The organism is Magnetospirillum sp. XM-1, from assembly GCF_001511835.1.
Lineage (GTDB): Bacteria > Pseudomonadota > Alphaproteobacteria > Rhodospirillales > Magnetospirillaceae > Phaeospirillum.
In genome coordinates this window covers 3,909,775-4,130,951 of record NZ_LN997848.1, presented here as the reverse complement: position 1 = coordinate 4,130,951, position 221,177 = coordinate 3,909,775, and the positions used below count along the sequence as shown (strand labels likewise).

Genomic DNA, 221,177 nt, shown 5'->3' with positions numbered 1-221,177 from the left:
ACCCACGAATCCGCCGACGTGGCCAATATCCTGATCGACCTGGCCCAGCGCGAGACCATGAACCGTTCGGCCGGCTTCGCCACCGAACTGGTGGACGAGGTGGGGCAGGAAATGGATCTCTTGGGCAATACCCACCGTTTCGCCGGCTTCGCCGTGCTGAAGGCTCCCGACGTGCCGGCGGTGCTGGTGGAGATGGGCTACCTCTCCAACGAGGCGGAGGAAAGGATGCTGCGCCAGCCGCAGTACCGCGCCCGCCTGGCCAAGTCCGTCGCCAAGGCGGTGGAACGCTTCTTCCCGCCCAACCTCAAGGCGAAGCGGCCTTAAAGCCGTGGCCTTCCGCCTGCTCCCGCTGCTGCTGCTGGCCGTGGTCATGGCGTTTCCCGTCCATGCCGAGCCCAAGCCGTCCGTGCCCTGCCTGACCTGCGCCCGGCCGGTGCCGGCGTGCTGGATGGTGGTCTACCGCTGGACCGACTACAACCTGCGTTCGGGGCCCGGCAACCACATGGTCGTCACCAGCGGCGCGCCGCCCACGCGGCCCGAACTGGCCCAGGCCTCCGAGGACATCCTGCGCGGCATGCCCAAGGGAATGAAGGCCGCCCTGGTCGGCACCAGCCGCATCGACTGCCCCGCCCCCATCAAGGCGGCCTCGCGCAGGCCGTGAAGGCCGCCATGCCCATATGCCTCCCCTGCTCATATGACAGTGGACAGCCGCCTCCATCGCCTGCATCTTCCCCGCACTTGACGCCGGAGGCCGCGAGGCGGTACCACCGGGCCTGACCCTTGAGGCGCCCAATCCCATGTTCCGCTTCCTGCTTGGACTGTTCAGCCTGTTGATCCTGCTGGCCATCGTCGGCGCGGCGGGAACGCTGTTCGTCTTCTGGCATTACGGCCGGGGATTGCCCGACTACCACCAGCTGGCCCATTACGAGCCGCCCATCACCACCCGCGTCTATGGCGGCGACGGCCGCCTGGTGGCGGAATACGCGGTGGAAAAGCGGGTCTTCGTGCCGCTGCCGGTGATTCCCCAGCTGGTGAAGGACGCCTTCCTGTCGGCCGAGGACAAGAATTTCTATTCCCATGCAGGCATCGATCCGGTGGGCATCGCGCGCGCCATCGTCGTCAACCTGAAGAACCGGGGCAAGGGTGCCGACCGGCGGCCGGTGGGCGCCTCGACCATCACCCAGCAGGTGGCCAAGAACTTCCTGCTGACCAACGAGGTGTCCATCGAGCGCAAGGTCAAGGAAGCCATCCTGGCGCTGCGCATCGAGCGGACCTTCACCAAGGATCACATCCTCGAGCTCTACCTCAACGAGATCTATCTGGGCAGCGGCGCCTATGGCGTGGCGGCGGCCGCGCTCAATTATTTCGACAAGGGCCTGGACGAGCTGAACGTGGCCGAGGCCGCCTACCTCGCCGCCCTGCCCAAGGCGCCCAACAACTACAACCCCCATCGCCATCCCCAGGCCGCCAAGGAGCGCCGGGACTGGGTGATCGGGCGTCTGTTCGAGGACGGCAAGATCACCCAGACCGAGTACCAGACCTTCGTGGCCATGCCGCTGGAGGTCCGCACCCGCAAGGAGATGCAGGCCACCCAGGGCGGCGATTACTTCGCCGAGGACATCCGCCGCGAACTGCAGGCCAAGTACGGCGAATCGGCGTTGTGGAAGGGTGGCCTGGTGGTGCGCGCCTCCATGGACGCAAGGCTGCAGGCGGTGGGCTCCAAGGTGCTGCGCCAGGGACTGGCTTCCTATGACCGCCGCCACGGCTGGCGCGGTCCCGTCACCCGCATTCCCGCCGCCGCCGGCTGGGGGCCGCTGCTGGCCGCCGTGCCCAAGCCCGGCGGCGCCGACGAGGCGTGGCAGACCGCCGTTGTCCTGGCGCTCAACGATCACGAGGCGACCCTGGGGCTGGTGGGCGGCAAGGTGGGCCGGGTGCCTTTCACCGAAATGAAATGGGCGCGCCCCGCTTTGGAAAAGTCCACCATGGGCCCGTTCCCCCGCAAGCCCGCCGACGTGGTCGCGCTGGGCGACGTCATCCTAGTGGAGCCGGTGGCCAAGGGCGACGATGGCAAGCCCTATCCCGCCAATTCCTTCAGCCTGCGCCAGATTCCCAAGGTCGAGGGCGCGCTGGTGGCCATCGACCCCCATACGGGACGCGTCATGGCCATGGTGGGCGGCTGGTCCTACGGCAAGAGCCAGTTCAACCGCGCCTCCCAGGCGCTGCGCCAGCCGGGCTCGGCCTTCAAGCCCTTCATCTACCTGGCGGCGCTGGAAAGCGGCTACACGCCGTCCTCGCTGGTGCTTGACGCCCCCATCGCCCTGCCCCAGGGGCCGGGCCTGCCCCTGTGGCGGCCCAAGAACTACAACGACGACTATCTGGGGCCCACCACCCTGCGCGTCGGCCTCGAGAAGTCGCGCAACCTGATGACCGTGCGTCTGGCCCAGGCCATCGGCATGGACAAGGTGGCCGATTACTCGGGCCGCTTCGGCATCTACGACAACCTGCCGCGCCAGCTGTCCATGGCGCTGGGCGCCGGCGAGACCACGCCGTTGAAGCTGACGGCGGCCTACGCCATGCTGGTCAACGGCGGCAAGCGCGTGCGTCCCACCCTGATCGACCGCATCCAGGACCGCAACGGCAAGACCATCTTCAGCCACGACCTCAGGTTCTGCGACGGCTGCTCGGCGGGCCGCTTCACCGGCCAGGACATGCCGGTGCTGCCCGACATCCGCGAACAGATGGTCGACCCCGTCTCGGCCTACCAGATGGTCAGCATCATGGAGGGCGTGGTCCAGCGCGGCACCGGCACCTCCATCAAGGCGGTGGGCAAGCCCCTGGCCGGCAAGACCGGCACCTCCAACGATTCCAACGACGTGTGGTTCGTCGGCTTCTCGCCCGACCTGGCGGTGGGCGTGTTCGTCGGCTTCGACGATCCCGCCACCCTGGGCCACAAGGAGACCGGCGGCTCCATCGCCGCTCCCATCTTCCGCGACTTCATGATGGAGGCGCTGAAGGACAAGCCGCCGACGCCGTTCCGCGTTCCGCCCGGCGTGCGTCTGGTGCGCGTCAACGCCTCCACCGGCAAGCCGGCCATGCCCGGCGACGCCAAGGCCATCTACGAGGCGTTCAAGGGCTCGGACCGCATGCCCGGCGACGAGGAGGACGTTCTCGAAGGCTCGGGCGGCGTCGATGCCGGCTTCAGCTTCGCGCCCTTCCTGGGGGCGGAGGAGGGCGGAACCTCGGCCGGAAATGTCCAGTTGATCCCGCCGGCCGGTGTTCAGTCCCCGGCCGCCGATGGCGGGGTTCCCGCCGCGCCGCCGGTTCAGGCCCCGGCGGCCGGTCCCGCACCCTCGGCGGGCGGGCTGTACTGAGGCTTTTTCACGGGTCGGCAGACACCCCCTACCTAAGGCAATCCGGCAAAGAGGCTGGATTGCCCTTCGTAGGGATATCCATATATTTTTCAGGGAGGATAAAGGCTCGTAGATAACGAGGGGGGCGTGACAGTTGGAAGCTGCGCATCTTTCCAGGCCATGATCGGCAAGATTTGGCCCGTATTGGCTGCGGCGCTCCTGCTGCTTGTCCTCCATCTTTTCATCAGCCCCGCCTTTCCGGTGAAAGGCGGCAGTGTCGCGGCGGATTACATCTACTATTTCCCCCGCCTTCTGGATGGTTATTTCTGGGCGCAGGAGAACGGCTATTTCTCCATGCGCTGGTTCAACCCCTCTAGCTGCGGCGGTATTCCGGCCTTTCCCGATCCGCAGGACCTCTATTTTTCCGTCGTTCAAATCGCCTTCAACCTGTTCGGGCCGATTCCCGGTGTCTATCTAAGCTTTCTGCTGTCGTCGGCCCTTGGTCTGGCCGGCTGCTATGCCTTGTTGACGCGAGGGTTCTCGCTTGGCCGCTGGGCGGCGCTGGCAGGCTGTTCGACCTTCCTGTTCAGTGGATTCTGGATCGAGCGCCTGCTCAGCGGACAGGCGCAACATCTGGCGTTCGGCTTGTGGCCCTTGCTGGCCTACTGCCTTGTCGCGCCGCCGTCGGAAGGGCGGATCGGGCGGTGGTGGAGTTCCATCGGCTATGCCGTCGCCGCGGCTGCGATCATCGCCTACATGTTCGTCAGCGGCATGGTCTCGATCATGGTGCCGCTGATGCTGGGAGTGGTGGCCATCGGCATCCTCCATTCCCTTCGGGCGGACGGCGTCTCTCCTTTCTGGTTCCGGCTGGGCGTTTCGCTGGTCGGCGCGGGCCTGCTATCCGCCAGCAAGCTGGCGGCGGCGATGGCCCTGCTCGGCCAGTTTCCGCGCAACCAGTATCTGCTTCCCGGCTACGAGGGGGGCTTTCATACGCTTGGGCTGTTGATCCGATCCCTGATCGGCCTTGAGACGGACCTGTCGATAGTGGCCAAGCTGACCAACAGTTCCTGGGCGCTGGGCGAGAACGAATATCGCTTCGGCCTCGGTCCCGTGGCGATGGTGTTGATCGCAATCGCTGTCATCGCGGGGCTCCGCGTCCAGCTCCGCCAGCGTCAGGCATGGTCCTGGATCGGGGCCGGGGCATTGCTGGCCGTGCTGCTGGTGCCGCTTGTGGTGAACATCTACGACCCGGACATGAACCGTCTGCTGAAGACGATTCCGTTCCTCGGGTCCTATGTGGCTCCCAGCCGTTGGTGGTGTGCCTATACCGTCATCGGCGCGGTTGCCGTGGCCATTGCCGTCGATCTGGCCGCTGCCAGGCCTTGGGCGGCCCGCGTCGCCGCTGTCGCCTGCGCCGTATCGGCGGTGTGGACCGGCGGATTGGTCAACGCCGGCCTCCATCGCCAGGAAGCCTATGTTCCGGCGCACATGGTGCGCGCCCATGCCCTGGCCAAGGAAGCCGGGCACGGACCGGCGATCACCAAGATTATTGCCGGCAGCAAGAACGGTCAGGTGATCGTGGATCGGGCCTATGACGAGGCGGTGGTGGAGGGGGGCTCCCACCTGTACTGCTATCAGACGCTGTTCGGCTACAAGCTGGAATGGATGCCCGTGGGCCGGCTTCGTCCCGGCTGGGTGATGTTCCCCAATGACGGCGTCTTCAACATCAAGAATCCGGCCTGCTACGTGTATCCCGGCGCCAACAGTTGCCGGCCGGGGGACCATTTCAAGGTCGGCGAGGATGATGCGGTGAGGGATTTCATCGCCCGCCGCCCGTTCCCCTTCGCGGTGCCCGCTTCGCAAAGCGCGGCCAACATGATCAGCGGTGCATCGCTGGCGGGCTTGGCGCTGTTCGGAGCGGCGTTGCTGTGGCGCTGGCTGAGGCGTCGGGGGCCGACGGCGAAATAGGGCCGGGGCGGGACCGGCGGGGCGGGCTGAACCCGTTCAGCCCCGGGCGTCGCCGACCACCTTGATGATCTTTTCCTTGAGCGCCGGCGGCAGGACCGGCTTGGCCAGGAAGGCGTTGACGTCCAGCTCCTTGGCGCGGCCGACGGTGGCGGCGTCGGTGTGGGCGGTCAGCATCACCACCGGCAGGGTGCGGCCGAAGGGCAGGGCGCGGAGCATCTTGACGAAGCCGAAGCCGTCCATGGGGCGCATCTGAACGTCGCAGATCACCACGTCGGGGCGTTCGCGTTCGGCGGCTTCCAGGCCGGAATTGCCGTCATGGGCCTCGACCACCTGACCGATTCCCACCTGCTGCAGCATTTTCTTGACGATGGTTCTGACGAATTCCTGGTCGTCGATGACCAGCACCTTCAGCGCACCGAGATCCACCGCAGCGGCCATCTGTCTGTTCCCCTGGAAATGACATTCTCACCGGTTCGTTGAAGGCTAACAGAAGCCGGTGAGAATGCCAAAGGCGGAAGCTGCGTATAATACTTAGGCGGCCGAGGTCTTGGTCTTGGCGCCGCTGGCGGCGTCGCGGCCGGCGGAGAACGCCTTCTGGTTGACCTCGACCATGGCGGGCTTCCTTTCACGGAAGCGGCCGACGATCTGCTCTTCCAGCTCGGCGGCGGGGAAGGGCAGGTAATCGGCGATGGCGCCCAGCATGATGGTGTTGACCAGACGCAAATCGCCCAGCTCGCGGGCGATGGCGCCGGCGTCGAAGTCATAGACGGTGACGCCCGCCGCCCGCATCTGGGCCACCGGATCGTCCGGATACTTGAACAGGCCGGCCGAAACCACCGGCGGAACCAGGCGGATGGTGTTGACCATGGCCACGCCGCCGGGACGCAGCATGTCCGCCCAGCGCGAGCCCTCGGCCACCTCGAAGGCGACCAGGATGTCGGCGGTGCCGGGCGTGATCACGGGGGACCACACGCGCTTACCGAAGCGGACGTGGCTGGTGACCACGCCGCCACGCTGGGCCATGCCGGCCACTTCCGACTTCTTGCAGTCCAGGCCGCGGGCGATGGCCGCCTGGGACAGGATCTCGGCGGCGGTCATGACGCCCTGGCCGCCGGTGCCGCACACGAGAATGTTGGTGATCACATCGTTCATGATGTCTTGCCTCACTCAGCCGCCTGGGTGCGCTTGGCCAGCACGATGGCGTTCGGGCCGCACGATTCGACGCACATGTGGCAGCCGGTGCACATGGCGGTGTCGATGGTGGTGAACTTCAGCTCGTTGACCTTGCCGTCGGGGCGGGTCTTGGATTCCGAGCGCTTCACCGTGATGGCCGGACAGCCCACGTTGATGCAGTTGCCGCAGCCGGTGCAGTCCTCGTCGACCACCTTGTAGGGTTCGATCTTGGTATAGAACTCGGACAGCACGCAGGGGCGGTCGGTGATGATCACCGAGACTTCCGGGATGGCGGTTTCCTGCTTGATGGTCTTGAACACCACCGGCAGCACATAGGGGTCGATCTTCTTGATGCGCTCGGGCTTGACGCCCAGCGCCTCGACCAGCTTGACGAAGTCGACGCGCGGGGTCTCGTCGCCCTTCAGGCCCTTGCCGGTGCCGGCATGGTTCTGGCCGCCGGTCATGCCGGTGGTGCGGTTGTCCAGGATCAGGACGGTGACGTTGCCCCGGTTGTAGACGATGTCGAGCATGCCCTGCATGCCCATGTGCAGGAAGGTGGAATCGCCGATGACGGCGACTACGGCCTTGTCCTTGGTCTCTTCCGAGCGGGCCTTGTCCATGCCGAGCGCGATGCCCATGGAGGCGCCCATGGAGATGGTGGTGTCCAGCGCGTTCCACGGATGGCCGGCGCCCAGGGTGTAGCAGCCGATGTCGCCCGAGATCTGCACGTTCTTGCGCATGCGGGCCAGCGAGTAGTAGACGCCCATATGGGGACAGGCGGCGCACATGGTCGGCGGCCGGGGGAAGGGATCGAATTTCGGGTAGGTGGTGGTGGGCGGCACCGGCTCGCCCAGGAAGGTCTTGATGGCCGGAATCAGCACGTTGGGGGTCAGCTCGCCCAGGCGGGGCAGCAGGTCCTTGCCGTGGATCTTCAGCATGCCGGCGGCCTTGAGCTCCTGTTCCATCAGGGGCTCGGTCTCCTCGACCACCACCAGGTGCTCGACCTGCGCGGCCAGCTTCTCCACCAGGGCGACGGGCACCGGATAGGTGAAGCCCAGCTTCAGGATCGGAGCGTCGGGGAAGCTTTCGCGCACATGCATGAAGGCGGGGCCCGAGGTGACGAAGCCCACCCGCTTGTCCGAGCCGTCATCGAAGACGTTCAAGGGCGAGGACTCGGCCAGCGCCTGCAGCTTGCCCTCGCGGGCGATCTGGGCGGGAAGCAGGCCCTTGGCGTTGGCGGGCGTCATCACCCAGCGGCGCGCGTCGGACTTGAAGCCGCCGATGTTGTGGCTGACCTTCTCGCCCACCTGCACCACCGCCTTGACGTGGCAGACGCGGGTGGTCAGGCGCAGGATGACGGGGGTGTTGTAGGCCTCCGACAGCTCGAAGGCGTACTTGGCCATCTCGTAGGCTTCCTGCGAGTCGGCGGGCTCGAGCACCGGCACGTGGGCGAAGCGGCCCCAGAAGCGCGAATCCTGCTCGTTCTGGGAGGACGACATGCCCACGTCGTCGGCCACCGCGATCACCAGGCCGCCGATCACGCCGGCCACCGTCACGGTCATGAAGGCGTCGGAGGCGACGTTCAGGCCCACATGCTTCATGGCGCAGAACGAGCGGGCGCCCGACATGGAGCCGCCGATGGCCACCTCCATGGCGACCTTCTCGTTCACCGACCATTCGGCGTAGAGGTCGGGATAGAGCGACAGGCTCTCCAGAATCTCGGTCGAAGGGGTGCCGGGATAGGCGGCGGCCACCTTGGCGCCGGCCTCCCACACGCCCCGGGCGATGGCATCGTTACCCGACAACAAAAGCCGCGACTGCGGCTTGGCCTGAACGGCTGCGGACATGAACAAGCTCCTCACGCTCTCCGGTATCATCCGCCAGCGCGGGGGCTTCGCCTCTCTTTGCCGCGGAACGGGGCGGAGACTAGCATCCTCGGGGGCTTCACCGGAAGAAGAATGCGCATTCAGCCTACGCCAATGCGTTACGAAGCGATACTTACAATGGAAATGTGCGTATCAGTTCCAGCGCCCGTCGGTGGTCAGAAGCTCCAACTGCTCGACGGCGATGGCGTGGACGGCGCGCGCCGCGATGGATAGCGGCCGGTCGGAGGCGTGGGCCAGCGAGATGGTCCGCTCGATTTCCGGCGCGACGATGGGCACCGAATCCAGGTTGGCGGCTTCCGGCCCGAACCGGGCGTAACGCTCCGACAGCACCGTGTAGCCGGCGCCGGCCGCCACCAGGGACTTGATCTGCTCCAGCGCGTCGATCTCGATTACCACCCGGGGCTCGGCGTCCAGGACGCGGGCGGCGCGCTCCACCTCGGCCCGCACGCCATGGGGGCGGCCGGGCAGGATCAGCGGCAGCATCAGGACGGTGGCCAGATCCACGGTCGGGCGGTCTTGCAGCAGCCGGTCCCCCTTGGGCCCCACCAGGGCCAGGCGTTCGCGGGCGATGAAGCGGGTGGCCAGGCCGGTGGGATGCTCGGAGCCGAACACCAGCGCCATGTCCACCGAGCCCGACAGCACCCATTCCAGCATGTGGCCCGACAGCCCTTCCACCACCCTGAGATGGATGGAGGGATGGCGGCGGCGCACCGCCAGCGCCAGGGGTACGGTCAGCACGGGGCCCAGCGAGGTGGGAATGCCGATCACCGCCGGGCCGGCCGGCGCCGCCTCGAGGCCCCGGATCTCGTCCTTCAGGCTGGACATGCGCTCGACCAGCACGCCGGCGCGCATGGCCAGCCGCATGCCGCTTTCGGTGGGAATGACGCCGCGCGCCGTGCGATGCACCAGCGGACAGCCGAACTCCTCCTCCAGCCGTTTCAGGTGCAGGGACAGGGCCGGCTGGGCGACGCGCAGCGCCTCGGCCGCCTTGGTCAGCGAGCCGTGTTCGATGATCCCTAGGAAATAGCGGAGCTGGCGGATATCCATGGCGGCCTCTTTCGCCACCGTCACCCCCGGACTTGATCCGGGGGTCCATGGATGGCCGGGTCAAGCCCGGCCATGACGGGTCTGATTGCCATATATAATGATCCGTTATGACCTCCATAGAAAAGATATTTTTCTCATGATGGCTCGGATGCGTCATGGTGCCGACAGTGCCATTCATCATGTGGGAGACGCATTGTGCAGCAGTTCAAGTGGGACGACCCCTTCCTCCTGGAAGACCAGCTTTCCGAAGACGAGAAGCTGATTCGCGATTCGGCGCACGCCTATTGCCAGGAGAAGCTCCAGCCCCGCGTGATGAAGGCGTTCCGTGACGAGACCTTCGACCGCGAGATCATGAACGAGATGGGCGAGATGGGCCTGCTTGGCCCCACCATCCCCGAGGAATTCGGCGGTCCCGGCGTCAACCACGTGGCCTACGGCCTGATTTCCCGCGAAGTGGAGCGGGTCGATTCCGGCTACCGTTCGGCCATGAGCGTGCAGTCGTCGCTGGTGATGCATCCCATCTTCAGCTACGGCACCGAAGAGCAGAAGAAGAAGTACCTGCCCCGTCTGGCCACCGGCGAGATCGTCGGCTGCTTCGGCCTGACCGAGCCCGACGCCGGTTCCGATCCGGGCGGCATGCGCACCCGCGCCAAGAAGGTGGACGGCGGCTATCTGCTGACCGGTTCCAAGATGTGGATCACCAATTCCCCCATCTCGGACATCGCCATCGTCTGGGCCAAGTCCGACGCCCATGAAGGCAAGATCAAGGGCTTCATCGTCGAGAAGGGCACCAAGGGCTTCACCACGCCCAAGATCGAGGGCAAGCTTTCCTTGCGCGCCTCCATCACCGGCGAGATCGTGCTGGACGAGGCCTTCGTCCCCGACGAGGCGCTGATGCCGAATGCCTCCGGCCTGGGTGGCCCGTTCGGCTGTCTCAACAAGGCCCGCTACGGCATCGCCTGGGGCGTCATCGGCGCCGCCGAGTTCTGCTGGCATGCGGCGCGCCAGTACATGCTGGACCGCAAGCAGTTCGGCCGTCCGCTGGCCGCCAACCAGATCCCCCAGCTGAAGCTGGCCAACATGATGACCGAGATCACGCTGGGCCTGCAGGCCTGCGTGCGCGTCGGCCGCATGATGGACGAGGGCACCTGGGCGCCGGAAGCCGTGTCGCTGATCAAGCGCAACAATTGCGGCAAGGCTCTGGACATCGCCCGCATGGCTCGCGACATGCACGGCGGCAACGGCATCTCGGAAGAGTTCCACGTCATCCGCCACATGGTGAACCTGGAGACCGTGAACACCTACGAAGGTGCCCACGACGTGCATGCCCTGATCCTGGGTCGGGCCATGACCGGCATCCAGGCGTTCTCCTGAACCTGAAGCCAAGGCCAAGTCCCGCAAGGGACTTGGCTAGGCCCAAGGGGCCGCGCCGCTTATGCGGCGGAAGCCAAGGGCGCTCGCGCCCGCCCGGCGCCTGAGGGACAACGATTTAAGGGGTAGAGAAAACCATGAAGGTGTTGGTCGCGATCAAGCGGGTGATCGACTACAACGTGAAGATCCGGGTGAAGTCGGATGGTTCGGGTGTCGAGACCCAGAACGTCAAGTTCTCCATGAATCCGTTCGACGAGATCGCGGTCGAGGAAGCCGTGCGCCTCAAGGAAGCCGGCAAGGCGACCGAGGTGGTGGTGGTGTCCGTCGGCCCGGCGGCGGCGTCGGAGACGCTGCGCACCGCGCTGGCCATGGGCGCCGACCGGGGCATCCTGGTCCAGACCGATGACGAGGTTCAGCCCCTGGGCGTCGCCAAGGTCCTGAAGGCCCTGGTGGACAAGGAGGCCCCCGGCCTGATCATCCTGGGCAAGCAGGCCATCGACGACGACAGCAATCAGGTGGGCCAGATGCTGGCCGCGCTCTTGGGCCGCCCCCAGGGCACCTTCGCCAGCAAGGTGGAGATCGTGGGCGAGTCCATCACGGTGACCCGCGAGATCGACGGCGGCCTGGAGACGGTGAGCCTGAAGCTGCCGGCGGTGGTGACCACCGACCTGCGCCTCAACGAGCCGCGCTACGCTTCGCTGCCCAACATCATGAAGGCCAAGAAGAAGCCCATCGACACGGTTTCCCCGGCCGACCTGGGCGTCGACGTGGCGCCCCGGCTGGTGACCCTTTCGGTGGCCGAGCCGCCCAAGCGCTCCGCCGGCATCAAGGTGGCCGACGTGGCCGCCCTGGTGGACAAGCTCAAGAACGAAGCCAAGGTGATCTGATCATGACCGTTCTCGTCATTGCCGAGCACGAGGGCGGCGCTCTCAAGGCCGCCACGCTGAACACCGTCTCCGCCGCGTCGAAGATCGGCGGCGACATCCATGTGCTGGTGGCCGGGTCGGGCATCGGCGCCGTGGCCGAGGCCGCGTCCAAGATCGCCGGAATCGCCAAGGTGCTGGCCGCCGACGCGCCGCTTTACGCCAACGCCCTGGCCGAGCCCCTGGCCGCCCTGGTGGTGAGCCTCGCCGGCGGTTACAGCCACATTCTGGCCCCCGCCACCACGGGCGGCAAGAACGTGGCGCCCCGCGTCGCGGCGCTGCTCGACGTGGCCCAGATCTCCGAGATCACCGGGGTGGTGTCGGCCGACACCTTCGTGCGCCCCATCTATGCCGGCAACGCGCTGGCCACCGTGCAGTCCAAGGATGCCGTCAAGGTGATCACCGTGCGCGGCACCGGCTTCGAGGCCGCCAAGGCCGAGGGCGGCTCGGCTTCGGTGGAAGCCGTGGCTTCCGCCGCCGATCCGGCCCTGTCCGCCTATGTGGGCAGCCAGCTGTCCAAGTCCGAGCGGCCCGAGCTGACCTCGGCCCGCATCATCATCTCGGGCGGTCGCGGCATGCAGTCGGGCGACAACTTCCACCTGCTGGAAGCCGTGGCCGACCGCTTGGGCGCCGCGGTCGGTGCCAGCCGCGCCGCCGTGGACGCCGGGTTTGTCCCCAACGACTTCCAGGTGGGCCAGACCGGCAAGATCGTCGCCCCCGACCTCTACATCGCCGTCGGCATCTCGGGCGCCATCCAGCACCTGGCCGGCATGAAGGATTCCAAGGTCATCGTCGCCATCAACAAGGACGAAGAGGCCCCCATCTTCCAGGTCGCCGATTACGGCCTGGTCGCCGACCTCTTCAAGGTCCTGCCTGAATTCACCGCGGCCCTCCAGTCTCCCTGAGGCCGCAACCTGGCGGGGGCGGGCCCGGCACAGGCCCGCCCCTGCATTTTATTGATTATTTCAGCCCCTCAATCGCCGGGCGGGTCGCCTCCGCGACCCTTGGCTTTCGCGCCATAAGGCGCGCGGCCATCGGGATATATCCCGATCCCCCGGAGGGAGGGGCCTAGCCAAGTCTCGATGAGACTCGGCATGACGTGTTGACACTGTCCCCATGATCCCCTTCTCTATAGCTCTATGGATTGGGTGTGGTGATGCTGTCGAGCAAGGCGAAATACGGCCTGAAGGCCATGGTCTACCTGGCCCGCCACGAAGGCCTGGGGCCGGTGCTGATCGCCGACATCGCCACGTCGGAACGCATCCCCAAGAAGTTCCTCGACGCCATTCTTCTCGAAATGAAGAACCAGGGCCTGCTGTCGTCCAAGAAGGGCAAGGGCGGCGGCTACATCCTGGCCCGGCCGGCGGCCCGCATCATGGTGGGCGACGTCGTGCGGGTGCTGGACGGGCCGCTGGCCCCGGTGCCCTGCGTGTCGCGCACCGCCTACCGCCGCTGCGAGGATTGCGCCGACGAGGCGGCCTGCGCCATCCGTGCCGTGATGCAGGACGTGCGCGACGCCATCGCCGCCATCCTCGACAACACCACCCTGGCCGATATGACCAACCGGCGCGGCAAGCCGGAATCGGTGCTGATGTACGACATCTGACCGGTCAGGCCATAAGCCTCGTTCCCAATTGCCGGGCGATGTCGTTCAGTTTGTCCCGCATATCCCGGTTGACGCCAACGACCCGGACCGGGGACACCCCCGCCCGCAGCGCCGCCAGGGCGAGGCCGGGGGAATCGCCGCAATCGAGGATCGCCTCCACGGTGTGCTCGGGGAATTCGTCGCCGAGAATCCGGCTCAGGGCCTGCCACCATCCGATTCCCTGCAATCTTGCGGCGCCGGGCGGGCTTATGAGGCTGACCGGTTGGTCGACCTTGGTTCCCGCCAGGACGGCGCGGGCCTGATCCAGGGATTGAACGACGACAGGGGTCACGGATTGGGCGAGATGGGGCGGCCGGGGCTGGTGAAGGCCACCGACTGGGTGCCGAAGAAATAGGCGTTGACCGTCTCGATGACCGGCGGATTGACCGCCCGCTCGGCCTTCCACTCCACCACGAAGTTGGCGCCGCTGCCGCCGCTCTTGTCCTTGTGCTCGACGAACAGCTCGGACGAGCCCATGGGGCCGAGGACCAGCGGCTTGGGCAGGTATTCGCGCAGCAGCTTGCCGTCGGTGTCGTAATAGCGCGCCGAGGTGACGGTGATGGAATGGGCGAGGTCGGTGTTGCGCAGGCTGAGCATGGACGACAGCAGCAGCTCCGAGGGCTTGCCCCGTCCGTCCAGGTTGCCGTGCGAGATGTGGGAGTAGACCGGGACGTAGAGGACCTGGCCCTTGGACAGGGCCATGGGCTGTTCCGCCGAGGCCCCCTGGGGGCAGAGGATCGCTGCGGCGAGCAGGGCGGCCTTGAGGGCGGAGCGCATGGGTCTGATCCTTCGCGGATTTCGTCGGCCGGACAAGGGTATCCTGCGCTTTGCCGGCGATCAACCCGGCCTTTGTTGACTCGGGTGCCCTTCGGCCATACCTTCGGTTTCGATGCCAGAACGTGGGGATGGATCGTGGAACAGCGTCAGGGGCAGAGCTTGCAACGCACCGAAGAGGCCATGCGCCGCCTGGGGGCCGCCATCGACCGTCTTGAATCCGCGTCGGCCCGGGTGGGCGCCGGCGACCTGCTGCTGGCGGGCGAGTTGCGCGGAGCCCGCGAAGACTACGCCCGGCTGGAGGAAACCACCCGCGTGGTCTCGACCCGGCTGGACGCCGCCATCGACCGCCTGCGCGACCTGCTGGAGGAGTAAGCGCCGTGGCTGTCGTCAACGTCACCATCAACGGCCGGGTCTATGACATCGCCTGCGACGATTCCCAGGTGGCCCGGGTTCATGTCCTGGGGCGCGAGGTGGACGCCCGCGCCCAGCATCTGCTGTCCTCGGTGGGCTCGGTCAGCGATTCCCGCCTGCTGGTCATGGTCGGCCTGCTGCTGGCCGACGAACTGGCCGAGGCCCGCGAGGAGCTGTCCAAGATCGGCGGCGAGGTGGGCGCGGCGGCCGAGGGCGACACCAAGCTGGCCGGGCTGATCGACTCGCTGACCCGGCGCATCGAGGCCATTGCGATGCGCCTCGAAAGAGCCTAGCTTCAGCAACGGAGCGGTCTGCTGCGCGGTGCGTCAGGCAGCCAATGTCCCTGGGGCCAATAACTTCCTCTCGGGGGCTGTCCCTGTCGGAGCCCTGGTTCCGGTATATGGCCACCCACCTGCGTAAGCAGGCCACGGAGGACTTGCATGGCCAACGGCCGAGGCGGCGCCGCTCCACTTAAGCCCCGACATGACCGAAGCCATCGCCCCTTCCGCCGAAAAGACCCAGATGCGCGCCGCCGCCCGCCGAAAGCGGCGTGACGCCGCCTTGGCCCATGGTCCCGCCGCCGCCCTTGCCCTGGCCGGGCTGGCCGGGGCGCTGGGCTTGGCCCAAGGCAGCGTGGTGGCCGGCTACTGGCCGCTGGAGGGCGAGATCGACCCGTTGCCGCTGATGGAGGCCCTGGCTTCGCGGGGCCATGTCCTGGCCCTGCCGGCGGTGACCGAAACGGGCGGCATCCTGGAATTTCGCCGCTGGGCTCCCGGCGACGCCCTGGAATCCGGGCCGCACGGAACCAGCCATCCCGCCGACGCCCCGCCCGTCACCCCCGGCGCCCTGCTGGTGCCGCTGCTGGCCTTCGACAGAAGGGGGTTCCGTCTGGGCTATGGCGGCGGATACTATGACCGGACCTTGGGCGGCCTGCGCCGGGGCGGGGCGCTTGTCGCCGTCGGCCTGGCCTTCGCCGCCCAGGAGGTGGAAACCGTTCCCACCGATTCCTGGGACATCCCATTGGATCTGATAGCCACGGAGCAGGGCGTGATCGTGACGGCGGGCAAATGAGACTTCTGTACATGGGCGACGTGGTCGGGCGCTCGGGGCGAGACGCCATCGCCGGGCGCATGGCCGAGATCAAGAGCCGCCTGTCTCCGGATTTCATCGTCGTGAACGGCGAGAACGCCGCCCACGGCTTCGGCATCACGCCCAAGATCTGCGAGGATTTCTTCGCCATGGGGGTGAACGTGGTGACGCTGGGCAACCACACCTGGGACCAGCGCGAGATCATTCCCTATCTGGACGGCGAATCGCGTGTGCTGCGCCCGCTGAACTACCCCGCCGGCACGCCGGGGCACGGGGTCGGCACCTATGCCGGCCCGCGCGGGCGCAAGGTGATGGTGGTCCAGGTCATGGGCCGGCTGTTCATGGACGCGCTGGACGATCCCTTCGCCGCGCTGGAATCGGTGCTGGCCAAGGCCCGCATGGGAGCCGGCGGCGTCGACGCCATCATCGTCGACGTCCATGCCGAGGCCTCCAGCGAGAAGATGGCGCTGGGCCACCTGTCGGACGGCCGCGCCAGCCTGGTGGTGGGCAGCCATTCCCACGTTCCCACCGCCGATTGTCAGGTTCTGGTCAAGGGAACCGCCTATCAAACCGACGCCGGCATGTGCGGCGACTACGATTCGGTGATCGGCATGAAGAAGGAAGCCGCCATCTTCAAGTTCGTGCGCAAGATTCCCGGCGAGCGCCTGTCGCCCGCCGAGGGGCCGGGAACCCTGTGCGGCGTGATGGTGGAGACCGACGACCGCACCGGGCTGGCGCTGCGCGCCGCGCCGCTGCGCCTGGGTGGGCGGCTGGCCGAGTGCTGGCCCGATTGGTGATGCTGAGGGGGAAGAGGATGATGAAGGCCGTTTTTTCCGTTCTGCTGGCGGTTCTGCTGCTGGCCGTCCAGCCGGCGCGGGCCGCCGGCGGCCCCGAGGCCGAGGCGCTGGTCAAGCAGGCCGTCGCCGATGCGGCGGCCACCTTTGTCGGCGGCCCCTTCAGCCGCGAGGTCAGTCGCGAAAAGGTCAGCGCCCTGGTGACGAAATACGGCGACATCGCTTTCGAATCCGAACTGATCCTGGGCCGTTACTGGCGCAAGGCGACCGAGGCGCAGAAGGATACGTTCACCAATCTGCTGATCCCCTTCTTCGTCGCCACCTATGCCGAACTGATCGACAATTCCTCGGGTTCGACCCAGGTGGAGGTGCTGGGCAGCGAGGAGCGCCAGGACGGCGTGCTGGTCAAGGCCCGCATGATCCTGTCGCCCGAGGACAGCGTGGTTCTGTCCTTCGTCATCGTCCGCAGTCCGGCGGGACGGCTGGTGATCACCGACGTGATCGCCGAGGGGGCCGGATTGCTCACCACCATCCGGTCCGACTTCACCTCGGTGGTGCGCAATGCCGGCGGCAATCTCGACGTGCTGTTCGACGCCATGCGCAAGAAGATCGACCTCGCGGCGAAGTGAATTTAATTTTCCGCCGGGCTAACCTTTCGGGGGCCGGGGGCGAATATCTGGGGGAACCGTCCTTTCCGAAAGGAAGTGCCATGCCCCGCCTTGCCCTGCTGTTCGTCCTGATCCTGCTCGCCCCCGCCGTCCAGGCCGCCCAGATGTGGGACAAGATGGCCTTCGACGCGGCCCAGGCCGCCGGCTCGCCCATCCTGGTCCACGTCACCGCGCCCTGGTGCCCCACCTGCAAGGCGCAGAAGCCCACGGTGGACAAGCTGGAATCCTCCAACCCGGCGCTGAAGGTGTTCGCGGTGGATTTCGACAGCCAGAAGGACGCCCTGGCCTATCTCGGCGTGAAGAGCCAGAGCACCCTGATTTCCTACCGCGGCAAGATGGAAATAGGGCGCTCGACGGCGGTCACCGATCCGGCCGCCATCACCGAACTGGTGGTCCGCGCCAGCCATTGAACATATTTGTCTCGAAGCGTCGGGCATCACGCCATTCCGGCGGCGTGATGCCTGTTGCTTTGCCACAACATGTGGTATAGGCACCGGTCAATCTTCCTTCCATCGGAATTGGTAGCGGAATATGGCCGGGCATTCACAGTTCAAGAACATCATGCACCGCAAGGGCGCGCAGGACGCCAAGCGGGCCAAGGTCTTCACCAAGCTGATCCGCGAGTTGACGGTTTCGGCCAAGACCGGCATGCCGGACCCGGCCATGAATCCGCGCCTGCGGGCCGCCATCATGGCGGCGCGGGCCGCCAACATGCCCAAGGACACCATGGAGCGCGCCATCAAGCGCGGCGCCGGCGGCGACGACGGCACCAATTACGAGGAAGTGCGCTATGAAGGCTATGGCCCCGGCTCGGTGGCCATCATCGTCGAGGGACTGACCGACAACCGCAACCGCACCGCAACCGAGGTGCGCACCGCCTTCAACAAGAACGGCGGCGCGCTGGGCGAGACCAATTCGGTGTCGTTCATGTTCGACCGGGTCGGCGCCATCCGCTATCCGGCGTCGGCCGCCGGCGCCGAGGCCATGTTCGAAGGCGCGCTGGACGCCGGTGCCGACAACGTGGAATCCGACGAGGACGGCCACGAGATCACCTGCGCCCCCGACGATCTGGGCACGGTGCGCGACGCGCTGGAGGCCAAGTTCGGCACGCCGGAATACGCCCGCCTGGACTGGAAGCCGCAGACCACCGTGCCGGTCGCCGACGAGGAAACCGCCCGTACGCTCTTGAAGCTTCTGGACATCCTGGAAGACAACGACGACGTCCAGCGCGTCCAGGCCAATTTCGAGATTCCCGACGAGATCATGGAAAAGCTTGGCTGATGAGAATCCTGGGGCTTGATCCTGGGTTGCGCAATACCGGCTGGGGCATCGTCGATGCGGTCGATAACCGTCTGCGCCATGTGGCGGACGGGGTGATCCGTCCCGATGCCTCCGCCGATCTGGCCGAGCGCCTGGTTCAGCTCCATGACGGCATCATGGCGGTGATCGCCGAATTCGGTCCCGACGAGGCGGCGGTCGAGGAAACCTTCGTCAACATGAACCCGGCCAGCACGCTTAAATTGGGCCAGGCCAGGGGTGTAGTGCTGCTGGTGCCCGCCAAGGCCGGCTTGCCGGTGGGCGAATACGCCGCCACCCTGGTCAAGCAATCGGTGGTGGGGACGGGCCGCGCCGCCAAGGAGCAGGTGGGCATGATGGTGAAGACCCTGCTGCCCGGCTGCCTCGCCGCCACGCCCGATGCCGCCGACGCCTTGGCGGTGGCCATCTGCCACGCCCATCATCGCGGCACGCAGCAGAAACTGGCAAAGGCGGGCGCGCGATGATCGCCAAGCTGAAGGGCCTGATCGATTCGCTGGGTGACGACTGGGCGGTGGTGGATTGCAACGGCGTCGGCTATCTGGTCGCCTGTTCGGCCAAGACCCTGGCGCGGCTGGAGGTGGGCACCGCCGCCGCCCTGTTCGTCGAGACCCAGGTGCGTGAAGACGCCATCTCGCTGTTCGGCTTCCTCGAGACCGGCGAGCGCGACTGGTTCCGCCTGCTGACCACGGTGCAGGGCGTGGGGGCCAAGGTGGCGCTGGCCATCCTGTCGGTGGCCTCGCCCGAGCAGTTGCTGCAGATCATCGCGGCGCAGGACAAGGCCGGACTGACCCGGGCCAACGGCGTGGGGCCGAAGCTGGCGGTGCGTATCCTCACCGAGCTGAAGGACAAGGCGGGCAAGATCGCGCTGGGCGGCTTCCATGCCGCCGCCGGCGCCGTGGCCTCGGCCGCGCCGCTGCCTGCCGCCTCGGGCCGCCTGGAGGACGCCGTCTCCGCCCTGGTCAACCTGGGCTACAAGCGCCTGGAAGCCTTCCAGGCGGTGGGGGAAACCGCCCGCGAGCTGGGTGATGACGCCGATTCGTCGGCCCTGATCCGCGCCGCGCTGAAGCGCCTGGGCAAGGGGCTGCTGGCATGACGCCGCGCATGGTCTCGCCCGAGCAGAACCTCGCCGATGCCGAGACCTCGCTCCGGCCGCTGTCGCTCGACGATTTTGTCGGCCAGCGGCAGGTGTGCGAGAACCTGAAGGTGTTCATCCATGCCGCCCGCGGCCGTGGCGACGCGCTCGACCACGTGCTGTTCCACGGCCCGCCCGGCCTGGGCAAGACCACGCTGGCCCAGATCGTGGCGCGTGAACTGGGGGTGGGCTTTCGCGCCACCTCCGGTCCGGTGATCCAGCGGGCTGGCGACCTGGCGGCGCTGCTGACCAATCTGGAACCCAACGACGTCCTGTTCATCGACGAGATCCATCGCCTTAATCCTGCCATAGAGGAGGTTCTCTATCCTGCGATGGAGGACTTTCAGTTGGATCTGATCATCGGTGAAGGGCCGGCGGCCCGCTCTGTCCGCATCGATCTGCCCCGCTTCACCCTGGTGGGGGCGACCACCCGCTCGGGCCTGTTGACCACGCCGCTGCGCGAGCGTTTCGGCATTCCGTGCCGCATGAATTTCTACGAGCCGGCTGAACTGGAATCCATCGTGTCGCGCGGCGCCCGCGTGCTGGGCTTCGATTTGACCGCCGACGGCTCGGCCGAGGTGGCGCGCCGGTCCAGGGGCACGCCCCGCGTGGCGGGACGGCTGTTGCGCCGGGTGCGCGATTTCGCCGCCGTGGCCGGCAAGTCGCCGGTGGACGCCGCCATCGCCGACGCGGCGCTGAACCGTCTGGAAGTGGACCGCATCGGCCTGGACGCCATGGACCGCCGCTATCTCCGCTGCATCGCCGAGAATTACGGCGGCGGGCCGGTGGGTGTGGAAACCCTGGCCGCGGCGCTCTCGGAAAGCCGCGATACCCTGGAAGAGGTGGTCGAACCCTATCTGCTGCAGCAGGGCATGATCCAGCGCACGCCCAGGGGCCGCATGCTGTCGGCTTCGGGCTTCAAGCATATCGGCATCAATCCGCCCAAGGACCTCTTGGTGCAGCTGGATCTTCTGACCCGCATGGATGAGGAGGGGGAATGAGCGTTCATAGTTTCCCCATCCGCGTCTATTACGAGGACACCGATGCCGGCGGCATCGTCTACCACTCCAACTACCTGAATTTCGCCGAGCGGGCGCGCACCGAGCTGGTGCGCGAACTGGGCGTCAGCCAGCGGAAAATGCTGGAAGACGGTGAGGGAACCGCCTTCGCGGTGCGCTCGGCCAACATGGATTTCCGACGTCCGGCCAAGCTGGACGACCTGCTTTCGGTTCAAACCGAGGTGACTTCCATCGGCGGCGCCAGTATTGAACTGGAGCAGCGGATCATCCGCGCCGAAGACGGAACTGAATTGGTGCGCATCGGGGTGCGCCTGGGCTATATCACCCTGTCCGGCAAACCGGCCCGCATTCCGGCGCCGGTCAGGGAATTGTTCGCGAAGCGGATCAGCGAAAGGCGGTAGGTATCATGGATCCTTCTCAGGCAGTAGGGGCGGCCGGAGCGGCGGCGCAGATGGACTTGTCCATGTGGGCGCTGTTCATGCGCGCCGACATCATCGTCAAGTTCGTCATGATCGCCCTGCTTCTGGCCTCGTTCTGGTGCTGGGCCATCATCTTTGACAAGCTGATGAAGGTGCGCCAGCTCAGCACCCGGGCCGACCAGTTCGAGGAAGCCTTCTGGTCGGGCGGCTCGCTGGAGGAGCTGTACGACCGCATCGGCGCCCGGCCGCTGGATCCCATGTCGTCCATCTTCGTGGCCGCCATGCGCGAATGGCGGCGTTCGGCGGCCAAGGGCCTGGCCGACCGCGATTCGACCAGGGCCAGCCTGCCCCAGCGCATCGACCGGGTGATGAGCGTCACCTTGGGCCGCGAGATGGAGCTGCTGGAGCGCCGTCTGGGCTTCCTGGCCTCGGTGGGCTCGACGGCGCCGTTCATCGGCCTGTTCGGCACGGTGTGGGGCATCATGAACTCGTTCCAGTCCATCGCCGCGACCAAGAACACCTCGCTGGCCGTGGTGGCGCCCGGCATCGCCGAGGCGCTGTTCGCCACCGCTCTCGGCCTGGTGGCCGCCATTCCGGCGGTGATCGCCTACAACAAGATCTCCACCGATCTCGACCGCTATTCCAAGCGCCTGGAGAATTTCGCCGGTGAATTCGGCGCCATCCTGTCGCGCCAGCTCGAGGAGAAGGCCTGATGGGAGCCTCGCTGGGAAGCCGCAAGGGGCACTCCCGCAAGTTCCGGCCGGTGGCCGAGATCAACGTCACCCCCATGGTCGACGTCATGCTGGTGCTGCTGGTGATCTTCATGGTCACCGCGCCCCTGCTCACCGCGGGCGTGCAGGTGGACCTGCCCAAGACCTCGTCGGCCCCCTTGAAGGGCGACGACCAGCCTTTGTCGGTGTCCATCGACGCCCACGGCAAGATTTGGATTCAGGAAACCGAGGTGCAGATCGACGAACTGGCGCCCCGTCTCCAGGCCATCACCGCCCAGAAGCCCGAGACCCGCATCTTCGTGCGCGGCGACAAGGGCATCGATTACGGCCGGGTGATGGAGGTGATGGGCACGCTGGGCGCCGCCGGCTTCGCCAAGGTCGCCCTGGTCACCGAGGTCAAGGGCTCGTCGGAACCGGCCAAGCCGGCCAAGAAGGGAGGTCGCTAGGCTCCCGTCATGGAAATGCGGCGCGAAAGCTACGTCTTCTCCGGTCTTCTGCATCTGGCGCTGTTCCTGCTGGCGGTGTTCGGCCTGCCGCAGTTCTGGCGCGAGCTGCCCGTGGAGGAAGCGCCGCTGGTCGTCGACATCGTTCCCATCGGCGCCAAGACCAACCCGCCGCCGCTCCAGGACAACAAGCCCCAGCCCGAGCCCCAGAAGGCCGAGCCCGAGCCGCCCAAGCCGGAACCGCCGAAGCCCGAGCCGCCCAAGCCGGAACCGCCGAAGCCCGAGCCGCCCAAGCCGGAACCGCCGAAGCCCGAGCCGCCCAAGCCCGAACCGCCCAAGCCGCCGCCGCCGCCTACCCCGGCGCCGCCGCCGCCGCCCACGCCCGCGCCTCCTCCGCCCAAGCCGGAGCCGGCCCCCATGCCTAAGCCCGAGCCCAAGCCCGAGCATAAGCCGGAGCCGCCTCCGCCGCCTCCGCCGCCGCCCAAGCCCGAGCCGCCCAAGAAGACCAAGGACGTCAAGGACGAGCTGGATTCGCTGCTGAAGTCGGTGGACAAGAAGAAGCCGACGCCCCAGGACGAACTGGACAAGCTCCTGAAGTCCACCGAGAAGCTCAAGCCCTCGGTGCCGGAGAACAAGACCGCCACCCAGACCGCGCCGCAATCGGTCAGGGGCTCGGCGTCGCACAATCCCAACGAGCCGGTCTCCATGACCGAGCGCGACCGTATCCGCGCCCATATCGAGCGGTTCTGGAACGTGCCGGCCGGCGCCAAGGACGCCGACAAGCTGGTGGTGATGATCCAGGTCTCGGTGCTGCCCGACGGCACCGTCACCGCCGCCGAGATCAAGGCGGACCCGATGATGATGCTCAATCCCTATTACCAGGCCGCCGCCGACAGCGCGCGCCGCGCCGTGCGCGCCGCCAGCCCGCTGCCCATTCCGGTGGACAAGTACGAGCAGTTCAAGGATTTCACGTTGGCCTTCAACCCCAAGTTCGCGGCAGGAAGATGATCCCCATGTCACGCATTCGCTCGCTCGCGGCGCTGGCCGCCTTCGTCGTCCTCGGGGTCCTGGCGGCTCTGCCCGCCAGCGCCGAGGTGCGGATCGACATCACCCGCGGCCAGATGAAGCCGCTGCCCATCGCCATTCCCGACTTCGCCGGCGGCCAGCCCCAGGACGGGCGCATCGGCGCCGACATCGCCCGGGTGGTCTCGGCCGATCTGGAGCGTTCGGGGCTGTTCAAGCCCATCGACCCCAAGGCCTTCATCCAGACCGTGGCCTCCCTGCAGGCCGGTCCGCGCTTTCCCGACTGGAAGGCCATCAACGCGGAAGCCCTGGTCAGCGGCAAGGTGGAAAGCGGCCCCGACGGACGCATCCGGGTGGAATTCCGCCTGTGGGACGTGTTCAACGAAGCCTACATGACCGGCTGGACGCTGTCGGCTTCGCCCCAGGATTGGCGGCGGCTGTCGCACAAGGTGGCCGACGCCATCTACAAGCGGGTGACCGGCGAGGACGGGTATTTCGACACCCAGATCGTCTACATCGCGGAATCCGGTCCCAAGAACGACCGCAAGAAGCGCCTGTCCATCATGGATCAGGACGGCGAGAACCACCGCTTCCTCACCGACGGGTCGGAACTGGTGCTGACACCCCGCTTCTCGCCCAGCGCCCGCGAGATCACGTACCTCTCGTATTTCAAGGGCGTGCCCCGGGTCTACATCTTCAACCTGGATACCGGCCGGCGTGAATCGCTGGGCAATTTCCCGGGCATGACCTTCGCGCCGCGCTTCTCGCCCGACGGCAACAAGGTCATCTTCAGCATGGCCGAAAGCGGCAATACTGAAATCTACGAAATGAATCTGCTGACCCGGCAGAAAAAGCAGCTGACGTTCAATCCCGCCATCGACACCGCGCCCAGCTATTCGCCCGACGGCCAGCAGATCGTCTTCGAATCCGACCGGGGCGGCGGGCAGCAGATCTACGTCATGGGGGCCGACGGCTCCAACCCGCAGCGCATCAGCTTCGGTGACGGCCGTTACGCCACGCCGGTGTGGAGCCCCAGAGGCGACCTCATCGCCTTCACCAAGCAGAAGGGTGGGCAATTCTTCATAGGTGTCATGCGCACCGACGGTTCGGGCGAGCGTTTGCTGGCCGAAGGCTTCCTGGTGGAAGGTCCCACCTGGGCCCCGAATGGCCGGGTTCTGTCCTTTTTCCGCGAATCTCCCTCGGATGAGCGCGGACGGGGGCAGGTGGTGCGTCTGTACACCATCGACCTGACCGGCGTTAATGAAAGAGTGCTCTTAACTCCCATCGATGGGTCGGATCCTGCGTGGTCCCCCTTGATTCCCTAGAATTATGTTTGTATAGTCCGCGCCGATTAGGATTTAATCCGGTGACATCGGGTCCCATCGCTAACGGTGTCACTGGTGGGGCGTGTCGTCCTTGATCGGACGGCGCGGAGTCTCTAAGGTCCGATCTATTTCCATTCCCGCGTCGCATTGAGGGGGAGTCCTCAAATATGAAACTGCGTTTCCTGACCATCGTTGCCGCCGCCGCTCTGCTGGCCGCTTGCGAATCCGCTCCTTCCGACACCGGTGCCAAGGGTGGCGCTGGCCAGACCTCGCCGGCTGCCGGCTCGGGCATCGTGAAGGGCTCGAAGGAAGACTTCGTCGCCAATGTCGGCGATCGCGTCTTCTTCGACTTCGACAAGTCCAGCCTGCGCGCTGACGCCAAGGCCACCCTGGACAAGCAGGCTGCCTGGCTGAAGGCCTATCCGAACTACTCCATGACCATCGAAGGTCATGCCGACGAGCGCGGCACCCGCGAGTACAACCTGGCTCTGGGTGAGAAGCGCGCCAATTCGGTCGCCGAGTACCTGAAGGCCGCCGGCGTTGCCGCCGCTCGCGTCAAGACCGTCTCCTACGGCAAGGAGCGCCCCGTCGCTCTGGGCTCGAACGAGGCCGCTTGGTCGCAGAACCGTCGTGGCGTGACCGTCCTGAACTAATCAGGCCGTTTACGGAACGAAAATGGGGCGCCTGCCCTCCGCTTCGGCGGAGGCAGGCGCTCTTTTCGTTTTTTGGGCCCTCGTCGCCGGCAATTCCTTGCCTTGCTCTTGCCTTGATCGCGTTCAATAGTCATTCTTCGGCATTCGTTTCGAAGATGAGGTAGGCCGTGCGTCGTCTGGTTCTTGCCACCGCCTTTTGCGCGCTGATGCTCGGCGCAGCTCCCAATCCCGCTTTTGCCCAGGCCGATACTCGGGCGCTCTACGACCGTATCGAGCGCCTGGAACGCGACCTGATGACCATGCAGCAGCAGCAGGCGCGGGGCGGCACCACCGTGGTGCGCTCCAACGACGGCAGCGTCGCGGGCACCATGGCGTCGCGTCTGGAGGACCGCATCAACGAGCTGGAGGACGCCAACCGCTTCCTCACCGGCAAGATCGAGGAGGCCAATTTCAAGTCCTCGCAGCTGGCCAAGCAGCTTGAACGCATGCAGGCCGACCTGGACCTGCGCTTCAAGGATCTGGAAGCGGGGAAGGGGGCTTCCTCTTCCTCGGCCCAGCCGCAATCCATGTCCATGCCGGCGGCTTCGGCCCCCGCCACCACGGCCAGCGGCGCTCCGGTCCTCATTCCGCCCAAGGGCGTCAAGCCCGGCGCCAATTCCGCCGACAACGACGGCCCGGCCCCGGGACCGCAGAACCTCGGCTCCATGCCGGCCGGCGCCCTGAAGAAGGGCGAGGCCGAGGCGCAGGGCCAGGCCGCCAAGGCGCCGCCCAAGGACGCCCAGTCGGCCTACGAGGAAGCTTACGGCCTGTTGCAGAAGGGCGATTACGACGGGGCCGAGCGCGGGCTGCAGGCCTTCCTCAAGGCCCATCCCAACCACCAGCTGGCCGGCAACGCCCAGTTCTGGCTGGCCGACATCGCCTTTTCCCAGAAGAAGGACTTCGCCGCCTCGGCCAAGCTGTTCGGCGAGGCCTACAAGAAGTACCCCAAGCACACCAAGGCTCCCGACATGCTCTACAAGCTGGGCGCCTCCTTCGGCCAGCTCAACATGAAGGACCAGGCCTGCCGCACCTACGCCCTGCTGTTCGCCGAGCATCCCGACATGGCCGACCGCATCAAGCGCGCCGTCCAGGGCGACAAGCAGCGGCTGGGGTGTAAGTGACCATGCATCGGGCTGCCGCCCGGACCTCTCTTTGTTTTTGAGTTGTTCGGTTTAGGTGGAAGCGTCGCTTGACCCGGCAATCCATGGACCCCCGGATCAAGTCCGGGGGTGACGGCGGAAGGGATGCGACACAGCCCTTTAGGAATGAAAATGAATGGGGTCCGGGGCCTTGCCCCGGATGGGCTTGGGCGATAGCCCGATAGGCCGAGGACGCCGGAAGACCATGTCCGTTCTACCGCTGACGTCCGACGATTTTTCCCGCCTGATGGCCCCCCTGGGGCCGTTCGAGACGACGCCGCGTCTGGCTGTGGCGGTGTCGGGCGGCGCCGATTCCCTGGCCCTTGCCCTGCTGGCCGCCCAATGGGCAAGAGAGCGGGGCGGCGAGGCGATCGCCCTGACCGTCGATCACGGCCTGCGCCCGGATTCCGCCGCCGAGGCGAAGCGGGTGGGGGGCTGGCTGGCCGCCCATGGCATCGCCCAGCACATCCTGGCGTGGGAGGGGGACAAGCCCCGCGCCGATCTCCAGGCGGCGGCGCGCGACGCCCGCTACCGCCTGCTGGGCGAGGCCTGCGCCGCCCGGGGCATCCTGCACCTGCTGCTGGCCCATCACATGGACGATCAGGCCGAGACCCTGCTGCTGCGCCTGGGGCGCGGCTCGGGCCTGGACGGGCTGTCGGCCATGGCTCCTGAGCGCCCGACCGCCTGGGGCCGCCTGCTGCGGCCGCTGCTGGGCCTGCCCCGCGCCCGGCTCGAGGCCACCTTGCGCCAGCGGGGGCAGGACTGGATCTGCGATCCCTCCAACGCCAACCCGGCCTTCGCCAGGGTGCGGCTGCGCCGCCTCGCCCCCGTCCTGGCCGCCGAGGGGCTGAGGCCTGAGCGGCTGGCCGCCACCGCCCGTTCGCTCGCCCGCGCCCAGGATGCCGTGGAGGCGATGGTGGCGGAAGCCGCCGCCCGTCACGTAATCCTCGATCCGGCCGGCTATGCCCGCCTGAACCCCGCCGCCCTGTCGGGATTGCCCGACGAGGTGGGGCTGCGCCTGCTGGCCCGGCTGCTGCTGAGTGTGGGGGGCGAGGCCCATACCCCCCGGCTGGAGCGGCTGGAGCGGCTGTACGACGCCTTGCGGTCGGGGCTGGAGACGGCCAGGACCCTGGCCGGGTGCCGGATCGTGCCGCAAGGCGCCGCCACGGTGGTCTGCCGCGAGCCGGAACGGGTGGAGGGCATGCTGCCCCTGGTTCCGGGGGCCCGCATCCGCTGGGACGGACGTTTCGAGGTGGTGGTCGCCGCCCATGCGCCGCCGGGGCTGTGGCTGGGCGCGCTGGGGCCCCAGGGGCGGCGAAAGGCCGTCGCCCTGATGGGCCGGACGCGGCCCGAACCGGTGCCCGCCTGCGTTTGTCCCACTTTACCTGCGCTTTACCATGAGCGGGGTATTCTCGCCGTGCCGCACCTCGGCTATAACCGGGATGAGGCGGCGCGCCTGCTGACCGGCTTGTGCGCCTCGCCCATCCACGTTCTCACCGTTTCCGCTTGTGCCGGCGGGATTCGGCACTATGTGTAGACGACTTGGTCCGGTACAGCACTTGACGGGAAGGACGCTACCTTGAATTTCAGCAAGAACCTGGCGTTGTGGGTCATCATCGCCGTGCTGCTGGTGATGCTCTTCAATCTGTTCCAGGCGTCCTCGCCGCCGCGCGGTCCGGGCCAGACCTCCTATTCCGAATTCCTGTCCGACGTGGATCGCGGCGCCATCGCCGACGTGACCATCCAGGGCAGCGTGGTCAACGGCCATTTCACCGACGGCCGCCCCTTCACCACCTACATGCCCCAGGACGTCAACATCGTCGACAAGCTGCGCACCCACAACGTGCGCATCACGGCGGTGCCGCCGTCCGACGACGCGCCGACGCTGTGGAGCGTGCTGGTGTCGTGGTTCCCCATGCTGCTGCTGATCGGCGTGTGGGTGTTCTTCATGCGCCAGATGCAGGGCGGCGGCGGCAAGGCCATGGGTTTCGGCAAGTCCCGCGCCCGCCTGCTGACGGAAAAGACCGGCCGCGTCACCTTCGAGGACGTTGCCGGCATCGACGAGGCCAAGTCCGAGCTCGAGGAAATCGTCGAGTTCCTCAAGGACCCGCAGAAGTTCCAGCGCCTTGGCGGCAAGATCCCCAAGGGCTGTCTGCTGGTCGGCCCGCCCGGCACCGGCAAGACCCTGCTGGCCCGCGCCATCGCCGGCGAGGCCAACGTGCCGTTCTTCACCATCTCGGGCTCCGATTTCGTCGAGATGTTCGTCGGCGTCGGCGCATCCCGCGTGCGCGACATGTTCGAGCAGGGCAAGAAGAACGCGCCCTGCATCATCTTCATCGACGAAATCGACGCGGTGGGCCGCCATCGCGGCGCTGGATTAGGCGGCGGCAACGACGAGCGCGAACAGACGCTCAACCAGTTGCTGGTCGAGATGGACGGCTTCGAATCCAACGAGGGCGTGATTCTCATCGCCGCCACCAACCGTCCCGACGTGCTGGACCCGGCGCTGCTGCGCCCCGGCCGCTTCGACCGTCAGGTGGTGGTGCCCAATCCCGACATCCTGGGCCGCGAGAAGATCCTCAAGGTCCACATGCGCAAGGTTCCGCTGGCTCCCGACGTGGACGCCAAGATCATCGCGCGCGGCACTCCCGGCTTCTCCGGCGCCGATTTGTCCAATCTGGTCAACGAAGCGGCCTTGCTGGCGGCGCGCGCCGGCAAGCGGGTGGTGACCATGGCCGAATTCGAGGCGGCCAAGGACAAGGTGATGATGGGCGCCGAGCGCCGCTCCATGGTGATGAGCGACGACGAGAAGAAGCTGACCGCCTATCACGAGGCGGGCCACGCCTTGGTGATGATGCACGTGCCCGGCCACGAGCCCTTGCACAAGGTGACCATCATTCCGCGCGGCCGGGCGCTCGGCGTCACCATGTCGCTGCCTGAACGCGACCGCTATTCCCTGTCCTTGAAGCAGATCAAGGCGATGATCGCCTCGTTCTTCGGCGGCCGCGTGGCGGAAGAGATGATCTTCGGCCTGGACGCGGTGACCACGGGCGCTTCCAACGACATCCAGCGCGCCACCGACCTGTCGCGCAAGCTGGTGACCGAATACGGCTTCTCCGAGAAGCTGGGGCCGCTGCGCTACAACGACAACCAGGAGGAAATCTTCCTGGGCCATTCGGTGACCCAGCACAAGAACATCTCGGAAGCCACCGCTTCGCTGATCGATTCCGAGGTCCGGCGCTTTGTCGAGGAGGGCGAGAACACCGCCCGCGACATCCTCGCCAAGTACCGCGCCGAGCTGGAGATCATCGCCAAGGGCCTGCTGGAATACGAAACCCTGTCCAAGGACGACATCGACGCCCTGATCCGGGGCGATTCCATCAACCGCGACGGCAACGAGTGGCGCCCCAAGGATCCGCCGCGCCGCTCGTCGGTGCCCAGCTCGGGCCCCGGCTCGCGCCCCGGCTACGACCCGGAGCCCCAGCCCGGTGCCTGAGGCCTTAGTCTCTTCCGCCTTTACCCGAAGCCCCGCCCTGCCGCGGGGCTTCGATGTCTCGGGGGGCGGGCTTCATCTGCTGCCCGCCGGTCTGGTCTGGGGCGAGCAGGCCGCCGCCGCCGTCATTTCGGGCAATGGCTGGCCCATTGCCGACGGCTGGGCCGCCTTTACCGCGCTGGGCGTGATCACGCGGCGCCAGGGCGGCGGGGCGGCGCTCGCCGTCGCCCCCTTCGCCGAGGTGGTGGACTGGGCCGAGGGCGAGGACCCGGCCCTGGCCCGTCTGGTGGCCGAGACCATCCACCGCATCGGCGCGAAGCGCCGGAAGTGGGGCGGGCTGGACATGGACCGGCCGCGCATCATGGGCATCGTCAACGTGACGCCTGACAGCTTCTCGGATGGCGGCGAGGCGTTCGAGACCGAAGCCGCCATCAAGCGTGGCCTCGCCTTGGCCGAGGCGGGGGCCGGGATCATCGACGTGGGCGGAGAATCCACCCGGCCCGGCGCCGACCCGGTCAGCCCGGAGGAAGAGGCGGGCCGCGTGCTTCCCGTGGTGCGCGCCCTGGCCGAGAAGGGGCTGTGCGTCTCCATCGACACCCGCCACGCCGTCGTCATGGGCGCGGCGGTGGAGGCCGGCGCCAGGATCATCAACGACGTCACCGCCCTGCTGGGCGATCCGGATGCGCCGGTGGTGGCGGCCCGAAGCGGCGCCGACCTCTGCCTGATGCACATGCAGGGCGACGACCCCCGCACCATGCAGGCGGCGCCGGTCTACGACTGCGCGCCCCTGGACGTGTTCGACCATCTGGCCGGGCGGGTAAGCGAGTGTGAGGCGGCGGGCATCGCGCGCGACCGCATCTGCCTTGACCCCGGCATCGGCTTCGGCAAGACGCCGGAGCATTGCGCCCAGATCCTGGGGAGCCTTGCCCTGCTGCACGGTCTCGGCCTGCCGCTGTTGCTGGGCGTATCGCGCAAGAGCTTCGTGGCCCGGCTGTCCAAGGGCGAGGCGGCCAAAGACCGCCTGCCCGGAACCCTGGCGGCCAATCTGGCCGGGCTGGATGCCGGCTATCAGATCCTGCGTGTCCACGACGTGCCGGAGACGGTGCAGGCGCTTACCGTCTGGAAGGCGATGCGGGAAGGGGCCTGATCAGCGCTGCGGCGGCAGGATGATGGTGACCGGATCGCCCGGCTGCCGGCGATGGTCCGAGGCCAGGACGGTGAGGCTGTCCTCGGCGGTGGCCTTGATGCCCTTCTGCCTGAGGCGGGCCAGCACCTCGTCGATACTGCTGCCGATTGCCGGGGCCAGCCGGGAAGACGGACCAGGGGATTGCCCGGTGGCTTGGGCAGGGCCAGGGCGACGAAGGCGGCGATGTCCGCCATCACTTGCAAGCGGGGCTGTCCCGGCATCTGGACGAACCGGCCGCTATGGTGGACGACGTGCAGGCTGGCCACGGCCATGAACGCCATGCCCAGCCATTCATGGACGGTTTCGGCCGGCTCCTTGGCCAAATGGAAAAACAAAATCACCCCGGTGATCCCGACCGCCAGCGACAGGATGGCGGTGCCGGGAGTGGAGTCGCGGCGTAACGCCGATTCGAAACACGTCGTGATGCCCTCTTGGCTAAATACAGCTCACCGAGCCTAGACCGCCCGGCAACGCTGTGATGCCGCCTCCGTATTGGAGCGGCATGAATGTGTTTCCGCGCTAATGGCGGCAATTCGGACAGGATCCGGAAGGGTGGATCTCTGCCGAGGGACGTTACATTTGGTTATAGAGTTTATGTACATAAATAATCCCAATGATGGTAATATGTTGTAATTTAATCCAATATAAATAGGGGGATTTCATGGTGATGATGCCAAAAACAAGTCTCTCCTTCGTCGTGCTCATGGTGAGCGGTTGTGTGTCGTCGCATGTCGCAGATACCATCGACAACGATGGAACCAACATAACCATGGCCGGTACGCCGCAGGTCATTCGCAAGTCGGACGAATGGGGGCGGGTCGATCTAAAGGCGGTGGTCGAGCGGTATTCGGCCTGCGACGACATGAAGGCCAGCAGCGTCGATGAGGTCCTGGCCAAGTTTCGAACCTGTTCCGGCAAGGATGAGGGGGCGGATAAGGTTACGGCTAAGATCGGCGCTCGAAATTCGATCCAGCGTTATGTCATGATGGTCGCGGATCGCCGTTGCGAGGTTTACAAACAGTCTGTATCGGAAATCGACAGCATCTCGGGAATGAGCTTTGGAACCTTGTCCACGGTGACGGGTGTTCTCGGCGGCCTATTCACCGAGGCGGCACAGGGGCTGTCGGCAACGGCCGGCATCAGTTCCGGCCTGAACGCCGAATTCAATAAGGCATTCTTTAAGAACACCGCGGTGCCGGTAATCTTTGCCGGGATCGACATGAAGCGTCTGGAGATCGCCAAGCGAATCGGAGAGAAGGCGCCAAAGGATATCGCCACCTACAGCCTGGAGGCCGCCCTCAGTGACGCGATCCAGTACAATGGCGCGTGTTCCGCCATCGAGGGGATGAAGACTGTGCAGGAAGCCCTCAGCAACCCGGTGGACGTGGATGCGGTGACCGGAAAGCGCATGGTTTCTTCCTACCGGCAGCAATGCGTCCTGAGGGCGCAGGGAACCGCGGTCAAGGCCAAGGACGGCTCGATGGACTATTCGGGGGTCTTCAAGAAGTGCGAGGCCGAGGCTTCGGCCATGGCAGCCGCACTGGGGGTTAATGGCGAAACTCCTCCGGCTAAAGCTTCCGCCCCTGCCGGGACTCCTGCTCCGGCAGTCAAGCAGTAGAACCATTCCTCGAGCCAGCGGGGGTGTTCTCATCGAGCACCCCCTTTACCCTTTCTCCTTCCCATTCCCGTCCCGGCTTGCTATCCAATCCCTCTTTTCGGGCAAAGGGATAGGACCGGGATGACGCGCAAGCTGTTCGGCACCGACGGGATCAGGGGCACCGCCAACACCGACCCCATGACGGCCGAGATGGCCATGAAGCTGGGCATGGCCGCCGGGCGGCACTTCACCCGCGGCGACCATCGCCACGTGGTGGTGATCGGCAAGGACACCCGGCTGTCCGGCTATCTGCTCGAGCCGGCGCTGACGGCGGGCTTCATCTCGGTGGGCATGGACGTGCTGCTGCTGGGCCCGCTGCCCACCCCGGCGGTGGCCATGCTGACCCGGTCCATGCGCGCCGATCTGGGCGTGATGATCTCGGCGTCGCATAATCCCTATCAGGACAACGGCATCAAGCTGTTCGGCCCCGATGGCTTCAAGCTCTCCGACGAGGACGAGCTGACCATCGAGAATTCCATGTTCAACGGCCTGGATTCCTACCGGGTGGGGTCGGACCATCTGGGCCGCGCCAAGCGCCTGGACGACGCGGCGGGCCGCTATATCGAATACGCCAAGTACACCTTCCCGCGCGGTCTGCGCCTGGACGGCCTGAAGATCGTGGTCGATTGCGCCAACGGCGCCGCCTACAAGGTGGCCCCCACCGTGCTGTGGGAGCTGGGCGCCGAGGTGATTCCGGTGGCGGTCAATCCCGACGGCATGAACATCAACAAGAATTGCGGCTCGCTGCACACCGAAACCATGCGCGAGCAGGTGGTGGCGCACGGCGCCCATCTGGGCATCGCGCTGGACGGCGACGCCGACCGGGTGGTGCTGTGCGACGAATTGGGCCACATGATCGACGGCGACCAGCTGATGGCGCTGATCGGCGATCTTTGGCACCGCTCGGGCCAGCTGAAGGGCGGCGGCATCGTCGCCACCGTGATGTCAAATTTGGGGCTGGAGCGCTTCCTGGACCAGCGGGGCCTGAAGACCATCCGCACGGCGGTGGGCGACCGCTACGTGCTGGAGCACATGCGCCGCGAAGGCTTCAACGTCGGCGGCGAGCAGTCGGGCCACATCATCCTGTCCGACCATTCCACCACCGGCGACGGCCTGGTGGCGGGCCTGCAGGTGCTGGCGGCGCTGGTCCAGTCGGGCAAGCCGGCCAGCGAGATGCTGCGCCTGTTCACGCCGCTGCCCCAGGTGCTGAAGAATGTGCGGGTGGCCAAGGGCTCGGTGGCCGAGGTGCTGGCCGCGCCGGCGGTGGAAACTGCCATCAAGGACGCCGAGGCCAAGCTGGCAGGGCAGGGCCGCCTGCTGATCAGGAAGTCGGGAACCGAGCCGCTGATCCGGGTGATGGCCGAAGGCGAGGACAAGGCCCTGGTCGAGGCCTCGGTCGATGCCATCGTTGACACCATCCGCCGGGTGGCGGGCTGAAGGCGTAGAAAAGGGGGCTTTGCGCCCCCTTGGCCGTTCCCTGAGCCTTAAGCCGCCGCTGTGGCGGCCTCGGGGGCGAAGCGCTCCACCACCCGGTTCATGGTCTTGGCGATGTCCGGGCACAGCCGGACCAGGCGCTCGGCCAGGTCGCGGGCGCGGTCGGTGTCCACCGGGTGGCCGGCGGCCTCCGCCTCGAGAATTGCGGCAAGCTGATCGATCTCTTCCCATCTGTACTGCATGACGTGCCTCGTGGGATGTGTGGCGATGCTTTCGTATAAGGGAATGTACGCAGCGATGTTGCGGCGCACAAGGGGGTAAACACCCGATTTTGGTGCTTGATACAAAATGTCACCCAGATGCAGCATAGGGATGCCCGCATTAAAAATGTGTCAAAGGCATTAAATCTTTTGATTGCAAGGGAGTCCGGCCATGCTTGGAAGAGTCCTGATCATCGCCGGTTCTGATTCGGGCGGCGGCGCCGGCATCCAGGCCGACATCAAGGCGGTGACCTGCCTGGGCGGATACGCCGCCACCGCCGTCACGGCTCTGACCGCCCAGAACACCCATGGGGTGAGCGGCATCCACGAGGTGCCGCCGGCTTTCGTGCGGGCGCAGATGGAGGCGGTCCTAAGCGATATCGGCGCCGATTGCGTCAAGACCGGCATGCTGGCCTCGGCCGCCATCGTCGAGGCGGTGGCCGAGGGGCTGGCGGCGCTGGCTCCCGACGTGCCGCTGGTGCTTGATCCGGTGATGGTGGCCAAGGGCGGCGCCGCCTTGCTGGAGGGCAGCGCCGCCGGCGCCCTGATCTCGCTGCTGGTGCCCCGTGCCCGGCTGCTTACCCCCAACATTCCCGAGGCCGAGGTGCTGCTGGGCCGCGCCATCACGGGCGTGGCCGACATGGAGCGCGCCGCGCTGGACCTGCTGGCGCTCGGGCCCAAGGCGGTGCTGCTCAAGGGCGGGCACCTGGAGGGCGACGAACTGGTGGACGTGCTGGCCGATGGCGGGGGCGTGCGGCGCTATGCGGGGCGGCGCATCCACACCCGCTCGACCCACGGCACCGGCTGCACCCTGGCGTCGAGCATCGCCGCCGGGCTGGCCCGGGGCATGGATTTAAGCGATGCGGTGGAGTGCGCCAGGGCCTACCTGGTCAAGGCCATCGAGACGGCGCCGGGTCTAGGCAGCGGCCACGGTCCCCTCAACCATGGGCATCCGCTGGCGGCACGGCTCCCAGGCTGCGGATGATGGAGCGGGTCAGCAACTGAAAGTCCACCGGCTTGACCAGTTGGTCGTTCATGCCCGCCGCCATGCACAGGTCGCGGGCCGAGGCGAAGCCGTGGGCGGTGAGCCCGATGATGGGCAGCTCGTCGCGGCTTAAATGGGCGCGGATGGCCCGTGTGGCGTCCAGGCCGCTCATCTGCGGCATTTCCATGTCCATCAGGATCAGGTCGGGCCGCCGGGCGGGGTCCAGGGCGCAGGGCACCACCTGGGCGCCGTTGTCCACCCGGATGACCTCGACGCCGTTCATGCCCAGGAACTCGGAATAGATCTCGGCCAGCTGCGGATTGTCCTCGGCCAGCAGGACGCGGCGGCCGGCCAGGGCGCGGAAATCGGGCGAGGGGCTGGCTTGCGCCTCCGCGCTCTCCGCCGCCGCCATGGCCGGGGCGACGCCCAGCAAGGCGGAGAAGCGGAAGACGCTGCCGTGGTCCGGCCGGGATTCCACCGTGATCTCGCCGCCCATCATCTCCACCAGGGTGCGGCAGACCGACAATCCCAGCCCGGTGCCGCCATAGCGCCGGGTGGTCGAGCCGTCGCCCTGGGTGAAGGGCTCGAAGATGGCTTCCAGCCGGTCGGCGGGGATGCCGATGCCGGAATCCGCCACCTCGCATTCCAGCAGCAGGCTGATCTCGTCGATGGGCAGGGTGCGGACATTGACCCGCACGTTGCCGCGGCTGGTGAACTTGACGGCGTTGCCCACCAGATTGATGAGGATCTGGCCCAGCCGCAGCGCGTCGCCCACCAGCCGGGTCGGTGAGCCCTCGGCCCGGCGCAGAGACAGCGCCACGCCCTTTTCCTCGGCCAGGGGACGGGTCAGGTCCTCGACGTGGCCCAGCACCTCGTCCAGGTCGAAGGGGGCGGGCTCCAGGGAATACTTGCCCGCCTCGATGCGCGAGATGTCCAAGATGTCGTCGACGATGGCCAGCAGATGCCGGCCGGCCCGGTCCACCTTGGGCAGCATGGCCCTGGCCCGGGCCAGGGTCGGGGCCATCTTGGCCAGTTGCACGAAGCCCAGGATCGAGGCGATGGGGGTGCGCAACTCGTGGCTCATCACCGCCAGGAAGTCGGACTTGGCGCGGTTGGCGCCTTCGGCCTCGGTGGTGGCCTGGCGCAAATCCCCGATCAGCCGCTCGTTCTCGAAACGCAGGCGGATGGACTGGACGAACACCCGCTCGGCCGCCCGGCACGACAGGGTGACCACCACCAGGAAGACGGCGGCCATCACCGCCAGGATGGTCATCATCCGCTCTCCCGACAGCGCCACCGGGATGACGAAGCCGAAGATGGTCGGTAGGGCGAAGGCCATCTGGCCGGGGAAATAGGCCGACAGGCTGGCCAGCGACGCCGCCGTCAGCCCGGTCAGGATCACGGCGATGAACAGGGCATGGCCGGCGTGATGGGCGTCGAAGGCGGTCAGCCCGAAGATCAGCCACATCAACCCCGACAGGGCCAGGTTGAAGGCCATGTAGGGCCCCCAGAAGTCCGGCCGCCGGTCGCGGTCGGCCACCATCCAGTAGAAGCGCAGCATGGCGAGGCGCAGCGCCGTCACCACCACGAAGGCGCCGGCCCACCACCACACCATCTCTCCGGCCACCGGCGAGGCGCCCAGGGCGGCCAGCAGGGCGATGACGGCCCCGGTCAGCGCGGTGAAGGGCAGGTTGCGGGCCAGGACGCGGACCTGTTCGGCCCGCACCCGGACGTCGATGGAATCGGGCTCAGCGCCCACGGCTCTTGGCCTTCGGGGACTTGCCCCGCTTGACCGGAGGGAACCAGTCGTGCAGGCGCGCCTCGGCGGGAAATACCGTTTCGCCCCGCCACCACGCCCGCGCCGCGTCGGGGCGGTCGATCACCGTCTTCAAGGCCGGGACGAAATCCACGCCGGGACAGTCGCGGCCCGCCATGTGCAGCGGATGGGCCAGGCCGAACACCGCGCCGTCGAACACGTCCTTGGGCTGTTGCTGGAATTCGGGACTGGGAGGCGGGCCGAACAGCGGCGCGTCCTGCTTGGCGAAGGTGGACATGCACCACCGCACGTCCACCTGATAGACGCCCCGGCACTTCATGGGCCGCACGTCGTAGATGGCGCAGGCATTGTCGATCAGGAAGACGCAGGGCCGTCCGGAATTCCACGCCTTCAGCCGGTCGATCAGCGGCGCGCCGTCCGGACGGCGGCGCAGGGAATTCGCCACATGGAACACCTCGGTCACCGTGGCGCCCACCCTTTGGTGGCAGCACCAGCCGCAGCCCTTGGCGCAGCCGGCCGGTTTGGTGCCCAGCGCGAAGGCCGGGGTGGCCCGCACCGACGCCCACAGACCCTCGGCATAGGCCTGGACCTCGCCCACCGCCGCGACGACGGCGTCCGGCCCCTTGGGCATTGCGGCCCCCACCAGGGTCCGCACCGCCTCGAACGCGGCGTCGCGGATGGGCGAACTCAGGCCCCCCGATGTGGTCGAGGTCATGGCGCGGAGCGCGGCGGTTGCGTCGAAGGGGCTGTTCATCATCGTGGAGAATACCAATGCCGACGGGGGCGCGCCACCACCGGCAAGGAATATGCGCGGTGGATAAATGCTTCGTTGCGAATCCCCCTTCGGCCTCATACACTCCGCCCGGGCCACGGTCCCCCAACGGGCCGCGTCCCTTCTGCGAGGGAGGGTTATATCTTATGAGCGACGTTTCCAAGCCGGCTGCCAAGCCCGCCAATCCCAATTTCTCCTCTGGACCCTGTGCGAAGCGACCCGGTTGGACGGTCGATGCGCTCAAGGACACGCCCGTCGGCCGGTCGCACCGCGCCAAGATCGGCAAGACCAAGCTGGAAGAGCTGATCAACCGCACCCGTTCGGTGCTGGGCATTCCCGCCGATTACCGCATCGGCATCGTTCCCGCGTCCGATACCGGCGCCGTCGAGATGGCCATGTGGTCGCTCTTGGGTGCACGCGGCATCGACGCCCTGGCCTGGGAAAGCTTCGGCGAGGGCTGGGTGACCGACATCACCAAGCAGCTGAAGATCGAGGACGTGCGCGTCTTCAAGGCGCCCTACGGCTCGCTGCCCAACCTCGCCGAGGTGGATTGCGACCGTGACGTGGTCTTCACCTGGAACGGCACCACCGGCGGCGTCCGCGTCCCCAACGGTGACTGGATCAAGGCCGACCGCAAGGGCCTGACCATCTGCGACGCCACCTCGGCCGTGTTCGCCATGGACATGCCCTGGGACAAGCTGGACGTGGTCACCTGGTCCTGGCAGAAGGTGCTGGGCGGCGAAGGCGCCCACGGCATGCTGGTGCTTTCTCCCCGCGCCGTCGAGCGTCTGGAGAGCTACAAGCCGGCGTGGCCGCTGCCCAAGATCTTCCGCATGACCAAGGGCGGCAAGCTGATCGAAGGCATCTTCAAGGGCGAGACCATCAACACGCCGTCGATGATCGCCGTGGAAGACCAGATCGACGCCCTGAAGTGGGCCGAGTCCATCGGTGGCCTCAAGGCCCTGGTCGCCCGCTCGGAAGCCAACTTGAAGGCCGTGCAGTCCTGGCTGGACAAGTCCGACTGGGCCGCCAACCTGGCCGACGAGGCCAAGGTTCGCTCCTGCACCTCCATCTGCATGATCGTCAAGGCGCCGTTCTTCGCCAAGCTTTCGCCCGACGACCAGGCGGCGGCGGCCAAGAAGATCGTCACCCTGCTCGACAAGGAAGGGGTGGCCTACGACATCGGCGCCTATCGCGACGCGCCCGCCGGCCTTCGGGTCTGGGGCGGCGCCACGGTGGAAACCGCTGACGTCGAAAAGCTCCTGCCCTGGCTGGACTGGGCTTTCGCCCAGGTCAAGGCCGAGTTCGAGCCCAAGGTCTCCTAATCAACAAACACCGTGAACCGGGCGCCGCTTTTCAAAAAGCGGCGCCCGAACTCCATGTGAGGAAGTCCAGATGCCCAAGGTTCTCATCAGCGACAAGTTGAGCCCCGCCGCCGTTCAGATCTTCAAGGATCGCGGCATCGAAACCGACGTGAAGACCGGTCTCGCTCCCGACGAGCTGAAGGCCATCATCGGCCAGTACGACGGCCTGGCCATCCGTTCCAACACCAAGGTCACCGCCGAGATCCTGGCCGCCGCCACCAACCTGAAGGTTGTCGGCCGCGCCGGTATCGGCGTCGACAACGTGGACGTGCCCGCCGCCACCGGCCGCGGCATCGTGGTGATGAACACCCCCTTCGGCAATTCCATCACCACCGCCGAGCACGCCATCGCCATGATGTTCGCCCTGGCCCGCGAAATCCCCGAGGCCAATGCCAGCACCCACGCCGGCAAGTGGGAGAAGAACCGCTTCATGGGCGTGGAACTCACCGGCAAGGTGCTGGGCATCGTCGGCTGCGGCAATATCGGCGCCATCGTCGCCGACCGCGCTCAAGGGTTGCGCATGCGCGTCGTCGCCTACGACCCCTTCCTGTCCGTCGAGCGCGCCAAGGAGCTGAACGTCGAGAAGGTGGAACTGGACGAGCTGTTCCCCCGCGCCGACTTCATCACGCTGCACACGCCGCTCACCGATGCCACCCGCAACATCATCGACGCCAAGGCCATGGCCAAGATGAAGAAGGGCGTGCGCATCATCAATTGCGCCCGCGGCGGCCTGGTGGTCGAGGAAGACCTGCTGGCGGCCCTTGAATCCGGCCAGGTGGCCGGCGCCGCGCTGGACGTCTTCAAGACCGAGCCGGCCAAGGAAAACGCCCTGTTCGGCAACCCGAAGGTGGTCTGCACCCCGCATCTGGGCGCCTCGACCTCGGAAGCCCAGGAGAACGTCGCCCTGCAGGTGGCCGAGCAGATGGCCGATTACCTGCTGACCGGCGCCGTCACCAACGCTCTCAACATCCCGTCGGTGTCGGCCGAGGACGCGCCCAAGCTGAAGCCGTACATGACGCTGGCCAACCAGATCGGCAGCTTTGCCGGCCAGTTGACCGAGACCGGCATCAAGGACGTGAAGATCGAGTATCTCGGCCACGTCGCCACGCTGAACACCAAGCCGCTGACCGCCATGGTCCTCGAAGGGCTGTTGAAGCCCATGAACGAGGCCGTCAACATGGTCAACGCCCCCGTGGTGGCCAAGGAGCGCAACATCAAGGTGTCCGAGGTCAAGTCCGAGACCGAGGGCGACTACCACACCCTGGTGCGCCTGACCGTCACCACCGACAAGCGCGATCGTTCGGTGGCCGGCACCCTGTTCGGCGGCGACAAGGCCCGCGTGGTGGAGATCAAGGGCATCTCCATCGAGGCCGAGCTGGGCGAGAACATGCTCTACGTCACCAACCAGGATAAGCCCGGCTTCATCGGCGCGCTGGGCACCCTGCTGGGCGCCAATGGCGTCAACATCGCCACCTTCCACCTCGGCCGCGCCGAGGCGGGCGGCGACGCCATCCTGCTGACCCAGGTGGACCAGCCGGTTTCCGCCGATCTGCTGGAGAAGGTCCGGGCGCTGCCCCAGGTGGTCCAGGCCAAGTTCCTGACCTTCGCCTGATCGGTTTTTCAGACCATGGACGGGGCCGCGGCGGTGACGCCGCGGCCTTTGTCGTTTCCGTAAGGTTTCGTCATTCCTCATATAAAAGCGTAATCACGTTCATGCGGATGGCATATTTCCCTCTGGTAATGTAAGTGTTCCCCCATAGGGTGATAGCCCTAGATTCCGTTGCCGACGAGGAAGAGAGAAATGGCTTGGTTCAAGGGTGGAAGCGCTGCCGTCAAGGTGCAGGGTCCGGCGCAGTCGAGTGACGATGGCGTGGCGCTGGCTCGTCTGGCGGCTGTGGAACAGGCCCTCGACCAGTTGCTGAGCGGCAAGTACCACTCGGTCCCTTCCGGCGCCTGCCCGACCACGTCGAAGATCAAGCGTCTGGCCGAAACGCTTGAGGCGCAGGCCCAGGCCACCCTGAAGCTGGATGTCGGCCTGTCGGTCAACGTCAACGAGGCGGTGACCAAGGCCGCCGGCATGATGCGCGACGTCAACGAGGTCGATCGCCGCTCGCAGACCATCGCCACCGCAGCCCAGCAACTGGTGGCCAGCGTGGCCCAGATCGCCGCCACGTCCAAGGCGGCGGCAGCCGATGCCGGATCGGCGCAGGAAGTGGCGGCGGAAAGCCGCGTTGCCGCCGACCAGGCCATCGGCGCCATGCACGCCATCGCCGAGGCCGTGCAGGCCGCCGCCGGCAAGGTGGACAGCCTGGCCCAGGCCTCGGTTCAGATCGGCGACATCGTCAACCAGATCGAGGACATCGCGTCGCAGACCAACCTGCTGGCCTTGAACGCCACCATCGAGGCGGCGCGGGCCGGCGAGGCGGGCAAGGGCTTCGCCGTGGTCGCCAACGAAGTGAAGAACCTCGCCAACCAGACGGCGCGGGCCACCGTCGACATCCGTTCGCGCATCGAGAACCTGCGGGTCGAGATGGGCGAGATCGTCCGCACCATGCAAGACGGTGCCAGCGCCGTCGAACACGGCGAGGGCGTCATCAACACCACCAGCCAGGGCATGGGCCGGCTGGTCGACCAGGTCCACGGCGTCTCCATGAAGATGGCCGAGATCGCGGGTATCCTGAACCAGCAGACCGCCGCCTCCTCGGACGTCTCCGAAGGCGTCGGGGCCATCGCCACCCTGTCGGCGCGCAACGTCGCCACCATCTCCGACGTGGTCGACGAGATGGACAAGGCGTCGAAGGGCATTCTCGCCACGCTGAACGACATGTCGTCGCTGGAGATCGAGGACTTCACCCTGCACGTGGCCAAGTCCGACCACATGCTGTGGCGCAAGCGCCTCGCCGACATGGTGGTGGGACGCGAGGTGCTCAATCCCGAGGAACTGGCCGACCATACCAGCTGCCGTCTCGGCAAGTGGTGCGCGGCGCTCAGCGACGAGAGCATCTTGAAGCATCCGGCCTATGCCGCCCTGGAGGCTCCGCACCGCGAGGTGCATCGCCACGGCATCGATGCGGCCAAGGCCTTCCGCAGCGGCGACCTGGATGGGGCGCTGGCCGCCATCGCGCGCGCCGCCACCGCCTCCGAGGGCGTGATGAAGTGCCTGAACGATCTGGGCGACCGGCGGCGGTTTTAAGGCGCCGGGAACCCGATTCCGTTTGCCCCGGGGGGCCAAACGCGATACATCGGCAGATGCCAGATAACCGGGCGGGCGTCCCTCGGACGCCTGTCCCTTGTTCCAGGTTGCGACACCAAGAGATGACCGAAACCGCCAATCGGGCCTTGCTGCCCGCCGGCCTGCGCGACATGCTGCCCCCCGACGCGGAGTTCGAAGCTTCCGTCGTCCACGGCCTGATGAGTATTTTCGCCCGTCATGGTTACGACCGGGTCAAGCCGCCGCTGATCGAGTTCGAGGAAAGCCTGCTGGACGGCGCCGGCGGCGGCACCTCGTCCCAGACCTTCCGGGTCATGGATCCCATGAGCCAGAAGATGATGGGGCTGCGCGCCGACATGACGCCGCAGGTGGCCCGCATCGCCGCCACCCGCCTCGGCAGCCAGCCCCGGCCGCTGCGCCTGTCCTATGCCGGCCAGGTGCTGCGCGTGAAGGGCAGCCAGTTGCGCCCCGAGCGCCAGTTCGGCCAGGCGGGGATCGAGCTGATCGGCTCGGACGCCGCCGCCGCCGATGCCGAAGTGCTGGTGATGATCGCCGAGGCCCTGGCCGATCTGGGCGTGTCCGGCGTCTCCGCCGACCTGGCCCTGCCCACCCTGGTTCCGGCGGTGTTTGCCGCCTACGGCATCACCGGCGAGGCCGCCGAGCGCCTGCGCGCCGCGCTGGACCACAAGGACAGCGCCATGGTGGCCAGTCTGGGCGGCACCGCCGCTCCGGTGCTGCAATCCCTGATCGCCGCCGCCGGCCCCGCCGCCCGCGCGCTGGCCGAGCTGGGCGCCCTGGACCTGCCGCCCGCCGCCGCCGTCGAGCGCGACCGTCTGTCCCAGGTGGTGGAACTGGTCGCCGCCGACCTGCCGGGCCTGACGCTGACCGTCGATCCGGTGGAGAATCGCGGTTTCGAATACCATACCGGCCTGTCCTTCACCCTGTTCGCCCGCAATATCGGTGCCGAGCTGGGGCGTGGCGGCCGCTATCAGGGCGGGGACGAGCCGGCCACCGGCGCCACGCTGTTCATGGATTCGGTTCTCGCCGCTCTTCCCGGGCCGAAGCCGCCCAAGCGGCTGTTCGTTCCGGCGGGGACGCCCCGGGCCTGGGCCCAGGCGTTCCGCGCCCAGGGCTGGGTGACGGTGTCGGGGCTGGAGCCCTCCGCCGATCCGGTGGTGGAAGCAAGACGTCAGGGCTGCGGGCATCGCCTCGGCACCGACGGTATCGTTGACGTGGAATTAGGTTAGGGGACGAGTAATGGCGAACGTGGCTGTGGTCGGCGCCCAGTGGGGCGACGAGGGCAAGGGCAAGGTCGTCGATTGGCTTTCCGAGCGCGCCGACGTGGTGGTGCGCTTCCAGGGCGGCCATAACGCCGGCCATACCCTGGTCATCAACGGCGTGACCTATAAGCTGTCGCTGCTGCCGTCCGGCGTGGTGCGCGGCAAGCTTTCCATCATCGGCAACGGCGTGGTGATTGATCCCTGGGCCCTGCTGGCCGAGATCGAGCGCATCCGCGCCCAGGGCATCGACATCACCCCCGACGTGCTGAAGATCGCCGAGAACGCCTGCCTGATCCTGCCGCTGCACGCCCATCTGGACAAGGCGCGGGAAGAGGCCAGCGGCTCGGCCAAGATCGGCACCACCGGCCGCGGCATCGGCCCGGCCTACGAGGATCGGGTGGGCCGTCGCGCCATCCGCGTTTGCGATCTGGCCGACGAGGCGGTGCTGAAGACCAAGATCGACACCTTGCTGCGCCATCACAACGCCCTGCTGCGCGGCCTGGGCGCCGCCGAGGTGGACGGCGCCGAACTGCTGGCCAAGCTGCTGGACGTGGCGCCCAAGATCCTGCCCTTCGCCGACGTGGTCTGGCAGCACCTGGACGAGGTGCGCCACACCAGGAAGCGCGTGCTGTTCGAGGGCGCCCAGGGTGCCATGCTCGACGTCGACCACGGCACCTATCCCTATGTCACCTCCTCCAACACCGTGTCGGGCAACGCCGGCACCGGCTCGGGCGTCGGTCCGGGGCAGGTGGGCTACGTTCTGGGCATCTGCAAGGCCTACACCACCCGCGTGGGCGAGGGGCCGTTCCCCACCGAGCTGTTCGACGAGATCGGCAAGAGCATCGGCGAGCGCGGCCATGAATTCGGTACCGTCACCGGTCGTCCGCGCCGCTGCGGCTGGTTCGACGCCGTCATGGTCCGCCAGGCGGTCAAGGTGGGCGGCATCACCGGCATCGCTCTCACCAAGCTGGACGTGCTGGACGGGTTCAAGGAACTGAAGATCTGCACCGGCTACAAGCTGGACGGCAAGGTGATCTCGCACTTCCCGGCCTCCATGACCGGCCAGGCCAACGTGGAGCCCATCTACGAGGTCATGGAAGGCTGGTCCGAGAGCACGCGGGGCGTGCGTACCTGGAAGGACCTGCCGGCTACCGCCATCAAGTACATCCGCCGCATCGAGGAACTGATCGAGGCGCCGGTGGCCCTGCTGTCCACCAGCCCCGAGCGCGAGGATAGCATCCTGGTGCACGATCCCTTCGCCACCTGAGCGGGCGCCACCTGATTTTGTAGCGATCTGATTGTAGGACGGCCTTTCCGCCTTTAGACTGAGAAGCAGTCCGGCCCCGTCAAAGGGGGCCGGCCCATGGAAGGGGCAGATGTCGGAAATCGACGAGGCCGAGATCGAGACGGAGATCGATCCGGCCGAGGACGAGGGTGGCGATGACGTCAAGGTGGAAGTGGTCAAGCAGACCGGTCCACCCGGGGTTCTGCGCGACCGTTACACTATCCGCTCCAACCAGCCTTTGCCCGAACTGTCGACGCCCTCGGCCGACGCCTTCGTCGCCGAGGACAAGCGCGACCCCAGCCGCGCCCTGTTCGGCCTGATCTGCAAGCCGGAACTGCCGCCCCGCGTCAACGTGATGCGGGCTATGAAGGGCGTCTCGTCGCCCGGCCTGCTGCAACTGGTCGAATGGGGGCCCATGAACTGGCCGCCGGCCGGCCGCCAATGCATGACCGTGGTCTACGAGCGGCCGGCCGGCGACCGGGTGATGACGTCCCTGCGCGGCGAGATTCCGCGCATCGACGAATACCAGATCACCAAGCGGGTGGTGGAGCCGCTGACGGCGGCGCTGAAGGACATGGACGGACGCGGCGTGCCCCACCGCTCCATCCGGCCCACTAACATGTTCTGGGCCGACGGCAACGGCGAGCGCATCGCCTTCGGCGATTGCGTCTGCACGCCGCCGGCCTTTGACCAGCCGGTGCTGTTCGAGACCGTCGAGTCGGGAATGTGCACCCCCATCGCGCGGGGCAGCGGCGACCATACCGAGGATTTCTATGCGATGGGCGTCACCATCGCCTTCCTGATCCTGGGGCGCAATCCGGCGGCGGGCCTCGGCGACGAGGCCATCCTGGCGGCCAAGATCCAGCAGGGCAGCTACAATCTGCTGATCGGCGACGAGCGGTTGTCGCTGCCCATCATCGAGCTGCTGAAGGGCCTGCTGTGCGACGACGGCTCGCAGCGCTGGGACATCGAGGATCTGGATCTCTGGCTGTCGGGGCGGCGCATGTCGCCGCTGCAGCCCAGGGGCGAGAAGCGGGCGGCGCGCGGCTTCCCCTTCATGGGCAAGGAGTATTTCAACGGCCGCGAACTGTCCCAGGCCATGTCCAAGAACTGGGACCAGGCCATTCCGCCGGTGGTCGAGGGCAAGCTGGAACTGTGGCTGCGCCGCGCCGTCGAGGACAAGGACAAGGCGAACGTGGTGGCGGAAGTGGTGCGCATGGCGCTCAACTCGTCCACCGACAAGAAAAGCTCCACCGACCTGATGCTGTGCAAGGTCCTGATCCTGTTGGATCAGGCCGCCCCCATCCGCTACAAGGGCTTCAACGCCATGCCGGACGGCTTCGGCTCGGCCTTGGCGGCGGTGATGGCTTCGCGCGGCGACACCAGGCTGCTGACCGAGATCATCCTGCGCGAGGTGCCGCGCCTGTGGTTCGAGATGCGTGGTGAATACCAGCCCGACAACTCGCTGATGGAATCCAACTTCAAGGAATTGCGCTCGTACCTGACCCAGACCGGAATGGGATACGGACTGGAGCGCTGCCTGTACGAGCTGAACGACGCGCTGCCCTGCCAGAGCCTGCTGCTGGGCGAGGAATACGTGGTCGAGGTCAAGGAATTGCTGCCGGCGCTCAACGTGGCGGCGTCCAAGCGCGCCGACGGCAAGCAGATTCCCGTGGACCGCCATATCGCCGCCTTCCTGGGCGCCCGCATGCGCTCGGACATCGACCGCAACCTCACCGCGCTCAACGATTCCAATCCCAGCGTGGCCATGATGGGGGCGCTGAACCTGTTCGCCGTGCTGCAGTACCGCCTGGGGCCGGAATCCCTGCCGGGCCTGGCCGCCTGGGTGGGCGTGATGATCGCTCCCATCGTCCAGGGCTTCCACGGCCGCGAGAAGCGCAAGGAACTGGAAAAGGAAGTCCCCCGGCTGGTGCGCAAGGGGTCGGTGGTGGAGATCTACAACCTGCTGGAAAACGTCGACGAGCGGGTGCGCGACGAGCAGGAGTTCACCTTCGCCCAGGCCCAGTACGCCGCCGCCGAGGACGAGATCAAGCATATCTTGATGGAAACCGAGGAGCGCGCCGCCGAGGCCGACAAGATCGGGCGCCAGACGGCGGCGGTCACCGGCATCATCGTGGCCATGATCACCGCTTCGGTGGTGGTGATTTCAGCGGTTTTTTAGGGCGCTCCATCTGAGCTTCGATGCCCGCGGCATTGCCTTCGGCGGGCCGTGGTGCCATGCTTCGGCCCATGGCAAAGAAAATGTCAGCAGTGGAACAGGCGCGGGCGGCGGCGGCGGCGAAGAAGGCCGGCACCGGCGGCGCGGGAATCAACAAGGGCGTGGTCCTGATGGTCCTGGCCGCCCTGGTGCCGTTCTCGCTGCCCACCGTGGCCCTGGTGGGGTTCGGCATGCTGCCGACCCTGGCGTCGTGGGCCACCGAAAAGGGCCCCAACAAATACGCCTTCCTGTGCGTCGGCGGGCTGAACTTCGCCGGCGTCTTCCCTTATCTCTTCTCGCTGTGGTTCGGCGTCCATACCCTGGACGAGGCGCTGCGCATGCTGACCGATCCCATCATGCTGATGACCGCCTATGGCTGTTCCGCCATCGGCTGGGGCATCTACGCCGCCATGCCGCCCATGGTGGCCAGCTATCTGGCGGCCACCGGCCAGCGCCGGGTCAACAACCTCAAGGCGGCGCAGAAGAAGCTGGTCGAGGATTGGGGCGACGAGGTTTCCAAGAAGGGCTGAGACGGCGTTCCTGGCGTTTCCTCCGCCCCACATGCGAAAAAGCCCCCGGCCATGGGCCGGGGGCTTTTCTCGTCGTCCCTGAGGGGGCTTACGCCCGGTTCTGGGATTCGGCCTGGGCGGAAGCCGACTTCACCGACTTCTGCAGCTTCTCGAAGGCGCGCACCTCGATCTGGCGCACCCGCTCGCGCGAGATGCCGTAGCGCTGGGACAGGTCTTCCAGGGTGGCCGGCTCCTCGGTGAGGCGGCGCTGGACTAAGATGGCCCGCTCGCGGTCGTTGAGGGCGGCCAGGGCGCTGGTCAGCATCTGCCGGCGCTGGCCCAGTTCCTCGCGCTCGCCCAGTTCGGTCTCCTGGTCCTCGTGGTCGTCCACCAGCCAGTCCTGCCACTCGCCCTCGCCCTCGGCGCGCACCGGCGCGTTCAGCGAATGGTCGGGGCTGGACAGCCGCCGGTTCATGGTGACGACCTCGTCCTCGGTGACGTCCAGCTTGGTGGCGATCAGGGCCACGTTCTCGGCGGACATGTCGCCTTCCTCGATGGCCTGCATCTGGCCCTTGAGCTTGCGCAGGTTGAAGAACAGCTTCTTCTGGGCGGCGGTGGTGCCCATCTTCACCAGCGACCAGGAATGCAGGATGTATTCCTGGATGGCGGCGCGGATCCACCACATGGCGTAGGTGGCCAGCCGGAAGCCCCGTTCGGGGTCGAAGCGGCGCACCGCCTGCATCATGCCGACATTGCCTTCGCTGATCAGCTCGCCGAGCGGCAGGCCATAGCCGCGATAGCCCATGGCGATCTTGGCCACTAGGCGCAGATGGCTGGTCACCAGCCGGTTGGCCGAGGTCAGGTCGCCGTGTTCGCGGAAGCGCTTGGCCAGGAGGTATTCCTCCTCGGGCGGCAACATGGGGAATTTGCGGATGTCCTGAAGGTACCGGGTCAGGTTGCCTTCGGGCGCGAGCGACAGACTGGAAGCAATTGCCGTCATCGTCTCATCTCCTCTTACCGTGCGGAGGGTTTTCCCTCGTTTGCGGACCGGCCCGTCAGGGCGCGTCCGTCGTCACCGGTTGATGAGACGATAATGTCATAGCTCTGGGCTCAAGTATAGGTGATTTTTATAGAACCTCTAAAATCTGGATTAATTGATTGATATCAAGTGCCATACGGCTTTCGAAGCGAACCTCATATCCTTTAGTAGGATGGGAAAAACCAAGTAGGTAGGCATGAAGGGCCTGGCGCGGAAAACCGGTCACGGCCTCCCTCACCTCAGGTGGTAGGACCACTCTCCGGCTACCGCGAATGCGCCCATAGACGGAATCCCCGACCAGCGGGTGGCCGATGCTGGTCATGTGGACGCGGATCTGGTGGGTGCGCCCCGTGGCCAGCCGGCACTCCACCAGACTGACGGCGCCGCCGGCGAAGCTCTTCAGGACCCGGTAGCGGGTCAGCGCCGGCTTGCCGCCGGATTTGACCACCGCCATCTTCTTGCGGTCGTTGGGGTTGCGGCCGATATTGCCCTCGATCTCGCCCTGGCGGGGACTGGGCGTGCCCCAGACCAGGGCCCAGTAGGCGCGTTCCAGGGAATGCGCGGCGAATTGGGCCGACAATCCGCGGTGGGCGGCGTCGGTCTTGGCGGCGACCAGCAGGCCGCTGGTGTCCTTGTCGATGCGGTGCACGATGCCGGGGCGCCTGACGCCGCCGATGCCGGCCAGGGATTCGCCGCAATGGGCCAGCAGGGCGTTGACCAGGGTTTCGTCGGGATTGCCGGGGGCCGGGTGGACCACCATGCCGGCCGGCTTGTCGATGACGATGAGGTCCTCGTCCTCGTAGACCACGTTCAGCGCGATGTCCTGGGCCTCGGGCTCGGCCGGGGCGTCGGGGGGAACCTCGACGGCGAAGCGCTGGCCGGGTTTGACCCTCAGCGAGGCGTCGGATATGGTCGTCCCGGCCAGACTGACCCGGCCGTCCTCGATCAGCGCCTTGATGCGGGTGCGCGACAGGTCCGGCAGGCGGGCCGCCAGCCAGCGGTCCAGCCGGGTGCCGGCCTCCTCGGCCTCGACGGCGGCGGGGGTGAGGTGCTGGGTCACGGGAATGTCCATCCGCGAACAGGGATTGAAGCTGGGGCCATGAAAGCGATCAAGACGTTGGTGGTGTTCCTAGGCGTGCTGCTGCTGGCCGGTCTCGGCCTCCTCGGCTATGGGCTTTACAGCAAAGCGCCGATGAAGGGAACGCCCACGGCCGCGTCCGCCGGCTCCGGCCCCGCTCCGGTGGCGGAATTCGGCCAGTTGGCCGTGCCGGTTCCGGCCGGTTCGCGCATCGAGCAGATGGTGGTGGCCGGCGAGCGGGTGGTGCTGCGCCTGTCCGGCGGCGGGCCCGAGCGCATCCTGGTGCTCGACCCCGGCCAGGGCAAGGTGGCGGGCAGCTTCGCCCTCACCCCCGAGCCCGCCGTGCGCTAGAAGCGCGGGGGAGGGACGCATGCTGGTCCTCTCGGCGGAGCAGATGGCCGACATCGCCACCGCCGCCGAGGCCGCCTGGCCGGCCGAAGGCTGCGGCCTGCTGATCGGCAAGGGTCGGCGGGTCATCACCGTCACCCGGGTGATGAACGCCGACAATCTGCTGAAGGCGCAAGGCAACGACCGTTTCGAGCTGGACCCGAAAGTCCGCTTCGCCGCCGAGCGTTCGGTGCGCGGCACCAAGGAGCGGGTGGTCGGCCACTGGCACTCCCACCCCGACGGCAGCGCACGGCCCTCGGCCACTGATCTGGCCCAGGCCTGGGAGCCCGAGCTGATCTGGCTGATCGTCGGAATCGCTCCCGACCGGCAGGGCCGTCCCCAGGCCGTCCAGATGCTTGCCCACCGCCTGGACCGCGACGCCGGGCGCGTCTTTGCGGTTCGCATGGAAACAGCGGAAAAAAGGGCTTGCCAGGCCGCCCGCTTTCCGACATAAAGCGGGCCTCGCGCCTCGACGTCCCCATCGTCTAGAGGCCTAGGACACCGCCCTCTCACGGCGGCAACCGGGGTTCGAATCCCCGTGGGGACGCCACGCGAATTTTTCCCATAAAAATCAATGACTTAGCCGCGAATGTGAGCGGCGTTGTGAGCGCATTTGTGAGCGCCGATGCGGATGAATTTATGGCGGCTCCGGTAAGATCGCCTCAAGCTCAGGCGCAATGTCGATTTCATAGAGAGCAGACTGAAGCGCGCCACATGGTTTTGGAGTGGCGGACACTAGAGCGGTTCGCGATCTAACGGAATCGCAGGGGATTCACAGGCGCGGCTAATCGTGATTCACTTCCTGTGGAGGTGGCCCACGATGACTCGACCTTTATCCGTAGATCTGCGCGACCGTGTTGCGCGATATGTTCTGGCTGGCCATTCGCGCCGACAGGCGGCCAGTGTCTTCAATATCTCGGTGAGCTCGGCGGTACGCTATGTGGCGCAATATCTGTCGAGTGGGACGGTGGCGCCAAAGCGGCAAGGCGGTGATCGGCGCAGTAAATTGGGCGACCATCGGGCCTATGTGCTGCTGCGTGTTAAGCAGGTTCCGGATATCTCGCTGGCCGATTTAACCAAAGAACTGGCCGAGCGGGGCGTTCAAATCCATCTTTCCAACCTTGCCCGGTTTCTCCGGGCACAGGGGCTGACCTATAAAAAAAACTTTGGTCGCGTCCGAGCAGATGAGGCCGGACGTCCGGTTGCTGCGCGAGGAGTGGATTAAAGGCCGCCAACCGCTGATGCGGCGTCAGGCCCATCGCCTGGTGTTCCTCGACGAGACCGGAACCAATACCAAAATGACCCGTCTGCGGGGCCGCTCACCCAAAGGGGCGCGGTTGAAAGCCGCTGTGCCCTTCGGACATTGGAAGACGGAAACATTCATCGCCGGGCTGCGTCATGATGGCTTGGTGGCGCCCTTTGTCATCAATTGCCCGATGAACCGGAAGATGTTCGAGGCCTATATCGAGACCCAACTGGCCCCAACCCTGGAGCCGGGCGACGTCGTGATCCTCGACAATCTCTCAGCTCACAAAAGTCCTCGGGCAGAACGGATCATCCAAGATCGTGGTGCCTTCATGCTGTTCTTGCCGCCGTATTCCCCCGACCTCAATCCCATCGAAATGGCCTTCTCGAAGCTCAAGGCACACCTCAGAAAAACGGCTGCCAGGACCATTCAGGACCTATGGGACGCCATCGGCCGAATCTGCGATCTCTACGAACCTCAAGAGTGCCGAAATTTCTTCAAGGCTGCCGGATATGAACCAGTGTGATCGCGAATTGCTCTAGGTTTTGTAGCACTCCGAATTATGCAACACCTCTCCCTCCCTTGATCAGCACCTCGCCGACACGCCCCCGGGCCGATGTGTCGCGGGCGATGCTGTAGGACGTGTCCACTGCCTCGATCTGGAAGGCGGAGAAGATTCTGCGCACAGCCGGGCGGTCGTTCAGCGACATGATGAAGCGGCCTTGAACGCTCTCCAACTGCTCCGCCAGGCGCTCGAAGTCGTCGCGGCTGAACATGGCTTTGCCGTAGTCGCCCTCGCAGCCGAAATAGGGCGGGTCGAGGTAGAACAAGGTCTCGGGCCGGTCGTAGCGGGCGAGGAACTCGCCATAGGGCAGGCATTCGATCACCACCCCGGCCAGACGGGTATGCAGATCCTCCAGCATGGGGCCGAGCTTGGTGACGTCGAAGCGGGCGGGTGTGGATGGGGACACCCCGAAGTTGCGGCCCGATACCTTGCCGCCGAAGGCCGTGCGTTGGAGGTAGAGGAAGCGGGCCGCCCGCTCCAGGTCGGTGAGCGTGTCGGGATCGGTGGCCGCCAGGCGCTCGAATTCCGCCCTGGTGGTCAGCTGGAACTTGATCATCTCCATGAAGGCGACGTAGTGGCGCTGGAGCACCCGGAAGAAGGTGGCCACCTCGCGGCCATAATCGTTGATCACCTCGGACCTGGGCGCCAGGGTTCGGCGCAGGAACACCCCGCCCATGCCCACGAACGGCTCGGCGTAGATACTGTGCGGGATGGAGGCGACCTCGGCGGCGATACGCTTGGCCAGATTGCGTTTGCCACCCAGATAAGGGGCGACGGGGCGAACAGGAGAAACAGGTCGAAGCTGGATGGACTCCATGGTCATGCATGTCCACAATGGCCCCGCCCGAGCGCCGGGTGCGGGGATGGCCTGGATCGGCCGGTCCTGGTCATGCGAGGTCCCCCCTCGCGGTTCGGGGCGCGTCAACGCCCCGTCCCCCCGCCGGCCGAAGCCGGCTGAGGTATCCTTCTATGCCAGTACAGGCACCGCCGGCCACACCGGCGCGGCCGGGTTGGCGGCGGCCTCGGGCAGGTCGCGCAGGGCTTGGCGATAGGCGGTCCAGGCGGCCCGCTGCTCGGGCGTGTAGCCCTCCCAGCGGTCGGGCAACACCATGATATCGCTGGCGGACAAACGCCGATCACGCTCAATGCGCAAGGCGGCGACGGCCACGGCCTGCGCTTCGTCGGCCGTCATTTCCGCCCGCTCCACCGTATTCCAGACCTGGGTTGGCACCCCGCCAATCATCTCGATGCGCCACTCCCGGCCATCGATCATGGTGATGGCGACGCCTCCCCGCGCCTGACCGTCAACGGTATAGCCCGTCGGGTCGGCGGGCGGCCTGTCCGCCGGTGTGACCATCATCAGGCCGGGTATCGTGGCCTTGTCGCGCTGGCCCAGGTGCTGCACACCATCGGCGTCGGTATAGGGGGCGGCGGCGGCGATAGGGATCAGGGTTTGGTCGGTCCAGATGGTCATGATGCCTCTCTCGAGCTAAGGGATGGTGGTGATGACCACACGGCCATGGCCGGCCGGGGTGCTGGTGTTGTTGCCGCCGATGCCCCCGACGCCGATACCGGTGGCATAGTGGACGTCGGCGGTCTTGGGTGGGGTTGTCCCCGTACCAGATAGGGTGGATGCAGAGGCCATCGCTCCGACATCGCCGGAGCCACCGCCACCCGCATCCTGATATCCGCCGCCGCCGCCGCCCCACTTTCCACCACCGCCGCCACCGCTGATGGCGTTGCCGCCATCGCCGCCGCCCTGGCCGCCCACATACTGCCCGCCCGCCGTGGCACCCCAGGTAGTGGTTGCCGTCCCGCTCACCAATTGAGTGCCACCACGTCCTTGTGTGCCGGTCGCCTGGCCATCGGCACCCGATAGGCCACCGCCGACGCCACCGTTGCGGTTGCCGGCCGTCCCGGCACTTGCCCCACCGCCGCCGCCGGCTGTGACAAGATCGACACCCGCCTGCCTGATGGCGCTGCGACCACCGCCCTGACCGCCGAAAGATCCTGCCGATCCGGCCTTACCCGGGCCACCATCGCCATATGTGGCGGTCGCCGCCGCCGCGCCGCCCTGACCAACCATGATGGTCAATATCTGGCCGGGTGTGACAGGCAGCCAGCCCTCGGTATAGCCACCAGCTCCGCCGTCGCCACCAGTCGAGGCATACGCCCTGCCAGGTCCGCCGCCACCGCCCCACAGCTTGACGTTGAGACGATATATGCCCCACGGGACCGTGTAACTCTGGTCGGCGCCAGTATAGTTATAGATGGTGGTGACGGGGTCCAGCAGTCCGCCGCTCATCAGCATCATGTTGACGACGCTGGCGGTGGGCTCGATACCGTGGCGGTCCAGCCAGTCGTATACGTCGCGTCCTTCCCACAGGGGGCGGTCCAGGCGCAGCAGAGTATCGGTGGGGCGGATCAGCATGATCAGGCCCCCAACACGTCAAGGCGCCTGTCCACTAGGGACATGTAGGTGCCATCAGACTCGAAGATCAGGATATCTACGGCCCCGTTGCTGGTGGATAGCGCCAGGGCGGACACCGCCTTGTAGCCGGCGGCGAATGACAGCGTGGTGTTGGGCGCACCATGGATCACGCGCAGAGCGTAGCGGGTACCGGACGCATGACCGGTGGGCATGGCCAATAGACGGGTCGCGGCGATGGTCACCTTGGCCATATTGCCGGTGGCTACTACATCCCAGGCGATGGCGGCGGCGTCGGTCAGGACGGCCACCTGGCAGGATTGCTGGCCCGCCCACACGTTGGCGGCGCCCAGATTGAGCGACAGGCCAGCGACGGTGCGAGCCAGGGTGGCGCCGTTGAGCTTGACGCGCAGCTCGCCGGAGAGTTCTTCCAGGCCTTCGCCGGCCCCCAAGGACGGATTGGCGGCGATCAGGGTCTGAATGGCGACGTACAGTTGGTCGCCATTCCCCTTGACCAGGGCGATGTCTGCTCCCTCGATAACGCGGACGATGTTCTCCTGAACGTCGTCGCACCAGTCGGGCGTAAAGCGGGTCGCCGGGGTGGCGGTGGTCGGGTTGCCGCCGGTGAAACCGGGTTTGCCGGCACCGAACTTATTGACCTGGGCGGTGCTGTGGTCGATGCGATGCATCAGGCGTCTCCATAGGCGAAACGAAGGAACAGATGGCGGGTGGTGCGCCGACGGCGGAATTCGCGGCGCATGACGCATTCGAGCAACTGGTTGCCCCATATGCGCAACGGCTCGTCGCAGCCGCCGGCGACGCAGTCCAACTCGTGAATGGTCTCGGTCGGGGCGCCGATGTCGATCACGAAGCACCAGGGCATGGACACCCCGCCCACCACCAGGTCGTCGGGATCGAGAGGCGACTCGCAGTGGGATTCGCAGGTGGCGGCCGGGTGCTCGGCGATGGTGATGGCGTAGCCCAGCGCCGCCGCCACGCCGGTGAAGTACTCGAAGGTATCGCCGCCCACCGCGATCAGCTTGGCGTGGGCACGGCGCTGGCGCTCGGCCACGGTCTCGGCCTGGCCGGTGCACTCGTCGGGCAGGCCCAGCGCTTGTTCCCATTCGGGCAGCAGCAACACGGCGGTGCGGGGGTCGGCTTCCTCGATCAGATCCAGGGCGCGGTTGTGGATGCGGGCGAAGGTCTCTCCCAGGGCATCCAACAGATCGTCACGCAGCAGGCCTGGCATGCGCGGCCAGGCCTCGCCGGTGGGCAACAGGGCGCGCAGGGTGGCGCCGTAATCCTGGTATGTGGCCCGGCCGCCCATCAGTAGGCTACCCAGGTGACGGTGCCCGGCACCGCCATGGCGTTGTAGGCGTGGGCGACGTCGGCAGCGGGCGAAACAAGGCGGTGCTTATATTCCCCCGATGCCGAGCTGATGGCTTCGGCCAGGCGGGAGATGATGGTGGGGTCGCCCGGCTCGGCCTCGCGGCGGATGAAGTCGGCGATCTCGGCCTCGACGGCGGCGCGGGTGGCGGGAGTGTCGGGGGAGATGGCCAGGGTAATGTCCACCGGATCGGCGATGGGGGCGACCACGTAAAGGCCCGGCATGCCCGGCGGGCGCTTGGCCTGCAGCCAGGCATCCACCTCGGCCACCTCGATCCCGGTGGGGATGGCGGTATCGGGCTTGCCGTCCATGGCGAAGCGCACGGTGACGGTGCCCAGGCCCATCTCGTGGCTGTATTCCCAGGCCCGCGTCACGCCGGGCACATCCCTGGCCAGGGCGGCATAGGGGCCGTCCCGCTCGGCCGCATCGCGCCAGTACCCCAAGAAGCGATCCCGCAGGCCGTCGTTGAGCTCGCCGTCGGCTCCGGCCGAGACACCCCCCGTCGCCACCGCGCCTACCGAGGTGATACCGGAAACAGTGGTGACCAACTGCAGCTTGACCCCGGCAGCGGCATTGCCGGCCACCCCGACCTCCACTGCCGCCACCGGGACGGTGACGGAGCCGCCGGCGGCGACGCCATCGGCGGTGGCCTCGTATTCCACGCCGTCGCCCCGCTGCATGCGGGTGCCTTCGGGCAGGGTGGCGCCGGCGGCGGCGGGGAAGGTGGCGGTGCCGATGGCGGTCACCGCCTGCTTGCGGTGCTTACCCACCAGGGAGGCCCAGCGGTCGAGATATTCATTGCGCGCCGACACCCACACCACCTGGTCGACCAGCCAGTCGAGGTGGCCGTGCAGGCCATCGGCCACGCCGCCGATCACGAAGGCCATGACGTTGAGGTTGGAGACCGGCAGGCGCGGATCGGACTCGGGCAGATGGCCGTCGATGTCGGCGACGCCCTGTTCGATCAGCTGTTCCAGGGAGGGGCGGGGAAAGGTCATTGTCCCAGTCTCCAGAAGGGCGCGAAGCGGGCCGGCAGGCCATCGGGCTTGACCAGGGTGACCGGCAATTCCAGCACGCCCGGCGCGGTCCAGGTCCCGTCGATCTGGACGTCGGCGACGAGGCCGATGGACGGCATCCACAGCAGGGACTGGCGGGCGTACTGGATGGCCCGCGACCGGGTTTCCTCGGTCTGCTTGGCGCGCTTCAACGTCCACAGCAGGCTGCCCAGCTGCATACCGGCCGGCGCGGTGACGCCGAGCGAGGCCAGCAGCACCGGCCAATAGGCCTGCCCCCACCAGCGATGGGGCGACAGGCCGTCGGGAATCTCGATGCCGGCGGGGGCGTCGGCCTCGGTGAACAGGGACAGCATCACCGCCGTCTCCATGGAATCGTCCATGGCCAGCTGGCCACCGGCGATCCGCCAGTCGGCCACGGTGGAATCGGAGTCGAAGACCGAGCGGATATCCATCAGCTGATCTCCGGGGGCGAGATGTCATGGGCGGCCCCTGCGGTCTCGCCAATCTGCCAGGTGTCCACCGATGTGGGGTGCCAGACCTGGCCGTGACCGTTGGTGTCGAAGCGGTAGAGGGTGTGGGCGTGGAGATGCACCTGGTCGCCTTCCAGCCGCAGGATCTGGCCGGCCTTCACCGTGACGTTCAACGGGCTTTCAATCCTGATGCCGGTGCGGGTCAGATGCACCACCTGGCCCTGATCATCGTAGAGCGCCACCTCGCCATTCTCGATGCGGATGCGCCAGGTGACGTCGCCCTCGGCGATGATGATGCCGGCGGCGCGGTTGCCATTGGGAAAGAGCGCGACGCAGGGGATGGTTCCGGGCGGGCGAGAGGCATAGCCGTACCACTGGGGCCGCGCCATGCCCTCATGGATCTCGGGCCGCTGGGCACCTCCGAAATCAGCTTGGCCCCGCAGCAGATCGGCGGGATCGTCGGACACGGTGCTGCCCCGGCCCCAGGCCACCATGTTGCGGATCTTGGTCAGGGTCGGGCCGAACAGGCGACCTATTTCCATGCGTCGCCTCCCTTGGCCTTGTCGGCCTTCTGCCCCTCGGCCAGGGGCTCGAAGGCGCCTTCGGGCACCACCTGCAGGCTGGCGAAGGTGCCCTGTTTGGAGCGGTCCAGGCCGACCTCGGACACCATCAGGCGCCCGCCTCCCAGACGGCGGTCATCGATGTCGAGCGTCAGGCCGGGACGCCAGATCAGGCCGGTGGGCGAGCGCCAGGACTGGACCTTGAGGGAACGTTTGAGGCCCCGGGCCCGGCGGACCCGCGCCTCCCAGGCCGCCCGTTGGGCGGCGGTGGCGGCGCCGGGCAGTTCGGCCTCGACGGACAGAGTCAGCGGGCGATATCGGCGGATCTCGCCGTCTCGGGCCTCGGCCTCGACCAGATGCCCCCCCTGGTCCCAGACGCCGGAATCGGAATCCTTGCCCGCCGTGACGTGATACTCAGAGAACCGGTTGGTGTGATCGTCGCCCCCCGACGCCTCGATGATGTGTTCACCCAGGCGGAGCGTGCCGGCATAGGCCCCGCCCACGGGCCGGCCGAGCAGCAGGGTACCCAGACCATCGGTCCACATCATGGCACCCACTTGGCGGCAGGCGTCCTCGATGGCGCGGGCCACGGTCTCGCCGGGATCGACGGCATACTTGGCGAAGGCCGGGCCGCCGTCCCACCCCACCACTCGCACCGGAATACCAAACGGCTTGCACAGATCGGCGGCAATACGCGGCAGTTTCTGGCCCAGCAATTCGGTTTCGTCGGCGGAGCAGTCCACCAGGTCGGCGGTACGGTCGCGGCCACGCACCTTCGTGCCGGCGTCGGAGGTCGAGTAAAAGGGCTCGGCGGCATCGATATAGCCGGTGACCACCGTCTCGCCATCCACCATGGCCACCACGCCGTCCCCGGCCCGGAGCGGCGCCGTCACCAGTTGCCCCCCTTTGGTCCAAGATTCCGATGCCGTGACATCGAATGACCCGGCCACCTTCTCCAGCGACATGCGGATCGATACCGACTTCCAGCCACCGAACAGCTTGTCGCCCACCTGCAGGGTGACGCGTTCGCCCGTCCTAGCCATTGGCCACCACCTTGATGGCATGGCCACCGGGGACGAACAGCGGGTGCGCCAAGTCGGGATTGCGGGCCAGGATCTCGGCCGAGCGGGTGGCGTCGCCGTAAAGACCGTGGGCCACCACCAGGGCTGGCAGGGTGGCGCCGGGGGTGTAGTCGGTCAGCCGCGAGAGATCGGCGCCCCGATTGGTGATGTCGCGGGTCACCGCGCCGCCCAGGCGGCGCAGCGCCATGCGGGTGTCGTTGGAGCGCGCAGCCCGAATCCGGGTATCCAGGCGCGAGGTGATCTCGGCGCGGGCGGCGGTCGCCTCCTCGATGGTGGGATAGTCCATCTCGGCGCTGGCCCGGGCCTGCTCCACCAGGGCGGTGCCGGCGACCAGATCGAGGATGGCCTGCTGGTTGGCGGCCTGGCGCACCCGGTTGTCGGTGATGGGGGCGACGGCACTCCACGTCCCGCCGGTTGTCGCGTAGAGACCCGACGCGGTGACGTAGCTGGCCCGGCCGCCGCCGCCCAGGCGGATCAGCTGGCGGATCAGCGATTGCAGGCGGCCGGCCAGCGTCGATGGCGTCGCCACCAGGGCGGACAGCCCCCCGGTGAAGGACGACATGGACCGCTGGAACTGGCCGAGCGGCCCGCTGCCGACGCCTCCGACGGTGGCGGCCAGGGCGGACATGTCGCCGCCCACGTCGCTCAGGAGCGACAGCGCATTGTCGCCCAGAAAGGACGGGCCGCCCACACTGAACCCGTTCTCGAAGTCCAACGCCAGGGGGTCGAGGGCGTCATCGGCACGCCCGAACACCACGGATCGGCTGTCACCGGCGATCACCTGGGCCTTGACCACGCCCGCCTCGACCAGCTCGATGCGGAAGTCGGCCCATCCGCCCTTGGTCCGGTGTTCGCGACAGGTCCAGGCGGTGGCCACCACCCAGTGGCGCCCACCCCAGTGATCGACGTATTCGCCCGATCCGGCCTCGCGCAGAGCCTTCTTCAGGGACTCGCGGCGGGTCAGATAGTCCGGCCCCCAGACATAGGCTTCCACTGACCAGCGCTCGGCCTTGCGGCCCAGATCCTCGGTGTAGACCTCCTCGCTGTCCGGGAATTCGTGGGTGACGGAATTCCGCCCGCCCGACAGGTCGCGCCCTTCCACCTCGAAGGCGACGCCCCGGAAGGTGGACGGCAGCAGAGAACGGCGCCAGGGCGGAATCACGGCGGCCATCAGGTGCCCGCCATGACGTAGCCGAGAGTGGTGTCCACGTCGGAGATCGCCGCCCCCGACGCTTCGGTGGACACCGTGCTGCCCTTGGGCAGGCCGGACAGGTTGACCGAAACCTCGACCTTGCCGTTGGCCACGTCGGCCCCGGCGGCGGCGGCCGTGGTGATGCCGGTGCGATCCAGCATCCGGCCGCCGGCATCGGTGCTTTTCTTCAGTGCGTCGCCGATGGGGGCGATGTCGAATCCCTTGCCGGAGATCGCCTTGCCCATCACCTCGCCCGCCGCCAGCATGGTGCGGATCGGCGTGGACAGGATGGCCCAGGTATCCATGATGACGCCGCTGAACTGCTGCCAGCGTGCTTCGGCCAGGGTCCAGAAGTTCTCGAACAGGAACTGGATCGGCACCCAGTTGTCGTAGATCAGGCCGGCGGCAAGCGCGATGCCGGAGACGGCCAGGCCGATGGGATTGGCGGTCATGGCGATGCCGACGGCACGGAAGCCGAAGGCCACCAGACGAAGCGCCGGCGGCAACACCATCATGGCGGCGCCCACACCGGTGATGGCCATGGTGGTGCCCGGCGACTTATCCGCCACATCGGCCAGCCAGGAGATGACCGGTGTGGCCAGCGCCATGGCGGCGCCGAGCGGCGGCATCAGAGAGCGGCCGATGGCATTGCCCAGGGCTTCAACCGCATTGGCGGCGGCCTTGGACTGCTCATTGAACGTGGACAAAATGCGGGCGTAGTCGCCATCGACGGTGCCCGACGACTTCAGGATCTCCGCCTTCAGCTTGGTGTATTCCGGGATGCGGGCCAGCATGGGGCGGATGAAATCCTGCACCTGCTTGTCGCCGAACAGATCGGCGAGGCGCGCCTGGCGCTTGACCAGGCCGTCGGCGGTGGAGCCGTCGCCCAGCATCTTGTCGAGCTGCTTGAGATAGACCTCGACCGGGTTTTCCCCCTTCTTCATGGCGTCGGCCATCAGCTTCATGACGTTGACGCCGCGCTTCTCCATGTTCTTCAGCGTCTCTTTCGACATCATCTTCTGGAAGAAGTTGGCCATGTTGTTGGCGGCCTCGGAGGAATCGCCGGCCCCCTTGCGGGCCATCTGCAGCGCCGCGCCCAGGGTGGCCACGCCCTCGGAGCCGGTCAGGCCGGCTTCCTTGGCCGCCGCGCCCAGGACGGGGAAATAGCGGGCCATGTCCTTCAGCTCGAAGGCGCCCTTCTTGCCGGCGAAGGCTAGGCGGTCCAGCTCCTGGCCCAGTCCCTCGGGTGCAATGCCCAAGGTGTCGATCAGGGTGAAGGACATCTTGGCGACGTCCTCGATGTCGGCAGTGGCGGCGGTGGCAGCACGGCCCACATCGCGGAGCGCGGTACTGGCCTTGTCGTTCTCGAGACCCGCTGACACCAGGGCCTGATAGGCCTTGGCCAGATCCTTGACCGACTGATTGGTCTGCCTGGGCACCGAGAGATGATCCAGGTGCTGGCGCAATTGCTCGATTTCGGCATCGGTCATGTCGGCGGTGATGCCGATCTGCATCAGGGTGTGCTGGAGGTCGCCGGCACCGGTGACCACCTTGTTGATACCGTAGAGACCGGCCCAGGCCTGGCCGACGTCAAGAGCCCGGCGCTGCAGCCCCGCCATGCCCTTGTCCAGCTCGCCGATGCCCTGCATGGCCCGGCCGATGGTGGAGCGGTAGCCACCGGCCAGCGCTGCGCCGATCAGGACGGATACGCCGAGCGTCCGCATGGTTCAGTCCTCTCCCTTCAACGTCTCGGCCAGGTCGCCGGCGGCACTCAGCCAGCCGACGAACTCGGCCACGCTCATTCGGCCGATTTCTTGCCGCCCCCACCCTGAGAATCGCGCGAGGACGAGGACGTCTTGGCGGATTCGGTCCACGGGGTGGACAGGAAAACCAGCAAAGGGCGCTGCAGCACCCGATACTGGCCGGACTTCATTTGCTGGACCCCCTCGACCGGCAGATCGCAGAGACGGGCGATCAGGCGAGATTCCTTCTCCTGGTCGGTGCCGGTGGCCGACTCGGCGGCCACGGCGATCTCGTCCGCGACCGTCGGCTCGCGCATGGTGACGGCGGTGTAGGTGTTGTCGCCGATCTTGACCGGGCGGGGAAAGGTGACGGTGGCGGTGCGCAGATCTTCACTCATGGCGGTGCGTCCTACAGGGCTTCGGTGGCGGGATCGGCGGACATCTTCACCTCGATGAAGCCGCCGTCGGTGTCGCCGATCTCGTCGGTGCAGGCGTTGGTGAACTGCTCGACATCGCCGTTGTTCCAGCGCACCTGGACCGTCTGTCCCACCCAGGCGGCGACCGTCTTGCGGCTGATCCCCTTGATGGCCGACATCTTGAAGCTGATGGTCGAGGCCTGCTCCTCCTCCGAGAAATGGCGCGGCGTCTTGCGGTCGCGCTTGACGTGCCCCTCCTTGGTCTTGACCGACTTGCGGTCCACGTCGATCTGCTGGCCGCCGACGATGACGTCGGCCTCGGTACGCAATGCGGCCATGGGGCCTCTCCTCTTGAACGGGCGTTAAACGCGGGGCTGGATCAGGAAGGCGAACACCATGGCGTTGTTGATGATGTCCGGCGGCAGCAGGATATCGAGCCGGTTGGGGTCCACCTCCTTGGGCCGCGTCACGACGATGCCGTCCTTCCAGGCATCCACCGATTCCACCCAGCCCTCCTCTTCCCACAGCCGCGCCAGGGCGATGACGTGGCCCCGGAACAGGCTGGGGGTCAGCACCGCCTGGCCGGGCGCCCAGCGGGTGCCGTCGTCGGCCAGCTTGAAGTCGGGGAAGCGGGTCGAGACGTAGTTGCGCGCCGTCTGGCGCATGGCCGAGGCGACCGCCACCGTGGTGACGTCCAGGCGCGACGGATCGGGCAGGCCGAAGTCGTTGACCTGGCGCCAGGTGATGGCGCGCTCGATCAGCACCTTGCCGTCGACGGTCTCCACCGTGGTGGAGATGCCCTTGTAGAGCAGCAGGTTGCGCTCCTGGTCGGTGAAGCGGTCCGCCTCCTCGGCCGGCAGCACGTCGTCGAGCACCACCGAGCGCAACTGGCGCGAGGGGTCGATCCCCAGGCGAAGGGCGCAGGCGGCGCCATAGGCGGCGGCGATGGCATAGGCGGCGGTGGGCGACTTGCCCACCCCGATGGTCGAGCCGGTGTCGCTGTTGACGCCGGCGCCGAAGGTGGTCAGCTGGCCATGGGTGCCGGTCAGGGCGGTCCAGATCTGCCCCTCCTTCTGGCGCAGTCCGTTCCAGCGATCCTCCATCTCGGCGGTGATGGCGCCGATGCTGACCGAATCGGTGAAGGGAAACACCACGTGGTGCCACTGGATGTCGGTGAGCGCGTCCAGGGCGGCGGTCAGCGAGGGCACGCCGGTGCCGCCACTCATGGCGGTCACCGTCACGGTCACCCCGGAGGGCGCCTTGAGGCCGCGCCAGTAGCCGACGCGCAGGTCGATCTGGTTGCCGGTCTCGCCCTTCCAGCGGCAGGTCAGGTTGACCTTGGCGGAGTTTTCGCCATCGACTGCGGCGGTGACCGGCAGGTCGAGATCGGCGTTGATGGCGGCGATGGCGGCGGAGGCCATGGCGGCGGCATTGTCGGTGGAGGCGGTGGCCACCTGCACCAGGCGGCCGTCGATCACCAGGGGGATGGTCCCGGCGCCGGAGCCGGCGAAGGTGATGGACCCGGCCGCCTTGACCCCGGCCCCCGGTTCATCCAGCAGGATGATCTTGCAGTCGGTAACGGTGTTGTTCTTCTTGGCGGCCCGGGCCATGCGCGCCGCCATGGAACCCCGCCCGCCCAACTGCACGCCATGGTCGGAGGTCAGCAGATCCAGGGGCGTGTTGGCGGCGCCGGTGCCGGTGGACAGCTTCTGGGCGAAGATCAGCAGGCGCTGCATGTCGAGTTGCAGACCCTGATTGGCGGCGGTCCAGTCGAACTCGACGAAGGTGCCGGGCACGCGCCAGGTGACGGGGATTTCGCGGAAATCGATACCCATGGGCTAGGCCCCCTTCTTCTTGGAATTGGTCTCCGGGGAGCTGGTCTCCGGGGCGCTGGCCTTCGGGGCGGGGGCTTCGACCACGTCGCCGTCCTTCAGGCGGCTCCGCCAGAAGCGGTTGTTGGCCACGAATGCCCCCTCGGCCGGCAGATCGGTGCCGGGCTGGTCGGCGTTGGGAATGACCCGGCCCGGGGCCGGTTTGACAAACAGTTTGGCGTCCATCAGCTGGGCCTCGTGTTGGCGGTGGTGGAGGTGTCGGCGCCGTTGCCGGAGGGCGGCAGGTCGAAGTCGAAGCGGGCGCGCAGGAAGTCGTCCAGGGCGGCCAGATCGGCGCCGGGAATGGCGGTGGTGAAGCCGGTCTTGCAGGTCAGGCCGACGATGGCGGCCTTCTGGGTGCGGGCCCAGCCGGGGACGATGGGGGTGATCTCCACCGGCTCGATGGCGTCGATCTCCAGGTCCAGGGTCCGGCGGTCGAACAGGACGGCCATATCCTCGGCGATGCGGTAGGCGCCGATCTCGGCGCCCTTGCCGGCCCGCGCCGCACCCTCGGTGGCGAGGTTGCGGGTGACGACGATCAGGGACAGGGTGGCGGTCCAATGCCGGCGGCTGCCCTGTTCGGCCCCAGTCCCCTTGGCGAAGGCGACGAAGACCGCCGGGGTGGTCTGCAGCAGCTGGGCCATCTGGGTTTCGTTGACCTGGCCGTCGAAGGCCTCGATCCTGGGGATGGCATAACCCAGCGCCTTGCCGGCGCCCTGATGGGCGCGGATGTGGTCCAGCGCGGCGGTGATGATGGCATCGATCATCGGAACGGCCTCGCCAGCCAGTCGTCGATGGTCGCCTCGATCTCGATGGCGTCGGCGTCGTCGATACCGAGGAACGGGCGGGCGGGAATGTCCACTTCCTCGACGCTCACCCACTGCCCGCCGATCTTGAACTTCAACTGGCCGCCGCCCTTGGCCTTGATGGTGCCCCCGAACTGGTGGATGCCGGCATAGATGACGTTGGTGCCGACCTCCACCGAATTGTGGGTCGGATTGTGGGTGATCGAGTTTTCCAGGCGCCGCGAATCCACCAGGGTCCGGCCGCCTTCCTCGGCGGCGCGATGCGACGTGTCCCAGGGACGCCCGCCGGGACCGATGCCGGTATCGAAGCGGTGGTGGGTGCTGTCCACCAGGGCGGCGCCGATCACGTCCATGGGCTGCGACAGGTTGCCCATGCGCATCATCAGTTCGGAGAAGGCGGCCCCCAGGCGGGCGACCGAGACGGTCTCGACTTCAAGGGCGAAGGTGGCGCCGGTCATCAGTAGTCGCCCATTGAACTGTCGTTGAACATCCGTTCGCGGCCCTCGAAGGCCACGCCGGGCGAGCCGGAGACGGACTCGGCCGGGGCGATGCCGTCGGCCTGCAGCTCCAGGGCGCCGGAGGCGATCTTGTCGAGGAGGCGCTGCGCGTCCTTGTAGCGGGCGGTGACGTCGTCGGGGATCGGCCCCCGCCACAGCTTGTACCAGGCGACGTCGAGGGCGATCTCCTTGACCATCAGCGGCAGCGGCTCCAGCGGCAGCCGGTAGCGCGACGCCAGGTGGGCGTCGACCAGCTCGGCGGCGCCGGCGCAGGCGGCGGCGATGACGTCGTCGGCATCGAGGGACTCGCGCCAGGCAGCCTGGGCGGTCTCGGCCTGGCCAAAGCGGGTCTCCAGATCCTGGCGGGTCACGTAGATGGTCAAGGGGATGGTCCTTTAAGCCTTGAAGGAGCCCCCGTGGCCGGTGGGGTCGGCCACGGGGGAAGGAGCCCAAGCGAGAGGATTACTTGGGCGGATCGGTGTCGCCGGCCTTGTTCTTGCCGGTGGACTTGCCGGAATTGGCGTCGGGATCGGGCGCGTCGAACTCGTCGACCACCAGATTGTCCTCGGCCGCCAGGGCCTTGACCTGGTCCCTGGTGAACTCGGAGGCGGGAACGGTGGTGGAACCGGTCCAGGCGCGACCGCCACGGCGGAAGCCATCGACCTTGGACAGCACGCGGATCATCTTCATGGGGCGTCTCCTTAAGCGAGCCACGGGCAGACGATCAGCTCGGCCGTGCCCTTGTAGACGTTGGTGGCACCGGCCGCGTCGCGTTCGGCATTGAGGATCTCCAGCGCAGCCCCCTCCAGCGCGGGCGGAACGACCAGATGGGTCGGGCGGATGCCAAGCGGGCGGCCGTGATCGCCCTTCATGCCCATCATGGCCTCGCGGGCGGTCTTGTAGTGGGCCTTGTCCAGGGTCTGCTTGGACCCCCAGGCCAGCTGCCACAGGCCGTAGCCGACGTTGTCGCGGGAATCGACGCCGTAGACGTATTCCTTGCGGTCGAAGACGTTGTCGTCCGTCTCCTTGTCCTTGGGGACGAAGTTGGGCTTCTTGCGCTCCTGGTAGATCACCGGCTTGACCGAGCGGGACAGGTCCATCAGGAACCAGGGCGTGCCGGCCCCACCGTCGGTGTTGGCCACCGAGATGACCTGGCCGTTGGCGTCGAGCACGGGGTGGTCGGTGTCGAAGAAGTACTGTTTGTCGTAGCAGGGGGTGCTGAAGCCGGCCTTGACCTGGTCGAACACCAGTTCGTCGGGATGGGCCGCCACCGACTCGCCCATGCCCTTGAACAGGGGCGCGTAGATGCCGAGGTTGTCGTCCTCGATGTCTTCCTTGCCCACGCCGATGGTCAGCTCGAACGGCTTGTTCTTGATGGTGTAGCCGTGGGCGCTGACGCCGTGGACCACGCGGTCGCCCAGCCACTCGCGCATGCGCGGGAACTTGCCGAGCCAGCCGTAATCCTCCTCGCGGTTGGAGGAGGGCACGGTCATGGCGACGGACTTGTAGTGCGTCACCGTACCGTCGAGGCCGCCCTGGAAAGAGGCCTTGAACCCGACGTACAGCGAGCGGAGGTTGGTGCCGTTGATGATCATCTGGTTTCCCCTACTTGAACTTGACCCAGACGCCCTGAGCGTCGACGTCGAACACCTCGCCCGCCACCGAGCGGGCGTTGGTGGCGCTGGTCTTGGCGACGGTGTGGTCGTCGACGACATAGCAATCGCTGCCGATCTCGGCGGCGGTGATGGCGTCGCCGGCGGCGGAATTGTCGAAGCGGAAGATGCCGGGGCGAACGCGCAGCGCCATGGCGCCCTGGGCGCCGCCGGTATTGTCCGCCATCTCCTCGGCCCGGCCGATGGCCACCAGGCCGGTGGCGGTGGCTCCCGGCTTGGCGAAGCCGGCGGCCAGCACCACCAGGGCGCCTTCGAAGATCTTGACGTTGGCGTCGACCTGCACGGTGCGGGTCTCGCCGCTACGCTCGGGCGTCATCCGCCCCTGGTTCAGAGCGGCCATCTACGTGTTCTCCTTTTCCTTGGCGAACTGCTCGGCGGTCAGGCCCAGCTGGTTGGCCACCGCCAGTTCGTCGGCGGACAGCGCCTGAGCGCCGGTGGCGGTGGCCGGCGGCGGGGCCGTGATGGCGGTCTGGCCGGCGGTGGCCACCAGCACCGGGGCCTTGGCGATATAGGCCTTGAAGGCGTCCAGGGACTGGGACGCCAGGGCCAAGCCCCATTCCTTCATGGCCGGGGTGAGCTTGCCGGCCTTGACGGCGTCATTGACCTCGCGCTCGGCATCGGTGGTGGACACCTTGCCCTGCAGCTCGGCCAGTTGGCTGGCCACGGCCACATGCACCGCCATGGGGACGAACGCAGTCAGGTCGACCGTACCGGCCGACTTGGCCTTGTCGGCCAGCTGCTGGGCGGCGGTGGCCAGGGTGACGATGGTGACGTCACCCTCGATGCCGATGGTCTTGGCCAGGCCGGCGATGGCGACCTGGGCGGCGGTGGCCACCTGCTCCGGGGTGGAGGTTTCGGGCAGGCCCAGGAGCTTGATGGCGGCCTTGTGGCCGGCGATCATCTTCTGGGCATGGGCGGCGACGGCTTCCGGCGTGGTGCCGGCGGCCAGGCCGAGCGCATCGAGCAGCGCCTTGAGGATGGGGTCCATGGACTCTCCTTGTTGACCGGCGGGGTCCTGATGGGCCAGCGCCGGGATTTCCAGATTGGGCATGGCCACCAGGCCGCCGCCGACGATGCGCAGCACCCGGCCTTGGGGGTCATGGGTAAAGGCCGGGCTGATGTACCGGCATTCCTTGGCCGCCAGACGGGCGGCGGCGGTTTCGGTCCAGTCAATGCGGGCGTAAAGGCCGTCGGGGCGGGCCTCCAGGGCCTTGCCCCAGCCGGACGCGATGACCGGCTGGCCGTTCTTGGCGGCCAGCTGGGCCTGGTGCTCGTAATCGAAGGGAAGATCGGCGCCCTTCTGGTAGGCGGTCGAGGCGGCGATCACCTGGGCCGCATGGTCGGGCCCGGACAGGGTATAGGGACCACGACCGTCGCGGCCCGCGAAGGTGCCGTAGGGGAGCAGCTTGACCCATTCGGGGGCGCCGCCCGGCAGCTCAAGGCCGGCCGAGGCGACGACCACGTCGCTTTCGCCCAGGGAGGTCGCGCCGGCGGTGGCCAGCGCGATGCCCTGTTCGTCCGTCACATGAGAGGTCCCCTTGTCGGCCATGTCGATCCGGCTCGTTTACTGTGAGCGGGAACGGTAGACGGGGGCAGGCGGGCCCATAACCCGGACAAGTGTCCGGTCGAGAGTCAGCGATGGCGATGGTGGGGAGATGGCGGAGCATGCACCGCCCGCGCCCGGCGCGCAAGAGGCCCCGCGTTCCGCCTGCGGGCGTTCAAAACGGCGTTCAATGATTTCGGACGGGGATGTGGGCGTCCCGGGCGTGGATGGGCCTTAAACGGCCCCGCTTGAATTCGGAGGAAGACGGCGCGATAATGGTGGCGTTGAGGGGCAGGCCGTCCACCCGGCCCTCCGCTCCCCTCGACGACAGGCCCGCCGGTGGATTGGCGGGCCTTTCTCATTTCCGGCTCATGGGGCCGGCCGCCGGTAGGCGAGCGTGCCGCGCCGCTGGTTGGCCAGGTTGGCGGCGGTGGGCGAGAAGGCGGTAGCGCCTTCCCAGCCGTCCTCGCCCACGGAGAAGGACAGCAGCGCCGGCGTGCCCTTGCCGTCCACATCGAAGCGGGCCAGGTAGCGCTTGGCCAGGAACCAGCGGCCGGTTTTCTTGTTCTGCTCCCACTGCCACCAGATCTCGTCGGGGTCCTTCAACGCGTCGGCAAGCGCCAGAAGGGTCTTTTCCCGCCCACGCTTGGTGACCTTCAGGCTGCCGTCGGCCTGCTGGAACAGCCGGCGGCCGATCACCACGGGATCGCCGATCTTGTCGGTGATGACCTTTGGGCCCTTCTCGGCGCCGAACTCGGCCAGGAAGCGTTCCACATACCCCTCCTCGGTCAGGGCGCCGGGCGTGCCCGCCCCTGGCAGCAGGCGGCTGGGAGAGAAGGGGCGCGGCGCCGGCATGGGCGTGTCGGCCGGCGGATTGATGGCGGGAACCGGCAAGGCCCCCGACGCCGGCGGCGGCACCAGGGAGCGCATGTGCTCCTTGCCGACGTTGTAGCCCCAGCCGGGATCGATGCCCTCCGCCACCCATTCGGTCTTGCCGGTGCGCTGGTTGAACCAGGGCTTCATCTCGATCTTCGGCGCCTTGTCGGCGACCTGCAGGCCATAGCGGGCGAGGTCGCGATAGCCCAGCTGGCGGACGCGGCAGCGGCAGCGCCAGCCGTTGGGCGTGTAGTGGGTGTCCCACCAGGGATCGTCCACCGGAAGCACGGTGCCGCTCCAGCTCCGGTGCTGGGGGCGGGTGCGGCGGTCCAGCACCGCGTCGTACATGAGGAAGGGGCGGTCAGCCTTGACCCGCTCGATCTTGGCCCAGTCGCCGGCGGCGTGGGCGGTGCGGATGTTGGCGTCGAAGATGATGGCCAGCCGGCGCGGGCTGCCCAGTTGGACCTTGGAGATCTCGCCGGTGGCGGGGTCGGCCATCTCCTTCCTGCCCCACCATCCCTTGGCCTGCAGGACCGGCTTCAGCTCGCGCTTGAACTGCTCGAAGGTGGTGCCGTCGGCCAGGGCCTTGTCCAGGGCTTCGCGGATGTCGGCCAGGATGTCGAGGCGCATGGCCTTGGCCACGGTGAAGGCCCGGGCATGCTCGCCCTGCCAGACGTCCTGCCAGGCGAAGCCCGTCTTGTATCCCTTGGAGCGCAGATAGCGCAGCGCCTCGGTGGGCGGCAGCGGCCTGAGATCGACGGGCGCGGGCGTGGCCACCTAGCCGATCTCCGCCTCGGCCTCGCCGGCGGCGCGCGCCGCGAAGCAGGCCTTGGCCAGCGTCTCGGCGAGCTGGTCCACATCCATGGCGCCGATGATCTCGGGCAGGCGGCGCTTGAACTCCTCAGGCGTGGCGCATTCGGCCAGCAGCCGCTCGACCGGCGAGATCGCTGCAATCATCATCGGCTCCCAATCTGCCAGGGCGGCCTCGGCCAGATGATCCAGGGCGTCGGCCGGGCGTATCGCCACCTCCTGCGACTGGGTGGACACGGGATCGGTGATTGGTTCCGCCGGCGCCGGGCCGGAGCGGCTGGGCTGCAGCAGCTCGACACCCTTGCCTTCGGGGGGATCGGGCAGGCCCAGGCGATCGCGCACCACCGAGGCCTCGACCTTGCCGCCCAGGTCGACGAAGGTCTTGACGTTGGCCATGAACAGCTTGGTGTCGACGGCGTCGGGGCGGCGGATGCGCAGGCGGGGATAGCGCTCTTGAGGCCCCTTGTTGAGGTCGATCAGCGGGCGCACCAGGCCGTCGTTGACGGTGTTGCTGCCCTGGCGGGCGTCGTCGCGCTCGATGTCGTCCTTGACCTTGTCGTGGGCCTTGGCGGTGCCCACATGCTGGCCCACGTCGGTGGTGCCGGTCTGGCCCAGAACCGCCTTGGACACCTGGGAATCGGCGAACTCGGCGAATTCCTTCTGCACCGTGATGGTGCCGGAGATCTTCGCCTCGACCAGTTCCATGGCCATGGAATCGGGGATGATGGCGGCTACGTCGCGGGCGATGGAACGTACGGCGCGCAGCAGGATCGCCTTGTCGGCATCCGAGGCGCCGGCATGGTACTTGCCGATGCGCACCGGCTGGCCGAACACCTCCAGGAACTCGACCCACGACTTGATGTCGAAATTCTTGAACAGGTACATCCAGGCCACCGCTCGGGCCAGGCCGCCACGGACGGGCAGGCCGGACTTGGTCCGGTGGCAATGCACCACGTAGCCGAAGGGCTTCAGGGGTTCGGGCATGCCGATACCGGCGGCGCCACCCTTCAGCAGCAGGGTGCGGCCGTCCCGGCGGTCGAATTCGAACCAGCGGGGGTCGCGCCATTCGACGCGGGCCGGGCGCCAGATTCCGCCATCGGTGCGCCAGATGATCTCGCCCACCGAATAGCCCTTGCCCACCGCGTCCAGCATGTCGAACAGGTAGTCCTCGACTACCCCGGACTCCACCAGGTGTTCGCGCACCAGGTCGGCCATCTTTTGGTCGGCCGCGTCGTCGCTGGCGGCCTCCACCGTGATGGGGAGCTGCGACACCTGCAGCTTGCGCGTGCCCAGCACGGCGCGGTAATGGAGGTCCTTCTCCTCCATGTCCTCGGCCAGTTCCAGGTAGGCATCGGCGTCGCCCTGCTCGGCGGCGATCAGGAGGGAGGCCAGGCGCCGGGGCGTCAGGCCGGAGGACGGGTGGTCCGAGAGGATCTGGCGGACGCCGGCGAGGGTCGGGCCGGATTCCTCCTCGGTCAGGCGGCCGTACTCGATGGGGCGGCCGTATTGATCGACCAGGCTGGACTTGACCATCAAAATGCTCCTTGGCCGAAGCGGCCGTCGTCATCGTCGTGATCGGCGCCCCTGCCCTCGGCTTCGGCCCGGGCCGACTGGTAGCCGTAGTCGACCACCTCGCCGAAGGTGGCGGCGTAGAAGTTCAGCAGGGCCACGGCTGTATCGGCGTGGCGCTTGCCGCCATCGGTGCCCTCGGTGCGGACGTCCTTGGGAATCTTTCCGACGCCGTTGACGATGCGGAACTGGTGGAGATCTCCGCGCACGTCGAGATGGGCAGGCACGTGGATGGTCTTGTCGGCAAAGGCGGCCGAGAATTTGGGCGTCATCTCGCGTGCCCAAGCGTCCGACGGCATCAGCTCGACGATGCTTTCGGGCCCGAATTTCTGCCGCGCTTCCTGGGCCAGGACCATGCCGTTGCCGTTGGCGTCCAGCACGCCGCCCTGGAGCCGGCGGTGCTGGCGCAACCAGGTTCCGATGAAGAACAGCAGCTGCTTCTGCTGGTCATAGGGACATTGGCACAGCTCGACGATCAGCGGCACATGGCGGTGCAGAGCATGGTCGGTGAAGCCGACGGCATAGGCGGCGCGGTCCTGGCGCATGGCGAAATCGCCGCCCAGCGCGCCCAGCGCCCAGGCGGGGAACTTCTCCAGCTCGGGGACGACGTGCTCCTTGATCCACAGATCCATGTGGGCGCGGCGCAGCTGCTCGGGCCAGTCGACGAATTCCAGGCCGCCGGCCGGCTCCGGCGGTTCCCACCGCACCAGGCGGTAAGCCTGCCGCTGGGCGGCCTCGATCAGCGCCAGGGCCAACATGGTGCCGTCGCCTTCGCGGGGCACGGCGTCCAGTTCTTCCCGCATGGCCTCGGTGCGTGAGCCATAGGCGTTGCGGATGCCGGCATACCAGGCCGCCTTGTCCTGGGGGCTCATGGCGCGGCCGGTGACGGCGCACATGCGCTCATAAAGGCCGTTGGCCACCGCGTCGTCGAAGGTGACCCGATGGATACTGGCGGTGCGCTTGCCGGCGCGCACCTCCTTGATCAGGTCGTTGAAGGCGTTGGTGTTGCCGTTGTGGGTGGAGATGATGCGGATCTTGCCACCCCAGATCAGCAGGGCCAGGCAGGCGTCCAGGACGGCGGCCACGTCGCGGTGAAACGCCGCCTCATCGATCACCACGCGGCCTTGCAGACCACGGATATTGGCCGGATTGGACGACAGGGCGGAAATGCGGTGCCCACTGGCGAAGGTGACGCGGAAGGCAGCGATCTGGGAGGTCTTGACCTCGCCGCGCTCATCGACCGTCACGTCCTCGAAGACGAACTCCTCGACCTCCAGCAGCTCGCCGGCGATGGCCTGGGCCATGCCGGCGCAGGTCTTGATGAACTCGCGGCCCTTTTCCTTGGTGTCGCCGATATACCAGGTGTCGTCGCCGCCGGCCGACTTGGCCGCCATGGCGGCGGTGACGGAATCGAAGGCTTCGCCCCAGGTGATGCCGGTGCGGCGGCCCTTCTCGCCGATCTTGAGATCGGACGTGTCTTCGCACCAGGCCTTCTGGTGGGCCATCAACAGGCCGTCGGCCAGCGGGTCGTAGGTGGAAAGCGCCGAGGTGCCCCACAGATCGTCGATCAGGGATTTGGGCGGCACCCATTCAACGGCCATTTAAGCCCCCTGCCAAAGCCAGAAGGCGACCAGCGGCGGAATTCCCACCAGAAAGGCCGAGCGTCCGGTCAGGCAGGCCGCGATCCATAGACCCATAATCGGCAAGACCTGAGCCATGGCGATCAAGATCTGCATCACGCCATCCCCGCCAGCTCGCGCCGTAGCTGGGAGATGCGCTCGGCCGACAGGCCCTTTTCACCGGCCTTGGTGGCGTCCTTCACCGCCTTGTCTACCTTCTGGGCAGCCAGCCTGGCCATCTCCTGGCGGGTCTTGAGGACCATGTCGGAGTCCTTCTTGGCGGCGCTGGCCAAGTGGTCGAGGGCCTTGGCCAGGAACATCACCTTGGCGGGGTCCTGGAGCACCGGGACAGGCAGGGCCCCGTTCTCACCCTCGGGATCGGCGGGCGCCAGCTGGCCGGATTCGGCTGCCAGCACCAGGTCGGTGACCACCGAGTGCATCAACTCGACATTCAGCGCGGTGAGACGGCTTTCCTTTTCGCCCGTGCGCCGCACCAGGGCTTCGGCGATGGAGCGCGACCGCTGCAGCTTCTCGGCCAGTTGCGACAGGCCCTGGATATGGGCGCCCAATCGTCCCCGGCTCGGCACCAGGTCGGGATCGATGACCGGCGGGACGGCCAGTTCCGGCGGCAGCGCCCCGGGCAGGCTGGGCTGCCGGCCGGCGGCCAGATCCCGCAGCACGACGAGGATCTGGTCGATGCTCCAGCCGTGCGTCTGCCGCAGTTCGGCGATCAGCTCGCGCACTTCCGGCGGCAGTTGGTCGACCTTGGAGGGGCGATTGCGGCGGGACATGGATCAGCGGCGCCAGGTCGAGCGTTCGACGCCCGCGACGTCGATGCGGCCATGGGCGGCGTCCTCGCCCCGCTCGGTAATGGTCACCACCCGCACCACGTTGTCGAACCATTCCTCGGTGGTGCAGCCCCGCGCCTTCAGCAGATCGAGATCCTTGCGGATGTCGTCACGGGTGGCTTGGCCGAAGCCGCCCTGGGTGGTGGCGCTGGCGATCACCGATTCATTGGCGCTGGACCCAAGCGTCACCAGCAGGCGCAGCATGAAGGTGCGGCGGCTGGCCGCCACGGTCTCGGCAAAGCTGGCCATCAGTTATCGTCCTCAATTGCATGGCGCATCATCAGGTCCACCGGCTTCTCGACGGCGCCCAGCTTGGCGGCTACCACGTTGACTGAGCCGGTAAGCCTCACTAGTCCCTTGTCCACCTGGTGGAGTTGGGCTTTGAGTTCGTCGATGTCCCCGCGATTCGGCAGGTGCTTCAATTCGCTTTCAATGCGGGTGAATTGGTTTTTGCCCGCCGCCAACTTGGCGTCAATTTCCCCGTGATCGGTGTCGTGGTCGGTCTTGTAGCTCTCGAATTCGTCTTGAAGCACGAATTGATGGCGCATGGACCACAGCACCCAGGCCAAGACACCCTGGACGATGACGAGCAAGACCGGCCACCAGTTCAAAAACGCGTCCATCATCGCCCCCCCTTGTCCATGATATCGCTCACGGCGCGGCCTCCGGGGCGCGGGCGGCGTCCTGGGCGGCGCGGGCGGCGATGGTCGCCACGTCTACGGCGTCCTGTCCGAGTTGAGCAGCTTCGTCGCCTCCAGCACGGAGGACTGCCACCGCGCCAAGGGCCCGACCGAGGGCGGCTCGTACATCCTGACAGCGGTCGGCGCCGGCAGTGGTTTGGGTCGGGGCGCTACCACCACCGCCCCCACCGGCTCGGACGGGCTGGAGCAGGCGCTGCTCAGCAGCAGCGAGATCAGCAGACAGGCGAACGCTATCAGCCTGGGCGCGGGCGGTGTCCTGGGAGAGGTGGGCATAATCGTTCTCCAGCTTGGTGTACCGGTCGATCTGGTCCTGCATCTGGCGCAGGACGATTTCGGTCTGGTCGGCCAGGGTGGTGGCTGCATCGGCCCGCAGATCGGCGATGGCCTTGTCGTGCTGGGCGCGGTCGTAGGAGTGGACCAGGGCGCCCGAGACGGCCGCCCCGCCGATGACGGCCAGCGCGAAGGCGACCCAGGCCAGACGATTCACAGCCCGACCTCCATCTGCGCCTGATAGCGGGCGATGCGGTCCACATAGGTCAGGGTCTCGGTCGCGTGGCGGCCGGTCACATGGCCCAGGCAAGGGGCAATCACGGCCCACAGCCGAGCGCCGCCGCAGACCTTCTGGGCGTTGATGATATTGCCCGCCCCGGCGTTGTAGCTGGCCTGGGCCAGGGGCTGGCGGTCGGCAGGATCACGGCCGCCGCGCCAGATCTGGCGCAGCCGGGCCATGTAATAGGCGCCCGCCTCGATGGCGATGGGGGCGTGGGGGGACACCGCGCCCAGGCGCAGCTCGCGGGTCAGCTGGTCCCAGGTGGCGGGCATCATCTGGGCCAGGCCGGCGGCGCCCACCGGGGAGACGGCGCGGGGATCGAGGCGGGATTCCTGGTACAGCTGGGCCTTCCACGCCATGGGGCGGGGATAGTCGGGCCAGTAGGTCTTCACGGAGCGATGGATCTCGGCATCATAGGAGGTCGGGAAGACCGGCCCAGCCGAGGCGGAGGAGCAGCCCATCAGCATGCCGACCAGGATGCACAGGCCCAGGATGCGCAGGCCGTAATACCTGGACAGGGCGTCGGGGCTCCTGGCCATCTGCTCCATGGTCTGCGCGAAGGTGCGGCCGGCCCGCTGATCCAGCCAGGTGGACAGCCCGATCACGGCCAGGATGCCGAGGACGCCGTAGCCCAACCGCAGCAGCGCCGCCATGACGGCGAAATCGTCAAACATGTGGGGACCCCCGAGACGGTGATGACGTCGTCGAAGGTAGAGGCGGCGGCAAGGGTCGGGAGGGGGGACAGATGTCCGGGCCGGGGGCTACCCGGTTCAGGAGACTATGCCGATGGTCGGCGGTGAATGCAATCCGGCTGCAAACCCGATCCATTCTTCGATGATGTTGGTGCCTTCGGCTGTAAACGCGTCAATAGGAGGAGTCACCTTAAACCTCCAGGGGTGACCCATGACCATTCAACTCGTCTTCAACATCCAGTCCATCGACCTTCATCTGGCCCCGTTCATGTTCATGCTGGGTCTGGCGCTATGGGGGCGGCGATGATCAGAACAGGCGCCCCTGCCCGTCGTCGCCGCCATCATTGCCGGAATGGCCGTTGCGGTGGCGCCTTACGGTGCGCTGGTGCAGGCCGGCGGCCCGGGCGGCGGCGGCGCCGGACTTGCCCGCCGCCAGGGCGGCCCGCATGATCCGCCACTGCCGAACCCGCCCGGCGCTGGGACCCAGCGGGATCTCCACATGGCCGCCGCCCAGGCGCCCGGCGATGGCCAGCGCCGCCTCCATGCCCACCAGGTCGACCAGCCAGTGCCCGGGCGCCAGGTTGTCGGGCCGGGGGATGTAGACCCGCTCCAGCCCGCCCTTGGCATGGGCGAGCTGGAGGGCGGCGGCGGTGCCGGCCACCTCGGCGATCTCGGCCAGGATGCCGGTGAAGAGGTCGTTGGCAGAATTGGACGACGGGGCGGTCATTCAACGGCCTTTCAAGGCGATGCGGACCCGGCGGTGCCAATCGTCCCACCCCATCTCAGGGCGTTCTCCGCCAGAAACCTCGGACAGGAGATCGCGCAGACGGCCGTTCTCGGCCTTCTCCTCACGCCACCGGCCTTCCCAATAGCGTTCGGCGCCGGGAGCGGCGTTGTTGTCGAAGCCGCCAACGAAGGTTCCGGGTTCACTCATGGTCATTCTCCCTTGGTGGTTTCGGCCAACACCTTCCGGGCGGCCCTGGCGCGATTGGCCGCGTAGCCGACGATCTGGAGACGATCTTCCAAGAGCGTGCCGCGCTTGCCGGCATCGCGGGCCAACGCCTCCAGGCTCGCGGCGGCTTCCTCCAAGGCCGTACGCAGACGATCAATCTCGGCCAGCGCGTCGGACAAGAGGGTGATTTCCTCGGCCTCGTCCAGGCCACCCATGCCGCGCACGATGGCGCGAAGACGGTCAGCGATGCTGTTTTCATCACTCATCGTCCTGCTCCTCAACTTCAGATATCACCGTTGCGTTTGGCGGCGGCCTTGGCCATCTGCCGCAGCCGCCGCTGCCTCTCGCGCTCGCCGCTGTGGGGAGACCGGGGCTCGTTCCGAGGCACAACCACATCGACCCGCTTTTCGGGGGCCTCCTGCTCACTCGACTGGGGGCGGGAAATGACGAAGGACTGAGACGCAGCCAGAGCCCCGAGAGCGCCAGCGGCGAAAAGGAATCTTTGGTTCATACGCATCGCCTTGTTTCCTTCAGTTTGCCGCCGGGGGAGCGGGGCATTCATAAGGTTCGGGCGTTTCGTCCCGGAACCGTGTCCATAGGGAAATCATGTGCTCGGCCAGGGCCCGGCGTGCCGGCTCGGTGAGGTCAGAACCATTGCCGACCGGCATTTCCGCATCGAAGACGAACAGCGTCTCGCTGATTCCGATGACCCTGACCACATTTCCCAGCGGCATCCCTTGGCTTTCGCGGGCAGCTTCCCGATGAACCTTTCATGCGGCATTTCATCTCTCCTTCAGACTGCGCACGCGGGCGCCGAGGTCGGTGAGCAGTTTGTCCAGCTGGGCGGTGGTGCAGAAATGCAGCGACGCCACCCGGATCAGGCCGTAGGCGTGGGCAGCCATGTCATGGGCGGGGGCGGCGCCGGCGGCGTCCAGGATGCGCCATTGGGCGGCCAGGACGGCGCGGCGGCCCTTGAAGGCCGGTTCCAGCTTGTCGAAATCGGCCCAGCGCACCCCGGCCCGTGTCGCCCAGGCCCTCAGACCCTCGATCACCGGGGCGGCCTGGTCGGCGCGGACGAAGCGCAGATCGGTGACACCATGCTGGCGCTGGACGAACTGGCGCAGCGCCGATTCGCGGGGGTCGGAGACCTCGCCCAGGTTATGGAGTGAGATCCACAGGGCGCGGGCCAGCTTGGCGTGGGGCGACCGGGCGGCGTTGGCCGGGGCCGGGGCCCGGCCAACGCCGTTGAGGTGATCGAGTACCTGGCGCAACTGGGCGTCGGTGCAGTCCTTGGCCGAGCGCTTGCCGGTCTGGACCTCCAGCATGTCGCGATAGGCGTCGTCGTCCAGGCCATTGGCCTTGGCGGCGGCATGGACGGCGGCGTTGAGGGCGCGGCGGGCGGGGGTGGCTGTCATGCCTTGCCTCCCGGCCGCGCATGGCGTATCGATCCCCACAACGAAGAGGGGAGGTTGCCGTGCGGGAAACCCAATTCATGCTGTTCGGCATCGCCATGGGCGCCGTGGTCGGTCTGACCTTCGGCCACTACATTCCCTTCGGCGATTCCGAGAAGGTGGCGGCCTGGGTTCAGGCGGTGGGCTCGATCTGCAATTCCGAGAAGGTGGCGGCCTGGGTTCAGGCGATTGGCACACTCCTGGCCTTGGTGGTCGCCATCGTCGTGCCGTGGTGGCAGCACAAGAAGATCGAGGAGGAGCGAAAGCGGGAGGACTTCCTGCGGGGGCGGGTTATCGCGATCACGATTCTTCCAGAGATCGTAGATTTGTATGATCGCCTGATAAAGCTGAAGAACGCCTCCATCAAAATTGTTGCATCTGGAGATGCCAACCGCTTCCTGGAATTTGGGAAGTTTACCATCAGTCGTCCGCAAAAAATCAGCGAACGCCTCGATTCCATGTACCTTCTCGGAGATGCTGGTGATCCCGTATTGGCACTGATGGCTCGCCTTGATCTCTATGCGATCCAACAGCAAAGGACGATAAACTCTGTAGCCGTTTCGAATGACGCCGCAAAGGCGCTTAGCACCATGCTCATTCAAATGTTCGAGATGGCTGAAAAGGCCTTCAGTCAAGTCAGTGCCTTTCGTTGACGGGGCAAATTTGATCATCCCAGCACCCCCGCCACCTTGTTGCCGGCAGCGACGCCGGCGTTGACATCGATGGCGCGGGCGGCGCGGTGGCCGCAGGCCTTGGCGTCGTCGCGGAAGGCGCCCTTGGCATCGGCCAGGGCGCGGGCCGGGCGGAATTTCTGCCCCCGATCCTCCAGCACAGATTTGAGGGTGGCCTGGTTATTGGTGATCAGGGCGCGGGCACGCGGCCCGTCCTCGGGGCCGCCGTAACGGCGCCACAAGCCCCTTTCCAGCTTGTCGTGCAGCCCGGCCGCCAGGGATTCCAGGAACGCCTTGACGGCCTGATTGCGGGTGGAGGGCTTGCGCCGGCGGCGGTAGGTGTCGCTTTCGCGGAAGGCCGACAGGGCCTTGGTGCAGGCGGCGCGCAGCACCTGGTGGACGTAGTCGGCCACCAGCACGTCCTGGGCGCGGCCGAAATAGGCGAAGGACCAGGAACTGCGGTCGCGCACGTAATAGCCCCGGCAATCGGCGAAGACGGCCACCGCCATCCACACCTTGTCGAGCGGCGAGCGGCGGCCCAGGCCGATGGAATGCTCGCAGTACTCGGGCGCCGCCAGGTCGTCGGCGGACAGGCCGTGGGCCGAAAGCAGCTCGGCCATCTTCTCGGCGGCGGCCAGGGCCTCGGCCTCGGTGCAGCCGGCCTCCACCGTCTTGGCCTGCAGCGCCCGCAGACGGGCGCGGATCTTGTCGAGATCGGTCATGTCAGTCCTCCGCCTCGGTGAGGCAATCGGCGGTGATCTCGTCGATCTCGCGGGCGAAGCCTTCCAGGGTCTCGGCATGGCGGTCGGCGGCGCCGACGATGTACTGGTCCACGTCGTCGTAGCGCAGCGCGATGGAGCGCAGGGACTTGATGGCGTGGTCGATGTTGCGGCGGCTCTGGGCGGCCATCTGCTTGGGCGTGGGCATGGTCATCACCTGGTCCGGGTTTCGTGGTAGCGGTTCAGCGCGTCCCGGATGTCGGGCCAGCTGAGGCCTGCATCCTCGGCCGCCGCCAGGACGCGCATCAGGTCGGTCTTGGGGTCGGGCTGCTCGGCCTCCTGGTGGAGCGCCAGGGGTGCGAGATCGCGACGCAGATCCGCAGCGGCCTGCTGCAGCTCGCGCCCGCAGGCAGAGCGGGCGCCCAACGCCCTGGCGCCGATCCGCGCCAGGTTGTCGAGCCGCAGCAGGGTATCGAGCAGCCGGGTCATGGATCAGGCCTTCCGCTTGATGGGCTTTTCGCGCCGGGCCTTGCGATCAGCATTGGCGCGTTTCCACAGCAGACTGGTCGTGCAGCGCTGGCCGTTGATCAGCCAAGGCGAATTGGGGTCATTGGAGCGCACCACGTCGTTGTAGGACCGGCGCAGCGCATCGACGGCGGGCTGGTCGGGGCCGTAATCGGGCTCGGCGTGGGTGACGCCCTTCGCCTTGATGTGTTCCTCGATCAGGCGCTGTTCCTCCGATGGCGGCATGGGGGGGGGCGCGGCCGGGCGGTCGACCACCAGGGCCATGGCGGCGACATCGTCGTCGCCGGTGCGGATCTCGACCTGGGGCGACTGCAGTTCGACGCCCTTCTCCTCGGTTCCGGTCTCGGCGGCCATCACCTCGGCCATGGTGCGGTGTCCGGTCAGCGCCCAGGACTGGCCGGCAGGGATATTGCGCTCGGGCTGGGGTTGCGCCTCCTCGGCCGACTGCCCGTCCCGACGGCGCTCGCGGGCGATACGCCATTCATCGATCCAGCCGAAGCGGTAGGCGTTGGCGAAGGCACTTCCGTTCCTGAGCCCCATACACTCTTCGATCTCCTTGGCCTCCAGGCCTTGCTGGCAAAGGCGATGCAGTTCGGCCTTGCGCTCCGTGGTCCACTGGACATGCCCCTGAGGCACCTTGCGGCTCGGGGCAGGCGGCGGGGTCAGGTCTTGGGCGGGGCTTTCCTGGCCAGGGCCTTGCGCAGGCGACGGGTCGCCCGATTCTCCGTTGTCGCCATGCGCAGGATTTCCGGCGTCGGCGTCGCGGAGAAGGTCGCCGCTTTCAGCCGGTTGGCCTCCTCGCTCTCCCGTCTCTGTTGAGCCGGAGTCGGATGTCGCCACGGGCGTTTCGACAGGGCGGTCATGATCGGTCTCCGTGACGGGATCGGGCTCGTCGCCCGGCATGATGATGGCGTCCCACTGGCGCTCCTCGGCCAGATCGGCGGCGAGATCGTCCGTAGCTTCGGCGGGCACACAGTACCTCTGGTACAGCACGAACTCTTCGGCCTTGGCGGCCATCTCGATCACGCCGGCGCCGGCGGTGGGGAGCAGCAGCTCGATCAGGTGGAGGCGCAGCGCGGGGCCGGTGGGGATGGTGGCGGCGATGGTCATGCGGATGGTCCTCGGACGGGGCCCCGGCGCCGTTCCCGACGCCGGGGGCTGTGGTGGTCAGTCGGCGACGGCGGCCAGGGCCTTGGCCAACTCGTAGACGCGCTGGCGCACCTTGGGGTCGGTGATGTTGTAGTAGGCTCGCACCAGTTCCAGGGTTTCCCGCCGGTTCATGGGGTTGGGCTCGAAACCGGCGGCAGCCTCGGGCAGGACGACGCCGCCCTTGATGATGTTGACCGGGCTCTGGTCCTGCACCGTCTCGGCCATGTCGTCGAAGAAGTAGGAGACCGGCACGTCGAGGACGCGGGACAGGTCGAACAGGCGGCTTGCCCCGATGCGGTTGGCGCCGCGCTCGTACTTCTGCACCTGCTGGAAGGTCAGGCCGATCTTCTCGCCCAGCGTCTCCTGGCTCATGCCCAGCAGGGTGCGGCGCAGGCGCATACGGCCGCCGACGTGGACGTCCACCGGATTGGGGGCGCCGTCGTCGAGGCGACCACGGGTGGAACGATTACCGGTGGAGATGGGGCGGGACTTTTTCGGAATGGTGCCGGAACCGGCGGTCATGATATTCATGGTGCTCTCCTGAAGTTCGCGGCATTGGCCGCTGTGAAGGCCGAGGATGCGCCGGGCCATGGCCTCGGCCACCGGCGCCGGGATCAGCAGGGTCTCATTGCCCCAGCGCATCTCGAACGTGCCGGCATCCTTCCAGCCATGGGTCAGGGTGGCCTCGGTCCTGGTCTGCATGGGATCAGTCCTCCCGCTTGGGCTGGGTCTGGGGCTCGGAAACAAAGCCCTCGTCGACCGGCGGCCACGGCTCGCCCGCCTGGGCCGGCGCCTCGACCACCTCGCCCGCCTCGCCGGGCAGCAGCTGCAGGGCGACCAGGTCGGCCAGCTGGCCGAGGGTGGCCCAGTCGCCCTCGATGGGGATGGGGCGGCCGAAACGCTCCTCCAGGTCCAGCTCGACGCAGGCCTGGTTGCGGCCGTCGAGACCGAGGTCGGCGGGGCGCATTCCCAGGTGAAGGGCGGGATGGCCGGTAACGTACATGGCGACCGCGTCCAGCACGGCGACGGCAATCGCGTCGCGGGTCAGGGGCGGCGGCGGCTCGCGGACCACGTCGGGGGCGGGAATGCCGTCCCTGCAGGCCACCGGCAGGGCGGCGATGCAGGTGGCGCACAGGTCGGCGGCGAGCGTGCAGGTCTGGCAGCGCGGGAAGGTGTGGGAGTGCTGGGGCATGGCGTCAGCTCCTCAATGACGGTTCACGGTAGGGACCGGTGAGCGGCACGGCATATGTCCACCCCCCCCCGCCGGGTCGATGACCTGGCACAGGCTGGCGAGGCGCACGTCGGGGCCGCCGACGGTGCGGAGCAGGGCCAGGGTGGTGCGGTTGATCTCGATCACCTCGGCGGTGCCGGAGAAGTAGTGGTGGTGATAGCCACCGGGGGACCAGTTGGCATCCGGCGGGATCGGCTCGTAGGCGTGGGTGACGATGTCGCCCACCTTGATCTCGCGGCCGTTGAAGTCGAGGAGCGACATGGTCAGGACTCCTCGAGAGGGACATAGACGAAATTCAGCAGCTCCTGGTACCAGGGGGCCGTGTCAAGTTCCGTGCTGTCGTGGGAGAACACCGCTTCCGAGCCGTTCCGGGAGCCGACGAAGTGTCCGTTGAACGTGCTGTAGGCAATACCGAAGGTATGGTCGCCGTGGGTGAAGGCGAAACGGATGAAATCGCCTCCCTCGTCGTAGGCGCGACGGTCGAGCGGAAAGCCGGCGGTCGCGCAGGACTGCTCGATTTCTGCCAGGGTCTTGTGGCGTGCGAATTGCTGCATGGCCTCAGCCCTCCCCCTGGCTGCCAGCCTGGATGCGCTCCGGGATGCCCAGCAGGCGCAGGGAACTGGCGATCAGATCGCGGGCTACCTCGGTGTTGCCTCCCTCCAGGGACAGGTGCATCAGGGCGCGGTCCAGCAGGTCGGCCAGACGGGTGTTGAGCTGCTCGGTTTCCTCCACCTGCCGACGCAGGCTGCGGCGTTCGAAGGCGGCGGGGGTGGGCTCGACGGCGGCCAGGTCGAGGGGGACCATGGACCAGTTGGCCTGGGGATTGGGCCGGCGGTAGATGCGGATGTAGCGCTTGGAGCCCACCACGCGGACGGAATCGTCAATGGCGCGGCAGAAGTCGGGCCAGCGGGGATCGTCCACCTGCATGCGGCGCAGCGCCAGGATGGAGCGCACGTCCACCTTGCCCTCCTGGTCGACCTTGAAGGCCCGCTGGATCAGGGTCATGAGGAAGGGATCGACGCCGGTGCCGCGCTCGCGGATCAGGCTGTCGAGCACCGTCTTGGCCGCCTGCAGCTCGGGGCCCAGCACGATGCGCTCGGACACCGCCACCTTGACCTGCAGCAGGCCGTCGAAGCTGGTGAAGGTGCGGTTTCCCTTGGTCTCCTTGGGCTCGACGCCGTAATCCTGGGCGATCAGGGCGTCCAGGGCGGCGATGTCGGCGTCGGTGTGGGCGGCGAAGCGGGCCAGCTCGGCCGACAGATCCTCGCCGTAGGCGACCACCTTGCGGACCATTTCGTCCATCAGGAGATCCATGGGCTTGATGTTGGCCAGCGCCACCAGATTGCCCTTGTCGTCGGGCAGGCGAGCGATGCCGTCGACGATGACGGCGCCAGGGTGGTTGATGGTCTGTTGAACGGTCATTGAAGGGCCTCTTACGGTTGGGGCGGGATGAAGTGGGTGAAACCGAGGGAGGGCGCGGTGTCCTCGATCTCGGCGGCGATCTCGGCCGAGGCGGTGAGCAGCACCACCAGGGCGACGGCGAACGCCAGGCCGGGCAGGATCAGGGGGCGCATGGGGCGTCTCCCTCGGCGAACAGGGACAAGGCGCGGGTGACGAAGGCCTGGGGGTCGCGGCGGGCCAGCCGGCCGAGACGGTGACGCAGTTCGTCGACCATCACCGTCACCATCCGCGAGGCCGCATCGGACGCCAGGTCGGCGGGGAGGTTGACGGGGGCGCGTTCCACCTGTTCCAGCAAGGCGGCGACGCGGCCGGCGGCAACGGAATCGCGCTCCAGCCAGCCCTCGGCGGCACGCAGGCCGTGGGACACCGTGGTGTGGTCCTTGCCGCCCAGCTGGGCGGCGATCTGCCCCAGCGACATGCCGCGCCCGTGGCGCAGCACCCACATCACCGCCCAGCGGGCGCGGACCACGTTGCGGCTGCGGGACTCGCCCTCGATCATCCGCAGGGAGACGTCAAATTCGGCGGCGACCAGGCGCTTGATGTCGGCGGGGGTCATGCCGGGACTCCATCGGGGGACGTCGGCCGGTTGAGGTTGGAGGCGCGCTGGACGCCGCCGAGACGCAGCTTGCGGGCCAGGGCCAGGGTTTCGATGTCGGTGGTGGCGATGATGCCGGCGTGCAGGCGCAGGGCCATTTCCCAGGCCCAGGCCCGCGCTGCCGCCTCGTTGAACACGGCGATGAAGGTCTGGCGGGATTCGCGGGACAGGGTGGCGCCGTCGGGGATGGCGGCGAAGGATTCGGCCAGCCCCTCCATGGTGGTGGCCAGCGAGTCCTTGGGGTCGGCCACCAGGCCTTCCTCCATCAGGTGGACCAGGTCGCGGGCGTCCTTGAGGTTGCCGACGAAGACCCGCAGCTTGGCGGCGTCCTGGCGCCGGCATTCGGCGTCGATGGTGGGGCCGAGCCAGGTCAGGGCGGTGGCCAGCAAATCATCCAGCAGCATGGTGCAGGTGTCAGCCATGGGATTGACCTCCAGTGTCGATACGGGAATGGGGGCAGCCGGCGCGGCAGGCGCGGTAGAAGGCGATGCGCTGGGGGTTGTGGGGGGACCACTCCGCCGACTGGTGACGCATGCAGAGATCGGTGGCGAGATCGCCCACCAGGGGACAGGCGACGGTGGCGGCCATCAGGCGGCCCCGAACAACCTGCTCCACCTTGGCGAGGTCGCCCCGGTAGGTGTTGGACAGCACGTAGGAAACGGTGGCCGGAGAGTACTGGACCAACGTCGCCGCCCGCTTGGCGCTGGTGCGGTCGCATTCCTCGGCCAGGGCCAGGACCCAGGCGGGGATGGATTCGCCCCAGGCGGCCCGCGCCCTGGCGATGGCGGTGGCGCGGTCAGTCGTCATGGGGGGCCTCCTGCCACATCACCTTGCCCAGGTTGGGGTCGAAGACGGTCTGCAGGCGCTGGACCATGGGCGGACGGGGGCCGGTATTCCTGACCAGCCGCAGGCGGTTGGGGGCGCCGAGACGGCCGAGCTTTCCTCCCCTCGTCGCTTCGTGGGTGACCACCAGATAGCCGGCGGACAGCAGGTGCTTGCAGTAGTCCTGCGAGTCCACCTCGGACACCACCTGATCGTCGACGGATGCGGCGATGGCCAGGTCGCGCCAGGTCCAGTCGCCCTTCAGCATGCGCATGGCGCGCCACATCAACTCGCGCACGGTGACGGGCAGCTGGGTGCCGTCGCGGCGCAGCCGGGGCGCCTCGGCGCCGGTATCCCGGACCAGGCGCCAGAGCTTGACGGCGAACTGGGCGCCGGCGCGGACGCCGACCATGCCGCTTTTCGCCGGCAGGGTGCCGGCGCACGCGATGTAGCCGCCCTTTTTCAGGCATCCCAGGTAGGTGCGGATGGTGTCGGCGGGCTGGCGGGTGGCCTTGGCCAGGTCGTCCAGGGCGAAAGAATCGCGCCGCGCCCGGATGGCCTCCCACACGGCCTGGCGGCCGAAGGGCTTGCCCGGCCGGACGCCCTCGTGGATGGGGCTGCGGGCCATGGTCAGAACCTCCGGGCCGGCGGGCGGCCGGTGAAGAACTGGCCGCCCAGCTTGCGCCAAGCCGCCAGATCGATGGCGGAGAGATCGGCGGCGGCGGCGGTCTCGGCCACCTTGTTGAGGTTGACGCACAGGCGCCGGGTGCAGGCCGCCGATTCGGACAGCGCCTCGGCCAGCAGGTCGTCGGCCACGGCGAGGTCGGGGCAGTAGCGGCCGGCCAGCACCTTGGCGTCGCGCAGATCCACCGGTTCGGCCGCCGCCCAGTCGAGCATGCGGTTGTGGACGCGCTCGAAGGGCAGCAGCTTGCGGGGCAGTTCCTCCTCGCCGATCAGGATGATGGCGCCCTGGGAGCGTTCGTAGATGGCGCGGACCACCTCGATCATGCCGTTCTTCACCAGGATGTCGGCCTCGTCGATCAGGAGCGGCCGGCCCGACAGAGCCAGTTCCTGGCCGATCTGCTCGACCAGTTCGGGAATTGTCCCGGCCGGGCGGATGCCCATGTCCTTGAGGATGGAAAGCGCCAGGTGCTTACGGGTCCAGGTGACGTCCACCTGGACATGGTAGGCGCGGCCCTTGTTGGCGGCGTGGATGGCGGCGAAGGTCTTGCCGTAGCCCGAGGGGCCGTAGAAGGCGGCCATGCCGGGCAGGCCGGGCGCCCGCTTGACCACGCGCTCCACCAGGCCGCCCAGCAGGGCGACGTTCCTGAGCGGCGCCACGACGGTGGGAATGTTCTGTTCGGTCATCAAAGTCCCTCTCTTTCTGGTGGCGGTCGTTGCCGCCCCTGTCGTCCTCAGGCGGTCAGCGCCGCCGGGCCGAAATCCTCGTAAAGCTGGCGCTGGGCCACGATGTCGGGCAGGCGCGACTGGCGGATCGCCCAGCGACGGTCGTCGTCCGGCACGTCCTGTCCCGCCTCGATGCGCGCCTCGATCTCCAGGATGCGGCGCAGCCGGGTGGCGGGGTCGTGCAGCATGGGGACCGGTGGGGCGGCGGGCGCCGCCATCTCGGCCTCCAGCGCCGCCAGTTGGGCGGCTTCGGCCTCGGTGATGGGCTTGGCCACCGGAATGGGCCGGCGGGCCCCCACGGCGCCCAGGTTGGGGGCCTTGAACATCGGGGCCACCACCTTGCTTTCCAGGGCGATGGGGGGGGCGGCGGACGGGATCAGGGCGGCGAATTCGGCGGCGTCCATGCGACGCTCGGCGGCGAGCATGGTCTTGGCCGCCTTCATCCAGGTGCGCCGCGCCCGTCCATGCTCGCGGGCGGCGGCGGCATCGGCGAAGCCGGCCGCGTCGATGCAGGCGGCGGCCCCGATATAGCCGCCGTCCAGGCGGTAGACGTGCAGATCGGCGGCCAGGTCGTCGGGGTCGAAGCGGGCGATCAGGGGCTGGCCCAGGTGGTCGTGCAGGGAATCGGACCAGTAGACGTTGCCCAGCAGCTTGATCTTGCCGTCGGTACGGTCGACCTTGACGCCCTCGGCGGCCAGCAGCCACAGGCGGCGCTGCTCGGGCTCGGCCTTGCGGATGGCGGAGATTTCGTAGGATTCGGCGAAGGCCTGGTCGAAGGACTTCACCCCGCCGCAGACCTGGGAGCGGCGGCCGGGCCGGGCGTTGTGTTCGGCGAGCTGCTCGGCCAGCACGCGCAGGAAATCGTCGAGGTCGACGGCCTTGGAGCCGTAGTTTTCCGGCTTGGCCATGGGATTGTTGCCGCACCAGGCGCCCGCGAAGGCGGGATGGCGGGCGACCGAATCGCACAGGTCGCGGAAGGCGCGCTCGATGGGCTTGGATTGGCCGGAATAGGGCAGCGTGAAGTGGACCTGGATGCCCAGCAGGGCGCAGAGGCCCACCGGGTCCTCGTCACGCACCTTGAAGCGAAAGCGGGATGCGGTGCCGGCGGTCAGCGCCTTGTTGGCGAAGGCCCTGGTGTTGTCGAACCAGATGTGTTCGGGGATGCCCCAATCCTCGACCAGGTCGCCCAGGGCCAGGCGGATGGAATCGCGGTTCTCGCTCTTGTCCACCCGCCATGCGACGATCTTGCCGGAATAGAGATCCTGGAAGGCCACCATCATGGGCCGGCCGATCTCGCCGTCGGGCCAGCGGACGAAGACGTCGAACTTGTGGCCGTCGCCGTTGACCGCTTCCAGCGCATGGAACATGGATCGGTCGCGAGTTTGGGCGGGATAGAGGCGCTTCAAGGCGTCCTCGCCTTCGCGGGCCAGGACGCGCATGGTCAGGCTCCTTGCTCGGCGATGAAGGCGCGGAAGCGGGCCTTGGCGGCGGCGGGGGCTCGGGTGTAGCGGGCGACCAGATCGGCGAACGCCTTGTCGGCGGGATCGGTCTCGGGGGATTTGCGCCCCTCGACCTCGGCCAGGGCGGCGGCGACGTTGAGGGCGGGGGATTCGGTGCGCAGCAGGGCGTCGAGGATTGCGGCTTGCTGCTGGGGGCCCAGCTTGGCCAGGGCGCGCAGCTGCTGCTGGTGATCCTCCAGCCAGGTGCCGGGGATGCGCTCACGGCTGTCATCGGACAGCTTTTCCCACATCCGAACGCTCTTGCGGATCTCGGCATCCGACAGATTGATGCGGCCCTTGGCGGCCTCGTCCGATGCGAAGGAGAATTTCTCCGTTGCATCCTTGGCGTGGTGCCAGCGCGCTTTGGCGCCCGCCTTGCCCTTTCCCGCCAATTCGGGATGCATGCGCTTCCACACCACGTCGCGCTCGGCCAGGAAGGCTGCGCGGTCGAACATGGACAGCTCGTTGCGGGCCAGGTTCTCGTCGATCTCGGCGATACGGGCTTCGTCGTCGCTCTGTGGTCGGATGATGGAGTCGATGAATTCGTCACCAATCACATCGCCACAGGCGTTCAGGCGATGGAGGCCGATGGTCAGTTTCCAGCCGCCATCGGCCTTGGGGCGGATGACGATGGGCTGGTGCAGGCCGCGTCCACCCTTCGCCCGCTCCGTCAGGATGGAATCGGCGATCAACTGCGCCTTGATGGGGTTCAGCTTCCGCAGGCGGCCGCTGGCATCGATGTCGGCGATGCGGACGCTGTGGATGCGGTCGATGGCGGCCGGGGCATTCATGTCAAAGTTTCCTGGCTCTTTTGACGGTGACGGGCCGGGGCGGCTGTGCGAGATTTCCGGGTACGACGGTGATCGATGCGAATGGCCGCATCGCCATCCCGCCGGGGACGGCGCCAGCGACCCGGCCACAGCTCCCACAGGGGAACGCTGAGGTATTCGGCGATGGCGATCTCGGCGGCACGGTGGCGGCCAAGCAGCGCGGCACGGCAGGCGTGGTCGGGAAGGTTCTTGTCCCGGGACAAGTCGGACAGGGACTTGCCGGTCCTGCGAACCGCCGCCTTGATGTCCTCCCGGTGCCAACCTTGCTTGGTCATCGTCCCTCAAGTTTCGGCCCAGGCCGATTTTTATTGGTCGAAGTGGTTACGTTCGTAACCTGTATACCGATTTTTATCGGCGTCAGCAACCGGATGGACGCTTCCAAGTTCGATTTTTGTCGGCCAGGCGCCGAATATTCGAGGAATCAAGGCGTTATGGCGAACATGGAATCCCCGAAAGAACATGGAAACGCGGTTCCAGGCTGGACGCCGGAACTTGGAATCCGACTTTCGGAGGTTTATCGCCTGCTGGGGGGGATGAGGGCCGCCGGAGCCATCTGCGGCAGTTCCGACGAAACCCTGGGAAAGTGGCGGGACGGTCATGCGCGCCCGTCCTTCCTGGCCCTGGCGCAGCTGGCGGTCGCGGCCGGCGTCTCGCTGGACTGGATCGCCTTCGGCGTGGAGCCCCAGGCACAACCGGCCGCCGCCCCAGATCAGGCCATCGCCATCGACGAAGAGCTGCTCGAGGCCGCCATAGTTGGCGTCGACGAATTCATCGCCGAGCGCGGCCTGTCCATTCCCTCGGATCGCCGCGCCGCCCTGGTGGCTACCATCTATGCTCTAGCCGTAGAGGATGGGGCGAAAGACCTTGCAAAGAAGCCATCAGCAATAGCAAAGTTCATAAGGCTTGCTGCTGTTGGGTAGGGTCAATGGACACTAGGGAAGCCAAACTTGAGAGGGTGAGAAAACTTCTAACAAGCGCTGCGGGGGCAAACGACAATACGGTGAAGGCGGAAGCAACCCGGCGTGACGATATGGTCGAGCAGATCTATCGGTTCGTCGGGACTTATGACCTGAGCCGGCGCGTCAGCTTCTACAATCGAATGGCGACTTGTTTTGAGTAGACACAATCGAAGAATTGAGCGACCCCCAGCTGGAGGTCATCGGAGAGCGGATGTGCGCCTTCCTCTCCCTGGAGCCGACGGTGGCCGTATTGATCGCGTCTTGCGCGGAGGAAACCTGAATGCGCGCCATCATGATCGTCATTGCCCTACTGGCATCCATTCCCGCCGCTGCCTCGGAGATCTCGCCGATCCAGTTGGAGTTGGCCGCATGGTGCGGTGCCAAGACGACGGTGCTTCAGCGCATGGGTGAACGATTTGCCGCAGTTGAGTGCGTCAAGGGGGCGCAAACTGCATATGTTCTTGGTGAGGCCGCCGCTCCGTTTGCGGCTCAGGTTGTGGTTGATCTGCGCCAAGAAAATATCGAGGTCAGCTATTCCTTCATGGTAAAGGTCATGCGCCATATTCTAGACGACAAGGAATGGCCTGACGCCCAGCGTTTCATTGAGAAATGTCTGAATACACTGTATGTCCCGGAGAAGAAAGAGCTTCGACTTGGAACGCACTCAATCAGCCTTCAGCGAAATTCTGACGTGATGATGACCATGATTGTCGCCCGGAGGCCGAAGCCCTGGCACGACGCCTTTGATCCGTGGAAGGACTAGCCCTCCAAGATCAAGTGTCCCACAAGCCGATTTTGTGGGCGGACTCTAAAACCCTGGGCGGCACACCAGGCCAACACCGAACCCAGGCATCCCGCCGTGTCCCGCCCTATCCCGGATAGTCCCGGTTCCCTCCAAGACCTAGTGTCCCCTAACACAGACAACTCGGCGATGGATCGGCCAAACGTTGCTCGCAACTCCCCAAGCGCGAGGAAGAAGTTCGGTCCCATAGCATCGTGCGCCATGGGATGCATAACGTGAAATTCCGGCCACCGATGATCGAGGAAGCGCCGACAGGCACCGCGCATCTGATTGACCGGAGGGGTTGCCGGGGCATCATCGGCAAGACGTTGCAAGGCGCTCGTCAGCTCGCACCGAATGTCGTTTAGCGAATGAATAACCTGGCTCTCCACCTCAAGCGTGAAGTCGTTGAACAGCACTCGGCGGTCGGCGAGGAAAATCAGAAGCTCCCGGACGATCTTACGTTCCGGCTCAGGCGGGCTCCACTGCAACCCGATCATGGACAGTGAAAAGCCGGTGACAGAAACGGCGCTATGTCGGCTTACACTCAAATTATAAGCCCATGGCGGCCTATGCTAAGTTATTGATTTCCATGGGAATGTCGGCTTACAGCCAAATAGGTTCCTCAGCGGCGCTCAATCGTGCCCACCCGTGAGCCGCTGCGGTCATACTGTACCCGGTCGCCGTTCGGCTGGCCCATGAGGGCTGCGGATGGTTGTTACCGCCCTGCCAATCGGCCAGGCGCCCGCGTCCCCAGGGCATGCCTGTGGCTGCGCGCCATACAAACGTAATAAATGTTTTGATGTAGGCTTCGTTCAGGTAATCTTGCACTCACGACGTGGGCTTTATGCCTTGGATGCTTTTGCCGTTGCCGAAATGGGTCCGCAACGCCGCTCCGGTCACCCCCGGTGAGGTCCTGTGAAAGGTGCCGTAAAGTTCAGATACGCCATCCGGTTCATCGATGTAGGGAGCAAGAACCCTGATGACGAAAATTCTGGCTGTTGATGACGATCCCATATGCCTTGAACTTCTGAGCGATGCCCTGCTTGACGCGGGGTATGGCGTCGACCAAGCCGTCGATGGGGAGGATGCGTGGGAGAAGCTCAACGCCAGCCGTTATGACCTCGTCCTGCTCGACCGGATCATGCCTCGCCTCGACGGGCTGGGGCTTTTGCGGCGCCTCAAGGGCGATCCGGCGCTTGCGGACATCCCCGTCGTCATCCAGACGGTCGCGACCTCCCACGAGGACATCAAGGACGGCCTCGACGCCGGGGCATATTATTATCTGGGCAAACCGGTCTTTCCGGACGTGCTCCGTGCCCTGGTGAGGGGAATTGTTGCGGATCAGGCTGAAAGAAACGGCCTGAGGCAAGCCAAGACCAATATGCTCACCATGCTTGCCGCCCTTCAGGTCGGGGATTTCTCGTTCCGGACCCTCGATGACGTCCGCCATCTGGCCGCGGGGCTTTCCGAGCTCTGCGCCAGGCCCGAGGCCGTTGGCATGGGCCTGCTGGAATTGATGATCAATGCCATCGAGCATGGAAATCTCGGCATCACCTATTCGGAGAAATCCGAACTGCGGAAATCGTGGCGATGGAACGACGAAGTCGAGCGCCGCCTTTCAACGGCCCCGTGGTCCCGGCGCACGGCCCGCATCAGCGTGAGCCGCAATTCCTCCGACATAGAATTCGTGATCAGTGACGAGGGGGAGGGGTTCGACTGGACCCCTTATCTCCGGATCGACCCGAAGCGGGCGTTCGACCTGCACGGGCGCGGCATCGCCATGGCCAATGCCGAGGGGTTCTCGCGAATGGAATACCAGGGCAAGGGCAACGTCGTTCTTGCGGTCGCCCCCGCATCAGCCTGCTGACCCGGATGCGGTGGGTTCGATGTACGATTCGTCGGTGGTAGCGGAGGGGCTGAAATGACAGGCGACGCGACATACGAAGTGCCCCTCGCCGTGGATTTCGAAACCATATTGGTGGTCGACGACACTCCGGAAAATCTTACGGTGCTGGGGGAATTGCTCCGGCCGCATTACCGGGTGCGTGCCGCCAATTGCGGTGAACGGGCGTTGCGGGCGGCCGGCTCGGCTCCCCGTCCGGACCTGATTCTGCTCGACGTGATGATGCCGGACATGGATGGCTATACCGTCCTGAAGCGCCTTCGGGCCGACCCGGTGACACAGGGCATTCCGGTGATTTTCGTGACGGCCATGAGTGGAATGGCCGACGAGGAGATGGGGTTGTCCCTGGGCGCGGTCGACTACATCACCAAGCCCTTTCAACCCGCCATCGTCCTGGCCAGGGTTCGCACTCACCTGGAACTGAAGCAGGCCCGCGACCGTTTGCTGGATCAAAACCAGTGGCTGGAGAAGGAGGTCGCCCGCCGGATGCGGGAGAACCTGCTCATTCAGGACCTCAGCATCAGAAGCCTGGCCTGCCTGGCCGAGGCCCGGGACAACGAAACCGGCCACCACATTCTGCGCACCCAATCCTATGTGCGGCTGCTGGCGGAGCATCTTGGCGACCACCCGCGATTCCGTGACGCCTTGGCTGGCCCCAGGCTCGAGATGATCGTCAAGGCGGCGCCGCTGCACGACATCGGCAAGGTGGGTATTCCCGACGCCATCCTGCTCAAGCCCGGGCGGCTGACGCCCGACGAATACGAGATCATGAAGACCCATGCCGAGATCGGGGCGCAGGCCATCGATCGGGCTATGAGCCAGGCAATGGCGGATGCCCCCGACACCCTTCCCGACGTGCCGGTTTCCGCGTTTTCGTTTCTTCAGGTCGCACGGGAGATTTCCATCGGTCACCACGAGAAATGGGACGGAACGGGGTACCCGCGGGGGCTGTCCGCCGAGGCGATCCCGGTCTCGGCCCGGCTGATGGCCTTGGCCGACGTGTTCGACGCCCTGATCTGCCGGCGCGTCTACAAGAAGCCTTTGAGTCCATCGGAGGCGCGCGCCATCATCGTGGAGGGGAAGGGGCGTCATTTCGACCCTGACGTGGTCGATGCCTTCATCGAACTCCAAGAGCGGTTCACTGCTGCGGCCGAACGGTATGCCGACACAGATCAGGAGGGGTGAGGATGCCTGTGGCCAACAGGAACTGCCTGAGGGCTTTCATCCTCGTCACGGCCCTGCTGACGGGCATGGTCGGCTCCGCGCTGGCGACGGAACCGCCGGCCTTCAAGGAGGTGATGGCGACCCGCGAGCATCTTTCGCAAATCCGCCAGGGCGGCTACGTGCTCTATGTCCGCCACGGGTTGACGGAAAATTCGCGGGCGGATCAGGTGCCCGTTGATTTGAAGAACTGCATGACGCAGAGGCCGTTGAGCGCCGAAGGGCGGCGCATGGCGCAGCGGGTGGGAGAGCGCATCGCCAAGACGGGCATGCCGGTCGGCGAGGTATATGTCAGCATCATGTGCCGCGCCCAGGATACGGCGCGTGCCATGTTTCCCGCCAAATCCCTGATCGCGGACGAGAATCTGGGCTATCCCGGCAATATGACCGCCGAGGAGAAGCGTCCCATCGTCGCCAGGACGCAGGCTCTTCTCTCCGCGCTGCCGGCTGCTGGCGAGAATACCGTGGTGGTGGCCCATGCCCCCAATCTGATGGAGGTCATCGGGTATTTTCCGCCGGAGGGCGCCGTGGTGATTTTCAAGCCGGAAGGGGACGGCCGCTTCGCCTATGTGGCGACCATAACTCCCGCCCACTGGAACGACCTGCTGCCCTAAGGAGGTACCATGTGGTTCCGTCGTGTCCGCAGCCGCGCATTCTTCCTGATACTCATTCTCCCGGTCATGGTCGCCATGATGCTGGTCGGGGGAGTGAATCTCGGCTTCTTCCTGGCCCTGGAACAAAGCCAGGAACAGGGCGGCCTGCAAACCCAGAATGAATTGATCCTGATCGCGACGGTCAATCGCTTCAACCGCGACATGGATAGCGTCCAGGATATTGCGTTCAATATTTTGAAGAAGGCGGCCGCGGGCCAGGCCGGTCAGGGGGATATATATCGCCAGCATTCTCTTCTGGTCGAGCAGCTTGCCGAAATGCAGAAGGCCTGGGCGGAAATTGAAAAGACCGTGATCCATGAGGATCATGATTCGCCCACGTTCCAGAACTACAAGAACCTCCTGCTGATGGCCACCGATATGGCCTCCATCGACCCTGCGCAGGGCCTGTCGCATATGGAGGAGGTTGTCGACATCTACGCCCGGCTTTCCGAGCACAATCACCGCGTTGTCGAGCATCTGGTCGCCGGGGCCAGCGCCAGGAACGCGGCGCAGGTCGCCACCAGCAAGGCGTATTTCTGGGGTCTGCTTCTCGGCGGAGGGGGGCTCACCCTTATTCTGATGGTTGGCTGGCTTTTTGCGTCCAAGCGGGTGGTGAGCAAGCTCGGCCTGATCAGCCAATGCCTTCATGAACTGGCCGAAGGGCAGCCCTTATCGGGCTACGACACCGTAAAGAAGATCGTCAGGGACAAGAACCTCTTCGGAGAGATGGGGCGGGCGATCGTCACGTTCCACGACGTCATCAAGGCGCAGCGGCTTGCGGACTATAATCTTCGAGAGCGCATGAAGGAGTTGAGCTGCCTTTATGACGTCTCGCGAATTACCGAGCAGAATGAGCTGACCCAGGAAGGGATCTTTCGCCGCGTCGCCGAGCGGCTGCCGGCCGCGATGCGCTTTCCGGACCTGATGTATGGCGTCGTCGAATTCGGGACCACCCGCGTCGGCCCCCCGGATGACGGTGACGTCTTGATGATATCCAGCTTCGTCGGGGCGGACGATCAGCGGGGCCGCGTCATCGTGGGGTTCCGCTCTCCGGTTCCCGACGACGCGGGCGATCCGTTCCTGGACGAAGAGCGCAGTCTTCTCGACGCCATCGCCTCGTTGCTTCAGGCCATGCTGCGGCGTCGGCAGATCGAGTCCAAGGACAGGGACAGCCGTGAACTGATGGGGGCCATCTTCGACGCATCGCCTTTCGCCATCGAGGTGATCGATCCGGAGACGCTGAAATTCGTCAAGATCAACAGAACCGCCAGTTCTCAGCTGGGATTTACCTCGGATGAGCTGATGGCATTGGATCTGACGGCAATCCAGGTCGATACCAGCCGAGAGCAGCTTCACAGGAACTGCGACGAGGTCATCGCCAAGGGGACGCTCGAATTCGAAAACCGGCATCGCTGCAAGGATGGCGGCATCATCAACGTCCGCGTGATCGTTCGCACGTTCCGGCAGGCCGGGCGCGACTACATTCTGGCGCTGTGGGAGAACATCAGCGGCGCGAAAGCCGCCCAGGCGGAGATCCGCAAGTTGTCGCTGGTGGTCGAGCAATCCCCCAATCCGGTGGTGGTGACCAATCTGGCGGGGAGCATCGAATACGTGAACGACGCCTTCGTGCGTTGCACCGGCTATTCCCGAGAGCAGGTCCTTGGTCGGAATCCGCGGATACTCAAATCTGGAAAGACGCCCATCTCGACATATGTGGATTTGTGGGCCGCGTTGGAGCGGGGGGAAACCTGGAGCGGCGAATTCATCAACCGGACCAGTGACGGCCGCGAGGAAATCGAGGCGGCGACCATCGTTCCGCTTCGAGATGATACCGGCGAAATTTCCCATTATGTGGCGATCAAGGAAATCGTCACCGAACGGCGCCGGCAGGAAGAGCAGCTGACCAAGCTGTTTCTCGCCGTCGAGCAGAGTCCGGAAAGCATCGCCATTACCGATCTCGATGCCAGGGTCGAGTACGTCAATGCCGCGTTCCTCAAGAATACCGGCTATAGCCGGGAAGAGGTCATCGGACAGAACCCCAGGGTTCTGCAGTCGGGCCGCACGCCCGTCGAGGTCTACGACGAAATGTGGGCAACGCTGTTGCGCGGCGAACCGTGGAAGGGAGAGCTGATCAATCGGCGCAAGGATGGACGCGAGTACATCGAGGTCGCCAATATCGCTCCGGTCCGCCAGGCCGACGGAACCATCACCCACTACCTCGCCATCAAGGAAGACATTACCGAAAAGAAGAAGATGGCCGAGGAGCTGTTCGCCCACCGAATGCACCTCGAGCGGCTGGTGCAGGAGCGGACGAAGGAACTGGCCGACAGCATGGCGGAGCAAAATGCCGTCTTCGAAAGCGCCAGCGTGGGGATCGCCCTGATCCGTGACCGTCACATCGTGCGCTGCAATTCCAGGCTGGAGGAGGAGTTCGGCTACGGCCCCGGCGAGCTGAATGGCGAGCTGACCCGGGTCTGGTATGTGGACGACGTGGATTGGCTTGAAGCCGGGCGCGAGGTCTACCCCGAGGTCTGCGACGGAAAGACCCACACCCGGATACAGTGCTATCTCAGGAAGGACGGCAGTCCGTGGTGGGCGCGGGTCTATGCCCGAGCCATCGACCCCGCCAATGTGGATCATGGCCTGGTCGCCATCATCGAGGATATTTCCGCCGAGCGCACCGCCGCCGAAGCCACCGAGCGGGCTCGCGCCCTGGCCGAGGAGGCGGCGCGGATCAAGTCGGACTTCCTGGCCAACATGAGCCATGAAATCCGGACCCCGATGAATGCCATCATCGGCATGACCCATCTTCTTCGCCGCGACATCACCGACGCCAAGCATGGAAAGCAGCTGGAAAAGATTGCGACGGCGGCACATCACCTCCTGAACATCATCAACGACATTCTCGACCTGTCGAAGATCGAGTCCGGAAAGATGTCGATCGAGGCCATCGATTTCGAAGTCGAGCCGGTGATCGAGAACGTTCAGACCCTCGTGGCGGGCAAGGCTTCGGCGAAGGGGGTCGAACTGGTGGTGGACATCCATCAGCTTCCCGCCAAGCTCCATGGCGACGGATTGCGTCTGGGGCAGATCCTGGTCAACTTCGCCAGCAACGCGGTGAAGTTCACGGATGCCGGCTGGATCGCCATCCGAGGCCGCCTTCTGAGAACGGATGGAGATGTCGTCTGGGCGCGGTTCGAGGTCGCCGACACCGGCATCGGCATGACGGACGAGCAGAAGTCTCATTTGTTCGAGGCTTTCCGGCAGGCCGACACCTCCATCTCGCGCAAATACGGCGGAACCGGTCTTGGCCTTGCGATTTCCCGGCGTCTGGCGGAACTGATGCACGGCCATATCGGGGTGGAGAGCGAGCCGGGGAGGGGAAGCACCTTCTGGGTCGAATTGCCGTTCAAGGCGGTCACGCAGGGTGAGCCGAGGAAACTGGCCGGGACCATCCGGGTCCTGGTGATCGACGACCTCGCCGAGGCGCGGATGGCGGAAGAAGCTGAACTCCAGGTGCTGGGCGTCGAGGTCGAGTCCGTCGTCAGCGCGACCAGCGCCATCGATGCCATTGCCGGGGCCGATGTGGCCGGAACCCCCTATCACGTGATTCTGGTGGATCGCGACATGCCCGGCATGGATGGCTTCGCGCTCGGCCGGGAACTGGTCAAGCTGCCCCTGACCCAACGCCCGGTCGGCCTGCTGATGTCGCAGGTTCATGACGATATCGGTTCCGACGAACTGCGGGAGGCTGGTTTCAGCCAGGTGGTCGCCAAGCCGGTCACCCCCTCGCGTCTTCTCGACGCCATCCAGAATTCCATGGCGGGCGTTCCCCTGATCGCCGGGCTTTCCATGGGAGAGGCGGAAGGCCGCCTTCTGGGCCTGGGGGGGAGAACGGTGTTGCTGGTGGAAGACAACGTCATCAACCAGGAGGTGGCGTGCGATCTTCTGCGCTCTGTCGGCTTGACGGTGTCGGTGGCTGAAAACGGCCAGCAGGCCGTGGAGATGGCGGCCGCCAATCGCTACGATCTCATCCTGATGGACATGCAAATGCCGGTGATGGATGGCCTGGAAGCCACCCGGATGATCCGCCAACTGCCCGATCGGGCCGATACGCCGATTCTGGCGATGACGGCCAACGCCTTCGAGGAGGACCGCAACGCCTGTCTTCTCGCCGGAATGAACGACCACATCGCCAAGCCGGTGGATCCGGACAAGCTCTATGGCACCTTGCTCAAATGGCTGGGCGCCGAGCCGCATTCCGCCGGACATTCCGCCGATACGGGGGCGAGGTCCGCGGCTTTCGTGGATCGGGAGGGTGTTCTGGGCCGGCTTGCCGCGATTGACGGCCTCAATGCGGCGCGTGGACTGGCCCTGGCCGGCGGCAAGAGCGGGCTGTATCAAAAAGTGCTCCGCCGGTTCGCCGACGGCGAAACGGGGCGGTTGCTGCAGGAGGCCTTGGCCGCCGGTGATCCGGTGACCGCGCGCCGGGCGGCCCATTCGCTCAAGGGCGTGTCGGCGACCCTTGGCGCCTCGGCGTTGTCGTCCATGGCCGCCGACCTCGAAGATCTCCTGGCCAAGGATGGCGTGGCCGTGCAAGAGGCCGTGCAGGCCTCGGGCTCCGTGCTTGGCGAGGCGGACCGCCTGTGCCGTGAAATCGCCCGGGTCCTGGAACTGTACGGCGACAAGCCGGCCGGCGCTGACGTTCCCATCGACCTGAATGCTCTGGGCAAGGTCGTGGAAACCCTCTCCGCTCTTCTGGCAATCGACGATATTTCGGCCGGAACGGTGTTCGCCGACAACGCCCTTCTCCTCCGGGCGGTTATGGGCGGCGTGGCGGACACGATTGAAAAACATATCGAGGAATTTTCCTTCGAGGAGGCCCTCCATGCGCTCGATGCGTGGAAAGCCTCCCGTGCGGTGCCGGAGGCTCCCTGATGTCGGGAAAGCAGCAAGCTTACAATACCTTGTGGCAGAGGATCAGGCGCCTGGTCTCCGCGCCGGCCGAAGCGGCCCAGTCAGACCCGCAAGGCGGCCAGCCGGTATCGGTGGACGCCGACATTCTGGACCGTGATCCGGAATTCCTGGCGCGGCGCCTGCGCGGCATGCTGTCCGCCCAAGGGTCCCTGACCGCCGGCGCGATGCATATCATCAACCTCGCCAATGTTCGGGCCGACCTGTTGAAGCAGGGGCGATGGGAACGATTGGAAAGCCGTATCCGGACCATTATCAGCGGAATCATCCGCCAGCATCTCGACCGGGTCGACATGTTCATCGAGGTGAAGGGACCCGCCTATATCATCGTGTTCGCCCACCTGCTGCCCGATCATGCCGCGGTCAAGTGCGCGGCCATTGCCCGCGAGGTCGAGGAAAAGATCATGGGGGTGTCGCGCTCCTTGCGCGGCGCCAAGGTGGGAACGGCCATTGCGCGCTTCACCCAGAACGGACTCGAACTCGTCGACGGGCCTGATCCCGACAATGAGCTTCGGCACATCCTGGGGACGACCCTGGCGCCGGTGACCGAAGTGGGGGCGAACGGTCCGGGTGGCTTGCATCCGGCCGCTCGGCCATCCGATGCCGCTGTTTGCGACGATGTGGACATTCCGGCCTCGTTTGGCTCCCGCGATCCCTGGATCATCGAGACGGCCGGCGAACAGGAGGGGAGGGCCGAAGGGGCCGAGTGGTATTACGAGGCCGACGTGCTGCGGGTGCCGGAACTGGAGTGCCGCTACCTGCCCATGTGGCATGTGCGCCAACACGCGGTCGGCACCTTCCACTGCATTCCCGCCTTGCCCATTACCCGGTCGCAGGCGCTGGTCGGCGAGGCGGTGTTCGAAGCGGCGCCGAAATCCCTGATCTGCGATCTGAACCTTCGGGTCCTTGAGATCGCCTCCCAGGAAATTCAGTCGCTGCGAGGGCGCGGTGGGGAGGCGCTGATCGGCCTTCCCGTCCATTTCGAGACGATCGCGTCGCGCAAGCAGCGCAGCCGCTATCTGGCGGCCTGCGCCGCGCTTCCCGAGGATATCCGGAACCATTTGCTGGTCGAACTGATCGACCTGCCCGAAGGCGCGCCCGATTCACGGCTTTGCGAGCTGGTCGCCTGGCTGCGGCCCTGGGCCAAGGCCATCTGCATCCGTACGTCCCTGGACTGTCAGCGGTTCGAGGGCTATGCCGCCGCTCATGTCTTCGCCATCGGCGTGGTTCTGGGCGGCGAGGAGGGCCCCGAGGCGGCGGTGATGGAACGGATGAACGGCTTTACCGCGAAGGCCGCCAAATACGCCTTGCGAACCTATGCGCTTGAGCTGAGGACCCGCAGCCTGACGGTCGCCGCCATGGGGGCTGGCTTCGACTACATATCCGGGCAGGTCATTTCCTCTGTCGTCAACGCGCCCGACAGGGCGTACCGCTTCAACCCCATCGACCTGTACGGCGCTTAAGAGGGAAGGCAGGCCCGCAGCACCGTCAGCAGCTGCTCCTGGGTGAAGGGCTTGGCCAGAACCCGATCCGCGCCCAGACTCTCGGCCACTTCCAGGAGGTCGAGGTTTCTGGCCCGTCCGCCGCCCGACATGACGACGATGGGCAGCTCGGGGTGAAGCTGCTTGACCTCGCGCATCACGTCGACGCCGTCCTTCTCGGGCATGATGATGTCGATGACGGCCAGATCGATGCCTTCGACCCGCGACAGAATGTCCATGCACTCGCGGCCGTTGCGCACCTCAAGCACCGAGTGCCCGGCGGATTCCAGGAAGTCGCGGACGGTGAAGCGTACGGCTTCGTCATCGTCGGCCACCAGCACATTGGCCATGGGCGCTCACTCCTCTTTTTGGGGGGCCAGGGGAAGGTAGAGGGAGATGGTGGTGCCGGCCCCCATGGCGCTGGTTATCCCGATGGCTCCGCCGTGTTGGCTTACGATACCATGAACCATGGATAAGCCGAGGCCGGTTCCCGCACCGGGCGGCTTGGTCGTGAAGAACGGGTCGAAAACCTTCTCGATGAGCTCGGCGGGGATGCCGCAGCCGTTGTCGCTGACGGCCAGACACGCATGGGGACCCGGCGCCGGCGGATCGGAAAGCGTATGGTCGAGGGGCTCCCCGATGTCCACTCGTTCGACCGTGACGCGGATCCTTCCCTTGATGCCCTGCACGGCATCGATGGCGTTTGAAGCCAAGTTCAGCAGCGCCGTTATGATCTGGGACGCGTCCGCGACAATGTGGTCCGCGCCCTGGTGGAGCTTCAGGTCCAGATCGATCGAAGCCGGCACCAGCGAGCGTATCAGGGGTTCCGCCTCGTTGCACAATGCGGCCAGGCCTATCCGCTGCTTTACCGGTTCGGCATCCCGGCTGAACAGTTTGATGCGAAGGACCAGGTCGCGGGCACGGCAGGCCGCGTCGTAGACGTGGCGCAATCTTTTCGAATTGCGGTCCTGGGCGTCCGCCTCCTTCAGCGCCATTTCCGACAATCCCACGATCGGCTGCAGCATGTTGTTGAGGTCGTGGGCGATGCCGCTGGCAAGCGTTCCAAGCGCTTCCATCTTCTGGGAGCGGTAGAGCTGGCGCTCCAGTTCCCGGATGTCATCCATGCGGCGACGGACCTCTTGTTCCAGCCAGTTGTTCTGACTGGCCAGGCGGTCTCTCGCCTGTTTCAGCTCCAAATGGGTGCGGATCCGGGCCAATGCCGTGGCGGGAGTGATCGGCTTGGTCAAATAGTCGACGGCCCCCAGCCTGAGTCCCTCCTCCTCGCTTTCGGGGCTGATCATGGCCGTGATGAAAATCACGGGAATGTCCGACGTGGCGGGCGATGCCTTCAGGTTCCGCAATACGGCCATCCCGTTCATGCCGGGCATCATGATGTCGAGAAGGATCAGGTCCGGTATGGGGGCGGTGACGGCGGCCTGCAGCGCCTGTTCTCCCGACCGGACCGCGCGAACGCGATAATGAGGAGACAGCAAATGGCCAAGAATCGCCAGATTGGTTGGCTCGTCATCGGCTACCAGGATGGTCGTCGTTTCCGTGGGCGTCATTATCTGACTGCTTCTATGGAAGAGTTTGGGGAACAAGCCTGCCACGCAGGGGCAGCCAGTTCAACTCGGACCGCCATGGCCTGCACGCTGCCGCCCCGTACCGGCGCCCACCCGATCCAGCCGACCCGCCTCACGTCCACGAGCCGGATCGCGTTCGTGGGCTATTTAATCGATAAAATCGATTTTTATTATAGAAACAACTCATTTTGCCAATCAGTGCGTCGCGGTTAGTCTTCCCCCAGCCAAGCAGCTGAACAGGAGTAAATCCCGATGTCCCTGATCAATACCGAAATCAAGCCGTTCAAGGCCCAGGCCTTCAAGGCCGGCAAGTTCATCGAAGTCACCGACGCCGCCCTGAAGGGCAAGTGGTCTGTGGTGTTCTTCTACCCCGCCGACTTCACCTTCGTCTGCCCGACCGAGTTGGAGGACCTGGCCGACAATTACGCCGAGTTCCTGAAGCTGGGCGTGGAAATCTACAGCGTCTCCACCGACACCCATTTCGCCCACAAGGCCTGGCACGACACCTCGGACGCGGTGCGCAAGATCGAATACACCATGGTGGGCGACCCCACCGGCACCATCAGCCGCAATTTCGAGGTCTATATCGAGGAAGTCGGTCTGGCCGATCGCGGCACCTTCGTGGTGGACCCGGCCGGCAAGATTCAGATCGTCGAGATCACCGCCGGCGGCATCGGCCGCGACGCCAAGGAGCTGCTGCGCAAGGTCAAGGCCGCCCAGTACGTCGCCAGCCACCCCGGCGAGGTCTGCCCCGCCAAGTGGAAGGACGGCGAGAAGACCCTCGCGCCGTCGCTCGACCTGGTCGGCAAGATCTGAGGTCCAAGGCCCCGGACCGGAAAGGTCCGGGGCGCCTTCCCCCACCCCGAACGCCCGGAGCGCCATCCCATGTTGGACGAAAACCTGAAGCAGCAATTGAGGGGCTATCTCGGCCATCTCAGGCACCCCGTCACGCTGGCCGCCAGCCTGGACGACAGCGACAAGTCCCAGGAAATGATGGCCCTGCTGGAAGACATCGCCTCGCTGTCGGACATCGTGTCGGTGACGTCGCGCCCCGATCCCCGCACCCCGTCGTTCGCCATCGAACGGAGCGGCACCGACGTGGCCGTCCGCTTCGCCGGCCTGCCCATGGGGCACGAGTTCAATTCCCTGGTTCTCGCCCTGCTCCAGGTGGGCGGGCAGCGCCCCCTGCCGCCACAGCAGAAGCGCCGTCCCGACGATGGCCGGGCCGATCACCAGCAGGGCGATCTGCTTGTCGTTCATGGAAGACTCATCGCGATGACGATCAGCAGCATCAGCAATGCCGTTCCGGAAGTAAGGCCGATGGCGAGGCGCGCCGCCCAATGGACGTCATGCGCCGGATCGACGGAAAGGTGTCGGTATTGATGCGTAATGCCCATGACAATCCTGTGCTCTAATTGGATAGTAATTCTAATATAGAAGTTATTGCCAAATTAACATTTGGGCAAACTAAAAAATATTGAGTCTATGCAATCGCAAACCCTTGATGCGTGTCGGGGTGGCCTTGGTTCTTTACCAAAATCAACGAAGTTGAGTTTGCGTCAATTTTGGCGACAGTTCCAGCTTGACCAAACTCAAAGAACCGTCTTCTGATGTCGTCTATGGTCCCATCATGAGATCGTCTCGGGGTGAGGCGATCATCGGCACGGAAAACGGCATGCTCCGCCCCTCGCTGAAGTCGCTCTGTCTGGTTCTGCTGCTGATCGCCGGCATGGCGACGCAGTCGGTGACCAATGGCATTGCGCGGGCGGGCGGTGCCGGTGCCATGGCCGGCACCGTTCAGCTGGCCGGGGCGGAGGGCGGCGACCGGCTGCTGGCCGACCTGCTCCAGTCGATCTGCTCGCAGGAGCAAGGCGGCCACGGCAAGTCCGCGTTGCAGGATTGCCTGTGCCAGTTCTGCCTGCCGGCCGCAATTGACCTGACCGCCGGTTTCCCGGCCCAGGACGGCGAACCGCGAAAGCTGGCCGGACAGGCCGTCCCCTGGCCCGATTCCCTGATCCTTCCGCCGTCGCGCCGGTTGGCCGGCGACGGCCCCTCCCGCGCTCCTCCGGCCATCGCCTAAGACCCGGCGGCATTTGCTGCCGCCACTCTTTCGCGACTGCCAACGGATTTAACCGGTAACGCGGCCGCCCCGTCGTCTTGCGACGCCGCGGGCCGCCCGGCCGGAGAATCCCATCCGAGGAGCCATTCCATGCGACTGGAAGACGCCATGACGTGCGCCGGAAAGGGCGCGCCGCCCCCTGTGTTCGGTGACTGGCCCCGCCGCCGCCCCGAACGTCTGGCCAAGGACAAGCTGGCCCAGGTCCCGCCCTTTTCCCGGATGCCGCCCGACCTGCTGGCCGACCTGGCGGCCGAGGCCGACGTCCTGCACCTGACCGAGACCACCGTGCTGTTCCAGGCGCAGCAACCGGCCGACGCCCTGTATGTGGTGCTGCGCGGCACCGTCGTCCTGCTGGGGCCGGACGGCGTCATCGTCGACGGCATCGGGGCGCCGGCCATCCTGGGTGCGGCCGACCTGTTCACCGGGCGGCACATGTTCACCGCCGAGGCCCTGGCCGGGCCGGTGGTGGTGCGCATTCCCCGCGCCGCCATGATGTCGGCGCTGGAACGGGACGGCGCCCTGGCCAACGCCTTCCTGGGGCTGATCGCCGCCGCCGGCCAGTCCATGGCCGAGGCGCTGATGGCCCAGCGCTGCCTGACCGGCGTGCAGCGCCTGGCCGCCTTTCTGCTGGAAAAGGCCGACGAGGCGGGGGCCGAGGGCGCCTTCGTGCTGGACATCCCCAAGAAGGCCATCGCCGGCCAGCTGGGCATGACGCCGGCCCATTTCGCCCGCTCGCTGACCCGGCTGACCGAGGCGGGCGTCGAGCGGCGCAACCGCAACACCATCATTCTCAACGATATTTCGGCCCTGCGCCGCCTGCTCGAGGGGGAACTCGGGGTGGCGACCCAGGACGGAAGCACGGCCCAGCACAAGCAGCGGGCCGCCTACATGTCCTTCCGAGGACATTCCTGAATCCCCGTACCGGAGGAGCGCAATGTCAGAGATCCTGACCAAATCCGCCGCCCGCAACATTTTCTATGGCGGGACGGCATTCTTCTTCGTGGTGTTCATCGGACTGGTGGCGCACAGCGTCACCACCGTCAACGCCATGAGCGAAGCCCATCCCGTCACCCCTTCGGTGGCGGCGGGCAAGCATGTCTGGGAAAAGCACGCCTGCATCGACTGCCACACCATCATGGGCGAGGGGGCTTATTACGCCCCCGAGCTGGGCAACGTCTGGGTCCGCTTCGGCGGCCGCGAGGACGCCCAGGCCGGCCGTGACGCCATCAAGAACTGGATCAAGAGCATGCCCACCGGCATCGAGGGGCGCCGCCAGATGCCCAAATTCGACCTGACCGAGAAGGAGCTCGACGATCTGGTCGACTTCTTCAAGTGGACCAGCGAGGTCAACACCCAGAACTGGCCGCCCAAGGTTTCCGGCTAAAAGGGGGAGCGAATACAATGAAATACGAATCGCAAAAGGTTGCGCTCTACTACTTCGCCGGAGCGCTGGGCCTGTTCGTCGCCCAGGTTCTGTTCGGCGTGGTGCTGGGCACCATCGTGGTGGTGCCCAACACGCTGTCCGAACTGCTGCCGTTCAACATCGCCCGCATGATCCACACCAACGCGCTGATCGTCTGGCTGCTGATGGGCTTCTTCGGCTGCGCCTACTACCTGATCCCGGAAGAATCCGAGACCGAGCTGCACAGCCCCAAGCTGGCCATCATCCAGTTCTGGCTGTTCCTGTTCGGCGCCGCCGCCGCCGTGGTCGGCTATCTGTTCCGCATCCACGAGGGCCGCGAGTTCCTGGAACAGCCGCTGTGGATCAAGCTGGCCATCGTCGTGGTCGCCCTGATGTTCCTCTACAACGTCACCCTGACGGTGATGAAGGGGCGCAAGACGGTGATCACCAACGTCCTGCTGCTGGGGCTGTGGGGCATCGCGGTGTTCTTCCTGTTCTCGCTCTACAACCCGTCGAACCTGATCCTCGACAAGGTGTTCTGGTGGTGGGTCGTCCATCTGTGGGTGGAAGGCGTGTGGGAACTGGTCATGGCCTCGGTGCTGGCCTTCCTGATGATCAAGATGACCGGCGTGGATCGCGAGGTGGTCGAGAAGTGGCTCTACGTCATCATCGGCCTGGCGCTGTTCTCGGGCATCTTGGGGACCGGCCACCACTACTACTGGATCGGCATGCCCGCCTACTGGCAGTGGATCGGCAGCGTGTTCTCCACCCTGGAGGTGGCGCCGTTCTTCGCCATGGTGGTCTTCACCTTCATGATGGTGTGGAAGGGCGGCCGTACCCATCCCAACAAGGCGGCGCTGCTGTGGTCGCTGGGCTGCTCGGTGTTCGCCTTCTTCGGCGCCGGGGTGTGGGGCTTCCTGCATACGCTGGCTCCCATCAACTACGTGACCCACGGCACCCAGGTGACGGCGGCCCACGGGCATCTGGCCTTCTACGGCGCCTATGTGATGCTCAACATCGCCATGTTCACCTACGCCATGCCCAACCTGCTGAAGCGTGAGCCCTATAATCAGGTTCTCAACATGTGGGGCTTCTGGGTCACATCGTCGGGCGTCACCTTCATGACCTTCGCGCTCACCTTCGCCGGCGTGGTGCAGACCCATCTGCAGCGCGTCATGGGCATGAACTTCATGGAAGTGCAGGACGCGCTCGGCCTGTTCTACTGGATGCGTCTGGGGGCGGGCATCGCCACCCTGGTGGGCGTCGTCCTGATCGTCTGGTCGCTGGTGGTTCCCGGCGGCAAGCGGGCCGGGGCGGCCATCGCCCAGCCGGCCGAGTAAGCGAGCAAGGGGCGGCGGCCAACCCCGCCGCCCCGTCTTTCCGGAGATTTGAATGTCCCAGGACCTTCCCTTCTACCTTCCCCAGGGCAACGAATGCGCCCTGTTCGAGTTGGCCTGGCGCAAGCGCCTGCCGCTGCTGCTCAAGGGCCCGACGGGCTGCGGCAAGACCCGCTTCGTCGCCCACATGGCCGCCAGACTGGGCCGGCCGCTTTATACCGTTTCCTGTCATGACGATCTGACCGCCGCCGACCTCACCGGCCGCTACCTGTTGAAGGGCGGCGACACGGTGTGGAGCGACGGCCCCCTGACCAGCTCCGTGCGCGACGGCGGCATCTGCTACCTGGACGAGGTGGTCGAGGCCCGAAAGGACGTCACCGTGGTGCTGCATCCGCTGACCGACGACCGCCGCCTGCTGCCCCTCGAGCGCACCGGCGAATTGCTGGCGGCGCCGGGCGAATTCATGCTGGTGGCCTCCTACAATCCCGGCTACCAGAACGTCTTGAAGCAGTTGAAGCCCTCGACGCGCCAGCGCTTCGTCGCCATCGAGTTCGACTTCCCCGCGCCCGAGCTGGAACGCAAGGTGGTGGCCGAGGAATCCGGCCTGGACGAGGCCAAGGTCGAGCCGCTGGTGCAGCTGGCCCGCCGGTTCCGCGCGTTGAAGGGCCACGATCTGGAGGAGGGCGTCTCCACCCGCCTGCTGGTCTATTGCGCCACCCTGATGCAGGCGGGCCTGGCGGTGCGCGACGCCGTCCACGTCACCATGGTCGAACCGCTGTCCGACGATCCGGAGGTCAAGGCCGGGCTTGAGGAGGTGGTGAAGGCGGTGTTCGCATGAGCTGGCTGTCCCTGCTGGAACTGGAGGAACGGGTCGGCGAGGTCTGGCACCGCTGGGTCGGCGAGAAGGCCAGCTGGCCCACCTTCCCCGAGGCGGCGGTGACGCTGGACTCCATGCGGCCCCGTCTGGCGGTGCTGTTCCGGGGCCTGGGCGGCGACAAGGCCCTGGCCATCGCGGCGGCCCAGTCGCGCCAGTCCGGCCACCGCCTCAGCCTGAAGCAGCGCTTAGGCATGGAGAGCGAGCGCCTGACCCTTGCCAGCCGCGATCAGTCCACCTTGTCGCTGCCGCCCCGCATCGCCTTGTTCGCGTCCGAGGACCTCAACCGCGACCTTTACGTCTGGCTGGCGGCATGGTTCGCGCTGCTGGAGCCGGCACGCCTGCCCGACGACGCCTTCGCCGCCGACCTCGCCCGTCTGGCCGCCGCCGCCCGTACCACCAGGGCGGTGCTCGCCCACTTTCCCGGTCTGCGCGGCCGCTACAAAGCCCTGGCCGCCGGCCTGCTGGCCGTCCGGCCCCTTCGCCGGCTGTCGGGGGCCGAGGCGGCGATGGAGCAGGGCGTGCTGTCGCTGCTGGCCGATCCCGGGGCCGAGCCGACGCTTCCGCCCAAGGCCCCCGCCGGCTATCGCCCTTTCCTGCCGGTGCCGCTGTGGGGGGAAAGCGTGGCGGGCGGACTGGGCGCCGCCGCGCCCGAGGATGCCGAGCCCGAACCGGGTGGCGGCGGATCGGAGGAGGGCGAGGATACGGTGCGCCGCCGCGCCGAGCGCCGCGACACCGATCAGGCCGAGCGCAAGGACCCGCTGATCCTCAACCGCTTCGAAAAGATCCTGGCCATGGCCGACATGGTCAACGTCAATCGCGGCGCCGACGACACCGACGAGGAGGAGGCGAAGAAGGCCGCCGACGACATGGACGTGATCACCTTGTCCAAGAATGCGCGCCGCGCCGCCACCAAGCTGAAATTCGACCTGGATCTGCCGCCCTCGGCCACCGACACCACAAGGCTGACCGGCGAATTCCTGCTGCCCGAATGGGATTGGCGGGCCAATGCCTATCACCCCGACCATTGCTCGGTGCTGGTGGGCCGCGCGGCAGAGGAAGGCGACGACTGGACCCCGGACGAGGCCGCCAAGCGCCGCATCCGCATGGTCAAGCGCCAGTTCGAGGCCCTGCGCACCCGTCCCATGCTGCTGCGCGCCCAGGCCGACGGCCAGGATCTGGACACCGACGCGGTGGTGCGCTCGCGCTCCGACCTCGCCGCCGGGGGCATCGGCTCGGACCGGGTGTGGACCCGGCACAGCGCCCAGGACCGCGACCTGGCGGTGATGGTGCTGGTGGATGCCTCGCTCTCCACCGACGCCTGGGTGGACAACCGCCGCGTCCTCGACGTGGAGAAGGAGGCCCTGGCGGTGTTCGGCCACGGTCTGGCGGCCTGCGGCGATCCCTTCGCGGTGGCGGCCTTCACCTCGCGCAAACGCCAATGGGTCAAGGTCGATACGCTGAAGGATTTCGACGAGGACTTCTCGCCCACCGTCATGCGCCGCATCGGGGCGGTGCGGCCCGGCTATTACACCCGCATCGGCGCCGCGCTGCGCTACGGCGTCAAGCGGCTGGAGGAGCGGCCCGAGCGCCGGCGCCTGCTCTTGGTGCTGTCCGACGGCAAGCCCAACGACGTGGACCATTACGAGGGCCGCTATGGGCTGGAAGACACCCGCAAGGCGGTGCTGGAGGCCCGGGCCAAGGGCCTGACGGTGTTCGGCGTCACGGTGGATTCCAAGGCCCAGGCCTATTTCCCCCATCTGTTCGGACGCGGCCATTACGCCATCATCGGCAATCTGGCCCATCTGTCGGCGGCCCTGCCGCGCATCTACAGGCAATTGGCGGCATGAGCGAGGAAACGGAACACTCGGGCGGCTGGGGCGCCCTGTCGGAATTGCCCGGCAATCCCATCATGTGGGTGCTGATCATCAGCGAATTGCTGGTGTTCGGCGCCCTGTTGGTCGGCTTTGCCGTGGTGCGCCTGCTCCATCCCGACATGGTGCTGACCGGTCAGTCACAATTGTCCATTCCGCTCGGCGGCCTCAACACCCTGATCCTGGTCACCAGCGGCTGGCTGGCCGCCCGCGCCGTGCGGGCCCGCGTGGGCGGCGATCGCCGGGGGGCGCGGCTGCATCTGGTCGGGGCCGGGGCGCTGGGCCTGGGCTTCCTGGCGGTCAAGGCGGTGGAATTCGCCGACAAGGCGTCGCGCGGCCTGGGGCTCGAGACCGACACCTTCTGGACGCTGTTCTTCCTCACCACCGGTTTTCATGCCGCCCATGTGGTGATGGGGCTGATCGTGCTGGCCATCGTCGGCCGTCATGACAGCGTGGAGAATCTGGAGACCGGCGCCGCCTTCTGGCACATGGTCGACCTGATCTGGCTGATCCTCTTTCCCCTGGTGTACCTGCTGCGATGAGTTCCGAAGATATGACGCCGGAAGAAATGGGCGCCTGGGGGCGCCGCCTGACCCGCGCCTGGGTGATCCTGGCCGTCCTCACCGTGATTTCGGTGGCCGCCGCCGTGCTGGGGCCGCCCGGCCAGCGGGCCAGCCTCGTCTCGGTGGTGGTGGCGCTCGCCGCCAGCTTCATCAAGGCCCGCCAGGTCCTGGACCACTTTCTCGACCTGCGCCGGGCCGGGCCGGGCTGGCGCGGCCTGTTCACCGGCCTGTTGCTGGCGGTGCTGGGCCTTTGCTTCGCCCTCTATCTGGCGGCCTTCAACCGATAGCCGCCCGCCGCCGCGCCATCGGGGCAATTCGCACGACGCCTCGAAAAACGGAAAATCGTACTGATTTCTCCGCCCTTCGCCTATCGGGCGGGGGGGAAGCGCGTTATCGTTCCTGTTGACCGAGAACGTCTGGGGACGCTGGGTTCATGTCTCGCAAAGCCCGTATCCTGTTCGTTGACGACGATGTCCGGGTTCTGGCGGCCCTGCGCCGCTCGCTGCATTCCCAGGCGGCGCGGTGGGAGATGGAGTTCCAGTCGTCGCCCGAGACGGCGGTGGAATCCTATCGGACGTGGGGCCCCCAGGTGGTGGTGACCGACATGAAGATGCCGGGCATGAACGGGCTCCAGATGGTCATGGCCATGCGGCGGACGGGAGGGGCCGCGCGTTTCATCGTTCTGACCGGCACCGCCGATCTGCGGACCGCCATCGACGCGATCAATCAGGCGGAAATCTTCCGTTTTTTCACCAAGCCCTGCCCCTCGTTCCTGCTGGTGGAGGGGATCCAGGCCGCCCTGGCCGCGGCACTGCCCGCGCCCGTGGCCGACAGCCCCGCCGACACGGCCCTGGACAAGCTTCCCGTTGCCGTTCTGGTGGTGGATTGCGAGGCCCGCATCCTGTTCATGAACCGCTTGGGCGGCGCCCTGTGCGCCGAGGAGGACGGCATCGTCATCGGGGCGCAAAAGGTCTGCCGCGCCTCGACCCCCGCTGAAACCTCCCGGCTGCATGCGCTGATCGCCTCGGCCGTCGAGGCGGGAGAGGGCGGAGTGATGAGCCTGCCCCGTGGCAGCGGCTCTTCCCTGTCGGTGGCGGTGACCGCCCTGGACGGGGGAGACGCCGCGCCAAAGGCGGCGCTTTATATTTCAGATCCCGACAATCAGCCCATTCCCAGCGCCGACGAGGTGATGCGCCTGCTCGGCCTCACATCGGCCGAAGCCAAGCTGGCCCATGCTTTGGCGCGGGGCCTGCCCCTCGATGACGCCGCCCTCGAAGGGGGAATCACCATCGGTACGGCGCGGGGATACCTGAAGCAGATTTTCGCCAAGACCGGCAAGGCGCGGCAGGCCGAAGTGGTCCGGCTCGTCCTGAGCCTGCCGGTGACCCTCCCAAATGGGGGTACTACCGGCACTAAATAAGATGGACTATATCCAAGGTAGGCGGTTAACCTTGCCTTGGAGCGTGGTCATGGCGATGTTCAAGTCAGCGAAGATCGTTCGGCAATTGCTTCCCATGTCGATCATGGGAGTCCTGTCGTCGCTGGCGCTTTTCGGAATCGTCTATCTGGTGGAGCGCGGCAGTTCCGAAAGCCGTTTCGGGGAACTGGCCGACCAGCGGATCATCGCCATCCGCGCCAACATCGCCATCGCGCGGGGCAGCGTGAACCTGCTGGCGGCCCACTTCGCGGTTGCTCCGCCCGGGGCCACCAGCCGGGAGGACTTCCGGCGGCTGGTGGAGCAGACCCTCAGGGATCATGACTTCATTCAGGGCTATTCCTGGGACCCGCGCGTGCCCCATGACCAGCGCGCCCGCTACGAGGAGGCGGCGCGGCGTGATGGCCTGGACGGTTTCGTGTTCACCGAGCGTGATGCCGAGGGGGCCTTGCGCCCCGCCGCCCGGCGGCCCGAGTACATTCCCATCTACTACATGGAGCCCGTGGCGTCCAACCGGCCGGCCCTGGGCTTCGATCTGGCCTCGCAGCCCATCCGGCGGCTGGCTCTCGAACGCGGCCGCGACAAGGGTGTGCCCGAGGCGACGGGACGAATCACCCTGGTCCAGGAACATGGCGGCCAATACGGCGTGCTGATCCTTGCCCCGGTGTTCGGCCGGGAAGGCCCCGCCGATGCCGAATCCAACCGGCGCTCGCTGACCGGCTATATCTCCGGGGTGTTCAGGCTGGGCGACCTGATTTCCTCCTCGTCGAGCAGCGCGGCCGTGACCTTGGCGCTGCCCATGGTCGACATCCACCTTTTCGACATGAGCGCCGCCGAGGGCGAGCGGCGCCTGTTTCCCAAGCAGGATACCCGCGCGCCGGAAGAGCTTACCGCCGGGCTGCACGCTTCGGAATCCTTCGTCATGGCCGGGCGCTCCTGGCTTCTGATTGCTACGCCCAGCGAGGCGTTCGTGGCGGCCAGCCGCACCACGGCGTCCTATGCCCTGCTGGTCACCGCCTTGCTGTTCACGGCTGTCTACCTGTCCCTCATGAAAAGCCGGATCGACCAGGCCGAAAAGGCCACCGCCCTTGCCCGCGAGATGGGCCGTGCCAAGCTTCGCCTTGGCGAGGCCCAGCGCATCGCCAAGCTGGTCAGCGTGGAACTGGACCTGGAACGGGGGACTTTCGCGACGGGGGCGGATGCGATGGAGATGCTTGGCCTGCCGAAGGAGCAGACAAGCGGTCCGGTGGATTTCCTGCTCCAAGGCGCGCATCCCGACGACCGGGAAAAGGTGCGCGACGCCCTGATCCATGCGGCCGGTCAAGCCGTGGACCTGGAGTTCCGCGTCGAGGTCGGTGGCGAGGAAAGGGTCCTGCATGTCCTGGCCGACGATTTGGCCGAAGAGGGGCGAAGCATTATCACGCTTCAGGATATCACGGCGCGCAAGGCGGCCGAGGAGGAGCGGGCCGCCATGATCGAGCGGATCGCCGAGTCGGACCGGTTCGAGGCCCTGGGAACCCTGGCCGGCGGCATCGCCCACGAGATCAATACCCCGACCCAGTATGTGGGCGACAACATCGTCTTCATGAAGGAAAGCCAGGCCGAACTGCTGGAGCTTGCCCAGGCCGTCCGCGCCAGCGCAACGCAGGGAGGCGACTGGAAGTCCATCGCCGACAGGAGTTCGGCCCTTGATCTGGACTTCCTGGCGGCGGAACTGCCGGCGGCGGCGGACCAGGCGCTCGATGGCACCGGCCAGATCGCCAAGATCGTCCAGGCCATCAAGGAGTTCTCGTATCCGAGCTCGAAGAGCGCCCATCCGGTGGATCTCAACCACATGATCGACGTGGTCGCCACCGTCACCCGCAACCAGTGGAAATACGTGGCCCAGATGGAATGCGACCTGGACCCCGATCTTCCCAAAGTCTTCGCCGTCGAAGGCGAGATCAATCAGGTCCTGGTCAACCTCATCGTCAATGCGGCGCACGCCATCGCCCAAGCGGGCGGCGACGCCCCGGGCCGCATAACGGTGCGGACGCGCAGATTGGACGACGAGGTCGAACTGAGCGTCGCCGATACCGGCATCGGCATTCCGGCCGCCAATCTGAAGCAGATCTTCGAAATGTTCTTCACCACCAAGGCACCGGGGCAAGGCACCGGGCAGGGGCTGGCCATCAGCCGGGCGATCATCCATCGCCATGGCGGCCAGATCTCGGCCGAATCGCAACCCGGCTTGGGCGCCTGCTTCCGCATACGTCTCCCGCTGACCGCGACGCAAGGAGCCTGAGATGGATCCGGTTCTGCCCACCATCTTGTTCGTTGACGACGAAAAGGGCGTTCTTGACGGCCTGCGCCGCAGCCTCTACGGCCAGCGCAACGAGTGGAACATGCGCTTCGCCCTGGGTGGCGCCGAGGCATTGGCCATTCTGGAGAGCCAGCCCGTCGACGTGGTCGTCACCGACATGCGGATGCCCGGCATGGATGGGGCCGCGCTGCTGGACCGGGTGAGAACGCTGCAGCCCCAGACTGCGCGCATCGTGCTTTCGGGCTTTTCCGAGCGCGAGGCCATTTTCCGCACTATCGGCCCCGCCCATCAATACTATGTCAAGCCGTGTCAGCCCCAGGTTCTGGTCGAAGCCATCCGCCGCGCCCTGACCGTGCGTCGCACCCTGCACAGCCCGGCCCTGCTGGCCCTGGTGGCGGGGGCCACGTCCATTCCCGCTCTGCCCCACGCGCTGACCGCCTTGTTCACCGAATTGCAGTCGCCCAACGGCTCGGCCTCGGAGGTGGCGCGGATCATCTCCTCCGATGTGGGGCTGACGGTCAATCTGCTGAAGCTCACCAATTCAGGCTTCTTCTATATCCCGTTGGCCATCACCGACGTGCTGCAGGCGGTCAAGATGCTGGGCTTCGAGATGGTCCGGGCGCTCACGGTGATGGCCGGCATCTTCGAGGCCTTCCGATGCGGCGGTATCGACTGCGACGTCTTGCGCCAGTTGGAGCAGCGCAGCCTGCAGATCGGCGTGCTGGCCCGCCGGATCGCCGAAACCAACGGTCTCGGCCAGGCGGCCCTGGACCAGACCCAATGCGCCGGGATGCTGGCCCATGTGGGCTCGTTGCTGCTGTTCTCCAACTGGCCGGACGCCATGGCCGAGGTGCGCCGGGGTCTGGATCGTTCGGGCGGCGGCATCATCGCCGCGGAAAGGAATGCCCTTGGCGCGTCCCACGCCGATCTGGGGGGCGTTCTGCTGGGGCTGTGGGGCTTCACCGATCCGGTGGTCGAGGCCGTCCTCTACCACCACGAGCCCAGCCGGTGCGAATACCATTCCAACGCCGAATCATCACCCCTGGTGGCGGTTCATGCCGCCCAGCATCTGATCAAGCCGGTTCCGGCGGGCGTGGATTCCATGACCGCCTGGATGGGCGGCCTGGACATGGCCTTTCTCGGGCGGGTCGGCGCTGCCGAGAAGATCGGTTCCTGGGCCGCCATGGCCGACGCCATTCGTCAGGAGGGCGCATGATGTCCGAGGTCAACGAAAAGATCCTTGTGGTCGACGACGACACCAACCTGCTGGCCGGCATCAAGCGGCTCCTGGGGCAAAAGCTCGACGTCACCACCGCCGAGGGCGGCATCGAGGCCCTGGGGAAGGCCCAGAATGAAGGGCCCTTCGCCGTCGTGGTGTGCGACATGCGCATGCCGGGCATGGACGGCGTCGAGGTCTTGCGGCGCTTTCACGAGATGTCTCCGGACACCAGCCGCATCATGCTGACCGGCAATGCCGATCAGAGGACGGCGGTGGAGGCCATCAATACCGGCCAGATCTTCCGCTTCTTCAACAAGCCCTGCTCCATGGCCACCTTGACCGAGGGCATCCTGGCCGGCATCCGGCAGTACCGGCTGGTTACCGCCGAGAAGGTCCTGCTGGAGGGGACCCTGTCGGGCAGCATCGCCCTGATGAACGACGTGCTGTCCATGGTGGCGCCGGAAAGTTTCCAGCGTTCGCTGCGCCTGCGCGGCTGGTCGCTGCAGCTTGCGGCCTCCATGGGCATGGAGGCGCCGTGGGAACTGGAGCTGGCCGCGACCTTGGCGCGGATCGGCGAGATTTCCGTGCCGTCGGAAGTCCTGGCCCGCAGCCGGGCGGGGCAGCGCCTGGCGCCGGTGGAGGAGGAAATGCTTTCCCGCGTGCCGGAGACCGGAGCCGCCCTGGTCCGCAAGATCCCGCGCATGGCCCAGGTGGCCGATGCCATCGCCTATCAGGACAAGTGGTTCAACGGCAAAGGCTTGCCGCAAGACGGCAGGGCGGGGCAGGACATCCCGTTCAATGCCCGCATTCTGCACGTCCTGCTGGCTCTCGACGAGATCGGTGCGGGCGAGCTGACCCGCGCCGCCTTTGCCACCCTGGAAAAGATGCCGGGGCGCTTCGATCCCGCCGTGCTGACCGCCGCCGCCCGCGGCCTGTCGGCCATGATCGTCGACGAAGCCGCCTTCACCAGGCTCGACGTTCCCAGCAGCGGGCTGCGGCCGGGCGATCACCTCGAGGCCCAGTTGGAGCTGGAAAACGGCAAGCTGGTGCTGGCGGCGGGACAGACCATCACCGACGCCTTGTTCGTGCGCCTTCAGAACCTGCACAAAATGTACAAATTCCGCGAGCCTGTGCGTATCCGTCGCGCCGGTCGGCATTAGCCCCAGGATTTAAGGAGTGCGTGGCATGGCATGCTCCCCCCTCAAGACGGCACTGTCCGCGCTGTTCCTGGTCGGCTGGCCCCTTGGGGCGCAGGCGGCCGAGCCGGCCACCTACACCCTGGCGGTGGTGCCTCAGTTCGATCTGCGGCGAATCGAGGCGGTCTGGCGGCCCATCGTCGATCATCTGCAATCGGCCACGGGCGCCCGCTTCACATTGGTGACCGAGACCACCATACCCGTCTTCGAGAAGGGGCTGCACGGCGGCGCTTACGACTTCGCCTACATGAATCCCTACCACTACGTGGTCGTCCATCAGCGACAGGGCTACAAGCCCCTGGTCAGGGACGTGGAGGACAAGCTCTCGGGGATCGTGGTGGTGCGCAAGGATTCCGGACTGACCGACGCCCGCATGCTCGACGGCCGCAAGGTGGCGTTTCCCGCCCCCAACGCCATGGGCGCCGCCCTCATTCCCCGCGCCGAATTCTCGCGCAAGCTGGGGATCAGGATCACCGAGGTCTACGTCAAGTCCCATGGCTCGGCCTATCTCAACGTCATGATGGGCCAGGCCGACGCCGCTGGCGGAATCCGCGCGACATTCGACCAGCAAAAGCCGGAACTGCGTGACGGGCTGGCCGTCATCTACGAGACCGAGCAATACACGCCCCATCCCCTGGCGGCCCATCCCCGGGTGCCGGCCGAGATGGCGGAGAAGGTCCAGCAGGCCATGATCGCCCTGGGGACGACGCCGATGGGCGACGCCCTGCTGGATGGGATCCCCATCAAGACCATCGGCATCGCTCGGGACAGCGATTACGACGCCTTGCGCAACCTCGGGCTGGAGGCGTTTTACGTCGAACAATGAGCATCCGGGCCAAACTCCTCATCCCCCTGCTGCTGCTGGCGGCCTGCGTGCTTGCCGCCATGCACTTCATCGCGTTCGAGACGCTGAAGAAGACGCTGGTGGCCGAGCGGATCAGCAGCGAGCAACGCGCCCTCAGCCTGCTGGCCCTGGCCATTGCTCCTGACGTGCAGGCCAGCGATCTGGCCAAGATCCACGAGACCATGGACGAGTCGAACGGCCAGCATCCCTGGTGGCGCTCGCTGAGCTTGACCAGTTCCGCCGGGCTGCGCCTTTACCCCCTGATGCAGCCCGATTCCCACACCGGCTTGAATCTGCGCCTTGTCGCCCAGGTCAGCGCCGTCGGCCGCCGGCTGGGGGAACTGAGCGTGGAGGTCGACCTGGAGAGCCTCGTCGCACCCGCCCTCTCGGTGGTCTACGGCCTCGAACTGGTCGTGGTCCTGATTCTGATCGTGGGGACCATGGCGGTGGTCGGGCTGCAGGCCCGGACGGTGATTTCGCCCCTGCGGCGGCTGGTGGAGGCCAGCGACCTGCTGTCCAAGGGGCAGTATGACGTCGTCCTGCCGCCTCCCTCGGCGGACGAGGTCGGCAATCTGGTCTCCGCGTTCGAGGTCATGCGCCGTTCGGTGGCCCATCGCGAGGCCGCCCTGACCGAAAGCGAGGGACGTTTCCGCGATCTGGCCGAATCGGCGTCGGACTGGTTCTGGGAGACCGACACCGATTACCGCCTGACCTTCGTCTCCGACCGCATCGGCGCCATCCTGGGGGTCAAGCCGTCGGCCATCCTCGGCTACACCTATTTCGACGTGGGCCTGTCCGATTTCGAAGAGGACCTGGCGCGTACCCATGCCGACGACCTGGCGAACCACCGGCCCTTCCGCGACCTGATGTTCCACATCGGTCCGGTGGACGGCAAGGACGAGAAGATCGTGCGCATCAGCGGCATGCCCTTCTACGACCAGGATGGCGTCTTCATCGGCTATCGCGGCATCGGCGCGGACGTGACCCGCGAGGCGCGGGCGGAAGAGCGCGCCCGCCAGGCCCAGCTGGAACTGGCCGATCAGCATGCCCAGCTGGAGCGCCTCGTCGAAGAGCGCACCGAGGCGCTGAAGCAGGCCCAGATCGAGGCGCTTCAGGCGTCGCGCATGGCCAGTGTCGGCCAATTGGCGGCGGGCATCGCCCACGAGATCAACACGCCGATCCAGTATGTGGGCGACAACCTGACCTTCATTCAGTCGGCCACCGAAGCCGCGTTCCCGCTGCTGGCGGAGGCCCGGGCCCTGGCGCAGGGCGTGCGGACCGCCGAGGCCGCCGCCGGCAAGGCCGAGGAGTTTTTGCGCCATTACGATGCGGCCGGCCTGGATTTCCTCATGGAAGAGACGCCGCCCGCCGTCAGCCAATCCCTGGAGGGCGTGGCCCAGGTGGCCCGGATCGTATTGTCCATGAAGGAGTTTTCCCATCCCGGCACGTCGCAGAAAACGGCCGCCGACATCAATCGTGCCCTGGACAGCACTTTGGTGGTCTGCCGCAACACCTGGAAGCACGTCGCCCGGATGGAAACCCGTTTCGACCCGGCCCTGCCGTTGGTCAACTGCCATCCCGGCGAGATGAATCAGGTCTTCTTGAACCTGATCGTCAACGCGGCCCATGCCATCGAGGAATCGGGCAAGCCGCTGCCGGGAACCATCACCGCGGAAACCGCGCTATGCGGCGATTGGGCCGAGATCCGGATCTCGGACACCGGAACCGGCGTGTCCGACGACATCGCCCAGCACATCTTCGACCCGTTCTTCACCACCAAGGAGGTGGGAAAGGGGACCGGCCAGGGGCTGGCTATCTGCTACGACGTGGTGGTGAACAAGCATGGCGGCCAGATTCTGGTCGGAGGAGCGCCGGGAGAGGGGGCGGTCTTCACGGTCCGGATTCCGGTGGGATGACCGCCCCCTGGGCTTCCCCGCCGTCGATCAGGCCGCGCTCTGCCGCGAGGAAAGCGGCGCCGCGAAAACATAGCCCAGGCCCCGGGCCGAGCGGATGGGCAGGGGCTCTCCGGCCTTCTGCTTCACCTTGCGGCGCAACCGCGTGATGATCGTGCTGATGGCGTTGTCGTCATAGACGTCCCCTTTCTTGCCCAGGGCGACGGCCAGTTCCGCGCGGCTTGCCGAATTCTTCGGATTGGCGGACAGGGTTCCGATCACCCGGAATTCCGCGCTGCTCAGCATCACCTTGCGGCCATTGGGGGCGGTCAGCAACCAGTCCAGGGTGGCGAGCTCCCACCGGGGGAGGTTCTGGTCGCTGGCGGCCGGGGCGCCGCCCGCCCGCCCCTGCTTCAGGCGGCGGAGCAGGCTGCGGATCACCGCCTCGAATTCGCGGAACGGGACGGGCTTGACCAGACAGGTGTCGGCCCCGGCCTTCAGGCCCAGGATCTTTTCCTCGAGGTCGTCATGCGCCATCAGTATCACGATGCCGGCGCCGGTACGCGGGCGCAGCCTGGCGACCAGGGAAACGGCGTCCTCGTCCGCCCTGTCGATGTCCAGGATCACCAGATCCACCGGCACCGAGGACAGCAGCCGGTCAAGCTCCGCGACGGAGCGGGCATGAAGAACGTTCATCCCGATCAGGCCGAGATACCGGGCCACGCTCTCGGGCTGGTCGGGCTGGTCCGCGACGATGATGATGTTTGCCATTGCAGTCCCCAACGGTGTCGATCCGTCCCATTCGGCGACCCTACGTCAGCGGTATGGACACGATATGGACGGGCTGTGGACGGCTGTTCACATCAAGGGGCGGCGAAGGCCGGCCCGGCTGGACGCTGCCGGTTCGGACCGGATAGGATTCGGACCGGATGCGGGTTCGAAAGAGGGTGGGGTGCGTCTGATCAGGCTGTTGATGCTGGCATTGTGCCTCGGCTCGGGAATGGCCTTCGCCGAAGGGAGCCGGGCCGCGCAGTCCTGGGATGGCGTCGCGCCGCCGGTCTTCCGGCACCTGACGCCCGCCGACGGATTGCCCTATCCCGTGGCGCTGGCGCTGGCCCAGGACCGCCATGGCTTCATCTGGGTGGCCACGCCCGGCGGGGCGGCCCGGTGGGACGGATACCGCATGACGGTCTTCCGCCACGACGACAACGACCCCAATTCCCTGCCGGAAAACATCGTCACCTCGGCGCTGGCCGACGGGCAGGGGCAGGTCTGGTTCGGGACCGTGTCGGGGATCGTCGTTCGCTACGACGAAACCATCCGGGGCTTCGTCTCCTATCCCAATCCGGGCGGCGGCTTCGAGCGGCCCAACGGCATGAGCGGCGACGGCGCGGGCGGCATATGGCTGGCCGGACGCCAGGGGTTGGCGCGCCTGGACGTCGCCGCCAAGGTCTGGCGCCACGAGACGGGCCTGCCCGCCGGCGAGGTCGGCAGCGTCCTGATCGACCGGTCGGGGGCGGTATGGGCGGGAACGGTCAACGGCCTGATGCGCCAGCGCGGCGCCCGGCGGCTGTTCGAGCCGGTGGCCTTGCCCGCCCAGGCCGATGGCGACATGGTCTCCGCCCTGTTCGAGGACGGCGAGAGCCGGGTCTGGTTCGCGACCCGGCGGGGGCTGGTCGGACGGGTCGAGAGCAACGGCCAGGCGGTTCTCGTCTCGGCCCTGCCGCAATCGGGCTACCGCGTCACCGCCATGATCCAGCCCCGGCCGGGAGTGCTGTGGATCGCCGATTACGGCGGCGGCATCCGCGAGTTGCGCCAGGACACCGGCGAGGTCAGCCAGATCTCCCATGATCCGACCATCGGCACCAGCTTAGGCGACAATTCGGTCACCGACATGCTGGTCGACCGGGCCGGCCTGGTCTGGGTCAGCAGCCTTCGCGGCATTCACCGCCATATTCCCAATAACCGTGGCGTTCTCACCGTGGTGCGCGGCACGCCCGGCGGCCTGCCGGGAAAGGATGTGCGCAGCGTCCTGGCCACCGGGGACGGCAAGGTCTGGCTGGGATTCCGCGCCGAGGGGCTGGCCTTGCTGGATCCGGCGGCCGGCGTGGTGAAAACCGTGGCCCCGGGCCGTGGCCCCGGCCAATTGCCGGGCGGCGTCATCCAGGCCATTGCCGAAACCGGCGACGGCCGCTTGTGGATCGGCCAGACCGGCGGCCTGTTCCAGGTCGATGCCGCGACCGGACTGACCACGCCCTACGCGCCTTTGGCCGGAGCCAATATCTGGGCGCTGCTCCAGGACAAGGACGCGCTGTGGGCGGGCGGCTACATGGGGTTGATGCGGATTCCCAGAGACGGCGGGCCGGCACAGACCTTCCATTTCGACCGCGACGACCCGGCCAGTCTCAGCGGCAACAGCGTGCACGCCCTGCACTACGACAGCGCCGGGCGGCTGTGGGTGGGAACGCAGCGGGGGCTGAACCTGCTCGAGGATGCGGGGAAAGGGACCTTCCGCCGCTTCCTGAACGATCCCGACGATCCCGAGAGCCTGCCCAGCAACACGGTCAACGGCATCGCCGAAGACCGTTTCGGCCGGATATGGCTGGCCACCAGCAACGGCATCGGCATTCTCGACGCCAGGCGGGACGGCAAGCCCCGCTTCCTGCGTCTGGGAAACGCCAGCGGCCTGCCCAACGGCACCGTCCTGTCGGTGATCGACGGCGGCGAACGCGGAATCATCGCGGGAACCGGCGACGGTCTGGCCCTGGTCGATCCGCAAACCCTGGCCGTGCGCACTCTCGGCCCGGCCGAGGGCGTGCAGATCCAGACATTCTGGACCGGAGCGTCCACCCGGTTGTCCGATGGCACGGTGGTCATGGGTGGCTTCGGCGGCATGGTCGCCCTGCGTCCCGTTCCGCCCCCCACCTGGACCTACCGCGCTCCGGTGGTGGTGACCGATATCCGGGTCGGCGGGCGGACGGCGAACGGCAAGAATGAAATCGTCATCCGTCCCGAGGACGGCGGCTTCCAGGTGGATTTCGCGGCGCTGGACTTCTCGGCACCCGAGCGCAACCGCTATGCCTACCGCCTGATCGGCAATGACGGGGAGTGGATCGCGGCCAGCGCCCAGAACCGCACCATCGGCTACACCAATCTTTCACCGGGGCTTTATCGCCTGGAACTGCGGGGAAGCAACAGCACCGGCGCCTGGACCGAGCCCCCCAGCCGTCTTGACGTCCGTGTCCTGCCGGCCTGGTACCAGACGTGGTGGTTCCGCCTGCTGGCGGGCGTGGCGGTCCTGGGCGCCGTGGCGGGCGCGGCCGTGGCGCGCCGGGCCTATTACCTGCGCCGCGAGCAGGAGCTGACCCGGCAGGTGGCGGCCAAGACATCCGAAGCCGAGGCCGCCAAGCTGCGGGCCCTGGCCGGCGAGGAGGAGGCCCGCCGGGCCAAGGAGGACGCGGAAGCGTCGGCCCAGATGAAGTCCCGCTTCCTGGCCATCATCGGCCATGAAATCCGCACGCCGCTCAACGGTCTGCTCGGCATGCTGCAATTGCTTGATCCGCAACGGCTCGATCACGGCCCGCGCGAATTGCTGGCCACCGCGAAAAAAGCCGGCGAGACCCTGCGGCATCTGGTCGAGAGCATTCTGGTCTACGGCCGCGACGGCGCCAGCGAGCAGCAGTTGAGTCAGGACGACGTCGAACTGCACCGTCTCGCCGAGGAGGCGGTCGATCTGATTCGGACACAGGCGCTGGCCAAGGGGCTGGGCCTGACCCTCGCCGTCGAGCCCGAGGGGCCGGTCTGGGTCCGCTGCGATCACACCAAGCTGTCGCGCATCCTGATCAATCTTCTGGGCAACGCCGTCAAATTCACCGAACAGGGCGGGATTTCGGTGACGGTGACCTTCGCTCCCGAGGAATGCGGAGGGGCGCTGGTCATCGAGGTCGCCGACACCGGCATCGGCATTGCCGCCGACCTTCGCGACGCCATCTTCGGCGATTTCGTCCAGGCCGACGATTCCATTACCCGGAAACACGGCGGCGTCGGGCTGGGACTGGCCATTTCCCGGCGCATGGCTGCCCTTATGGGGGGAACCTTGTCCGTGGCGAGCGAGGCGGGCGCCGGCAGCTCCTTTCGCCTCGCCCTCAAGGTGGAGACGGGGACGGCCCCCGCCGTTTCCCCGTCCCTTCCATCCGGCCCGTCGGGCTTCGGCCTTCGTGTCCTGGTGGTGGACGACGACGAGATCAACCTGGCCGTGGCCCGGCATCTGCTCGTCCGCCTGGGGCATGGTCCGGCCCAGGCAAGCAGCGGCGAGGCGGCGATCGAGGCGGTGGCGACCGGCGAGTTCGACGTCGTCCTCATGGATTTGCGCATGCCCGGCATGGACGGCATGGACGCCGCCCGGCGCATCCGGCAACTGGAGGGCGGGCGGGGGCCGCACCTGCGGATAATCGCCATGACGGCGGACCTTACCGACGATATTCGGCGCCAATGCCGGGCGGCGGGCATGGACGGCGAATTGTCCAAGCCGGTGCGGATCGAGGAACTGGGCGCCGCCCTGGCGGCGACGGAAGCGTCCGCCATTCCGCCCCGGCCCGTGGATACGGATCATCTGGCGTTGCAGCTCGATATCCTTGGGCTGGACGAGGTGATCCGGCTGGCGCGGCTGTTCCAGCGGACATCACGCGGGATGGTCCGGGCCATGGAGGAATCCGCCGAAGCGGGGGACAGGCCGGCGGTCGCGGCGCAGGCTCACCGGCTGCGGAGCGCGGCCGGATCGCTTTGCCTGCGCGACGTGACGGAAATGGCCTCGATCATCGAGGCGGGCGCCGCCCAGGCTTCCCAGGCGTGGCTGGTGGAACAGGTCGCCCTGCTGCGCGAGGCCCGACGGACGGGATTGCGCGAGATTACCCGGATCGCCCGGCGCATGGCCGCCGGCTACGCCGAATCCACGACGATTCCGAATCGGTAGCCGATCCCGGTGACGGTAACGATCATCGCGCTGCCGTCGTCCTGGTGGTTCAGTTTCCGGCGCAGGCGCGAAACCAGCGTGTCCACGGTGCGCGTATCGCTTTCGCCCGGACGCGAGCTGACCACCTCGGCCAGGAAATCGCGATAGAGCGGGCGCCCCCCGGCCTCCACCAACGCCGCCAGCAGATCGAACTCACCCCGGGTCAGGGGGATCTGCCCGCCCGAACTGACGGACAGCTCCCGGCGGGTCAGGTCCAGGATATAGGAACCGAACGTCATGATGGCACGGCGGTTGCCCGGCGCGCTGTCCAGCCTGCGCCGGCGCAGCAAGGCCCGCGACCGCGCCATCAATTCCCGCAGGTTGACCGGCTTGGTGACGTAATCGTCGCCCGCCGTCTCCAGGCCGACCACCCGGTCGACCTCGTTGTCCTGCTGGGTGACGAAGATGATGCCCACGGGGCTTTCCGCCCGGATTTCCTGGGCGAGGGTGATGCCGTTGGCGTCGGGCAGATGGATGTCGGCGAAGATGAGGTCCACCGCGCTCCGCCGGAGGATGGCGCGGCATTCCGCCGCCGAAGCCGCCTCCTGGACATCGAATCCGTCATTGGTGAAGTACCGCGCGATCATCGACCGGGTGACCGGATCGTCCTCCAGCACCATCAGGCGGGGGCGGCGGTCATGGCTTGCCGGCGCCTTCACCAGCCGATCCTCGGGTTTTCCCATTCCCCCCACCAGTTTTTCACTCCGCCGGACTGCCGGTTTCCTCGGCCTCGATGCCTGGGCCCGTCCCTGCCCATCCTCCCGACACCGTAGGGCAGGCAGGGAGAATGGCAAGCTCCGAACTCGGGTAAATGATCGCGGATTGTTATTATCATTTCAAGTTGATCTCGATGTGTCCGTCCTTCCTGGCAGGGTTGTGTTCGGCGTGGACGGACGCGCCATGCTCAGGGCGCCGGAAGCGGAGGGGCATGCGGGGGCGAATCGTCGGTCTCGGCAAGCAGCCTCTCGGTAATGCCGCGGGCGATCTCGCGCTCGCCCATCACCACGATGTCGGCCCCCAGGCCGGATAGGTGCTCGACCTGGGGCGTGGAATGGGCGCGGGCGATGATCCTGAGCGACGGGTTGGCGGCGCGGGCCTGCTGAACCGCCTGACCGGCCTCGAAGGCGTTGGGGATGGCCACGACCATGCAGCTGGCCTTGGCCAGGTTGGCGGCCTTGAGGATCTGCGGCTTGGCGACGTTGCCATCGATCACCTCGACGCCCGTCTTGCGCAGCTGGGCGACGATGGTGTCGGTATCCTCGATCACCAGGAAGGGGGTCTGACGCTCGATCAGGGTGGCGCCGATCAGGCTGCCGACCCGGCCATAGCCGACCAGCACCACGTGGCCTTCCAGCGAAGTGACCGGCAGAGACGCGTCGGCGGGGGATATGGCTTCCGGCGCGATCTCTGCCGGCCCCCGCTCCTTGTCGCGCTTTTCAAGGCGCTTCAGGAGACGGTCCATGGCGGCGAACATCAGGGGATTGAGCAGGATGGAGACGATGGCGCCCGCTAGGATCAGGTCGCGGGCGCGAGACGACAGCAGGTCGAGGTTGACGCCCAGTTCCGCCAGGATGAACGAGAATTCGCCGATCTGCGCCAGGCTGGCCGAAATGGTGAGCGCGGTGCGGACCGGATGGCGGAAGGCCAGGACGATCAGGAAGGCGGCGATGGACTTGCCGAACAGGATGATGAACAGGGTTCCCAGGAAGGGCAGCGGCTCGCGCCAGACGATGTTGGGATCGAACAGCATGCCGACCGAGACGAAGAACAGCACGGCGAAGGCATCGCGCAGCGGCAGGGATTCCTGTGCCGCCTGATGGCTGAGTTCGGATTCGCTCAGCACCATGCCGGCGAAGAAGGCGCCCAGGGCCAGCGACACTCCGAACAGCTTGGCCGCCCCGAAAGCGACGCCCAGCGCGATGGCCAGGACCGCCAGGCGGAACAGCTCGCGCGAGCCCATATGGGCCACGGTGTGGAGAATCCAAGGGATCACCCGCCGCCCGACGATCAGCATGAAGGCGACGAAAGCCGCCACCTTGGCCAGGGTCAGGGCCAGCGTGCCTCCCAGGCCCAGGTTGAGGCGGGTGGCGACCCAGTCCCGTTCCAGGCCGTCATGGCCGTTGACCGCGCCTGCCAGGGCCGGCAGCAGCACCAGGGCCAGGACCATGGCCAGGTCCTCGACGATCAGCCAGCCGACGGCGATGCGGCCCCGGCCGGTGTCGATCTCGCGGCGTTCCTGCAGGGCGCGCAGCAGCACCACCGTACTGGCCACCGACAGGGCCAGGCCGAACACCAGCCCGGCCGGCACCGGCCAGTCCATCAGCAGGGCGAGGCCCAGCCCCATGACGGTGGCCGCCGCGATCTGGACCATGGCTCCGGGGATGGCGATGGTGCTGACCGACAGCAGGTCCTTGAGCGAGAAGTGCAGGCCGACGCCGAACATCAGCAGGATGACGCCGATTTCGGCCAACTGGGGGGCCAGCGTCTGGTCGGCGACGAAGCCCGGCGTGAACGGTCCGGCCATGATGCCGGCCAGCAGATAGCCGACCAGCGGCGGGATGCGCAGCCGGACGGCGACGGCGCCGAAGATGAAGGCGAGGCCGATACCGGCGACGATGGTGGTGATCAGCGGAGTGGCATGCGGCATGCGGCCGGGAGTTCCTTTCGGTGTCTTTCGCGGTTGACCGGGCTTATCCCGGCACGATCAGTACGTCGCAGGGCATGTGTTCGAGAACGTCGTGGGCGGTGCTGCCGAACAGGGCGCGGCCCAGGCCGTGCCGCCCGGCCGAGCCCATGACGATGAGGTCGGGCCGGGGCGGCATCCGGCTTTCCAGGATGATCCCCTCGACCGGGCCGCCCAGGCGGACGGAGGTGGCTACGGGCCGCTCATCCAGGGGCAGGCCGTCCGTCAGGCGGATGAAGTCTTCAGCGAAGCTGCCCTCGGCGCTTTCCGGGCCGGCGAGCGAGGCCACCAGCGGCGCGTCATAGACATGGAGAAGCTTGACCACCCCATCCGGAACCATGGTCAGGGCGGCGTCCAGGGCCGGGCGGGACAGCTTCGAGAAATCCACCGGCACCAGGGCGGTGGCATAGGGGGCGAACGGCTTGTCCACCACGGCCAGCAGGGGGATGCGCGCGACGACGCCGATCTTCTCCACCGTGGAGGTCTGGCCCAGCCCGTCGGTGGGGTCGGTCCCGGCGGCCACCAGCAGGTCGGCGCTCCACAGATCGGCATAGCGGGCCACGGACGGCCCCACCGGCCCCCCGGTGGCCACCACGACCAGCGGCAGGTCGGCGGCGCCGGGGATCTTTTCCAGATGCCGCGCCATCTCCGCCTCGATATGGTGGGGCGGCAGATTGTCGAGGGGCTTGCGCTCGGCCCCGGTGCGGATGGCGTAGAGGGCGGTCAGAATGGCGCAGTGCTGCCGCGCCAGTTGCACGGCCCGCTCCATGGCCCTGTCCGAATGGGGCTCCAGGTCGGTGGTCAGCAGAATTCTCCGGACCGTCGTCATCGCCGGGATTTCTCGTCGCCCGGGACGGGAACGCGCAAATGAGGAGCCATGCGTGCCTCGCGGTGATTTCAGTGCCTGAGGCCAGGATTTCGGAAATATCGCTCCACCGTCGACTCCGGAGACTACGGAGACCGTTGCTCCCGTAGGATAAGGGCTTGTAATCTCGGCTTATTATCCCGGTCTCTCCGTATTCTTGCGGAAGGCCGGGCCGGGTGCATCCTGCCGCTTGTGCTGCTACCATCGAGTGGTCGCCAGAGAGGAAGGGCCGCCGTGCCGAAGGATTTCCGGCTGATCGCCGTCTATCTGACCGCCCATCTGTTCCTCGACTGGATCAGCTTCATCCACGAGCTGTCGCCGCTCAACATCACGCCGTGGAATCCGCCGGCCGGCCTGGCCATGGGCGTGCTGATCGCGTTTGGTTCCCGCATGCTGCCGGTGGTCTGGCTTGCCCTGACGGCGGGGGATGCGCTGGTGCGCGACCTGCCGGTCGAATTATGGGCGACCCTGGTGTCGAACGCGCTGGTGGCGGGAACCTACGGCCTTGCCGCCAGGATCATGTGCCACCGCCTGGGATTGCGGCGGGATCTGGAGCGGTTGCGCGACATCGCCCTGCTGATGGGCGGCAGCGGCATCGCGGCGGCCGTGGTCGGGACCGGATACATTGCCATCTTCATGGGAATCGGCCTGTTCTCCTGGGACGATTTCATTCCGATCCTGCTGCGCTATTGGGTGGGCGAGGTCATCGGCATCATGGTTCTGACGCCGGTGATCCTGCTGGGGCGGCGCTGCTGGCCGCTCCGCCTTTCCTGGCAGGGCGTCCCCGAGGCCATGGCCCAGGCAGGGGCCATCGTCCTGGCGCTGTGGATCGTGTTCGGGCCGCTGGCGTCTGACCGTTACGAGTATTTCTACCTCCTGTTCCTGCCGGTGGTCTGGGTCGCCTCGCGCCATGGGTTGACCGGCGCGGCGCTGGCGGCCCTGGTCACCCAGGTCGGTCTGATCGTCGCCATTCAGGTGGTGGACATCGAGACGGCGAGGATGACCCATTTCCAGTTCCTGATGCTGGCGCTCACCGTCACCGGGTTGCTGCTGGGCGCCGAGGTCACCGAGCGCCGCCGGGTCGAGGCCTGGGTCCGCGAGCGTCTGGACGAATTTGCCCATGCGTCCCGCCTGACCGAGGCGGGCGAGATGACCGCCGCCCTGGCCCACGAGATCAATCAGCCGCTGGCGGCGACCATGAGCTATGCCCGGGCGGCGCGGAAGATCGCCCGGCGCGATGGCGCGTCGCCGCAGCTGGCCGACATCCTGGACAAGACGGTGGCCCAGGCCGAGCGGGCCGACCGCGTCATGCGCAGCCTGCGCGACTTCGTGCGCAAGGGCGAACGCAGCACCGAGAACGTCGACGTCGCCCGGCTGGTGGCCGACAGCCTGATCCTGGCCGGTCCGGGCGTCCGCCAGCACGGCGTGGTCATCGTCACCGACGTCGCCGCCGGCCTTGCGCCGGTGGCAGGCGATCCCATCCAGTTGCAGCAGGTTCTGCTGAACCTGGTGCGCAACGCCGCCGAGGCGCTGATCGGCTCGGCCAGCGGCCAGCGGCTGATCACCCTGTCGGCGCAGGAAGGCGAGCCCGGCCTGGTGGAAATCGCGGTGCGCGACACCGGCCCCGGCTTTTCCGATCTGGTGGAGCGCAACCTGTTCATTCCCTTCGTCACCACCAAGGCGACCGGCATGGGATTGGGCCTGTCCATCGCGCGCTCCATCGTCGAAGCCCACGGGGGAGTCCTGACCGGCTACCGGTTGCCCGAGGGCGGCACCATCTTTCGCTTCACCCTTCCCATCGCCACCAGCCATGATGACCGCCATGCCCGATGAACAATCCACCGTTTTCGTGATCGACGACGACGCGGCCGTGCGCGACGCCCTGTCGGTCCATCTGGACCTCGCCGGATTGCCGGTGCGCAGTTTCGCTTCGGCCCGGGAATTCCTGGCCGCCGTCGATTCCGACCAGGGCGGCTGCGCCGTCATCGACATCCGCATGCCCGACCAGGACGGCCTGTCCCTGCAGCAGGAGATGATCCGGCACGGGCTGACCCTGCCGGTGATCATCATCACCGGCCATGGCGACGTGGACGCGGCGGTGACGGCCTTTCGGGCCGGCGCGGTGGACTTCCTGCAGAAGCCCTTCGACGAGGATGTGCTGATCGAGCGGATTCGCGAAGCCATCGAGCGTGACCGCCGGGCTCGTCGGCTTTCCCTCGAAGTCAGCGAGATCCGCAGCCGCTTCAATCTGCTCAGTCCCAGGGAACAGGAGGTCATGGGCCTGGTCGCCCAGGGACATTCCAACAAGGTGATCGCCATCCGGCTCGATATCGGCGTGCGTACCGTCGAAACCCACCGGGCCAAGGTGCTGGAGAAGATGGGCGTGCGCAGCGCCCCCGAACTGGCTCGCCTCAAGATGCGCCTGGACGAGGGCGGCCTTTCGTGACCGCCATCATGGATGGCACAGCAGCCCCCGCCGGTCTTCCGGCGGGGGCATGCCGCCCGTGTCCGGTCGCGGTTATCCCGCCGCCGCCACCCGGCTGACCCAGTCCAGGTCGCAGGAATGGCGGAGGTCGAGGCCGGCGGGCAGCGACCAGACCGGCTCGGCGTCTGCAGACAGGTCGGGGCCTTCCGGCGTGTCGGGCCACCTCATGGAGGCTTCCTTCCGGGCGATGAGCAGCAGCAGCTCGAGGTCGATCTCGCCGGAAGCGATGGCGTCGCGGGGGACGGTCAGCGTCTGCATGCTTTCCTCCTACTGCAGGTCGAGAGGCAGGTTGATGGTGATGCCGGGGCGCTGGGGCACGTAGACCACCGGCGGGGGCACGTAGATCACCCGGGGGCGGCCGTAGACCACCGGCGGCGGACCGTAATAGCGATAGCCGGACCAGCCGTCCCGGTCGCGCCAGCCGCGATGATCCGACCAGCCGTGATGATGCTTGGACCAGCCGGGCGGGCCGTCATGGCGCCACGGCGGATCGGCGAGAGCGGGGCTGGCCAGCGTCATGGCGCATGCTGCGGCCAGCAGGGAATTGCGCAGGATCGAAGTGTTCATGACCGCCTCCTGACGGTTCTACTTGGATGCCGTGTTCTGGGACGACTTGTGGTTGTTCCAGCCGTCGGGCAGCAGGGCGCCGATGGCGGCGCCACCGCCGGCTCCGATCAAGGCGCCGGTCACCAGACCGCCGCCGGCCATGGCGGCGATGGCGGCACCGCCGGCCGCGCCCATGGCGCCGCCCGACAGGGCCCGCTGCTGCTGGTTGGTCATGTTGGCGCAGCCCGACAGGGCCAGGGCCAGGACGACCACGGAGACGGCAGGGATCTTGGAGCGGATAGTCATATTCTTATTCCTTCAAAGCTGGGACGAGCCCATCCCTGATAGGAATACGCCGGGGACCGGGACCGGGGGGTGAGAAGGCTGTGATAATGCTGTGACGGGGGGCTCAGTCGCTGAGCGGCAGGGCGACCGAGACCGACAGGCCGCCGCCGGGGGCGTTGGTGGCCCAGGCGCGCCCGCCCATGGCCTCGGCATTGCGGCGCACGATCCACAGGCCCAGGCCGTAATGCTCGACCTCGCCGCCCTGACCCTCGGGCCGCCGCGACATATGGCGCTCGAAAATGCGTTCCAGGTCGGCCGCCGCCACGCCGGGACCGTCATCGGTGACCCGCAGCACGGCCATGCCGCCCTCGGCGCGCAGATCCATGGCGATGCGCCCGCCGGGGGGCGAAAAGTCCATGGCGTTGTCCAGCAGGTTCTCGGCGATGACCTCCAGCATCTCGTCGCTGCCCGAAATCCACAATCCGGCGGCGACGCCCATTTCCAGGCCGATGGAGCGCTCGGCCGCCATGCGGACGTAGCCCCGTCCCAGCCGGTTGAGCACGGCGGAGGCCTCGATCCGGTCGCGGGGGTGGTCGATCAGGGCGGCGATGGTCTCGTCGGCGCGCCGGATGGTGGAGACCAGGCCGTCGAGGCGCTCCACCGACTGGCCGATCAGCTCCAGGGCGCGCGTCGCCCGGGCGTTGTCGGGGGGGATGGCGCGCCCCAGCGGCTCCAGCGACTGGGAGATTACCGCCAGCGGGGCCTTCAGCGCGTGGGCGTTCTCTTCGGCCGCCTGGCGCAGCAATCCTTCCGAACGCTTGAGGGTGGCGACCATGGAATCCAGCTCGACCGCCACTTCGGCCAGTTCGGGCACCCGGTTCCCCTCGGCGAACGAGACCTTGGCCTCGCCCCTGATCACCGAGCGGGCCACGTCCTGGAAACGACGCAGGTTGCTCCAGGCGTCGGTGAAGATGGACAGCACCAGCACCGCCATCAGCAGATAGATGGACGCCGCCACCTGGAGATCGGGCGATTGCCAGTAGGGGCGGCCGATCACCTGCTCGGGCAGGCTGCCGGTGGGCTGGGCGGTCAGCACCACCCAGCAGCCCAGACGGGTGGCGTGGGGCGCCAGAAAGGTCAGGAGTTCGGTTTCCTCGGGGGCGCCGGCCAGCCGCAGGGCAAGGGGCGCGCGGCCCTCGCAGCTGGCGGCCAGCTGGGCCAGCACGCCGCTGTCCACCAGCCTTTCCATGGCGGCGCGGGCTTCCTGCGGCCCGGCCTCGGGGGCCGAGGCGACCAGCAGGAAGGAGCGGGGGCCGGTGGCCTGGGCGGGGGAGGTCGGATGGGGGCGGAACAGCACCTTGACCGACATGCCGCCCTCGGCCAGACGCTTCATCGCCGGGTCGATGCTCTCGGCGTTGCGCGGCGAGAACTGGTCGAGCAGGGGGAACAGCGCCTCGCCCACCAGCCGCCCCTGTTCCTGGGCCAGACGCAGCATCAGGGCGTTGCGCTGGTTCTCCGCCGCCTCCAGCCTCAGGTAGAGCAGGACCGGGACCACGGCGAAGATCAGGGCGATGCTGACCAGCTTGGCGGCGAAGGATCGCAGGTTAGCCATCGCGCTCCGCCTGCCAGACGTAGCCGAAGCCGGGATAGTTGCCGATCTGCTCGAAATCGGGATCGACCGCCTTGAACTTCTCGCGGATACGCTTGATGGCGGCGCGGACATTGGTGCGGTATCCGTCCTCGCCGGCTCCGCCGTGGAAGCCCTTGCCCCGCCCGGCGTCATAGAGTTCGCGGTAGCTGATGTCGCGCCCGGCCTTGGCGGCCAGGGCCTGGACCATGGCGAATTCGTTCACCGTCAGGTCCACCGGCCGCCCCCGCCATTGGGCGCGGCGGCTGTCGGCGTCCAGTCCGAGTTCTCCCTGGCGGATGGTGGCGGCCTCGGCCTCGGGCCCGGTGGTCTTGCCGCGCCCCAAGATCAGCTGGATGCGCCGTTCCAGGATGGTGAAGCTGCGCGACTTCTCGATGAAGTCGACGGCCCCGCCCAGCAGGGCCGCCTCCTCGAAGATCTGGTCGCTCAGCACGGTCAGGAAGATCACCGGCAGGGCGATCTGGGCGGCGCGCATCCGGCGCAGCACCTCGATGCCGTTGAGCCCCGGCATCTTCCAGTCCAGCAGCAACAGGTCCGGCTGTTCGTCTCGCGCCATGGCCTCCAGGAAATCCTCGCCGTCGGCCCAGGCGCGCACGCCATAGCCGGCATCGCCCAGGTTTCCCGCCAGGGTTTCGCGGAAAAGAGGATCGTCATCGACGATGCCGATCAAGGCGGCCTCACTTCCCATTGCGGCCTCCACTGTCGCGCAGGCGCTTGATGCAGCCGGCGGCATCCTTGCCCCGCTCGAATTCGTAGCTGAGAACCCGTTCGATCTCGGTTCCCACCTCGGGATAGAAGACCAGCGACAAGGCGCATTCACCCCGGCGATAGCGCCAGATCGTGCCCATGGCGCGCGTGGTCTCGCTGGTCGGGGGGCCGAACAGGGCGCGCACCTCGTCGCGGTTCAGCCCGCCCAGGCTTTCGGGAGAGACGGCGGGCGGCGGGGCGGGACGCGCCGGTGGCGGAGGCTCGGGGCGGGGCGGCGGGGGCTTGGGGATGGGGGTTTCCGCCGGCGCGACAGGGGGCGGCGGCTTGGTGGAACACGCCGCCACCCCCATCGCCAGGATAAGCGCCAAGATTCGCCACACGGCCTTCATCGCTCCTTCCAATGATCCATCGCCACTCTAATTCCCGAATGGAATTGTCGGGTATGATTTGGCTCACAAAAGGCGTGATGCAAGGGGGGCGGCGTTTCGTGGTTGCTGGCAGTAGCCAAGGGAGTGATGCGTGTAATGTTTTGTCCCGTATGGAAATGATAGAGGTCTGAAGGTTGATTGATGGTAATTCTGCCTGTATTGTAAAGTATTAGTCATATTGCGGCAGTCGACGGCTGGTGCTCGTGCGCACTGGAATTTTAATAATAATGCCGCTGTTTCCCGCTATTTCCCTTGATCTTTTAGTTATTCATGCCGCTGGTGGCGGTGTTGTGGCGTTTTCATATTCTTCTTGCAACACTGCACGTCAGGAGCGAGTCACGCAATTGAACCCTGGATAAAAACCACGTAATCTTCAGCCCGCCCATTATGATGGGCGACGGAGGGCGAAGGTTTGGGGATCCATGTTCTCGTCATTGGGCATTAGCGTCGCGGATATCGTCTGCCAGGACGATGGGACCGTGTTGTCGCGCGGCGCCGGCCCACGGGGGGAAACCGTCCTGCTGCGCGCCGCGGCCTCCGACCGGCCGCCGGCGGCGATCGTCGCCCAGCTGCGCCGCGAATACGACCTGCGCACCGAGCTGGCCCCCGATTGGGCGGTCGTTCCCACCGGGCTTGAAGAGATCGCCGGCCGTCCGGTGCTGATCCTTGCCGATCCCGGGGGAGAGCCCCTGTCGCGCCTGATCGCCTCGGGGCCGCGCACATTGCGCCCGGCCGAGGTCGCCCGGCTTTTGCGCGTGGCCGTCGCCGTGGCGCGGAGCCTGGGCAATATCCACGCGGCCGGTCTGTTCCACAAGAATGTGACCCCGGCTCATATCCTTTTCGATGAAAGCCGCCAAAGCGCGGTATTCACCGGTTTCGGATCGGCATCGGCCTTGCGGCGGGAACAGCGCCACAGCGAAATGGCCGGCCCCCTGGCCGGATCCGTCGTCTACATGGCCCCCGAGCAGACCGGACGCATGAACCGGTCGGTGGATTCGCGCTGCGACCTGTATTCGCTGGGCGTGATTCTCTACGAGCTGTTCACCGGGCTGCGGCCGTTCACCGCCTCGGACCCGATGGAATGGGTCCATTGCCATATCGCCCGCCGGGCCACCCCGCCCCATGAACGGGCGGTCGGGGTGCCGCCCCAGATTTCCGCCATCATCATGAAGCTTTTGGCCAAGACGGCCGAGGACCGCTACCAGACCGCCGACGGGCTGGCCGCCGACCTGGAGCACTGTCTGGCCAATTGGAGCGCCGACGGGCGGATCATGGAGTTTCCGCTGGGGCAGGCCGACCATTCGGGCCAGCTCGCCATTCCGGAGCGCCTGTACGGGCGCGAGGCCGAATCCGAGCGCCTGCAGGCCGCCTTCGCGCGGGTGGCCGACGAGCGGAAACCCGAACTGGTGCTGGTCGCCGGCTTTTCGGGCATCGGCAAGTCCGCCCTGATCAGCCAGATCCTGCCGATCATGGTCGAGCGCGACGGCCTGTTCGGGGCCGGCAAGTTCGACCAGCACAAGCGCGACATTCCCTATGCGCCGTTCGCCCAGGCCTTCCATTCCCTGATCCGCCAGATCCTGGCCACGCCGGAAAGCGACATCCGGCGCTGGAAAGAGGCTTTCGTCCAGGCCCTGGGGGGGCACGGCCGGCTGATCATCGACCTGATCCCGCAAATGGAGCTGGTGATCGGCTCGCAGCCGCCCTTGCCCAAGCTGCCGACCAGCGAGACGCAGGTGCGCTTCTTCACGGCGTTCCGGCGGTTCATCAACGTCCTGGCCCGGCCCGAGCAGCCTCTGGTGCTGTTCCTCGACGATTTGCAGTGGATGGACAGCGGCTCCATGAAGCTGCTGGAGCATCTGATGACCCATCCCGAGATGCGCGATCTGCTGCTGATCGGCAGCTATCGCGACAACGAGGTGGATTCGTCCCATCCGTTGCTGCAGACCATCGAGGGCATCAGGAAGGGCGGCGCCAGGGTCGAGGACATCGTGCTTAAGCCGCTGGCCTTCGGCGATCTGGAGCGTCTGGTCGTCGATTCCCTGCACTGCGAGGGCGACGAGGCCGCCCCGCTGGTGGCGCTGATTTTCGAGCGGACGGCGGGCAATCCCTTTTTCGCCATTCAGTTCCTGACCACCCTGGCCGAGGAAAAGCTGCTGTGGTTCGATCGCGCCCGGACGAAATGGGCCTGGGACCTGGACGGCATAGCCCGGCTTGGCTACAGCGACAACGTGGTTGCCCTGATGGCGGCCAAGCTGCGCCGCCTGCCCGACGCGGAACAGGCGGAATTGCGCCGCGTCGCCTGCATGGGAAGCGGTGCGACGCTCGAACTGCTGACCGCCGCGTTCGACAGTCCGGCCGACGAGACCCTGTTTCGGATCGACGCCGCCGTGCGCAGCGGGTTCCTGATCCGCCAGGGGGGGCGGCTCGACTTCGCTCACGACCGGATCCAGGAAGCCGCCTACCTGTCCATTCCCGCCGATGAACTGGCGCCCATGCACCTGCGGATCGGCCGCCGGATGCTGGAGCTGATCGCGCCCGAGGATCTGGACGATCAGCTGTTCAACGTCATTCACCATCTCAATCTCGGGCGTGGGCTGATTTCCGATCCGGACGAGCGGGACGTCCTGTGCGCGCTGAACACCCGGGCGGCAAGGCGGGCCAAGGCGTCCTCGGCCAACGCCTCGGCCCGCAGCTATTTCGTCCAGGCCCGCGACCTGCTGGCCGACGATGCCTGGGAGCGGCGCTACGACGAGACCTTCGCCCTCTATCTCGACACCTCCGAATGCGAATATCTGGTCGGAAACCATGCGGCGGCCGACGAACTGTTCGGGATGCTGCTGGGCAAGGCGACCACCGACGAGCTGTCGGCCAAGGTCTGGCGGCTGCGCTTCCGCATGTTCATGGTCTCGGGCCGCTATGGCGAGGCAGTCGCCGTCGCGGTGGAAGCGCTGGCCCGCTTCGGCCTGGCCTGCCCGGAAACCGAAGAGGAAACCTTCCAGGCCGTGGTGGCGGCCCGCCGGGAATTGGCCGCCCACCTCGAAGGCCGCAATGTCGCCGATCTGGTCAACCTGCCGGAATGCGGAATCCCCGCCGTCAGCGCCCTGATCGGCGTGATCGCCGACGCCATTCCGGCCGTCTACCATGTGCGGCCCAACCTGTATCCCTTGCTGGGCCTTGCCGGCATCAACCTGTCGCTGACCCACGGCGTCACCGAGGATTCCAGCGCGGCCTTCTCGGGCTATGCCGTGTCGCTGGTGGGGCGCTTCGAGGACTTCACCACCGGACTGGAATTTTCCGAACTGGCGCTGCGGCTGGGCGAACGCTTCGACAGCGCTCCGCTGCGCGGCACCTTGCTGTTCCGGCACGGCTATTTCGTCGGCCCCTGGAGCCGGCCCATCGCCAAGATCATGCCGGTGCTGGACGACACCTTCCGGACCTGCATGGACACGGGCAACCTGATCTACGCCGCCTATGTGGCCTACGCCTCGGCCTGGATGCTGTTCGAGAAGGGCGAGCCGCTGGAGGCGGTTCTGGCGCAACTGCGCAAGTACATGCCGTTCGCCAACAACGCCCGCATTCCCTTCGCGGTTCTGATGCTCCGTCTGCAGGAGCTGTTCGTGGCCGAACTGCAGGGGGTTCAGCTTCGGGTGACGCCGGGGGTGCAGGGCGCCGACGACGCCGGGAATTCCTATCAGGCGCTGGTGGCGACCGCCCACGGCTATGGCGTCGCGTTCTACCACGTCATCCGCCAGGTCACCCCCTACATCATGGGCCGGTACGAGGAAGCCCTGGAGGCGGCCCGTCAGACCGCGCCCCATCTGCCCAAGATTTCCTCGTCGGCTATCGAATCCTCGCATCATTTCTTCGCGGCCATGTCCATCACGGCCCTGCTGCCCCATGCCTCCAACGACCGCCGCGAGGAGATGGAGGGCTGGCTGGCCGAGCATCGCCGCAAGCTGCGCCTGTGGGCCTCCCATTGCCCGGAAACCTTCGCCGCCCGGTCGCTGCTGGTCGAAGCCGAGTGCGCCGCCCTGACCGGCGGCGACAACGACGCCATGCGGATGTACGAAGACGCCATCATGGCGGCCCGCGACCACGGCCAGCTGTATTGCGAAGCCATCGCCAACGAACGCGCCGCGCTTTTCTGCCAGGCCAAGGGGCTGCGCAGCATCGCCGAGACCTATCTGCGCAACGCCTGCTACAGCTATTCCCGCTGGGGCGCGCTGGCCAAGCTCCGCCAGCTGGAGGGGCTCTATCCCCACCTCGCCAATGCGGCGCTGCAACTGACCGGCTCGACGTCGCGGGCGGAAAACCTGGACCTGATGACCGTCATCAAGGCCCAGCAGGCGGTCTCGGGCGAGATCGTGCTGGGAAAGCTGGTGGAATCCCTGCTGCGGATCGTGGTCGAGCATGCCGGCGCCGATCGCGGCCTGCTGATTCTCAGCCAGGACAGCGGATTCTCCATCGCGGCCACCGCCGTGGTCGAAGGCGACATCATCGCCGTTTCCACCGCCAATCGCGCTCCGACCCCCGACGACCTGCCGCCTTCGCTGTTCCAGTACGTGGTCCGTACCCGCGAACGCATCGTCATCGACAACGCCACCAGCCCGAATCCCTTCATGACCGAGGGCTACGCCGTCAATTCCGGCGTCAATTCCATGATGTGCCTGCCGGTGGTCACCCATGGCGCCCTGTCGGCCGTACTGTACCTGGAGAACCACCTGGCGGCGGGCGCCTTCACCCGCGACCGCATCGCCGTTCTCGACCTGCTGGCCACCCAGGCGTCCATCTCGCTGGAAAACGCCCAGCTGTACACCGAGATGGAGGAACGGGTCCGCGACAGGACCAGGGAACTGGCCGAGACCCTGGGGACCGTGAAGCACAAGAGCGAGCAGGTTTCCGCCCTGCTGGACAATTCCGGGCAGGGCTTCCTGTCCTTCCGCGCCGACCTGATCGTCGAGCCCGAGTTCAGCCTTCCGTGCCTGACGTTCTTCGGCGGATCGCCCGCCGGCCAGCCCATCGACGCCTTGCTCGCCCCGGACGATCCCCAGGCGCGCGAGACCATCCGGGCCGGAATCAGGGAAGCGCTGTCCGAGGACGACGTCTTCCGGGCGGAACTGTACCTGTCGCTGCTGCCCGGCGAAATCACCGTGGCGGGGCGTACGCTGAAGGCGGAGTTCAAGCTTCTCGACCGGGCGATCATGGCGGTGCTCACCGACGTGACCGGGGAAAAGCAGCTGGCCGCCCAGGTGGAGCGCGAGCGCACCCGCCTGGAAATGATCGCTTCGGCCGTGACCAACAGCACCGACTTCTTCAACGCGGTGGACGAGTTCGTCGCCTTCGTCGAGAACGGTCCCGCTCCCTGGCGCGAGCGGAGCCAGGCGACCTTGTACCGCGCCATCCATACCTTCAAGGGCACCTTCAACCAGCTGGGCTTCCATCTCCTGCCGGCCATGCTGCACGAGGTTGAAGGCGAGCTCCGGCCCCTGGAGCACGGCATGCACATCGCGGCCGAGGTGTTCGCCCGCGACTGGCAATCGGTGATCGCCGCCGATCTCGAGACGGTGCGCTCGGCGCTTGGCGACGACTTCATGGCCCGCCGGGGCGTGGTCACCATTTCCATGGACCAGGCCAAGCGCTTCGAGCGCTTCGCCCGCGGCCTGCTGGAGAAGGGCGAGATTCCGAAGGTTCTGGCGGAAATCGCGGCGATCCGCATGATTTCCCTGCGCCAGGCCATCCAGGAATTCGACAAGATGATCCAGGACCTTTCCGTTCGTCTGGAAAAGGAGGTCGCCCCCCTGGTGGTCACCGGCGACGACATCCAGGTCGATCCGGAGATCTTCGGCCATCTGCTCCGGTCCCTGGGCCATGTGTTCCGCAATGCCGTGGACCACGGCATCGAATCCCCGGATTCCCGCCTGTCCTCGGGCAAGGCCGAAATCGGCACCATCACCTGCGCGATCCAGCACAAGGACGGGGCGCTGGATATCCACATTTCTGACGACGGCGCCGGCATCGACATGGAATTGCTGCGCCAGCGCGCCGAGCAGATTGCCGTCGCCGACGCCCGCGATTGGGACCTGGCCGATCTGGTCTTCGCCGACGGCGTCAGCGTGCGGGCGGCCGCGTCGGAGATGTCCGGCCGAGGCGTCGGCATGAGCGCGGTGAAGGCGACGGTTGAGGATCTGGGCGGCAGTGTCCAGGTCAGCACCGTGCCGGGCCGGGGCACTGAATTCCTGCTGCGGATTCCCTTTCCGCCACCGGTGGAAAGGCGCGTTTAGGACGCGGCCCGCCTCCTCCTTTGACCAAGATCAACGATTTCCGATTGAAAAGCCCGCATCATGATTTTCTGGAATGGCGGGGAGGCAGGCCATGGCGGAAGCCATCGCGAAATCGGGTGCGGTTCGGCGCGAGCGCCTGATGCGCAGCCGGTCCCTTGCCAAGACCGGCATGGCGGCGGCCATGGGCGCCCTGGTGCTGACCGGTTTTCTGCGGGGGCGCAACGCCAGGGTGGCGCATGTGGTGGCCGGGGTGGCGCTGCTGGGACTGTCCTACTGGCACCATACCCTTTACGCCAACGACCCGCTGAAGCGCACGGCGTGAGGGTGGTGGCGCGTCCGATGGGGCTATGCTAATTTAGAAAAACCAGATTGGTCCGGAGGGACGAGGGTTTTGGATCGAGGCGGTTGGATGGGAACGGCGAAGCGGTTGGGCGCCCTTGGGCGGTGGGCCGCGTGGCTGGCTGTCCTGGCCCTGGCCTTCCAGTTGCTGTTGCCGACCGGCCCGGTCCAGGCGGCGGCGTTCGATCAGGCTCTCGCCGCCTCCATCTGCCATTCCTCGCCCGAATCCGACGCCCAGGCGCCGGCCAAGGCGGTGCACGACCATTGCCAGTTCTGCCAGTTGCACGCCGGAATCAAGCTTCTGGCGCCTCCGGCCCTGAGCGGGCCGGCCCTGCCGCGCGACGTTCTGTTCGCCGTCGTTCCGGCGGCCGATTCCATCGGGATCGTGCATCCCGTCCATCTGCCGCAAAGCCAGCGCGGACCGCCCTCCCACTCCTGACGCATCCTTAGAGGCGATCGCCGGTCGCCTCTTTCCGTCATGGAGTCTGGAGGACGAAAGATGAGCGTTTCCACCGTCAAGAACGCGGACAAGGCCAATTCGGTCGGCCTGGGGTCGCTGGTGCTGGGCACCGGCCTGACCGTCGCATCCCTGATCCTGGTTCCCGCCCTGTCGCAGAGCCTGGGGGTCGGCCCCAGCCTGACCGGCGCATTGCGTGTGGTGCTGATGAAGGCGGCGGCCAGAGTCTGATGAGATCAAGCGGTTTGATGCGAAAATCCGACGCCTTTCTGCTTTTGTCGGCGGCATTGCTGGTGCTGCTGGGCGCCAGCTTCGCCGACGCCGCCCTGGGGCGCGTGCGCGGGGCGGCGGCGCTCGACGCCAGGGCCGAGATGGTGGAGAGGCTGGGGCTCACCGACCTCGTCCTATTCACCGAGGCTCGCTACACCCGCCACCCCAGCCAGGCCGATCTGCATTCCGCCTTTCAGGATCATCCCTTCGCCATGGATCATTTCCCCACCGGATCGCTGCTGCCGCCGCCCATGAAGAGGGCGCGGCCATGAGGGTTTGGCTCAACAGGCAGCGCAACCTGCTGGATTTCAGCCTGTCGTCCCTGTCGCGCCGCCGGGGCAAGACGCTGGGCATGCTGGTGGTCTACACGGCCATCGTCTTCGTGCTGGCCTCGGTGATGCTGTTTTCCCACGCGGTGCGGCGCGAAGCGGCCACCGTGCTGGCCAAAAGCCCGGAAGTGCTGGTCCAGCGCATGGTGGCCGGGCGTCACGACCTGATCCCCGCCCGCCACCTGGACGCCATCAAGGGCATCAGGGGCGTGCAGACGGCCGAGGGGCGGCTGTGGGGCTATCTGTTCGATCCGGCCGCCGCGGCCAATTACACCCTGATGGTGCCGACCAACCCCCGCATCGAGCCGGGCAAGGTGGTGATCGGCGACGGGGTGGTGCGGGTGCGAAGCGCCGATCCCGGCGATTTGATGAGCTTCCGCGCCCATGACGGCGCGCTGGTCCAGTTCAAGGTGGAAAGCGCCATCTCGCGGGACTCCGCTTTGGTCTCCGCCGATCTGTTCTTGGTGGCGGAAGAGGATTTCCGCCGCCTGTTCGGCATTCCCGCCGGGCTTTACACCGATCTGGCCATCTCGGTGCGCAACCCCCGCGAGGTGGGCAAGATCGCCGAGAAGATCGACGCGGCGCTGCCCGACACCCGCATCGTTCTCAGGGATGAGATCCTGCGCACCTACGAATCGGTGTTCGACTGGCGCGAGGGCATGCTGCTGGTGCTGCTGGCCGGCTCGGTCCTGGCCTTCGGCATCTTCGCCTGGGAGAAGGCGTCGGGCCTGTCGGCGGAAGAGCGGCGCGAGATCGGCATTCTGAAGGCGGTGGGCTGGGAGACCGGCGACGTCATCCGCTTGAAGATGATGGAAGGCCTGGTGGTGTCGCTGTCGGCCTTCCTGGTCGGCTATCTGCTGGCCTACGCCCATGTCTTCCACCTGGGCGCCGGGCTGTTCGAGCCGGTCTTGAAGGGCTGGGCGGTGCTGTATCCCAAATACCGGCTGACGCCCTTCGTCGACGAACTGCAGGTCGCCACCCTGTTCTTCTTCACGGTGTTTCCCTACACCATCGCGACCGTGGTGCCCATCTGGCGCGCCGCCATCGTCGATCCCGATCAGGTGATGCGATGATCCATCTCAGCGACGTGCGCAAGGCCTTCAACCAGGGCAAGGCCAACGAGTTCTGGGCGTTGAAGGGCATCGACCTCACCGTTCCGGCCGGCAAGGTGACGGTGTTCCGGGGACCGTCGGGCTCGGGCAAGACCACGCTGCTGACCCTGGTGGGCTGTCTGGCGCGCCCCACGTCCGGGCGGGTGCGGCTCAAGGACCGCGACATCTCGGGCCTGCCCGAGCGGTTCCTCACCGACATCCGCCGCTCCACCTTCGGCTTCGTGTTCCAGCAGTTCAACCTGCTGAAGGGCATCAGCGCCCACGAGAACGTGATGATCCCGGCCTATCCCTTAGGGACCGACCGTCATCAACTGAGCGCGCGCGCCCACGCCCTGATGGAGAGTCTCGACATCGCGGCCAAGGCCCATTCCATGGCCGAATGGCTGTCGGGCGGCGAGGCCCAGCGCGTCGCCATCGCGCGGGCCCTGATCAACGACCCCGAGGTGGTGATCGCCGACGAGCCCACCGCCAATCTGGACAGCGAGCGCTCGAAACAGTTCCTCGGCATCGTCGAGACCCTGAAAGGGGCGGGCAAGACCGTGCTGATGACCAGCCACGATCCCCTGGTCTGCGACACGGCGGTGGTCGACCATGTGGTGTCCTTGCGCGACGGCCAACTGGTGGAGGCGCGCTGATGCTGTTCCAGCCGGCCATCATCGCCCTGCTGCTGGCCTCGTTGGTCGGCACCATGATGGTGGCCGCCTCCATGCCCTTCGCCGTCGGCGTGCTGCGGCGCTGGGACACCGCCAGCGGGTCGGAAGCCCAGCTGGAAATGGAAAAGCGCACCTATCTGGTCTCCACCCTGCTGGTGGTGGTGCTGGCCTCGGAACTGGCCTCGCTGGTGCTGTTCGTGTTCAACGCCGACCGCATGTCCTCGCTGTTCGTCGGCGCCATGTGCGCGGTGGGAACGCTGAACGTCAACGAGTTCGGCTTTCCCTCGCTTTACCTCAAGATCGTGGTGTTCTTCGCCGCCGGGGCCTGGCTGGTGCTCAACCACGTGGATTCGCGCGGCTACGACTATCCGCTGGTGCGGGTGAAGTACGCGGCGCTGCTGGTGCTGGCGCCGCTGATGGCCTTGGCGGCGGGGGTGCAGCTGGCCTATTTCCTGGGGCTTCGGGCCGACGTCATCGCCTCGTGCTGCTCCACCCTGTTTTCCGGCAATACCCAGGTGACCAGCGACAAGCTGAACTCCGTGGCGCCCGAAGGCGCGCTGGCCGCCCTGGCCCTGGCCCTGGGCGCGGTGGTGCTGCTGGGACGCCGGGTGCTGCGTTCGGGCCGGGGCGCCATCCTCTACGCCGCCGCTTCGGTGCTGGCCTTCGTGGTGGCGCTGGAGGCGGTGGTGGCGGCCATCTCGGTCTACATCTACGAAATGCCCCAGCACCATTGCCCGTTCTGCATCCTGAAGGGCGAGTACGGCCATGTGGGCTACGCCCTCTATCTGCCGCTGTTCGCGGCCGCCGTGCTGGGCCTGGGGGGCGGCGTGGCCCAGCCGGCAGCGCGCATCGCCAGCCTGGCCGAGGCGGCACCGCGCATCGCGCGCCGCTGCGTCGCCTCGTCCATGGCCGGCTTCGGCCTGTTCGCGGCGGTGACGGTCTGGCTGATCTGGCGCTCGCACCTGATCCTGATCGAGCCCGAGCGGCTCTTGTCCATCCTGGGGGGACAGCCATGAAGGTATTGCGTTTCCTGGCCGTCCTGCTGCTGCTGGCCGCCTGCGGCGAGGGAGGCGGCAAGGCTCCCCATGTGGGCGAAGCGCCGCCCGCCTTCAAGCTGACCACCCTGGAGGGCGGCGCGGTGGATTATCCCGCCCAGCTGGCCGGCAAGGTTGTGGTTCTGCGCTTCTGGGCCACCTGGTGTCCGTTCTGCAAGGACGAGATGAAGATGATCCAGGCCGTCTGGAGCCAGTCCCGCGACAAGGGGCTGGAGGTCCTGGCCGTCAATGCCGGGCAGGAAAAGGCCGACATCGCCGATTTCGTCGCCAAGCTGGGGGTTTCCTATCCCGTGCTGCTGGACCCCGGCTCCAAGACCACCCGCCAATACGGCGTCACCGGCCTGCCCATGACCCTGTTCGTGGGCCGCGACGGCAAGATCAAGGGCCGCATCCTGGGCGAGACCGACGAGGCCACCTTCCGCCGCAAGGTGGAGGAATTGCTATGAGCGAGGCGGAGACCTGCGACCTTTGCGGTCTTCCGGCCCCGCCGGGAAGCGCACACTTGAAGGCCGGGGATCGTGACCTGGTGTTCTGCTGCGAGAGTTGCCGGGGCATCTGGGTGATGCTGAACCCGGACGCCATCAAGGACAAAGGGGACAAGAAATGATGAGCAACGAAACCAACCATCTTGGACATGAACTTGGAAAGGGGGCCGTCATGGCTGTGGGTTATGTGGCGGGCAAGAGCCTGTTCGGACGTCTTTTGGGCCATCCGGTGGTGATGCTGGGGGCGGGAATCGCCATCGGCTATCTCGGCTTCAAGTACCGGAAGGAGATCACCGCCGCAATGGCCAAGGCCAACGACTTGGGGCGCGACATGGTGCTGAACGCCAAGGAGAACCTGGCCGATCTGGTCGAGGAATCCCGCGAGGCCGAGGAAGCCAAGGCCAAGGAATAGCGGGGGGAGGCTGTGGCCATGATCGGTGGAAGGGGGAAGGCGGCCCAGGCCGCCCGTGAAGCCCGCGCCAAGGTGCTGTGGCAGGCGATGACCGTCCGTCACCGCTCGAAAGGCCATGTGCGCTTCGACCTGCCGGAACCGCTCTGCACGCCGCAGGCGGCTTTGGTGCTGGCCGGCGGGCTGGAGGGGATGGAGGGCGTCTACCGCGTCCACGTCTTCTCCGGCCAGGGCAAGCTGTCCATCCGCTGGTTCGAGGATGTCTGCACGCTTGCCGACATCGCCCGGCTGCTGGCCGGGCTGGTGGGCGAGGCCGTGGACCTCGACCAGGTTCCGCCGGCACCGGGCGAGGAGCCGGTGGAGCCCTCCTGGCTCGACCGGCTGAAGGCGGCGGCGCCGGTCCGCGCCATGCGCCAGCGCTACGACGATCTGAAGGCCAAGGCCGACGTGGTCCGCCAGATCGTCGCCATCAAGACCGGCAAGCCCATTCCCGGCGGCGTCGACCTGCAGGAATGGATCATCCATTTCCTGAACGATCTGGTGGCCTTCTATCTGATCCGCCAGCACTGGGACCGCATCGTCGGCCAGTGGCTGCCCCGGCCGTGGGCCTTCCGCTACCAGTGGATGACGGTGATCTACCTCACCTTCCTGCTGGTCCGTTATCGCAAGGGGGCGGTGCCCAAGGTGAAGAAGTGATGGAAGCCGTCCAGGTCGTCCACCAATTGCGGCGCCGCGTCCGCGTCCTGGTCCCGGCGCTGAAGGGCGAGGACGAGCGGCTGTGCCTGCTCGACATCTTGTTGCGCAAGCATGCCGCCATCAAGGACGTCCGGGTGGTGCCGGCCATCGCTTCGCTGGCGGTGCGCTTCGACCCCCGGCTGATGCCGGCGGACAACCTGCTGCGCCTGCTCGACACCGTGGCGGGCAACGTGGCCCGCGCCCCCAGACAGGCCCCGCCGCCGGTGGAATGCGCCGAAGGGGCGGCGGGCGAGGTCAGCGTGGCGGTGGAGGGCATGACCTGCGCGTCCTGCGCCGCCCTGATCCAGATGAGTCTCAACCGCGACCCGTCCATCCGCTCCGCCAACGTCAATTACGCCACGGCCACCGCCACGGTGGTGGGGAATCTCGACCGGCCGGCGCTGGAGGCCCGCATCGGGGCGCTGGGCTATCAGGCCCGGCCCATGGACACCCTGTCCCAGCGCAAGATGATCGTCGAGCGCGAACGCCGGCATGTGCGCGAAGCGCGGCGCCGCGCCATGGTGTCCTGTCTTCTCAGCCTGCCGGTGATGGCCATCGGCATGGCCATGCCGCGCTCGCGGTTCTGGCACGTGGTGGAATTCGCGCTGACCACTCCGGTGGTGCTGGGGGCGGGGCGGCCGTTCTTCACCCGTGCCGTCAAGCTGGCCAGGAACCGCACCGCCAACATGGACACCCTGATCGCCCTGGGGGCGGGGGCGGCCTATGGCCATTCGGTGACCTCGCTGCTGGCCGGACGGCACCACCTCTATTTCGAGGCGGCGGCGGGCATCGTCTCGTTCGTGCTGCTGGGCCGCTGGCTAGAGGAGCGCGCCAAGGGCAAGGCCGGCGACGCCATCCGCCGTCTGCTCGACCTGCAGCCGCCCACCGCGACGGTGGTGAGGAATGAGGTCGAGGTGGTGGTCCCCGTCGATGATCTGGTGGTCGGCGACGTGCTGGTGGTGCGCCCCGGCGAACGCGTGCCGGTGGACGGCGAGGTGCTGGGCGGACGCACCACCATCGACGAATCCATGGTCACCGGCGAAAGCATGCCGGTGGTCAAGGGGCCGGGCGATCCGGTGATCGGCGGCTGCATCAACGGGGCGGGCAGCTTCCGCATGACCGCCCGGGCCGTGGGCCAGGACACTGTGCTGGCCGGCATCGTCCGCATGGTCGATCACGCCCAGGCGGCCAAGTTGCCGGTGCAGCGCATGGCCGACCGGGTCTCCGCGGTCTTCGTGCCGGGCGTGGTGGCGGTGGCGGGCGTGACCTTCGCCACCTGGCTTGCCCAGGGAGCCAGGCTTTCGACCGCGCTCGGCAACGCCGTTTCGGTGCTGCTGATCGCGTGCCCCTGCGCGCTGGGTCTCGCCACCCCCACCGCCATCATGGCCGCCACCGGACAGGCGGCCCGGCGTGGTATCTACATCCGCAACGGCGAGGCGCTGGAAACCGCCTCGGGCCTTTCCGTGCTGGTCTTCGACAAGACCGGGACGGTGACGGAAGGCCGCCCGGTGGTGTCGCGCCTGGACGTGGCAGCAGGCTTCGAGCGGGCGGAGATGCTGGCCCTGGTGGCCGGGGCCGAAATGGGCTCCGAGCATCATCTGGGCCGCGCCGTCATCGATTATGCCCGCTCGCTGGGCATCGAGCCGCTCCGCGCCGACGAGGTCACCGCCGAGATCGGCAAGGGCATCACGGCGCGTGTCGGCGGGCATACGGTATTGGTGGGCAGCCACGCCTTCCTGGCCGAGCGCGGCATCGCCGCCCATATCCCGGCCCTGGCCGGACAGACCCCGGTGCTGGCGGCTATCGACGGGCGCTTCGCCGCGCTGTTCGGTATTTCCGACCGGCCGCGTTCCACCTCGGCCGCCGCCATCGCCCGCCTGCACGAGTTGGGAATCCGCACCATCATGGTGACCGGCGACGTGGACGCCGCCGCCCGGGCCATCGCCGCCGAGGTGGGCATTCCCGAGGTGGTGGCCCAGGCCTCGCCGGCCCGAAAGCAGGAGATCGTCGCCGAGCTGCGCGCCTCGGGCGAATCGGTGGGGATGATCGGCGACGGCATCAACGACGCGCCCGCCTTGGCGGCGGCCGACGTGGGCTTCGCCATCGGCACCGGCACCGACGTGGCCATCGAGGCGGCGCCCGTCACCCTGGTGAACGGCGACATCGCCAAGGTGGCCGAGATGATCGAGCTGTCGCGCAAGACCATGCGCATCATCCGCCAGAACCTGGTGTGGGCCATGGGCTACAACACCATCGCCATTCCCGGCGCGGCCTTGGGCGAACTCAGCCCCATGGTGGCCTCGTCGGCCATGGCGCTGTCCTCGGTGTCGGTGGTGACCAACTCGCTGCGGCTGCAGAAGGACCGTTAAGTGGCGGGCGAGATCGACTACACCCTGGCCTTCATGGCCGGCATCCTAGGCAGCGGCCATTGCGTCGGCATGTGCGGCTCGCTGGTGTCGGCCTGCTTCGTGCGCATGGGCGAGGCGGGCAGGGGAATGGTTCCGGCGCTGGCCTATCACGGGGCGCGGGTGTCGGTCTATGTGCTGGTCGGCGTCATCGCTGCCGCGCTGGGCCTCGCTTTGGTCTCCACCGGCATCGTCGGCAAGGTGCAGGGCATCCTGCAGATCGTCGCCGGGCTGGTGGTGATCCTGCTGGGGCTCGACATCTTAGGCCTGCTGCCCCGGCGGCTGCCGCTGGTCGGCGTGCCCATGGCCGCTTTCGGCCGCTATTACTTCGCCGCCGCCGCCAAGGGAGCGGCCAAGGGCGCCGCCATGGCCGGATTGATGAACGGGCTGATGCCCTGCGCGCTGACGCTGGCCGTGGCGGTCAAGGCCAGCACCGCGCCGGAAATCTGGCAGGGTGGGGGGCTGATGCTGGCCTTTGGCCTCGGCACCCTGCCGTCCATGCTGTTCGTGAGCTTCGTGCTGGGGCGCCTGGGGGCGCGGGCACGCGGGTGGCTGCTGAAGGGCGCGGCCATGGTGGTCATCGTCTTGGGCGCGGCGACCCTGATGCAGGGGCTGCGCTTCTTCGCGGTGATGAAGAATCTGTCCAACTGGTGAGTTGTCTTGGAGAGGAGAACAGAATGAATCGTCGTAAGTTCCTGGCGGCCGGCACCGCCCTTAGCGTTGCCGCCACGGTCGCCGCTCCGGTTTCCGCCGCCGAGGGCGACGGCACGCCCATGCAGTTCATTCCGAAGAAGCCCAAGGACCCGACGCCCCTGGTGGACGAACTCGCCAAGTACCCGAAGTGCCCCTATTGCGGCATGGATCGCAAGGAGTACCATTTCAGCCGCCATCTGGTTCACTACTCGGATGATCTGGTGGACGGCACCTGTTCGCTCCATTGCGCCGCCGTGTCGCTGTCGGTCAACCTGGACCGGGTGCCGAAGGCCATCTACGCTCCCGACAACGGCTCGGGCGAGGCGCTCAAGCCCATGACCAACGCCGAAGCGGCGTCCTATGTCATCGGCGGCGACCATCGCGGCGTGATGACCAAGAAGCCCAAGACCTCGTTCGCCTCCAAGGTGGCGGCCGAGGCCGCCAAGGGATCGGGCGAGGTGGTGGACTTCGACAAGGCCCTGATGCTCGCCTATATGGGCATGGCCGAGGACACCATGATGATCCGCATGAAGCGGGAGGAACGCCGCAAGAAGATGATGGGCGACCATCAGATGCACAAGGGCTGAGGACGATGGCGGGAGCCGTCCGTGGCTCCCGCCCATTCCCATAAGGACGCGCGATGCGATTTTTCACCACCCTGCTGCTGTGCCTTTTCCTGCTGTCCGCCCGCGCCCAGGCCGGCGAGGTGGTGGTGGCCCCGCCCGGACCCAATTCCGTCTGTCCGGTCTGCGGCATGTTCGTCGCCAAGTACCCGGAATGGGTGGCGGCCGCCGTGTTCAAGGACGGCCACGCCCATTACTTCGACGGCGCCAAGGACCTGTTCAAGTTCATGCGGGACGTGGGGAAGTTCGATCCCGGCCACAAGGCCGCCGACATCGCCATCGTCGCGGTCACCGACTATTACGGCGTCCGGACCATCGACGCGCGCGGCGCTTTCTTCGTGGTGGGGTCCGACGTTCTGGGGCCCATGGGCCACGAACTGGTGCCGCTGGCGTCCAGACAGGACGCCGACGAGTTCATGGCCGACCACAAGGGCAAGCGCATCGTGTCCTTCGAGCAAGTGGGCGACGAAATTCTGAAAGGCCTGGACAAGGGCCAGGTCAAGTGAGGGCGGTTTCCCTTCCCGAGGAAGAAATGTGGGCGGCCATCGCCGCCGGAGTACCGGACCCGGCCATCGGCGAGGGCCTGCGGCGGCGCCAGGGACTGCTGTCGCCCTGCGCGATCCAGCTTCCCCGTCACGAGGCCGAGCGGATCGAGCGGGCGGTGCATGCCCTCGACGCCGCCTTCGCCGATTCCGTCCTGGTCGAAGCGGCGCTGGAGATCGCCCGGGGCGAAGGCCTGCCCGACCATGGCCTGGGTGGCTGGATGCTGGGCTTCGACTTCCACCTGACGCCCGAGGGGCCGCGCCTGATCGAGATCAACACCAATCCCGGCGGCATGCTGGCGGTGGCGGTGCAGGCCCGCGCCCTGGCCGCCTGCCGGCCCGAATTGGGCGAGCCCCCCGAGGTGGAGGGGATCGCGCTGGACGCCTTTCTGGACGAATGGGAACGCCAGCGCGGCGAGGTCACGCTCGGCCGGGTGGCGATCATCGACGACGATCCGCCCAGCCAGTACCTGGAGCCCGAGTTCCAGCTCTACCGCAGCCTGTTCCAGCGGGCCGGCTATCAGGCCGAGATCATGGACCCCGGCCAGTTCCGGGCCGGCGCGGTGGACATGGTCTATAACCGGCTGGTGGATTTCAGCCTGGATTCGGCGGCGCACCGGGCGCTGGCCGAGGCATGGCGGGACGGCCGCACCGTGGTCACTCCCGATCCCAGGGCCCATTTCCTCTATTCCGACAAGCGGGTGATGGCGCTGCTTTCCGACGAGCCGGCGCTGCGCTCCATCGGCGTGCGCCCCGATATCGCCGCCGACGTCGCCCGCGTGGTGCCACCCACCATTCCCGTCACCGCCGCCAACGCCGAGGAGCTGTGGGCCGGGCGCAAGCGCTGGTTCTTCAAGCCAGCCAAGGGCCATGCCGGCAAGGCGGTCTATCGCGGCGAGAAGCTGTCGCGCTCGACCTGGCCCACCATCCTGGCCTCGCCCTACGTGGCCCAGCTTTACGTGCCGCCGTCGCGCCTGCGCCCCGACCACGTGGAGGACGAGATCAAGGTGGACATCCGGGCCAATGCCTGGGGCGGCCGCGTCGTCCAGCTGGCCGCCCGGCTGTACCAGGGCCAGACCACCAACTTCCGCACCCCGGGCGGCGGCTTCGCCCCGGTGTTCGTGGCCTGAGCCATATAACGGAAACAGCCCTGAAACGGCGAAAGGCCCCCGGTTTCCCGGAGGCCTTTCATGGTGCTGCCGAATGGAATCGAACCATCGACCTTACCCTTACCAAGGGTATGCTCTACCGACTGAGCTACGGCAGCAATTCTTTTCGAAGCGCGGGCGCCCCGTGAAGAGGGGCGCTTTATGCCACACTCGATATGCCGACGCAAGCGTCTTTCCGGGCTCTTGACGCGCTTTTCTCCAGGGCTCAAAACTGGCGGCCATGAGCGACGATAACAACCCGAAATTCTCGGCCCGCGGCCACGCAGAAGCCGCCGCGCGCCAACGCCGCCAGGCCGAGGCTCTGCGCGCCAATCTGGCCCGGCGCAAGGCCCAGGGGCGCGCCCGCGCCGAGGGCGATGAGGAGGCCCAGGCTGGGGGCGAGCCTTGCTCCACCCCCGACCCTGGAGTACAAGAAGCCGAGAGTTGAAAAGGGGGGAGCGCCCGATGTCCGTCATGCCCGACACCTGGATCCGCGAGATGGCCAAGACGAAGGGCATGATCGAGCCCTTCACCGAGAAGCTGCAGCGCGAAGGCGTCATCTCCTACGGCCTGTCCTCCTACGGCTACGACGCCAGGGTGGCCCCCGAATTCAAGATCTTCACCAACGTGGATTCGGCGGTGGTGGACCCCAAGAACTTCTCGTCGGCCTCGCTGGTGGACCGTCAGACGGATGTCTGCGTCATTCCCCCCAACAGCTTCGCCCTGGCCCGTACGGTGGAGTATTTCCGCATCCCCCGCGACGTTCTGGTGATCTGCCTGGGCAAGTCCACCTATGCCCGCTGCGGCATCATCGTCAACGTGACGCCGCTGGAGCCGGAATGGGAAGGCCACGTCACCCTGGAATTCTCCAACACCACGCCGCTGCCCGCCAAGATCTACGCCAACGAGGGCGCCTGCCAGTTCATCTTCCTCAAAGGGAACTCGGTGTGCGAGACCTCCTATGGCGACCGGGCGGGCAAGTATCAGGGGCAGCAGGGTGTCACCCTGCCCCGGCTCTGAGGCGGAAGCCTTCCTGGCTGATCCCCGCACCCATGGGGGGGCGGGGGTGGAACGCGTCGATACCCATATCTCCACCCTGTTCCTGGCCGGTGACCGCGTCTTCAAGCTGAAGAAGCCGGTGCGCCTGCCGTTTCTCGACTTCACCGCCCTTTCGGCCCGCAAGGCCGCCTGCGAGGCCGAGGTGGAGATCAACCGCCGCGCCACGCCCGACCTCTATCTCGGGGTGCGGGCGCTGACCCGCGCCCAGGGCGGCGGGCTCGAACTGGACGGGCCGGGCGAGGCGGTGGACTGGGCGGTGGAGATGCGCCGCTTCGACCAGGATACCCTGTTCGACCGGCTGGCCCGACGGGGCGAGCTGGACCGCGAGCGCTGCAACGGCCTGACCGAGGCCATCGCCGCCTTTCACCGCGCCGCGCCGGTGCGCCCCGACCGGGGCGGGCGGGCCGGGCTGGACTGGACCATTTCCACCAACCGCCTGTCCATGCTGGCCCAGGACGCGGCCGTTCTGCCGGTGGATGCGGTGGAGGATCTGGCCCGCGCCTCCTTCGCTGCCCTGGAGCGCTTCGCCCCCCGGCTGGAGGAGCGCCGCGCCGCCGGTTTCGTGCGCCAGTGCCACGGTGACCTGCATCTGGGCAACATCTGTCTGTGGCAGGGGCGTCCGGCCCTGTTCGACGCCATCGAGTTTTCCGAGGACATCGCCTGCATCGACGTGATCTACGACCTGGCCTTCCTGCTGATGGACCTGGATCACCGTGGAGCGCGGCAACAGGCCAACTGGGTGATGAACCATTACCTGGACCTGACCGCCGATTTCGCCGGCATCGCACCCATGCCGCTTTATCTCTCGTGCCGGGCCGGGGTACGTGCCCATGTGTGCGCCGCCATGGCCGAGGGTGCCCAAGGCGAGGGGCGCGAGCGTCTGGTCGCCGATTCCCGCTCGTATCTGGCGGCGGCGCGGGCCTATCTCGATCCGCCCGCCCCCCGGCTGCTGGCGGTGGGCGGGCTTTCGGGCAGCGGCAAGTCGCGCATGGGTCGCGAGCTGGCCCCCTTCCTGGCGGTGCCCGGCGCGGCGGTGGTGCGAAGCGATTCCTTGCGCAAGCACCTGATGGGCGTTCCCATCTGGGAAAAGCTCGGCCCCGATGGCTATACGGCGGAGGTGACCGAGCGCACCTACCAGCATCTCTACGAGACCTGCGCCGCCCTGCTGGCCGATGGTCACGGGGTGGTGGCCGACGCCGTCTTCGCCAAGCCCGAGCAGCGCGAGGCCATCGAAGGTGTGGCACGGGCGGCGGGCGTGCGCTTCGACGGGCTGTGGCTGGAGGCCCCGGCCGAGTTGTCCAAGCGGCGCATCGCCGAGCGCAAGGCCAACGTCTCGGACGCCACGCCCCAGGTACTGGAGCACCAGCTCTCTTACGACCTGGGGGCGATCGCCTGGACGCGTATCGATTCCTCGCCGCCCAAGGACGTCACCTTGGCCGCCGGCAGGGCCGCGTTGGGGGTATAGCCCCCAGCGGATCGGGTGATGTTCAACCCAGTGGATCGGGCGCATAATATCTAGATGTTGTGACAAGGAGAGCCGTCATGTCCGCCTTCAAGTCGATTTTGGTCCCGGTCGAGGATGAACTGTCCGCCGCCATTCCGCTGGATACGGCGCTGCGTCTGGCCGGGCGCTTTTCCGGGCATGTGACCGGCCTGCACGTGCGCACCGACCCCACAAACGCCGTGCCGCTGGTGGGCGAGGGCATGTCGGGGGCCATGGTCGAGGAGATGATCGGCATCGCCGAGACCCAGTCGGCCCAGCGCGCCAAGCTGGCCCGCGCCGCCTTCGACGTCGCCCTGGCCCGCAACGGCGCGCCGCTGGCCGATGCCCCGCCCGGGGACGGCCTGTCGGCCGAGTGGGTCGAGGTGGTGGGCCGCGAGGAGGACGTGGTCACCTGGCGCGGCCGGGTGTCCGATCTGGTGGTGTTCGGCCATCCCGGCGGTGAAGCCGAGGTGTCGTCCATGATCACGCTGAACACCGCGCTGATGGCCTGCGGCCGTCCGTTGCTGCTGTGCCCGGCCGAACCGGCCCCGCTGCCCGGCACCAATGTGTGCATCGCCTGGAACGGCAGCGCCGAGGCGGCCCGCGCCGTGGCCTTCGCCATGCCCTTCCTCAAGACAGCGGCGTCGGTGACCATCCTGACCGTGGCGGAACATGCCGGCGGTCCCGCTCCGGCCGGCGATCTGGAGACCTACCTGGCCTGGAACGGCATCGCCGCCAGCACCACCGTCATCCAGGCCCCCAGCTCGCACGCGGGCGAGGAATTGCTGCGCCAGACCCGCAAGGCGGGCGCCGACCTTCTGGTGATGGGGGCCTACACCCATTCGCGCCTGCGCCAGCTGATCCTGGGCGGCGTCACCCGCCACGTCATCGCCCATGCGCCGCTGCACGTGCTGATGTGCCATTGACCGAGGGGAAGGCGTCAGGGCGGCGGGCGGATTACCGCCGCTACCGTGAACTGGTGGAGACCCGGCCGGAGCTGTTTCAAAGGCCGCCGGGGGGCATCGCCATTCTGCTGGACGAGGCCGACATCGCCGCCGCCTCCAAGGCCGTGGCCCGGCGCAACCGCGCCAGGGGACTGCCTCCCGCCTCCGCCTCGGTGGGGGTGCTGGTGGAAGACGCCTATATCCTGATGCTCCGCGATGCGGTGCGCTTCCCCGACGGCTCGCTGGGCACCCACAACCGGGTGATCTACGCCAACGGCGCCCGGGGCGTGGGGGTGCTGCCGCTGTTCCAGGGGCGGATCGTCCTTCTGCGGGTGTTCCGGCACGCCATCGGCCGCTTCCTGCTGGAAATTCCGCGCGGATCGGTGGAGGCCGGGGACGGGCTGGAGGAAACCGTGCTGCGCGAGATCGCCGAGGAAGTGGGGGGACGGGTCACCGCCGCCACCCATCTGGGCCGGACGTTCTGCGACACCTCGCTGTCCAACGGCGGCCTCGACTATTTCCTGGCCGAGCTTTCGACCCTGGGCAAGCCGCAATTGTCCGAGGGCATCTTCGACATGGTCCAGGTGACCCCCGAACGCTTCGCCGCCATGGTCGCCGAGGGCGCCGTCGAGGACGCCCACGCCGTCAACGCATTCTGTCTGGCCCGCTTGAAAGGATTGCTGCCGTGACCGTCTTTCTTGTCCGCCACGGCCAGTCCGAAGGGAACCGGGACAGGGTGTTTTCGGGGGTCAGCGACCATTGCCTCACCGAACTGGGCCGGGCCCAGGCGCGGGAAGCCGGCCGCGCGCTGTTCGGGCTGCGTTTCGCCCATGTGCTGACGTCGCGGCTGTCGCGCGCCGTGGAGACCTGCGACCTGCTGCTGGAGGCCGCCCAGGCGCGGGTGGTCGGCCGGCGGCGGGAACTGGACCGGCTGAGCGAACGGAATTTCGGCGTGTTCGAAGGCGTGGTCGATGACGAAGCCGCCCTGGCGGCTGATCCGGTCCGCCGGCGGGTCGCCTTCGACGTGGCCTTCCGGCCCGAAGGAGGCGAATCCATGCAAGATTGCCTGGAGCGCTCGGTCACCTGCTTCGAAGCCGATGTCCTGCCCCTGACCGAGGACGGCCATGTGCTGGTGGTGTCCCACGGCAACGTGGTGCGCTCGCTGGCGCTGCATCACCTGGGATGGCCGGTGGAGATGCTGCCCGAGATGCCGTCGCGCAACTGCCTGATCACCCGCATCGAGCCGGCGGGCTGGAGGCTCAGATCCGTTCGCTGAGCCAGATGGCCAGGCGGCAACCGCCCTTGATGGCGGCGGACAGCACGGGATAGGCGGGGGCCTGCTCGGCGCCGTGTTCCAGCCCGATGTCGCGGTGCTCGATCTCGTCGGCGCGGAACTTCTGGATGGTGTCCCTCAAGGCCGCCTCGTCCTCGCCCAGCGCTTCGGCCTGACGGGCGTAGTGCTCGTCGATGGTCTCCTCCACCGCCACGGTGCAGGCCATGGCCGCCTTTTCCCCTAAGAGCGCGGTGCCCGCCCCCAGGGCGAAGCCGGCCAGATGCCACAGCGGCGACAGGATGGTGGGGCGGGTGCGGCGTTCCGAGATCATGCGGTTGAAGGCGTCCAGGTGCTCCTGCTCCTGCTCGGCCATGTGCTTGAGCAGGGGGGCCGCCTTGCCACCCTTGCGCCCCAGCACGGCCCGCTGGCCCTCGTAGATGCGCACGGCCCCCAGCTCGCCCGCCTGGTTGACCCGAAGGAAGCGGTCGATGAGGGCGGCATGGTCCAGGTCGCCGGGGATGCGGTTGTCGGCGGTCTTCATGGCTTCAAGCCTTTCGAACGCTTGACCGCCCACAGCACCGCGAGGCCGAACAGGGCCGAGAACGGCACGTTGAGGGCGGCCATGGTGATGCCGTGGAACGACCAGGCGGGGGTGTCGCACTGGGCTTCCGCCGGACGGTTCATCTCGGCCAGCAGGTCGGCCACGGCCACGGCGCCCTGCTGGGCGCCGGAACAGACCGCCGAGGCCCACCAATGCTGCTCGACCCCCACGTGGTAGACGGCGATGGCGCCGTTGACGGCCAGGGCGATGCCGGCCAGGCGCAGCAGCGTTGCGGCGGGCCAGCCTTCCTTCAGCGCCGCCAGCCCCAGCAGGGCGGCCAGGGCGAACGGCACCCGCTGGATCAGGCAGAGATTGCAGGGGCGCAGGCCGAACCCGTACTGGGCGACCAGGGCCAGAGCCAGGGCGGCGAGGCAGATGCCGGCCACCCCAAGGGCGAGGGGGCGGAGTTCGATCTTCATTGCGCCGCACTATAAAGATGATGGCCGCCCTTGACCACCCCGACGGGGGCGGGGACAATCGCCGCCCCTGTCCGAAGGAGACGCCGTGACCCTCGACGACATCCGGGCGGGCGGCAAGGCCGCCCTGGCCCGCGCCCTGGCCGAACTGGAGCGCTATCCCGACGCGCCCGCCACCGTGGCGCTGCTCGACCGCGCCTACGCCGAACCCCGCGCCCATGTGGTGGGCATGACCGGGCCGCCCGGCGTCGGCAAGTCCACCTTGATGAACGCCCTGATCGCCGACTGGCGCGGCCGGGGGCGCAGCGTGGGCTGCATCGCCGTCGATCCGTCGTCCCGGCGCTCGGGCGGGGCCCTGCTGGGCGACCGCACCCGGCTGACCACCGATCCCGAGGACCAGGGCGTCTTCGTCCGCTCCATGGCGGCCCGCGACCGCCTCGGCGGCCTGGCGGGGCTGACCGTCTCGGCCATGGTGCTGATGCGCGCCCTCTACGACATGGTGCTGATCGAGACGGTAGGGGTGGGCCAAAGCGAGACCGACGTGGTCGGCGTCGCCGATACCGTGCTGTTCTGCGTCCAGCCGGGTTCGGGCGATTCGCTGCAGTTCATGAAGGCGGGCATCGCCGAGATTCCCCACGTGGTGGTGGTGACCAAGGCCGACATGGGGCCGGCGGCGGTGCGCGCCCGCGCCGACGTGCAGGGCGCCCTGGGCCTGGGCGGCGGAGGCGGCCACGAGGGATGGGAAACCCCGGTCCTGATGGTGTCCTCGGCCCGGCGCGAAGGGGTGGAGGAACTGGTGGCCGCCATCGACACCCATGCCGCCGCCCTGGGCGAGGCCACCCCGGGCGGAGAGCCCCGTCTGGCCGCCATCCGCCATGCCCAGGCCGAGGCCTGGCTGGAGGAGGCGGTGCGTGAACGCTTCGGCCGCGAAGGGGTGCGGCGCGCCGGCGACCTGTCGCTGCCGCCCGGCGCCTCGCCCTTCGTCCGACTGTCGGAGTTGTCGCTATATTTGGGGTCCGACTCTAAAGGTTGATTAATTCGGGCGTCTCTCCTCGCAGATATTGACATCCCCGGCCATTCGACCGACCATCACCAAACTATCGTCATGGGGGAACAGAGTGCCCTCGTCCGTTGCCGCCGTCGCCGGGACCGGAAAGGTCAGCGTGGACCACGAGCTGCTTGAGCTCGTGTCGGCGCTCGTCTGCATTCTGCGTCAGGGCGAGGTGGTCTTCATCAATCAGGCCGGCGTCAAGGTCTTGGGGCTTGGGTCTCAGGACGACGCCATCGGCACCGCCTTCGTGGAATTCGTCGAGGCCGACTACCGCTTTCTGGTGGAGGCCGGCTGGGAATTGCTGGCCGAGGAAGAGTTCCTGCCGCTGAAGCTGATGCGCCGCGACGGCACCCTGTTCGAGGCGGAAATCCGCGTGCGTCTGATTCCCGGTCCGGAAGAGTCGTTCCTGGTCGAGGCCCGCGACATCTCGAAATTCGTCAAGTCGGCCGAAGCGCTGCGCGAACGCGAGGAACGGCTCCAGGGCGTGCTGGCCTCGGTGGCCGAAGGCATCATCACCGTCGACGAGCATGGCCTGATCGAGACGGCCAACCCGGCGGCCGAGCGGATGTTCGGCCACCCCAAGGGCAAGCTGGTGGGAAAGCATATCGGCGTGCTGATGGGGCCGGACATGCAGGACCAGCACCAGGCTCTGTTCGCCCAGTATCTGGCCGGTTCGGCCAAGCTGATGGGCCGTTCGGTGGAAAGCATGGGCTATCGCGCCGACGGAACCCATTTCCCCATGGAAATCTCGGTCAGCGAATTGCGCTACGGCAAGGGCCGCCTGTTCACCAGCATCCTGCGCGACATCTCCGAGCGCAAGGAGAACGAGGAGCGCATCAAGCGCCTCGCCCACCACGACACCCTGACCGGCCTGCCCAACCGCAACCTGCTCAACGACCGCATCAGCCACGCCTTGGCCCGCGTGCGGCGCCACGGCGGCCGCATGGCGGTGCTTTACGTCGATCTGGACAAGTTCAAGCCCATCAACGACACCCTGGGCCACGAGGCCGGCGACGCGGTGCTGCGCGAAGTGGCGCGGCGGTTGAACAATTGCGTTCGCAGCTCGGACACGGTGTCGCGCGTCGGCGGCGACGAATTCGTGGTGGTGGTCGAGGAGATCGGCCGGCCGGGCGAGGCCGCCATGGTGGCGCGCAAGATCATCGAGACCCTTGGCTCGCCCATCTTCTACAACGAACATGCCTGTCAGGTGGGAGCGTCCATCGGCATCGCGGTGTTCCCCGACGACGGCAATACCATGGACGAGGTCAGCAAGGCCGCCGACGTGGCCATGTACCGGGTGAAGCATTCGGGCCGCAACGGCTATTGCTTCTACTCGGACGCCATGCCGGCCGACGAGATCGACCTGGCCGAGGCTCCTGCCGGGGGCTGAGGTGAAAGCGGCTTACGCCAAATCCAAGCGACGGCGATCCTAGGCGCCGCCCATCTCGGCGATCATCTGCTCGCGCGCGACCTCCAGCAGCACCGCCATCTGGTGGCGGATGGCCGCTTCGTCGATGGAGACGCCGCTGGCGATGAAATCGCGGGTGATCTTGTGCGCGGCGTCGTGGTCGGTGGCGTCGAACTCCACGTCCACCACCGACAGGGCGTAGGTCTTGGCGGCGTCGCCGGTAATGCCCATCTGCTCGGCGGCCCACAGCCCCAGCAGCTTGTCGCGGCGGATTCTCGCCTTGAATTCCTGTTCCTGGTCCAGCCGGTACTTGGCCTCGAAGGCTTTCTCGCGATCGTCGAAGGCAGTCATGGCGCGCCGCGTTCCATTCCCTTTGTTACGGTTGGCGCCCGCAAGTGAAAGCCGCAGGCGCAGGCTGTGTTATAACGGGCGAAAGCGCCGCTAGAAATGGATTTTTGCGCATGTGCACCCTTGTTCTGCTCCGCCGGCCCGGCCACGACTGGCCCCTGATCGTCGCGGCCAACCGCGACGAGATGAACACCCGGCCGTGGAAGCCGCCGGGGCGCTGGTGGGACGACCGGCCCGAGGTGGTGGCCGGGTTGGACGAGCTGGCCGGCGGCACCTGGCTGGGTGTCAACGACACCGGCGTGGTGGCGGCGATCCTCAACCGCATCGGCACCCTGGGGCCGGCGCCGGGCAAGCGCTCGCGCGGCGAACTGGTGCTCGAGGCCCTGGACCATGCCGACGCCGCCGACGCGGCCGATGCCCTGGCCCATCTGAACGGCGATTCCTACCGCCCCTTCAACATGGTGGTGGCCGACAACCGCGACGCCTTCTGGGTGCGGGCCGATGGCGCCCGTGTCGAGGTCAGGCCCATCGCGCCGGGGCTGCACATGCTGAGCGCGCTCGACCTGGACGACCGCAGCAGCCCGCGCATCGCCGCCTATCTCGACCGTTTCGCCCAGGCCGCCCCGCCGGTTCCCGATCCGGCCCATCCCACGGGCGGCGACTGGGCGGACTGGCAGGCCTTGATGGCCGATGCCGGCGGACGCGGTCCCGACGGCGAGGAAGCCCCCGCCATGTGCTTCCTGCGCCCCGACGGGTTCGGCACGGTGTCCGCTTCGCTGATCGCCCTGCCGGCCGCCGCCCTGGCCGAGGGAGGGCGGGTCTGGCGCTTCGCCGCCGGGCGGCCGGACCGGACGGAGTACGACGCGGTCGGCTGAAGGGGGAGGGGCGGACCCGGCCCCGCTTCGTTTCATTGTCTCGCGCAACCGAGCCTGCTATACCAAGCTCGAAACACAGGCGACGGTCCGTCCGCCGCCCCTTCGCCGTCCGCGCCTTTCCTCGCCCGACCTCCGCGGGGGATGCGCAGCGGGCGCCATTGATTTGGATTTTTCCATGGCAAGACGCAGACAGATTTACGAGGGCAAGGCCAAGGTCCTGTTCGAAGGACCCGAGCCCGGCACCTTGGTGCAGTACTTCAAGGATGATGCCACCGCCTTCAACAACAAGAAGCGCGGCACCATCACCGGCAAGGGGGTCCTGAACAACCGCATCTCCGAATACCTGATGCTGCGCCTGGGCGAGATCGGGGTTCCCACCCATTTCGTCCGCCGCCTGAACATGCGCGAGCAACTGGTGCGCGAGGTGGAGATCATTCCGCTCGAGGTGGTGATCCGCAACGTGGCCGCCGGCTCGCTGGCCCAGCGCTTCGGCCTGTCCGAGGGCACGCCGCTGCCCCGCTGTATCGTCGAGTGGTACTTCAAGTCCGACGCGCTGGACGATCCCATGGTCTCGGAAGAGCACATCACCGCCTTCGGCTGGGCCACCACCCAGGACCTGGACGAGATGATGTCGCTCGGCCTGCGCATCAACGACTTCCTGTCGGGCCTGTTCCTCGGCGTCGGCATCCGTCTGGTGGACTTCAAGATCGAGTTCGGCCGCCTTTACAACGGCGACGACATGCAGATCGTGCTGGCCGACGAGATCAGCCCCGATTCCTGCCGCCTGTGGGACATCCGCACCGGCGACAAGATGGACAAGGACCGCTTCCGCCGCGACCTCGGCGGCGTGGAGGAGGCCTACCAGGAAGTGGCCCGCCGGCTCGGCATCCTGCCCGAAGGCGGTCCCCGCGATCTGAAGGGCCCCGCCCTGATGCAGTAGGGGCATCCCCCTTTCTTTACGTTCCCTCGTACAAAACGGAAAGACCGACGTGAAAGCCAAAGTCCACATCACCCTCAAGAACGGCGTTCTCGATCCCCAGGGCAAGGCGGTGCAGCATGCGCTGGGTTCGCTCGGCTTCGGCGGCGTCAACGACGTGCGCCAGGGCAAGTACATCGAACTCGACCTGGCCGAGACCGACCGGGCCAAGGCTAGGGATGCGGTGGAGCAGATGTGCAAGGGCCTGCTGGCCAACACCGTGATCGAGAACTACGCCATCGAACTGGTCGATTGAGCGGATTGTGGCGGTGCGGCGGCTCATCCTCGGCCTGATCCTCTGCCTGGGCATGGCGTCGGCCATGCCCGCCTTGGCCGAGGATCCGGCCGTCCGGACCCAGCCCCTGAAGACCGACCTGTTCGATGACATCGTCGATGGTATCGGCGGTGTGCTCGGCGTTCTGGGGGGGGCGCCCGTCTCGCCGACGCCGGCGCTCAATACGCCGGAATGGCCGGCGCTGCCGACCCCGGCCCGGCCGGCGACGGTGACGGCCCCGCCTGCGGTTGCCCCGCCGGCCGCCACGCCCATCGTGGTGCCGTCCCCCGTTGCCGCGCAGCCTTCACCCCCGCCGCCGCCCGCTCCGCCTGCCGCTCGGCCGCCGGTAAAGGCCGCGGTGCAGCCGGCTCCGCCGCCAACCCCCGCCCCGCCGCCCGCTCCGCCGCGTCCGGCCGCTCCGGCGGTTGCCGCTCCCGTCGCGCCGGCCCCGGCGCCTGCGGTTGTCGCCGCGCCGGCCTGCGCCGTGCGGGTCGCCGCCACCGCCACGCTCGAGCAGATGCGCCGCCTGCCCAAGTGTCCCTAGCCTTCCACGGTTTTGCCACAAAGCCGTCGCAAGACCGCCATGCTTGTCGGTCATGATGCTCTTCATGGCTCCCCTTTCCTTTGTGGGGGAGCGTTGATGGAGAGCAAGATGGCCTACCCCCTGTTCGACAGCGGCTACACCCTGTGGGCTGCCGACCTGGAAACCCGGCTGAAGGACCAGTTGGGCAGTTCCGCCCGCGCTCTTGGCATCGATCCCCGGCTGCTGCTGCAAAGCTATTATTCCGGCTATACCGTCACCGCCGCCCTGGCTTTGCTCGCTTCCCGCTATCCCAGCCTGACGCTCTGAGCGTTCATCCTCTCCGCCATTTTTCGGAATTTTGCCGTCCGGCAATCCACATCCGGGGTTGACTGGGGACGCCGGGCACGGCGTCATACTGCAAAAGACTAAAATAGAGAATGGTTCGAGGAGGGGTGTCCGTGGCGGTCAAATGGCGAGGCCCGTTTCCGTGGCTCGCGGCGGCGTTCGCCGCCGATGTGGTGGTAACCGTCGCGGCGGGATATTCCATGTCCCGGGGCGTGGTCGACCAGGAGGAACTGACCGCCCTGGTGATGGTCTCCCTGGCCGGAGCGGCCTTCCTGTTCGCCGTGTCGTGGAAGGCCATCGACTTCCTGGTGGTGCGTTCCATCAAGATGATGGCGGCCGAGGTGCGCGCCATCGCCTATGGCGGCGGTGGGCGCGACCGCGTCGACCCCGTGCGCTACTTCATGATCGCGCCGTTGCCCGAGGCGGTGAACGAGGTCTGCTCGCGCATGGTCAAGGCGAGGGCCGAACTGGCCGAGGGCCTGTCCGCCGCCACCCGTAAGTCCGAGGAGAATTCCAACCGGCTGGCCGCCATCCTCAACGACCTGCACGAGGGCGTGGTGGTGTGCAACCAGCGCCACCAACTGGTGCTGTACAATCAGGTCGCCTTCGACATGCTGCGCGAGACGGCCGAGCTGGGGCTGGGGCGCTCGCTGTTCGAGACCATCGCCAGCGAGCCGGTGATGCACATGATGGACATCCTGGCCAATCGCGCCGGCTCGGTCGAGGGCGGGCTGCCGTTTCTGGCCGGGACGATCGATGACCGCATGCTGCTGCAAGGCCGCATGACCCTGATCCGCAGCGAAGAGGGCACGGTGACCGGCTATGTGGTCACCCTGGTGGATGCCGGGCCGCAACTGGCCGCCCTGGCCGGGCGCGAAGCCCTGCTGCGCGAGATCGCCGAGGATGTGGAGATGCCCCTTCGGCGCATGATGCTGTCGGCGGGCGATTCCCATACCATCCGCCACGAATGCATGGTGATCTCCGACGCCATCAAGCGGGTGACCAAGGGCTATCACGCCATGCTGGCCGGCTGGTGGCCCATGGCCGACATCAATTCCACCGAACTGCTGACCTTTGTCGCGTCCCGCCTGGGCGAGGGCATGGGGGCCACCGTAATCGGCCTGCCGGCCTGGCTGCACGGCGATTCCCACTCCCTGGTGATGGCCATCGAATCGCTGATCTGGCGCGTGGCCGACCGCAGCGGCGCCACCCAGTTCGACCTTTCGGGCGGGGCCGACGACCATGGCGCCTGGGTGGAGTTCGCCTGGGACGGCGAAGTGGTTGAGCAGGCGCAGCTGGACCGCTGGCTGGCCCAGCCGCTGGTGGCGCTGGGCGGCATGACCGTCAAGGACGTGCTGGAGCATCATGCCGGCATCGAGCTGGTCCGCGGCCGCCACGATGGCGGCGGCAGCCTGCGCATTCCCATGCGCAAGGGGGTGGAGCAGCACGGCCACGGCCGCCAGGTGCTGCCCGGCCGCCCCGAATTCTACGACATGACCCTGCTGGAGCAGTCGCGCGACACCGGCGCCATGGGTGCCCAGCCGCTCCGCTCGCTGACCTTCGTGGTGTTCGACACCGAGACCACCGGGCTGCATCCCTCCCAGGGCGACCAGATCGTCTCCATCGCCGGAGTGCGCATCGTCAACGGGCGCATCCTGTCGGGCGAGAGCTTCAACCGCATCGTCAATCCCGGCCGGCCCATTCCGGCGGAATCCATCCGCTATCACGGCATCACCGACGAGATGGTGGTCGACAAGCCGCCGGCCGGCGTGGTGCTGCCCCAGTTCCGCTCCTACGTGGCCGACGCCGTCCTGGTGGCCCACAACGCCGCCTTCGACCTGAAGTTCCTGCGCATGCGGGAAAAGGATATGGGAATCCGCTTCGACAATCCGGTGCTGGACACCATGATCCTGTCCAACTTCCTGGACGGGCCGGAAGCCGGGCATTCCCTGGACGACATCTGCGAGCGCTACGGCATCGAGATCACCGACCGCCATACGGCGCTGGGCGATTCCATGGTGACGGCGGCGGTGCTGCTGCGCCAGATCGAGGCGCTGGAGGGCAGGGGAATCCACACCCTGGACGAAGCGGTCAAGACGCTGGACATCGCCATGATCCTGCACGAGCGGCAGCGCGTCTTGTAGGTCAATCGGGTTATCGCCCGAACCCATCCGGGGCTTTTGCCCCGGACCCCATTTTAATTCATGAACAAAAAGGAGGTCTGGAGGCATCGCCTCCAGCCGGGGCCGGGGCGAGAGCCCCGTATTCTCACCCACCCACGCCGCAGACGAACTTCAGCGTCTTGAGGCGGCGGAAGGCCCATTTCAGGCGGGCGCGGGTGCGCTTGTCGAAGCGCTTGGGATCGATCTTGGCCGAAGCCGGAATCTGCTGGGCGATGTCGGCCAGTTGCTGCTCGAGCATGACGCGCAGCACGACCTCGCGCACCTCGACGAAATCGCGCAGGTCGTCTTCGTGCAGCACGCCGGATTCCTTCAGCGCCGCGAAGCGCTCGTCGGTGCCGGTGGCGGTGATGTGGGCGCGGATGGCGCGCATGCGGGCCGCGCTGACCAGGGGCAGCAGGCCGAACTTCTTGGCGTTGAGGCGGCCCTGCTTGGTGACGAAATTGCCGAACAGGCCGATGGAGCCGTCCATGCCGGCCACGTTCTGGGCGAGGTAGCGCAGGAAGAAGGCCGATTGGGCGGCCTTTTCCATGGCCATGCTGCGCAATTCCTCGGCCAGGGCGCGGTCGCCCCACACCGGCTGGAAGTCGTAGAAGATGTCGCAGAACATCACGGTCTGGTTCTCGACCGAGAAGACCCAGCCGTGGACCTCGTCGCGCCACTCATCCAGGCTCTTGCGCCACTTGGATTCGCGGGCCATGACGCCGCCGTCGCAGAACGGGATGCCGGCCTTGTTCAGGGTGTCGTTCAGCCGCTTGCCCAGTTCGGCGAACCAGGGGTCGTCGGACGGCTTGCCGTCGTGGACGATGGCGTTGTCCTGGTCGAAGGCCAGCAGGCTCTCGCCGCGCCCGCCGGAACCCAGGATCAGCACGGCGTAGCGGGCGGGGGCGGGGCCCCAGCCGTCATCCAGCAGCGACTGTTCCGCCAGTTCGGCGGCCCGCGCGGTCAGGTCGCGCAGCACCAGGGCGATCACCGAGGCGATGTTGCGCGCCGTGACGCCTTCGCCCAGCAGGCCCTTGGCCAGCTTGGGCAGGTTGGTCATCACCGACTTCATCTCGTCGGGATTGGCGGCGCTTTCCGCCGAATCGCCCAGCACCAGCGCCTCGGTAGCGCGCACCTTGAGCAGCGCCCGGCCGGTGATCATGCCCAGCGGCCGGTTGTCGGCGTCGACCACCACCAGATGCCGGAGGCCAAGCCGGGTCATCCGGGCCAGCGCCACGTAGACGTAGGCGTCGGCCGGAACGGTGGCCACCGGCTTGGTCATGGTCTGGTCGAGCGTCAGCTCCAGACCGGCCGGACCGTTGTTGGACAGGATGCGCAGCAGGTCGCGCTCGGTGAAGATGCCCAGCGTGCGTCCATCGGCATCGATGCCGACGATGGAGGACACCCTGGCCTCGTACATGCGGTGAACCGCGTCGTGCAGGGTTACCGAGGCCAGCGCGGTGAGCACGGGGGTGCTCATCACCTCGCGCAGGCGATGGCGATAGGGAAAACTGTCAATGCGGGCGAGAGCGGCGATGTCGTTCATGGCGCGTGTACGATAGTGGCGGAGGTGGAAAATTCAACCTATTTCAGCCTGAAAAGAGGCCATATCGTAAAAGTCTAAATGTGCCGATCAATCCATTCCGAGAACACGATAGGGTGTTTACTCTATGTGGGTTGGGCGGCTTCGCCTCGTCGCGGCGGGAGCGTCAAGTGACAATTTCTGTAATCTAAACAGAAACTGAAAGGGAATTTGGCGTTGTCTTGATAAAAGCTGGTGAAGGTTCGAAACGAATACCTAATTTCTCATTAGAATAACCTATTGAATAAATCAGGTGCTTTCGGTTGGTGTTGACGCCAAAGGAAGCGGATGTTAATGAGGTTCGTCGCCTCAGGCAAGCTGCGGGCGTATGACGCGTACGCATAGGTGCCCTCGTGCGCCTGCACGCTTAAAAATGCTGAATCCGGCAACAAGACCGGGAGCTGAAAACAACAATCGTCCGCCTCTTTCCGGGGGCGGCGATGACAAAGTGGAGGGTCAAAGTGAGCTCACATAACGCACCTTCGGCTGCGCATCTCGCGAGCGCCGAGCACATTCGGAACAATCCGAAGTTCAAGGAACTGGTTGCCAAGCGGAACGCCTTCGCGTGGACGCTGTCGGTGATCATGCTGGTCATCTATTTCGGCTTCATCCTCATCATCGCCTTCAACAAGGCGTGGCTCGGCACCCTGCTGTCGGCCGCGGGGGTGATGACCATCGGCTTTCCCATCGGTGTGGGCGTCATCCTGTCGGCCATCGTGCTGACCGGCATCTACGTCTATCGCGCCAATGGCGAGTTCGACGAAATGAACCGCCAGATCATCGAGGAATCCCGCTGATGAAGACGACCAAGACCGCAATTGCGTCCGCGCTCGCCTTCGGCGGCGTGGCGCTCCTGGCTACCGCCGCTCTGGCGGCCGGTGCCGACATGGGTGGTGCTCAGAAGCAGGAAACCAACTGGCACGCCATCATCATGTTCGTGATCTTCGTGGGCGCGACCCTCGGCATCACCTACTGGGCCGCGGGCCGCACCAAGACCGCCGCCGACTTCTACGCCGCCGGCGGCGGCATTACCGGCTTCCAGAACGGCCTGGCCATCGCGGGCGACTACATGTCGGCCGCTTCGTTCCTGGGCATTTCCGCGCTGGTGTACGGTTCGGGCTATGACGGCCTGATCTTCTCGGTGGGCTGGCTGGTCGGTTGGCCGATCATCCTGTTCCTGATCGCCGAGCGCCTGCGCAACCTGGGCAAGTACACCTTCGCCGACGTGTGCGGCTATCGCCTTGCCCGTACGCCGATCCGCACCTTCGCGGCCACCGGCTCGCTGATCGTCGTGATCTTCTATCTGATCGGCCAGATGGTCGGTGCCGGCCAGCTGATCAAGCTGCTGTTCGGCATGGACTACATCTACGCCGTGATGATCGTCGGCGCGCTGATGATGGTCTACGTCACCTTCGGCGGCATGGTCGCCACCACCTGGGTGCAGATCATCAAGGCCTGCCTGCTGCTGGGCGGCGCCACCTTCATTGCCCTTGGCGTGATGTACAACTTCGGCTTCTCGTTCGAGAAGCTGTTCGTCAAGGCCATCGAGGTGCATCCCAAGAAGGCCGCCATCATGGCTCCGGGTGCCCTGGTGACCAATCCGGTGGACGCCATCTCGCTGGGCATGGCGCTGATGTTCGGCACCGCCGGCCTGCCGCACATCCTCATGCGCTTCTTCACCGTTCCCGATGCGCGTGAAGCCCGCAAGTCGGTGTTCTACGCCACCGGTTTCATCGGCTACTTCTACATCCTGACCTTCATCATCGGTTTCGGCGCCATCACCCTGGTGGCCACCAATCCCGAGTACCTGACCAAGGGCGTCGGCGCCCTGGACCTGAAGGGCGGCAACAACATGGCCGCGGTGTGGCTGGCCCACGCCATCGGCGGCAACCTGTTCCTCGGCTTCATCTCGGCCGTGGCCTTCGCCACCATCCTCGCGGTGGTGTCGGGCCTGACCCTGGCGGGCGCGTCGGCGATTTCGCACGACCTGTACGCCAGCGTCATCATGCACGGCCAGGCCACCGAAGGTAAGGAAGTGACCGTCTCCAAGATCTCGTCCATCGCTCTCGGCATCGTCGCCGTGCTGCTGGGCCTGATCTTCGAGAAGCAGAACGTGGCGTTCATCGTGGCGCTCACCTTCTCGGTCGCGGCCTCGGCCAACTTCCCGGTGCTGGTGCTGTCCATGTTCTGGGGCGGCCTGACCACCCGTGGCGCCGTTCTCGGCGGCATGATCGGCCTGTTGATGTCGGTGATCATGGTGGTTCTGTCCAAGGCCGTGTGGGTGCAGAGCTTCGGCTTCAAGGCCGAGATCTTCCCCTTCGCCTATCCGGCCCTGTTCTCGGTGCCGGCGGCCTTCTTCTTCTCCTGGCTGTTCTCCATCATGGACAACAGCCCGCAGGCCCAGGCCGAACGCGCCGCCTACGAAGCCCAGTCCATCCGGTCCGAGACCGGCCTGGGTGCCGAAGGCGCCGCCAGCCACTAAGGCCGGCACAGGCAACATACTTTCTGACTGGGCCGCCGGATTTCCGGCGGCCCTTTTCTTTTGCCCGCAAGGCAGTGAGGGGGGCGGGATTTCGTCCCCGGACACGAATCTCCAGCCGTCACCCCGGGCTTGACCCGGGACCCAGGAATCGCTCCCCGCTGGTCGCGGCGCGTATACGCCAACGGGGCAAACCCGGGGGGGGGGGGACGGCAGAAAGAAGGTGTATATCCGCGTTTATCCGCGAGCGGTGCGAAGCACCGCATCGTGTCTTGCGACACGCTCTCGGCCGTCTCAAATCAAACCGGACAGCCGTAGGCTTGACCCGGCAATCTACGCCGCCCCTCTGCGATGCCTCATGAAAGAATGATCCGGGCGGCAAGGCGTGGATGCCCGGATCAAGTCCGGGCATGACGGGAACCGGAGCGGCACGGATTTGCCGCCCGAAGTTCTAACGGCTCAGGATCAGGGCGATCATCACCGAGCCGAAGACGATGCGGTACCAGGCGAACGGGGCGAAGCCGTGGCGTCCGACGAAGCCGATGAAGCCCCGCACCACCACCAGGGCCGAGAGGAACGCCGCGACGAAGCCGATGGCGATCAGGCCGGCTCCGTCGAAGGACAGCGTCGCCCAGTTCTTGTAGAGGGAATAGGCCGAGGCGCCGCACATGGTGGGAATGGCCAGGAAGAACGAGAACTCGGCCGCCGCGCGGCGGTCGAGGCCCAGCAGCATGGAGCCCATGATGGTGGCCCCGGCCCGCGACACGCCCGGCACCATGGCCAGAACCTGGCAGAAGCCGACACCAAAGGCCAGGGCCGGGGACATGTCCTCGATGTCATGGATGCGGGCACGCTTGACCAGGCGCTCGATGAGCAGGATGGCGAAGCCGCCCACCACCAGGGCCACGGCGGCGATCAGCGGCGATTCCAGCATCTGCTTGATGTACTTGTAAAGCGTGGCGCCGATCACCGCGGCCGGCAGGAAAGCCAGCAGCACGTTGCGGACGAAGGCCACCGAGCGCGGCTGGTTCAAGGTGGTGGCCACGCCCCACAGGCGGGGCCAGAACACCACGCAGACGGCCAGGATGGCGCCCAGTTGGATGACGATCTCGAAGGTCTTGCCCGCCGGTCCCTCGAAGCCCAGCATGTCGCCGATCAGCATCAGGTGGGCGGTGCTGGAGATGGGCAGGAATTCGGTAAGCCCCTCGACGATGCCGAGGAGAAGGGCTTCGATCATGGCGAGCATGGTGGATCCGTTTGGAATTGCCGTGGCGGCGGATCATGGTCGGGGCGGCGCTATTTCGCAACCAATAAACATATGCTGAGGGAGAGGCTTGCCCATGGGCGGCACTTGACCTAAGACTCTGGGATAGAGCAGTTTCGATCTGGAACAAGGTGAGCTGATGTCTCTGATCGAGTGGGATCCGTCCTTCAGCGTCGGTTCGGCCCGTATGGATGCCGACCATCAGAAGCTCATCACCCTGCTCAACCGCCTGTACGACGCCTGGCACGGCGGCGAGAGCATCGCCGAACTGGGCTGGCTGTTCGACGAATTGCTGGCCTATGCCGATACCCATTTCGCCGCCGAGGAAATGGCGCTGAAGTCGCGCAACTATCCGCGCCTGGAAAAGCAGCAGGAAGACCATCAGCGGCTCAAGGCCTCGGTGATCGCCTTTCGCGACCGCCATCTGGCCGGCGAGACCCCGGACGCGCTCACCACCGAGATGACCGCCTTCCTCAAGGCCTGGCTGCTGGAGCATATCCTGGGCGAGGACATGCTCTACCGCACCTATTTCAAGGGCGAATAACCTACCCCACCGTCAGCACGATCTTGCCGCGCACATGTCCGGTGCGCGACAGGTCCAGCGCCTCGGCGGCGCGGGCGAGCGGCATCTCGACGATGTCGGGCACCCGCAGCACGCCTTGTTCGGCCAGCGAGGACAGGCGGCGCAGATGGCCGGCGTCGGGTTTGACGAACACGTACTTGCAGCGGATCCCTAAGCGCTCGGCCAGGTCCCTGTCGGTCTTGTCGGTGATGGAAACCAGCAGCCCCCCCGGCTTCACCGTTTCGTAGGATCGGGTCAGCACCTCGCCGCCCACCGTGCCGAAGGCCATGTCGACGCCTTCCGGCGCCAGGACGCTTGTGGCGGCGACGAAATCCTCTGTCGCATAGTCGATGACGTGATCGGCGCCCAGCGAGCGCACATAATCGTGATTGGCCGCCTGGGCGGTGGCGATCACCGTGGCGCCCACCCATTTGGCGATGGGAACGGCGAAGCCGCCGACGCCGCCCGCCCCGGCATGGATCAGCACGCTCTGGCCCGACCGCAACTGTGCCACCTCCAGCAGGGATTGCCAGGCGGTCAGCGCCGCCAGCGGCACGGTCGAGGCCTGGGCGAAGGTGTAATTGGCCGGCATGGGGGCGACGCTGTCGGCGCTCATCACCACGTATTCGGCGTAGGTGCCCCATTGGATGTCGGGCTTGCGGCAGAACGACCACACCCGCTCTCCCACGGACAGGCCCGTCACGCCGTCCCCCAGGGCCGCGATGGTGCCGGCGGCGTCCCAGCCGGGGATCAGCGGGAACTTGCAGGGAAACAGCCGCGCCAGACCGCCTTCCCTGATCTTCCAGTCCACCGGATTGACCCCGGCGGCATGGATGCGGATCAAGACCTCGCCGGGACCGGGCGAGGGCGTCTCGATCTCGCCCAGGCGCATCACCTCGGAGCCGCCGAACCGGTCGCAGAGGATGGCTTTCACGGCGGCACTCCTTCCTGTCGGGTTATGGCCCAGGCTGTATCGATTTTCAGGGAATTCGGCCGATTTGGGGCCGGAGCATTAAATTTCAGCCACAGATGAACACAGATAAACACAGATGAATTGGGAATTTTCCTTATCTGTGTCCCGCGCAGCGGGAATCTGTGTTCATCTGTGGCCCATTTTCCGGCCTATCCGCTTGAACGTCGATTGGGCCTCCTATCACCTCAGGCCCCAGCCTCGCGCAGCTTGAACCTTTGCACCTTCCCGGTGGCGGTGCGGGGGATGACTTCGAGGAAGCGGACATTGCGCGGGCATTTGTAGATGGCCAGCTTGGAGCGCAGGGTCTCGACGATGCGGGTTTCCAGCACCGGCTCGTGCTCGCCCGCCTCGGCCACGGCGTAAAGCACCAGGCGGACCAGCCCGTCCTCGTTGGGAATGCCCACCGCCACGGCGTCGGCGACGCCCGGCACCATCAGGGCGGCTTCCTCGACCTCGGCGGGGCTGACCCACTGGCCCGAGACCTTGATCATGTCGTCGGAGCGCCCCTGCGGGCTCCACCAGCCCTCGGAATCCATGCTGAACACGTCGCCGGTCTTCCACCAGCCGTCCTTCAGCACCCGCTGGGTGACGTCGGGGCGGTTGTGGTAGCGGCGGAACAGCGAATCCATGCGCACCCACAGATCGCCGGGGGTGTCCGGCGCGGTGATGATCTCGCCCGATGGCGTGCGCAGCTGGGCCTCGGCCCAGGGCAGCGGCCGGCCGCAGGCGCCGGGCTTCATGGCGGTCGGAGTGCTGGCGATGAACAGGAACAGCGCCTCGGTGGCGCCGATGCCTTCCAGCATCAGGCCGCCGGTCTCCTCCATCCAGCGGCGGCAGAGCTCGGCCGGCAGGTTCTCGCCCGCCGAGACCCAGGTGCGCACACCCCGGAAGGCCTCGGACGACGCCACGCCGTCCTTCAGCATGATGCGATAGAGCGAGGGGACCGACAGCACCACCTTGGGCCGGGTGCTCTCAATGACCTCGGCGGCGGCGGCGGCATCCGGCCAGCCGCGATGGAGCACCAGGGTGCCGCCGCACCGAAGCGCGCCGATCAGGCAGTGGCCCAGGGGATAGGCGAAGAACAGCTTGGAGGTGGAGAAGATGCGGTCGCCGGGCTCAAGGCCCAGATTCTCGCGCACATGGCGCTCGCCTAAGGGGATGGAGCCGTGGACATGCACGGCGCCCTTGGGCTGGCCGGTGGTGCCCGAGGTGTACATCCACAGCGCCATATCCTCGGGCGACATGTCGGCCGAGGTCAATTGGTCGGAGGCGCCGTCCAGGAAGGCGGCGAAATCGTCGGTGGTCACCATGCGGGCCGAGGCGCGGGCCAGGGCCAGGGATTCGGCGGCCAGGTCCTTGAGCGCGGCTTCCGCCAGCAGCAGCGGCGCGCCGCTGTCACCCAGCGCGTGGGACAGGTCCTTGGGCGAGAGGCGGGTGTTCAGCGCCACGGCCACCAGACCGGCCTTCATGGCGCCCAGATAGGCCGCCACCAGTTCGGGGCCGTCGTCGAGCAGCAGCAGGACGGGCTGCTGGCGGGTGACGCCGGCGGCCAGCATGGCGTTACCGAAGCGGCAGGCCAGGCGGTTCAGCTGGTCATAGGTCAGGGTCTGCCCGCCGCAGATGATGGCAAGGCTCTCCCCGCGACCCGAGCCGAGGCTGGGGCCGAGAATTTCGTCGGCTGCGTTCATGAATTCACCAGGAAAAGGGGGCGAGCCGCATGACGCGGCTCGCCTTTGTCGATGTCCGGCTATTCCACCAGGACCCAGTCACCGTTCTTGATCTCGACCATTTTGAAGGATTCGAGACCCAGACCCATGTGGTCGGTGGGCGAGTAGGTGTAGATGCCGGTGGTGGCGACGAAGTCCTTGGTCTGCTCGATGGCGTCGCGGACCTTGGCCTTGTCGGTGGTGCCGGCACGCTTGAAGGCGTCCACGGCCATCATCAGGGCGTCGAGGCCGTGACCGGGCAGCGGGCTGACTTCCAGCGGCTTGTTGCGCTCCTCGTATTCCTTCTTGAACTCCATGACCACCTTCTTCTGGCGGTCGCTGGCGGGCAGCTGCTCGGCCACCGCCTGGGCGCCGGCCGGCAGGCGGGTGCCGTCGGCGGCGGTGCCGACCAGACGCAGGAACTCCTTCGAGGCCACGCCGTGGGACTGGTAGACCGGGAGCGTCAGGCCCAGCTGCTTCAGGTTCTTGGTGGCGACGGCGGGGCCGGTGCCGGTGCCGAAGATGAACAGGGCCTGCACGCCATTGGTGCCGCGGATCTTGGTCAGCTGCGGGGTGACGTCGGGGTCCTTGGGCGAGTAGACCTCGTCGATCAGAATCTCGACGCCGTATTGGGGGGCCAGCTTGACCGTCTGGTCATGGCCGGACTTGCCGAAGCCGACGTTTTCGGACAGCAGGGCGATCTTGGTCAGGCCGCGCTTCTTCAGGTCGGCCAGCACCTTCTCGGCGGCCAGCCGGTCGGATTGCGGGAACTTGAAGGTCCACTTGCGCACCGGATCGCCGATGGCGGTGCCGCCGCCCAGCGACATGTACGGAATCTCGGCGCGTTCGATCAGGCCAAGGACCGCCATGGAGGTGGGCGTGCCCGACCCACCGATGATGATGTCCACCTTGTCGTTGTCGATCAGGCGCTTGACGAAGGTGGCGGCCTTTTCCGGCTCGGACCCGTCGTCATAGATGATGGCTTCGATCTTGCGGCCCAGTACGCCGCCCTGGGCGTTAACCTTATCGATCATATAGTCGAAAGTGCGCTTTTGCGGGTCGCCCATGGGCGACATCTGCCCGGTGACCGACAGAAACATGCCGATCTTGATGGGGTCGGCCGCGAATGCGGCAGTCGCCGCGCAAACGCCAGTCATCACCGCCAGGGCAGCCCCGGCCGTACGCTTCCAATTCATGAAGTTCCTCCCACTTCGTATGATTTATCCAGGCTAATCACTTCTTATTTTTGTCGGTATTGTAGTACCGAATTACGGAAAAGCGAAGTCCGAAAAGTGCGCTCGCGGCGGCTTGACGCCGTCTCGGGCTGGGCGCACCATCAGAAGCATATCAAAGAAATGGGGGGCGTGGATCATGAACTCCAAGCCCAAGGCCGGAAACGGCACGCGCATATCGGATCAGGTCACCGACCGGATTCTGGCCCGTATCGCTTCGGGGGAATGGGGGGCGGGCCATCGTCTGCCCGGCGAGCGGCAATTGGCGGAAGAGATGGGGGTCAGCCGCGTCTCCATTCGCGCCGCGCTGCAATCCTTGAAGACCCAGGGGCTGCTCGACGCCGTCCAAGGCGGCGGCACCAGGGTGATCGCCAGTTCGGCGGCCATGGATCCCGGCATGCTGGAACTGGTCCGCGTCAACCGCGACAATCTGCATGACCTGGCGGAAATCCGGGCCATTCTCGAGGCCTGGGCGGTGGGGCGCGCCGCGCTGAACCGCTCGGACGCGGATTTGGCCGAGCTGGCCCGCATCATGGCGGCGACCGAGGCCGACATCGCCGGCGGCGCGCACAAGAGCGAGAACGACGTCTGCTTCCACCTGGCCATCGCCAAGGCGTCGGGGTCGGGAATCTACCTCCACATCATGGCGGTGATCCGGGGCATCCTGCACCAGATGGTGGACTACCACCGCTACCAGCTGTTCCCCTCGCACGAGGACGACCAGGTGATCCTAGGGCAGCACCGCGCCATCTTCGAGGCGGTGAAGGCCAAGGACCCGGTGGCGGCGGAAGCCGCCATGCGCGCCCATCTGGGCTTCGTGCTGACCCGTTACAGCCGTCAGGCGTTGTAATATCGGAATTCCGTCACGACGTGGAACCATAGGCGTGGTTGCCGCCCTTGACGCCTCTGCTATGCTGGGCGGCGGGAAGAACCATGGGGATTCATATGCGACGCGCACGCAATGCGAAGATCATCGCCACTTTGGGCCCGGCCTCCTCGACGCCCGAGGCCATCGAGGCCCTGTTCCTGGCCGGGGCCGACGTCTTCCGCCTGAATTTCAGCCACGGCAGCCACGACGACCACAAGAACCGCATTTTCACCATCCGCGAACTGGAAAAGAAGGTGAAGCGGCCCATCGCCATTCTGGCCGACCTGCAGGGGCCTAAACTCCGCGTCGGCGATTTCGAGGGCGGCCGCGCCCGGCTCGAGACCGGCGCCGCCTTCCGCCTGGACATGGACGACGCCCTGGGCACCGCCGCCCGCGCCCCCCTTCATCATCCCGAGGTGTTCGCGGCGCTCAAGCCCGGCAGCGACCTTCTGATCGACGACGGCAAGCTGCGCCTGACCGTGGAATCCTGCGGTCCCGACTTCGCCGAGACCCGCGTGGCGGTGGGCGGCGAGATCTCCAACCACAAGGGCGTCAACGTGCCGGGCGTCATGCTGCCCATTTCGCCCCTGACCGAGAAGGACCGCCGCGACCTGGAATTCGCGGTGGAGATGGGGGCCGACTGGATCGCCCTTTCCTTCGTGCAGCGCCCCTCGGACGTGCAGGAGGCGCGGCGCCTGATCGGCTCATATGTGGGCTCGCGGGTGCGCATCCTGTCCAAGCTGGAAAAGCCCTCGGCCATCGAGCATCTGGCCTCGATCATCGAGTGGTCGGACGCGGTGATGGTGGCGCGCGGCGATCTGGGCGTGGAATGTCCGCCCGAGACCGTGCCGATTCTGCAAAAGCGCATCATCAAGGCCTGCCGCCGGGCGGGCAAGCCGGTGGTGGTCGCCACCCAGATGCTGGATTCCATGGTCCATGCGCCGTCGCCCACCCGGGCCGAGGCCTCGGACGTGGCCACCGCCGTCTATGACGGCTCTGACGCGGTGATGCTGTCGGCGGAGACCGCCTCGGGCGAGTACCCGCAGGAGGCGGTCACCATGATGGACCGCATCATCCAGCAGGTGGAGCACGACAAGAACTACCAGATCATCACCGACGCCTCGCGGCTCGACCCCGAGCACACCACCCGCGACGCCATCAGCGCGGCAGCCCGGCAGGTGGCCCATACCCTGGGGGCGGCGGCCATCGTCACCTTCACCTCGTCGGGCTCGACCACGCTGCGTGCCGCCCGCGAGCGGCCCGAGCAGCCGATCCTGTCGGTGACCGCCGACATCGAGGTGGCGCGCCAGATGGCCCTGGTGTGGGGAGCCCACTCCATCATGGCCAAGGACGTGCGCAGTTTCACCGAGATGGTGAGCAAGGCGGTGAACTTCGCCCAAAGCGAAGGCTTCGCCCGCGTGGGTGACCGGGTGGTGATCACCGCCGGCGTGCCCTTCGGCCACTCAGGCACCACCAACATCCTGCGTGTCGCCGAGGTGGAGGATCACGCGAACCACCACAAGCACAATTCGGATTAGCGGTCTTTTGCGGGCGGGACGCCCGCGCTCCTACATTGATGGAGCGCGGGCGTCCCGCCCGCATCACCTTCCTACACGTAACCTAGCCGCAGCGCGCCCCAGTGGCGGCCGCCCACCATGATGGGGGCGGAGACGTCCAGCATCAGGGCCTGGCGGCCGTCGCCCATGTCGCGGCGATAGCTCTGCACCGTGAAGGGATCGGTGGCCCGCGCCGCCTTGAGGCCCACGGAATCGTCGAACTTGCGCCGGTTGCGGCAATGGGCGGCATTCCAGGCCGGGTCCGCGCCCTGGGGCTGGGAGAATTCGGCGTTGTGGGTGGGCAGGTAGCCGTTGCGGTCCACGGCGGCGCAGAACACGATGCGGTCGTTGCTCCGTTTGACGCCGTCCTGGATGGCGGGCAGTACCCGGTCGGTGAAGTCGGCGAAGCGGGTGGCGTACTGGGTGGGGTTGCTGCCGGGCAGGGCCCGGTAATCCTCGTCGAACAGATCGGCGGCCGAGATGGTTCCGCGGGCCAGTTCCTGCTCGAACAGGGCGCCGATGTCCCTGGCTTTTTCGCGCGCCAGGGCGACGAAGGGGGTTTCCGGCGTCTCGATGCCGGCCTGGGCGGTCAGCACCACCAGCCGTTCGCCGGCCCCCAGCAACTCCTGCAGGCGGTTGCGGGCGTCGTCCAGGCGGGTCTTGAACTCGGCCAGCCCGGCGGCGGCCTGGTCGATCTCGGTGGACAGCTCCGACGAGCGGTCATGGATGGAAGTGGCGTCGCCGGCCACGTTCTCCACCCGTCCCGCCATGTCGGCCAGCGAGGCGCGGATGTGGTCCATGGCGTCGGCGATGGCCGCCGTCTCGGCGGTCAGGCCGCTGGCCTTGGTGGCGCTCTGATCGCCTTGCTCCACCAGCTTGCCGGCGGTGCCGGTCAGCTCCTCCAGGGTCTTCCTGATCTCGGCGCTGGCCGAACCGGCCCGGCGCGACAATTCCTTGACCTCGCCCGCCACCACAGCGAAGCCCTTGCCGTGCTCGCCGGCCCGGGCCGCCTCGATGGTGGCGTTGAGCGCCAGCAGGTTGGTCTGGCGCGCGATGTGGCCGATGCCCTGGGCCACGCCCACCACGCTGCTCATGGCGTCTTGCAGTTCCAGGAGCAGGCCGCGCCCGTCGGTGACCATGCGCACCACATCGTCGATGCCGCCCAGCGAGCCTCGGACCCGCTGCTGCGAGGTCTCGGCCTCGGCCCGCGCGGCGGTGGCGCCCGACAGGGTCTCGCCCATGGCGGCGACGATGCGCTCGTTGGCTTCCGACAGGGCGCGGATGCCCTGCTGCAGCTCGGCCAGCAGGGTGTGTTGGTCGGCGACCTTGGTCGCCACCTCGTCGATGTCCTCGGCGATCTCGATCATCTGCTTGCCGATGCCGCCGGTCTCGCGGGCGAAGGCGGCGACGATGGTGGTCTCCTCCTGGCGGATGCGTAAGAGCGAGGTGACGCAGAACCGCACGATGCGGGCCAGGGGACGCACCGTCTCCAGCGGGCCGGCGATGCCGAAATTGATCAGCCGGTGCCCTTCGAAATCAACGCCCATGTTGACGCCTTCACGCATGCCCGAAGACTTGGCGGCCTCTTCCTTGGTGACGCCGTATTCGTCCATCTCGCCGCGCATGATGCGCGCCGCGATGGCGTGGTTGGTGCCGATGCGCTCCTTGACGCTGGAGGCGACGATGCGGCCTTCCTCGCCCATGAAGCTGCACACCAGGCCGAGCTCGGCGGAGAAGACCTCGCACAGTTCCTGACCGAAGCGGGTGTCGAATTCGATCTTCATGCCAGTGGGGCTCATGACGACGGGCGGCCGGTGGTGCGCATGGGGACTCCATCATGCGGGATGCCGCCTGGTCCATGATAACGACCTTATAAGGCGGAATGGTCAAATAAACTAACCACGCATTGATGGGAATGCAATATCGGATTACCGCAGCCCCGGCGGGGCGCGGTTTGACGGCAGGATGGCGGGGTCAGGAATAGGAGAGCGGGCCGCCGTGGCCGGACAGGGGAATGTGGCGGGACGGCTCGGCGTGCAGGGTGACGTGGCGGCCGTGGAAGCTGAGGCGGCCGGCATCGGCCAGACGGCGCAGCAGCCGCGAGATCACCTCGGGGCCGGTTCCCACCATGGCGGCCAGATCCCGCCACGAGATGGGCAGGGTGAGCGACAGGTCGCCGTTGGCGTCGCGGCCGCCGGTTTCGGTGGCCAGGGTGGCCAGGGTGGACAGCACCCGGTCGGGCAGGTCGGTGCTGCACAGGCGGAAGATGGCGTCCTCGTTCTCGCGGATTTCCGCCGAACTGAGCCGCAGCAGCGCCAGACCGACGGTCGGATCCTCCTGCAGCGCGGTGTTGAGGCGCTCGGCCGGTACGAAGCAGCCGGAGATTTCGGTCAGCGCGCGGGCCGAGCTTTCATGGATGCCGCCGCCCAGCATGTTGGCGCAGGGAAAGAAGGCGCCGGGGTGGAGGATCTTGAGGATGACCAGTTCGCCTTCCTCGTCCACCCGCTCCAGCGCCACCATGCCGGTGGCCAGACTGTAGGCGCCCCCCACCAGATCGCCCTGGTGATAGAGGTTCTTGCCCTTGCCGAGGGAAAACCGGGATGACAGGGTCGGAAAGGGGCAGCGCTTGCCAAGCACGTCGCGCATCGGCTCGCGTCGAGGCGAGGACCACGCCTCACATCCGCTGCAAGTCTTTGACGCGCCCATTCGGCTCTCCCTCATCAGGAATATAGCACGGCAGATGTCAGGATGATTGGCGATTCAAATCAAGAAAAAAATATTCGATAAGGAATAGTTCTAAAATTATACGGACGGCCTACTCTTTCGCAGTGCAAAAAGTGGGCAAATGTCATGGTGTGTCCAAGATTACGGCGAGATTACATTTTGTGGTGAATTTTAACGATTCTCGATGGAATCGCGGCCCTGAACCCCGTGTGGTCTGCATTTTGGAAGCGGTGGAAATGGTCTTCAACCATATTCTCCATGAGGGATTTGACGAATTCGTCATGGGGCCCGTACGGCGCGCTTGCGGCGCTCGGGAAATGCTCCATATCAAGCGGAGCCAAGACAAACGCCTGGATCGTTGCCTATCTTAAGGGATGGTCCAGCCGCCGCTCGAACGATGAGGGCAAACATGGATTTCGAGAAGTTTACCGAACGCTGCAAGGGCTTCATTCAATCGGCTCAGACCCTGGCGCTGCGCAGCGGCCACCAGCGCCTGACGCCGGAACACCTGGCCCAGGTTCTGCTGGCCGACAAGGAAGGCCTGGCCGCCAATCTGATCCGCGCCGCCGGCGGCGACCCCGCCCGGGCGCTGAAGGGCGTCGAGGCCGAACTGGCCAAGATCCCCAAGGTGGAAGGCCCCGGCGCCGGCGGCGTCCACCTGACGCCCGAACTGGCCCGCCTGCTGGATCAGGCGGTGCAGTTGGCCGACAAGGCGGGCGATTCCTTCGTCACCGCCGAACGCCTGCTGCTGGCGCTCACGCTCGCCACCGGCACGCCGGCAGCCAAGGCGCTGGCCGATGCCGGGCTGACGCCCCAGGGCCTCAACCATGCCATCGAGGAGGTGCGCAAGGGCCGCAAGGCCAATTCGGCGTCGGCCGAGGACGGCTACGACGCGCTGAAGAAATACGCCCGCGACCTGACCCAGGCGGCGCGTGACGGCAAGCTTGATCCGGTGATCGGCCGCGACGAGGAGATCCGGCGCACCATTCAGGTTCTCTCTCGCCGCACCAAGAACAATCCCGTGCTGATCGGCGAGCCCGGCGTGGGCAAGACCGCCATCGTGGAAGGCCTCGCCAGCCGCATCGTCAACGGCGACGTGCCCGAGACCCTGAAGAACAAGCGCCTGATGGTCCTCGACCTGGGCGCCCTGGTGGCCGGGGCCAAGTTCCGGGGCGAGTTCGAGGAGCGCCTGAAGGCGGTGCTGACCGAGGTGACGGCGGCTAATGGCGAAGTCATCCTTTTCATCGACGAGATGCACACCCTGATCGGGGCGGGGGCGGCGGAAGGCTCCATGGACGCCTCCAACCTGCTGAAGCCGGCCCTGGCGCGCGGCGAGCTGCACTGCATCGGCGCCACCACGCTGAACGAGTACAGGAAGCACGTGGAGAAGGACGCCGCCCTGGCGCGGCGCTTCCAGCCGGTCTTCGTCTCCGAGCCGGGGGTGGAGGACACCGTCTCCATCCTGCGCGGCCTCAAGGAGAAGTACGAGCTGCACCATGGGGTGCGCATCGCCGATGGCGCCCTGGTCTCGGCGGCGACCCTTTCCAACCGCTACATCACCGACCGCTTCCTGCCCGACAAGGCCATCGACCTGGTGGACGAGGCGGCGTCGCGGCTGCGCATGCAGATCGATTCCAAGCCCGAGGCCCTGGACGAGCTGGACCGCCGCATCGTCCAACTGAAGATCGAGCGCGAAGCGCTGAAGAAGGAAAGCGACGCCGGATCCAAGGACCGCCTGGGCAAGCTGGAGGTGGAACTGACCCAGCTGGAGCGCGAATCCTCGGACATGTCCGAGCGCTGGCGGGCGGAGAAGAACCAGCTGGCCGATTCCACCAAGGTCAAGGAACAGCTGGAGGAAGCCCGCATCGAACTGGCCAACGCCGAACGCGCCTCCAACTGGGCCCGGGCCGGCGAGCTGAAATTCGGCGTCATCCCCGATCTGGAAAAGCGCATCGAGGGCGGCGGCGGGACGGGAACCCGCATGCTGACCGAATCGGTGACCGAGGAGCACATCGCCTCCGTGGTGTCGCGCTGGACCGGCATTCCGGTGGAAAAGATGCTGCAGGGCGAGCGCGACAAGCTGCTGGGCATGGAAAGCCGCCTCAAGACCCGGGTGGTGGGCCAGAACGAGGCGCTGGTGGCCGTCTCCAACGCCGTGCGACGGGCGCGTGCCGGTCTGCAGGACCCCAACCGCCCCATTGGCTCGTTCCTGTTCCTGGGGCCGACCGGCGTGGGCAAGACGGAATTGACCAAGGCCCTGGCCGAGTTCCTGTTCGACGACGAGACCGCCATGGTCCGCATGGACATGAGCGAGTACATGGAAAAGCACTCGGTGGCCCGCCTGATCGGCGCGCCGCCCGGCTATGTGGGCTACGAGGAAGGGGGCGCGCTGACCGAGGCGGTGCGCCGCCGGCCCTATCAGGTGATCCTGTTCGACGAGGTGGAAAAGGCCCACCCGGACGTCTTCAACGTGCTGCTGCAGGTCTTGGACGACGGCCGGCTGACCGACGGCCAGGGCCGCACCGTGGATTTCCGCAACACCCTGATCGTGCTGACCTCCAACCTGGGCTCGGAAATCCTCGCCAATCAGGAGGAAGGCCACGATTCCGCCGAGGTCCGCGCCGAGGTCATGGAGGTGGTCCGCGCCAGCTTCCGCCCCGAATTCCTCAACCGCCTGGACGAGATCCTGCTGTTCCACCGTCTGGGGCGCGGCGACATGTCGGGCATCGTCGATATCCAGCTCAAGCGGCTGCGCGCCTTGCTGGCCGATCGCAAGATCACCCTGAACCTGGACGGCAACGCCATGGAATGGTTGGCGGAAAAGGGCTACGACCCGGTTTACGGCGCACGTCCCTTGAAGCGGGTCATCCAGCGCGCCCTGCAGAACCCCCTGGCGGGGCAGATTCTGGAAGGCGCGGTCAAGGACGGCGACACCGTGAGGGTCACGGCCGCCGAGGGCGGGCTCCTCCTGAACGGAAGAATTACAGGCGATCAGGTGTGAATGTCCTACCTGCACGGAAGGACATAGCTGCTATTCCGGTATGCGGTAGCTGAATTTGTGGCGCAGCTTTTCCCGGTCGTGCTAGAAGCCAAATTCTAAGTCTTGCCGGTGCTCCTCTCCCCCCCCATCCCCCCCGGGAGTACCGGTCTGGTCGGGCCGACGCGAAAGCGTCGGCCCGATCGCCTTTTTGGGGGGGGGCGTTGAGAGCCTACCGCGCCGCCACGGGCCGGATGTCGCTCAAGGCGACGAAGCCGGGATGGGCGTCCTTGAAGACCTTGAAGGTCTTGGCGCCGCGCCCTTCGGCGAAATCCTCGTAGGCCTCGATCAGGGCGGCGCGGCACACCGCCTCCACCTCGTATTCGGCCAGGCCGTCCAGATCGGTGCTGCCGAGCACTTCTTTGAAGCGCTTCAGGATGTGCAGGCGGCTGACATTGACCACCGAGGCGTCGAAGGGAACCCGCAGGGTCTCGAAGAACTGTTCGGCGGACGACAGGGCGGCGAGGGTGTCGATGATCATGACGGAACTCCCGTAAGGGCGGTGCCGGCGAAGCGGCGCAGGTCGTCGGCGGTGGGAACGGTCTTGGTATTCGAGGCGTGGCGGCGCACCTGGGCCAGCATGGCGCGGGCGAGAGGTGCGTCCACCTCCAGGCCGATCTCGCGGCAGGCGTGCAGCACCGAGGTCAACCCCGAATGCTTGCCCAAAACCAGGCGATGGCCGCGCCCCAGCTCGGCGGGGTCGAGCGCCTGATAGGTGCGGGGGTCCCTGAGCAGGCCGCTGACGTGAATACCGGATTCGTGGGTGAAGATGTTCTCGCCGACGATGGGCTTGGATACCGGCACCGGGCGGCCCGAGGCGTCGGCCACCAGTCGCGACACGCGGCCCAGCTGGCGTTTGTCGATGCCGGTTTCCCGTCCGTAGAGATGGTCCAGCGCCACCACCACTTCCTCCAGCGGTGCGTTGCCGGCCCGCTCGCCCAGGCCGTTGACCGTGGTGCTGACATGGGTGGCGCCACCCCGCACGGCGGCCAGGGAATTGGCGGTGGCCAGTCCCAGATCGTCGTGGGCGTGGATTTCCAGCTCGATGGAGCAGGCGGCGCGCAAGGCCCGAAAGGCGTCATGCACCGCGAAGGGGTCCATGATGCCCAGCGTGTCGGCGAAGCGGAAACGCTGGGCCCCGGCCGCCTCGCAGGCCCTGACCACCTCGGCCAGGAAGGCGGGATCGGCCCGCGAGCTGTCCTCGCCGCCCACCAGCACCTCGAAGCCCATGGTGCGGGCCTTGGCCACCATGATGCCGATATGGTCCAGCGCCCAGGCGCGGTCGCGGCCCAGCTTGGCGGCCAGCTGCAGGTCGGAGACGGGAATGGACAGGTTGACGGTGGCGATTCCGCAGGCCGCCGCCGCCTCCAGGTCGTCGCCCAGCATGCGGCACCAGGCGATCAGCCGGGCCTTGAGGCCAAGACCGGCCACCTTGGCGATGGCGGCCTGTTCCTCGGGTCCCATGGCGGGAATGCCCACCTCGATCTCCGGCACGCCGGCGATGTCGAGCGCCCGGGCGATGTCCAGCTTCTCGTCCAGGCTGAACGCCACCCCGGCGGTCTGCTCGCCGTCGCGTAGCGTGGTGTCGTTCATGACGACACAGGGGGGCATGGCCGTTCTCCTAGCCGCAGGTCTTGATGCCGCAGGAGCAGCCGCCGCCCGAGGTGGCGGTGGGGGCGGGGGGCTGGTTGGGATTGTCGAACACGAAGCCCGACCCCATGGAGGAATTGTCCACGTAATCCATGGTGGCCCCGGTCAGCCACAGGGCCGAGCCGGGATCAAGGAACACCTTCACGTCGGAGAATTCCAGCACCGCGTCGCCCTCGGCGGCGGCTTCCTCCAGGCCCATGTTGTAGGAAAAGCCGGAACAGCCCTTGTTGACCATGATCCGAAGACCCTGGAACTCGCCGTTGCAGACCTCGCGGATGACGTCGACGGCCTTGTCGGTCAGGTTCATCATGACTTTGTCCTCCTTGCGGGATGGAATGTCCGTGAACCTGGATCAGCAAGAAGGGTGCCAAGTGATAATGTATTGAAACTAAACGATAGTTGCCGGGACGGAATCCGACAATGTCGGCTTTGCGACAAGCAGCGCCACGCCGTCCTCGGCCCCGAAGCAATGGGCGTAGTCGGTGCAGACCTCGCAATTGGGCGATTTGCAGATCATGACGCCTTCGCGCTGGCACAGTTCGCGGTAGAAGAACTTCTTCCACTTCATGTCGCGGCTGTTCAGCTCGGCCAGACCGAGGAAGTGACGGCGCATCAGCCCCGACAGATCGGCGCGGCTGGTCAGGCCCAGATCCTGCCACAGGTGGTTGGCCCCCAGAGAGCGTCGCGCCACGATATGGGCCAGCCATTCCTCCTCGATCAGGCCGCGGGTCCGGTGCTCCAGCAGCAGGGCGCGCAGGTCCGGCTCCTCGATGGTCAGGGCCTCGTCGCCGTGGCCCGACAGCGACAGGCCGGACAGCAGGCCCGGCGCCTGGGGGAAGTGCCGTCCCACCAGGGCGGCCAGGCTTTCCTCGGAAAGCCCAAGCCCGGTGGTCAGGCTCTCGCCCGGGCTGGACAGGACCATGGCGATGGCGCAGGCGAATAGATGGCGGTCGAAAGGATCGCCGCTTCCCCGGCCGGACATCAGGCGGGAATAGGTTTCCTTGGCCATAATGCTGTCCTCCCTTCCTTGGTGATGCGGCGCCCCCCGAAAGCGGTTCGGGGGGGCGCGACGGTCAGGCCGGCACCGCCTCGTGGGTCTGGGCGTTGGTGCCGCATACCGCGTTGCACGAGCCGCAGCCGATGCAGCTGCCGCCCTTGTCCATGGTCATAACCTTGCGCACGATCTCTTCCGAATCGTCGAAGGGGTCGCACATCTCGTCGTCCTCGTTGATGCCCATCAGCTTCATGACCGCCTGGGTGCAGACCTTGAAGCAGCGGCCGCAGCCGATGCACAGCTCGTCGGAGATGGCGGTGAGGTATTTCGGGACCCAGGGCGATCCGTCGCGGGTGGAAAAGGTGCGAAGCGACATGGTGTTGTTCCTTTGTTTGCGAGGATTTTAGGCGGCGGCGACGTCGGGGAACCTGGCGATGGTGGCGACGCCCTCGGCGATGATCTTGGCGGCTTTTGCGCTCATCTCCTCGGCCGAGTCGAAGCCGAAGCGGTGCAGCTCGCGCATATACGAATTGACCGCCACCAGCTTGCCGGCGGTGAGGATCACCCGGCCCCAGCCTTCGTGATGGATCTTCATGATGGGGGCGACGGCGTGGCCCGACTGGGTCTCGATGGCCATGGCGATGGCGTTGAAGTACTGCTCCACCCGCCACAGGATGTCCGGGTCGGGATCGCCGAACAGAGGGATTTCGCGGCGCTGCTCCTTGGACAGGATATAGGGGGCCAGCACGGCCTCGTCCGGCTCGGCTTCCCAGGCCCCCGACTGGTCGTGGGCGCGGATGAACATCAGCAGGGTCTTGATGAACGGGTCCTGGGTGGTGGTGGCGGTCATGCTGGTGCTCCTTAGTGATGAGAGAAGGTTCCGCTCCCTCCTTTTCGTCACCCCCCGGACTTGATCCGGGGGGCCATGACGGTAGAGGGGGAGGTGGGGTTCCTCCTCAATCGTCATCGTCGACGAAGCGTTCGTCGCCGGCCTCGCCGTCGCGCATGGCCTTGCGCAGCCAGGGGGGCGGATTGCCCTTCAGCATGGTGCGCACCCGGTCGATGACGTCGGAGATGGCTTCGTCGGCCGGCAGCTTGATGGGGTGGACGCGGGCGCGGACCACGCGGGCCGCCGCCGGGCCGCCGATGGCGCGGCAGAACAGCAGCGACGCGCCTTCCAGCGCGCTGATCTTGGCGGCCAGGCGGTCCTCGCCGTCTTCCTTGTGGTTGCCGTCCTCGGCCGAGACGTTGTCGAACTGCACGGCTTCCAGGAAGGTGTGCCCCTCGGGGCCGATGTCGTAGAACATGAAGGTCTTGGCGCTGGCGAAATGGGCGTCCACGCGCTGGCGGTCCTGGGTGGCGACGGCGATTCTCATGTGACCTCCTTTGATCTTCGGTCTCGATCCCTGGTGAGGGGGCGCGGCGGGATCAACCAGCCGCAGCACTCTGGTGGCCATGGGCGTGCTCCGACGGCGGGTGGGCGTGTCCGGGGCGCTCCATCAAGATGTTGCCCAGTTGGGTGATCAGGTCCCGCGTGCCCCGGTAGCCCGCGCTGGTCAGGTGGGCGGCTCCTAAGCGGTCGAATACCGGAAAGCCGGCGCGGAACAGCGCAATGCCGTGATGGGCCGCCACCTGGCGGCCGTTGGAATTGGCGATGATCAGGTCGGCGCCGCCAGCTTCGAGGATCTGGTCCTCCAGATCCTCGAAATCGCCGACGATCACCCGCTCGGCCGCCAGTTCGGCCAGCATGGGAACGGGCTGGGTGGTGACGGCGGCGGCTATGGTGGCGCCCATGTCGGTGGCCAGCTTGCCCATGCTCCACAGCAGCGCGGGCTCGGCTGCGATGGCGATGGAGCGGCCGCCGAAATAGAAATGGCCGTCCAGCATGGCATCGACCAGCTGCGAGCGGGCGCGGCGTTGGCGGGCGGGAACGGGGACGCCCGCCACCGTGGACAGGCAGACCATCAGCCGGTCCACGGCGTCCAGGCCGGTGACCCGGTCGAGTACGATGGAGGGCACGCCGGTAATGGATTCGGCGGTCTTGGCGGCGATGCGCATGTGCTCGCCGATGGCGATGGTGAGCCGCGCCCGGCCCATCTCGCGCACCCCGGCGATGGGGGTGCCGCCCAGCGTGGTGGGGGTGTAGGCATCCGGCACGTGGCCGTCCAGCGAGTCCGACAGATCGGGCAGCACCATGGCCTCCAGCCCGAAATCGGCGATGATGTCCTTCAGTGCCTCGACATCGCCGGGGGTGAGATGGGCGCCGGGCAGCAGGTTGACGCGGTCCAGCCTGGCGTGGTTGCCGGCAGGCCGCGCCAGCGACTTGATGATGGCGGTCACCGCCTTGCCCCAGCCGGTCTCCAGCGAGCCGGAGAAATCGGGGGCCGAGACGTCCACCACGGCGATGTCGGACAGCTCCTTGTTGCGCGCCCGGATCACCTTGACGTCGCCGGCCATGTCCTCACCCCTTGTCTCGGTGAGCGAGGTGGAGATCAGGCCGATGATTTCCGGCTTGGCGCGCTTGGCGATGTTCAACAGGCCTTCCTCCACCTGGTCCATGCCGCCCAGGATGGTGCTGATCTCGTTCATGGCGGTGGTCTGCAGCGGAATGGCCTCGCGGAAGTGGCGCACCATCATCACCAGGGCGAAGGCGGTGCAGCCCTGGGAGCCGTGGAACATGGGCAGGCAGCCCTTCATGCCCATGAAGGCCAGGGCGGCGCCCAAGGGGGCGCTGACCTTGAGGGGGCTGGTGGACAGGGCCTTGTTGTGGTCGATGATCAGGGCCATGGTCTTAGGCCTCCCAGGGGGCGGGGGCGCGCACCTGCGCCCAGATGGGGCTGTTGATGGACAGGTCGATCTCGCGCACCAGGGCGACCATGCCGTCATAGGCGGCGTAGCCGTGGTGGCGTTCCTGGTTGATGTCGATCCAGGGCGTGCGGGCTTTGAGCGCCACGAACTGCGAGCGTCCGCCCGACAGCATCATGTCGGCCCGCCCCTCCTTGAACATGGCGTACATGTCCCGGGGCGTGATGGAATCGGCCAGCTTGTCCTCGTCGCCGCCCAGGCGCTCCAGCGCCTTGTGCTTGTCGGCCTCGGTGGCCTTGCGGACGGAGGAGCCCACCACCTCCATGCCCACTTCCTGCAGGGCCTGGATCACCGACCAGCTTTTGACGCCGCCGGTGTAGAGCAGCACCTTGCGCCCCGAAAGACGCGCCTTGTAGGGCTCGAGCCGGGCCCAGGCCTTGGCCTCCTCCTCGGCGATCAACGCCTCGGTGCGGGCGGTGAGCGTCGGATCGGCGCCGCGCTCGACCAGCATGCGGGCGATGTTGCGAAGGGCGTCCGAGGTGTCGGAGATGCCGTAGAACGAGCCCTCGAAATAGGGAATGCCCCACTTCTCCTTCATCTTGCGGGCCAGGGTCACCAGGGCCTGGGAGCACAGCACCATGTTGGCCCTGGCCGTATGGGCCGCCGCCACCTCGCGGTAGCGGGCGTCGCCGGTGATGGAGGCGCGCAGCCGGATGCCGAGCTTCGCCAGCAGCGGGCGGAACTGGTCCAGCTCGCCCGACACGTTGTATTCGCCCAGGATGTTGATGTCGCAGGGGCCGGCATCGTCGGGCTCTACCGTGCCGATGACGTGCTCGAACAGGGCGTCTCCCCCTAAGCGATTCCCTAAGTTCTTCGAGCCGACGAAGCCCGGCGAGTTGATGGGGATGACCGGGGTGCCAAGGCGCTGGGTGGCGGCGCGGCAGACGGCGTCCACGTCGTCGCCGATCAGCGAGCCGACGCAGGTCTGATAGACGAACACGGCGGGCGGCTTGTGCCGCGCGATGGCCTGTTTGATGGCCTTGTAGAGCTTCTTCTCGCCGCCGGCGATGATGTCCAGGTTGGTGAGATCGGTGGTGAAGCCCCGGCGGTAGAGGTCACCGCCGGTGCTCCACGAATTGCGGCCGTCCCAGGAATTGCCCTCGCAGGCGATGGGGCCGTGGACCAGATGGACCACGTCGGTGATGGGCTGCAGCGCGATCTTGGCGCCATCGAAGGCGCAGCCGCCGGCCGCCGCGCCAGGCACCAGCGACTTGCCGCAGCCCTTCTTGCGCTCACCCTCGGACTTGGCCTGGTTCTTGGCGCAACCCGGCTCGTTCATCAGTTCGGCGATCTTGGCCTTCAGCATCTTGGGCCTCGCTTGAAACGGTTTGAACTCCGTCTCGCAAGGGCCGTGCCATCCTGGAAAATGGCGGAAATGCTGGAGACGGTCGGGCGCGAGAGTGGGATTGTCGGATTCGCGACAGGACGGGTGTCGGACAAAATGAGAAGCCCCGGAGAGGGCGGGTTCCTCTCCGGGGCGGTCCTCACACGCTTTCTGGAAGGGTTGGGAGATCAGCGCGTGAGGTCGAAGGAGATATCGCTCGAGGCGTCGGTGACCTCGAAGATACGGTCCAGGATCTCCACCAGGACCCGCAGCGCGCCCTGGTAACCCAGGGTGGGGAAGCGGTGGTGGTGGTGACGGTCGAAGATGGGGAAGGTCAGGCGGATCAGCGGGATGCCGGTGTCCTTCTCCAGGTACTTGCCGTAGGAGCTGCCGATCAGCAGGTCGGTGGGCTCGGTGAACAGCAGCGAGCGCATGTGCCAGAGGTCCTTGCCGGCGTAGACCTTGCAGCCGGCGCCGAAGGGCGACGAGGCCAGCAGGGCTTCCATGGCCGCCGTCCATTCCTTGCCGCCGTTGGTGGACAGGCAGTGGAGCGGCTCGCAGCCCATTTCCAGCAGGAAGGCGGCCATGCCGTAGACGAAGTCGGGGTCGCCGAACAGCGCCACCTTCTTGCCGTGCAGGTAGGCCTGGCTGTCGGCGATGGCGTCGACCAGACGGCCGCGCTCCTTCTCGATGCTCTCGGGGATGGGCTTGCCCGACAGTTCCGAGATCTTCATCAGCAGGGCATCGGTGCCGCCCACGCCCATGGGATAGCGGAAGGTCGCGGTGGGCTGGCCCTTGGTCCCGATGTATTCCAGCGACTTGACCGAGCAGTCGTGCTGCAGGCCGATGGTCGCCTTGGCGTCGATGGCGGTGCGCACGTCGTCCAGCTTGGTGCCGCCGTCATACATGCGGTAGGTGCCGTCGGAAGGCGTGTCGTAGATGTCCGACACGTCGGAGATGAAGGTGTACTCGACGCCCATGGTGTCCATGTAGCGCTTCAGCTCGCGGTTGTTGGCGACGGCGTAGCCGTCGAAGCCCGGGATGATGTTGATCTTCTCGGTGACCGCGCCGCGGGCCAGCTCGCCCTTCTCGCGGTCCCAGAAGTAGTTCAGCACGCCCTTGATCATGTTGTCGTAGCCGGTGGTGTGGCTGCCGACGAAGGAGGGGGTGTGGGCGAAGGGGACGGCGAAGTCGGCCGGGACCGATTCCTTCTCCTTGGCGGTGGCGATGAAGGCCGACAGATCGTCGCCGATGACTTCCGCCATGCAGGTGGTGGAGACGGCGATCATCTTGGGCTTGTAGAGGGTGTAGGAGTTCTGCAGGCCGTCGACGATGTTGGTCAGGCCGCCGAACACCGCCGCGTCCTCGGTCATGGAGTCGGAGACGCAGGGCACCGCCTCCTTGAAGTGGCGGGCGAGGTGCGAGCGGAAATAGGCGACGCAGCCCTGGGAGCCGTGCACGTAGGGCATGGTCTCCTCGAAGCCCTGGGCGGCGAACACCGCGCCCAGCGGCTGGCAGGCCTTGGCCGGGTTGATGACGGCCTTTTCACGGGCGAAGTTCTTTTCCCGGTATTCCCAGCTCTTGGTGTACTCGGCCTGGGCGGCGACGGCGTCGTCCGTGGGGCGGCACTCGAACTGGGCCTTCTTTTCCGCGAACATGGTCGTGTATTCGGGCTCGCTGAACAGCGTGACGTGGTCCTTGGTCTTTTCGGCGCTCTGAGGCATGACTTCTCTCCTTCTCAACTCCCCGCGCCCCCGGGTATTGGGCGGTACGCGGGGAGGAGTTAAAGCAAAACAACGCGTTACAGGTCAGGAAGGGAGGTTCAGGCGGCCTTCCAGGGGGCCTTGAACTTGCTCCAGACCGGGCTGTTGATGGCCATGTCCATGTCACGGGCGAAGATGGCGAAGCCGTCATAGCCGTGATAGGGGCCCGAGTAGTCCCACGAGTGCATCTGGCGGAAGGGCACGCCCATCTTCTGGGTGGCGTACTTCTCCTTGATGCCCGAGCCGACCAGGTCGGGACGGATCTGCTCGATGAACTTCTCCAGCTCGTAGCCGGTGACGTCGTCGTAGATCAGCGTGCCTTCCTTCACGTAATGGCCGGTGCGCTGGTAATCGTCGTTGTGGGCGAACTCGTAGCCGGTGCCGACGATCTTCATGCCCAGGTCCTCGTAGGCGTTGGCGACGTGACGGGGACGCAGGCCGCCCACGTACAGCATCACGGTCTTGCCTTCCAGGCGGGCCTTGTACTTGGCCAGGACGCCGTCGACCAGCGGCTGGTACTTGGCGATGACCTCCTCGGCCTTCTTCTGGATGGTCTCGTCGAACTGAGCGGCGATCTTGCGCAAGCTGGTGGCGATCTGGCTCGGGCCGAAGAAGTTATATTCCACCCACTTGATGCCGTACTTCTCTTCCATGTGGCGGCAGATGTAGTTCATCGACCGGTAGCAGTGGATGAGGTTCAGCTTGGCCTTCGGCGCACGCGCCATCTCGGACAGGGTGGCGTCGCCGGACCACATGCCGATGACCCGCAGGCCCATCTCTTCCAGCAGCTTGCGCGACGGCCAGGCGTCGCCGCCGATGTTGTAGTCGGCGATCAGGTTGACGTCGTAGGGGCCGGGAACGAAGGCTTCTTCGGGCGCGGGCTTGTCGAACACCCAGTCGCGGATGGCGTCGTTGGCGATGTGGTGGCCCAGCGACTGGGACACGCCACGGAAGCCTTCGCAGCGCACCGGAACGATGGTCTTGCCGGTTTCCTTGTGCTTCTTCTTGGCGACGGCCTCGATGTCGTCGCCGATCAGGCCGATCGGACATTCGGACTGGATGGAGATGCCCTTGGCGAGCGGGAACATGGTGTCCAGCTCGTCGATCATGGCGTCCAGGTTCTTGTCGCCGCCGAACACGATGTCGCGTTCCTGGAAGTCGGACGTCACCTGCATGGTGACGAAGGAGTCGACGCCGACGGTGCCGTTGAAGTAGTTGCGGCGCTGGGACCAGGAATACTGGCCGCAGCCGACGGGGCCGTGGGAGATGTGGACCATGTCCTTGATGGGACCCCACACCACGCCCTTGGAGCCGGCATAGGCGCAACCGCGGATGGTCATCACGCCGGGGATGGACTTGATGTTCGACTTGACGCCGCAATTGGTGGCGCCTTCCTCCTCGGCCGGCTTGGCGACGGCGAGGTGCTTGGAACGGCGCTTGGCGGCCTTCTCCGGATACGCTTCAAGGACTTCCTTGATCAGCGCCTCGGCGGCGGCGGTATCGTTGGTGTAATCGAGGCTCATGGCCCTCTCCTTCAGTGCTTGAGTGGGCCCTCCACCCTTTAGGAGGGCCCGCCGTTTACCTGTGGATCAGCCCGCGCTGCAGAGCGACTTTTCCTTGGCCTCGAGCTCGGCCAGGGCCTGCTCGTCGGACTTCATGATGCCGAACTCGAGCAGCATGTCTTCCAGCTCTTCCATGGTGATCGGGGTCGGGATGGTGCCCTTACCGCCGTTGGCATGGATCTTCTGGGCCAGGGCGCGATACTCACCGGCCTGCTTGGAATCGGGCGCGTACTGGATGACGGTCTGGCGACGCAGCTCGGCGTGCTGCACGCCGTTGTCGCGCGGCACGAAGTGGATCATCTGGGTGTTGAGCTTCTTGGCCAGGGCCTCGGCCAGCTCCAGCTCGCGGTCGGTCTGACGCTCGTTGCAGATCAGGCCGCCCAGGCGGACGCCGCCCGAACCGGCGTATTTCAGGATGCCCTTGGCGATGTTGTTGGCGGCGAACAGGGCCATCATCTCGCCGGACATGACGATGTAGATTTCCTGGGCCTTGTTCTCGCGGATGGGCATGGCGAAGCCGCCGCACACCACGTCGCCCAGCACGTCGTAGGACACGTAGTCCACGTCGTCATAGGCGCCGTTCTCTTCCAGGAAGTTGATGGCGGTGATGACGCCGCGGCCGGCGCAGCCGACGCCCGGCTCGGGCCCGCCCGACTCGGTGCACTTGATGCCCTTGTAGCCGATCTTCATCACATCCTCGAGCTCGAGGTCTTCCACCGAGCCGGCCTTGGCGGCCAGATGCAGCACGGTGTCCTGCAGCTTGGTGTTGAGGATCAGGCGGGTGGAGTCGGCCTTGGGGTCGCAGCCGACGATGAGGATCTTCTGACCCATCTCGACGAGAGCGGCCAGGGTGTTCTGCGAGGTGGTGGACTTGCCGATACCGCCCTTGCCGTAGAAAGCGATCTGACGAACCATGGGAATTTCCTTTCGCTGGTTGGCCTTCAAAATTTGCTCGGCGAGGACTGGGCCACCGCCACTGGCCTGCTCATCGCAACGGGCGTGCCAAGTCTGTGTGCGGCGCAGCGAGAAAATTTCAATCAATGAAAACAATGTGATGCTGAGGCGTGCTGGGCATCTGCCCGCTTTTTGTGCGTCTGTGCGGAATCCGACAAAGCCCCGTTGCTGTGTTGCAACCCCAACAGGATCGGGGGTTTTCAACTCTCCCCGCCCTTGCCCGGCGGAAGGTATGGAACTTGCATGAACCGGTTCCGAACAACGGGGATCAAGACGGCTCATGAACGACGCGCGGGCGCATTCCATCGGCCACAGCACCAACCTGATGGGCCTGTCCACCAGCCTGCTGGGGTCGGCGGCCTTCAACGAGGATCCGCGCGAGCTGCACATTTCCGGCGTGCGCGAGATGAACGGCCAGCTGTTCGAGATGCTGGGGCAGTCGGACGGCCTGATGGATGCCGGCGACGCCTTCTACAAGTACATGATGGCCATGTTCGGCATTGATCCCGAGCAGCAGGAGGAACTGAAGGGCTCGCGGCGGCGCTACCGTTCCAGCTTCCTGCGCCTCCTGAAGGGATGGGGCTACGATTCCAACGGACCGGAAGGCGCCGTGCTGAAGGGATGGGTGGAAAGCCGCTTCGGGCTGTTCCCCACCTTTCATAAGGAGATGATTACCCGCTTCTCGACCCAGGGCTGGGCGAGCTATGTGGACGAGAAGATGTCGAGCCGCTTCCACAACAACTCCATCTATTGCCAGCTCGACATGCTCTACGAGTTCTGCCAGTGGGCGCTGGCCCGCTTCGCCGCGCCGGGCGAACGGCATCTCACCTTGTACCGGGGCGTCAATTCCTTTGACGAGCATCAGGTGGTCGAGCGCCTGGACCGCAAGAATGTGGTGATGCGCCTCAACAACCTTGCGTCGTTCTCGTCGGACCGCACGGTCGCCGATTGCTTCGGCGACACCATCCTCACCGCCCGGGTGCCGGCGGTGAAGATTCTGTTCTTCAACACCCTGCTGCCCGTCCATCCCCTGAAGGGCGAGGGCGAGTATCTGGTGATCGGTGGCGATTACCAGGTCGCCGCGGCCTATTTCTGATTGGATTTCCCATGCGATTGCCATTCCTCGACCGATCACCGTCGTCCGGCCCAAGCCTGGAGGAGCGCGCGCTCGGCGCCTATCTGGGCTTCGCCGTCGGCGACGCCCTGGGGGCCACCGTCGAGTTCCTGACCAAGGGGGAAATCCGCGAGAAGTACGGCCTGCACCGCAAGATGATCGGCGGGGGCTGGCTGCACCTGGCGCCGGGCCAGGTCACCGACGACACCGAGATGAGCCTGTGTCTGGGCCGCTCGCTGATCGCCAGGCAGGAACTGGACCTCAAGAACGTATGCGAGGAATTCGCCGCCTGGCTGAAGACCGGGCCGGTGGACGTGGGCAACACCTGCCGGCGCGGCATCCGCCGTTTCATGACCCATGGCACGCTCGATGGCGGCTATTGCGAGGGCGATGCCGGCAACGGCGCGGCCATGCGCAATCTGCCCATCGCCCTGGCCACCCTGCATCGTCCCGACCTGCTGGAAGGGTGGACCCTGGCCCAGAGCCATATCACCCACAACCACCCTCTGTCCGACGACGCCACCCTGGCGCTGGGGCGCATGACCCAGGCGCTGGTGACGGGCCAGGGCATGAAGGCGGCGCGCGACGAGGCCAACGCCCTGGTCGAGAAGCACAAATGCTTCAAGTTCGAGACCTTCCGCGGCCAGTCCACCGCCTACATCGTCGATACCATGCAGACGGTGCTGCACTTCTATTTCCTGACCGATTCCTTCCGCAACTGCCTGATCGAGGTGGTCAACCAGGGCGGCGACGCCGACACCACGGGGGCCATCGCCGGCATGCTGGCGGGGGCCACCTATGGCGTGCGGGAGATACCGTCGGCCTGGGCGGGCAAGCTGGACAAGGGCGTCGCCGACGAGATCCGCGCCCAGGTTCCGGCCCTGCTGGCCGTGGCGGACAGGCTCAAGAACAAGGCATAAGGGAGAAGCGGATGATGGCTCTGGTCGTCTTCTACGAAAAGCCGGGCTGCAGCAACAACACCCGGCAAAAGCAGCTGCTGTCGCGTTCGGGACACGACGTGGTGGCGTTGGACATCCGCGCCCAGGGCTGGACCCCCGAGGGGCTTCGGCCGTTCTTCGAGGGGCTGCCGGTGGCGCAGTGGTTCAACCGCGCCGCTCCCCGTGTCAAGTCGGGGGCGGTGGTGCCGGAATCCATGCCGGCCGACGAGGCGCTGGCCGAGATGTGTCTGGACCCGCTGCTGATCCGCCGCCCCCTGATGGAAAGCGGCGGCCGCCACATGGCCGGCTTCGACGAGGCGGCGGTGGCCGACTGGATCGGCCTGGCCCGCACCGCCGAGCCCATCCCGGAGACCTGTCCGCGCAGCGACGGAATCTGCTCGCTCCCCGGGCGGTAGGGCGGGTTTCCCCGCCCCCCTGATCACACCGCCTTGACGCTGGAGAGGAAGGTCTCCACGTGCTTGCCCAGGCTGGTGCCGGATTCCTCCAGGGTTTCGGCCACCTTGTACATGTTGGACGCCATCTCGCCGGTCATCTGGGCGGCGGACGACACCTCCGAGATGTTGCTGGTCACCTCGTGATTGCCGTTGGCGGCTTCCTGGACGTTGCGGACGATCTCCTGGGTGGCGGCGTTCTGCTCCTCGACCGCAGCGGCGATGGAGGACACCACCTCGTCCACCCGGGCAATGGCGGCGCCCACCGTCTTGATGGCGTTGACGGCGCTTTGGGTGGTGGTCTGGATGCCGCCGATCTGCTCGGCGATCTCGCTGGTGGCCTTGGCGGTCTGGGTGGCCAGGTGCTTCACTTCGTTGGCGACGACGGCGAAGCCCTTGCCCGCCTCGCCGGCGCGCGCCGCCTCGATGGTGGCGTTCAAGGCCAGCAGGTTGGTCTGGGCCGCGATGTCGTTGATCAGGCTGACGATCTCGCCGATCTTCTGGGCGGCGGTGGACAGGCCCTCCACCGTGGCGTCGGCGGTCTGCACCCCGTCCACGGCTTCCTGGGTGATACGGGTGGTGTCCTGGACCCGGCGGCTGATCTCGTGGGTGGAGGCGCCCAGTTCCTCGGCCGCCGAGGCCACGGTCTGGATGTTGGCGGTGGCCTCCTCGGCGGCCGCCGCGACGGCGGCGCTCTGGCGCGAGGTCTGCTCGGCGGCGGCGTGCAGGCTGGTGGAGGTGGAGTGGACGCTTTGCACCGTCGAGTCCACCTTGGCGATCACCCGGCGGATCATCACGTCGAAATCGGCAGTGAGCAGCTCGCGCTTGCGGCCGCGGGCAACCTCGCGCTCCTGCTCGGCGCGGGCCTCGGCCTCCAGGCGTTCGGCCTGGATCATGCTTTCCTTGAATACCTGGACGGCGCGGGCCATCTCGCCGATCTCGTCGCGGTTGGCGGTAGCGGGAATCTCCACGCTCTTTTCGCCAGCGGCCAGCTTGGACATGGTGGCGGTCATGGCCTGGACCGGCTTGACGATGGAGCCGGCGATCAGTACGGCAAGGACGATGCCGACCGCCAGGGCGCCCAGGGAAAGGATCAAGCTGAAGGTGGCAGAGCGGCTCAGGGCGCCGGAGGTCTCGTGCTCCATGACGTCCAGGGCGGCAGCCTGGGACTTCATGGTCTCGCCCGCCAGTTGGGCGATTTCGGCGGCCTCCTGGCGCATGATGCCGTTGACCAGCTGATCCACCACGAGGGTGTCGGCGATCAACTGCTCGAGCGCCGCGCCATAGCGTTCGGCCGCGGCGCCGGCGGCCTTGGCCTGCTGGCGGCGGTTGGCGTCGCGAAGGCGGCCTTCCAGGCCCTGGGCGGTCTTGATGAACGCGGCCAGCTGCTTGCGGGAGGCTTCGGCCAGCTGCGGCGTGGGAGTGGCGGTGAAACGGCTGGCCAGCAGGCGGGCGTTCAGCAGGTGCTCCATGGCCTGACCGGTCACCGCGGCGGCTTCGTAATCGCCTTCCACCATGGCCGGGCCGATGATGGCGGTCAGCGCGTCCTTGGACTGGGCGCCGAACACGGGTAACTGCTCGGTGATCAGCTTTTCCTTTTCCACGCGCGCGAGGGCGGCCTTCTCGAAATTGGCGGCGTAGGCCTCGATGCTGCTGGAAATCTTGCGCAGGTTCTCCAGGCGGGTGGGGTCGATGGTCTCGGCGATGGCCTGGGGCAGGGTCTTGCGCACTTCTTCGAGCTTGGCCCGGGCGGTGACGCCAGCGGAATCCGTGCCCTCGGTGGCATAGATGCGGACATTGCGCCGAGCTTCGGTGAAATTACCGACCATGGTGGCGACGCGTACGGTGTTGTCGCTGACCTTGGCGTAGCGCCCCACCTCGGCGGTGCCGGACCGCAATCCGCTGGAGGTGATGGCGGCGACGAGGCCAAGCAGGCCCAGAACCAGACCGAAGCCCAGAAAGATCCGGGTTTTGACGGATATACCTGACAGGGTTTGTTCGAAGGCCATACTAATCATCCATTATAAATATATGTTCATTCCCTTTGGCCCCTAGGGCTGAACTAAGGAAATGCAAGGACATAGAAATTATGTCGAAAATGATATCGTGGCTATATGGGACAAACTCGCATATACGCAGGTGTATAGATTTATCATTCGAATAATAAGGTTTTCCCGGCTGGAAAGAATGAAGGGGCGCCCCGCCGGGGACGCCCCTTCTCGATCTGCAAGCTTCCGCCACCTATCGCCGCAGATCGATCTCGACGCCCGGCTCGCCCGAAAATTCCACCAGGATATCCTCATTGCGGACGATGTACTGACAGGCCAGCCGGTAGGGCGGCGGCATGTCGTTGGTCTCCGTGTCGGCCAGCTGGGCCTTGGTCAGCTTGCCATTGACCGAAAGGGTAAGTTTCTCCTTTTCGGTCAGATGGATGCCGGATGGGCGCTTGTCGTCCAGGATGGTGACCTTGATCAGGCACGAGCCGCATTCGCCGTTTTCGCACTGGCAGGGGATCTTGACGCCGTGCTGCTTGGCGACGCCCAGCAGGGTCTTGTTGTCGCCCGCCACCGCATAGACGGTGATGTCCTTTTCCAGGGTGGGGGCGCTGAACGTAACGTTGGCCATGGGTGTTCCTCTCTCCAGGGGGGGTGTGTGGCGGCGGGTCAGGCTGGCCGTGCGGTGCTCATCAGCGCCACGGCCTCGGCCAGCGGCAGGGTGACGGGGGTGATGCCCTCGGTCTCCAGGAACTTCCATTCGTTGCGGGTCAGGTCGTCCGGCACCACGGCGTAGCGCGGCCCGCCCGAACGCTTGGCGATCTGGCGGGCAAAGGTGCGCAGAATCTGGTCGTAGAAGCGGCAGCCCAGGAAGACGAAGCCGCGTCCCGTCCGCCGGTCCTTGACCACCTGGGGAATGGGGGTCTGGATGTCGATGTCGGTCAGCACCTCCACATAGTCGGAATCCGACACCAGCACGTCGCCGGTGGGCTGGGCGGCGCCGTGGGGCTTGTAGAGCACCGTCCGCCAGCCGTCGGCCACGTCGTCGCCGACGGTGGCACCATCGGGCGACACCGCCCGTGTCCACACGCCGCCGTCCAGGCGCCGGGCCTTGGAACAGCCCTGGACGATGCCCCAGTTGCCGCGCCCCGCCGCCTCGAAGGCGGCCTTCATGGCGCCGTCATACCAGGTGTCGACCACCAGGGGCAGACGGGGCAGCCCGGCCAGCCAGCGGTGCAGCGCGTTGGGCTCGGGCACCGGCTGGAAGAAGCCGGCCATCAGCCGGTCCAGCGTCATGCGGTGCTTGTGGGTCTCGATGTACTGGGCGGAATGCCACAGGTTATTCTTGATGCGGCCGGGCACGCCCACCTTGGCGACCAAGGCCAGCGCCAGGGCGCGGGCGCCCACCGGCACCGGCGGCTCGGCTTCCATCCGCAGCGAGTCGGGCCCCAGAAAGGGGATGAGATTGCCGGCGGCGATCTCGGCGCCGATCTCGGCGAGCAGGGATTTGGGCGAGTCGAGCATGGTCGCGGGCCTCCTGCCTGGGCTCAGTCGTCGTCGCCGCTGAGCTTGCGGGCGTCCACCGTGATGGGCAGCCTGGTGTCCGGCGGCATGTCGGGCATGGCGAAGGTCCAGCCGTTGGCGATTCTGATGGTGCCGCCCCAGATGCCTTCCTTCTCGGACTCGACGACCAGTTCCTCCAGGTCCTTCTTGGGGACGTAGATCTCGTACTTCTCGCCGACCTTGCGCAGCATGACCTTCATGACGCCTTCCTCTCTTCTTCTTCCGCGCGCTCCAGTTCATGGGCGCGCATGCCGACCAGACGCTCAGCCTCCAGAAAGTCCACGGCATAGACGTAGAAGCGGTTGAGATAGGTCCCCACCTGGGTGACGTAGCCCACCTCGCCCTTGCGGATCAGGAACTCGCCGATCCGGGAGCCGGGATAGGTGCCGTCGTTGCGGACGTCCCGAAGCGCCGTGACCTTGTCGCCGCGCTCGTAAAGGGGTTTGTCCCACAGCTCGAAATTCGCATCTTCGCTCATGACGGCACCCTTTCTGGTGGAAGGTCAGCCCTGGACGATGCAGCCCTCGACCGGGCAGACCGCCTGGCATTTGGGTGCGTCGCCGTCACACTCGGTGCAGCCCGACGCCTTGATGGCGTAGACGTCATTCTTGATGGAGATGGCGGCGTTGGGGCACTCGAACTCGCAGGCGCCGCAGGTGGTGCATTCGGAGGCGATGATCTTCAGAGCCATGATGTTCTCCTGTTCTCTCTAGGCAATTTCAGCGGTGTCGGAATTCTGGCCGAAACGCTGGGCGTACCAGCCGGCCACGGCCGTCTCGATGTAGTCGAAGGGGTAGGCATCGATGGCCTCGATGCCGGCCTTCTTCAGGTCGTCCTTGGGGCAGCGGCCGATCTTGGCCACGAACACCGTGTCGATGCCCTCCAGCGCGGCCAGGACCACGTCCAGCTTGTCGTCGTCGCCATAGCCGCCGACGCAGTAATTGTCGGCCTTGCGATGGCCCGAGAAGCGCACGCCCTTGGCATCCACCTCGAAGATCTGGAATTCCTTGGCGTGGCCGAAATGCTGGTTGATGCGCCCGCCGCCCTTGGTGCAGACGGCCACCAGCCTGGGCGGAGCCTCTATGACGGTCTCGGCCAGTTCGGCCTCGGCGCCGGCCAGCGCCTTGGCGCGGTCGGCGCGCTCGCGCTCCACCACCTCGCGGTAGAGGCGGCGGGGCTCGGGATCAAAGGCGGCGGCCACTTCCGGAAGCTTGTCCAGCGTGAAGTCCTGGGACAGATCCTCACCCAGCGTGCCCACAGCGTCGGCGCGGCACTGGCGGCAGTGGCGCATGAGGTTGGCGCCGCCGGCCAGCTTGTCCTGCAGGTCCTTCAACTCGGCGGGCCTGGGGCCGCGCTGGCCGGAAAGGCCAAAGGCGGTGCCGTGGGCTGGGTCGGAGATCAGCGGCATGACGTTGTGCAGGAACGCGCCGCGGGCCTTGATCTCCCGGTTCACCTCGATCAGGTGCCGGTCATTGATGCCGGGGATCATCACCGAGTTGATCTTGGTGAGGATGCCGCGCGCGGTCAGCCCCTCCAGGCCCTCCATCTGGCGCTCGTGCAGGATGCGCGCCGCCTCGATGCCGGTGTAGCGCTTGCCCTTGAAGTAGATCCAGGGATAGATCAGCGCGCCGATCTCGGGGTCGACCATGTTGATGGTGATGGTGACGTGGTCAATGTTGTGCTGGGCCAGCTCGTCCAGGTGGTCGGGCAGGGCCAGGCCGTTGGTCGAGACGCAGTATTTGAGGTCGGGCAGCAGCTTGGACACCTCGCGGAAGGTGGCCGAGGTCTTCTTCCAGTCGAACATGGAATCGCCCGGACCGGCGATGCCCAGCACCGAAAGCTGCGGCACCTTGGCCGCCACCGCCGCCACCTTGCGCGCCGCCTGCTCAGGCGACAGCTTCTCGCTGGTCACGCCGGGGCGCGATTCGTTGGCGCAGTCGTATTTCCGGTTGCAGTAATTGCACTGGATGTTGCAGGCCGGCGCCACCGCCACATGCATGCGGGCGAAGTAGTGATGCGCCTCCTCGGAATAGCAGGGGTGGTCCTTGACCTTGTCCCAGATGTGGGCGGGCATGTCGCCCTGGCCCGCATCCGACCCGCAGGACTTGGAGGAACAGCCGCCGGTGGGCGCGGCCGGAGCTTCGGCGGGGACCATGGGTCCACGGACGATGCTGGAGAGAGAGATGACGTTGCCAGACACCGGCGGCCTCCTCGTCAGGGGTCTATGCCGGTTCCTCTGCAATGGCGATGCCAAGTGCTGCGGCGCAGCAAAGTGGCGGAAATGCTGGGTTTCAGGCTTTGTCGCATCCCCGACAAAGGCGGCGGGGATGCGACAAAGACCGCTTCGGGCCGTCCTATTGCGACACTGAATCCTTGCGGCGGTGTCGGGCCAGGTACAAGGGCGTCCGCGACTTGGGGATCTTGTGGATGAAGTTGTAGCGGGCCACGTGGTAGCTGGGATCGAAGCCGTAGAAATTCAGCTTCATGTGTTCCAGCTCCTCGGCGCGGTACTGCTCCAGGGGCTTTTGGGCTTCGTCGGCGGCCCGGGTCAGGCGTTTGGCGGCCAGGCGCTCGTCCAGGCCCGGGTCGGCGGCCAGGGCCTCGGCCATTTCCTCCACCAACTGGCGGAATTCGGGGATGCTGCGACCGAAGCGGCAATCGATCAGCCCTAAGCGCTCGGCCTCGGCGGTGCCCATGGGCAGGCGGGCTTCGACGACGCGGCGGGCATTCTCGGCGCCGCAGCGCCGGGGCAGCAGGTAGGTCCAGTATTCCGAGCCGTAGAGGTTGCCCATGCCCTTGTAATGGGGGTTAAGCACCACCGCTTCGCGCGCCGCCACCAGATCGGCGGCCAGGGCCAGGAACACGCCGCCCGCCCCCGCATTGCCCTGCATGGCGGCGACGGTGAAATGGCTGGGGCAGGTGATGATCTCGCGGCAGAGATCGTTCATGGCGTTGATGTTGTCCCAGGATTCCCCGGCGGGGCTGGCGGCGCTTTCGATGGTGCACAGATGGATGCCGTTGGACCAGAAGTCGGGGCCGCCCATCAGCACGATCACCTTTGTCGGGCGCTCCGTCGCCTTGACGAAGGCGACTTTCAGGCGCCGGCACTGATCGGTGCTCATGGCGCCGTTGACGAAGGGGAAATGCAGGTATCCCACCCCGTGGCGCTCGTCGTACCAGATGTCGTGATAGCCGGGCGACTCGGGCAGGTGGTCCAGGGGCCCCAGCACGTCCAGCGCCGGCAGTTTCAGGGCGTGTTCTTGCCTGGCCCGCAGATGGCCGATCCACACCGCGCCGTCGGTGGTGGCGCGTGCCACCGCGTGGCCCGAGCGGGCGATCAGCTCGCCCGGCTTGCCCGAAAGACCCGACGCCGCATGGGCGTCATACAGGTAGACCGGCCGGTCGAGCATAAAATCCAGCAGGCCCGGCGTGCCGTCGGCCGAGCGGATCTTGGCGAGTACCGTGGCGGTGTCGTCCTTGGCCCAGTCGATGGCGCGATCCGCCTGCTTCACCGCCGGCTTGAAGGGGGACAGGGCCGGGCGGCCGACCGGTCCGTCGGCGAGGCGGGCAAGGGCGTCGAGTGTCGCCTCTACCGCCCCGTCGGCCACTTCGTTGCGATAGAGGCTGGACTTGGTGGCGGGACGTAGCGGGAAGGTGCGGCTGGCCCAGACCGGGCCTTCGTCCATGCCGGCCTCGGCCTGCAGCACGGTGACGCCCCACTCCTCGTGGCCTTCCAGGATGGCCCAGTCCAGCGCCGCCGGTCCCCTATCGCCGGGCGGGCCGGGATGGACCACCAGGCACAGGTGGTTCTTCCAGACGCTTTCCGGAATGGCGCGCTTGAGGAACGGGGCGACGATCACGTCTGGCCGCGCCATCTCCACCGCCTGGATGGTGACGGAATCGTTGACGTCGAATTCACAGGTGACGTCGTGGCCCAGTTCCGACAGTTCCACCCACAGGCGCTGGGTCAGCGAGTTGAAGGAATGGGCCAGTAACAAGACGCGCATCAGCAAATCCTCGGCAATTGCTCGCCGGCCAGCCAGTCCACCACCCGGTTGCCGCCCATGCGGGTCTTCATCTGGACGAAGTGGTGGGAGTCTTCCCGGCACGCCCCGATGCGCGCCGCGTCGGCGCCTAGGGGATGGGCGCGCATGATGTCGAGCAGGCGAGGGGCGTCGGCCTCGGCGCAGATGCAGATCAGCTTGCCCTCGTTGGCGACGTAAAGGGGATCGAGGCCCAAAAGCTCGCAGGCGCCCAGCACCTGGGGCTTGACCGGCACCAATGCTTCCTCGATCAGCATGCCGACGCCCGACTGGCTGGCGATCTCGTTCAAGGTGGCGGCCAGACCGCCCCGGGTGGGATCGCGCAGCACCCGGATGCCCGGCACGGCGGCGACCATCTTGGCGACCATTGTATGCAATGCGGCCGAATCGGACAGGATCTCGGTCTCGAAGCCCAAGCTTTCCCGCTGGCTCATCACCGCCACGCCGTGGTCTCCCATGGTGCCCGACACCAGGATGGCATCGCCGGGCCGCGCCAGATCGCCGGAAATCGAAACGCCGGGCGGCACCATGCCGATGCCTGCCGTGGTGATGAAGATGCCGTCGCCCTTGCCCTTTTCCACCACCTTGGTGTCGCCGGTCACCACCGGCACACCGGCGTCCTTCGACGCCTTGGCCATGGAGACGACGATGCGCTTGAGATCGGAAAGGGGGAAGCCCTCCTCGATGATGAAGCCCGCCGACAGCGAGATGGGTCTGGCGCCGGCCATGGCCACGTCGTTGACGGTGCCATGCACGGCAAGGCTGCCGATGTCGCCGCCGGGAAAGAACAGCGGGCTGATGACGTAGCCGTCGGTGGTCATCACCATGCGCCCGCCGGGCACGTCGAAGGCGGCCTGATCGTTGCGCTGGTTTAGCGCCTCGTTGTCGAAGGCGGCGACGAACAGTTCCTCGACCAGCTGGGCCATGGCGCGGCCGCCGCCGCCATGGGTGAGATCGACACGGCCGGACGCGATGTCCAAGGGGCGGGGATGGGCGCGGCGGGGCAGGGTCATTCACTCTTCTCCAGGTCGCGGAAGCGGCCATAGGTCCAATGGGCGGCGCAGGCGCCCTCGGCCGAGACCATGCACGATCCCATGGGGTTTTCGGGCGTGCATACGGTGCCGAACAGCTTGCAATCGGTGGGCTTCTTGACGCCCCTGAGGATGGCGCCGCATTCGCAGGCCTTGTTGTCGGGCGGGCTATCCTGGGGCACGTCCCAGCGGCGCTCGGCGTCCCAGGCGGCATAGGGCTCTTTCAGGCGGAGCGCCGAATAGGGCACCATCCCTAAGCCGCGCCATTCGAAGACGCGCCTAAGCTCGAACATGTCGGCCACCAGGGACTTGGCCTTCTCGTTGCCGTCCCTGGTCACGGCGCGGGCGAACTCGTTCTCCACGTCGAAGCGGCCGTCGTTGATCTGGCGCACCAGCATGCGCACCGCCTGCATGACGTCGAGGGGCTCGAACCCGGCGATCACCACCGGGCGCTGGTATTCCTCGGCGAAATACTCGTAGGGGCGCGAGCCAATGATGGTGGACACGTGGGCCGGGCCGATGAAGGCGTCCAGCTTCACCGTGCCCAGTTCGCGCACCTCGGGGCTGTCGAGGATCTGGGTGATGGCCGACGGCGTCAGCACGTGGTTGCAGAACACGCTGAAATTCTTCAAGCCCAGCGCCTGGGCCTGTTTGATCGCCACGGCGGTGGGCGGGGTGGTGGTCTCGAAGCCGATGGCGAAGAAGACGATCTGCCGGTCCGGGTTGGCCTGGGCCAGCTTGATGGCGTCCAGCGTCGAATAGACCATGCGCACATCGGCGCCCTCGGCCTTGGCCTTCAACAGCGACAGGCGTTTGGAGCCCGGCACGCGCAGCATGTCGCCATAGGTGCATAACGTGACGCCCGGTTGCTTGGCCAGCCAGATGGCGGCGTCGATGCGCCCGACGGGAAGCACGCAGACCGGGCAGCCCGGCCCGTGGATCATCCGCACATTGGCGGGCAGCAGGTCTTCCAGGCCGTAGCGGCTGATGGCGTGGGTGTGGCCGCCGCAGAATTCCATGATGTGGTAGGTGGAGGCGGGATCGGCCTCGGCCTTGATGGCGCTCGCGATGCTTTGCGCCACCTCGCCGTCCCTGAATTCGTCGATGTATTTCACGCCGGCACGCCCTCACCCAGCTCGCGGAACAGCTCCAGCGTGCGGGCCGCTTCTTCCGGGTCGATCACCGACAGCGCGTAGCCCACATGGACGATGACGTAGTCGCCCGGCTTCACGTCGGAGACCAAGGCCAGCGAAATGGTCTTGGTGACGCCGCCCAGTTCCACCTTCGCGTTGTCGTCGGGCAGGAGTTCGGTGACCAGGGAGGGCAGGGCAAGGCACATGGATTTGGGTTCCTCTTAACTCAACGCGGCGATCCAGGCCTGCCCTAAGGACAGGCCGGCGTCGCCGGGCGACACCTTGGCGGCCAGCAGCGGCTTCAGGCCGGCTTGTGTCAGCTTCTCCACCAATCCGCCGGTCAGCACCTTGTTGAGGAAGCATCCGCCTCCCAGGGCGACATAGGGCGTGCCGGCGGTTTCCGCCACTTCCGCGATCCACTGGCCCATGGCTTCGACCAGGGTGCCGTGGAACAGGTTGGCACCTCTGGCCGGGTCGGTGCAATGGGCGAGGCAGGCCAGCAGCGGCAGCAGGTCCAACACCCCGTCCTGGATGATCCAGCCGGTGGGCAGCACTTCCGGCCTGGTCGCCAGGGCTTCCAGGGCCATGGGGGCCTGGCCCTCGAACTCGGCGATGGGGTGGATGCCCAACAGGCCGCAGGCGGCGTCGAACAGCCGCCCGGCCGACGAGGTTTCCGGGCTGTTGAGGCGCCTGTCCAGCATCTGCCCCAGCATGGCGCTGGCGGGAATGTCGCGGAAGCGGGAGGATATCTCGTCGCCGCGGCCCAGGCGGTGCAGGGCGGCCGCCGCCATGCGCCAAGGCTCGCGCGCCGCCCGGTCGCCGCCGGGCTGGGGCAAAAGGGCGAGATGGCCCAGGCGGCGGTAATGGGCGCCCTCGGCCTTCAGCAATTCGCCGCCCCACGACTGGTTGCCGGGGCCAAGGCCGAAGCCGTCGAAGGACACGCCGATCACCGGGCCCTCGATGCCGTGCTCGGCGGCGATTGCCGCGGCGTGGGCATGGTGGTGCTGCACCGCCACCGCCGGCAGGTCCAGGGATTGAGCATAGCGGGTGGAATGGAAATCGGGGTGCAGGTCATGGGCGACCCGCACCGGGGTGACGCCTGCCTCGGCCACCAGCGCCTCGACCGTCGCCTCGAAGGCGGTGATGGCCTCGGGCGTGCCGAGATCGCCGTGATTGGCCGAGATCAGCGCTTCCGATCCCCGGGTCAGGCAGACCGAATTCTTGAGGAACGCGCCCAGCGCCAGCACCGGCGGCACAGGGTGCGGCAGGGGAACGATCTGGGCGATAGCCGAACTCACTTGCCCTCCAGACTGGCCTTGGCGGCGGCCAGCTTGGCTTCCAGGCGGCGGATGCGCTCGGTGACCATGCGCTTGCGGCCCTCGTTGATCCAGGCCAGCCATTCGTCGAAGCCCTCGCCGGTCCGCGCCGAAAGCTGCAGCACGACGATGTCGGGATTGACCCGGCGCGCAAAGCCGATGCAGCGCTCCACGTCGAAATCCGTGTGGGGCAACAGGTCGGTCTTGTTGAGGATCATCATGGAAGCGGCGTGGAACATGTCGGGATACTTCAAGGGCTTGTCCTCGCCCTCGGTCACCGACAGGATCGCCACCTTGTAGGCCTCGCCCAGATCGAAGGCGGCGGGGCAGACCAGATTGCCGACATTCTCGATGAACAGTACGGAATCGTCCTCGACAGCCAGCTTGGCGATGGCGCTTTCCACCATGTGGGCGTCCAGGTGGCAGCCCTTGCCGGTGTTGACCTGGATGGCGGGAATGCCGGTGGCGCGGATGCGGTCGGCGTCGAAGCTGGTCTGCTGGTCACCCTCGATCACCGCCAGGGGGTAGCGGCCCTTCAGGGCCTCGGCGGTGCGGCACAGCAACGTGGTCTTGCCCGAGCCGGGGCTGGAGACAAGGTTGAGCGCGAACACCCCATGCTCGGCCAGCCACGCCCGGTTGCGCCCGGCGAAATCGTCGTTGTGGGACAGGATGTCCTTCTCGATCTGGACGATGCGCTTCTGGCTGAGGCCCGGCACGTGGACGCCGGCGATGCCGCGGCCGTAATGGATGTCCCGATCGGAATGAATGTTTCTATCGGAATCGTGGTCGTGGTGATGATGGTCGTGGCCATGGGGATGGTCATGGCTGTGATCGTGGCTGTGGCCATGATGGTGGTCGTGGTCATGATCGTGGGAGTGGGAATGTCCATCCACCTTGGCGTCACCGCAGCCGCACACCGTGCACATCACTCCACCTCCATTTCCTTGATCCGCATCTCCTCGCCCGAGGTCACCGCCAGCTTGGCGCCGCCGCAATCGGGGCAGAGGTCGACCCGCGAGGTGACGTGGACCGACTTCGAGCAATCCATGCACCAGGCGGTGCCGGGGACGCGGATGATCTCCAGCTTGGTCCCGGCGGTGAGCGGATTGCCCCGCGCCACCGCGTCGAAGCAGAATTCCATGCTTTCGGGCACCACGGTGGACAGCTCGCCGATCTCCAGCCACACCGTCTTGACCCGGGTGAAGCCGTGGCTTGCCGCCTGATCCTCCAGGATGCGCACCACGCCCTCGGTCAGGCTCATCTCATGCATGGGGCCTGACCTCGATGCGGAAGGGCACGCAAGGGTCCAGGCTGGCGGCCAGCAAAGCGGCCCGTCCCGCCAGATCGGGACCGCAAGCCCCCATCAATCCCCGGGCCAGGGGGCCGTCGGGGTGGAAGTTCCACTCGGTGGGGGCCAGAATCCGGTACGCGCTCAACAAACCCTCCCGCAATTCCACCCGGTGGGCCAGCAGGCCGCGCGCCGCCTCCACCACTCCCAATCCGCTTCCGTCGCTCCGCGCCATGGGCAGGCCGCCGGAATCACCCGACAAATCCTGCACCAAATCTTCCACTTCCCGCAACGCCGACGCCATCTCCATCATCCGGGCGGAGAAGCGGGGCATCAAGCCGTTGCCGTACTGCCCCATCAGAAGCCCCATCAGGGGGCGGCCGGACTGGCGGGCCAGCGGCCCGGTCTCGAAGACGCCGCCATGGTAATCGGGCCGGGCACGGTAGGAGCCATCGTGGTCGGCGGCCAGCCGCGCCTCCAGATCGGGCGGCCCGCCTGCGGGCATCAGGCAGGGGGGGACGGCGCCGAAGCCTTCGAGGTTTTCGTCCTCGATGCGCTCGATCAGGCGGTCGGCCACGTCATCCGCGCGGGCCACCGCTTCGCCCAGGCCGCGCAGGATGTCGGCCAGGGCCGCGCTGTCGGGGGCCAGCCTGCCGCCGCCCGGCACGGTCCAGTCGCCCGCCGGGTAAAGCGCCTTGCGCGCCGCTATGATCAGCGGACGTAAAGGCTTCAGCGCCGAAAGGTCGGGCTCTTCGCCCAGCAAGGCGGGCCAGTCGCGCAAGCTGGCGGCGGCGTGCTCGGCCACCACCTCCACCTGGCAAAGGACGCGCCGCGCCGTGCGCTGGGCGGCCGGGGCATCGATCCCGGCGGCGTTCTCCACCGCCTGCAGGCCGGCGAGGCCTTGGGCGGTGCCGCACAGGGAGTAAAGGGTGGGCAGCAGGGCCAGGACCTGGGCCGGCTGGCGGCCGTTCAGCATATCGGACGCCTTGACCAGACGGCTGGAGCCGATCTCCACCCGCCCGACGCGGTCCCCGTCCAGATGCAGCGTGATGGCGAGGCTGGATTCCACCGGCAGCATCAGGCCTGCCCGGTGGCCAGAACCTCGGTGAGATAGGCCAGCGCCTCGGCGGCCGTCTCGGGATCGACCTTCTCGGCGGCGAAACTGCCGCCGGGGCCGAGCAGGACGTAATCGCCCACCGCCACCTCGCCGTCGAGCAGCATCAGGCTGGTGGTGCGCAGCGCCCCGAAGGCCTCGACCGTGGCGATTCCGTTGTCGATGGCGGTGATGCGGGAAGGGACGGCCATGCACATGGTTTTAAGCCGCCTTCTTGGCGACCGCGATGCCGATTTCGGCCAGTTCGCCGGCCAGCAGCTCCACCAGCTCGGGCAGGCGGGCGCCCACAATGGGGGTGGGTTCCATGGACAGGTCGAAGGACAGGGGCTCGACCCCGTACAGGACGATGTTCTTGGGCATCATGTCGTGGAAATTGAGCGCGCCCAGCATGTCGGACAGGCCGACCTGATGGGGCGAAATGCGGGTCTTGAAGAAGGCGGGAATCTGGTCGTCGGTGAGCCGCGTGATGGTGCCCGGCTCCTTCTTCGAACGCATGCAGTCGGCGATGATCAGGTAATCCGCCTCGGACACCTGGTCCAGGCAATCCATGCCCGAGGTGCCGCCGTCGATGACCTCGACCTCCTCGGGGAGGTCGTAGAGCTCCACCAGCCTATTCACGGCGTGGACGCCGATTCCTTCGTCGGAGAGCAAGATGTTGCCGACGCCGAGAACAACGATGCGCATGGCTTGGGAATCCATCAAAATGAAAGGCCTCCTTATCCCGTCATGCCCGGACTTGATCCGGGCATCCATGCCGTGCCACAGGTCCGGCGCTTTCCGGGGCGGCACCGCGTGGATGGCCGGGACAAGCCCGGCCATGACGCGATCGGGGAAGCGTACTAGAGCGCCTTGACCTGCACCACTTCCTTGTTGTCCTCGACCACATGCACCGCGCAGGCGAGGCAGGGGTCGAAGGAGTGGACGGTGCGCAGCACCTCCAGCGGCAACTCGGCGTCGGCGATGGGGTTGTCCATCAGCGAGGCTTCGTAGGGGCCGATGTTGTCGCTGTCGTCGCGCGGGCCGGCGTTCCAGGTGGAAGGCACCACGCACTGGTAGTTGGCGATCTTGCCGTCCCTGATCACCGTCCAGTGGGACAGCAGGCCGCGCGGCGCCTCGTGGAAGCCGTAGCCCATGACCTCGCCCTTGGGGAAGGTGGGCTTGTTGAAGGTCTTGGCGTCGCCCTTGCCGATATTGTCGAGCAGGGCCTGCCAGTTCTGCACCATGACCTCCTGCATCACGCCGCAGCGCACGGCGCGGGCGGCGTGACGGCCGATGGTGGAGTGCAGCGCCGCCAGCGGGATCTTGGACCCCAGCAGCGACGAGGCGGTGTCCAGCACCTTGGTGGCGTAGCCGATGGTCGGCTGGTGGCCGGCGGCGACGCCCGCCAGCACGCTGGCCAGCGGACCCACCTGGGCGCGCTTGCCGTAGAAGGTGGGGGCCTTCAGCCAGGAATACTTACCGTCATCCTGGAAGTCGGTGTACTTGGGCACGGTCTCGCCCTTGTAGGGGTGCAGCGGGCCGGGCTTGGAATACTCGTACCAGGCGTGCTTGACCCCTTCCTCGACGCCGTCGCGCAGGTAGGCGTCGCCGAAGGCGGTGATGGGCTTGTACTGGGCCAGGTCGGCGTTGGGGATGTAGCCGCCGGGAACCAGGAACTGGGTGCCCTTGGAATCCATGGGGAAGTCGGGGCACGACAGGTAGTTGGTGACGCCGGCGCCGTACTTGGTCCAGTCGGCGTAGAAGGCGCCGATGGCCGCGATATCCACCAGATAGACCTTGCGGATGAAGTCGCCCAGCGCATCCATGTGCATCTTGAGCTTCAGCAGCCGCTCGACGGTCAGCACCGACTGGCTGTCGGTGGCGATGGGGTTGGAGACGCCGCCCACCGCCACGTTCTGGATGTGCGGGCTCTTGGAGCCCAGCAGGGTGACGATCTTGTTGGCGTGGCGCTGGGCGTCCAGCGCCTGGAGGTAGTGGGCCACCGCCATGAGGTTGACCTCGGGCGACAGCTTCATGGCCGGGTGGCCCCAATAGCCGTTGGTGAACGGACCCAGCTGGCCGGAGCCGACGAAGGTCTTCAGCTTCTCCAGGGTCTGGACCATGACGTGTTTGTTGTTCAAGGGCCAGTCGGACAGGCTTTCCGCCAGCTGGGCCGCCTTCAGCGGGTCGGCCTTCAGCGCCGAGACCACGTCCACCCAGTCCAGAGCCGACAGGTGGTAGAAGTGCACGATGTGATCATGGATGGCGTGGGCCGAGATGATCATGTTGCGGATGAACTGGGCGTTCACCGGCACTTCCAGGTTCAGCGCGTTCTCGACCGCGCGGACCGAGGTGATGGCGTGGACGGTGGTGCAGACGCCGCAGATGCGCTGGGTGATGGCCCAGGCGTCGCGCGGGTCGCGGCCCAGCAGGATCAGCTCGACGCCGCGCCACATCTGGCCCGACGACCATGCCTTGGTGACCTTGCCGCCGTCGACCTCGACGTCGATGCGCAGATGGCCTTCAATCCGGGTGATGGGATCGATGGTGATTCTCTTGGACACTGCTCAGGTCTCCTTACTCGGCGGCCGCGGGGGCCGAGTGGCCGGGAAGAATGGGGAATTTGCGGACGAAAACGATGTAGGCGAGCACTTCGATGGCGATCACGCCGATGGTGACCATCATCTCGGGCACGCTGGGGAAGTAATGCCAGCCGGGGCCGGTGTCGTAGGCCACCAGGAAGGCGTCGATGCGGTACAGCACCGCGCCGGTCAGCATGCTCATGGCCGCCGCCAGCAGCTTGGACAGCTTCTTGCGGTTGGCCGGCGAGGACAGCACCACGATCGGATAGACGAACACCGCCATCTCGATCAGGAACATCACGCTCTTGGCGCCCGAGGTGAACGCCTTGAAGATGGCGCCACGCACCATTAGGTCGCCCAGGCGGATGACCAGATAGGCCACCAGGATGCCCATGATGATCTTGCCGATCTTCGAAAGCATGGGCAGCTCGTCGGCGATGTCGCGCTTGAAGCCCACGGCGGCCAGCGTCGCCTCGAGGATGACGATGGCGAAGCCCATGCACACGGCGGTCAGCAGGAACAGCAAGGGCAGCAGCGGGGTCTGCCACAGCGGGTGGATCTGGGCGCCGAACACCACCAGCAGCGATCCCAGCGAGGATTGGTGCATGGTGGGCAGCAGCACGCCCAGGCCGATGAAGAAGAACATCACCTTGTTCAGCTTGGCCTTGAGGTCCTTGAAGCCGAAATGCTCGAGGAAGGCTGGCGAGAACTCGATCCACAGCACCAGGATGTAGCAGCTGATGCAGGCGGCCACCTCGAACATCACCGATCCCGGCTGGGCGTAGCCCGGCCACAGGATGTGCCAGAAGTTCCAGTAGCGGCCGAGGTCGATCAGCACGGAAAGGCCGCCCAGGGAATAGCCGAACAGCGAGGCGGTCAGCGCCGGGCGGACCAGATGATGGTACTCGCCCCGGTTCATGACGTAGCACACCAGGGCCATGGCGTAGCCGCCGCAGGCGAAGCCCGTGGCGATGACCACGTCCCACACCACCCAGATACCCCAGGGGTAGCCGTTGTTGATGTTGGTGACGGCGCCCAGGCCGTAGATGAAGCGCTGGGCCATGAAGAACAGGCCGATGCCAATCAGCACGGCGAGCACGATGGTGAAGGGAGTGACCAGCGAGCCGCCGATGGCGGTCGGCCCGGCCTTGCCCTTCTTCAGGCGGCTGGCCACCTGGCTGGGGATGGGGTGATTGACCATTACTTGTGCCCCCCTTCCGGATGATCGAACATGTCGAAATCATCATCGTCGTGGTGGTTCTTCGAGCCCTTCCAGGCGGCGGTGACCAGACCGGCCAGCGCCACCACCGGCAGGATCATCCCGCCATACAGCGTGTGCTGCATGGTCTCGGAATCGGCGGCGTAGGCCCGCTCCGGCAGACCCATGGGCAGGGCCAGCTTGTCGAAGGGAACGCCGGACAGGTAGCGCACCTGGGTGCCGCCGGCGTCCTTCTGGCCGTAGACGTAATCCACGTATTCCGGCGCCGCCTTTTCGTGCATGTCGCCCGAATCGGGGGTGCGGCGGGGGAAATTGTTGGGCTCGCCCGGCTTCATGGCCCGGCGGCGGTCGATTTCCTCGGACAGCGCCTTGTAGGAGCCGAAGATGGTCGCGCCCGTGGGGCAGACCTCGGCGCAGGCGGCGTACTTGCCCTCGTCCATGCGGTGCCGGCACAGCTGGCACTTGGCGATTTCCGGCTTGGGCGTGTCGTACTGGAACTGGGGCACGCCGAAGGGGCAGGCGGCGACGCAGTAGCGGCAGCCGATGCAGGCGTCCTTGTTGTAGGTGACGACGCCGTCGGTGGGCCGCTTCTGCATGGCCGAGACCGGGCAGGCCGACACGCAGGAGGGGTCGGCGCAGTGCAGGCACGAGCGCTTGACATGGGCAAAGCCGTTCTCGGCCTTGTCCTTGTTCTCCATGGTGCCCGACTGGTAGACCTTGATGACGTTGTAGGTCTTGCCGGAAAGCTCCAGCGGCGTGTCCCACAGCTTTTCGCCGACATTGTCTTCCAGCGGCAGGCTGTTGGCCTCCTTGCAGGCCGACATGCAGGCCTTGCAGCCGATGCACAGCGTCCCGTCGAACAGCAGGCCGACGGCGTTCTCGGGAACCTTATGGCTTTCCCGCGCCTCGGCGCCGGCGGGGGCGAGGGTGGCGCAGGCGGCTGCCGCCGCCGTTCCACCCGCCGCCGCCCGGCGCAAGAAATTGCGTCTGGTGATGGTCATGGCGGATTACCCCTGCTTTCCGGAATCCTGGCCGTCTTCGTTCTTGCCCAGATTGCCCACCAGCTTGGCGCCGGCGCCGATGGCCAGACCGCCGACCGCCGCCACGGTGGCCAGCGCGCCGATGGAGGCTCCGGTGCCCTGCTCCTCGACCACGCGGGGATAGCCCACGGGCGGACGCTGGTTCTGCAGCTCGGCCAAGGCGTGGATGGGCTTGGCGAAGCCGATGCCCTTTTCCGTGCAGCCGATGCAGGGATGCCCGGTGCCCACCGGCCACGAGCCGGAACCCACGTCGTTGAACAGGATGGCCGGGCAGTTGGCGTAGGTCTCGGGACCCTTGCAGCCCAGCTTGTACAGGCAATAGCCCTTGCGGTGGCCCTCGTCGCCGAATTCCAGCGCGAAGCGGCCGGCGTCGAAATGGGCGCGGCGCTCGCAATTCTCGTGGATGAGGCGGGAATAGGCGAATTTCGGGCGGCCCTTGTCGTCCACCGCCGGCAGGGTGCCGAAGGTCAGGAAGTGGACCACGGTGGACAGGAAGTTATAGGGGTTGGGCGGGCAGCCGGGGATGGTCACCACCGGCTTGCCGGCCAGGATCTCCGGCACGCCGGTCGAGCCCGTGGGGTTCGGCGGCGTGGACGGCATGCCGCCCCACGAGGCGCAGGAGCCGATGGCGATGACGGCGGCCGCGCCCTCGGCGCATTCCTTGGTCAGCTGCAGCGCGGTCTTGCCGCCCACCTTGCAGTAGATGCCGCCGTCCTTGACCGGAATGGCGCCCTCGACGACCAGGACGTACTTGCCCCAGTTCTTCTTCATGGCGGCTTCGCGGGCGGCCTCGACCTGATGGCCGGCGGCGGCGAACAGCGTCTCGTGGTAGTCGAGCGAGATGATCTCCAGGATCAGCTTCTCGATGGTCGGATGCTCGGCGCGGAGCATGGACTCGGTGCAGCCGGTACACTCCTGGAAGTGCAGCCAGATCACGCTGGGGCGTTCCTTGGCGGTGATGGCCTGGGCGATCTGCGCGTCGGCCCCCTTGGGCAGGCCCATGGTCGCGGCCATGGCGGCGCAGAACTTCAGGAAGTCGCGGCGTTCCAGATTGAACCGGTTCGCGATCTCGCGGGAAATTTCGGTGTCGTCGTACATTGTCCCCCACCTTGGCTGGCGCGTCGGGCTGCGGAAGTCCGGAAGGGAAGATCGCGGAGCCATGCGGGTCCGGGGGTCATGCCCCGGCCGTCCTGCCTCCCTGATGCCTCCCGAATCTTCTTGTTCTCGGTTGTGCGATGCAGTCACCGCAAACACCGTGCCAACTCCAAAGGGTGGGGGTGGCGGGGTAGGGTCAAGACCGTAACCCAGGCAGGCTGGCGGTCCGCGCCTGATTATGGAATGCGTCAAGAAAGCGGGTGGGGCGGGTAGGTGGATATTAGCTTTCCATTGATGGAATTGTAATATCCATTATCCCTCTGCGGCATTGCATATACCGTTTGATCTTTGCGATAAGTATGATGCTTGATGAATATCAAGAGGGTGGGATGAGCGATCCGGGATATGGCCCCTTATGTGGCGAGCTGGAGCGGACCTATCGTCTGTTGGCGGAAGTGTCCCTTGAATTGACGCAAGCCGGCGACGAGGCGCAGCGTGCCGACGCGGCCCGGCGTCTGGAAGCCGTGCGCGAGCGCATCAAGCGATGCGAGGGGCGGTTGCTGGTGGTGTCCCTGGGACAAAAGGCCCCTTGCGATCTCGGATCGAACTGCTAGCCGTCCCGGCGGGGGCGTCACCAGTGGCGCGAAATGCGACGAGCCTTCGCCTTGACGCCCAGGGCGTGAATCAGCAGGGCGCGGGCCTGGGTGTCGATGGCCGTCGGCTCGGCCTCGGGGTCGGCGCCGCCGATGACTTCGCGGGCATTGCGCAGAGTGGCGGGGGAGGCGTCGGCGGGCTCGACCAGGCGCACCCAGGCCAGAATCTGCATGATCACGGCGCCCAGCGCCGCGACCGCCAGCCCGTGGGACATCCTGTCTTGGGGTGAGTGGCCGTGAGCGCGGTTCTGATCCTTGTGCCAGCGGACGATGGTGGCGGCCAGGGCGGCGCCTTCCTCGGCGATTCCCCGGACCTGGGCCCGCTCGAATTCGGACAAGGTGGTGCGCGGCGCCATTCCCAGGCCGGCGCCGGGGAGTCCTGGCGGGGCCGTCACTCCCGTGACATCCCGCAGATATTGACGCGGCTCACCCATGGAAGGGATCTTTCCTCGGCGCGAATTTCACCGAATTAGAGCACATACCATCGGCTAGGTCGACATGTGGGAATCCGAAATGGGCGCGGCGGGTCAGATCACCCCGGATGCCCTGAGCCCGGCCATCTCCTCCTCGTCCAGGTCCAGCCAGCCGGACAGAACCTGGGCGGTGTCGCCGCCCAGCAGCGGCGGGGCCCGGTCCGAGACCGCCTGGGCGCCGTCGAAGCGGATGGGATTGGCGACCAGATCGACGCCGCCGGCCAGGGGGTGCTCGACGCGGGTTTTCAGGCCGCGATGGATGACCTGGGGATCGGCGAACACGCCGCCCAAGTCGTTGATGGGGCCGCAGGGCACGCCCGCCGCCTCCAGGGTCTTGATCCATTCGGCCGAGGGACGCGACGCCAGCAGGCTTTCCAGCACCGGCACCAGCTCGGCGCGGTTCCTGACCCGCTCGGCATTGGCGGCGTAGCGGGGATCGGTTCCCAGCTCGGGACGCCCGGCCACCTCGCAGAAGCGGCGAAACTGGCCGTCGTTGCCCACCGCCAGGATGATGTGGCCGTCCTTGGTGGCGAAGGCCTGATAGGGCACGATGTTGGGATGCGCGTTGCCCAGGCGCTTGGGGGTATTGCCGCCCACCAGATAGTTGGAGGCCTGGTTGGCCAGCACCGCCACCTGCACGTCCAGCAGCGCCAAGTCGATATGGCTGCCCTCGCCCGTGCGGTCGCGCCGGGCCAGCGCCGCCAGCACGGCGAAGCCGGCATACATGCCGGTGAAGATGTCGGTGAGCGCCACGCCCACCTTCATGGGCTGGCCTCCGGGCTCACCGGTCAGGCTCATCAGCCCGCCCATGCCCTGGATCAGGAAGTCGTAGCCGGCCCGCTGGGCGTAGGGCCCGTCCTGGCCGAAACCGGTGATGGAGCAATAGACCAGATCGGGCTTCACCGCCTTCAGCGAGGCGTAGTCGAGGCCGTACTTGGCCAGCCCGCCCACCTTGAAGTTCTCCAGCACCACGTCGGACCGGGCGGCCAGGCGCCGCACCAGTTCCTGGCCCTCGGTCCGAGTGAAATCGATGGTCACCGAGCGCTTGCCCCGGTTGGCCGACAGGAAATAGGCGGCCTCGCCGGTGTCCTTGCCGTCGCTGTCCTTGAGGAAGGGCGGGCCCCAGCCCCTGGTGTCGTCGCCTTCGCCCGGGCGTTCCACCTTGATCACCTCGGCCCCCATGTCGGCCAGCAGCTGGCCGGCCCAGGGCCCCGCCAGCACGCGGCTGAGGTCGAGAACGCGAAGATGCGACAAAGGTCCGGTCATGGGTCTGGTTCCTGCAATGAAGAAAAATGCCGGCGGATTCGCAAAGAATCCGCCGGCAGGTGAGGAGGGTCAATCCTTGTCGATCAGCGAGGTCTGCTTGGTGTCCTTCATGCCGACGAACAGCAGCAGGCCGCACAGGCAGCAGCCGGTGACGTACCAGTAGAACCAGGTCTCGTTGCCGATGCTCTTGAACCACAGCGCGATGTATTCCGCCGTGCCGCCGAACAGCGACACACCGATGGCAAACGGCAGGCCGACGCCCAGCGCGCGGATCTGCACCGGGAACAGCTCGGCCTTGACCACGGCGTTGATGGCGGAATAGCCCGAGACGATGGTCAGCCCCGACAGCACCAGGAAGAAGGCGGTGACCGAATCTCTGGTCTGGCCCAGCGCGGTGAGGATGGGAACGGTGCACAGCGTGCTCATGACGCCGAAGGCGATCAGCACGGCGCGCCGCCCCACCTTGTCGGAAATATGGCCCACCAGCGGATGCATCAGCATGTAGACGAAGGTGGCCGCCGCCGAGATCATGGTGGCGTCGTTCTTCGAGAAGCCGGCGGTGTTCACCAGATATTTCTGCATGTAGGTGGTGAAGGTGTAGAAGGCCACGGTGCCGCCCATGGTCAGGCCGATCACCGTCATCACCTCGCGCGGGTGGCGCATCAGGGCGCGGATGCGGCTTTCGCCCACCACCTCGCCCTTGTGGTGCTCGAAGGATTCGGTCTCCTCCATGGAGCTCCGCAGATAGATGGCCACCACGGCGCACAAGCCGCCGATGACGAAGGGAATGCGCCAGCCCCAGGCTTCCAGCTCGGCGGTGGAGAGGAACACCCGCTGCAGCGCGATCAGCACGCCCAGCGCCAGCAGCTGCCCCATGATCAGGGTGACGTACTGGAAGCTGGAATAGAAGCCGCGCCGGTCCTTGGAGGCGATCTCCGACAGGTAGGTGGCGGCCGAGCCGTATTCGCCGCCCAGGCTCAGGCCTTGCAGCAGGCGGGCCAGGATCAGGGCGATGGGCGCCGCGATGCCGATGGTTTGGTAGCCGGGCATCACCGCGATGATCAGCGAACCGGCGCACATCATGCTGACCGAGACCAGCAGCGCCGCCTTGCGCCCCTTGCGGTCGGCATAGGTGCCCAGCAGCCAGCCGCCCAGCGGGCGCATGAAGAAGCCGAGCGCGAAGATGGCCGAGGTGTTGAGAAGCTGGACGGTGGGGTCGTCGCCCGGGAAGAAGTACTTGGAGAAATACAGCGCGAAGGCGGAATAGACGTACCAGTCGTAATATTCCACCAGATTGCCCACCGACCCCTTGAACACCATCAGGATCTTGCCCTTGGTGTCCTTGTTGTCCATGTCGTGGCTCCCGGCCGTCGGAGTTCCCGCGGCCGGGATTATGGTCGTATCCATGTGACTCAACGTTCGGTCCTCCCGCATTGGCCCGCACGACGCGGGCGATTTTGCGGAAGGCCAGAGCAAGGGGCGGGCCAGACGCT

Annotated in this window: 234 protein-coding genes, 2 tRNA genes and 1 other RNA gene (1 of these 237 running past the window's edge); 111 read left to right on the top strand and 126 right to left on the bottom strand. The window is 66.8% G+C overall.

Annotated elements, in window-relative coordinates:
• The 4 genes from XM1_RS19150 to XM1_RS19135 form a co-directional block, all read left to right on the top strand.
• A protein-coding gene (locus XM1_RS19150; protein ID WP_231920592.1) for an N-acetylmuramoyl-L-alanine amidase crosses the window boundary here: on the top strand, positions 1–324 show its end. Its footprint begins 1,275 nt before the window's first position; 324 of the gene's 1,599 nt are visible here — the last part of the coding sequence; the start codon falls outside the window, past its left edge; it ends in the stop codon at positions 322–324.
• Positions 325–328: 4 nt separating this feature from the next.
• Positions 329–661: a hypothetical protein gene (locus XM1_RS19145; RefSeq protein WP_231920591.1), complete on the top strand. Its 333-nt coding sequence runs from the start codon at positions 329–331 to the stop codon at positions 659–661.
• A 136-nt stretch (positions 662–797) separates the two neighbouring features.
• Complete coding sequence (locus tag XM1_RS19140) at positions 798–3,371, top strand: penicillin-binding protein 1A (protein ID WP_068436304.1); 2,574 nt, start codon at positions 798–800, stop codon at positions 3,369–3,371.
• Positions 3,372–3,530: 159 nt separating this feature from the next.
• Entirely contained in the window at positions 3,531–5,318 is a 1,788-nt protein-coding gene (locus XM1_RS19135; RefSeq protein WP_068436302.1) for a hypothetical protein, read from the top strand.
• Positions 5,319–5,354: 36 nt separating this feature from the next.
• On the opposite strand, the gene XM1_RS19130 is transcribed toward XM1_RS19135, so the two are convergent.
• The 4 genes from XM1_RS19130 to XM1_RS19115 all read right to left on the bottom strand — a co-directional run bounded on the left by XM1_RS19130 (position 5,355) and on the right by XM1_RS19115 (position 9,442).
• The gene (locus XM1_RS19130; RefSeq protein WP_068436300.1) at positions 5,355–5,756 is read right to left on the bottom strand and encodes a response regulator; all 402 of its coding nucleotides are present in this window, start codon (positions 5,754–5,756) and stop codon (positions 5,355–5,357) included.
• A gap of 93 nt (positions 5,757–5,849) precedes the next feature.
• Positions 5,850–6,470 carry an indolepyruvate oxidoreductase subunit beta gene (locus XM1_RS19125; protein WP_068436298.1) on the bottom strand — a complete coding sequence of 207 codons (621 nt, stop codon included), beginning with the start codon at positions 6,468–6,470 and terminating at the stop codon, positions 5,850–5,852.
• Between the two features lie 11 nt (positions 6,471–6,481).
• Complete coding sequence (locus tag XM1_RS19120) at positions 6,482–8,338, bottom strand: thiamine pyrophosphate-dependent enzyme (RefSeq protein WP_068436296.1); 1,857 nt, start codon at positions 8,336–8,338, stop codon at positions 6,482–6,484.
• A gap of 171 nt (positions 8,339–8,509) precedes the next feature.
• Positions 8,510–9,442 (bottom strand): LysR substrate-binding domain-containing protein, encoded by a 933-nt coding sequence (locus XM1_RS19115; RefSeq protein WP_231920590.1) that lies wholly within the window; start codon positions 9,440–9,442, stop codon positions 8,510–8,512.
• Positions 9,443–9,619: 177 nt separating this feature from the next.
• On the opposite strand from XM1_RS19115, the gene XM1_RS19110 reads away from it, so the two are divergent.
• The 4 genes from XM1_RS19110 (at position 9,620) to XM1_RS19095 (ending at position 13,324) form a co-directional block, all read left to right on the top strand.
• Positions 9,620–10,798, top strand: a complete 1,179-nt coding sequence (locus XM1_RS19110; RefSeq protein WP_068436294.1) for an acyl-CoA dehydrogenase — start codon at positions 9,620–9,622, stop codon at positions 10,796–10,798.
• Positions 10,799–10,932: 134 nt separating this feature from the next.
• Entirely contained in the window at positions 10,933–11,682 is a 750-nt protein-coding gene (locus XM1_RS19105) for an electron transfer flavoprotein subunit beta/FixA family protein (protein ID WP_068431703.1), read from the top strand.
• 2 nt (positions 11,683–11,684) lie between these two features.
• Entirely contained in the window at positions 11,685–12,623 is a 939-nt protein-coding gene (locus XM1_RS19100) for an electron transfer flavoprotein subunit alpha/FixB family protein (protein WP_068436293.1), read from the top strand.
• A 251-nt stretch (positions 12,624–12,874) separates the two neighbouring features.
• Positions 12,875–13,324 (top strand): Rrf2 family transcriptional regulator, encoded by a 450-nt coding sequence (locus XM1_RS19095; protein ID WP_068436291.1) that lies wholly within the window; start codon positions 12,875–12,877, stop codon positions 13,322–13,324.
• A gap of 4 nt (positions 13,325–13,328) precedes the next feature.
• Here the strand turns inward: XM1_RS19095 and XM1_RS19090 are convergent, their stop codons facing one another.
• Together XM1_RS19090 and XM1_RS19085 are read right to left on the bottom strand one after the other, a co-directional pair.
• Positions 13,329–13,655, bottom strand: coding sequence for a hypothetical protein (locus tag XM1_RS19090; RefSeq protein ID WP_068436289.1), 327 nt, complete (start codon positions 13,653–13,655; stop codon positions 13,329–13,331).
• Positions 13,652–14,140, bottom strand: coding sequence for a DUF3124 domain-containing protein (locus XM1_RS19085; protein WP_068436287.1), 489 nt, complete (start codon positions 14,138–14,140; stop codon positions 13,652–13,654). The genes XM1_RS19090 and XM1_RS19085 overlap by 4 nt, the downstream gene beginning before the upstream one ends.
• Before the next feature lie 135 nt (positions 14,141–14,275).
• Between XM1_RS19085 and XM1_RS19080 the strand changes: the two genes are divergently transcribed.
• From XM1_RS19080 to folP, 21 genes are all read left to right on the top strand, one after another.
• Positions 14,276–14,512, top strand: coding sequence for a hypothetical protein (locus XM1_RS19080; protein WP_231920589.1), 237 nt, complete (start codon positions 14,276–14,278; stop codon positions 14,510–14,512).
• Between the two features lie 5 nt (positions 14,513–14,517).
• Complete coding sequence (locus XM1_RS19075; RefSeq protein ID WP_068436285.1) at positions 14,518–14,844, top strand: cell division protein ZapA; 327 nt, start codon at positions 14,518–14,520, stop codon at positions 14,842–14,844.
• Positions 14,845–14,859: 15 nt separating this feature from the next.
• Positions 14,860–15,017, top strand: a non-coding RNA gene (gene ssrS / locus XM1_RS19070) — 6S RNA.
• A 17-nt stretch (positions 15,018–15,034) separates the two neighbouring features.
• Complete coding sequence (locus XM1_RS19065) at positions 15,035–15,622, top strand: 5-formyltetrahydrofolate cyclo-ligase (RefSeq protein ID WP_068436283.1); 588 nt, start codon at positions 15,035–15,037, stop codon at positions 15,620–15,622.
• The gene (locus XM1_RS19060) at positions 15,619–16,437 is read left to right on the top strand and encodes a TIGR00282 family metallophosphoesterase (RefSeq protein WP_068436281.1); all 819 of its coding nucleotides are present in this window, start codon (positions 15,619–15,621) and stop codon (positions 16,435–16,437) included. Before XM1_RS19065 ends, XM1_RS19060 begins: the two co-directional genes overlap by 4 nt.
• 17 nt (positions 16,438–16,454) lie before the next feature.
• On the top strand, positions 16,455–17,063 hold the full coding sequence (locus XM1_RS19055) for a phospholipid-binding protein MlaC (RefSeq protein WP_172821942.1): 609 nt from the start codon (positions 16,455–16,457) through the stop codon (positions 17,061–17,063).
• A gap of 80 nt (positions 17,064–17,143) precedes the next feature.
• Positions 17,144–17,512, top strand: coding sequence for a thioredoxin family protein (locus tag XM1_RS19050; protein WP_068436277.1), 369 nt, complete (start codon positions 17,144–17,146; stop codon positions 17,510–17,512).
• 121 nt (positions 17,513–17,633) lie between these two features.
• Positions 17,634–18,383 carry a YebC/PmpR family DNA-binding transcriptional regulator gene (locus XM1_RS19045; protein WP_068436275.1) on the top strand — a complete coding sequence of 250 codons (750 nt, stop codon included), beginning with the start codon at positions 17,634–17,636 and terminating at the stop codon, positions 18,381–18,383.
• Positions 18,383–18,883 carry a crossover junction endodeoxyribonuclease RuvC gene (ruvC, locus tag XM1_RS19040; RefSeq protein WP_068436273.1) on the top strand — a complete coding sequence of 167 codons (501 nt, stop codon included), beginning with the start codon at positions 18,383–18,385 and terminating at the stop codon, positions 18,881–18,883. Before XM1_RS19045 ends, ruvC begins: the two co-directional genes overlap by 1 nt.
• Entirely contained in the window at positions 18,880–19,512 is a 633-nt protein-coding gene (gene ruvA, locus XM1_RS19035; protein WP_068436271.1) for a Holliday junction branch migration protein RuvA, read from the top strand. Before ruvC ends, ruvA begins: the two co-directional genes overlap by 4 nt.
• Positions 19,509–20,552 carry a Holliday junction branch migration DNA helicase RuvB gene (ruvB, locus tag XM1_RS19030; RefSeq protein ID WP_068436269.1) on the top strand — a complete coding sequence of 348 codons (1,044 nt, stop codon included), beginning with the start codon at positions 19,509–19,511 and terminating at the stop codon, positions 20,550–20,552. The genes ruvA and ruvB overlap by 4 nt, the downstream gene beginning before the upstream one ends.
• On the top strand, positions 20,549–20,971 hold the full coding sequence (gene ybgC / locus XM1_RS19025; protein ID WP_068436267.1) for a tol-pal system-associated acyl-CoA thioesterase: 423 nt from the start codon (positions 20,549–20,551) through the stop codon (positions 20,969–20,971). The genes ruvB and ybgC overlap by 4 nt, the downstream gene beginning before the upstream one ends.
• Positions 20,972–20,976: 5 nt before the next feature.
• Positions 20,977–21,702 carry a protein TolQ gene (tolQ, locus tag XM1_RS19020; protein WP_068436265.1) on the top strand — a complete coding sequence of 242 codons (726 nt, stop codon included), beginning with the start codon at positions 20,977–20,979 and terminating at the stop codon, positions 21,700–21,702.
• A complete protein-coding gene (gene tolR, locus XM1_RS19015; RefSeq protein ID WP_068436263.1) occupies positions 21,702–22,166 on the top strand; it encodes a protein TolR in 465 nt (154 codons plus the stop codon). Before tolQ ends, tolR begins: the two co-directional genes overlap by 1 nt.
• A gap of 9 nt (positions 22,167–22,175) precedes the next feature.
• Positions 22,176–23,171 carry a TonB C-terminal domain-containing protein gene (locus XM1_RS19010; RefSeq protein ID WP_068436261.1) on the top strand — a complete coding sequence of 332 codons (996 nt, stop codon included), beginning with the start codon at positions 22,176–22,178 and terminating at the stop codon, positions 23,169–23,171.
• A complete protein-coding gene (gene tolB, locus XM1_RS19005; protein WP_068436259.1) occupies positions 23,168–24,511 on the top strand; it encodes a Tol-Pal system beta propeller repeat protein TolB in 1,344 nt (447 codons plus the stop codon). Before XM1_RS19010 ends, tolB begins: the two co-directional genes overlap by 4 nt.
• A gap of 167 nt (positions 24,512–24,678) precedes the next feature.
• Positions 24,679–25,164 (top strand): peptidoglycan-associated lipoprotein Pal, encoded by a 486-nt coding sequence (gene pal / locus XM1_RS19000; RefSeq protein ID WP_068436257.1) that lies wholly within the window; start codon positions 24,679–24,681, stop codon positions 25,162–25,164.
• 167 nt (positions 25,165–25,331) lie between these two features.
• On the top strand, positions 25,332–26,324 hold the full coding sequence (gene ybgF / locus XM1_RS18995; protein WP_231920588.1) for a tol-pal system protein YbgF: 993 nt from the start codon (positions 25,332–25,334) through the stop codon (positions 26,322–26,324).
• 223 nt (positions 26,325–26,547) lie between these two features.
• Complete coding sequence (gene tilS, locus XM1_RS18990; protein ID WP_068436254.1) at positions 26,548–27,879, top strand: tRNA lysidine(34) synthetase TilS; 1,332 nt, start codon at positions 26,548–26,550, stop codon at positions 27,877–27,879.
• Between the two features lie 42 nt (positions 27,880–27,921).
• A complete protein-coding gene (ftsH, locus tag XM1_RS18985) occupies positions 27,922–29,838 on the top strand; it encodes an ATP-dependent zinc metalloprotease FtsH (RefSeq protein ID WP_068436252.1) in 1,917 nt (638 codons plus the stop codon).
• A complete protein-coding gene (folP, locus tag XM1_RS18980; protein WP_068436250.1) occupies positions 29,831–30,982 on the top strand; it encodes a dihydropteroate synthase in 1,152 nt (383 codons plus the stop codon). Before ftsH ends, folP begins: the two co-directional genes overlap by 8 nt.
• Here folP and XM1_RS25175 read toward each other — a convergent pair whose 3' ends face one another.
• On the bottom strand, positions 30,983–31,108 hold the full coding sequence (locus XM1_RS25175) for a hypothetical protein (protein WP_255360622.1): 126 nt from the start codon (positions 31,106–31,108) through the stop codon (positions 30,983–30,985).
• A gap of 574 nt (positions 31,109–31,682) precedes the next feature.
• Here XM1_RS25175 and XM1_RS18970 point away from each other — a divergent pair.
• Both XM1_RS18970 and glmM read left to right on the top strand, forming a co-directional pair.
• On the top strand, positions 31,683–32,639 hold the full coding sequence (locus tag XM1_RS18970) for a hypothetical protein (RefSeq protein ID WP_068436246.1): 957 nt from the start codon (positions 31,683–31,685) through the stop codon (positions 32,637–32,639).
• 120 nt (positions 32,640–32,759) lie between these two features.
• Positions 32,760–34,115 carry a phosphoglucosamine mutase gene (gene glmM, locus XM1_RS18965; protein ID WP_068436244.1) on the top strand — a complete coding sequence of 452 codons (1,356 nt, stop codon included), beginning with the start codon at positions 32,760–32,762 and terminating at the stop codon, positions 34,113–34,115.
• A 47-nt stretch (positions 34,116–34,162) separates the two neighbouring features.
• Here the strand turns inward: glmM and XM1_RS18960 are convergent, their stop codons facing one another.
• The gene (locus XM1_RS18960; RefSeq protein WP_068436242.1) at positions 34,163–34,354 is read right to left on the bottom strand and encodes a hypothetical protein; all 192 of its coding nucleotides are present in this window, start codon (positions 34,352–34,354) and stop codon (positions 34,163–34,165) included.
• Positions 34,355–34,544: 190 nt separating this feature from the next.
• Here XM1_RS18960 and thiD point away from each other — a divergent pair, with 190 nt between their 5' ends.
• Positions 34,545–35,357, top strand: coding sequence for a bifunctional hydroxymethylpyrimidine kinase/phosphomethylpyrimidine kinase (gene thiD, locus XM1_RS18955; protein ID WP_068436240.1), 813 nt, complete (start codon positions 34,545–34,547; stop codon positions 35,355–35,357).
• Here thiD and XM1_RS18950 read toward each other — a convergent pair.
• Both XM1_RS18950 and XM1_RS18945 read right to left on the bottom strand, forming a co-directional pair.
• A complete protein-coding gene (locus XM1_RS18950) occupies positions 35,311–37,116 on the bottom strand; it encodes an ATP-binding protein (RefSeq protein WP_068436238.1) in 1,806 nt (601 codons plus the stop codon). The two genes, thiD and XM1_RS18950, sit on opposite strands and share 47 nt — an antisense overlap.
• The gene (locus XM1_RS18945) at positions 37,106–37,891 is read right to left on the bottom strand and encodes a YkgJ family cysteine cluster protein (RefSeq protein ID WP_068436236.1); all 786 of its coding nucleotides are present in this window, start codon (positions 37,889–37,891) and stop codon (positions 37,106–37,108) included. Before XM1_RS18945 ends, XM1_RS18950 begins: the two co-directional genes overlap by 11 nt.
• Positions 37,892–38,052: 161 nt before the next feature.
• On the opposite strand from XM1_RS18945, the gene XM1_RS18940 reads away from it, so the two are divergent.
• The 7 genes from XM1_RS18940 (at position 38,053) to XM1_RS18910 (ending at position 47,794) form a co-directional block, all read left to right on the top strand.
• A complete protein-coding gene (locus XM1_RS18940) occupies positions 38,053–39,231 on the top strand; it encodes a phosphoserine transaminase (RefSeq protein ID WP_068436234.1) in 1,179 nt (392 codons plus the stop codon).
• A gap of 70 nt (positions 39,232–39,301) precedes the next feature.
• Positions 39,302–40,882: a phosphoglycerate dehydrogenase gene (gene serA / locus XM1_RS18935; protein ID WP_068436232.1), complete on the top strand. Its 1,581-nt coding sequence runs from the start codon at positions 39,302–39,304 to the stop codon at positions 40,880–40,882.
• Positions 40,883–41,071: 189 nt separating this feature from the next.
• Complete coding sequence (locus tag XM1_RS18930) at positions 41,072–42,463, top strand: methyl-accepting chemotaxis protein (RefSeq protein WP_068436230.1); 1,392 nt, start codon at positions 41,072–41,074, stop codon at positions 42,461–42,463.
• Positions 42,464–42,585: 122 nt separating this feature from the next.
• Positions 42,586–43,728, top strand: coding sequence for an ATP phosphoribosyltransferase regulatory subunit (locus XM1_RS18925; protein ID WP_068436228.1), 1,143 nt, complete (start codon positions 42,586–42,588; stop codon positions 43,726–43,728).
• 10 nt (positions 43,729–43,738) lie between these two features.
• Positions 43,739–45,028 (top strand): adenylosuccinate synthase, encoded by a 1,290-nt coding sequence (locus tag XM1_RS18920; RefSeq protein WP_068436226.1) that lies wholly within the window; start codon positions 43,739–43,741, stop codon positions 45,026–45,028.
• A 109-nt stretch (positions 45,029–45,137) separates the two neighbouring features.
• Entirely contained in the window at positions 45,138–47,228 is a 2,091-nt protein-coding gene (locus tag XM1_RS18915) for a hypothetical protein (protein ID WP_068436224.1), read from the top strand.
• An 80-nt stretch (positions 47,229–47,308) separates the two neighbouring features.
• Positions 47,309–47,794: an acyl-CoA synthetase gene (locus XM1_RS18910; protein ID WP_231920587.1), complete on the top strand. Its 486-nt coding sequence runs from the start codon at positions 47,309–47,311 to the stop codon at positions 47,792–47,794.
• 88 nt (positions 47,795–47,882) lie between these two features.
• On the opposite strand, the gene rpoH is transcribed toward XM1_RS18910, so the two are convergent.
• Together rpoH and XM1_RS18900 are read right to left on the bottom strand one after the other, a co-directional pair.
• Complete coding sequence (rpoH, locus tag XM1_RS18905; RefSeq protein WP_068436219.1) at positions 47,883–48,773, bottom strand: RNA polymerase sigma factor RpoH; 891 nt, start codon at positions 48,771–48,773, stop codon at positions 47,883–47,885.
• Positions 48,774–48,900: 127 nt separating this feature from the next.
• Positions 48,901–49,884, bottom strand: coding sequence for an RluA family pseudouridine synthase (locus tag XM1_RS18900; protein WP_231920586.1), 984 nt, complete (start codon positions 49,882–49,884; stop codon positions 48,901–48,903).
• A 27-nt stretch (positions 49,885–49,911) separates the two neighbouring features.
• On the opposite strand from XM1_RS18900, the gene XM1_RS18895 reads away from it, so the two are divergent.
• The 4 genes from XM1_RS18895 to XM1_RS23585 all read left to right on the top strand — a co-directional run bounded on the left by XM1_RS18895 (position 49,912) and on the right by XM1_RS23585 (position 52,049).
• Positions 49,912–50,241 carry a hypothetical protein gene (locus XM1_RS18895; RefSeq protein WP_068436217.1) on the top strand — a complete coding sequence of 110 codons (330 nt, stop codon included), beginning with the start codon at positions 49,912–49,914 and terminating at the stop codon, positions 50,239–50,241.
• Positions 50,242–50,260: 19 nt separating this feature from the next.
• A complete protein-coding gene (locus tag XM1_RS18890; RefSeq protein ID WP_068436215.1) occupies positions 50,261–50,731 on the top strand; it encodes a M67 family metallopeptidase in 471 nt (156 codons plus the stop codon).
• A gap of 20 nt (positions 50,732–50,751) precedes the next feature.
• Positions 50,752–50,827: transfer RNA gene (locus tag XM1_RS18885), tRNA-Glu, on the top strand.
• A 270-nt stretch (positions 50,828–51,097) separates the two neighbouring features.
• Positions 51,098–52,049 (top strand): IS630 family transposase gene (locus XM1_RS23585; RefSeq protein ID WP_156428594.1). Its coding sequence is split into 2 segments (ribosomal slippage): positions 51,098–51,435 and positions 51,434–52,049, totalling 954 coding nucleotides; the frame shifts between segments, so codons are not numbered across the junction.
• A gap of 34 nt (positions 52,050–52,083) precedes the next feature.
• Here the strand turns inward: XM1_RS23585 and XM1_RS18875 are convergent.
• From XM1_RS18875 to XM1_RS18700, 36 genes are all read right to left on the bottom strand, one after another.
• On the bottom strand, positions 52,084–52,911 hold the full coding sequence (locus XM1_RS18875) for a DNA adenine methylase (protein WP_369816015.1): 828 nt from the start codon (positions 52,909–52,911) through the stop codon (positions 52,084–52,086).
• 144 nt (positions 52,912–53,055) lie between these two features.
• Positions 53,056–53,562, bottom strand: a complete 507-nt coding sequence (locus XM1_RS24720) for a phage tail assembly chaperone (protein ID WP_068436213.1) — start codon at positions 53,560–53,562, stop codon at positions 53,056–53,058.
• A 15-nt stretch (positions 53,563–53,577) separates the two neighbouring features.
• Positions 53,578–54,519 carry a glycine-rich protein gene (locus XM1_RS18865; RefSeq protein WP_068436210.1) on the bottom strand — a complete coding sequence of 314 codons (942 nt, stop codon included), beginning with the start codon at positions 54,517–54,519 and terminating at the stop codon, positions 53,578–53,580.
• A 2-nt stretch (positions 54,520–54,521) separates the two neighbouring features.
• The gene (locus XM1_RS18860; RefSeq protein WP_068436208.1) at positions 54,522–55,205 is read right to left on the bottom strand and encodes a hypothetical protein; all 684 of its coding nucleotides are present in this window, start codon (positions 55,203–55,205) and stop codon (positions 54,522–54,524) included.
• The gene (locus XM1_RS18855; protein WP_068436206.1) at positions 55,205–55,843 is read right to left on the bottom strand and encodes a YmfQ family protein; all 639 of its coding nucleotides are present in this window, start codon (positions 55,841–55,843) and stop codon (positions 55,205–55,207) included. The genes XM1_RS18860 and XM1_RS18855 overlap by 1 nt, the downstream gene beginning before the upstream one ends.
• A complete protein-coding gene (locus XM1_RS18850) occupies positions 55,843–56,901 on the bottom strand; it encodes a baseplate J/gp47 family protein (protein ID WP_068436204.1) in 1,059 nt (352 codons plus the stop codon). Before XM1_RS18850 ends, XM1_RS18855 begins: the two co-directional genes overlap by 1 nt.
• Positions 56,898–57,371 carry a phage GP46 family protein gene (locus XM1_RS18845; protein ID WP_068436202.1) on the bottom strand — a complete coding sequence of 158 codons (474 nt, stop codon included), beginning with the start codon at positions 57,369–57,371 and terminating at the stop codon, positions 56,898–56,900. Before XM1_RS18845 ends, XM1_RS18850 begins: the two co-directional genes overlap by 4 nt.
• Entirely contained in the window at positions 57,371–57,931 is a 561-nt protein-coding gene (locus tag XM1_RS18840; protein WP_068436200.1) for a phage baseplate assembly protein, read from the bottom strand. Before XM1_RS18840 ends, XM1_RS18845 begins: the two co-directional genes overlap by 1 nt.
• Positions 57,922–58,992, bottom strand: a complete 1,071-nt coding sequence (locus XM1_RS18835) for a phage baseplate assembly protein (RefSeq protein ID WP_068436198.1) — start codon at positions 58,990–58,992, stop codon at positions 57,922–57,924. The genes XM1_RS18840 and XM1_RS18835 overlap by 10 nt, the downstream gene beginning before the upstream one ends.
• On the bottom strand, positions 58,985–60,202 hold the full coding sequence (locus XM1_RS18830; RefSeq protein WP_068436196.1) for a DNA circularization protein: 1,218 nt from the start codon (positions 60,200–60,202) through the stop codon (positions 58,985–58,987). The genes XM1_RS18835 and XM1_RS18830 overlap by 8 nt, the downstream gene beginning before the upstream one ends.
• Positions 60,202–61,947, bottom strand: a complete 1,746-nt coding sequence (locus tag XM1_RS18825; protein ID WP_068436194.1) for a phage tail tape measure protein — start codon at positions 61,945–61,947, stop codon at positions 60,202–60,204. The genes XM1_RS18830 and XM1_RS18825 overlap by 1 nt, the downstream gene beginning before the upstream one ends.
• A gap of 74 nt (positions 61,948–62,021) precedes the next feature.
• A complete protein-coding gene (locus tag XM1_RS18820) occupies positions 62,022–62,363 on the bottom strand; it encodes a phage tail assembly protein (RefSeq protein ID WP_068436192.1) in 342 nt (113 codons plus the stop codon).
• Positions 62,364–62,374: 11 nt separating this feature from the next.
• On the bottom strand, positions 62,375–62,719 hold the full coding sequence (locus XM1_RS18815) for a phage tail tube protein (RefSeq protein ID WP_068436190.1): 345 nt from the start codon (positions 62,717–62,719) through the stop codon (positions 62,375–62,377).
• Between the two features lie 24 nt (positions 62,720–62,743).
• On the bottom strand, positions 62,744–64,216 hold the full coding sequence (locus XM1_RS18810; protein ID WP_068436188.1) for a phage tail sheath subtilisin-like domain-containing protein: 1,473 nt from the start codon (positions 64,214–64,216) through the stop codon (positions 62,744–62,746).
• Between the two features lie 3 nt (positions 64,217–64,219).
• The gene (locus XM1_RS18805) at positions 64,220–64,438 is read right to left on the bottom strand and encodes a DUF2635 domain-containing protein (protein ID WP_068436187.1); all 219 of its coding nucleotides are present in this window, start codon (positions 64,436–64,438) and stop codon (positions 64,220–64,222) included.
• A complete protein-coding gene (locus XM1_RS18800) occupies positions 64,438–65,019 on the bottom strand; it encodes a phage protein Gp37 (RefSeq protein WP_068436185.1) in 582 nt (193 codons plus the stop codon). Before XM1_RS18800 ends, XM1_RS18805 begins: the two co-directional genes overlap by 1 nt.
• Entirely contained in the window at positions 65,016–65,516 is a 501-nt protein-coding gene (locus XM1_RS18795) for a phage virion morphogenesis protein (protein WP_068436184.1), read from the bottom strand. The genes XM1_RS18800 and XM1_RS18795 overlap by 4 nt, the downstream gene beginning before the upstream one ends.
• Positions 65,516–65,938: a gp436 family protein gene (locus tag XM1_RS18790; RefSeq protein WP_068436182.1), complete on the bottom strand. Its 423-nt coding sequence runs from the start codon at positions 65,936–65,938 to the stop codon at positions 65,516–65,518. Before XM1_RS18790 ends, XM1_RS18795 begins: the two co-directional genes overlap by 1 nt.
• A 79-nt stretch (positions 65,939–66,017) precedes the next feature.
• Entirely contained in the window at positions 66,018–66,245 is a 228-nt protein-coding gene (locus XM1_RS18785; protein WP_068436180.1) for an HI1506-related protein, read from the bottom strand.
• An 11-nt stretch (positions 66,246–66,256) separates the two neighbouring features.
• The gene (locus XM1_RS18780) at positions 66,257–67,150 is read right to left on the bottom strand and encodes a Mu-like prophage major head subunit gpT family protein (protein ID WP_068436178.1); all 894 of its coding nucleotides are present in this window, start codon (positions 67,148–67,150) and stop codon (positions 66,257–66,259) included.
• Between the two features lie 10 nt (positions 67,151–67,160).
• On the bottom strand, positions 67,161–67,568 hold the full coding sequence (locus XM1_RS18775; RefSeq protein ID WP_068436176.1) for a hypothetical protein: 408 nt from the start codon (positions 67,566–67,568) through the stop codon (positions 67,161–67,163).
• Positions 67,569–68,753: a phage protease gene (locus tag XM1_RS18770; RefSeq protein WP_172821941.1), complete on the bottom strand. Its 1,185-nt coding sequence runs from the start codon at positions 68,751–68,753 to the stop codon at positions 67,569–67,571.
• 387 nt (positions 68,754–69,140) lie between these two features.
• A complete protein-coding gene (locus tag XM1_RS18765; RefSeq protein ID WP_068436173.1) occupies positions 69,141–70,424 on the bottom strand; it encodes a PBECR2 nuclease fold domain-containing protein in 1,284 nt (427 codons plus the stop codon).
• On the bottom strand, positions 70,425–71,990 hold the full coding sequence (locus XM1_RS18760) for a DUF935 domain-containing protein (RefSeq protein WP_068436171.1): 1,566 nt from the start codon (positions 71,988–71,990) through the stop codon (positions 70,425–70,427).
• Positions 71,990–73,627, bottom strand: a complete 1,638-nt coding sequence (locus XM1_RS18755; protein ID WP_068436169.1) for a hypothetical protein — start codon at positions 73,625–73,627, stop codon at positions 71,990–71,992. Before XM1_RS18755 ends, XM1_RS18760 begins: the two co-directional genes overlap by 1 nt.
• Positions 73,628–73,762, bottom strand: a complete 135-nt coding sequence (locus tag XM1_RS25170) for a hypothetical protein (protein ID WP_255360604.1) — start codon at positions 73,760–73,762, stop codon at positions 73,628–73,630. It abuts the gene before it with no gap.
• A complete protein-coding gene (locus tag XM1_RS18750; protein WP_068436165.1) occupies positions 73,762–74,436 on the bottom strand; it encodes a phage protein Gp27 family protein in 675 nt (224 codons plus the stop codon). Before XM1_RS18750 ends, XM1_RS25170 begins: the two co-directional genes overlap by 1 nt.
• Positions 74,437–74,439: 3 nt before the next feature.
• Complete coding sequence (locus tag XM1_RS18745; protein ID WP_068436163.1) at positions 74,440–74,742, bottom strand: hypothetical protein; 303 nt, start codon at positions 74,740–74,742, stop codon at positions 74,440–74,442.
• Positions 74,742–75,119, bottom strand: coding sequence for a hypothetical protein (locus tag XM1_RS18740; RefSeq protein ID WP_068436162.1), 378 nt, complete (start codon positions 75,117–75,119; stop codon positions 74,742–74,744). The genes XM1_RS18745 and XM1_RS18740 overlap by 1 nt, the downstream gene beginning before the upstream one ends.
• Before the next feature lie 25 nt (positions 75,120–75,144).
• On the bottom strand, positions 75,145–75,681 hold the full coding sequence (locus tag XM1_RS18735) for a hypothetical protein (RefSeq protein WP_068436161.1): 537 nt from the start codon (positions 75,679–75,681) through the stop codon (positions 75,145–75,147).
• On the bottom strand, positions 75,678–76,418 hold the full coding sequence (locus XM1_RS18730) for a transglycosylase SLT domain-containing protein (RefSeq protein ID WP_068436159.1): 741 nt from the start codon (positions 76,416–76,418) through the stop codon (positions 75,678–75,680). Before XM1_RS18730 ends, XM1_RS18735 begins: the two co-directional genes overlap by 4 nt.
• A gap of 325 nt (positions 76,419–76,743) precedes the next feature.
• On the bottom strand, positions 76,744–77,163 hold the full coding sequence (locus tag XM1_RS18725; protein ID WP_068436157.1) for a hypothetical protein: 420 nt from the start codon (positions 77,161–77,163) through the stop codon (positions 76,744–76,746).
• Complete coding sequence (locus XM1_RS18720; protein WP_068436155.1) at positions 77,164–77,370, bottom strand: hypothetical protein; 207 nt, start codon at positions 77,368–77,370, stop codon at positions 77,164–77,166.
• Positions 77,371–77,372: 2 nt separating this feature from the next.
• Positions 77,373–77,654: a hypothetical protein gene (locus XM1_RS18715; protein ID WP_068436154.1), complete on the bottom strand. Its 282-nt coding sequence runs from the start codon at positions 77,652–77,654 to the stop codon at positions 77,373–77,375.
• A gap of 264 nt (positions 77,655–77,918) precedes the next feature.
• Complete coding sequence (locus tag XM1_RS18705) at positions 77,919–78,122, bottom strand: hypothetical protein (protein ID WP_068436150.1); 204 nt, start codon at positions 78,120–78,122, stop codon at positions 77,919–77,921.
• Positions 78,123–78,170: 48 nt separating this feature from the next.
• Positions 78,171–78,803 carry a regulatory protein GemA gene (locus tag XM1_RS18700; protein ID WP_068436149.1) on the bottom strand — a complete coding sequence of 211 codons (633 nt, stop codon included), beginning with the start codon at positions 78,801–78,803 and terminating at the stop codon, positions 78,171–78,173.
• Between the two features lie 77 nt (positions 78,804–78,880).
• Between XM1_RS18700 and XM1_RS18695 the strand changes: the two genes are divergently transcribed.
• Positions 78,881–79,492: a hypothetical protein gene (locus XM1_RS18695; RefSeq protein ID WP_068436147.1), complete on the top strand. Its 612-nt coding sequence runs from the start codon at positions 78,881–78,883 to the stop codon at positions 79,490–79,492.
• Between the two features lie 14 nt (positions 79,493–79,506).
• On the opposite strand, the gene XM1_RS18690 is transcribed toward XM1_RS18695, so the two are convergent.
• The 18 genes from XM1_RS18690 to XM1_RS25325 all read right to left on the bottom strand — a co-directional run bounded on the left by XM1_RS18690 (position 79,507) and on the right by XM1_RS25325 (position 90,023).
• Positions 79,507–80,232, bottom strand: coding sequence for a DUF2786 domain-containing protein (locus XM1_RS18690; RefSeq protein WP_068436145.1), 726 nt, complete (start codon positions 80,230–80,232; stop codon positions 79,507–79,509).
• 1 nt (position 80,233) lies between these two features.
• Positions 80,234–80,437: a hypothetical protein gene (locus XM1_RS18685; RefSeq protein WP_156428791.1), complete on the bottom strand. Its 204-nt coding sequence runs from the start codon at positions 80,435–80,437 to the stop codon at positions 80,234–80,236.
• Positions 80,438–80,442: 5 nt separating this feature from the next.
• Positions 80,443–80,718, bottom strand: a complete 276-nt coding sequence (locus tag XM1_RS18680) for a hypothetical protein (protein ID WP_068436142.1) — start codon at positions 80,716–80,718, stop codon at positions 80,443–80,445.
• 3 nt (positions 80,719–80,721) lie between these two features.
• The gene (locus tag XM1_RS18675) at positions 80,722–81,864 is read right to left on the bottom strand and encodes a hypothetical protein (RefSeq protein ID WP_068436141.1); all 1,143 of its coding nucleotides are present in this window, start codon (positions 81,862–81,864) and stop codon (positions 80,722–80,724) included.
• 57 nt (positions 81,865–81,921) lie between these two features.
• Positions 81,922–82,425, bottom strand: a complete 504-nt coding sequence (locus XM1_RS18670) for a helix-turn-helix domain-containing protein (RefSeq protein WP_231920803.1) — start codon at positions 82,423–82,425, stop codon at positions 81,922–81,924.
• Between the two features lie 184 nt (positions 82,426–82,609).
• Positions 82,610–83,095 (bottom strand): hypothetical protein, encoded by a 486-nt coding sequence (locus tag XM1_RS18665; protein WP_068436140.1) that lies wholly within the window; start codon positions 83,093–83,095, stop codon positions 82,610–82,612.
• Positions 83,096–83,107: 12 nt separating this feature from the next.
• The gene (locus tag XM1_RS18660) at positions 83,108–83,395 is read right to left on the bottom strand and encodes a hypothetical protein (protein ID WP_068436138.1); all 288 of its coding nucleotides are present in this window, start codon (positions 83,393–83,395) and stop codon (positions 83,108–83,110) included.
• A gap of 2 nt (positions 83,396–83,397) precedes the next feature.
• Positions 83,398–83,688, bottom strand: a complete 291-nt coding sequence (locus tag XM1_RS18655) for a hypothetical protein (protein ID WP_068436137.1) — start codon at positions 83,686–83,688, stop codon at positions 83,398–83,400.
• A 4-nt stretch (positions 83,689–83,692) separates the two neighbouring features.
• Positions 83,693–84,556 carry a DUF3164 family protein gene (locus tag XM1_RS18650; protein WP_068436135.1) on the bottom strand — a complete coding sequence of 288 codons (864 nt, stop codon included), beginning with the start codon at positions 84,554–84,556 and terminating at the stop codon, positions 83,693–83,695.
• An 11-nt stretch (positions 84,557–84,567) separates the two neighbouring features.
• On the bottom strand, positions 84,568–84,708 hold the full coding sequence (locus XM1_RS24270) for a hypothetical protein (RefSeq protein WP_156428790.1): 141 nt from the start codon (positions 84,706–84,708) through the stop codon (positions 84,568–84,570).
• Positions 84,696–85,151, bottom strand: a complete 456-nt coding sequence (locus tag XM1_RS24605) for a helix-turn-helix domain-containing protein (RefSeq protein WP_068436133.1) — start codon at positions 85,149–85,151, stop codon at positions 84,696–84,698. The genes XM1_RS24270 and XM1_RS24605 overlap by 13 nt, the downstream gene beginning before the upstream one ends.
• Entirely contained in the window at positions 85,148–85,612 is a 465-nt protein-coding gene (locus tag XM1_RS24600; protein ID WP_068436131.1) for a hypothetical protein, read from the bottom strand. The genes XM1_RS24605 and XM1_RS24600 overlap by 4 nt, the downstream gene beginning before the upstream one ends.
• Complete coding sequence (locus XM1_RS18635; protein WP_068436129.1) at positions 85,605–85,997, bottom strand: hypothetical protein; 393 nt, start codon at positions 85,995–85,997, stop codon at positions 85,605–85,607. Before XM1_RS18635 ends, XM1_RS24600 begins: the two co-directional genes overlap by 8 nt.
• Entirely contained in the window at positions 85,987–86,640 is a 654-nt protein-coding gene (locus tag XM1_RS18630) for a hypothetical protein (RefSeq protein WP_068436127.1), read from the bottom strand. The genes XM1_RS18635 and XM1_RS18630 overlap by 11 nt, the downstream gene beginning before the upstream one ends.
• 2 nt (positions 86,641–86,642) lie before the next feature.
• Positions 86,643–87,380 carry an AAA family ATPase gene (locus XM1_RS18625; protein ID WP_068436126.1) on the bottom strand — a complete coding sequence of 246 codons (738 nt, stop codon included), beginning with the start codon at positions 87,378–87,380 and terminating at the stop codon, positions 86,643–86,645.
• A gap of 47 nt (positions 87,381–87,427) precedes the next feature.
• A complete protein-coding gene (locus XM1_RS18620; RefSeq protein ID WP_068436124.1) occupies positions 87,428–88,858 on the bottom strand; it encodes a transposase domain-containing protein in 1,431 nt (476 codons plus the stop codon).
• A gap of 2 nt (positions 88,859–88,860) precedes the next feature.
• On the bottom strand, positions 88,861–89,709 hold the full coding sequence (locus XM1_RS18615; protein ID WP_068436123.1) for a ParB N-terminal domain-containing protein: 849 nt from the start codon (positions 89,707–89,709) through the stop codon (positions 88,861–88,863).
• Positions 89,706–90,023, bottom strand: a complete 318-nt coding sequence (locus XM1_RS25325) for a helix-turn-helix domain-containing protein (protein ID WP_068436121.1) — start codon at positions 90,021–90,023, stop codon at positions 89,706–89,708. Before XM1_RS25325 ends, XM1_RS18615 begins: the two co-directional genes overlap by 4 nt.
• 33 nt (positions 90,024–90,056) lie before the next feature.
• On the opposite strand from XM1_RS25325, the gene XM1_RS18605 reads away from it, so the two are divergent.
• Positions 90,057–90,668 (top strand): hypothetical protein, encoded by a 612-nt coding sequence (locus tag XM1_RS18605; RefSeq protein ID WP_156428788.1) that lies wholly within the window; start codon positions 90,057–90,059, stop codon positions 90,666–90,668.
• Positions 90,669–90,987: 319 nt separating this feature from the next.
• A complete protein-coding gene (locus tag XM1_RS18600; RefSeq protein WP_068436117.1) occupies positions 90,988–91,470 on the top strand; it encodes a hypothetical protein in 483 nt (160 codons plus the stop codon).
• Here the strand turns inward: XM1_RS18600 and XM1_RS25320 are convergent.
• On the bottom strand, positions 91,467–92,039 hold the full coding sequence (locus XM1_RS25320; RefSeq protein WP_369816013.1) for a DUF6650 family protein: 573 nt from the start codon (positions 92,037–92,039) through the stop codon (positions 91,467–91,469). The two genes, XM1_RS18600 and XM1_RS25320, sit on opposite strands and share 4 nt — an antisense overlap.
• Positions 92,040–92,470: 431 nt before the next feature.
• Between XM1_RS25320 and XM1_RS18590 the strand changes: the two genes are divergently transcribed.
• From XM1_RS18590 to XM1_RS18570, 5 genes are read left to right on the top strand one after another with little or no spacing between them, the layout of a single operon-like run.
• The gene (locus tag XM1_RS18590) at positions 92,471–93,358 is read left to right on the top strand and encodes a response regulator (protein ID WP_068436113.1); all 888 of its coding nucleotides are present in this window, start codon (positions 92,471–92,473) and stop codon (positions 93,356–93,358) included.
• Positions 93,359–93,412: 54 nt separating this feature from the next.
• The gene (locus tag XM1_RS18585) at positions 93,413–94,579 is read left to right on the top strand and encodes a two-component system response regulator (RefSeq protein ID WP_068436111.1); all 1,167 of its coding nucleotides are present in this window, start codon (positions 93,413–93,415) and stop codon (positions 94,577–94,579) included.
• A 2-nt stretch (positions 94,580–94,581) separates the two neighbouring features.
• The gene (locus tag XM1_RS18580) at positions 94,582–95,229 is read left to right on the top strand and encodes a histidine phosphatase family protein (RefSeq protein ID WP_068436109.1); all 648 of its coding nucleotides are present in this window, start codon (positions 94,582–94,584) and stop codon (positions 95,227–95,229) included.
• A 9-nt stretch (positions 95,230–95,238) separates the two neighbouring features.
• Positions 95,239–100,206 (top strand): PAS domain S-box protein, encoded by a 4,968-nt coding sequence (locus tag XM1_RS18575; RefSeq protein ID WP_068436108.1) that lies wholly within the window; start codon positions 95,239–95,241, stop codon positions 100,204–100,206.
• Positions 100,206–101,705: a hypothetical protein gene (locus tag XM1_RS18570; RefSeq protein WP_068436106.1), complete on the top strand. Its 1,500-nt coding sequence runs from the start codon at positions 100,206–100,208 to the stop codon at positions 101,703–101,705. Before XM1_RS18575 ends, XM1_RS18570 begins: the two co-directional genes overlap by 1 nt.
• Here the strand turns inward: XM1_RS18570 and XM1_RS18565 are convergent.
• Complete coding sequence (locus XM1_RS18565; protein ID WP_068436105.1) at positions 101,702–102,073, bottom strand: response regulator; 372 nt, start codon at positions 102,071–102,073, stop codon at positions 101,702–101,704. The two genes, XM1_RS18570 and XM1_RS18565, sit on opposite strands and share 4 nt — an antisense overlap.
• A gap of 6 nt (positions 102,074–102,079) precedes the next feature.
• On the bottom strand, positions 102,080–103,288 hold the full coding sequence (locus XM1_RS18560) for a sensor histidine kinase (RefSeq protein WP_156428787.1): 1,209 nt from the start codon (positions 103,286–103,288) through the stop codon (positions 102,080–102,082).
• A 270-nt stretch (positions 103,289–103,558) separates the two neighbouring features.
• Here XM1_RS18560 and ahpC point away from each other — a divergent pair, with 270 nt between their 5' ends.
• The 16 genes from ahpC to XM1_RS18480 all read left to right on the top strand — a co-directional run bounded on the left by ahpC (position 103,559) and on the right by XM1_RS18480 (position 120,387).
• Positions 103,559–104,122, top strand: coding sequence for an alkyl hydroperoxide reductase subunit C (gene ahpC, locus XM1_RS18555; RefSeq protein ID WP_068436102.1), 564 nt, complete (start codon positions 103,559–103,561; stop codon positions 104,120–104,122).
• 69 nt (positions 104,123–104,191) lie between these two features.
• Entirely contained in the window at positions 104,192–104,689 is a 498-nt protein-coding gene (locus XM1_RS18550; RefSeq protein ID WP_068436101.1) for a hypothetical protein, read from the top strand.
• A gap of 247 nt (positions 104,690–104,936) precedes the next feature.
• Positions 104,937–105,386: a hypothetical protein gene (locus XM1_RS18545; RefSeq protein ID WP_156428786.1), complete on the top strand. Its 450-nt coding sequence runs from the start codon at positions 104,937–104,939 to the stop codon at positions 105,384–105,386.
• A 129-nt stretch (positions 105,387–105,515) separates the two neighbouring features.
• Entirely contained in the window at positions 105,516–106,337 is an 822-nt protein-coding gene (locus XM1_RS18540; RefSeq protein WP_082700604.1) for a Crp/Fnr family transcriptional regulator, read from the top strand.
• 22 nt (positions 106,338–106,359) lie between these two features.
• Positions 106,360–106,809, top strand: a complete 450-nt coding sequence (locus XM1_RS18535) for a c-type cytochrome (RefSeq protein WP_068436097.1) — start codon at positions 106,360–106,362, stop codon at positions 106,807–106,809.
• Positions 106,810–106,826: 17 nt separating this feature from the next.
• Positions 106,827–108,167: a cbb3-type cytochrome c oxidase subunit I gene (locus XM1_RS18530; RefSeq protein WP_068436095.1), complete on the top strand. Its 1,341-nt coding sequence runs from the start codon at positions 106,827–106,829 to the stop codon at positions 108,165–108,167.
• Between the two features lie 52 nt (positions 108,168–108,219).
• Positions 108,220–109,002 carry a CbbQ/NirQ/NorQ/GpvN family protein gene (locus tag XM1_RS18525; RefSeq protein WP_068436094.1) on the top strand — a complete coding sequence of 261 codons (783 nt, stop codon included), beginning with the start codon at positions 108,220–108,222 and terminating at the stop codon, positions 109,000–109,002.
• Positions 108,999–110,888 carry a nitric oxide reductase activation protein NorD gene (locus XM1_RS18520; protein WP_068436092.1) on the top strand — a complete coding sequence of 630 codons (1,890 nt, stop codon included), beginning with the start codon at positions 108,999–109,001 and terminating at the stop codon, positions 110,886–110,888. Before XM1_RS18525 ends, XM1_RS18520 begins: the two co-directional genes overlap by 4 nt.
• The gene (locus tag XM1_RS18515; RefSeq protein ID WP_068436091.1) at positions 110,885–111,454 is read left to right on the top strand and encodes a cytochrome c oxidase subunit 3 family protein; all 570 of its coding nucleotides are present in this window, start codon (positions 110,885–110,887) and stop codon (positions 111,452–111,454) included. Before XM1_RS18520 ends, XM1_RS18515 begins: the two co-directional genes overlap by 4 nt.
• Complete coding sequence (locus tag XM1_RS18510) at positions 111,451–111,762, top strand: cytochrome C oxidase subunit IV family protein (RefSeq protein ID WP_082700603.1); 312 nt, start codon at positions 111,451–111,453, stop codon at positions 111,760–111,762. Before XM1_RS18515 ends, XM1_RS18510 begins: the two co-directional genes overlap by 4 nt.
• A 146-nt stretch (positions 111,763–111,908) precedes the next feature.
• Positions 111,909–112,895 carry a response regulator gene (locus XM1_RS18505; protein ID WP_068436087.1) on the top strand — a complete coding sequence of 329 codons (987 nt, stop codon included), beginning with the start codon at positions 111,909–111,911 and terminating at the stop codon, positions 112,893–112,895.
• A 49-nt stretch (positions 112,896–112,944) separates the two neighbouring features.
• Positions 112,945–115,194: a CHASE domain-containing protein gene (locus XM1_RS18500; RefSeq protein ID WP_068436085.1), complete on the top strand. Its 2,250-nt coding sequence runs from the start codon at positions 112,945–112,947 to the stop codon at positions 115,192–115,194.
• 1 nt (position 115,195) lies between these two features.
• The gene (locus XM1_RS18495; RefSeq protein ID WP_068436083.1) at positions 115,196–116,428 is read left to right on the top strand and encodes an HDOD domain-containing protein; all 1,233 of its coding nucleotides are present in this window, start codon (positions 115,196–115,198) and stop codon (positions 116,426–116,428) included.
• Positions 116,425–117,591, top strand: a complete 1,167-nt coding sequence (locus tag XM1_RS18490; protein WP_082700601.1) for an HD domain-containing phosphohydrolase — start codon at positions 116,425–116,427, stop codon at positions 117,589–117,591. The genes XM1_RS18495 and XM1_RS18490 overlap by 4 nt, the downstream gene beginning before the upstream one ends.
• Positions 117,592–117,616: 25 nt before the next feature.
• The gene (locus tag XM1_RS18485) at positions 117,617–118,453 is read left to right on the top strand and encodes a phosphate/phosphite/phosphonate ABC transporter substrate-binding protein (protein WP_231920584.1); all 837 of its coding nucleotides are present in this window, start codon (positions 117,617–117,619) and stop codon (positions 118,451–118,453) included.
• The gene (locus tag XM1_RS18480; RefSeq protein ID WP_068436078.1) at positions 118,450–120,387 is read left to right on the top strand and encodes an ATP-binding protein; all 1,938 of its coding nucleotides are present in this window, start codon (positions 118,450–118,452) and stop codon (positions 120,385–120,387) included. Before XM1_RS18485 ends, XM1_RS18480 begins: the two co-directional genes overlap by 4 nt.
• 27 nt (positions 120,388–120,414) lie before the next feature.
• Here XM1_RS18480 and XM1_RS18475 read toward each other — a convergent pair whose 3' ends face one another.
• On the bottom strand, positions 120,415–121,134 hold the full coding sequence (locus XM1_RS18475; protein WP_068436077.1) for a response regulator transcription factor: 720 nt from the start codon (positions 121,132–121,134) through the stop codon (positions 120,415–120,417).
• A gap of 181 nt (positions 121,135–121,315) precedes the next feature.
• Between XM1_RS18475 and XM1_RS18470 the strand changes: the two genes are divergently transcribed.
• Complete coding sequence (locus tag XM1_RS18470) at positions 121,316–125,335, top strand: hybrid sensor histidine kinase/response regulator (protein WP_068436075.1); 4,020 nt, start codon at positions 121,316–121,318, stop codon at positions 125,333–125,335.
• On the opposite strand, the gene XM1_RS18465 is transcribed toward XM1_RS18470, so the two are convergent.
• From XM1_RS18465 to XM1_RS18455, 3 genes are all read right to left on the bottom strand, one after another.
• Positions 125,302–126,057: a response regulator transcription factor gene (locus XM1_RS18465; RefSeq protein ID WP_068436073.1), complete on the bottom strand. Its 756-nt coding sequence runs from the start codon at positions 126,055–126,057 to the stop codon at positions 125,302–125,304. The two genes, XM1_RS18470 and XM1_RS18465, sit on opposite strands and share 34 nt — an antisense overlap.
• A gap of 221 nt (positions 126,058–126,278) precedes the next feature.
• Positions 126,279–128,021: a YbaL family putative K(+) efflux transporter gene (ybaL, locus tag XM1_RS18460; protein ID WP_068436071.1), complete on the bottom strand. Its 1,743-nt coding sequence runs from the start codon at positions 128,019–128,021 to the stop codon at positions 126,279–126,281.
• A gap of 43 nt (positions 128,022–128,064) precedes the next feature.
• Positions 128,065–128,886 carry a universal stress protein gene (locus XM1_RS18455; RefSeq protein WP_068436070.1) on the bottom strand — a complete coding sequence of 274 codons (822 nt, stop codon included), beginning with the start codon at positions 128,884–128,886 and terminating at the stop codon, positions 128,065–128,067.
• A 270-nt stretch (positions 128,887–129,156) separates the two neighbouring features.
• Between XM1_RS18455 and XM1_RS18450 the strand changes: the two genes are divergently transcribed.
• Together XM1_RS18450 and XM1_RS18445 are read left to right on the top strand one after the other, a co-directional pair.
• Positions 129,157–130,755: an MASE1 domain-containing protein gene (locus XM1_RS18450; RefSeq protein ID WP_231920583.1), complete on the top strand. Its 1,599-nt coding sequence runs from the start codon at positions 129,157–129,159 to the stop codon at positions 130,753–130,755.
• Positions 130,745–131,368: a response regulator transcription factor gene (locus XM1_RS18445; protein ID WP_068436068.1), complete on the top strand. Its 624-nt coding sequence runs from the start codon at positions 130,745–130,747 to the stop codon at positions 131,366–131,368. The genes XM1_RS18450 and XM1_RS18445 overlap by 11 nt, the downstream gene beginning before the upstream one ends.
• A 72-nt stretch (positions 131,369–131,440) precedes the next feature.
• Here XM1_RS18445 and XM1_RS18440 read toward each other — a convergent pair whose 3' ends face one another.
• The 6 genes from XM1_RS18440 to XM1_RS18415 form a co-directional block, all read right to left on the bottom strand.
• Positions 131,441–131,665 carry a hypothetical protein gene (locus XM1_RS18440; RefSeq protein WP_068436066.1) on the bottom strand — a complete coding sequence of 75 codons (225 nt, stop codon included), beginning with the start codon at positions 131,663–131,665 and terminating at the stop codon, positions 131,441–131,443.
• 9 nt (positions 131,666–131,674) lie between these two features.
• Positions 131,675–131,974 (bottom strand): hypothetical protein, encoded by a 300-nt coding sequence (locus XM1_RS18435; RefSeq protein WP_068436065.1) that lies wholly within the window; start codon positions 131,972–131,974, stop codon positions 131,675–131,677.
• 18 nt (positions 131,975–131,992) lie between these two features.
• Positions 131,993–132,259 carry a hypothetical protein gene (locus tag XM1_RS18430; protein WP_068436063.1) on the bottom strand — a complete coding sequence of 89 codons (267 nt, stop codon included), beginning with the start codon at positions 132,257–132,259 and terminating at the stop codon, positions 131,993–131,995.
• A gap of 103 nt (positions 132,260–132,362) precedes the next feature.
• On the bottom strand, positions 132,363–133,850 hold the full coding sequence (locus XM1_RS18425; RefSeq protein WP_068436062.1) for an ATP-binding protein: 1,488 nt from the start codon (positions 133,848–133,850) through the stop codon (positions 132,363–132,365).
• The gene (locus tag XM1_RS18420) at positions 133,843–134,574 is read right to left on the bottom strand and encodes a response regulator transcription factor (RefSeq protein WP_068436061.1); all 732 of its coding nucleotides are present in this window, start codon (positions 134,572–134,574) and stop codon (positions 133,843–133,845) included. Before XM1_RS18420 ends, XM1_RS18425 begins: the two co-directional genes overlap by 8 nt.
• Positions 134,564–134,974, bottom strand: coding sequence for a hypothetical protein (locus XM1_RS18415; protein ID WP_068438019.1), 411 nt, complete (start codon positions 134,972–134,974; stop codon positions 134,564–134,566). The genes XM1_RS18420 and XM1_RS18415 overlap by 11 nt, the downstream gene beginning before the upstream one ends.
• A gap of 470 nt (positions 134,975–135,444) precedes the next feature.
• Between XM1_RS18415 and XM1_RS18410 the strand changes: the two genes are divergently transcribed.
• The 17 genes from XM1_RS18410 to XM1_RS18335 all read left to right on the top strand — a co-directional run bounded on the left by XM1_RS18410 (position 135,445) and on the right by XM1_RS18335 (position 152,540).
• On the top strand, positions 135,445–141,303 hold the full coding sequence (locus XM1_RS18410; protein ID WP_068436060.1) for an AAA family ATPase: 5,859 nt from the start codon (positions 135,445–135,447) through the stop codon (positions 141,301–141,303).
• 91 nt (positions 141,304–141,394) lie between these two features.
• The gene (locus XM1_RS18405) at positions 141,395–141,625 is read left to right on the top strand and encodes a hypothetical protein (protein WP_197603088.1); all 231 of its coding nucleotides are present in this window, start codon (positions 141,395–141,397) and stop codon (positions 141,623–141,625) included.
• 87 nt (positions 141,626–141,712) lie between these two features.
• Positions 141,713–142,081, top strand: a complete 369-nt coding sequence (locus XM1_RS18400; RefSeq protein WP_082700599.1) for a DUF2946 family protein — start codon at positions 141,713–141,715, stop codon at positions 142,079–142,081.
• Between the two features lie 60 nt (positions 142,082–142,141).
• Positions 142,142–142,330, top strand: a complete 189-nt coding sequence (locus XM1_RS18395; protein WP_068436058.1) for a hypothetical protein — start codon at positions 142,142–142,144, stop codon at positions 142,328–142,330.
• A 17-nt stretch (positions 142,331–142,347) separates the two neighbouring features.
• Complete coding sequence (locus XM1_RS18390; RefSeq protein ID WP_068436056.1) at positions 142,348–142,641, top strand: hypothetical protein; 294 nt, start codon at positions 142,348–142,350, stop codon at positions 142,639–142,641.
• Positions 142,638–143,771: an ABC transporter permease gene (locus XM1_RS18385; protein ID WP_068436053.1), complete on the top strand. Its 1,134-nt coding sequence runs from the start codon at positions 142,638–142,640 to the stop codon at positions 143,769–143,771. The genes XM1_RS18390 and XM1_RS18385 overlap by 4 nt, the downstream gene beginning before the upstream one ends.
• On the top strand, positions 143,768–144,445 hold the full coding sequence (locus XM1_RS18380) for an ABC transporter ATP-binding protein (protein WP_068436052.1): 678 nt from the start codon (positions 143,768–143,770) through the stop codon (positions 144,443–144,445). Before XM1_RS18385 ends, XM1_RS18380 begins: the two co-directional genes overlap by 4 nt.
• Positions 144,445–145,479, top strand: a complete 1,035-nt coding sequence (locus XM1_RS18375) for a hypothetical protein (protein ID WP_068436051.1) — start codon at positions 144,445–144,447, stop codon at positions 145,477–145,479. Before XM1_RS18380 ends, XM1_RS18375 begins: the two co-directional genes overlap by 1 nt.
• The gene (locus XM1_RS18370) at positions 145,476–145,964 is read left to right on the top strand and encodes a TlpA disulfide reductase family protein (RefSeq protein WP_068436049.1); all 489 of its coding nucleotides are present in this window, start codon (positions 145,476–145,478) and stop codon (positions 145,962–145,964) included. The genes XM1_RS18375 and XM1_RS18370 overlap by 4 nt, the downstream gene beginning before the upstream one ends.
• Positions 145,961–146,125 carry a metal-binding protein gene (locus tag XM1_RS24260; RefSeq protein WP_156428785.1) on the top strand — a complete coding sequence of 55 codons (165 nt, stop codon included), beginning with the start codon at positions 145,961–145,963 and terminating at the stop codon, positions 146,123–146,125. The genes XM1_RS18370 and XM1_RS24260 overlap by 4 nt, the downstream gene beginning before the upstream one ends.
• Positions 146,126–146,175: 50 nt before the next feature.
• Positions 146,176–146,415, top strand: a complete 240-nt coding sequence (locus tag XM1_RS18365) for a hypothetical protein (RefSeq protein ID WP_231920581.1) — start codon at positions 146,176–146,178, stop codon at positions 146,413–146,415.
• A gap of 18 nt (positions 146,416–146,433) precedes the next feature.
• Complete coding sequence (locus XM1_RS18360) at positions 146,434–147,108, top strand: hypothetical protein (RefSeq protein WP_068436047.1); 675 nt, start codon at positions 146,434–146,436, stop codon at positions 147,106–147,108.
• The gene (locus tag XM1_RS18355) at positions 147,108–149,516 is read left to right on the top strand and encodes a heavy metal translocating P-type ATPase (protein ID WP_068436046.1); all 2,409 of its coding nucleotides are present in this window, start codon (positions 147,108–147,110) and stop codon (positions 149,514–149,516) included. The genes XM1_RS18360 and XM1_RS18355 overlap by 1 nt, the downstream gene beginning before the upstream one ends.
• The gene (locus XM1_RS18350) at positions 149,517–150,206 is read left to right on the top strand and encodes a sulfite exporter TauE/SafE family protein (RefSeq protein ID WP_068436044.1); all 690 of its coding nucleotides are present in this window, start codon (positions 149,517–149,519) and stop codon (positions 150,204–150,206) included.
• Between the two features lie 23 nt (positions 150,207–150,229).
• Positions 150,230–150,832, top strand: coding sequence for a nitrous oxide reductase accessory protein NosL (locus XM1_RS18345; RefSeq protein WP_068436042.1), 603 nt, complete (start codon positions 150,230–150,232; stop codon positions 150,830–150,832).
• Positions 150,833–150,885: 53 nt separating this feature from the next.
• A complete protein-coding gene (locus XM1_RS18340; RefSeq protein WP_068436040.1) occupies positions 150,886–151,374 on the top strand; it encodes a nitrous oxide reductase accessory protein NosL in 489 nt (162 codons plus the stop codon).
• Positions 151,371–152,540, top strand: coding sequence for a hypothetical protein (locus tag XM1_RS18335; RefSeq protein ID WP_231920580.1), 1,170 nt, complete (start codon positions 151,371–151,373; stop codon positions 152,538–152,540). Before XM1_RS18340 ends, XM1_RS18335 begins: the two co-directional genes overlap by 4 nt.
• 61 nt (positions 152,541–152,601) lie before the next feature.
• Here XM1_RS18335 and XM1_RS18330 read toward each other — a convergent pair.
• Positions 152,602–152,677: transfer RNA gene (locus tag XM1_RS18330), tRNA-Thr, on the bottom strand.
• Positions 152,678–152,799: 122 nt separating this feature from the next.
• On the opposite strand from XM1_RS18330, the gene XM1_RS24255 reads away from it, so the two are divergent.
• The 6 genes from XM1_RS24255 to XM1_RS18300 all read left to right on the top strand — a co-directional run bounded on the left by XM1_RS24255 (position 152,800) and on the right by XM1_RS18300 (position 157,320).
• The gene (locus tag XM1_RS24255; RefSeq protein WP_156428784.1) at positions 152,800–153,006 is read left to right on the top strand and encodes a hypothetical protein; all 207 of its coding nucleotides are present in this window, start codon (positions 152,800–152,802) and stop codon (positions 153,004–153,006) included.
• A 17-nt stretch (positions 153,007–153,023) separates the two neighbouring features.
• The gene (gene dcd, locus XM1_RS18320) at positions 153,024–153,578 is read left to right on the top strand and encodes a dCTP deaminase (protein ID WP_068436036.1); all 555 of its coding nucleotides are present in this window, start codon (positions 153,024–153,026) and stop codon (positions 153,576–153,578) included.
• Positions 153,520–155,082: a bifunctional aminoglycoside phosphotransferase/ATP-binding protein gene (locus XM1_RS18315; protein WP_082700598.1), complete on the top strand. Its 1,563-nt coding sequence runs from the start codon at positions 153,520–153,522 to the stop codon at positions 155,080–155,082. The genes dcd and XM1_RS18315 overlap by 59 nt, the downstream gene beginning before the upstream one ends.
• Before the next feature lie 77 nt (positions 155,083–155,159).
• On the top strand, positions 155,160–156,026 hold the full coding sequence (locus XM1_RS18310; protein ID WP_068436032.1) for a universal stress protein: 867 nt from the start codon (positions 155,160–155,162) through the stop codon (positions 156,024–156,026).
• Positions 156,017–156,733, top strand: coding sequence for an NUDIX hydrolase (locus XM1_RS18305; protein ID WP_068436030.1), 717 nt, complete (start codon positions 156,017–156,019; stop codon positions 156,731–156,733). Before XM1_RS18310 ends, XM1_RS18305 begins: the two co-directional genes overlap by 10 nt.
• Positions 156,730–157,320, top strand: a complete 591-nt coding sequence (locus tag XM1_RS18300) for a histidine phosphatase family protein (protein ID WP_068436028.1) — start codon at positions 156,730–156,732, stop codon at positions 157,318–157,320. The genes XM1_RS18305 and XM1_RS18300 overlap by 4 nt, the downstream gene beginning before the upstream one ends.
• On the opposite strand, the gene XM1_RS18295 is transcribed toward XM1_RS18300, so the two are convergent.
• Together XM1_RS18295 and XM1_RS18290 are read right to left on the bottom strand one after the other, a co-directional pair.
• Complete coding sequence (locus XM1_RS18295) at positions 157,304–157,858, bottom strand: demethoxyubiquinone hydroxylase family protein (protein WP_068436027.1); 555 nt, start codon at positions 157,856–157,858, stop codon at positions 157,304–157,306. The genes XM1_RS18300 and XM1_RS18295 overlap by 17 nt on opposite strands.
• Positions 157,855–158,337: a disulfide bond formation protein B gene (locus XM1_RS18290; RefSeq protein WP_068436025.1), complete on the bottom strand. Its 483-nt coding sequence runs from the start codon at positions 158,335–158,337 to the stop codon at positions 157,855–157,857. The genes XM1_RS18295 and XM1_RS18290 overlap by 4 nt, the downstream gene beginning before the upstream one ends.
• Before the next feature lie 85 nt (positions 158,338–158,422).
• Between XM1_RS18290 and XM1_RS18285 the strand changes: the two genes are divergently transcribed.
• Together XM1_RS18285 and XM1_RS18280 are read left to right on the top strand one after the other, a co-directional pair.
• A complete protein-coding gene (locus XM1_RS18285) occupies positions 158,423–159,367 on the top strand; it encodes an ArgK/MeaB family GTPase (RefSeq protein WP_068436023.1) in 945 nt (314 codons plus the stop codon).
• An 85-nt stretch (positions 159,368–159,452) separates the two neighbouring features.
• Positions 159,453–160,775 (top strand): diguanylate cyclase domain-containing protein, encoded by a 1,323-nt coding sequence (locus XM1_RS18280; protein ID WP_068436022.1) that lies wholly within the window; start codon positions 159,453–159,455, stop codon positions 160,773–160,775.
• Between the two features lie 39 nt (positions 160,776–160,814).
• Here the strand turns inward: XM1_RS18280 and XM1_RS18275 are convergent, their stop codons facing one another.
• Positions 160,815–161,144 carry a DUF1476 domain-containing protein gene (locus XM1_RS18275; protein ID WP_068436020.1) on the bottom strand — a complete coding sequence of 110 codons (330 nt, stop codon included), beginning with the start codon at positions 161,142–161,144 and terminating at the stop codon, positions 160,815–160,817.
• Positions 161,145–161,254: 110 nt separating this feature from the next.
• Here XM1_RS18275 and XM1_RS18270 point away from each other — a divergent pair, with 110 nt between their 5' ends.
• The 6 genes from XM1_RS18270 (at position 161,255) to XM1_RS25060 (ending at position 166,278) form a co-directional block, all read left to right on the top strand.
• Positions 161,255–162,016 carry an NRDE family protein gene (locus XM1_RS18270; RefSeq protein WP_068436018.1) on the top strand — a complete coding sequence of 254 codons (762 nt, stop codon included), beginning with the start codon at positions 161,255–161,257 and terminating at the stop codon, positions 162,014–162,016.
• Between the two features lie 175 nt (positions 162,017–162,191).
• Positions 162,192–162,956, top strand: coding sequence for a phosphoribosylaminoimidazolesuccinocarboxamide synthase (gene purC / locus XM1_RS18265; protein WP_068436016.1), 765 nt, complete (start codon positions 162,192–162,194; stop codon positions 162,954–162,956).
• A 49-nt stretch (positions 162,957–163,005) separates the two neighbouring features.
• Positions 163,006–163,248 carry a phosphoribosylformylglycinamidine synthase subunit PurS gene (gene purS, locus XM1_RS18260; protein ID WP_068436015.1) on the top strand — a complete coding sequence of 81 codons (243 nt, stop codon included), beginning with the start codon at positions 163,006–163,008 and terminating at the stop codon, positions 163,246–163,248.
• 13 nt (positions 163,249–163,261) lie between these two features.
• Positions 163,262–163,810 carry a hypothetical protein gene (locus XM1_RS24715; RefSeq protein WP_197603087.1) on the top strand — a complete coding sequence of 183 codons (549 nt, stop codon included), beginning with the start codon at positions 163,262–163,264 and terminating at the stop codon, positions 163,808–163,810.
• A gap of 96 nt (positions 163,811–163,906) precedes the next feature.
• On the top strand, positions 163,907–164,116 hold the full coding sequence (locus XM1_RS18250) for a hypothetical protein (RefSeq protein WP_068436011.1): 210 nt from the start codon (positions 163,907–163,909) through the stop codon (positions 164,114–164,116).
• Between the two features lie 131 nt (positions 164,117–164,247).
• Complete coding sequence (locus XM1_RS25060; protein WP_231920579.1) at positions 164,248–166,278, top strand: exonuclease domain-containing protein; 2,031 nt, start codon at positions 164,248–164,250, stop codon at positions 166,276–166,278.
• Positions 166,279–166,402: 124 nt separating this feature from the next.
• On the opposite strand, the gene XM1_RS18240 is transcribed toward XM1_RS25060, so the two are convergent.
• Positions 166,403–167,842, bottom strand: a complete 1,440-nt coding sequence (locus XM1_RS18240) for a DUF294 nucleotidyltransferase-like domain-containing protein (protein ID WP_068436009.1) — start codon at positions 167,840–167,842, stop codon at positions 166,403–166,405.
• A 476-nt stretch (positions 167,843–168,318) separates the two neighbouring features.
• On the opposite strand from XM1_RS18240, the gene XM1_RS18235 reads away from it, so the two are divergent.
• Positions 168,319–168,675 carry a DUF485 domain-containing protein gene (locus XM1_RS18235; protein ID WP_156428783.1) on the top strand — a complete coding sequence of 119 codons (357 nt, stop codon included), beginning with the start codon at positions 168,319–168,321 and terminating at the stop codon, positions 168,673–168,675.
• Positions 168,675–170,360 carry a cation acetate symporter gene (locus XM1_RS18230; protein WP_068436006.1) on the top strand — a complete coding sequence of 562 codons (1,686 nt, stop codon included), beginning with the start codon at positions 168,675–168,677 and terminating at the stop codon, positions 170,358–170,360. Before XM1_RS18235 ends, XM1_RS18230 begins: the two co-directional genes overlap by 1 nt.
• A gap of 448 nt (positions 170,361–170,808) precedes the next feature.
• Here the strand turns inward: XM1_RS18230 and XM1_RS18225 are convergent, their stop codons facing one another.
• Positions 170,809–171,594 carry an undecaprenyl-diphosphate phosphatase gene (locus XM1_RS18225; protein ID WP_082700741.1) on the bottom strand — a complete coding sequence of 262 codons (786 nt, stop codon included), beginning with the start codon at positions 171,592–171,594 and terminating at the stop codon, positions 170,809–170,811.
• 166 nt (positions 171,595–171,760) lie between these two features.
• Between XM1_RS18225 and XM1_RS18220 the strand changes: the two genes are divergently transcribed.
• A complete protein-coding gene (locus XM1_RS18220; RefSeq protein ID WP_068436002.1) occupies positions 171,761–172,165 on the top strand; it encodes a bacteriohemerythrin in 405 nt (134 codons plus the stop codon).
• 1 nt (position 172,166) lies between these two features.
• On the opposite strand, the gene XM1_RS18215 is transcribed toward XM1_RS18220, so the two are convergent.
• The 3 genes from XM1_RS18215 to XM1_RS18205 form a co-directional block, all read right to left on the bottom strand.
• Positions 172,167–173,117, bottom strand: a complete 951-nt coding sequence (locus tag XM1_RS18215; protein WP_068436000.1) for an NADP-dependent oxidoreductase — start codon at positions 173,115–173,117, stop codon at positions 172,167–172,169.
• Between the two features lie 224 nt (positions 173,118–173,341).
• Complete coding sequence (locus XM1_RS18210) at positions 173,342–174,844, bottom strand: AMP-binding protein (protein ID WP_068435998.1); 1,503 nt, start codon at positions 174,842–174,844, stop codon at positions 173,342–173,344.
• Positions 174,845–174,903: 59 nt separating this feature from the next.
• Positions 174,904–176,058, bottom strand: coding sequence for an ABC transporter substrate-binding protein (locus XM1_RS18205; protein WP_068435995.1), 1,155 nt, complete (start codon positions 176,056–176,058; stop codon positions 174,904–174,906).
• Between the two features lie 175 nt (positions 176,059–176,233).
• Between XM1_RS18205 and XM1_RS18200 the strand changes: the two genes are divergently transcribed.
• The gene (locus XM1_RS18200; protein WP_068435994.1) at positions 176,234–176,944 is read left to right on the top strand and encodes a FadR/GntR family transcriptional regulator; all 711 of its coding nucleotides are present in this window, start codon (positions 176,234–176,236) and stop codon (positions 176,942–176,944) included.
• Between the two features lie 95 nt (positions 176,945–177,039).
• Positions 177,040–178,500 carry a pyruvate kinase gene (gene pyk / locus XM1_RS18195; protein ID WP_068435992.1) on the top strand — a complete coding sequence of 487 codons (1,461 nt, stop codon included), beginning with the start codon at positions 177,040–177,042 and terminating at the stop codon, positions 178,498–178,500.
• A gap of 71 nt (positions 178,501–178,571) precedes the next feature.
• Here pyk and XM1_RS18190 read toward each other — a convergent pair whose 3' ends face one another.
• On the bottom strand, positions 178,572–180,302 hold the full coding sequence (locus XM1_RS18190) for a methyl-accepting chemotaxis protein (RefSeq protein ID WP_068435990.1): 1,731 nt from the start codon (positions 180,300–180,302) through the stop codon (positions 178,572–178,574).
• Positions 180,303–180,492: 190 nt separating this feature from the next.
• The gene (locus XM1_RS18185) at positions 180,493–181,164 is read right to left on the bottom strand and encodes a Crp/Fnr family transcriptional regulator (protein ID WP_231920578.1); all 672 of its coding nucleotides are present in this window, start codon (positions 181,162–181,164) and stop codon (positions 180,493–180,495) included.
• 487 nt (positions 181,165–181,651) lie between these two features.
• Between XM1_RS18185 and clpB the strand changes: the two genes are divergently transcribed.
• The gene (gene clpB, locus XM1_RS18180; protein ID WP_068435988.1) at positions 181,652–184,243 is read left to right on the top strand and encodes an ATP-dependent chaperone ClpB; all 2,592 of its coding nucleotides are present in this window, start codon (positions 181,652–181,654) and stop codon (positions 184,241–184,243) included.
• Positions 184,244–184,451: 208 nt separating this feature from the next.
• Here the strand turns inward: clpB and nifW are convergent, their stop codons facing one another.
• The 12 genes from nifW to nifH all read right to left on the bottom strand — a co-directional run bounded on the left by nifW (position 184,452) and on the right by nifH (position 195,358).
• On the bottom strand, positions 184,452–184,760 hold the full coding sequence (gene nifW / locus XM1_RS18175) for a nitrogenase-stabilizing/protective protein NifW (protein ID WP_068435986.1): 309 nt from the start codon (positions 184,758–184,760) through the stop codon (positions 184,452–184,454).
• Positions 184,757–185,890 (bottom strand): homocitrate synthase, encoded by a 1,134-nt coding sequence (gene nifV, locus XM1_RS18170; RefSeq protein WP_068435984.1) that lies wholly within the window; start codon positions 185,888–185,890, stop codon positions 184,757–184,759. The genes nifW and nifV overlap by 4 nt, the downstream gene beginning before the upstream one ends.
• Positions 185,891–185,900: 10 nt before the next feature.
• Positions 185,901–186,239 carry an iron-sulfur cluster assembly accessory protein gene (locus XM1_RS18165; RefSeq protein ID WP_068435982.1) on the bottom strand — a complete coding sequence of 113 codons (339 nt, stop codon included), beginning with the start codon at positions 186,237–186,239 and terminating at the stop codon, positions 185,901–185,903.
• Positions 186,240–186,317: 78 nt separating this feature from the next.
• On the bottom strand, positions 186,318–186,938 hold the full coding sequence (locus XM1_RS18160) for a nitrogen fixation protein NifQ (RefSeq protein WP_068435980.1): 621 nt from the start codon (positions 186,936–186,938) through the stop codon (positions 186,318–186,320).
• Positions 186,939–187,002: 64 nt separating this feature from the next.
• Entirely contained in the window at positions 187,003–187,299 is a 297-nt protein-coding gene (gene fdxB / locus XM1_RS18155; RefSeq protein WP_068435978.1) for a ferredoxin III, nif-specific, read from the bottom strand.
• A gap of 27 nt (positions 187,300–187,326) precedes the next feature.
• On the bottom strand, positions 187,327–187,773 hold the full coding sequence (locus XM1_RS18150; protein ID WP_068435976.1) for a NifX-associated nitrogen fixation protein: 447 nt from the start codon (positions 187,771–187,773) through the stop codon (positions 187,327–187,329).
• Between the two features lie 106 nt (positions 187,774–187,879).
• Entirely contained in the window at positions 187,880–188,299 is a 420-nt protein-coding gene (gene nifX, locus XM1_RS18145) for a nitrogen fixation protein NifX (RefSeq protein ID WP_082700596.1), read from the bottom strand.
• A 52-nt stretch (positions 188,300–188,351) separates the two neighbouring features.
• Positions 188,352–189,710 (bottom strand): nitrogenase iron-molybdenum cofactor biosynthesis protein NifN, encoded by a 1,359-nt coding sequence (nifN, locus tag XM1_RS18140; protein ID WP_068435972.1) that lies wholly within the window; start codon positions 189,708–189,710, stop codon positions 188,352–188,354.
• 4 nt (positions 189,711–189,714) lie between these two features.
• Complete coding sequence (nifE, locus tag XM1_RS18135; protein ID WP_068435971.1) at positions 189,715–191,094, bottom strand: nitrogenase iron-molybdenum cofactor biosynthesis protein NifE; 1,380 nt, start codon at positions 191,092–191,094, stop codon at positions 189,715–189,717.
• A 206-nt stretch (positions 191,095–191,300) separates the two neighbouring features.
• On the bottom strand, positions 191,301–192,836 hold the full coding sequence (gene nifK, locus XM1_RS18130) for a nitrogenase molybdenum-iron protein subunit beta (RefSeq protein WP_068435969.1): 1,536 nt from the start codon (positions 192,834–192,836) through the stop codon (positions 191,301–191,303).
• 98 nt (positions 192,837–192,934) lie between these two features.
• The gene (gene nifD / locus XM1_RS18125) at positions 192,935–194,398 is read right to left on the bottom strand and encodes a nitrogenase molybdenum-iron protein alpha chain (RefSeq protein WP_068435967.1); all 1,464 of its coding nucleotides are present in this window, start codon (positions 194,396–194,398) and stop codon (positions 192,935–192,937) included.
• Between the two features lie 66 nt (positions 194,399–194,464).
• Complete coding sequence (nifH, locus tag XM1_RS18120; RefSeq protein ID WP_172821973.1) at positions 194,465–195,358, bottom strand: nitrogenase iron protein; 894 nt, start codon at positions 195,356–195,358, stop codon at positions 194,465–194,467.
• 313 nt (positions 195,359–195,671) lie between these two features.
• Here nifH and XM1_RS18115 point away from each other — a divergent pair, with 313 nt between their 5' ends.
• From XM1_RS18115 to XM1_RS18105, 3 genes are read left to right on the top strand one after another with little or no spacing between them, the layout of a single operon-like run.
• Complete coding sequence (locus XM1_RS18115; RefSeq protein WP_068435963.1) at positions 195,672–196,487, top strand: NAD(+)--dinitrogen-reductase ADP-D-ribosyltransferase; 816 nt, start codon at positions 195,672–195,674, stop codon at positions 196,485–196,487.
• Positions 196,488–196,498: 11 nt separating this feature from the next.
• On the top strand, positions 196,499–197,425 hold the full coding sequence (gene draG, locus XM1_RS18110) for an ADP-ribosyl-[dinitrogen reductase] hydrolase (RefSeq protein WP_068435961.1): 927 nt from the start codon (positions 196,499–196,501) through the stop codon (positions 197,423–197,425).
• Positions 197,426–197,439: 14 nt separating this feature from the next.
• Complete coding sequence (locus XM1_RS18105; protein WP_068438004.1) at positions 197,440–197,859, top strand: ArsC/Spx/MgsR family protein; 420 nt, start codon at positions 197,440–197,442, stop codon at positions 197,857–197,859.
• Positions 197,860–197,882: 23 nt separating this feature from the next.
• On the opposite strand, the gene XM1_RS25055 is transcribed toward XM1_RS18105, so the two are convergent.
• The 21 genes from XM1_RS25055 to XM1_RS18000 form a co-directional block, all read right to left on the bottom strand.
• Positions 197,883–199,904 carry a methyl-accepting chemotaxis protein gene (locus XM1_RS25055; protein WP_231920577.1) on the bottom strand — a complete coding sequence of 674 codons (2,022 nt, stop codon included), beginning with the start codon at positions 199,902–199,904 and terminating at the stop codon, positions 197,883–197,885.
• A 232-nt stretch (positions 199,905–200,136) separates the two neighbouring features.
• Positions 200,137–200,520, bottom strand: coding sequence for a 2Fe-2S iron-sulfur cluster-binding protein (locus XM1_RS18095; RefSeq protein WP_068435959.1), 384 nt, complete (start codon positions 200,518–200,520; stop codon positions 200,137–200,139).
• Between the two features lie 38 nt (positions 200,521–200,558).
• A complete protein-coding gene (locus XM1_RS18090; protein ID WP_068435957.1) occupies positions 200,559–201,413 on the bottom strand; it encodes an SIR2 family protein in 855 nt (284 codons plus the stop codon).
• A gap of 23 nt (positions 201,414–201,436) precedes the next feature.
• Positions 201,437–201,652 carry a putative nitrogen fixation protein NifT gene (nifT, locus tag XM1_RS18085; RefSeq protein WP_068435955.1) on the bottom strand — a complete coding sequence of 72 codons (216 nt, stop codon included), beginning with the start codon at positions 201,650–201,652 and terminating at the stop codon, positions 201,437–201,439.
• Entirely contained in the window at positions 201,649–201,930 is a 282-nt protein-coding gene (locus tag XM1_RS18080) for a nitrogen fixation protein NifZ (RefSeq protein WP_068435953.1), read from the bottom strand. The genes nifT and XM1_RS18080 overlap by 4 nt, the downstream gene beginning before the upstream one ends.
• A gap of 24 nt (positions 201,931–201,954) precedes the next feature.
• The gene (locus XM1_RS18075; protein WP_068435951.1) at positions 201,955–202,143 is read right to left on the bottom strand and encodes a 4Fe-4S dicluster domain-containing protein; all 189 of its coding nucleotides are present in this window, start codon (positions 202,141–202,143) and stop codon (positions 201,955–201,957) included.
• Positions 202,144–202,161: 18 nt separating this feature from the next.
• The gene (nifB, locus tag XM1_RS18070; protein ID WP_068435950.1) at positions 202,162–203,652 is read right to left on the bottom strand and encodes a nitrogenase cofactor biosynthesis protein NifB; all 1,491 of its coding nucleotides are present in this window, start codon (positions 203,650–203,652) and stop codon (positions 202,162–202,164) included.
• A 154-nt stretch (positions 203,653–203,806) separates the two neighbouring features.
• Positions 203,807–205,459, bottom strand: a complete 1,653-nt coding sequence (locus XM1_RS18065) for a hydrogenase maturation protein (RefSeq protein ID WP_068435948.1) — start codon at positions 205,457–205,459, stop codon at positions 203,807–203,809.
• Positions 205,459–206,508 carry a hydrogenase expression/formation protein HypE gene (gene hypE, locus XM1_RS18060; RefSeq protein WP_068435946.1) on the bottom strand — a complete coding sequence of 350 codons (1,050 nt, stop codon included), beginning with the start codon at positions 206,506–206,508 and terminating at the stop codon, positions 205,459–205,461. The genes XM1_RS18065 and hypE overlap by 1 nt, the downstream gene beginning before the upstream one ends.
• Positions 206,505–207,641, bottom strand: a complete 1,137-nt coding sequence (gene hypD, locus XM1_RS18055; RefSeq protein ID WP_068435944.1) for a hydrogenase formation protein HypD — start codon at positions 207,639–207,641, stop codon at positions 206,505–206,507. The genes hypE and hypD overlap by 4 nt, the downstream gene beginning before the upstream one ends.
• Complete coding sequence (locus XM1_RS18050; protein WP_068435942.1) at positions 207,638–207,865, bottom strand: HypC/HybG/HupF family hydrogenase formation chaperone; 228 nt, start codon at positions 207,863–207,865, stop codon at positions 207,638–207,640. The genes hypD and XM1_RS18050 overlap by 4 nt, the downstream gene beginning before the upstream one ends.
• 15 nt (positions 207,866–207,880) lie before the next feature.
• Complete coding sequence (locus tag XM1_RS18045) at positions 207,881–208,957, bottom strand: hydrogenase maturation protein HypF (protein WP_068435940.1); 1,077 nt, start codon at positions 208,955–208,957, stop codon at positions 207,881–207,883.
• On the bottom strand, positions 208,954–209,901 hold the full coding sequence (gene hypB, locus XM1_RS18040) for a hydrogenase nickel incorporation protein HypB (RefSeq protein ID WP_068435938.1): 948 nt from the start codon (positions 209,899–209,901) through the stop codon (positions 208,954–208,956). The genes XM1_RS18045 and hypB overlap by 4 nt, the downstream gene beginning before the upstream one ends.
• Positions 209,901–210,245, bottom strand: a complete 345-nt coding sequence (hypA, locus tag XM1_RS18035; RefSeq protein ID WP_082700595.1) for a hydrogenase maturation nickel metallochaperone HypA — start codon at positions 210,243–210,245, stop codon at positions 209,901–209,903. The genes hypB and hypA overlap by 1 nt, the downstream gene beginning before the upstream one ends.
• Complete coding sequence (locus XM1_RS18030; RefSeq protein WP_068435935.1) at positions 210,238–211,341, bottom strand: nickel-dependent hydrogenase large subunit; 1,104 nt, start codon at positions 211,339–211,341, stop codon at positions 210,238–210,240. Before XM1_RS18030 ends, hypA begins: the two co-directional genes overlap by 8 nt.
• Positions 211,341–211,568: a HypC/HybG/HupF family hydrogenase formation chaperone gene (locus XM1_RS18025; protein ID WP_231920576.1), complete on the bottom strand. Its 228-nt coding sequence runs from the start codon at positions 211,566–211,568 to the stop codon at positions 211,341–211,343. Before XM1_RS18025 ends, XM1_RS18030 begins: the two co-directional genes overlap by 1 nt.
• 10 nt (positions 211,569–211,578) lie before the next feature.
• Entirely contained in the window at positions 211,579–212,061 is a 483-nt protein-coding gene (locus XM1_RS18020; protein ID WP_068438001.1) for a HyaD/HybD family hydrogenase maturation endopeptidase, read from the bottom strand.
• A gap of 155 nt (positions 212,062–212,216) precedes the next feature.
• Positions 212,217–213,920 (bottom strand): nickel-dependent hydrogenase large subunit, encoded by a 1,704-nt coding sequence (locus XM1_RS18015; RefSeq protein WP_068435932.1) that lies wholly within the window; start codon positions 213,918–213,920, stop codon positions 212,217–212,219.
• A 13-nt stretch (positions 213,921–213,933) separates the two neighbouring features.
• Entirely contained in the window at positions 213,934–215,139 is a 1,206-nt protein-coding gene (hybB, locus tag XM1_RS18010) for a Ni/Fe-hydrogenase cytochrome b subunit (RefSeq protein ID WP_068435931.1), read from the bottom strand.
• Positions 215,139–216,158 (bottom strand): hydrogenase 2 operon protein HybA, encoded by a 1,020-nt coding sequence (gene hybA, locus XM1_RS18005; RefSeq protein WP_068435929.1) that lies wholly within the window; start codon positions 216,156–216,158, stop codon positions 215,139–215,141. The genes hybB and hybA overlap by 1 nt, the downstream gene beginning before the upstream one ends.
• Positions 216,159–216,164: 6 nt before the next feature.
• A complete protein-coding gene (locus XM1_RS18000) occupies positions 216,165–217,295 on the bottom strand; it encodes a hydrogenase small subunit (protein ID WP_068435927.1) in 1,131 nt (376 codons plus the stop codon).
• A 386-nt stretch (positions 217,296–217,681) separates the two neighbouring features.
• Here XM1_RS18000 and XM1_RS17995 point away from each other — a divergent pair, with 386 nt between their 5' ends.
• On the top strand, positions 217,682–217,906 hold the full coding sequence (locus XM1_RS17995) for a hypothetical protein (RefSeq protein WP_156428782.1): 225 nt from the start codon (positions 217,682–217,684) through the stop codon (positions 217,904–217,906).
• A 17-nt stretch (positions 217,907–217,923) separates the two neighbouring features.
• Here the strand turns inward: XM1_RS17995 and XM1_RS17990 are convergent, their stop codons facing one another.
• From XM1_RS17990 to XM1_RS17980, 3 genes are all read right to left on the bottom strand, one after another.
• Positions 217,924–218,340 (bottom strand): hypothetical protein, encoded by a 417-nt coding sequence (locus XM1_RS17990; RefSeq protein WP_231920575.1) that lies wholly within the window; start codon positions 218,338–218,340, stop codon positions 217,924–217,926.
• Between the two features lie 132 nt (positions 218,341–218,472).
• Positions 218,473–219,684 carry a CaiB/BaiF CoA-transferase family protein gene (locus XM1_RS17985; protein WP_068435919.1) on the bottom strand — a complete coding sequence of 404 codons (1,212 nt, stop codon included), beginning with the start codon at positions 219,682–219,684 and terminating at the stop codon, positions 218,473–218,475.
• Positions 219,685–219,753: 69 nt separating this feature from the next.
• Positions 219,754–221,037: an MFS transporter gene (locus XM1_RS17980; protein ID WP_231920574.1), complete on the bottom strand. Its 1,284-nt coding sequence runs from the start codon at positions 221,035–221,037 to the stop codon at positions 219,754–219,756.
• Between the last annotated feature and the right edge of the window lie 140 nt (positions 221,038–221,177).

Bases quoted from the DNA above. Each gene is read 5' to 3' on its own strand.
- XM1_RS19140 (WP_068436304.1), top strand. From the start codon at position 798: ATGTTCCGCTTCCTGCTTGGACTGTTCAGCCTGTTGATCCTGCTGGCC.
- XM1_RS19135 (WP_068436302.1), top strand. From the start codon at position 3,531: ATGATCGGCAAGATTTGGCCCGTATTGGCTGCGGCGCTCCTGCTGCTT.
- XM1_RS19130 (WP_068436300.1), bottom strand. From the start codon at position 5,756: ATGGCCGCTGCGGTGGATCTCGGTGCGCTGAAGGTGCTGGTCATCGAC.
- XM1_RS19125 (WP_068436298.1), bottom strand. From the start codon at position 6,470: ATGAACGATGTGATCACCAACATTCTCGTGTGCGGCACCGGCGGCCAG.
- XM1_RS19120 (WP_068436296.1), bottom strand. From the start codon at position 8,338: ATGTCCGCAGCCGTTCAGGCCAAGCCGCAGTCGCGGCTTTTGTTGTCG.
- XM1_RS19105 (WP_068431703.1), top strand. From the start codon at position 10,933: ATGAAGGTGTTGGTCGCGATCAAGCGGGTGATCGACTACAACGTGAAG.
- XM1_RS19100 (WP_068436293.1), top strand. From the start codon at position 11,685: ATGACCGTTCTCGTCATTGCCGAGCACGAGGGCGGCGCTCTCAAGGCC.
- XM1_RS19095 (WP_068436291.1), top strand. From the start codon at position 12,875: ATGCTGTCGAGCAAGGCGAAATACGGCCTGAAGGCCATGGTCTACCTG.
- XM1_RS19085 (WP_068436287.1), bottom strand. From the start codon at position 14,140: ATGCGCTCCGCCCTCAAGGCCGCCCTGCTCGCCGCAGCGATCCTCTGC.
- XM1_RS19065 (WP_068436283.1), top strand. From the start codon at position 15,035: ATGACCGAAGCCATCGCCCCTTCCGCCGAAAAGACCCAGATGCGCGCC.
- XM1_RS19060 (WP_068436281.1), top strand. From the start codon at position 15,619: ATGAGACTTCTGTACATGGGCGACGTGGTCGGGCGCTCGGGGCGAGAC.
- XM1_RS19055 (WP_172821942.1), top strand. From the start codon at position 16,455: ATGATGAAGGCCGTTTTTTCCGTTCTGCTGGCGGTTCTGCTGCTGGCC.
- XM1_RS19050 (WP_068436277.1), top strand. From the start codon at position 17,144: ATGCCCCGCCTTGCCCTGCTGTTCGTCCTGATCCTGCTCGCCCCCGCC.
- XM1_RS19045 (WP_068436275.1), top strand. From the start codon at position 17,634: ATGGCCGGGCATTCACAGTTCAAGAACATCATGCACCGCAAGGGCGCG.
- ruvC (WP_068436273.1), top strand. From the start codon at position 18,383: ATGAGAATCCTGGGGCTTGATCCTGGGTTGCGCAATACCGGCTGGGGC.
- ruvA (WP_068436271.1), top strand. From the start codon at position 18,880: ATGATCGCCAAGCTGAAGGGCCTGATCGATTCGCTGGGTGACGACTGG.
- ruvB (WP_068436269.1), top strand. From the start codon at position 19,509: ATGACGCCGCGCATGGTCTCGCCCGAGCAGAACCTCGCCGATGCCGAG.
- ybgC (WP_068436267.1), top strand. From the start codon at position 20,549: ATGAGCGTTCATAGTTTCCCCATCCGCGTCTATTACGAGGACACCGAT.
- tolQ (WP_068436265.1), top strand. From the start codon at position 20,977: ATGGATCCTTCTCAGGCAGTAGGGGCGGCCGGAGCGGCGGCGCAGATG.
- tolR (WP_068436263.1), top strand. From the start codon at position 21,702: ATGGGAGCCTCGCTGGGAAGCCGCAAGGGGCACTCCCGCAAGTTCCGG.
- XM1_RS19010 (WP_068436261.1), top strand. From the start codon at position 22,176: ATGGAAATGCGGCGCGAAAGCTACGTCTTCTCCGGTCTTCTGCATCTG.
- tolB (WP_068436259.1), top strand. From the start codon at position 23,168: ATGATCCCCATGTCACGCATTCGCTCGCTCGCGGCGCTGGCCGCCTTC.
- pal (WP_068436257.1), top strand. From the start codon at position 24,679: ATGAAACTGCGTTTCCTGACCATCGTTGCCGCCGCCGCTCTGCTGGCC.
- tilS (WP_068436254.1), top strand. From the start codon at position 26,548: ATGTCCGTTCTACCGCTGACGTCCGACGATTTTTCCCGCCTGATGGCC.
- XM1_RS18970 (WP_068436246.1), top strand. From the start codon at position 31,683: ATGGTGATGATGCCAAAAACAAGTCTCTCCTTCGTCGTGCTCATGGTG.
- glmM (WP_068436244.1), top strand. From the start codon at position 32,760: ATGACGCGCAAGCTGTTCGGCACCGACGGGATCAGGGGCACCGCCAAC.
- XM1_RS18960 (WP_068436242.1), bottom strand. From the start codon at position 34,354: ATGCAGTACAGATGGGAAGAGATCGATCAGCTTGCCGCAATTCTCGAG.
- thiD (WP_068436240.1), top strand. From the start codon at position 34,545: ATGCTTGGAAGAGTCCTGATCATCGCCGGTTCTGATTCGGGCGGCGGC.
- XM1_RS18945 (WP_068436236.1), bottom strand. From the start codon at position 37,891: ATGATGAACAGCCCCTTCGACGCAACCGCCGCGCTCCGCGCCATGACC.
- XM1_RS18940 (WP_068436234.1), top strand. From the start codon at position 38,053: ATGAGCGACGTTTCCAAGCCGGCTGCCAAGCCCGCCAATCCCAATTTC.
- serA (WP_068436232.1), top strand. From the start codon at position 39,302: ATGCCCAAGGTTCTCATCAGCGACAAGTTGAGCCCCGCCGCCGTTCAG.
- XM1_RS18930 (WP_068436230.1), top strand. From the start codon at position 41,072: ATGGCTTGGTTCAAGGGTGGAAGCGCTGCCGTCAAGGTGCAGGGTCCG.
- XM1_RS18925 (WP_068436228.1), top strand. From the start codon at position 42,586: ATGACCGAAACCGCCAATCGGGCCTTGCTGCCCGCCGGCCTGCGCGAC.
- XM1_RS18920 (WP_068436226.1), top strand. From the start codon at position 43,739: ATGGCGAACGTGGCTGTGGTCGGCGCCCAGTGGGGCGACGAGGGCAAG.
- XM1_RS18915 (WP_068436224.1), top strand. From the start codon at position 45,138: ATGTCGGAAATCGACGAGGCCGAGATCGAGACGGAGATCGATCCGGCC.
- XM1_RS18910 (WP_231920587.1), top strand. From the start codon at position 47,309: ATGTCAGCAGTGGAACAGGCGCGGGCGGCGGCGGCGGCGAAGAAGGCC.
- rpoH (WP_068436219.1), bottom strand. From the start codon at position 48,773: ATGACGGCAATTGCTTCCAGTCTGTCGCTCGCGCCCGAAGGCAACCTG.
- XM1_RS18900 (WP_231920586.1), bottom strand. From the start codon at position 49,884: ATGGACATTCCCGTGACCCAGCACCTCACCCCCGCCGCCGTCGAGGCC.
- XM1_RS18895 (WP_068436217.1), top strand. From the start codon at position 49,912: ATGAAAGCGATCAAGACGTTGGTGGTGTTCCTAGGCGTGCTGCTGCTG.
- XM1_RS18890 (WP_068436215.1), top strand. From the start codon at position 50,261: ATGCTGGTCCTCTCGGCGGAGCAGATGGCCGACATCGCCACCGCCGCC.
- XM1_RS18875 (WP_369816015.1), bottom strand. From the start codon at position 52,911: ATGACCATGGAGTCCATCCAGCTTCGACCTGTTTCTCCTGTTCGCCCC.
- XM1_RS24720 (WP_068436213.1), bottom strand. From the start codon at position 53,562: ATGACCATCTGGACCGACCAAACCCTGATCCCTATCGCCGCCGCCGCC.
- XM1_RS18865 (WP_068436210.1), bottom strand. From the start codon at position 54,519: ATGCTGATCCGCCCCACCGATACTCTGCTGCGCCTGGACCGCCCCCTG.
- XM1_RS18860 (WP_068436208.1), bottom strand. From the start codon at position 55,205: ATGCATCGCATCGACCACAGCACCGCCCAGGTCAATAAGTTCGGTGCC.
- XM1_RS18855 (WP_068436206.1), bottom strand. From the start codon at position 55,843: ATGGGCGGCCGGGCCACATACCAGGATTACGGCGCCACCCTGCGCGCC.
- XM1_RS18850 (WP_068436204.1), bottom strand. From the start codon at position 56,901: ATGACCTTTCCCCGCCCCTCCCTGGAACAGCTGATCGAACAGGGCGTC.
- XM1_RS18845 (WP_068436202.1), bottom strand. From the start codon at position 57,371: ATGGATATCCGCTCGGTCTTCGACTCCGATTCCACCGTGGCCGACTGG.
- XM1_RS18840 (WP_068436200.1), bottom strand. From the start codon at position 57,931: ATGGAAATAGGTCGCCTGTTCGGCCCGACCCTGACCAAGATCCGCAAC.
- XM1_RS18835 (WP_068436198.1), bottom strand. From the start codon at position 58,992: ATGGCTAGGACGGGCGAACGCGTCACCCTGCAGGTGGGCGACAAGCTG.
- XM1_RS18830 (WP_068436196.1), bottom strand. From the start codon at position 60,202: ATGGCCGCCGTGATTCCGCCCTGGCGCCGTTCTCTGCTGCCGTCCACC.
- XM1_RS18825 (WP_068436194.1), bottom strand. From the start codon at position 61,947: ATGCGGACGCTCGGCGTATCCGTCCTGATCGGCGCAGCGCTGGCCGGT.
- XM1_RS18820 (WP_068436192.1), bottom strand. From the start codon at position 62,363: ATGAGTGAAGATCTGCGCACCGCCACCGTCACCTTTCCCCGCCCGGTC.
- XM1_RS18815 (WP_068436190.1), bottom strand. From the start codon at position 62,719: ATGGCCGCATTGCGTACCGAGGCCGACGTCATCGTCGGCGGCCAGCAG.
- XM1_RS18810 (WP_068436188.1), bottom strand. From the start codon at position 64,216: ATGGGTATCGATTTCCGCGAAATCCCCGTCACCTGGCGCGTGCCCGGC.
- XM1_RS18805 (WP_068436187.1), bottom strand. From the start codon at position 64,438: ATGGACGCCAAACTGTTTGTCAAACCGGCCCCGGGCCGGGTCATTCCC.
- XM1_RS18800 (WP_068436185.1), bottom strand. From the start codon at position 65,019: ATGATCGATGCCATCATCACCGCCGCGCTGGACCACATCCGCGCCCAT.
- XM1_RS18795 (WP_068436184.1), bottom strand. From the start codon at position 65,516: ATGACCGGCGCCACCTTCGCCCTTGAAGTCGAGACCGTCTCGGTCGCC.
- XM1_RS18785 (WP_068436180.1), bottom strand. From the start codon at position 66,245: ATGAAGATGATCCGCGTGCTGTCCAAGGTCGATGGCTTCCGCCGTGGC.
- XM1_RS18780 (WP_068436178.1), bottom strand. From the start codon at position 67,150: ATGATCATCAACGGCACCAACCTCCGCTCGCTGTACGTCGGGTTCAAG.
- XM1_RS18775 (WP_068436176.1), bottom strand. From the start codon at position 67,568: ATGGCCGCTCTGAACCAGGGGCGGATGACGCCCGAGCGTAGCGGCGAG.
- XM1_RS18760 (WP_068436171.1), bottom strand. From the start codon at position 71,990: ATGGTCAAGTCCAGCCTGGTCGATCAATACGGCCGCCCCATCGAGTAC.
- XM1_RS18755 (WP_068436169.1), bottom strand. From the start codon at position 73,627: ATGGCCGTTGAATGGGTGCCGCCCAAATCCCTGATCGACGATCTGTGG.
- XM1_RS25170 (WP_255360604.1), bottom strand. From the start codon at position 73,762: ATGCAGATCTTGATCGCCATGGCTCAGGTCTTGCCGATTATGGGTCTA.
- XM1_RS18750 (WP_068436165.1), bottom strand. From the start codon at position 74,436: ATGTCCCGCCGCAATCGCCCCTCCAAGGTCGACCAACTGCCGCCGGAA.
- XM1_RS18745 (WP_068436163.1), bottom strand. From the start codon at position 74,742: ATGGCCAGCTTTGCCGAGACCGTGGCGGCCAGCCGCCGCACCTTCATG.
- XM1_RS18740 (WP_068436162.1), bottom strand. From the start codon at position 75,119: ATGATGGACGCGTTTTTGAACTGGTGGCCGGTCTTGCTCGTCATCGTC.
- XM1_RS18730 (WP_068436159.1), bottom strand. From the start codon at position 76,418: ATGTTTGACGATTTCGCCGTCATGGCGGCGCTGCTGCGGTTGGGCTAC.
- XM1_RS18725 (WP_068436157.1), bottom strand. From the start codon at position 77,163: ATGACCGCCCCGTCGTCCAATTCTGCCAACGACCTCTTCACCGGCATC.
- XM1_RS18720 (WP_068436155.1), bottom strand. From the start codon at position 77,370: ATGAGTGAACCCGGAACCTTCGTTGGCGGCTTCGACAACAACGCCGCT.
- XM1_RS18715 (WP_068436154.1), bottom strand. From the start codon at position 77,654: ATGAGTGATGAAAACAGCATCGCTGACCGTCTTCGCGCCATCGTGCGC.
- XM1_RS18705 (WP_068436150.1), bottom strand. From the start codon at position 78,122: ATGCCGCTGGGAAATGTGGTCAGGGTCATCGGAATCAGCGAGACGCTG.
- XM1_RS18700 (WP_068436149.1), bottom strand. From the start codon at position 78,803: ATGACAGCCACCCCCGCCCGCCGCGCCCTCAACGCCGCCGTCCATGCC.
- XM1_RS18695 (WP_068436147.1), top strand. From the start codon at position 78,881: ATGCTGTTCGGCATCGCCATGGGCGCCGTGGTCGGTCTGACCTTCGGC.
- XM1_RS18690 (WP_068436145.1), bottom strand. From the start codon at position 80,232: ATGACCGATCTCGACAAGATCCGCGCCCGTCTGCGGGCGCTGCAGGCC.
- XM1_RS18685 (WP_156428791.1), bottom strand. From the start codon at position 80,437: ATGCCCACGCCCAAGCAGATGGCCGCCCAGAGCCGCCGCAACATCGAC.
- XM1_RS18680 (WP_068436142.1), bottom strand. From the start codon at position 80,718: ATGACCCGGCTGCTCGATACCCTGCTGCGGCTCGACAACCTGGCGCGG.
- XM1_RS18675 (WP_068436141.1), bottom strand. From the start codon at position 81,864: ATGACCATCGCCGCCACCATCCCCACCGGCCCCGCGCTGCGCCTCCAC.
- XM1_RS18670 (WP_231920803.1), bottom strand. From the start codon at position 82,425: ATGACCGCCGGTTCCGGCACCATTCCGAAAAAGTCCCGCCCCATCTCC.
- XM1_RS18665 (WP_068436140.1), bottom strand. From the start codon at position 83,095: ATGCCCCAGCACTCCCACACCTTCCCGCGCTGCCAGACCTGCACGCTC.
- XM1_RS18660 (WP_068436138.1), bottom strand. From the start codon at position 83,395: ATGTCGCTCCTCGACTTCAACGGCCGCGAGATCAAGGTGGGCGACATC.
- XM1_RS18655 (WP_068436137.1), bottom strand. From the start codon at position 83,688: ATGCAGCAATTCGCACGCCACAAGACCCTGGCAGAAATCGAGCAGTCC.
- XM1_RS18650 (WP_068436135.1), bottom strand. From the start codon at position 84,556: ATGACCGTTCAACAGACCATCAACCACCCTGGCGCCGTCATCGTCGAC.
- XM1_RS24270 (WP_156428790.1), bottom strand. From the start codon at position 84,708: ATGCGCCCCCTGATCCTGCCCGGCCTGGCGTTCGCCGTCGCCCTGGTG.
- XM1_RS24605 (WP_068436133.1), bottom strand. From the start codon at position 85,151: ATGACCCCCGCCGACATCAAGCGCCTGGTCGCCGCCGAATTTGACGTC.
- XM1_RS24600 (WP_068436131.1), bottom strand. From the start codon at position 85,612: ATGGCTGACACCTGCACCATGCTGCTGGATGATTTGCTGGCCACCGCC.
- XM1_RS18635 (WP_068436129.1), bottom strand. From the start codon at position 85,997: ATGACGACTGACCGCGCCACCGCCATCGCCAGGGCGCGGGCCGCCTGG.
- XM1_RS18630 (WP_068436127.1), bottom strand. From the start codon at position 86,640: ATGGCCCGCAGCCCCATCCACGAGGGCGTCCGGCCGGGCAAGCCCTTC.
- XM1_RS18625 (WP_068436126.1), bottom strand. From the start codon at position 87,380: ATGACCGAACAGAACATTCCCACCGTCGTGGCGCCGCTCAGGAACGTC.
- XM1_RS18620 (WP_068436124.1), bottom strand. From the start codon at position 88,858: ATGCGCGTCCTGGCCCGCGAAGGCGAGGACGCCTTGAAGCGCCTCTAT.
- XM1_RS18615 (WP_068436123.1), bottom strand. From the start codon at position 89,709: ATGAATGCCCCGGCCGCCATCGACCGCATCCACAGCGTCCGCATCGCC.
- XM1_RS25325 (WP_068436121.1), bottom strand. From the start codon at position 90,023: ATGACCAAGCAAGGTTGGCACCGGGAGGACATCAAGGCGGCGGTTCGC.
- XM1_RS18600 (WP_068436117.1), top strand. From the start codon at position 90,988: ATGCGCGCCATCATGATCGTCATTGCCCTACTGGCATCCATTCCCGCC.
- XM1_RS18590 (WP_068436113.1), top strand. From the start codon at position 92,471: ATGACGAAAATTCTGGCTGTTGATGACGATCCCATATGCCTTGAACTT.
- XM1_RS18585 (WP_068436111.1), top strand. From the start codon at position 93,413: ATGACAGGCGACGCGACATACGAAGTGCCCCTCGCCGTGGATTTCGAA.
- XM1_RS18580 (WP_068436109.1), top strand. From the start codon at position 94,582: ATGCCTGTGGCCAACAGGAACTGCCTGAGGGCTTTCATCCTCGTCACG.
- XM1_RS18575 (WP_068436108.1), top strand. From the start codon at position 95,239: ATGTGGTTCCGTCGTGTCCGCAGCCGCGCATTCTTCCTGATACTCATT.
- XM1_RS18570 (WP_068436106.1), top strand. From the start codon at position 100,206: ATGTCGGGAAAGCAGCAAGCTTACAATACCTTGTGGCAGAGGATCAGG.
- XM1_RS18565 (WP_068436105.1), bottom strand. From the start codon at position 102,073: ATGGCCAATGTGCTGGTGGCCGACGATGACGAAGCCGTACGCTTCACC.
- XM1_RS18560 (WP_156428787.1), bottom strand. From the start codon at position 103,288: ATGACGCCCACGGAAACGACGACCATCCTGGTAGCCGATGACGAGCCA.
- ahpC (WP_068436102.1), top strand. From the start codon at position 103,559: ATGTCCCTGATCAATACCGAAATCAAGCCGTTCAAGGCCCAGGCCTTC.
- XM1_RS18550 (WP_068436101.1), top strand. From the start codon at position 104,192: ATGTTGGACGAAAACCTGAAGCAGCAATTGAGGGGCTATCTCGGCCAT.
- XM1_RS18545 (WP_156428786.1), top strand. From the start codon at position 104,937: ATGAGATCGTCTCGGGGTGAGGCGATCATCGGCACGGAAAACGGCATG.
- XM1_RS18540 (WP_082700604.1), top strand. From the start codon at position 105,516: ATGCGACTGGAAGACGCCATGACGTGCGCCGGAAAGGGCGCGCCGCCC.
- XM1_RS18535 (WP_068436097.1), top strand. From the start codon at position 106,360: ATGTCAGAGATCCTGACCAAATCCGCCGCCCGCAACATTTTCTATGGC.
- XM1_RS18530 (WP_068436095.1), top strand. From the start codon at position 106,827: ATGAAATACGAATCGCAAAAGGTTGCGCTCTACTACTTCGCCGGAGCG.
- XM1_RS18525 (WP_068436094.1), top strand. From the start codon at position 108,220: ATGTCCCAGGACCTTCCCTTCTACCTTCCCCAGGGCAACGAATGCGCC.
- XM1_RS18520 (WP_068436092.1), top strand. From the start codon at position 108,999: ATGAGCTGGCTGTCCCTGCTGGAACTGGAGGAACGGGTCGGCGAGGTC.
- XM1_RS18515 (WP_068436091.1), top strand. From the start codon at position 110,885: ATGAGCGAGGAAACGGAACACTCGGGCGGCTGGGGCGCCCTGTCGGAA.
- XM1_RS18510 (WP_082700603.1), top strand. From the start codon at position 111,451: ATGAGTTCCGAAGATATGACGCCGGAAGAAATGGGCGCCTGGGGGCGC.
- XM1_RS18505 (WP_068436087.1), top strand. From the start codon at position 111,909: ATGTCTCGCAAAGCCCGTATCCTGTTCGTTGACGACGATGTCCGGGTT.
- XM1_RS18500 (WP_068436085.1), top strand. From the start codon at position 112,945: ATGGCGATGTTCAAGTCAGCGAAGATCGTTCGGCAATTGCTTCCCATG.
- XM1_RS18495 (WP_068436083.1), top strand. From the start codon at position 115,196: ATGGATCCGGTTCTGCCCACCATCTTGTTCGTTGACGACGAAAAGGGC.
- XM1_RS18490 (WP_082700601.1), top strand. From the start codon at position 116,425: ATGATGTCCGAGGTCAACGAAAAGATCCTTGTGGTCGACGACGACACC.
- XM1_RS18485 (WP_231920584.1), top strand. From the start codon at position 117,617: ATGGCATGCTCCCCCCTCAAGACGGCACTGTCCGCGCTGTTCCTGGTC.
- XM1_RS18480 (WP_068436078.1), top strand. From the start codon at position 118,450: ATGAGCATCCGGGCCAAACTCCTCATCCCCCTGCTGCTGCTGGCGGCC.
- XM1_RS18475 (WP_068436077.1), bottom strand. From the start codon at position 121,134: ATGGCAAACATCATCATCGTCGCGGACCAGCCCGACCAGCCCGAGAGC.
- XM1_RS18465 (WP_068436073.1), bottom strand. From the start codon at position 126,057: ATGGGAAAACCCGAGGATCGGCTGGTGAAGGCGCCGGCAAGCCATGAC.
- ybaL (WP_068436071.1), bottom strand. From the start codon at position 128,021: ATGCCGCATGCCACTCCGCTGATCACCACCATCGTCGCCGGTATCGGC.
- XM1_RS18455 (WP_068436070.1), bottom strand. From the start codon at position 128,886: ATGACGACGGTCCGGAGAATTCTGCTGACCACCGACCTGGAGCCCCAT.
- XM1_RS18445 (WP_068436068.1), top strand. From the start codon at position 130,745: ATGCCCGATGAACAATCCACCGTTTTCGTGATCGACGACGACGCGGCC.
- XM1_RS18440 (WP_068436066.1), bottom strand. From the start codon at position 131,665: ATGCAGACGCTGACCGTCCCCCGCGACGCCATCGCTTCCGGCGAGATC.
- XM1_RS18435 (WP_068436065.1), bottom strand. From the start codon at position 131,974: ATGAACACTTCGATCCTGCGCAATTCCCTGCTGGCCGCAGCATGCGCC.
- XM1_RS18430 (WP_068436063.1), bottom strand. From the start codon at position 132,259: ATGACTATCCGCTCCAAGATCCCTGCCGTCTCCGTGGTCGTCCTGGCC.
- XM1_RS18425 (WP_068436062.1), bottom strand. From the start codon at position 133,850: ATGGCTAACCTGCGATCCTTCGCCGCCAAGCTGGTCAGCATCGCCCTG.
- XM1_RS18420 (WP_068436061.1), bottom strand. From the start codon at position 134,574: ATGGGAAGTGAGGCCGCCTTGATCGGCATCGTCGATGACGATCCTCTT.
- XM1_RS18410 (WP_068436060.1), top strand. From the start codon at position 135,445: ATGTTCTCGTCATTGGGCATTAGCGTCGCGGATATCGTCTGCCAGGAC.
- XM1_RS18405 (WP_197603088.1), top strand. From the start codon at position 141,395: ATGGCGGAAGCCATCGCGAAATCGGGTGCGGTTCGGCGCGAGCGCCTG.
- XM1_RS18400 (WP_082700599.1), top strand. From the start codon at position 141,713: ATGGGAACGGCGAAGCGGTTGGGCGCCCTTGGGCGGTGGGCCGCGTGG.
- XM1_RS18395 (WP_068436058.1), top strand. From the start codon at position 142,142: ATGAGCGTTTCCACCGTCAAGAACGCGGACAAGGCCAATTCGGTCGGC.
- XM1_RS18390 (WP_068436056.1), top strand. From the start codon at position 142,348: ATGCGAAAATCCGACGCCTTTCTGCTTTTGTCGGCGGCATTGCTGGTG.
- XM1_RS18385 (WP_068436053.1), top strand. From the start codon at position 142,638: ATGAGGGTTTGGCTCAACAGGCAGCGCAACCTGCTGGATTTCAGCCTG.
- XM1_RS18380 (WP_068436052.1), top strand. From the start codon at position 143,768: ATGATCCATCTCAGCGACGTGCGCAAGGCCTTCAACCAGGGCAAGGCC.
- XM1_RS18375 (WP_068436051.1), top strand. From the start codon at position 144,445: ATGCTGTTCCAGCCGGCCATCATCGCCCTGCTGCTGGCCTCGTTGGTC.
- XM1_RS18370 (WP_068436049.1), top strand. From the start codon at position 145,476: ATGAAGGTATTGCGTTTCCTGGCCGTCCTGCTGCTGCTGGCCGCCTGC.
- XM1_RS24260 (WP_156428785.1), top strand. From the start codon at position 145,961: ATGAGCGAGGCGGAGACCTGCGACCTTTGCGGTCTTCCGGCCCCGCCG.
- XM1_RS18365 (WP_231920581.1), top strand. From the start codon at position 146,176: ATGGCTGTGGGTTATGTGGCGGGCAAGAGCCTGTTCGGACGTCTTTTG.
- XM1_RS18360 (WP_068436047.1), top strand. From the start codon at position 146,434: ATGATCGGTGGAAGGGGGAAGGCGGCCCAGGCCGCCCGTGAAGCCCGC.
- XM1_RS18355 (WP_068436046.1), top strand. From the start codon at position 147,108: ATGGAAGCCGTCCAGGTCGTCCACCAATTGCGGCGCCGCGTCCGCGTC.
- XM1_RS18345 (WP_068436042.1), top strand. From the start codon at position 150,230: ATGAATCGTCGTAAGTTCCTGGCGGCCGGCACCGCCCTTAGCGTTGCC.
- XM1_RS18340 (WP_068436040.1), top strand. From the start codon at position 150,886: ATGCGATTTTTCACCACCCTGCTGCTGTGCCTTTTCCTGCTGTCCGCC.
- XM1_RS24255 (WP_156428784.1), top strand. From the start codon at position 152,800: ATGAGCGACGATAACAACCCGAAATTCTCGGCCCGCGGCCACGCAGAA.
- dcd (WP_068436036.1), top strand. From the start codon at position 153,024: ATGTCCGTCATGCCCGACACCTGGATCCGCGAGATGGCCAAGACGAAG.
- XM1_RS18315 (WP_082700598.1), top strand. From the start codon at position 153,520: ATGGCGACCGGGCGGGCAAGTATCAGGGGCAGCAGGGTGTCACCCTGC.
- XM1_RS18310 (WP_068436032.1), top strand. From the start codon at position 155,160: ATGTCCGCCTTCAAGTCGATTTTGGTCCCGGTCGAGGATGAACTGTCC.
- XM1_RS18295 (WP_068436027.1), bottom strand. From the start codon at position 157,858: ATGAAGACCGCCGACAACCGCATCCCCGGCGACCTGGACCATGCCGCC.
- XM1_RS18290 (WP_068436025.1), bottom strand. From the start codon at position 158,337: ATGAAGATCGAACTCCGCCCCCTCGCCCTTGGGGTGGCCGGCATCTGC.
- XM1_RS18275 (WP_068436020.1), bottom strand. From the start codon at position 161,144: ATGACTGCCTTCGACGATCGCGAGAAAGCCTTCGAGGCCAAGTACCGG.
- XM1_RS18270 (WP_068436018.1), top strand. From the start codon at position 161,255: ATGTGCACCCTTGTTCTGCTCCGCCGGCCCGGCCACGACTGGCCCCTG.
- purC (WP_068436016.1), top strand. From the start codon at position 162,192: ATGGCAAGACGCAGACAGATTTACGAGGGCAAGGCCAAGGTCCTGTTC.
- XM1_RS18250 (WP_068436011.1), top strand. From the start codon at position 163,907: ATGGAGAGCAAGATGGCCTACCCCCTGTTCGACAGCGGCTACACCCTG.
- XM1_RS18240 (WP_068436009.1), bottom strand. From the start codon at position 167,842: ATGAACGACATCGCCGCTCTCGCCCGCATTGACAGTTTTCCCTATCGC.
- XM1_RS18235 (WP_156428783.1), top strand. From the start codon at position 168,319: ATGACAAAGTGGAGGGTCAAAGTGAGCTCACATAACGCACCTTCGGCT.
- XM1_RS18230 (WP_068436006.1), top strand. From the start codon at position 168,675: ATGAAGACGACCAAGACCGCAATTGCGTCCGCGCTCGCCTTCGGCGGC.
- XM1_RS18225 (WP_082700741.1), bottom strand. From the start codon at position 171,594: ATGATCGAAGCCCTTCTCCTCGGCATCGTCGAGGGGCTTACCGAATTC.
- XM1_RS18220 (WP_068436002.1), top strand. From the start codon at position 171,761: ATGTCTCTGATCGAGTGGGATCCGTCCTTCAGCGTCGGTTCGGCCCGT.
- XM1_RS18210 (WP_068435998.1), bottom strand. From the start codon at position 174,844: ATGAACGCAGCCGACGAAATTCTCGGCCCCAGCCTCGGCTCGGGTCGC.
- XM1_RS18205 (WP_068435995.1), bottom strand. From the start codon at position 176,058: ATGAATTGGAAGCGTACGGCCGGGGCTGCCCTGGCGGTGATGACTGGC.
- XM1_RS18200 (WP_068435994.1), top strand. From the start codon at position 176,234: ATGAACTCCAAGCCCAAGGCCGGAAACGGCACGCGCATATCGGATCAG.
- pyk (WP_068435992.1), top strand. From the start codon at position 177,040: ATGCGACGCGCACGCAATGCGAAGATCATCGCCACTTTGGGCCCGGCC.
- XM1_RS18190 (WP_068435990.1), bottom strand. From the start codon at position 180,302: ATGAAGATCGAATTCGACACCCGCTTCGGTCAGGAACTGTGCGAGGTC.
- XM1_RS18185 (WP_231920578.1), bottom strand. From the start codon at position 181,164: ATGCGCGACGTGCTTGGCAAGCGCTGCCCCTTTCCGACCCTGTCATCC.
- clpB (WP_068435988.1), top strand. From the start codon at position 181,652: ATGGATTTCGAGAAGTTTACCGAACGCTGCAAGGGCTTCATTCAATCG.
- nifW (WP_068435986.1), bottom strand. From the start codon at position 184,760: ATGATCATCGACACCCTCGCCGCCCTGTCGTCCGCCGAACAGTTCTTC.
- nifV (WP_068435984.1), bottom strand. From the start codon at position 185,890: ATGCCCCCCTGTGTCGTCATGAACGACACCACGCTACGCGACGGCGAG.
- XM1_RS18165 (WP_068435982.1), bottom strand. From the start codon at position 186,239: ATGATGAACCTGACCGACAAGGCCGTCGACGTCATCCGCGAGGTCTGC.
- XM1_RS18160 (WP_068435980.1), bottom strand. From the start codon at position 186,938: ATGGCCAAGGAAACCTATTCCCGCCTGATGTCCGGCCGGGGAAGCGGC.
- fdxB (WP_068435978.1), bottom strand. From the start codon at position 187,299: ATGTCGCTTCGCACCTTTTCCACCCGCGACGGATCGCCCTGGGTCCCG.
- XM1_RS18150 (WP_068435976.1), bottom strand. From the start codon at position 187,773: ATGACCGCCACCACCACCCAGGACCCGTTCATCAAGACCCTGCTGATG.
- nifX (WP_082700596.1), bottom strand. From the start codon at position 188,299: ATGAGAATCGCCGTCGCCACCCAGGACCGCCAGCGCGTGGACGCCCAT.
- nifN (WP_068435972.1), bottom strand. From the start codon at position 189,710: ATGGCCCTGATCATCGACCACAACAAGGCCCTGTCCACCAGCCCCCTC.
- nifE (WP_068435971.1), bottom strand. From the start codon at position 191,094: ATGCTGAAGGCCAAGATCGCCGAACTGATGAACGAGCCGGGTTGCGCC.
- nifK (WP_068435969.1), bottom strand. From the start codon at position 192,836: ATGCCTCAGAGCGCCGAAAAGACCAAGGACCACGTCACGCTGTTCAGC.
- nifD (WP_068435967.1), bottom strand. From the start codon at position 194,398: ATGAGCCTCGATTACACCAACGATACCGCCGCCGCCGAGGCGCTGATC.
- XM1_RS18115 (WP_068435963.1), top strand. From the start codon at position 195,672: ATGAACGACGCGCGGGCGCATTCCATCGGCCACAGCACCAACCTGATG.
- draG (WP_068435961.1), top strand. From the start codon at position 196,499: ATGCGATTGCCATTCCTCGACCGATCACCGTCGTCCGGCCCAAGCCTG.
- XM1_RS18105 (WP_068438004.1), top strand. From the start codon at position 197,440: ATGGCTCTGGTCGTCTTCTACGAAAAGCCGGGCTGCAGCAACAACACC.
- XM1_RS25055 (WP_231920577.1), bottom strand. From the start codon at position 199,904: ATGGCCTTCGAACAAACCCTGTCAGGTATATCCGTCAAAACCCGGATC.
- XM1_RS18095 (WP_068435959.1), bottom strand. From the start codon at position 200,520: ATGGCCAACGTTACGTTCAGCGCCCCCACCCTGGAAAAGGACATCACC.
- XM1_RS18090 (WP_068435957.1), bottom strand. From the start codon at position 201,413: ATGCTCGACTCGCCCAAATCCCTGCTCGCCGAGATCGGCGCCGAGATC.
- nifT (WP_068435955.1), bottom strand. From the start codon at position 201,652: ATGAAGGTCATGCTGCGCAAGGTCGGCGAGAAGTACGAGATCTACGTC.
- XM1_RS18080 (WP_068435953.1), bottom strand. From the start codon at position 201,930: ATGAGCGAAGATGCGAATTTCGAGCTGTGGGACAAACCCCTTTACGAG.
- XM1_RS18075 (WP_068435951.1), bottom strand. From the start codon at position 202,143: ATGGCTCTGAAGATCATCGCCTCCGAATGCACCACCTGCGGCGCCTGC.
- XM1_RS18065 (WP_068435948.1), bottom strand. From the start codon at position 205,459: ATGCGCGTCTTGTTACTGGCCCATTCCTTCAACTCGCTGACCCAGCGC.
- hypE (WP_068435946.1), bottom strand. From the start codon at position 206,508: ATGACCCTGCCCCGCCGCGCCCATCCCCGCCCCTTGGACATCGCGTCC.
- XM1_RS18050 (WP_068435942.1), bottom strand. From the start codon at position 207,865: ATGTGCCTTGCCCTGCCCTCCCTGGTCACCGAACTCCTGCCCGACGAC.
- hypB (WP_068435938.1), bottom strand. From the start codon at position 209,901: ATGTGCACGGTGTGCGGCTGCGGTGACGCCAAGGTGGATGGACATTCC.
- hypA (WP_082700595.1), bottom strand. From the start codon at position 210,245: ATGCATGAGATGAGCCTGACCGAGGGCGTGGTGCGCATCCTGGAGGAT.
- XM1_RS18030 (WP_068435935.1), bottom strand. From the start codon at position 211,341: ATGCTGCCGGTGGAATCCAGCCTCGCCATCACGCTGCATCTGGACGGG.
- XM1_RS18025 (WP_231920576.1), bottom strand. From the start codon at position 211,568: ATGGCCGTCCCTTCCCGCATCACCGCCATCGACAACGGAATCGCCACG.
- XM1_RS18020 (WP_068438001.1), bottom strand. From the start codon at position 212,061: ATGCGCATCGTTGTTCTCGGCGTCGGCAACATCTTGCTCTCCGACGAA.
- hybB (WP_068435931.1), bottom strand. From the start codon at position 215,139: ATGGTCAATCACCCCATCCCCAGCCAGGTGGCCAGCCGCCTGAAGAAG.
- hybA (WP_068435929.1), bottom strand. From the start codon at position 216,158: ATGACCATCACCAGACGCAATTTCTTGCGCCGGGCGGCGGCGGGTGGA.
- XM1_RS18000 (WP_068435927.1), bottom strand. From the start codon at position 217,295: ATGTACGACGACACCGAAATTTCCCGCGAGATCGCGAACCGGTTCAAT.
- XM1_RS17995 (WP_156428782.1), top strand. From the start codon at position 217,682: ATGAGCGATCCGGGATATGGCCCCTTATGTGGCGAGCTGGAGCGGACC.
- XM1_RS17985 (WP_068435919.1), bottom strand. From the start codon at position 219,684: ATGACCGGACCTTTGTCGCATCTTCGCGTTCTCGACCTCAGCCGCGTG.
- XM1_RS17980 (WP_231920574.1), bottom strand. From the start codon at position 221,037: ATGGACAACAAGGACACCAAGGGCAAGATCCTGATGGTGTTCAAGGGG.